This is a genomic window from Sphingobium terrigena, from assembly GCF_003591655.1.
Taxonomy (GTDB): Bacteria; Pseudomonadota; Alphaproteobacteria; order Sphingomonadales; family Sphingomonadaceae; genus Sphingobium; species Sphingobium terrigena.
This window is the reverse complement of sequence record NZ_QVRA01000006.1, coordinates 1-222,404: the sequence shown is the minus strand read 5'-3', so window position 1 is coordinate 222,404 and position 222,404 is coordinate 1. Positions and strand designations below refer to the sequence as shown.

Sequence of the window (222,404 nt, the reverse complement as noted above, 5' to 3'; positions counted from 1 at the left end):
GCACAAGTGATGCAAAAAATGGATGGATCAGGGACCAGTCCGTCCCTGCTCCTTAATGATTGTCGCGTGGCAGACCCATGGTCTGGGCAATACGCTGATATTTCTCCGCCCCTTCCAGGATCGCGCCCGTGTCCATCTGACCCACGACCGAGCGCTGGATTTCCTGCCAGGGGGTTTGCGAGGCGGGATATTGATACCCGCCAGCTGCCACCAGCGCGGCACGCCGTGCTTCCAGTTCCTCCTCGGAAATCAGCACGTTCACGGTGCCGGTATTGAGGTCCATCCGCACCCGGTCCCCGGTTTCCAGCAGCGCGAGGCCACCCATAGCCGCCGCTTCGGGCGAGGCGTTCAGGATCGAGGGGCTGCCCGATGTGCCGGACTGGCGCCCATCGCCGATGCAGGGCAGGGCGGACACGCCCTCGGTAATCAGATAAGCGGGCGGGCGCATGTTGACGACTTCGGCGGCACCGGGATAGCCGATCGGCCCCGCGCCGCGCATGAACAGAAGGGTCTGGTCGGTGATGCCGACCGACGGATCGTCGATGCGGTGGTGATAATCTTCCGGCCCGTCGAACACGACCGCCGGGCCTTCAAAGGCGTTGGGATCGTCGGGGTTGGACAGATAACGGTCGCGAAATTCGGCGCTGATGACGCTGGTTTTCATGACCGCCGCGTTGAACAGATTGCCCGACAGCACCAGGAAGCCCGCATCCTCGACCAGCGGCTGGTCAAACGGACGGATGACCTTCTCATCCTCAATTTCCACGCCCCGGCAATTGTCGCCCATGGTCCTGCCATTGACGGTCATCGCGCCTTCGTGGATCAGCCCCTGCGCGATCAGCTGCGCCACCACGGCGGGGACGCCACCGGCGCGATAATAATCCTCGCCCAGATATTCGCCCGCAGGCTGAAGGTTGACGAGCAGCGGGATCTTGTGACCCACCGTCTCCCAATCCTTGAGCGGCAGATCGACGCCGATATGGCGGGCGATCGCGGCCAGATGGATGGGCGCATTGGTCGATCCGCCAATCGCCGAATTGACCATGATCGCATTGTGGAAAGCGTCCTTGGTCAGAATGTCGGAGGGTTTCAAATCCTCATGCACCATCTCGACGATGCGCTTGCCGGTCAGATAGGCGACCTCCTGCCGATCGCGATAGGGGGCGGGGATCGCTGCCGATCCGGGCAGCATCATGCCCAGCGCTTCGGCCAGGCTGTTCATGGTCGATGCCGTACCCATCGTGTTGCAATAACCGGTGGAGGGAGCCGACGACGCCACCAGCTTGATGAAGCCTTCATCGTCAATCTTGCCCGCGGCCAGCAACTGGCGCGCCTTCCACACGATGGTGCCGGACCCGGTCCGCTCGCCCTTGTGCCAGCCATTGAGCATCGGGCCGACCGACAAAGCGATGGCCGGGATGTTGACGGTCGCCGCCGCCATCAGCAGCGCAGGCGTGGTCTTGTCGCAACCGGTGGTTAGGATCACGCCGTCAAGCGGATAGCCATAGATCGCCTCCACCAGCCCCAGATAGGCCAGGTTGCGGTCAAGCCCGGCAGTCGGGCGCTTGCCGGTTTCCTGAATCGGGTGGACCGGAAATTCCAGCGCGATGCCGCCCATTTCGCGGATGCCATCACGCATCCGCTCCGCCAGCACCATATGATGGCGGTTGCAGGGCGAAAGGTCGCTGCCGGTTTGGGCGATGCCGATGATCGGCTTGCCGCTGCGCAGTTCGTCCAGGCTGAGGCCGAAATTCAGATAGCGTTCCAGATAGAGCGCGGTCATATCGATATTGTCTGGGTTGTCGAACCAGGCGCGACTGCGCAGCTTGGGGGCGGGCTTGGACGAATCGCTCATTGGGGCATCCTGACGCTGGAAAATCTGTGGCACGTTGACGCGCTTGGCCTCCTGATATACTCAGACAAATAGAAATTCAAGAAGCTGTATCGAGGATGTGTGAAGCGTATCGAGATTTTTGTGGAAGCCGATCGGCGATGAGCGGCTACACGGTCATCGGCGACTGGGGGACCAGCAATTTGCGCCTGTTCCGGGTCGAGGAGGGGCGGATCGTCGCACGCCGCGACGGACCGGGCATCGGCGCTGTCGGACGGGCAGCCGAAGCCGCTTTTGCCGATACGGTAGCGCCCTGGCTGGCCGACGGGACACCGCTGTCCATCACCCTGTGCGGCATGGTCGGCGCGCGCGACGGCTGGGTCGAGGCACCCTATGCCGATTGCCCGGCGGACGCAGCAAGCTGGCGCGCAGCCGCCATAGGCTTCGACTGGCGCGGCGCGCCGATCGCGATCATGGCGGGACTGGCCTGCACCGGCGCGGATGGCATCCCAGACGTGATGCGCGGCGAGGAAACGCAGATTTTCGGTGCCTGCGCGCGCGATCCGGCGCTGGCGCAGGGTCGCCGCCTGATCGTCCTGCCCGGCACCCACAGCAAATGGGCGCTGGTTCAGGATGGCCGCGTGCTGGCGTTCCGCACCGTGCCGACCGGCGAGCTGTTTGCCCTGCTGCGGGACCGATCGACGCTGGGGCCAAAGGATGCGGTGGGCGATGCGGCACAGGAAGCGGCTGGCTTTGCCGAAGGGCTGGCGCGGGCGGGCGAGGGCGCTGTGCTGGCACAGTTGTTCGCGGCACGGGCGATGCGGCTGCGCGCCGGGCGATCGGCCGACTGGGCGCTGGGCTATCTGTCCGGGCTGCTGATCGGCAGCGAGATTGCTGAGGCCCGTGCGCTGTTGCAGGCGGACGATGGCGTGACGCTGATCGGCGACGCGCGGCTGGCGGATCGCTATGCCCGCGCACTGGCGGCACAAGGGCTTGAGTCGCAGCGTCTGGAGGGCGACGCCTGCGCGCTGGCAGGGCTGGGCTATGGTGGAGAGATGACACTATGACGATGGACGAATTGCTGGCCGATGGCGCGCCGCCGATCGCCGCCATCCTGCGCGGCATCCGCCCGGACGAGGCGCTGGACGTCGCCGCCGCGCTGGTCGAGGCGGGCATCCGTATCCTCGAAGTCCCGTTCAACTCGCCCGACCCGCTGGCCAGCATCGGCGCGATGCAACAGGCCTTTGGCGACCGCGCGATCATCGGCGGCGGCACGGTGCTGAGCGTCGAGGCAGTCGAGCAACTGCATGGCGCGGGCGGACGGATCATGGTGACGCCCAACACCAACCCCGCCGTCATCGCCCGCGGCGCGGAACTGGGCCTTGATCTGCTGCCCGGCTTTATGACCCCCAGCGAAGCCTTTGCCGCCATCGCCGCCGGCGCACGCCGGATCAAACTCTTCCCTGCCGCCCGGCTTGGCCCGGCCTATGTGAAGGCGGTCAAGGATGTGCTGCCCAGGCATGTCGGCGTCTGGGCCGTGGGCGGCACTGGTGCTGACACGATCGGTGAATGGCTGGCGGGTGGCTGCGAAGGCATTGGCGTGGGCGGCGCGCTCTACCGCCCCGGTGACGACGCGGCGCTGGTCGGCGCGCGGGGGCGCGAACTGGTCGCGGCCTGGAAGGCGACGCTTTAAGGGCTTGGACGATTTGTCCCGATCGTCCTGCTTGAAACGATGCAGGCTTGGGGGCATGGACCGGTCATGGCCAATCCCTTTCCCCGCCCGGTGGCGATCGCCCGCTGGTTGCTGTTTGTCGCCGCTTTGGTGTTCGTCATGGTCGTGGTTGGCGGCATCACCCGCCTGACCGAATCGGGCCTGTCGATCACCCAGTGGAAGCCGATCACCGGCGCCATTCCGCCGCTGACCCACGACCAGTGGATGGAGGCCTTTCGCCTCTATCAGCAAATCCCCGAATATCAGCAGATCAACCGGGGCATGAGCCTTGCCGATTTCCAGTTCATCTTCTTCTGGGAATGGCTGCATCGGCTGCTTGGACGGCTGATCGGCGTCGCCTTCGCCCTGCCGCTGCTGTGGTTTGCATGGAAACGCGCGATCCCGGCAGGCTATGGCCCCCGTCTGGTCGCGCTGCTGGCGCTCGGCGGATTGCAGGGCGCGATCGGCTGGTGGATGGTCAAGTCCGGCCTGTCGCTGCGCACCGATGTCAGCCATTACCGGCTGGCGGTGCATTTGCTGACGGCGCTTTTCATCATCGGCGGGCTGGCCTGGACCGCGCTCGATCTGCTGGCGCTGTCCCGCAACAGTCGCGCGCGCCCCGCACGATTGCGGCCGCTGGCGCTGATCGCATTGGTGGCGCTGTTCGTGCAGTTGATGCTGGGTGCCTTCACCGCCGGGCTGGATGCGGGCTATGTGTCGAACACCTGGCCGCTGATGAACGATCATCTGGTGCCGGAAGGGATTAGCTGGCTGGGTTCGCTCTGGGTCACCGTGTCGAGCGACCCCTATCTCGTCCATTTCCTGCATCGCTGGTGGGCCTGGGGCGCTGCGCTGGCGCTGATCCTGCTGGCGCGACAGGCCAGGCGGGCCGGGCAGCGCGCCCCTTCGATCGCGATCAATGCGACGGTGGGGACGCAGATCGTTCTGGGTATCGCCACCGTCGTCAGCGGCATCGCCCTGCCGCTCGCCGTGCTGCATCAGGCGGTTGGCGCGCTGGTGGTGGCGTCGGCGGCCTGGGGTGCCCATGCCATCGGCGTGCGTCGCTTATGAGGACGATACGCGCGGCGGCGCTCTGCCTGGCGCTGCTGGTGCCGGGGATCGCGCAGGCCGAAACCATCGCCATCCCCTTTGCGCCGCCGGTCGATCAGCGTCTCACCTATCAGATCGAGCAGCACCGCCCCGTCGAAGGCAAGGTCAGCCGGTTCAGCGCAACCCGCGACCTGCGGTTCGAGAAGGCAGGGGAGGGCTATATTCTCCACGCCACACTGCAAGCCATCGACAGCGATGCGCCTGCATCTGGCGCTGAACCCTATGCCGCCGCGCTGACGCCGCTGATCGGGGTGGAGCATCATTTTCATGTCGATGCCGCGGGGCAGATCGTCGCGCTCGACAATATGGATGCGGTCTGGAGCGCGGTGCAGGCTGGCCTCGCCAAGATGCTGGCGGCGTTCGCGCCGGACACGCCGCGCCACCGGGCGCTGCTGTCGGTCCAAGCCTTGCTGTCGGGCCTGTCGCCCGACGGTCGGCTGGCGCTGCTGGCTGGCGAATTGCGGCCGCTCTTTCTGTTCGCAGGCGGCAAGGTGGAGGATGGCGCGGGGCGGGGTGTGCGGACCGTGGCGGGCGCGCCGCTGGGCCGTCCGGTCCCGGTCGAGGGCGTGCTGCGGGTGACGGCGCAGTCGGACAAGGCGCTCGATCTGGACGAGCAACTGGCGGGCAACGGGATCAATGTCGGCATCACCTACCACCTGTCGCGGCGCACCGGCCTGATCGAAAAACAGCAGCGCAATCTCATGCTGGGGACGCGCGCGGTGTCGGAAAAGCGCGAGTTGACCCCGGCCCAATAGTGACGGGTATTATTTTACCCGTCAGCAAAGCCGCCGAATCTCTTGACTTGTGACCTGCCACCGGTCATTAGCGCCCCACTTCCGGGCGTCGGCAACGGCGTCCGGTTTCCTTTTTCATTCTGGAGAATTGGCACCATGAAGGCGCTGATGAAGACCACCAAGTCGGCCTCGCCGGCGACGGTCGAAAAAAAATGGGTCCTGATCGACGCGGAAGGCCTTGTTGTTGGCCGTCTCGCTTCGACCGTGGCGAATATCCTGCGCGGCAAGCACAAGACCAGCTTCACGCCCCATGTCGATTGTGGTGACAATGTCATCATCATCAACGCGGGCAAGGTGAAGTTCACCGGCAAGAAGCTGACCGACAAAGTCTATTACAAGCACACCGGTTATGCCGGCGGCATCAAGGAAACCACCCCTGCCAAGATTTTGGAAGGCCGTTTCCCTGAGCGCGTGCTGGAAAAGGCGATCGAACGCATGATCCCGCGTGGCCCGCTGGGTCGCCAGCAGATGCGCAACCTGCGCGTGTTCGGCGGCGCCGAGCATCCGCATGAAGCCCAGAACCCGCAAGTGCTCGACTTCGCGTCGCGCAACCGCAAGAACAAGGTGGGTGCATAATGTCCGATAACCGCCAGTCCCTGTCCGATCTCGCACAGATCGCTGCCGAAGCCGCTGCGGCTCCGGTTGCCGCGCCTGCCGCTGCGCAAGCGCCTGTTGCTGAAGCCGACATCGTTGCCGATGCGCCGATCGCGCCGCCGGTTTCGACCATGCCGCTGCGCCAGCAGGAGATCGACAATCTTGGCCGCGCTTATGCGACCGGCCGCCGCAAGGATGCCGTTGCCCGCGTCTGGGTGAAGCCCGGCACCGGCAAGATCACGGTCAATGGCCGCGACCAGGAAATCTACTTCGCCCGTCCCACCCTGCGTCTGGTGATCAACCAGCCGTTCGGCGTGACCGATCGCAATGGCCAGTATGACGTGATCTGCACCGTCAAGGGCGGCGGTCTGTCGGGTCAGGCCGGTGCGGTTAAGCATGGCATCGCCCAGGCGCTGACCAAGTATGAACCGGCGCTGCGCAGCGCGGTCAAGGCCGAAGGCTTCCTGACCCGCGACAGCCGCGTTGTCGAACGTAAGAAGTACGGCAAGGCGAAGGCCCGCAAGAGCTTCCAGTTCTCGAAGCGCTAAGCGTTTCAGGCACTGTCAGACTATCGAGAAGGGGCCGGTTTTCCGGCCCCTTTTTCGTTGGGCGCGCTGAGTTTACAACATGATGACTGTGTCCATATCCGTTCGTGCTGAGTAGAGACTGAGCCTGTCGAAGGCTCGTATCGAAGCATCATGCACAGCGTTTGATCCTTCGATACGCCATTTGACCTACGGTCGTCTGCGACTCCGACTTTGCTCAATGGCTACTCAGGACGAACGGGTGTGGTGTACCCTAAAATCTTGCCATCTCCTCTAACCCTCCGCGCGCACCGCGTTGCGGCTGGCCAGGCCCATCATCACGAAGCCGGCAATGGCCGCGACGATATTGGCGCTGGCTGCACCGATCGTGCCGTAGAGCGGCAGCAGCGCGGCCTGCATCCCCAGCAGCAGCGCGGTCGAGATGAAGGTGATGCGCAGTGACAGGCCCGCCCGGTCGGTCGCCATCAGCAGCGGGCGATAGCTGACCCCGATCAGGTCGATGCAGGCGGCAATGCCCAGCAGCAGCAGCAGCGGATAGGCGGGCAGGAAGTCGCGCCCGGCGATCAGCCCCAGCAGCGGATGGCCGATGATCAGGATCAGCGCGATGATGACCGCGCCCGCGACCAGCGCCAGCCGGTTGGTGCGGCGGAACAGCGCGCCCAGCGCTTCGCCGCCCTGACTGCCGCTGCGCGACAGTTCGACGAAGATGCTGCGCGACAATAGCCCCGAAATCTTGGTCAGCGAATTGGCGAGCTGGTTGGCGAGGCGATAGAGGCCCGCGCCGACTGGCCCCACGAACAGGCCCACCACCAGCACCGCGACCTGCTGCCCCATGGACGACAGGCTGGTCTGGAGGTTGGTGGCGGTCAGGAAGCCGATGATGCCGGGATTTTCCGCCCGTGCGTACATCGCCCGGCCCGCGCGCCACTGGCCGATCCGCCCGCGCCCTTCGCGCAGTGCCAGCCACCAATAGGCGATGGCGCAGAGCAGTTCGGCCGCGCCCCAGGCGATCAGGAAGCCGGTGATCGTCGGCATCAGCCATAGCGCCGCGACCGCGCCGATCATCCGGCCCACGGGAATCATGGTTTCGGCGAGCGCGGCGGAATCGAACCGGTCGAACAGGCGCAATATGCCGGTGGGGCTGGACCGGATGGTGATCATCATCACCATGCAGAAGATCCAGGCCTGCCACCCCATGCCCGGCGGCAGTTCGAGCAGCCCGCCAAAGGCCAGGATGATGAAGGCGGCAATCGCCCCGCCCACCACGGCGGAGGCAAGATCAATGAGGATACAGAAGCGCAAAACCCGGTTCAGCGCGTCGGCGTTGCCGGTGGCCAGATGGGTCTGGCCATAACGCACGACGATCTGCCAGCTGTCGAAACTGGTGATGGTCTTGATGACCGTCGCGGCGCTCAGCACCAGCGCGAACCGCCCGAAATCGGCAACGCCCAGCGTCCGGGTAACGATGGCGAGATAGGCAAGGCTCAACACCGCGCCCACGCCCTTGCCCCCCAGCAGCCAGCCGGTATTGGCCAAGATGCGGGAAAAGCCGTCCTGTGCTGCGCCGGGCTTGGGTTTCGCCATCATTCTGCTTTCCAGCCCTCGCCGCATTGTAATTCCCGTTCGTTTCGAGCGAAGTCGAGAAACGTTGCGCGCGGTTTCTCGACTTCGCTCGAAATGAACGGATAAAGTTGAAGTCGATCCGCTCTAGGCGTTGCGAACGTCAGTTTGAAGCCGCCTTTTTTTCGGCCAATTTCCCCTCTAAAGACCCGCGCCATGACCATCACCAAAGCCATCATCCTGTCCGCGGGGCAAGGATCGCGCCTGTTGCCGCTGACCCGCGACGTGCCCAAATGCATGATCGACTTCAACGGCCGCACCCTGATCAGCTGGCAGATCGCCGCGCTGGTCGCCAATGGCGTGACCGATATCGTGGTGGTAACGGGTTTCCGCACCGAACGGGTCGAGGATCATGCGCTGCAATTGTATCGCGAGACCGGCGCGCGCATCCGCTGCGTGTTCAATCCCTTCTTTCAGGTGGCCGATAACCTTGGCACCTGCTGGATCGTGCGGGAGGAGATGGACCGGGACTTCATCATCCTGAACGGCGATACCATCGTGTCGGACGAGATCGTCGCGAAACTCATTGCGGGAGCCAGGGACGCCATCACCGTGACCGTCGATGTGAAGGCGGACGGCGACTATGACGATGATGATATGAAGGTGAACCGCGATGACAGCGGCCGCCTGCACCATATCGGCAAGCGGCTGCTGCCGCCCGACACCAATGCCGAATCGATCGGGATGCTGGCTTTCACCGGCGAAGGCCCGGCGATCTTCCGCAACCAGATCGACCAGATGATGCGCACCCCCGAAGGCGTCGAACGCTGGTATCTGCGCGCCATCGACATCATCGCCAAGGGCAACCGCGTCGGCACCGCCTCCATTGAGGGGCTGGAATGGCAGGAGGTCGATTTCCATCAGGATGTCGAGGCGGCGACGGCGCTGACGGCGAAGTGGGTCGCCGAAGGGCGCTACGGGCAGTAGGCGAAGCGAGGGTTAAACAAACGCGCGGCTATATCATTTCGCTATCGAAACACCCCTTCAGCCACGCTTTCACATTGTCCAGCTCACTGTCCAGCTTGACCGCGGCACCAAGGTCCGGTTGGCCCGGCCAGCCTGAATCCGCCACACTCACACCCGCCGCGCTGCGTGTCCCCTCATAGCGGGGGATGACGTGGAAATGGACATGGGGGTCGACCATCATCAGCATCAGATAGTTGATCTTCGCATAGTCGACTGCCCTGGTCAGCGCGGCTTCGATCGTCGCGGTGACGGTCTTGAGTTCGGCATGGGCTTGCGCGGGCAGATCACCGAACGCCGTCGCGTCGCTTTTCGCCGCCAGGATCAGCGACCCCAGCGTCGGCTGGGCCGGGCGGAGCAGCACGACCCAGTGGGTGAACTCCGCGATCAGCGTGGCGGGCCAGCCGAATTTCTCGATCGTGGGGTTCATGGCCGGGCCTGCTCCATCCAGCTGACGATCGGCTGGCCCGACCGCTTGACGGCATAGGCCTGCGCCAGCCGCACGGCGTGGACGACCAGCGAGATCATCGTCCACCAGGCGAGCGCGATCAGGCCGATGTCGGGGCGGGCGAAGAGCAGCGACACGAACAGGATGACCATATTGGGATTGCGCCGCGCGGTGATCAGGCGGAACTGGCTGTCGAAGCGCTGCCAGACATGGATGTCCATGCCGAAATCCTTTAGGAACATCCCCTCGATCAGTCGTTGCAGCACATAGCCCGCGATCACCGCCGCCATGACCAGCGCGAAGGTCTGGGTCGACAATGCCAGCCCCCAATAGACCAGCCCCGTCCCCCAGAAATACCACCAGAAGGGCGGGTGGACCAGATCGACGCCATGGTCGATCACATTGCCCCATTTGGACGAGGTGATGGTGCAGCGGGCGAGTTTGCCGTCCACCGTATCCAGCACCATGAAGATGAAGCCGGAGAGGAAGCCGGTCCAATACATGCCCTGCGCGAACAGCCAGGTTGCGAGAAGGCAGAGGGTGACACCGATCACCGACACCATGTTCGGGGTCATGCGCAGCTGCGCGGCGATGCGGGTCAGGACCAGCGCCAGTTCGGGCCAGAGATATTTGGTCAGGACATCGGTCACGCCCTTATAGGCGCCGAAATAGCTTTGCCGCTCGATCGCCCGCCGGGTCGTGGGGGTCAATTCGCGCACCATCGGCTGTTCCAGCTTGCGCAGCTGGCGGTTGTAGAGGGTGCGGCCGTCCGACAGGTCGATGATATGGGGTGCGGTCAGCGGATCGCTGCCCAACGGCACCTGGCCCACGATCGGCGTATCGCCCCAGACGAACAGGGTGCCCGGCGTCTCGATCGCGAGGCGCAGCAGCAGCGGATCGAAGGCGTAGGTGAGGTTGAACAGCAGTTCGTGGCCCGCCGCCAGCGTGCTGCCATTCTTCGCGGCACTTTCCGCCATGCGGCGGCTGCGTTCGGCATTGGTCATGCCCCAGATCGGCGTTACATTCTCACCAATCAGGCGGACGGGACCAAGGGTGGTTGTAAGGGTCTGGCTCATATATGCGCCTTCGCGAAGTTCAGGATGAGGTCGGCCTGCCGCTGGGACGCGGGGATGGGGGAAAGGTCGATGGAATCGCGCATGGCCGCTTCCTGAGCAGCAACGAAGCCCGGTTGCAAGTCTGCGGCGCGGGCGAGGGTGGCGGGCAGGGCGTCGGTGCTATCGATCAGCTGGCCGAGTTTCCAGTGGGCGAAGGCTTCGCTGCTGGCATCGCGCCGGTCGAGATTGAGGAAGATGCAGGGGCGCGGCTGGATCAGGAACTCATAGACCTGGCTGGACACGTCGCCGAGATAGACGTCGGCGCTCATCGTATAGCTCATGTCGATCGAGTGGCGGCTGCCCATGTCGACGCGGATATGCGGCGCGGCGCTGACAATGGGAGCGACGGCGCGCGCCAGCTTGGTGTGGGGGGCGATGATGACGTTCCAGCCGGTCAGCGCCTCCAGTGCCGCCATCACCGCCGGGCCATGAGTGACCCATGACGAGAGCTTTGGGTCGAAATGGGGATTATAGAGCAGCACCGGGCGGTCATTATCGAAGAATCGCTGGCGGGGCGCTTTCAGCTCGAATTTGGGATAGCCGCCGACGGCGACTGTATCGGGGGTGCAAAGGCCGCGCTCGATCAGGCGGCGGCGGTCCTTTTCGCCTGCGACAAGCGTCAGGTCGAAATCGGCATGGCGTTTCTTATAGCCGCCTTCGCGGTCGCCCGCGCCATGTTTGATGAGGATGAGGCGGGTTGAAAAACCGGGGACGCGGCGCGCCCAGGCGGTGGAAATCTCGGTCGTCACCAGCACAGGGAAACGGGCGATGGTGGGATAGTTGAGCAGCAGCGTAGCGAGCCGCGAGGGCTGACGGAACAGCGAGTCGGCGCGGCCGGGCGGACGGCGCAAACGCACCGGGATCAGCCGTTTTTCCGGGTCATAGCTGGCGACCAACGCCAATATCTGGTCGGAGGGAGAGAGGATGCTGACCCCCACGCCGGGGCGGCGTGCCAGCTCCAGCGCGGCGGGCAGCCAGTGGTAGAGCTGTTGCGCTTCGGCAATGGCGAGAAAGGCTATATCCATCAGGTCACAAACGCTCCCACAGGACCAGTCGCCTAGCGGCGATGTCGGGGCAGATGCAAGGGCGGTGGCGTCTTTCCCTTTTGTAGGTGCTGGACCTTTGCTTATTTTTTGTTATGCGGGCCGCGACCGAACGACACTCTGAAAGAGGCTCGACGAGCGATGGCCGAATTTGCGTTGCCCAAGAACAGCAAGATCAGCGGTAAGGGGGTAACCCACCCTGCGCCCGCAGGTGCGACGAAAGTGCGCAGCTTCAAGGTCTATCGCTATGATCCCGACTCCGGGCAGAATCCGCGTTACGACACCTATGAGATTGATCTCGACAATTGCGGCCCGATGGTTCTGGACGCGCTGATCAAGATCAAGAATGAATATGATCCGACGCTGACCTTCCGCCGCTCGTGCCGTGAAGGCATTTGCGGTAGCTGTTCGATGAACATGAACGGCAAGAATGGTCTGGCCTGCACCACCGCGATCGAGGAATGTTCGGGCAAGGATGTGCGGATCACCCCGCTGCCGCATATGGACGTGATCAAGGATCTGGTCCCTGACTTCACCCATTTCTACGCGCAGTATAATTCGATCCAGCCCTGGCTTAAGACCGTGTCGCCGCCGCCGTCGGGCAAGGAGCGGCTCCAGTCGCCCGCCGACCGCGAGAAGCTGGACGGCCTCTATGAGTGCATTCTGTGCGCCTGCTGTTCGACCAGCTGCCCGTCCTATTGGTGGAACTCGGACAAGTTCCTTGGCCCGGCGATCCTGTTGCAGGCCTATCGCTGGCTGGCGGACAGCCGAGACGAATATACCGGCGATCGCCTCGACGAGCTGGAAGATCCCTTCCGCCTCTATCGCTGCCACACCATCATGAACTGCGCGAATGTTTGCCCCAAGGGTCTGTCCCCGGCCAAGGCGATTGCCGAAACCAAGAAGATGATGGTCGAGCGGCAGCTCTGATTGCTGTGAGTGGAACAGGGGCGATTGCCTCCGCCGCACTGGCGGAGGACTGGAGCGGCTGGCGGCGTTGGGGCGAGCCTGACGTGGACGATTTCCTGTCCGTCATCGGCAGCGGCTATGCGCGCAGCGATGCGCCGGGCCGGGCGCAGGTCGCGCTGGAGGTGCAGCCGCTGCACATGAACCGCTATGGCAATCTGCACGGTGGCTTTGCGGCAGGCTTTGCCGACCACGCCTATTTCGTCGCGCTGTGGGCAATGGGGCGCAAGGACCAGAGGGAGGCGCTGACGATCGACCTGTCGATGCAATATATGGGTCTGGGCAAGGTTGGCGTGCCGATGATCGCCGATGTCGAACTGCTCAAGGAAACCGGCAAGATGATGTTCCTGCGCATGACTATCGCGCAGGGCGGTGGCCTGATCGCGGCCTCGACAGCGACGCTCCGCAAGGTGCCTGCGCCCAAGTGACAGGGGTGATTGCCCGATATGATGCGCTGATCGCCGCGGGCGAATTGCGCGCCGATCCTGATCAGCGCGCCGCGGCGCTGCGGCTCGATGCCTTGCAGCAGGAGCTGGAAGCGGTACCTGCGCGTGGTTCGACGCTGTGGAAATTGTTGCGCAAGGTACCTGAGCCGCCGCGCGGTCTCTATATGTGGGGCGGGGTCGGGCGCGGCAAGTCGATGCTGATGGACCTGTTCTTCGACACGGTGAAGATCCAGCGCAAGAAGCGCGCGCATTTCCATGAATTTATGCTCGACGTCCATGCCCGGCTCGCCGAAGCGCGCAAGTCGGAGAAGGGCGATCCGATCCCGCCGGTGGTGGATTCGCTGGCCGACGAAGCGCGGCTGCTCTGTTTTGACGAGATGGTCGTCAATAATATGGCGGACGCGGCGATCATGTCGCGGCTGTTCACCGGGCTGCTGGAAAAGCGGGTGACGATCGTCACCACGTCCAACCGCGAACCCGACGAACTCTACAAGAACGGCCTTAATCGCCAGCTTTTCCTGCCTTTCATCGATTTGATCAAGGATCGGCTGGACGTGCTGACCCTGAATGGCCCGACCGATTATCGCCGCGATCGTCTGGGCGACGCGACGCTGTGGCATTGCCCCAATGGCGACGCGGCGACACAAGCGCTCAGCACTGCTTTCTTCCGCCTGACCGATTACCCCCCGTCCGATCGCGCCCATGTGCCGTCGGAGGATATCCCGGTGCAGGGCGGCCGCACGTTGCATGTCCCCAAGAGCCTGAAGGGCGTGGCGGTCTTTTCCTTCAAGCGCCTTTGTGCCGAAGCGCGGGGCGCGCCCGACTATCTGGCGATCGCGCGCAAATATCATACGATCATCATCGTCGGCATCCCGGTGCTGGGACCGGAAAACCGCAACGAGGCGGCGCGCTTCGTGACGCTGATCGACTCGCTCTACGAATATAAGGTCAAATTGCTGGCATCCGCCGATGCTGAACCGGCCCGGCTCTACCCGGAGGGCGATGGTGCGTTCGAATTTGAGCGGACCGTATCGCGGCTGATGGAAATGCAGTCGGACGACTATCTCGCGCTGGGTCACGGTCCTAAATAAGCCGCGCTCCAAGGCCTATCCTACCGTGCGGCGCCGTCATCATGGCGCAATCTTCTTGCTGAAAACCGGGAAAAACAGGCCGGATGCTTTCCATGGGGAAAGCATCCGGCAGGATACCGCTGCAGGGACAGCTCGGCGGCCAGGGTAGGAGCCGGGAGCGACAGGGTGTTGCGGCCGCTTATCGCAATTGCGAATGAATTGCAAAGATAATTTGTTTCTACGGTCTTTGTTAGTTGAAACCCCCGACTTATCGGCTTAAGCGGGCCATCAATTCCAGAATTCACGTCTTGGAGGATGACAGACATATGGCCCGTAACAAGATCGCGCTCATTGGCGCTGGTAATATTGGCGGCACGCTCGCGCATCTCGCGGCTCTGAAGGGTCTGGGCGACATCGTCCTGTTCGACGTCGTGGAAGGTGTGCCCCAGGGCAAGGCGCTGGACCTGTCGCAATGCGCGTCGGTCGAAGGCTTCGACGCCAAGATCACCGGTTCCAATGATTATGCCGATATTGCGGGCGCGGACGTCATCATCGTCACCGCCGGTGTCGCCCGCAAGCCGGGCATGAGCCGCGACGACCTGCTGGGCATCAACCTGAAGGTCATGAAGGCCGTGGGCGAGGGCATTGCCGCCAACGCGCCCGACGCCTTCGTCATCTGCATCACCAACCCGCTCGACGCGATGGTGTGGGCGCTGCGTGAATTTTCGGGCCTGCCCCACAACAAGGTCGTCGGCATGGCCGGTGTGCTGGACAGCTCGCGCTTCAACCATTTTCTGGCCGAAGAATTCAACGTGTCGGCCAAGGATGTCACCAGCTTCGTTCTGGGTGGCCATGGCGACACGATGGTGCCCGTCATCGAATATTCGACCGTCGCGGGCATCCCGGTCCCCGACCTCATCAAGCAGGGTCGTTCGACCCAGGAGCGTATCGACGCCATCGTCGCTCGTACCCGTTCGGGCGGCGGCGAGATCGTTGCGCTGCTCAAGACCGGTTCGGCCTTCTATGCGCCCGCCACCAGCGCGATCGCGATGGCCGAATCCTATCTGGGCGACAAGAAGCGCCTGCTGCCCTGCGCCGCGAACCTGACCGGCCAATATGGCATCGACAATCTCTATGTCGGCGTGCCTGTCATCATCGGCAAGGATGGCGTCGAGCAGGTCATCGAGATCGCGCTGAACGACGAAGCCAAGGCGAACCTCAATGTGTCGGTCGACGCGGTCAAGGAACTGCTGGACGCCTGCAAGGCGATCGATCCTTCGCTCGCCTGAGATTTACGAGCTGCACCGTTTCGTTCCAGGTAAGTGCGCAGCCTGGAACGGGACGCTTTAGACCCCAAGTGCCACTTCCACGGGATATAAAGGGACACATATGTCCATATTGGTGAACAAGAACACCAAGGTCATCACCCAGGGTATGACCGGTGCCACCGGCACGTTCCACACCGAGCAGGCGCTCGCCTATGGCACCCAGATGGTTGCGGGCGTCACGCCGGGCAAGGGCGGTTCGACCCATATCGGCCTGCCCATGTTCGACACGGTTCTGGAAGCCAAGACCAAGACCGGTGCGGATGCGTCGGTCGTCTATGTGCCGCCACCATTTGCCGCCGATTCGATTCTGGAAGCGATCGACGCGGAAATCCCGCTGATCATCTGCATCACCGAAGGCATCCCGGTGCTGGACATGGTCCGCGTCAAGCGCGCGCTGTCGGGCAGCAAGTCGCGCCTGATCGGTCCGAACTGCCCCGGTGTGCTGACCCCCAATGAATGCAAGATCGGCATCATGCCCGGTTCCATCTTCAAGGCGGGCAGCGTCGGCGTCGTTTCGCGTTCGGGCACTTTGACCTATGAAGCGGTGTTCCAGACGTCGAATGCTGGCCTGGGCCAGACCACGGCGGTCGGCATCGGCGGCGATCCGGTCAATGGCACCAACTTCATCGACGTGCTGGAGCTGTTCCTGGCCGACGACGCCACCGAATCGATCATCATGATCGGCGAAATCGGCGGCGACGCGGAAGAGCAGGCGGCACAGTTCCTGATCGACGAGGCCAAGCGCGGCCGCAAGAAGCCGATGGCCGGCTTCATCGCCGGTCGCACGGCGCCTCCGGGCCGTCGCATGGGCCATGCCGGCGCGATCGTGTCGGGTGGCAAGGGTGATGCGGAAAGCAAGATCGCCGCGATGGAAGCTGCGGGCATCAAGGTTGCTGCCAGCCCGTCCGAGCTGGGCACGACCCTGCTGGAAGTGCTGAAGGGCTGAACGAGCCTGGTAAGGCGGCCGGGCTGCACCCCGGCCGTCCTTTGCCCGACCGCGACTGCACGCGGCACGGATGGGATAAGATGATGGGTTACGAAAACCAGGATTTTGAAGTCGAGCAAGGCCCAAGCTGGGCACGCCCGAACTGGCCTTTGTCAGATACCGATGACCTGACCGGGGCGCTGGACCCAACGCAGATGCAGGTCGCCGTGAAGGCCGCCGCCAAGTCGGCAGGTAAGACGGTGTCGGACGCCGATATCGCGCAGGCGGCCGAGGACGCCATCCGCGCGCAGATGCTGATCCGTACCTATCGCGTGCGCGGGCATCTGGCAGCCAATCTCGATCCGCTTGGCCTGACCCAGCGCGATCTGCCGGCCGATCTGACGCCCGAATATCATGGCCTGACCGACCTCAATAAAAAGATCTTCCTGGGCGGGACGCTGGGGCTCCAGTTCGCCAGCGTCAGCGAGATCGTCGCCATCCTGCGCGCCAATTATTGCGGCAATGTTGGCCTGGAATATATGCACATCGCCGATGTGGAGGAGCGCCGCTTTCTGCAGGACCGGCTGGAGGGCAAGGACAAGGAAATCATCTTCACGCCCGAAGGCAAGAAGGCGATCCTGGCCAAGGTCATCCAGGGCGAGCAATATGAGAAATTCCTGGGCCGCAAATATGTCGGCACCAAGCGTTTTGGTCTGGATGGTGGCGAGTCCATGATCCCGGCGCTCGAAGCGGTCATCAAATATGGCGGCCAGTCGGGCATCCGCGAAATCGTCTATGGCATGGCCCATCGTGGCCGCCTGAACGTGCTGGCCAATGTGATGGCCAAGGGCTTCCGCGTCATTTTCCACGAATTTTCTGGTGGCACCGCCAACCCGGAAGATGTCGGCGGGTCCGGCGACGTCAAATATCACCTCGGCACTTCGACCGACCGCGAATTTGACGGGATCAAGGTCCATATGTCGCTGGTCCCCAACCCATCGCACCTTGAAACCGTCGATCCGGTGGTGCTGGGCAAGGTGCGTGCGCAGCAGACGTTCCGCGACGACCTGGCCAAGCATGAGCAGGTTTTGCCGGTGCTCATCCATGGCGACGCGGCCTTTGCGGGCCAGGGTATCGTTTGGGAATGCCTCGGCTTTTCCGGCGTCGCGGGTTACAATACCGGCGGCTGCATCCATTTCATCGTCAACAACCAGGTCGGTTTCACCACCAGCCCGCAATTTTCGCGCGGCTCGCCCTATCCGTCGGACGTGGCGAAGGGCGTGCAGGCGCCGATCCTGCATGTGAATGGCGACGATCCCGAAGCGGTGACCTTCGCCTGCAAGCTGGCGGTGGAATATCGCCAGACCTTCCATCGCGACATCGTGATCGACATGTGGTGCTATCGCCGCTTCGGTCACAATGAGGGGGACGAGCCTTCGTTCACCCAGCCGCTGATGTATGCGAAAATTCGCCAGCATCCCCCGGTCAGCGACGTCTATGCCACGCGCCTGAAGGCGCAGGGCGTGATCGACGACGATTATGTGACCAAGGCGACGGGCGACTTCGTCAACCATCTGGAAGAAGAGTTTGAGGCGTCCAAAAGCTACAAGGCCAACAAGGCCGACTGGTTTGCGGGTCGCTGGTCGGGGCTGCACAAGCCTGCTGACGCCGAAACGACGCGCCAGAGCGTAGAGTCGGCGATTGCGCCCAAGCTGTTCGACAGCCTAGGCAAGACGCTGACCACCGTGCCGAAGGGCCATGTCGTCCACAAGACGCTCCAGCGCGTGCTGGATGCGAAGGCCGAGATGTTCAAGTCTGGCGCTAATTTCGATTGGGCGACCGGCGAGGCGCTGGCCTTCGGTTCGCTCCTGTCGGAAGGCTATGGCGTGCGACTGTCGGGCCAGGATTCGGGGCGCGGCACGTTCAGCCAGCGGCATTCGGTCTGGGTCGACCAGAATACGGAAAAGAAATATGTTCCGCTGTCGACCGTGCCGCATGGCCGGTTCGAGGTGCTGGACAGCCCCTTGTCCGAATATGGCGTGCTCGGCTTTGAATATGGCTATGCGCTGGCCGACCCCAAGAGCCTGGTACTGTGGGAGGCGCAGTTTGGCGATTTCGCCAATGGCGCGCAGATCATCTTCGACCAGTATATCGCGTCGTCGGAAACCAAGTGGCTGCGCTCCAACGGCCTAGTCTGCCTGTTGCCGCATGGCTATGAAGGGCAGGGGCCGGAACATAGCTCGGCGCGTCTGGAACGCTTCCTGCAACTCTGCGCGGAAGGCAATATCCAGATCGCCAACATCACCACGCCGGCCAATTATTTCCACGTCCTGCGCCGCCAGATGCTGCGGCCGTTCCGCAAGCCGTTGATCATCATGACGCCCAAGTCGCTGCTGCGGCACAAGCTGGCGGTGAGCAGTGCCAAGGATTTCCAGGGCGACACGCATTTCATGCGCATCCTGTCGGATAGCAATCCGGCGCCGGACGCGGAAACCAAGCGGCTGGTCCTATGTTCGGGCAAGGTCGCCTATGACCTGATCGAGGCGCGCGATGCAGCGGGGGACAAGAACACCCAGATCGTCCGTATCGAGCAGCTCTATCCCTTCCCGACCGACGCATTGGCCGTCCGTCTGAAGCGGATGACCAACCTGACCGAAGTGATCTGGTGCCAGGAGGAGCCACGCAATAATGGCGCGTGGTTCCATGTCGAACCCTATATCGAGGAAGCGCTGGCGAGTGCCGGCAAGGCGCCGATGCGCGCCCGCTATGCCGGTCGCAAGGCATCGGCGTCGCCCGCTACGGGGCTCGCCAAACGCCATGTCGCCGAACAGGGCGCCCTCGTCGCCGATGCGCTGGGTCACAGCGTTCGTGAAGAAATCCGTCGCCAGAAGAAAGGCTGAACAAGCTCATGGCCACTGAAGTCAAAGTCCCTACCCTGGGCGAATCCGTTACCGAAGCAACTGTGGGCCAGTGGCTCAAAAAGCCCGGTGAAGCTGTCGCGCTCGACGAGCCCATCGTCAGCCTGGAAACCGACAAGGTCGCGGTTGACGTGCCAGCGCCGGTCGCAGGCACGCTGGGCGACATCATCGCCAAGGAAGGCGAGACGGTGAATGTCGGCGCATTGTTGGCGCTGATCAACGAGGGCGCTGCGGCTGCTGCCGCGCCTGCCGCTGCGCCCGCTGCGAAGGCGGAGGCTGCTGCGCCGGCTCCCGCCGCTTCGGCGGCTGCGCCTGTGGCGTCGGACGAAGATGATGGTGGTAACCTGACCCTGTCGCCCGCCGTGCGCCGCCTGGTGCTGGAACATGGGCTGGACCCCAGCAAGATCAAGGGCACCGGCAAGGACGGTCGCCTGACCAAGGATGACGTGACGGCGGCTGTCGCGGCTGGCACGGCCAAGGCTGCGGCTGCAACGGCTGTGGCGGCGGCTCCTGCCGCTGCTGCCCCGGCTTCCGGTCCGAGTCGCGCGCAAGAGCGGGTCAAGATGACCCGCCTGCGCCAGACTGTCGCAAAGCGGCTGAAGGAAGCGCAGAACAACGCCGCGCTGCTGACCACCTTCAACGATGTCGACATGACCGCGGTCATCGAGGCGCGGGCCAAATATAAGGACCTGTTCGAGAAGAAGCATGGCGTCCGTCTGGGCTTCATGGGCTTCTTCACCAAGGCTGTCTGCATGGCGCTGAAGGACATTCCCGGCGTCAACGGCCAGATCGAGGGCGACGAGATCGTCTATAACGACTTTTGCGACATTTCGGTCGCGGTGTCGGCCCCGACCGGTCTGGTCGTCCCGGTCATCCGCAATGCCGAAAGCATGAGCGTTGCGACGATCGAAAAGACGATTGGCGACTTTGGCCGCAAGGCCAAGGAAGGCAAGTTGACGATGGAAGATATGAAGGGCGGCACCTTCACCATCTCCAACGGCGGCGTGTTCGGCAGCCTGATGTCCACCCCGATCATCAACCCGCCCCAGTCGGCGGTGCTGGGCCTCCACCGCATCGAGGACCGTCCGGTCGTGCGTGACGGGCAGGTCGTGGTGCGTCCGATGATGTATCTGGCGCTGTCCTACGACCATCGCCTAATCGATGGTCGTGAGGCGGTGACCTTCCTGGTCGCGGTGAAGAATGCGATCGAGGATCCGACCCGTCTGCTGATCGACCTGTAACAAATAATATTTATCGTCACCCCGGCGAAAGCCGGGGTCTCGCTTGTTCTTGCAACGAAAAAGAGAGATGCCAGCCTTCGCTGGCATGACGGGTGAAGGGAAGTCCCATGTCCGATTTCGATTATGACGTTCTGGTGATCGGCGCTGGCCCCGGCGGCTATGTCGCCGCGATCCGGGCGGCGCAGCTGGGCCTGAAAGTGGCGTGTGCAGAAAGCCGCGAGACGCTGGGCGGCACATGCCTGAACGTCGGTTGCATCCCGTCCAAGGCGCTGCTCCATGCGTCCGAACTGTATGACGAAGCGGCCAATGGCACGCTGGCGAAGCTCGGCGTCAAGATCGACAAGATGAGCCTGGACCTGCCCACCATGCAGGGGCAGCGGGTTGACGCGGTCAAGGGGCTGACCGGCGGCATCGAGTTCCTGTTCAAGAAAAACAAAGTGACCTGGCTCAAGGGCCTGGCCAGCTTCACCGGCGCTAACACGGTCGTGGTTGGTGGCGAGACGGTGACGGCCAAGAATATCGTCATCGCCACCGGATCGTCGGTCATGCCGCTGCCCGGTGTCGAGGTTGATAATGCGGGCGGCCAGATCGTCGATTCGACCGGTGCGCTGGAGCTGGACAAGGTGCCGGGGCATCTGGTGGTCGTCGGCGGCGGCGTCATCGGCCTGGAACTGGGCAGCGTATGGCGTCGGCTGGGGTCCAAGGTGACGGTCGTGGAATATCTCGACCAGATCCTGCCTGGCATGGATGGCGAAATCCGCAAGGAAGCCAACAAGATCTTCAAGAAGCAGGGCTTTGAATATAAGCTCAGCACCAAGGTGACCGGCGCGAAGGCGGGCAAGAAGGGCGTGACCCTGACGGTCGAGCCTGCCGCTGGTGGTGCCCCCGAAACCATCGAGGCGGATGTTGTGCTGGTGTCGATCGGCCGTCGTGCCAATACCGATGGCCTCGGCCTCGACAAGATCGGGCTGGAGCTGAACAAGCGCGGCCAGATCGAAACGGATCATGAGTTCGGCACCAAGGTGCCGGGCGTCTGGGCGATCGGCGATGTGATCCCCGGCCCGATGCTGGCGCACAAGGCCGAGGATGAAGGCATTGCCGTTGCGGAAAATATCGCGGGCCTGACCGGTATCGTGAACCATGACCTGATCCCCGGCGTCGTCTATACCAAGCCCGAAATTGCGGGCGTGGGGCTGACCGAGGAACAGGCCAAGGAGAAGGGGCCGATCAAGGTCGGCAAATTCCCGATGATGGCCAACAGCCGCGCCAAGACCAATCATGAGCCGGACGGCTTTGTGAAAGTCATCGCCGACGCCGAAACCGACAAGGTGCTGGGCGTTTGGATCATCGCGGTCCCGGCAGGCACGATGATCGCGCAGGTGGTGCAGGCCATGGAATTTGGCGCGTCGAGCGAGGACATCGCCTATACCTGCCACGCGCACCCGACGCATAGCGAGGCGATCAAGGAAGCGGCGATGGCGGTGACTGGCAAGCCGATCCATATGTGATTGGGTCAGTCAGCGAGCGACAACAAAAAAAGGCCTTCGCATTGCGGAGGCCTTTTCTTTGGGATTATATGTCTGACAACCAATCCGAAAAAAGCTCGGCTATCTGTGGAACGTGTCTCCCGGAGTTCTCTCCGGGAGACACCGGCCTAACCATTAAGATAGGCTATAGCCTGATCCGGTTACCCGGACTTGTCGACGGTGATGACCTCAAAATCCAACCCCGCGCGCTTCAATGAACTGCCTCGGCCCTACGATATCGCGAACTGGATTTTGTTCTCCCGGACTTCAATCCCAAAAGGGAAAGGCTTGGCTATTAAGCAAAGGGCCAGGCAAGAGGAGATTAAACTTCATCTCAACCACCTCCTTTCTATCAGAGGCAAAGAAAGGGTATCATTGCGGCAGATTGGAGTCCACGTTGATTTAGCTGCTCCGGCTCGGGCTTCCCCTTTGCCACCTTCTTGTGCCTGTCATCTCAACGGGCCTCGTCCTCGTCCCCGCCGTGTTCGCGGGCTGTTTCTTTGAATCTATCGAATTGGGTATTCTCGTCTGTCACAAATTTGTTTGCAAAGTATATAATCGCCTTTTTTGGCGAGCATGACAGGCTTAAAAGTCAGGCCGCCGCTTCGCCTGAAATGCGGCTACGCCCTCGGCAAAATCGGGCAGGGTGAAGGCGTCGCGGAACATGGCGAGAGTCGTGTCGTCATCATCGGCCTGACCGTCCAGTATGCGGCGGATGATCGCTTTGGATGCGCGGACGCTATGCTGCGCGTTGGTGGCGATGGTGTGGGCCAGGGCGGTCGCGGCGACGAGGGGATCGGCGGCGATTTCGTCGATCAGGCCGATGGCGAGGGCATCGTCCGCATTGTGTAACGCGCCGGTGAAGAGGATGCGTTTAGCGCGAGCCGGACCGACCAGATCGACCAGCAATTTGGTGTCGAACAGCGAATAGACGATGCCGAGCTTTGCAGGCGTGATCCCCAGCCGCGCGGTGGGCGACGCAATGCGCAGGTCGCAGGCGATGGCGAGGCCGCAGCCGCCGCCGACGCAATCGCCGTCGATCGCGGCGATGACCGGCTTGGGCGCATGAGCGAGGGAATATTGGCTGGCGCGGATCGCGGCCTGATTGGCTATGCGCCAGCTTTCCTCGCCGCTGTGATCGGCAAATTCGCCGATGTCGGCTCCCGCGCAGAAGAGGCCGGGTGTGGCGGAGGCGAGGATCAGAACGCGGACCTGATCGTCCGCCATTGCCTGGCCCACCAGCAGGGGCAGGCTTTCCCACATCGCCTGCGTCATCGCGTTCCGGCGGGTCGGGCGGTCGATCAGCAGGCGGGCGATTGCGCCGTCCAGCTCCAGCCGCAGTGTCATTGCGGCCAGCTTTCGAGCAAGGGCAGCAGTGCATCGAAATGGTCGATGACGGCATCTGCGGCGAGATTTTCGACCGGGCCGTCGAGAAAGCCGAAGCTGACGGCGATGCTGGGGATGCCGGCATTGCGCGCGCCCGCTATGTCGTTGATGGTATCGCCGATGAAGATCGTCCGGCCACCGCCTGCGCGCGCGATCATGGCGTGGATCGGGGCTGGATCGGGCTTGGCGATGCCGACCGTGTCGCCGCCGACGATGCTGGCGAAACGGGACGTCAGGCCAAGTTGATCCATCAGCGGGAGGGTGAAGCGTTCCGCCTTGTTGGTGCAGATGGCGAGTTTGACACCAGCCGCTGCCAGCGCGTCCATCGCCGCGACCAGGCCGGGATAGGGGACGGAATGGGCGCTGAGGTTGGCCTGATAATAGTCGAGCAGGACTGGGAGCAATTGCGCCAGTGTCGCATCGTCATAGCCACCCGACGCATCGAGCGCGCGTTCGAGCATGACCTTGGCACCCTTGCCGACGAAAGGCCTGATGGCTTCGACCGGAAAGGGCGGACGGTCGATCGTGGCGATGGCGTGATTGACCGCGGCGGCAAGGTCTCCGCTGGTGTCGATCAGTGTGCCGTCGAGGTCGAAGCCAACGATATCGAAAGGAATTTTTGCCATGGCCGCGCCATGCCGCGACCGCGGTGGCAAAGGCAAGCCAAACATGGCAGAGCCATGGGCCATAGACCCATTTATGAGGGACATCCTTATCGTGACCGCCAGCCGTCCTCTTGCCGTCATCATCCTTGCCGCCGGGCAGGGTACGCGCATGAAATCGTCGCTGCACAAGGTGCTGCATCCGGTCGCGGGGCGGCCGATGCTGCTGCACCTGCTGGCAAGCGTTTCCGGGCTGGAGCCGGAGCGGCAGGTGGTCGTGGTCGGCGCGGGCCGGGAACAGGTCGAGGCAGCGGTGGCGGGGACCGGCGCAGTGATTGCGGTGCAGGACAGGCAGCTTGGCACCGGCCATGCGGTTGCGCAGGCGCATGACGCGCTGGCGGGTTTTGCGGGTGATGTGTTGATCCTCTATGGCGACGTGCCGCTGGTGAGCGGGGCGACGATGCGGGCGATGCTCGACCGGCTGAACCGGGGGGATGATCCGCGCGCGGTGGTGCTGGGCTTCCGCCCTGATGACGCCGCCGCCTATGGCCGGATCATCGCTGACGGGCAGGGGATCATCGAGAAGATGGTCGAATATAAGGATGCCAGCGAGGCTGAGCGAGCGGTGACGCTTTGCAATAGCGGGCTGATGGCGGTGCGATCGACCGATCTGTTCGTGCTGCTCGACCAGATTGGCAACGACAATGCCGCTGGCGAATATTATCTGCCCGACATCATCATGCTGCCCGGTGCGCCGAGCGCCGTCATCGAGACCGAAGCCTGGGAAGTGGCGGGAGTCAACAGCCGGGTCGAACTGGCGGGCGTGGAGGCGATGTGGCAGGCCCGCCGCCGGGTAGAGGCGATGCGCGAGGGGGTGACTTTGGTCGCGCCGGAGACGGTGCTCTTTGCGCATGACACGGTGCTGGGTCGCGACGTGGTGGTGGAGCCGAACGTCGTGTTCGGGCCGGGCGTCAGCGTGGCGGACGATGTGATCATTCACGCCTTTTCCCATCTGGAAGGGGCCAGCGTGGAAAGCGGCGCGGCGATCGGTCCCTATGCGCGGCTGCGGCCCGGCGCGCAGATCGGGGTGAAGGCCAAGGTCGGCAATTTCGTCGAGATCAAGAAGGCGGTGCTGGGCGAAGGGGCCAAGGTCAATCACCTGTCCTATATCGGCGACGCCAGTGTGGGGGCGGGGGCCAATATCGGCGCGGGGACGATCACCTGCAATTATGACGGCTTCTTCAAATATAGGACTGACATTGGCGCGGGGGCCTTTGTCGGGTCGAACAGCGCGCTGGTTGCGCCGGTGTCGATCGGCGCGGGCGCGATCGTCGCGGCGGGGAGCGTGGTGACGAAGGCGGTCGAGGCCGATGCGCTGTGCCTGGTGCGGCCTGCGCAAGAGAGCAAGCCGGGCTGGGCGGCGCGGTTTCGGGCGCGGATGATGGCGCGGAAGGCTGCGAAGTGAGAAAAGGCCGCGTGCTCCCGCGCAGGCGGGAGTCTAGGCCGGAGCGTGGGACTGGGCTCCCGCCTGCGCGGGAGCGCGCGGCGGGATGAGGCGCCGCATCGGTCGGGTGGCGCTGGCGCTGATCTTGCTGGTGGCGGGCTTTGCGCTTTGGTTAGTGATGAACGCCAGCGCCATGCCGGTGGTGCGGCGGGCGGAGATTGCGCTGCCTTTCCCGGTGGATGCGCCGCGTGATCCGGTCACCGTTGCGCTACTGACTGATACCCATTTGTCCGGGCCGGATAATAGCCCGGCGCGGATGGCGCGGATCGTGGCGCAGATCAATGCGCTGCGGCCTGACCTGATCCTGCTGGGCGGGGACTATATCGGCGATGCCAAGGGCGGGGCGACCTATGATGCGCGGGCGAGTATTGCGCCGTTTGGCAAGTTGCGCGCGCCGCTGGGCGTGGTGGCGGTGCTGGGCAATCATGACAGCCGGAGCAAGAAGAACCGGGTTGCGCTGAGTGGCCCGGACTGGGCAGCCGCTTTTGCGCGGCTGGGCATCACCCTGTTGCAGGATGGCGTGGTGCGGCGCGGGCCGCTGGCGATTGGCGGGTTGCAGGATATTTATACGCGCAGACCCGACCTGCCCGATACGCTGGCGGCGATGGCGCGGCTGGGCGGCGCGCCGCTGATCCTGTCGCATGGGCCGGATGTGTTTCCGGCTTTGCCCGACGTGCCGTCGCTGACGCTGGTGGGCCACACCCATTGCGGGCAGGTGGCGCTGCCCTTTGCCGGGATCGTCTATGTGCCGTCGAAATATGGCACGCGCTATGCCTGCGGCCTGTATCGCGACGGGGCCAAGGCGATGATCGTGGCGGCCGGGGTCGGCACCAGCGGATTGCCGATCCGGATGCTGGCGCCGCCGGATATCTGGCTGATCACGATAAAGCCGACAGTGAGCCGTACATATGTGAGCGACTCTGCGGCATCTTGACTTGATATCATGATATGATATCAAAATATCATCATGCGCTTTCTGGCTGACATACCCGACGATGACGTCAAATGGCTGGACCAGCTGGCCCGCGAACAGGGCAAGTCGCGGGCGGCTGTGTTGCGGGAGGCTGTGTCGGCCTATCGTCCGCAAACGTCGAAAGATTCACTGGAACAGGGCTTTGGCGCGTGGGCGCGGCATGGCGTGTCGGTCGATCCCCACGAATATGATCGTGCGCGGCGGGCGGAATGGACCCGTCCGTGGGACGATGACTATGACGAAGTCCGCGCCGCATCCCCGGAATATTTCACGGAAGAGGATGACAAGGAGCGGGCGCATTATGTGGCGCTGACGAAAAAGGCAGCCGAGACGCTCCAAAAGAATCGCCCATGAGCGGTTATAGTCTGGACGCCAATATCGTCATCGACGCCCTTTTGAATCATGAACCGGCCCATCGCGAAATTTCCCGCATAGCGGGCAGCGGCGCGCGCATGTGGATCAGCCGCATGGCGTGGATCGAGATATTGTCCAAAGGTAATGAATCGGCCGTGCGCGAGGTGCTGATGTTTCTGGGGCAGTTCGGCCTGGACGAAATCGATGACGAGATATCGCACCGGGCGGCCGCACTTCGCCGTGAACGCGCGCGGCTGAAGTCACCCGACGCGATCATATTGGCCACTGCACAATTGCGCGGCCGCATTCTCGTGACACGCAATACTAAGGATTTTCCGGCAGAGATGCCGGGCATCCGCGTTCCCTATCACATCTGAAAGGCTCCCCCGGCACATGTGCGGCATCATTGGCATCATCAGCAATAGCGACGTGGCGGAGCGGCTGGTCGATGGGCTCAAGCGGCTGGAATATCGCGGCTATGACAGCGCGGGGGTCGCGACCGTCCATGACGGGGCGATCGAGCGGCGGCGGGCGGAGGGGAAACTCGCCAATCTGGTGACCGAATTGCGCGACGAGCCGCTGCCCGGCACCACTGGCATCGCCCATACAAGATGGGCCACCCACGGCGCGCCGACGACAAGCAATGCGCATCCCCATGCGACGCGCGAAGTGGCGCTGGTCCACAATGGCATTATCGAAAATTTCAAGCCGCTGCGCGCCGAACTGATGGCGCGGGGGCGCATCTTCGACAGCCAGACCGATACCGAGGTGGTCGCGCATCTGGTAAGCGAGCTGGTGGAACGGGGGGCGTCGCCCAAGGAGGCGGTGCGCCAGGTGCTGCCGCGCCTGCACGGGGCGTTTGCGCTGGCAATCCTGTTCCGCAGCCATCCCGACATGCTGATCGGCGCGCGGCTGGGGTCGCCGCTGGTGGTGGGCTATGGCGATGGCGAGACCTATTTGGGGTCGGATGCTTTGGCGCTGGCACCGCTGACGCAGAAGATCGCCTATCTGGAAGAGGGCGACTGGGTGGTCATCACCAAGGATGGTGCCGAGATTTTTGACAAGGATAACGCGCCGGTCGAGCGGCCGGTGACCCTGTCCGGCGTGTCGGGGGCGATGATCGACAAGGGCAATCATCGCCACTTCATGCAGAAGGAAATTTACGAGCAGCCGGTCGTCGTCGCCCAGACGCTGCGCGCCTATCTGCGCCGGATGGAGAATGAGGTCGCCATGCCGGACATGGATTTCGATCTGGGGGCGGTGAGGCGCATCACGATCGTCGCCTGCGGCACCAGCTTCTATGCCGGGATGGTCGCCAAATATTGGTTCGAGAAATTCGCGCGCGTGCCGGTCGACATCGATGTTGCGAGCGAGTTCCGTTATCGCGACCCGGTGCTGGAAAAGGGCGGGCTGGCGCTCTTCATCAGCCAGTCGGGCGAGACGGCGGATACGCTGGCGGCGCTGCGCCATGCCAGGGCGGCGGACCAGATCATCGCGGTGGTGGTCAATGTGCCGACCAGCTCGATGGCACGGGAGGCCGACCTGTTGCTGCCGACCCATGCCGGGCCGGAAATCGGCGTTGCATCGACTAAGGCCTTTACCTGCCAACTCGCCGTGCTGGCCGCGCTGGCCGCCAATCTGGCGCGGGCCAAGGGGTTGCTCACCCCGGCGGAAGAGGCCGAGATCGTCTGGCACCTGTCCGAAGCCCCTGCCGCGATGAACGAGGCGCTGGGCCATGACGGTGAGATCGAGGCGATGGCGCATCTGATCGCGCCGGCGCGCGACGTGCTGTATCTGGGGCGCGGGCCGGATTATCCGATGGCGCTGGAAGGGGCGCTGAAACTGAAGGAAATCAGCTATATCCATGCCGAGGGCTATGCCGCGGGCGAGATGAAGCACGGGCCGATCGCGCTGATCGACGAGGCGGTGCCGGTGATCGTGATCGCGCCGTCAGGTCCGCTGTTCGAGAAAACCGTAAGCAACATGCAGGAAGTGCAGGCGCGTGGCGGCAAGGTGGTGCTGATTTCCGACGCGGAAGGCATCGCGCTGGCGGGCGAGGGCTGCATGGCGACGATCGAGATGCCCAAGGTGCATCCGCTGATCGCGCCGCTTGTCTATGCGGTGCCGGTGCAGTTGCTGGCCTATCATGTCGCGGTGGCCAAGGGGACCGATGTGGACCAGCCGAGGAATCTGGCGAAGAGTGTTACGGTGGAGTGATCGCAGAATAGTTGTTATTTGACACCATATACGGTATCATGCCGTCATGACCAAGGCGGACAAGCTGCTGGACCGGATGCTGCGCAATCCCGCCGGGGATTGGACGATATCGGATATCCAGACGCTGTGCGCGCAACTGGGTTGGGCTTGCCTGCCGCCGACAGGGGGCGGGTCGCACTGGAAAGTGGCGGTGCCGGGCAGTGATACGATCCTGACCATTCCGGCCAAGCGCCCGATCAAGCCGGTCTATGTGCGTAAGCTGATGGCATTTGTGAAGGACAGCAAGCATGGCTAAAACAAAGGCGCGGCAGGCCGATTATGCGATCATGGTCGAGCCGTTGTCGGACGCGGACGGCGGCGGCTGGCTGGCGACTGTTCCTGCGCTGCCCGGTTGCATGGGTGATGGTGATACGCCGGAGGCGGCGCTGGCTGACGCGGCGGCGGCTATTGCCGAATGGCACGATGCAGCCAAGGCATTGGGGCGTGATGTTCCCGGTCCCGGCGCGCTGGGCCAATGGCGGCAGCGCGTGCCACGGTCCCTGCATGAAAAGCTGAAATTCGTGGCTGCGCGGGAGGGCGTGTCGCTGAACGCCTATGTGGCGAATGTGCTGGCGGAGAGTGTCGGTAAAGCCGGTTAACATCAAATTACGATGATGGCTCACAACGACCAGACGGGAGCAATATTGCTATCCTTCGTCAGGGATGACCGCATCTTTGGCTTTGGTGTGGCGAAGCAATAGCTGGCGTTCCTCTTTTCCGTCGCCCTGTCTTTTCCAAATCCAGCGCCAGCCTGGTTTTACTTCGATCCACGAATCCTGATGCAGGACATAACCAGTCATCGTCTGCTTTGTGCCGATCCAGATGTAGATCAAAATGGCCATCAGTAGGCAAAAGAACCCCTCTGGTGACGCCTGAACAATCCAGTCGGGGATGTGGCCAGCGATAAACGGTGCGGTCATAGCCGCGATCCAGCCTCCAGTGACAAGGCCCATGAAGCGTTGGTTAAGGCGACTGACGGAGTGGTTCACCTTTCCATCGTTCCAAATTGTCTGGGTCAGTTTTCCCTCAACATCGCCTTCCAGTGCATCAACATGAGATTCCCAGTTTTCCTGCCAATATTTGGAGCCCTTTGCTGAGAGCCAGCCAACAAAGCCGGAAATTGCGCCTATCGCCGCAGGGAGTTGAATGGCCATTAACGATGGAGCGCCGTTTTCGCCGCCGAACATGAAGCCTAGCAGGGCGAAAGCTATTGCCTGGAACGACCAGAAGTAGGTTGCGCGTTTCCAGTAATTTTCAATCTCGAATTTTCGCATTTCGTGCGCCCGGTCGAGCGCTGCCATTTTGGCGGTGACATAAGCGTCTGTTGCGACCGCGGATTTTGGTAGGTCTAGTGCCTTATAGTAGGCGGCTGTCATGTCCTTACGATTGGCCACGATCGTCATTCCCCCTTAGTGGCCCAGTCCCTGCCCACTGCAATAGCGGAAAAACTGTCCGCGCAGCAATCACCCACCCCCCGGCGAATTATGGCCGCCTGCCGGGACCGGGCCGCCGCTTTGAGCGTGAGCGTGGTCGGGGTTGTTGTCCCATTCGATATGATAGAGATCGAAGCGGCGGTCGCGCAGGTTGCGGACGGTGCCTTCGGCGCGTGCCCAGCTGAGGTCGGCGAGGTTGACGTCGGCCATGGTCAGGGTTTCGACATTTTCGGTCGATTCCGCCGCGATGCCGTCGCGGGCGAAGGGGAGGTCGCAGGGGGTTAGGATGGCGCTCTGGGCATATTGGATGTCCATATTGTCGACATTGGGCAGATTGCCGACATTGCCTGACATGACGACATAGCATTGATTTTCGATCGCGCGGGCCTGTGCGCAGTAGCGCACGCGCATATAGCCGGAGCGGGAGTCGGTGCAGAAGGGGACGAAGATGATGCGCGCGCCCTGATCGACCAGGCGGCGGGCGAGTTCGGGAAATTCGCTGTCGTAGCAGATCAATACGCCGATCGGCCCGCAGTCGGTCTGGATCACGTCGAGCGCGTCGCCGCCCTTGATATTCCACCAAAAGGCTTCGTTGGGGGTCGGGTGGATTTTTTCCTGGGTGTGGAGCGATCCGTCGCGCAGCGCCACATAGGCGATATTCTGGATGTCGCCATCGTCAGCGCGGGTCGGGTGGGAGCCGCCGATGATGTTGATATTATATTCCAGCGCCATCCTCCCCAGTTCCTTGGTCAGGCGCGGTGTGTAGTTGGTGAGCTTGTCGATCGCCTCCATCGGCGTCAGCTTCTTGGCCTCGAACGATAGCAGGGGGAGGGTGAAAAGTTCGGGAAAGACGATGAAGTCGGAGCGGTAATCGGCGGCGACATCGACGAAATATTCGATGTTGCGGATGAATTCGTCGAAATCCTGCACCGCGCGCGCCTGGAGCTGGCAGGTGGCGAGGCGGACGCTTTCGACGCCGCGCGGCACCCGCATTTCGGGCGCTTCGTCGGGGTCGACATAGGGGTTGCGCCAGACCAGATGGGCGGCGTGGCCGTCCGACTGCTTGTCCTCCGGCAGGTAATTTTCCAGGACGCCGAGCGGCTCGAAGCCGTTTTTGAGCTGGAAGCTGACGACCTGATCGCGGATTTTGCCGGTGACGACCTTGTCCAGATAATCCTTTGGCCCTTCGACCTTGCGTTTGGTGCGCAGATAGCCCGGCATCCGTCCGGCGATGACGATGCCGTGCAGGTCCAGTTCCTCGACCAGTTCCTTGCGCGCGTCATAGATGCGCTGGCCGATGCGCAGTCCGCGCAGCTTGGGATCGACCGCCATTTCATAGCCGTAGAGCCATTCGCCGGCCGCGCTGTGGCGGGTGCCAAAGCCGTTGGCGGTGATTTCGTCCCAGTCATGGGGCGAGAAGGCCATCGACTTGCTGACACGCATGGTGGCGCAATAACCCACCACCTTGTTGTCGTAGAGCGCGACGAAACAGCCATCGGGGAAATTGTTGATCTGGCCCCGGACGGTGGCGGGGGAGTAATTGGGCAGGCCCGGATAGACGCGGGCTATCAGCCGCAGGATGGCGCGCACGTCGGACGGGACGGCGGTGCGAACTTCCAGGCGTTTGCGGGCTGTCGTTGTCATCTGCGCGTCTCCTGTGAGGGCCGTCCCGAATGGATCATAACCTCCGTTCGTTTCGAGCGAAGTCGAGAAACGCTGCGCATGAGGTTTCTCGACTTCGCTCGAAACGAACGGAGAGAGGCGTTCTTCCGGTTGGTTGGCCAGTCATGAAAAAGGCGGCCCCGTCATACGGCGCCGCCTCGTTCCGTTTGCGTATTGAAAGCCTCAGGCGGCTATCAGTTCCATTTCGCCATTTCGGCTTCCAGATTGACGCGGATCGTTTCGAAAAACTGTTCCGTGGTCATCCAGGCCTGTTCCGGGCCGATCAGCAGCGCCAGATCCTTCGTCATGGCGCCATCCTCGACGGTCTTGATGCAGACGCGCTCCAGCGTTTCGGCGAATTTGGTGACGTCGGGGGTGCCGTCGAACTTGCCGCGGAAGGCCAACCCTTGCGTCCAGGCGAAGATCGACGCGATCGGGTTGGTCGAGGTTGCCTTGCCCTGCTGATGCTGGCGATAGTGGCGGGTGACGGTGCCGTGGGCGGCTTCGGCCTCGACCGTCTTGCCATCGGGCGAGAGGAGCACGGAGGTCATGAGGCCGAGCGAACCGAAGCCCTGCGCGACCGTGTCGGACTGGACGTCGCCGTCATAATTTTTGCAGGCCCAGACGAACTTGCCGCTCCACTTGAGCGCGGAGGCGACCATGTCGTCGATCAGGCGATGTTCGTAGACGATGCCTGCCGCCTTGAACTTGTCGGCAAATTCTTCGTCGAACACCTGCTGGAACAGATCCTTGAAGCGGCCGTCATAAGCCTTGAGGATGGTGTTCTTGGTCGAGAGGTATAGCGGCCATTTGCGGTCGAGCGCATAGTTCATGCTCGCCCTGGCAAAGTCGATGATCGACTGGTCAAGGTTATACATGCCCATGGCGACGCCGGCGGCCGGGAAGTTGAACACTTCCTTTTCGATCTTTTCGCCATTGTCGCCGTCCCACACCATGGTCAGCTTGCCAGCGCTGGGGACCAGAAAGTCGGTCGCCTTATACTGGTCGCCAAAGGCGTGACGGCCGATGACGATCGGGTCGGTCCAGCCGGGGACGAGACGGGGGACATTCTTGATGACGATGGGTTCGCGGAACACGACGCCGCCCAGGATGTTGCGGATGGTGCCGTTGGGCGACTTCCACATCTGCTTGAGGTTGAATTCCTCGACCCGCTGTTCGTCGGGGGTGATGGTGGCGCATTTCACGCCGACGCCATATTGCTTGATCGCGTTGGCGGAATCGATGGTGATCTGGTCGTTGGTCTCGTCGCGCTTTTCGACGCTGAGGTCATAATATTTGAGGTCAATGTCGAGATAGGGGAGGATCAGGCGTTCACGAATCCACTGCCAGATGATCCGGGTCATTTCGTCGCCGTCAATCTCCACGACGGGGTTTTTCACCTTGATCTTCGCCATGCGCCTGTTCGCCTTCTTCATTTTGGGTGGATTTGCGAAACGCCCTAGGCAAAGCGCGGCCAATGTTCAACCGTGCAGGCGGGATTTTGGCGATGCGAGCGGGGCGAGGGACACATGGGCGGCATCGGTCGTTGTCAGGGCGAGGGTCTCTCCCTAAAGACGGTGACTATGGAACATGACGACATCACGATCGCCACTGGCGGTAATATCAAATGGCGCTTTCCCCCGGTTCACCCGGAAGGGGTGAAATTCGGCCTGATTGCAGCGGCCATTACCGGGATATTTTTCCTGCTGGGCTGGGACGTGATCGGCTGGCTGATGCTGATCGTGACGATGTGGGTGCTGGCCTTCTTCCGCGATCCGGTGCGCGCCGTGCCGCAGGATGAAGGCGCGATTATCGCGCCCGCCGACGGGCTGGTGACGTTGATCCAGAAGGTGCCGCCGCCGCGCGAAATGGCGGGTGCCGCGGGGCTGGGCGATCAGCCGCTGATCCGTGTGTCGATCTTCATGAGTGTGTTCGACGTCCATATCAATCGCACCCCGATCGGCGGGACGATCAAGTCGGTCGTCTATATTTCGGGCAAATTCCTGAACGCGGACCTCGATAAGGCGAGCGAGGATAATGAGCGCCAGCATATATTGGTCGAGCGGCATGATGGCCTGCGGGTTGGCTTCACCCAGATTGCGGGTCTGGTTGCGCGGCGGATCGTGCCGTTCGTCAAGCCCGGCGATATGGTCGCGGCGGGGCAGCGCATAGGCCTTATCCGCTTTGGCAGCCGGGTGGACGTCTATCTGCCCGCCGGGACTGCGCCGCGCGTGATATTGGGCCAGCGGACGGTGGCGGGTGAAACGATCCTGGGCCAGATTGGCGATCGTCGCGTGATCGCGGGTATCCAGCAGTGAGGCAGCGCCGCGCCGTGCCACGGGGTTTGCGCCGGGGGATCACCCTGCGGATGGTTGCGCCCAATGCGGTGACGGCGATGGCGCTGTGCTTTGGCCTGACCGGCGTGCGTTATGGCATATCGGGCGAATGGGAGCGGGCGGTGCTGTCCATCCTGTTTGCCGGTGTGCTGGATGGCCTGGACGGGCGAATCGCCCGGCTGCTGCGCGGCGAGAGTCGGTTTGGCGCGGAACTGGATTCGCTGTCCGATTCGATTGCGTTCGGGGTCGCCCCGGCGCTGATCCTGTATCTCTGGTCGCTTCATGCGATGCCCAAATTCGGCTGGATCTTCGCTCTGGCCCATGCCCTGTCCTGCGCGCTGCGACTGGCGCGGTTCAACGCCAATATCGATGTCGATGTGCAGCCGCACAAGTCGGCGGGCTTCCTGACCGGCGTGCCTGCGCCCGCTGGTGCGGGCCTCGCCTTCGTGCCGCTCTATCTGTGGCTGGTGACGGGGGAGGAGATTTTCCGCGCCTGGTATGTCGTGGCACCCTGGGCTGCGTTTGTCGCCTTCCTGATGATCTCCAACATCGCGACCTATACCTGGTCGGCGCTGCGGCTGCGCAAGCGGATCAGGCTGGAGGCGATTGCTCTGGCCGGGTTGCTGGCGGCGTTGCTGGTAACCGATCCCTGGCTGACGCTGCTGCTGATCTGCGGCATCTATGTGGCGCTGATCCCGTTCGGCATCCTGTCCTACGCCAAGGTGCTGCGTCAGCGCGAGACTGTGCCTGATCCGGCACCCTGATCCTGTCAGGCGGCCAGAGCCGACATGGATACAGGGCGTGAAACCGGCGCGACGCGCGGGCGACGGATGCGGACATGGTAGACCGGCGCGTCCTGCGGGATTGGCTGGAACAGCAAAGCGGCGACCATCTTGTCATGATAGTGGAGAAACATCCACGCGATCGTGCCGATAGCCATCATGAAGGCCAGAGAAAACAGGGTCACTGCAACGAATGTGAACATGGAGATCACTTTCTATCTTGCCATTTGCACGGCTAGTCCCACTATGATGGTGTAAACAGCGGTTAACCGTGTTTGTTCCGTCTGTTCACTATATGTTCCTATCTTTAGCGCGAGTCAACCCCTTGCGCAATGTTTCGCGGGTCGTTAAAGGCGCGCCCTATTCCACATGGGAATCGACATATCCGGTGCCGGCGGGGTCTTTCAGGCTTCTTCCCGGTTCCTGATTCCCAGAGGCACAACCGGAAGGAGATTATCTTATGGCGGCACCTGTCGTCACCATGCACCAATTGATCGACGCTGGCGCGCATTTTGGCCACCAGACGCATCGCTGGAATCCGCGCATGAAGCCGTATATTTTCGGCGAGCGCAACGGCATCCACATCCTTGACCTGTCGCAGACCGTGCCGCTGTTTGGCCGCGCGCTCGACTTCGTGTCGTCGACCGTTGCCGCTGGCGGCAAGGTGCTGTTCGTTGGCACCAAGCGCCAGGCGCAGGACCCGATCGCCGACGCGGCGCGCAAGTCCGGCCAGCATTTCGTCAACCATCGCTGGCTGGGCGGGATGCTCACCAACTGGAAAACGATTTCGGGTTCGATCAAGCGTCTCAAGACCCTTGAGGAAAAGCTGTCGGGTGACACCCATGGCTTTACCAAGAAGGAAGTCCTCCAGATGACTCGCGAACGCGAGAAGCTGGAAATGTCGCTGGGCGGCATTCGCGACATGAACGGCATCCCCGATGTCATGTTCGTGATCGACGCCAACAAGGAAGAGCTGGCGATCAAGGAAGCCAACACGCTCGGCATCCCGGTCGTTGCGATCCTCGATTCCAACGTCTCGCCCGACGGCATCGCCTTCCCGGTTCCCGCGAACGATGACGCCAGCCGCGCCATCCGCCTCTATTGCGACGCCATTGCGGCCGCCGCCACCAAGGGCAACCGTGGTGCGCAGCAGGCTTCGGGCGTCGACCTGGGCGCGATGGACGAGCCGCTGGCTGAAGAGGTTGTCGCCGAAGCCTAAAAGGCGTCGCACAACTGCAAGAATGACAGGCTAGGGCGCGCTCTTTGGAGACGCGCCCTAGTGCTTGTTCAAGACCCGCTTATTTGAACCACAGATATATTAGGAGCCGAAACATGGCCGATATTACTGCCGCCACCGTCAAGGAACTGCGCGACCGTTCGGGCGCCGGCATGATGGATTGCAAGAAGGCGCTGACCGAAACCAACGGCGACATCGAAGCGGCAACCGACTGGCTGCGCGCCAAGGGTCTGGCCGCTGCGCAGAAGAAGTCGAGCCGCACCGCGGCCGAGGGTCTGGTCGGCGTGGCCGTTTCGGGCACCAAGGGCGTTGCCGTCGAAGTGAACAGCGAAACCGACTTCGTCGCCAAGAACGACCAGTTCCAGGATTTCGTCCGCACCGTGTCCACCATCGCGCTGGACAGCGGCGTGGCGGACGCTGAAGCGCTGCTGGCGTCGGCCTATCCGTCGGGCGGCACCGTGTCCGAAAAGCTGGTCGCCAACATCGCGACCATCGGCGAAAACCAGAATGTCCGCCGCGTGGGCCATGTGTCGGTGAACCAGGGCATCGTCGTCCCCTACGTCCACAACGCTGCCGCACCGGGCCTGGGCAAGATCGGCGTGCTGGTCGCGCTGGAAGGCGATGCGCCTGCCGACGTTCTGGAACCGCTGGGCAAGCAGATTGCGATGCATATCGCTGCGGCCTTCCCGCTGGCGCTGTCGGCTGCCGACATTGATCCGGTCCAGCTGGAGCGTGAGCGCGCGATCGCGACCGAAAAGGCCGCCGAATCGGGCAAGCCCGCTGAAATCATCGCCAAGATGGTCGATGGCGCAGTGGCCAAGTACGCCAAGGAAAATGCGCTTCTGTCGCAGCTGTTCGTGATGGACAACAAGACCCCGATCGCCGACGTGGTGGCCAAGGCCGCCAAGGAAGCCGGCGCGTCGATCACCCTGACCAGCTATGTCCGCTTCCAGTTGGGCGAAGGCATCGAGAAGGAAGTCAGCGACTTTGCCGCCGAAGTCGCGGCGGCTGCTGGCATCTGATCATTTTTCTCCCCTTGCCGGGGAGGAAAAGCTGCTTCACAGAATGGCGCGCACTGCTAAGGTGCGCGCCATTTCCTTGCCCAGAACGCATGGGCCTAGACCAGATGGAATTTTGCCCCGCATGACCCGGCCTTCGTTCAAGCGTATCCTGCTGAAATTGTCGGGCGAGGTGCTGATGGGTTCCGGCCAGTTCGGCATCGACCCGGAAACCGTCGATCGCGTCGCGGGCGAGATTGCGGCGGCCAAGGATGCCGGGTTCGAGCTGTGCGTCGTGGTTGGCGGCGGCAATATCTTCCGTGGTCTTGCCGGGGCGGCGCAGGGCTTTGACCGCACCAGCGCTGACTATATGGGGATGCTGGCGACGGTCATGAACGCGCTGGCGGTGCAGAATGCGCTGGAGAAAATGGGCTGCGACACGCGCGTCCAGTCGGCGATCCCGATGGCGTCGGTGTGCGAACCCTATATAAGGCGCAAGGCGGTGCGGCATATGGAGAAGGGCCGGATCGTCATATTCGCGGCGGGCACCGGCAATCCCTTCTTCACGACCGATACGACCGCTGCGCTGCGCGCGGCCGAGATGAATTGCGACGCGATCTTCAAGGGCACCAGCGTGGACGGCGTCTATGATGCCGATCCCAAGAAGGTGGCCAGTGCGACCCGTTATGACGAGATTAGCTTCGACCGGGTGCTGACAGATAACCTAAAGGTCATGGACGCCAGCGCGATTGCGCTGTGCCGTGACAATCATATTCCCATCGTCGTGTTCAACATCCGCGAAACCGGTAATCTGGCGACTGTGCTGGCCGGGCAGGGCGTGGCGACGATCGTCCAAAATCAGGAGAGCTGACACATGGCCCAATATGACAAATCGGACCTGGAACGCCGCATGGCGGGCGCGGTCGAATCGCTCAAGGGCGACCTTTCGGGTCTGCGCACCGGGCGCGCCAATGTGATGCTGCTCGATCCGGTGACGGTGACCGTCTATGGCGCGTCGATGCCGCTCAATCAGGTGGCGACCGTCTCCGCTCCTGAGCCGCGCATGTTGTCGGTGCAGGTGTGGGACAAGACCAATGTGGGTCCGGTGGACAAGGCGATCCGGTCGGCGGGTCTGGGCCTGAACCCCATCGTCGACGGGCAGACGCTGCGCCTGCCGATCCCCGACCTGACCGAGGACCGTCGCAAGGAACTGGCCAAGCTCGCCAGCAAATATGCCGAAGCCGCGCGCATTGCCGTGCGCAACGTGCGGCGCGATGGCATGGACAGCCTGAAGGCCGACGAGAAGAAGGGCGAAATCAGCGAGGATGAGCGCAAGCGCAAGGAAACCGAGGTCCAGAAGCTGACCGATGGCGTCATTGCGGAGCTGGATGCGACCTTTGCGGCCAAGGAAAAGGAAATTCTCGGCCAGTAAGCCGGGACTGTTCCGCCCATGATCCGCGCGACACCCAAATCCTGATGGCCACGCAAGCCCTGCCTCAGCCTGCGCCCGCCCATGGTGCGCGCCACGTTGCCATCATCATGGACGGCAATGGCCGCTGGGCGAAGAAGCGCTTGCTGCCGCGGATCGCCGGGCATCGTGCCGGGGTGGAGGCGGTGCGCCGCGTGGCGCGCGCGGCGCGGGAGATGGGGCTGGAGTGCTTGACGCTTTACGCTTTCTCGTCCGAGAACTGGAAACGCCCGGCGAGCGAAGTTGCGGACCTGATGGGGTTGCTGCGCCACTTCATCCAGGCGGATCTGGACGAATTCCATGCCAATGGCGTGCGGTTGCGGATCATCGGCAATTACAAGGCGCTGGAGCCTTCGCTGGTCGCGTTGATCGAGGATGCGGTGGCTCGGACGGCGGGCAATAGCGGGCCGATCATCGCGATCGCGCTCAACTACGGCGCGCAGGATGAGATGGTCCGTGCGGCGCAGGCGCTGGCGCAGCGGGTCGTGGCGGGCGAGATGACCGCTGACGCGATTGGCGTGGGGGATATTGATGCAGCGCTCGACACCGCTGACCTGCCGCCGCTCGACCTGTTGATCCGCACGTCGGGTGAGCAGCGCTTGAGCAATTTCATGCTGTGGCAGGCGGCCTATGCCGAACTCTATTTCACCGACATGTTGTGGCCTGATTTCGACGCCCATGCGCTGGGCCAGGCGTTGGATGCTTTCCGTTTGAGGGACCGCCGTTTCGGCGGGCTGTGAGCGGCATGGCAGGTGAATTGCGCACCCGCGCTATTGTGGGCGTCGTGCTGATTGCGGTGGCGCTGGGCGCACTGCTGTCGGGCGGGCTGCTCTTCTGGGTGCTGCTGTCGGTGGCAGGCGTGCTGATGCAGGCCGAATGGGCTGATTTGAGCGGCGTATCGGCGGATCACAAGAAATTGTCGATGTATGCAGTGTCGGTGCCGCTGGCGATATTATGCCCGCTGGCGGCGGGCCTGTCCTGGTTTGCGATCGGGCTGCTGGTTGCGGCAATCCTGTTCGTGATTGTGGCAACGCGATCGGTCCGGCTGGCGCTGGGCGTCCTCTATGTCTGCCTGCCGGTGATGGCGCTGCTGTTCCTGCGCGGGCAGGCGCCGAATATCTTTGGGCTGACGCTGGCGCTGTGGGCGCTGGCTTTGGTGTGGGCGACCGACATCGGCGCCTATTTTGCGGGCCGCTCGATCGGCGGGCCGAAGCTGGCACCACGGATCAGCCCGTCCAAGACCTGGTCGGGGCTGGGCGGGGGCGTGCTGGCGGCGTTGCTGGTCGGCTTTGCGCTGCACCGTTTTGCCGGGCTGCCGATCGAGCTGGCGGCGGCCAGTGGCCTGCTGGCGGTGGCGGCGCAGGGGGGCGACTTGCTGGAAAGTGCGATGAAGCGGCGGGCGGGCGTCAAGGATAGCGGATCGCTGCTGCCCGGCCATGGCGGGGTGATGGACCGGCTGGACGGGGTGGCGACCGCCGCGCCGTTGGCGGCCCTGCTCTATCTGATGCTGGTGCTGCGATGACGCGGAAGGTTTCCATCTTTGGCGCGACCGGGTCGGTCGGGCAGTCGACGCTGGACCTGATCCGGCGGGATCGTGACGCCTATGACGTGGTGGCGCTGACGGCGAACAGTGAGCTGGACAGTCTGGCGGCACTGGCGCGGGAGACCGGGGCCAAGGTGGCGGTGATCGGTCAGGAACGGCTCTATGGCGCGCTGAAGGAGGCGCTGGCTGGAACGGGGATCGAGGCGGCGGCGGGCGAGCAGGCGTTGGTCGATGTCGCGGGGGCTGGCGCGGACTGGACCATGGCGGCGATTGTCGGCTGTGCCGGTCTGCGGCCGACGATGGCGGCGCTGAAGGCTGGTGGCACCGTGGCGCTGGCCAACAAGGAGTCGCTGGTGTCGGCTGGCGGGCTGATGATGGCGGCGGCGGGGGTTGCCGGCACGACATTATTGCCGGTGGACAGCGAGCATAATGCCATTTTCCAATGCCTTGCTGGCAGTCGTTTGGAAGATGTCGCAAGAATTACCCTGACCGCCAGCGGCGGGCCGTTTCGCACGCGCAGCCGCGCGGAGATGGCCAACATCACGCCCGCGCAGGCGGTGGCGCATCCCAACTGGTCGATGGGGGCCAAGATCAGCGTCGATAGCGCGACGATGATGAACAAGGGGCTGGAACTGATCGAGGCGGCGCATCTGTTCCCGGTCGGCCTCGACCGGATCGAGATACTCGTTCACCCGCAATCGGTGATCCATTCGATGGTCGAATATCGCGACCGGTCGACGCTGGCACAGTTGGGGTCGCCCGACATGCGCATCCCGATCGCCCATGCGCTGGCCTGGCCGCAGCGGATCGCCACGCCCTGCCTGCCGCTCGATCTGGCGCGGATTGGCCGACTGGATTTCGAGGCACCCGATGAGGATCGCTTCCCCGCTTTGCGCCTGACGCGCGAGGCGGCGGCGGCGGGCGGGGCGGTGCCGGCGATCCTGAATGCGGCCAATGAAGTGGCGGTCGCGGCGTTTCTGAGCGGGGCGATCGGCTTCCTTGATATCGCCATGATTGTGGAGGAAGTGTTGACCCGCTATAGCGCGCCAATGCCCTCCACGATTGACGATGTGCTGGCGGCCGACGCCGGGGCGCGTGCCATGGCGGGCGATGTGATGGAAAGATTGACGGTTTGATCCACAATCCCGGTTTTCTGCTGACTGTTCTGGCATTTGTGGCGGTCATCGGGCCGCTCGTTTTCGTGCATGAGCTGGGCCATTATCTGGTCGGCCGCTGGTGCGGGGTGAAGGCGGAGGCGTTTTCGATCGGCTTTGGCCCGGAATTGTTCGCCTGGGTGGACAAGCGCGGCACACGCTGGCGCGTCGCGACGCTCCCCTTGGGCGGCTATGTCCGCTTCAAAGGTGACATGAATGCAGCGAGCATGACCGATCCGGCCTGGCTGGAACTGCCCGCCGCCGAACGGGCGCAGAGCTTTCCGTCCAAGCCGCTATGGCAGCGCGCGGCAATCGTCGCGGCGGGACCGGCGATCAATTTTCTGTTCGCGATTCTGATATTGGCGGGTTTTGCGATTGCATATGGCGAGAGCCGTACGCCGCCGGTGGCCGGTAAGGTCGAGGCGGGTAGCGCGGCTGCTGCTGCGGGTATCCTGCCCAAGGATCGGATCATTTCCCTTGATGGGCGCGAGATCGCGACGTTTGACCAGATCAAGGATTTTACCAGCATCCGGCCTAACCGTCAGATTAGCGCTGTTATAGAACGCAACGGCGCACGGTTTGAGCGCCAGATCACGCTTGGTGTCATGCCTCTGAAAGATCGGTTCGGTAACACCCATCATCTTGGTGTGCTGGGGTTATATAATGCCAATCCGATCGTGGTTTCAGTCGATTTTTGGAGAGCGCCTGCCGTTGCCGTAAGGCAGATTGGCAGAATTATCCGGGACATGGTCGAGACGCTCAAGCAGATCGTCTTGGGAATGCGCTCGGTCAAAGAATTGGGTGGACCGCTCAAGATTGCGCAGATCTCCGGCCAGATGGCGTCTCTGGGGATTGAAGGCTTCATCTTCTTTGCCGCGCTTATCTCGATTAACTTGGGGTTCATCAACTTGTTGCCAATCCCGATGCTGGATGGCGGGCATCTGCTCTTTTACGGGATAGAGGCGGTTCAGCGTAAGCCGGTCAGCGAACGGGTGCAGGAATGGGCCTATAAATCGGGCCTGGCGGTGCTGCTGACCATGATGGTGCTGGTGACTTTCAACGATTTGTCGTCTTTCGGACTGTGGAAAAGCCTGTCCGGCTTGATCGGCTGACGCGCATGGGGCAGGGAGACGCGGTTTGGCGTCGTCTGTGTCGGCGGAAACAATTTTATACTGTTTGAGGTGATGCGGGTGACAGCGATGATGAGCAGCAAGAGGCAGCGCCCGGTCGTCACGGCCCTGTTGGCGACGACGATGATCGCCGGGCTGTCGACGGCTCCGGCAATGGCGCAGCAGGCGGCAACGCCAGCCCGTGCGCCCGCGCCGACGCTGGCCCCGCCCGTCGCGCCCGCGCCGGTCGGCACGATCAGCGCGATCACGGTGACCGGCACCCAGCGGCTGGAGCCGGACACGATCCTGTCCTACACCAAGCTGCGCGTTGGCCAGCCCTTCACCCAGGAAACGCTCGATCAGGGTTTGCGCGACCTGTATGAGACCGAGCTGTTCGCCGACGTCCAGATCCGCAACGACAATGGCGCGCTGACGGTCGAGGTGAAGGAAAATCCGGTCATCAACCGCATCGTGCTGGAAGGCAATAAGCGGCTGAAAGAGGACAAGATCCGGCCGGAAATCAAGCTGGCCCCGCGCCAGATCTACACCCGGTCGAAGGTCCGTGCCGACGTGGCGCGGATCATCGAACTGTATCGCCGTCAGGGCCGTTTCGCCGCCAGCGTCGAGCCGAAGATGGTGCAGCTCGACCAGAATCGCGTCGATATCGTGTTCGAAATTACCGAAGGGCCAAAGTCCAAGGTCCGCCAGATCAACATCATCGGCAACGAGAAGTTCAAGGACGGCGCGCTGCGCAGCCAGATGGTGACCAAGCAGTCGCGCTGGTTCCGCCTGTTTTCGTCCGGCACCAGTTACGATCCCGATCGTCTGGCCTATGATCAGCAGAAGCTGCGCCAATATTATCTGACCGAAGGCTATGCCGATTTCCGCGTGATTTCCGCCGTGGCGGAACTGACGCCTGACAAGCAGGACTTCATCATCACCTATGTGGTGGAAGAAGGCGACCGCTATAAATTTGGCGATGTGAAGGTCGAATCGGACATTCGCGACCTGTCAGGCGATGGCCTGACCAAGCGTCTGCCGATGAAGAAGGGCGACTGGTATAACGCCAAGCAGGTCGAGGATACGGTCGACACGCTGAGCGAGACGGCGGGCCTTTTCGGTTACGCCTTTGCCGATGTGTCGCCCGATTTCCAGCGCGACAAGGATACGCTGACGATGGGGATCAATTTCCGCATCGCCAATGCGCCGCGCGTCTATGTCGAGCGGGTCGATATCAACGGCAATACGCTGACGCAGGACAAGGTGGTGCGCCGGGAGTTCCGTCTGGCCGAAGGGGATGCGTTCAACAGCTTCCTGGTCAAGCGGTCGAAGGACCGGATCAATTCGCTCGGCTTTTTCCAGGAAAAGCTGGACGTGGAGCAGAAGCCGGGTTCTGCGCCTGATCGTATCATCCTGGAAACCAATGTGCAGGAAAAATCGACCGGCGAATTGTCGCTGTCGGCCGGTTTCTCGTCACTGGAACGCTTCATCGTGTCGGCGTCGATCACCCAGCGCAACTTCCGCGGCAAGGGCCAGGAACTGCGCACCTCGGTCAATTATTCGGCCTATAGCAAGTCGGTGGAAGTCGGGTTCACCGAACCCTATTTCATGGACAAGAATATCGCGCTGGGCGGCGACATTTATCGCCGCGACATGAACAGCTTCCGGTTTCTAGGTAACGGGACCAACAGTCGCGATACGACCTACGAACAGACGACCACGGGCTTCCAGATTCGCGCCGGTGTTCCGATCACCGAGTTCATGTCGCTGGCGCTGCGTTACAGCCTCAATTTCGACGATGTGACGCTCGATCGGGCGACCTATTATTCCGATCCCGATGGCGCAGGCCCGCTGGCGGAGCGCTGCGATCCGTTGCTCGCCGGGCGCTATCTGTGCGACGCGATCGGCAAGCGTACGACCTCGTCCTTGGGCTACTCGCTTATTTATGACACGCGTGACAACCGCATCCGTCCGACGCGGGGCCATAATGCGGTGCTCAGCCAGGATTTCGCGGGTCTGGGCGGCAGCGTCAAATATGTCCGCACGCGTCTCAATGCCGCCAAATTCTGGCCGTTGGGCGCGGGCTTCATCTTCTCTCTGTCAGGTGAAGGCGGCTACATACATTCGCTGGAAAGCGAACGGCTCGACCCTGACGGCAACCCGACTGAGCGTGTCCGGCTGGTTGATCGATTCTTCCTTGGCGAACCACAGTTTCGGGGCTTCAACATCCGCGGTGTCGGTCCACGGGTGAAGCGCTACTTCCTCCAGGCGACGACTGATGCGAACAACAACATCACCGGTTATGACCGGGCTGCAGGTCGCAACAACATCACCGACGACGCGCTGGGCGGCCGCATCTATTATCAAGCGCGGGCCGAAGTGGAGATACCGCTGGGATCGGGTGCGCGTGAAATGGGGCTGCGGCCGTCGATCTTTGTCGATGCAGGCGCGGTCGCTGGAATCAAGGATCCGGTGCTGATCAATGGCAATGGCAGCTTCGCTGGCTATTGTGACCCGACTCCCGATCCTGTCAGCGGCGCAGTGCCGCCCGGCGCGACCCGCCAGCGCGCCACCGGCACGGCGCGGGCACCGGTATGCGGAAGCGGTTACAACTTTGCGGGCAGCAATTTCGAGGAAGAATATCTCGGCGATACGCTGAAGCCCCGCCTGTCGGTTGGCTTCGGCGTCAACTGGAACTCGCCCTTCGGCCCGTTCCGCATCGACATCGCCAAGGCGCTGCTGAAAGAACCAGGGGACGACACCAAGCTCATCACCTTCAACGTAGGGACTCAATTCTGATGAAGACCATTTTCAAGGCTGCGGCGCTCGTTCTCGCGCCGATGACTGCCATTGCATTGACCGCCGTTCCCGCCGCTGCCCAGTCGAAGGCGGGCATCGCCGTCGCCGACCTGCAACGCGCGGTCGGCACGAGTGCGGCCTATACCGTCGCCCGCACCCAGATGCAGACGACCTACAAGCCGCAGATCGATGCGTTCAACGCGCGCAAGACGGCGATCGACGCCGACCTCAAGACCAAGGGCGATGCGATCCAGAAGGCGCTGACCGCCGCTGGCAACAAGCCCACCCCGGCGATCGAAACCCAGTATCAGGCGTTCCAGCAGTCGCAGCAGAGCGCGCAGGCCGAACTCCAGCGCATGGGCCAGCCGATCGCGCTCGCCAACGCCTATGTCGAGGAGCAGATCACCGCCAAGCTGTCGGACGCGCTGAAGGCGGCGATGGCCAAGGCCAAGGTTGACCTGGTGCTGGCCCCCGACGCGACCGTGTCCTACCAGCCGACCGTGGACATTACGGCTGCCGTCGTGACCGAAATTAACGCGCTCGTCCCCAGCGTTTCGATCACGCCGCCCGCCGGCTGGCAGCCGGGCCGTCAGGGTCAGGCCGCAGGCCAGCCCGCACCGGCGAACCCGGCGCAGGCGCCCAAGTCGCGCTGATCCAGCATGACGGGGGCAGTCGAAAATGAAGGCGCGCGTGGCCCGATGGATATCCGTCGGGTCATGGCCGCGCTGCCGCATCGTTACCCGATGCTGCTGATCGACCGTGTGGTGTCGCTGGTGCCGAACCAGTCGATCCACGCGATCAAGGCGGTGTCGGTGAACGAACCTTTTTTCCAGGGGCATTTCCCGACCCGGCCGATCATGCCGGGCGTGCTGATCGTCGAAGCGATGGCGCAGGCGGCGGGCGTGCTGGCGGTGGAATCGATGAATTTGGCCGATTCGGGCAAGCTCGTCTATTTTATGAGCATCGACGGCGCGAAGTTCCGATCGCCGGTGGAGCCGGGCTGCCTGCTCGACCTGCATGTCGAAGTGACCCAGAATCGCGGCGCGATCTGCAAATTTGCGGGCAAGGCGATGCTGGGCGACAAGCTGGCGGCCGAGGCGCAGTTCGTCGCGATGATCAGCGATCCGCCCAAGGATTGAACTATTCCCGTCACCCCCGCGAAAGCTGGGGTCTCGCTTCCTCTGTCGCATCCGAAGAAAAGGGAGATCCCGGCTTTCGCCGGGATGACGGACTATTGCCATGGCGCGTCAAACCCGCTAACGGCGCGCCTTCGCACTTTTCCCGCATCCACAGCCGGTCGGAACCGGCGCACTACGGAGCATGACGCCATGAAGGCCGAGATTCACCCCGACTACCACATGATCACCGTCCAGATGACGGATGGCACGACGTTCCAGACCCGTTCGACCTGGGGCAAGGAAGGCGACAAGATGGCGCTCGACATCGACCCCAAGTCGCATCCCGCATGGATCGGTGGCCAGCGTCAGCTGGATCAGGGCGGCCAGGTTGCGCGCTTCAACAAGCGCTTTGGCGGCCTGACGCTGAAGAAGTAATCGGCCTTAAAGGTTTGAAGAAAAGGGCGCCCGATGTGGCGCCCTTTTTGTTTGTTGTCGGGACTGTTGCGGTCACCCACTTCCGTCATCCCAGCGAACGCTGGGATCTCACTTTTTGTGGCGAAGGCGTTGAAAGAAAAGAGAGATGCCAGCCTACGCTGGCATGACGGTGTAAGAAATGCGTAGTTCCGGACATTATCCCTTCATACCGCCGAGCGATGCAGGCGATTCAGGCCGCCCGATCCGCGTCCAGAAACGCAGCCACATCGTCCAGCACGACGTCTTTCGACAGGAAAGTCTGGCCGATGCCGCGCGCCAGCAGGAAGGGGAGGGTGCCGGCCGCCATCTTCTTGTCGTGGAGCATATGGCCGACCAGCGCTGCGCCATCGGCGGTGACATGGGCGGTGGCGAGGTTGTGGGGCAGGCCGACGGCTTTGAGGTGCGCGGTGACGCGGTCTGCATCCGATTGCGGGCAAAGGCCGAGGCGCGCGGAGTAGCGGAAGGCGAGGGCCATGCCTGCCGCGACGCCTTCGCCATGGAGCAGCGTGTCGCAAAAGCCTGTGTCGGCCTCCAGCGCATGGCCGAATGTGTGGCCAAGGTTGAGCAGGGCGCGGCGGCCCGATGTTTCGCGCTCGTCATCGGCGACGATGGCGGCCTTCGCACGGACGCTGCGTTCGATGGCGATGGTGCGGGCGTCGGGGTCGCCCGCCAGCAGCGCCTGCGCATTGGCTTCGCACCAGTCGAAGAAATCGGGATCGTCGATCAGGCCATATTTGACGACTTCGGCATAGCCGGCGCGGGTTTCGCGCGCGGGCAGGCTGTCGAGGGTCGATGGGTCGATAAGGACGAGGGCGGGCTGGTAGAAGCTGCCGATGAGATTCTTGCCCGCCGCGGTGTTGATCGCGGTCTTGCCGCCGACCGACGAATCGACCTGGGCCAGCAGGGTGGTCGGCACCTGAATGAAGTGGCAGCCGCGCTTGAGGATGGAGGCGGCAAAGCCAACGAGATCGCCGATCACGCCGCCGCCAAGGGCCACGACATGGTCGCCGCGCTCAATCTCCAGCACCAGCAGCGCGTCGAGCAGCTGTTCCAGATGCCGCCAGCTTTTGGTCTGTTCGCCCGGCGGCAGGATGATCGGTTCGAGCGTCACATTGGCGGCGCGCAGGCTGGCGTCGAGGCGGGGAAGCTGGGCTGCGGCGACATGGGCGTCGGTGACGACGACCAGCCGTCCCTTGCGCGCATAGGGGGCCAGGATGTCGCCAGCGCGGTCGAGCGCGCCCTGCTCAACGATGATATCATAGCTGCGCGCGCCGAGCGCGACCGGGACTATTGCCATGCCGTCAGATGCTCCATGATGCGGTCGACCGTGATGTCATGCGGGGCCGCGATGCTCTTCACATGAATGGGGGCGAGCGCGTAAACCGGATTGCGGATCGCGGCCAGTTCGGTCAGCACCGTGCGGGGATCGCGATCCTTGAGCAGAGGGCGGCCTTCGCGGCGGGAGACGCGATCGACCAGCACGTCAATGTCCGCGTCCAGCCAGATGGCGGTCGCCTGATCCAGGATCAGCGCGCGGGTATCATCCTGCATGAAGGCACCGCCGCCGGTTGCGATCACCTTGGGCGCGCCGTCCATCAGCCGGGCGATGACGCGGCGTTCGCCGTCGCGGAAATGGGGTTCGCCATAGCGGGCGAAAATTTCGGTGATGGAAAGCCCGGCGGCTTTCTCGATTTCCTCATCGGCATCGACGAAAGTCACGCCCAGCCGCGCGGCGAGCCGCCGTCCGACGGTGGATTTGCCCACGCCCATCATGCCCACCAGGACGATGGGACCGCGCTTGGCGTTGGTTGCCGGGAATTTGCTGTTTCGCTGCATGGCGACCGGGGCTATACAGCGACCCGTCACAGAGGCAAATCGCATCTTTCCCTGTCGTTTCGCGCGATGGCGGGACCAGCCGTAGCAAGGACTCATGAAGAACAACCGCAATTTCAGCAGTTTTGAGGGCGCTGGCCGCCGTCGTAGCACGCGCCTGCCGATCCTGCCCATCGTCCTGGTGGTTCTGGTCGTCGCGCTGCTGGCCTTCCTGTGGTCGCGCGGCGGCGAGCAGCCGCAGCAGCGTGTCGAGAAAGCCATCCCCGCCGAGAAGCTGGGCCAGTAAAGCCCATGCGCAGGTCCGGGGGTAAGGCGAAATGGGCGCTGGGCAGCTTTGCGCTGGCACTGGCGCTGCCGGTCGTGGCGCAACAGGCGCCCGAATCGCTGTTGCCGCCCGGTTTTGGCGATGCGCCAGAAGCGCCTGCGCCAACGCCCGCGCGCCCCGCGCCGGGATCGACGCCGGGTGTCGTGCCTGCCCCGTCGCTCAATCCGGCGACCCCGCCCGATCTGTCGCTGTTGCCACCGACGGCGGCCAATGCGGCCGAAGACGAATTGACGCCCGAAGAGCTGGCGGCGCAGAAGGCGAAATATGATCTGCCCGAAACGGCGCGCCGGTCGCTGGATCGCATCGGGCCGCTGACGCCCGCGACACGCGGGATGGAGCCGAACGCTTTTGGCGGGCAGTCGGGCAAGTTTCTGGCCACGCTGATGCAGCAGACCCATGCGCCGATCATGTCGCGCTGGGCCGCGATCCTGTTGCGGCGGACGTTGCTGTCGGCGGTGGATACGCCGCGCGACATTGACGGAGCGGACTGGGCGGCCGAGCGCGCATGGTTGTTGCTGCGCATGGGTGAGGCGGATAGCGCGCGGATGATGGTGCAGAGCGTCGATCCCGACCGCTATTCCCCGCGCCTCTATGCCATTGCGATGCAGACCTATCTGGCGAGCGCCGACCCCGCCGGGCTGTGTCCGCTGTCGGCGGGTGCGCTGCGTTTCAGCAAGGAACCGGGCTGGGACATGACGCGGGCGATCTGTCCGGCACTGTCGGGCGATCAGGGGTCAGCCAGCGGCGCGCTCAACCAGGCGCAGCGGCGCGGTGTGGTGCGCGGCATCGATTATCGGCTGGCGGAAAAGGTGGTCGGCACCGGGTTCAATGCGCGCCGGTCGGTGAAGATTGAGTGGGACGGAGTGGACCGGCTGACCGCCTGGCGCTTTGGTCTGGCAACGGCGCTGAATGTCGAAATTCCCGATACGCTCTATGGCACGGTCGGGTCGCATGTGCGGGCGTGGGAAGCGCGCGCGCCCGCGCTGGCAGCGGTGCGGCGGCGGCCTGCGGTGGAGATTGCGGCGCGGCTGGGGGTGTTTTCCAACGCGGCGCTGGTCGGTTTCTACAGCCAGCTGGCGGCCGATGGCGATGCCCCGGTGGAGGTCGCCGACCGGATCGACGCGCTGCGCACCGCTTATGCCGGGGCGACCGTGGGTGAGCGGATCGGCGCGATGCAGACATGGTGGCAGGATGGCGCGCGGCCCGACTATGTCGGGCTGATCGCGACGGCGCGGGCGGCGGCGGCCCTGCCCGTGGCGCAGGCCGATGCGCGCGATGCGGCCAATCTGGTCGCGGCGATGATGACCGCTGGTTATGATCGCAACGCGGCGCGCTGGGCGCGGGCGCTGGGGCAGCTGAACGGCGATGGCGCGGCGCAATTTTGGGGCCTGCTGGCGGTCGGCGCGCCAAGCCGCGTGGTGGACATCAACGAAGGCCGGGTATCGACCTATGTCGGCGAGGCCGGGCCGGAGAAGGGCCGGATGCTGATCGCGGCGCTGGCCGGTCTGGCGCGGCTGTCGGCTGATGATGCGGCCAGCCTGGCGCAGGATAATGGGGTGAACCTTGCCGCCAACAGCCGTTGGGCGCGCGCGATCGGCGCGGCGGCGCAGCGGGGCGAAAAGGGTACGGTCGCCCTGCTGGCGGCGGTGGGGATGCAGGGGGGCGACTGGAACCGCCTGCCGCCGGGGCATCTCTATCATGTCGTCGCCGCGCTGCATCGTGTCGGGCTGGACCCCGAAGCGCGGATGATCGCGGCGGAGGCGATCACGCGGCTCTGATGGGTGATGATGATGCCCTGATCGACCGCTTTCTGGAAATGATGGCGGCGGAGCGGGGCGCGTCGCGCAATACGTTGCTGGCCTATCGCGCCGACCTGAACGGTGCCGCCACGCTGATCGGCGGGCTGGCCGGGGCTAGCAAGGAGGCGCTGGGCAGGCTAGCGGGCGAATGGGCGGCACTGGCGGCATCGTCCGTGGCGCGCAAGGCGTCGGCGCTCCGGGCCTTTTATGGCTTTCTGGAGGAAGAAGGGCTGCGGGCGGACAATCCCGCCAGTGCGCTGCCGCGCCCGGTGATGCGGCGGCCACTGCCCAAGATATTGTCGGGTGCCGAGGTGGATATGCTGTTCGCGCTGATCGCCGAGCGGCTGGCGGTGGCGCATCCCGCGCCCGGCGACCTGCGGCTCTCGGCACTGATCGAGTTGTTGTACGGCTCCGGGCTGCGCGCGACCGAGCTGGTGTCGCTGCCGCGCCGGGCATTGGCGGCGGACCGGCCCTTCCTGATCCTGAAGGGCAAGGGCGGGCGCGAGCGGCTGGTGCCGATTTCCGACCGGGCGCGCGCTGCGGTCGCCACCTGGCTGGCGCATGTGCCGTCGGATAGCGCTTGGCTGTTTCCGTCGGGGAAAAGTTACCTCAGCCGCATTCGGCTTTACCAGATCGTCAAGGCGCTGGCAGGGGCGGCTGGCATCGCGCCCGAAAGGGTTAGCCCGCATGTGCTGCGCCACGCTTTCGCTACCCATTTGCTGGAGGGCGGCGCGGATCTGCGCGCGCTCCAGTCGATGCTGGGCCATGCGGACATTGGCACGACGCAAATCTATACCCATGTCGATAGTCGGCGATTGGTCGAACTGGTCAATAGCCGCCATCCATTGGGGCAGATGGTGCCGAAAATGCCGCAGCCGCGCGTTGACGACGACGCGTCATCGCCCTAACGCCATGCGCCATGGTCAGCTTTCTGGAATTTGAAAAGCCCGTTGCCGAACTGGAAGCGCGCATTGTCGAACTGCGCGCCACTGCCAGCGTTGGTGACATCAATATTGACGGCGAGATTGCGACGCTGGAAGCGCGCGCGGCGAAAATGCTGGGTGACACTTACGCCAAGCTGACGCCCTGGCAAAAGACGCAGGTGGCGCGCCACCCCGAACGTCCGCACTTCAAGGATTATGTCGCGGGCATGTTCGATAACTTCCTGCCGCTGGCGGGCGACCGTGCCTTCGCCGACGATCAGGCGATATTGGGCGGCTTTGCGACGCTGGGCGAGCGGCGGGTGATGGTGATTGGCCATGAAAAGGGCGACGACACCGCCAGCCGGGTGCGGCATAATTTCGGCATGGCCAAGCCCGAAGGCTATCGCAAGGCGATCCGCCTGATGGAATTGGCCGACCGGTTCGGCCTGCCGGTGGTGACGCTGGTGGATACGTCGGGCGCTTTTCCGGGCGTGCAGGCCGAGGAACGGGGCCAGGCCGAAGCGATTGCGCGGTCGACCGAGGCGTGCCTGAAGCTGGGCGTGCCGATGGTCGCGGCGGTGGTTGGCGAAGGCGGGTCGGGCGGCGCGATCGCGCTGGCGGCAGCGAACCGCGTGCTGATGTTCGAACATGCAGTCTATTCGGTGATTTCGCCCGAAGGCTGTGCGTCGATCCTGTGGCGCACCGCCGACAAGGCCAGCGACGCGGCGACGGCGATGCAGGTGACGGCCCAGCATCTGAAGAATCTGGGCGTGATCGACACGATCGTGCCGGAGCCGGTGGGCGGGGCGCACCGCGATCCCGTCGAGGCGATTGCCAGCCTGGGCGCGGCGATCGAGGCGGAACTGGCGGCGATGGACGGCATGGATGCGCAGGCGCTGCGCACCGACCGGGCGGACAAATTTCTCGCCATCGGTGCCTGAGAGGCGCTTGACGGGGAACGCTTCGGCCCCTCTTCTCGTTACGATGGGGTAACAGAGGTGGAGATTAGGGGATGAACTGGAAATTGTCGCTGGCGTGCGCCGGTGTGGGTATGGCGGCGCTGGTGGCTGCGCCTGCCGTCATCGGCCAGCAGCGTGCGATACGGACCGTGTCGTCGATCAGCCAGCAGGACAAGGCGAGCGGGGCCAAGCAGCATCCTGAACTGCTCAAGGAATTTGGCGGTCCCTATGCCGGGCCGCAAGCGCGCTATGTCGAGAGTGTCGGACGTCGCATCGCGGTGCAGTCCGGCCTGTCCAACGCGCAGAGCGATTTTACCGTCAGCCTGCTCAATTCGCCGGTCAACAACGCTTTCGCGATTCCGGGCGGCTATATCTATGTCACACGCCAGTTGATGGCGCTGATGAATGATGAGGCGGAACTGGCCGGGGTGCTGGGGCATGAAGTGGGGCATGTCGCGGCGCGCCATGGCCAGCGGCGGCAACAGGCGGCGCAGCGCAATGCGATTGGCGGCGCGCTGCTGGGCGTGTTGACGGGCGCATTGCTGGGCGATTCGGGCTTTGCCGGGCTGATCCAGAAAGGGATTGGCACGGGCAGCCAGTTGCTGACGCTGCGATTTTCCCGCACGCAGGAATATGAGGCGGACGATCTGGGCATCCGTTATCTGGCATCGGGCGGTTATGATCCGCGTGCGTTGTCGGGGATGCTGGCGTCGCTGGCGGCGCAGAGCAATCTCGATGCGCGAGTCGCGGGCAGCGCGCGGACGATGCCCGAATGGGCCAGCACCCATCCTGACCCCGCGTCCCGGGTCGCGCGCGCCGCCAAGGGCGCAGCGGGCAGCGGATCGAAGAGCGTGGTGCGCAACCGCGACGCCTTCCTCAATGCGCTCGACGGGCTGCTCTATGGCGATGATCCCCGGCAGGGCGTGATCGAGGGTAATCGCTTTCGTCATCCCGACCTGCGCCTCACCTTCACCGCGCCGACCGGCTTTGGCATGGAAAATGGCGCGGACGCGGTGTCGGTGACTGGATCGGGCGGGCAGGCGCAATTTGGCGCAGCCCCCTATTCCGGCAATCTGCCGGCCTATATCGACAGCGTCTTTGCCAAGCTGGGCGGGGCGAATGGTGGCGTGCCGGAGGGCGAGGTGCGGCGGACGACCATCAACGGGCTGCCTGCTGCGTGGCGCACGGTGCGCGCGAACAGCCAGTCGGGCGCGGTGGATGCGACTGTGTTTGCTTATGATTTTGGTGGCGGCAAAGCCTTTCATTTCCTGCTGTTGACCGCGGCGGGCCAGGGCATCGGCCCGTTCAATGCGATGGTGCAGTCGGTCCAGCGCCTCTCGCCCCAGGAAGCCGCCGCGATCAAGCCGCGCCGGGTGGATGTGGTGACGGTGAAGGCGGGGGATACGGTCCAGTCGCTCAGCCGCCGCATGGCCTATAGCGACTATCAGCTGGAGCGCTTCCTGACGATCAACGCGCTGGCCGCCAATGCCTCTCTGCGGCCGGGGCAGCGGGTGAAGATCGTGACCTGGTAACGCCAAACGAAAAGGGGCGGCGAAGTTGCCTTCGCCGCCCCCTGGTTCGACAGTGTGTCGGGCTTACTTGAGGTTGCCCGAAACATTGTTGAAGGTGCTGCCGAGCTTCGTGCCCAGGCTGGTCATCGCGCCGATGGCGGCGACAGCGATCAGAGCCGCGATCAGGCCATATTCAATGGCGGTCGCGCCCTTGTCGTTCTTCAGCATCTTACGAATGAACTGCATGTGATGTCTCCTTGTCTTGAAACTGCGTTTAACTACCCGGCCGCCCCGCTTGGATAAATGTGGTCAGCAAGGATTGGATTAGAGGAGGTCGGTTGAAAAACGGTTAATGTGGATCAGGTCGCTGTCAGATATTGATGGTTAACGCGACGTTACTTCATTGGACACGTTGTTCCACATGCCCGTGGTCTTGTCGGCCACGCTGGTGAGCGCCGTGATCATGGCCAGAACGACCATCGCGATAATGAGACCATATTCGACAGCCGTTGCGCCGCGTTCGCATCGCGTAAGGCCCAGGCGGGCGATGATTTCGATGATCCCGCGCATACGGTCCCCAGTTCACTACAGACAGTCCCGGATAGACCTGTAAAAGACGCACGGTTAACAAAGCCCTTTCATCGGACCTTTATGGACAGTTTTTCGCCTTTGCTGGTGGTGGCCGCCGCCCTGATCGACGCGGATGGCCGCGTTCTGGTGCAGCAACGGCCGCCGGGCGGATCGATGGCGGGATTGTGGGAGTTTCCCGGCGGCAAGCTGGAGCCGGGCGAGACGCCCGAAGCGGCGCTGATCCGCGAGTTGGAAGAGGAACTGGGCATTCGCACCCATGCGAGTTGCCTGGCCCCTGCAACCTTTGCCAGCGAACCGCTGGGCGACAAGCATCTGCTGCTGCTGCTCTATGTCTGCCGGAAATGGGAAGGGGTGGCGCAGGCGCGCCATGCCACGGCGCTGCAATGGGTGCGCCCGGCGCAGATGTATGCGCTGGACATGCCGCCCGCCGACCTGCCGCTGATCGGGATATTGGAAGCTTTGCTGTAGGCGGCGCATGCTGTGATTATGCCGCGTCGGCAACTGCATACGACATTTCATCATCCGCCACCGTCATGCTGAATTTATTTCAGCATCCATTTCCCGTCGCAAACAACTGCTTGATCTGGCGAAATGGACCCTGAAACAAGTTCAGGGTGACGATGAAGGAAGGGATGGTTTTTATATACGATAGCCCCGCCCATAAAGCGGAGGAGTCGCAATAATTTCGTGTCAGCCCTCGGCCGGCTTGCTCTGGAGCTGGATATAATTCTGGATGCCCATGCGCTCGATCATCTCGAACTGGGTTTCCAGCGTGTCGATATGCTCTTCCTCGCTTTCGAGGATGTACTGGAACAGGTCGCGGGTCACATAGTCGCGAATCGATTCGCAATAGGCGATGCCGTCCTTGAGCGGGGGCAGGGCTTCATATTCGAGCGCGAGGTCGGCTTTCAGGATTTCCTCGACCGTCTCGCCGATCTTGAGGCGACCCAGCAGTTGGAAATTGGGCAGGCCGTCGAGGAAGAGGATGCGCTCCGCCAGCTTGTCGGCGTGCTTCATCTCGTCGATCGATTCCTCATATTCGAACTTGGCCAGCTTTTCGACGCCCCAGTGATTGAGGATGCGATAGTGGAGGAAATATTGGTTGATCGCGGTCAGCTCATTTTTGAGCACCTCGTTCAGATAGTCGATGACCTTCGGGTCGCCTTTCATGGCGGATACTCCGGCTGGGGGAAAATACCGCCGGACTATAGGCTTTTGGGTCGCTGCTGTTAAGCTGAAAAGCCTTGATATTCCGCCATTTTATCGCACGCTATTGCGTCGGCTTCGCGAGTCTTTCATGCGGATGATTTGCAATCGTGTCAGGCAGAGGCGCGCTCTGCGGCGATGATCGTGCGGGCGAAGGGGACGCACTGGCCGCATTTGGGGCGACGGCCAAAGCGCGCATAGGCGCTGCACGGCGTATCCGCGCCGTCGCGCACGGCTTCCTTCAAGTCCTTCTCACGAATGGCATTGCAGATACAGACGACCATCGAGACACTCTCCTGTTGGGAGAGAGATAGCGCAGATGATAATAGGTCGCAATAGTAATCAGCTGCTCTTGCGAATCTTTTGCGGTTGGCCGCGGATCAGACTGCGCCAGAGCCATTCCGCCGGGCCAAGCGCGAATCGCGACAGCCACAGCGGCGACCAGAGCAGCATCAACCCCCACGCCCCCAGGACGAAGGGTAGCAACAGGGCGGGGCGGACATGGCCGAACAGGCCCAGCCCCCAGCCGTAGAAGAGCGCGGTCATCAACAGGCTGGACCCCAGATAATTGCTGAGCGCCATCCGTCCGGTGGCGGACAGGCGCGCGACCAGCGCATGATCGCGATGGCGCGCAAGCAGCCACAGGATGAGCGCCGCCCAGCCCACGGAAAGCGGGATGCGGAAGGGGAAGGACCAGAGCAGGACGGTGCCGAAAGCGGGCAGCGGGGCAAAGCCGCTGGCGATGATCCAGATGGCCAGGCCGATCATCGGCGGCAGGCCGATGAGGAAGCAATGGCGCGCGGTGCGCCAATATTGATCGGCGGGCCAGCGCCCGGTGAGGAAGCCGCCCTTGAGCATCGCCATACCGAGCAGCATGAAGCCCAGCACGTCGAGGCCGGTGAATAGGAAGCCCCACAGCCATTCGCCGGGGAAGGCAGCGAGCTTGTGCGCCAGGATTGCGCCATAGCCGCTACGATAGGTGGCGAGATCCGCCTGGACGCCGGGGCTGGCGGGGTCGGCCATCGTCGCCATGAAGGTCGCAAAGCCATCGCGCGTGGCGGCACTGGCGTCGGGGAGCGCGGCGGCATGGCCCCAGGCGTAGAGGGTGGCGATGAAGGCGGCGCAGAGCAGGAAGTGGAGAAGGAAGATCAGAAAGGCGCTCTTGACCAGCGCCATCGGCTCCTGTCGCACGAAGCGGAGCGCGACGAGGCTGACCAGCGCATAGATCGCCAATATGTCGCCCCACCAGAGCAGCAGATAATGGGCCATGCCGATGACGAATAGCCAGCCCGCGCGGATCATCTGGCTGCGGCGACCGTCGCGCCCGGCCATTTCTTCCCGGTCGATCAGCAGCAGCATCGACGCGCCGAACAGCATGGCGAACAGGCCGCGCATCTTGCCGTCGAACAGGATCAGGCTGCTGAGCCAGAAGGCGATATCCCCGGTGCCGAGCGATCCCGATGCGGCCGGGTTGAAATAGGCCGATTGCGGCAGGGCGAAGGCGGTGATGTTCATCCACAGGATGCCCATCACCGCGCAGCCGCGCAGCACGTCCATGGCGGGAATGCGGGGGGAGGCGATCATGGACTTACCCATGAAGGGGACTGGTCAGCGGCGCAAGCCTCTGCCAAGGCGCGTAGCCATGACGGATGGCTCCAGGCAAGGGCGCAAGCAGCGGATCAGCGACGCCTTCGGCGCGGCGGCGGCGCATTATGATGACTTTGCCGGGCCACAGCGGCAGGCGGCGGCGCTGGTGGCGGAGCTGGCGCAGCGGCAGAAGCCCGACGGGGTCGAGCGCATATTGGAGATTGGCTGCGGCACCGGATTCCTGACGCGCGACGTGCAGGGGCGCTGGCCGGGTGCGGAGATGGTGGTGACCGACCTGTCGCCGGGGATGCTGGAACAGGCGGCATCGCACGGCCATGTCGCGGGCCGATTTCTGACGATGGACGGGGAAGCGCCGATCTTTGACGGGCCATGGTTCGATCTGATCGTGTCCAGCCTGGCGTTTCAATGGTTCGATGATCTGGGCAGCGGGATATCGCGGCTGGCGGGGCTGTTGCGACCGGGCGGGAGCCTGATCTTCTCAACCATGGGGCAGGGGAGTTTTGCGCGCTGGCGCACAGCGCACGCGCGATGCGGGCTGGTGGCGGGGGTGCCGGACTATCCGACGCTGGACGAGTTGCGCGCGATGCTGGCGGGGTTTGACGACGCCTTCGCCTTTGACGAGGATTATGCGCTGGAGTGCGGCGGGGCGCGCGGGCTGATCGCGCATTTGCGGGGGATTGGCGCGGTCGTGCCGGGCGCAGGGCGCGCACCGCTGTCGCCGGGCGATTTGCGGCGGGTGATGGCGGCGTTTGAGGCCGAGGGCGGCGGGGACGGCTATCAGATACTGTTTGGGCGGGTGACGCGGTCAGCGGGCTGATTTGCGGATCATGAGTTTGAGGCCGGACCAGATGGCGTCAATGGCGCAGACCTTGACGTCGACCAGATCGGTCGCTGTCAGGATGACGGCGCGGATCACGTCCTCGGTGATGTCGGTCGGAACTTTGGACGCCTTTTTGGGCCAGCTGATCCACAGGAAGCCGGAGGGCGCGAGCAGTGGACGGAGCGCGGCGATTTTCGCAGTCATGTCAGCGCGATCGGTGACGAAGATATGGGCGGCGTCGATCGGCGCTTGCGGACCGGGCAGGCTGATGACGCCGGAGTCGGCGAGTTCGGCCTCAACGGATGCGGGCATGGCGTCCCACCAGGCGCGCTGGCCGGGTTTGAGGCTGAGTTTCTTGGGCAGAGGGGTGGTGGAGTAGCCGGTGGTCATGAGGCTTGGTCCCTTTAGGGATTTGTCTCCGCCTGTATAACCAGCTTCGTCATTCCCGCGAAGGCGGGAATCCAGCTTTCGTTGCGCGACTGGATTGGCGCTTGGTGCGACCAAGCCGCGCCAACGATACCAATGTGCGGGCCGATAGTTGGGTCCCCGCGTCCGCGGGGATGACGGGGACAGGTTTAATCAGGCAGGCGCTCGAACCCTAGACCGATCGCCAGGTCGTCCCAGTGGGGTTGAGGTCCTGGATCAGCGCAATTTTCCAGGAGCGGTTCCATTTCTTCAGGCGCTTCTCGCGCAGGATGGCTTCATCCATCGTGCCATGTTGCTCGAACCACATGAGGCGGTTGACGTTGTAATCGTGGGTGAAGCCGGGGACGGCACCGGTGCGATGCTGATGGAGGCGGGTGATGAGGTCTGATGTGACGCCGATATAGAGAGTGCCGTTGCGCTGGCTCGCCAGGATATAGACGCAAGGCTGGAGGGGGCGGGGCATATGCTTGGTTTAACCCATGTCCAATTGGTGTAACACCCCTCGTCATCCCCGCGGAGGCGGGGACCTATGGTGGGCCATGCGCCTTTGGTTTTGGTGACCGGATATTCTCCCGAAGCGCGGCGCTTGGGGGCCCATGAAGCAGCGCCTGCATCAACGAACACTGCGATCGCATAGAAGGCGCTTGGGGAAAGTTGGGTCCCCGCATCCGCGGGGATGACGGGGATTGTGGGCTTGGGGTTAGAGTTCGCTGTCCATCAGCTTGGGGAAGAAGCCTTCATGCGCGGCGCGCAGGTCGGTGAGGGGGATGAAATCACCTCCAGCCTCATTCCAGATGCCTTCGCAATTTTCTACGGATGATAGGAAGCCGGTAGATCCGATAATCGTTGCTTTAGTTCCCGCTTCGCCCGCCATCTCGCGCAGGTTAATTGGCCGAGATGTCGTCACGACATACAAGCCTTGGTCTTCGCCGAAGAGCTGGGCAGCAAGAGAGAAATTGCTTGGGTCCGCATCATCAGGGGACAATTCAACACCGATTCCGCTGGCCAACGCCATCTCGGCAAGAGCGACGAGCAAGCCGCCATCTGAGACGTCATGGACGGCATTCACGATGCCTTGCTTCACTAAGGAACGAATAAAATCGGCCGTCTTTCGCTCCGCCGTAAGATCAACGGGTGGCGGAGGGCCATCTTCGCGACCATGAATTTCGCGCAACCACAGTGATTGCCCAAGGTGCGAACCGAGCGTGGTGCTCCCCACCAGCCAGATCGTATGCCCTTTGCCCTTGAACGCGACCGTCGCCATCACATCGACATCCGCCAGCAAGCCAATCCCGCCGATCGCGGGGGTCGGCAGGATCGCACTGCCGCCGCCGGTGGCCTTGCTCTCATTGTAAAGCGAGACGTTGCCGCTCACGATCGGGAAGTCCAACGCGCGGCAGGCGTCGCCCATGCCGTCGAGGCAGCCGGTCAGCTGGGCCATGATTTCGGGGCGCTGGGGGTTGGCGAAGTTGAGGCAGTTGGTGACGGCCAGCGGGGTTGCGCCGACGGCGGACAGGTTGCGATAGCATTCGGCGATCGCCTGCTTGCCGCCTTCATAGGGGTCTGCATAGCAATAGCGCGGGGTGCAATCGGTGCTGATCGCGATGCCCTTGTTACTGCCGTGGACACGGACCACCGCGGCGTCGCCGCCGGGGCGCTGGACGGTGTCGGCACCGACCATATGATCATATTGTTCCCAGATCCAGCGGCGGCTGGCGATGTCGGGGCTGCCCATCAGCTTGAGCAGGTCCGCGCCGATGTCGGTGGATTCGGGGATGTCGCCGAGCGGCTGGACGCCCGACCAGACTTTATAGTCGTCCACCGGCATGGAGGGGCGATCATAGAGCGGGGCGTCGTCGGCCAGCGGGGCGAGCGGAATGTCGCAGACGGTTTCGCCATGGTGGATCAGGACCATGCGGCCCGTGTCGGTGACTTCCCCGATCACTGCGAAATCCAGTTCCCATTTGTGGAAAATGGCTTCGGCAAAGGCTTCGCGGCCGGGTTTCAGGACCATCAACATGCGCTCCTGCGATTCGGAGAGCATCATTTCATAGGCGGTCATGCCGGTTTCGCGCTGCGGCACGGCGTCCATGTTGAGGAGCAGACCGACGCCGCCCTTGGACGCCATTTCGACGCTGGAGGAGGTGAGGCCCGCCGCGCCCATATCCTGAATCGCGACGATCGCATCGGAGGCCATGAGTTCCAGGCACGCCTCGATCAGCAGCTTTTCGGTGAAGGGGTCGCCGACCTGCACGGTGGGGCGCTTGGCATCGGCGTCGTCGCCGAAATCGGCGCTGGCCATGGTCGCGCCATGGATGCCGTCGCGGCCGGTCTTGGAGCCGACATAGACGATGGAGTTGCCAACGCCCGATGCTGCCGAATAGAAAATCTTGTCGGTGTCGGCGATGCCCACGGTCATCGCGTTGACCAGAATATTGCCGTCATAGGCGGGGTGGAAGTTGACTTCGCCGCCCACGGTGGGGACGCCGACGCAATTGCCGTAACCACCGATGCCGCGCACCACGCCGCTGATCAGGTGGCGCATCTTGGGGTGGTCGGGTCGCCCGAAGCGCAGCGCGTTCATATTGGCGATGGGACGCGCGCCCATGGTGAACACGTCGCGCAGGATGCCGCCAACGCCCGTTGCCGCGCCCTGATAGGGTTCGATATAGCTGGGGTGGTTGTGGCTCTCCATCTTGAAGATCGCCGCCTGACCATCGCCAATGTCGACCACGCCGGCATTTTCGCCGGGGCCGCAAATCACCTGCGGGCCGGTGGTCGGCAGCTTCATCAGGTGGATTTTGGAGGATTTATAGGAGCAATGCTCCGACCACATGACCGAGAATATGCCCAGTTCGGTGAGGTTCGGCTCGCGGCCGATGGCCTTCAGGACGCGGTCATATTCTTCCGGGCTGAGGCCATGTTCGGCGACGATTTCCGGGGTGATGTGGGGAGCGGTGCTGGACATGTGCGCGCCTTTAGCGGGGCCAAGCGGGATTCACAATGGTGGGTGTGGGGGGTGCGCGCAGCACCCGCGTCGAACCCCCTCTTCCAAGTGCGCCTAACCTCACTGCGTTCGGCAAGGCTTACTATCCTTCTCCCCAGCGGGGAGAAGGTGAGTGGGACAAGAAAAAGGCCGGACCTTTGAGAAGGTCCGGCCTGGGAAGAGGATGAGGCCGCGCGCGTCTTAGACGTGGCAGGCCTGGGCGCCCTTGCCGGGCACGGTGATGGTGACGTCGTCGCCTGCGCCGCTGACTTCAAAGCCTTCGGCGGTGAAGGGCTTGCCGACTTCGGCGGCCTTCAGCGTCGTGGCGGTGCCGCCCTTTTCGGTGCGCAGCTGGGCCGTCTTGTCGTCGCTCATATAATCGACGAAGATCAGGCTGTTATCCTTGCAGCGGAACTGCTTGTTGGCCTTGACCGACGGCGGCAGCTCGACCGGCGCGGCGTTGGCCAGTTCGGCAGCCATCGGATCGGCAGGGCCGCCCACGACTTCGGGTTCGTCACTCTTGTTGCAGGCGCTCAGCAGGCTGAGCGAGGCAACGGCGATAAGGGGGAGATGAAATTTCATAGCGGTCCTTCTATGTGCACCTGCAACATGCTGCGTCAACGCAAAACTGCCCATAATCCACCATCGCTATCATATGACGTCATGACGGCACGATGACAGTCATGAAAGCCGGCACGAAAGCCGGTGTGATGGCTTGACCGGGGCGGCGGTGGCGGTCAATGCAGGGACATGGCAGACGATAGCAGCATAGCGCCCCCCGATCCAGCAACCCTCTCTTTCGAGGATGCGCTGCGCGCGCTCGAAACGATCGTGCGGCGGCTGGAAAGCGGGGACGTGCCGCTCGACGAGTCGATCTCGCTCTATGCGCAGGGCGAAGAATTGCGCAAGCGCTGCACCGAGCGGCTGGCGGCGGCGGAAGCGCGGATCGCCAAGCTGACGATCGACGCCAATGGCGCTGTGACCGGCGCGCAGCCGTTCGGCGCGGAGTGAGCGGCATGGTCGGGGGAGAGGCGGCCTCCGCAGGGGCGTTGGTAAAGGCACGCGCGGCGGACGTCGCGGCGGCGATCGACAGCGCCTTCGACCATCTGCTGAGCGTGCCGGACGATCCACGGGCGCGGCTTTATGAGGCGATGCGCCATGCCGCGATCGGCGGAGGCAAAAGGTTGCGGCCATTGCTGGTGCAGGCGACCAGCGACCTGTTCCATCTGTCGCGCGAATCGGCGTTGCGGGTCGGCCTGGCGATCGAGTGCATCCATGTCTATTCGCTGGTGCATGACGATCTGCCCGCGATGGACGATGATGACATGCGCCGGGGCAAGCCGACCGTCCACAAGGCGTTTGACGAGGCGACGGCGATACTGGCGGGCGATTGCCTGCACGATCTGGCGTTCCAGATATTGTCCGACGAGGACACCCATCCCGACCCGTTCGTGCGGATTGAACTGGTGCGCGCGCTGGCGCTGGCGAGCGGCCCGGCTGGCATGGCGGGCGGGCAGATGATGGACCTGGAAGCGGAACATGCCCGCTTTGACCTGGCCACCGTCACCCGACTGCAAAATCTCAAGACCGGGGCGCTGATCGCCTTTTGCGTTGACGCTGCCGCGATCATGGCGCGGATTCCTGAGGACGCACGCAAGGGGCTGCACGGCTATGCGCGCGACATCGGCCTGGCGTTCCAGATTGCCGACGATCTGCTGGACGTAGAGGGCGACGCGGCGCTGGCGGGCAAGGCGCTGGGCAAGGATGCGGCGGCGGGCAAGGAGACGTTCGTGTCGCTGCTGGGCGTTGATCGGGCGCGGGCGCAGGCGCATATGCTGGTCGATCAGGCCAAGGCGCATCTGCATGGTTATGGCGTCGAGGCGGACCTGCTGCGCGCCATTGCCGACTATATCGTGGAGAGGGATCGCTAAAGACCATGAGCAAGCAGCGCATCGGTGTCTATCCCGGCACATTCGATCCCATAACATTGGGGCATATGGACATCATCCGGCGCGGCGCGAAACTGGTCGACCGGCTGGTCATCGGGGTGACGACCAATATCAGCAAATCGCCCATGTTCAGCGATGAAGAGCGGCTGGAAATGGTGCGGCGCGAATGTGCCGGGATCGACGCGGACATCGTGGTCGTCGGTTTCAATTCGCTGCTGATGGATTTTGCCGAATCGCAGGGGGCCAGCGTCATCATTCGCGGGCTGCGCGCGGTCGCCGACTTTGAATATGAATATCAGATGGCGGGCATGAACCAGCAGATTAATGCCCGCGTCGAAACCGTGTTCCTGATGGCGGACGTGTGCCTGCAACCGATCGCTTCCCGGCTGGTCAAGGAAATCGCGCTTTATGGCGGGCCGATCCATAAGTTCGTCGGGCCGGTGGTGCGCGACGAAGTGGTGGCGCGGGTTGAAAAACTGGGGCGCAAAGGCAGCGTTTAATACCGCTCAGCCTGCGTTCAGTTGCCAATCGCGATCAGCGCGCTATCAGGACGGCCAAGATATTGAGGAAAGTAAGTCCCATGCGTTTCACCTGCGCGCTCAAGACCGTGGCGATCGGTATCGCCCTTACCGCGTCCGGCCTGGCCTATGCCCAGGGCGGCGGCAGCAAGGGCGATGATATGAAGAAAGCGGAGGCCGCGGCGCGGGCGGCGGAAAATGCCAAGTCGTTGGGCGGCGACCTGACCCCCAAGCTGCCGCCAGCGGTGGTGCCGGCCGATCCGCAGAATATCTGGGACCTGGACCTGTCGAGCGGCGGGCGGGTGCGCATCCAGCTGCGCCCCGACATCGCGCCCGGCCATGTCGAGCGGATCAAGGAGCTGACGCGGCAGGGCTTTTACAATGGCCTTAAATTCCATCGCGTCATCCCCGGTTTCATGGCGCAGGGCGGCGATCCCAAGGGCGACGGCACCGGCGGTTCGACCCAGCCGGACCTGAAGGCCGAGTTCAACCCGATGCCCCATTTGCGCGGCACCGTGTCGATGGCGCGTGCGCAGGGCGAGGATAGCGCGAACAGCCAGTTCTTCATCGTGCTGCTGCCGCGGATGCAGCTGGACAAGAAATATACGGTGTTCGGCCGGGTGATCGAAGGCATGAATTATGTCGACGCGATCGCGCAGGGCGAGCCGCCCGCCAACCCGACCGTGATTTTGCAGGCGTCGATCGAGAGCGACGGCAAGCCGCCGGTGACCGCGCCGGTTGCGCCAGTCGCGCCGTCGATCATTGCCGCGCCGACGCAGTAAGTGAGAAAAGGGGCTGGTTCGTCCGGCCTCCATCTGTTCGCTCTATCATGATTAAAGCACCGGGTGTTCCCGCGAAGGCGGGAATCCAGTCCAGAGGGCGGGACTGGATTCCCGCCTTCGCGGGAACACCGATTAAGGCTGAACAGGGTAGCTTTAGACCATGCGCGTAGACCTTTTCGATTTTGACCTGCCGCCGGAGAATATCGCGCTGCGGCCCGCGTCTCCGCGGGATAGCGCGCGCTTGTTGCTGGTGCCGGGGGAGGGTGATTTTGCTGACCTGAGCGTGCGTGATCTGCCCTCGCTGATGCGGGCGGGCGATGTGCTGGTGTTCAACGACACGCGCGTCATTCCCGCGCAGCTGGAGGGGATGCGCGGCAATGCACGGATCGGGGCGACGCTGCACAAGCGATTGGGGCTGCGCCAGTGGCAGGCTTTTTTGCGCAATGCCAAGCGGGTGCGTGACGGCGAGCGGATCGATTTTGGCGCGGGCGTCACGGCGATTGCCGGGCCGCGCGACGATGATGGCGGGGTAACGCTGAGCTTTGAGGGTGAGGAGCCGGTGGAGGTTCTGCTGGAGCGGGCGGGACGGATGCCGCTGCCGCCCTATATCGCCAGCAAGCGCCCGACCGACGAACGCGACCGGGCCGATTATCAGACCATGTTCGCGCGGGAAGATGGCGCGGTGGCAGCGCCCACGGCTGCGCTGCATTTTACCCCGGAATTGATGGCGGCGCTGGCGGAGCGCGGAATCGCGACCGAGACGCTGACGCTGCATGTCGGCGCGGGGACATTCCTGCCGGTCAAGGCGGACGATACCGACGATCACCGGATGCACGCCGAATGGGGGCGGATCGAGGCGGCGACGGCGGATCGGCTGAATGCCGCGCGGGCGGCTGGCGGGCGGCTGATTGCGGTCGGCACGACCAGCCTGCGCCTGCTGGAAAGCGCGGTGGGAGAGGACGGGATTCTCCGCGCCTTTGCCGATGAAACCCGTATTTTCATCACACCGGGCTATCAGTTCCGGGCGATTGACGGCCTGATGACCAATTTCCATTTGCCCAAATCCACGCTGTTCATGCTGGTGTCGGCGCTGATGGGGACGGAGCGGATGCGGGCGGCCTATGATCATGCGATCGGGTCGGGCTATCGTTTTTACAGCTATGGCGACAGTTCGCTGCTGTTGCCCGGATGATCCGGCGCGCATTTCTGTGCTAGGCCAAGGCGCATGAGCAAGCAGGCGGGAAGCGAAGACGGGGTGCGATCGCGGCGCGACGAGATACTCGCGGTCGCGGCGCAGCTGTTCGCGCGCAAGGGCTATCGCGGCACGTCGATGCGCGACATTGGCGAGGCGTCGGGGGTGCTGGGCGGGTCGCTCTACCACCATATCAAGTCCAAGGACGCGCTGTTCGTCGAATTGCATAATGGCGCGCTGGACGCGGCGGAAGCGCGGATCGCGGCGGCGGTGGCGGCTGCGGCCGGTCCCTGGGACAGGCTGGAGGCGGGTTGCGTGGCGCTGCTGGAGGTGCAGTTGGCGCCCGATTCGCTGACGATGCCGATGATGAATGATTTTCGCGAAGTGCCCGATGAGGTGCGCGCGCAACTGGTGGCGCGGCGCGACCGGTTCGAGCAGTTGTTCCGGGCGATCGTGGATGACCTGCCTTTGCCCGCGGCGATCGACCGGTCGATCTATCGCAACCTCCTCCTGTCGCAGCTTAATGCGGCGGCGGACTGGTTCCGGCCCGGTCGCCTGACCCCGCGCGAGATTGCCGAGCAAGTCGCGCGGCTGTTCCGGCACGAGGGTTAGTCCCGCCGCGCCAACGCCACGGGCAATTCGCTGCGCAACAGGTCGAGCAGGCCGGTAATCTTGGGCAGCAAGTGGCGGCGCTGGGGATAGACGGCCCAGATGGGTTCGTCCTCCATCGCGAAATCGGTGAGCAAAGGCACCAGCGCGCCGGACGCGATATGGGGCAGGACGTAAAATTCCGGCAGCTGGCATATGCCCATGCCCGCGACGGCGGCTTGCGCCACCGCCTCTCCGCTGTTGCAGCGCCAGCGGCCGCGCGGGCGGATGGTTTCGATCCGGCCCCAGGAGCGGAACTGCCAGCTGGTCGCGGTGCCGATCAGGCAGTCATGGTTTCCCAGATCGGCGATGGCGTTGGGCGTGCCGTGCGCGGCGAGATAGGCAGGGGCTGCGCAGGTATAGAGGGTACGCGACGCGATGCGGGTGCCGATCAGGCGGCTGTCGGCCAGCGTGCCGGTGCGGATCGCCATGTCATAGCCCTCGCCGATCAGGTCCACGAGCCGGTTGGTCAGATCGATCGTGACAGTGAGCTTGACATAGCGCGTGGCAAATTGCCGGACGATGGGGGCGATGAAGCGTTCGCCCATCGCGGTCGAGCAGGTGATGCGCAGGTCGCCCTGCGGCTCTGCGCCTTCGCTGATGAGGGCAATGGCTTCGTCCCGTTCGGTGACGATGCGGCTGCAATGATCGTAGAAGAGGCGGCCAGTGTCGGTCAGCCGGACGGTGCGGGTGGTGCGGTGGAACAGCGGGCGCTGCACCCGGTTTTCCAGCGCGGCGATGGCGCGGCTCATATGGGTGGTGGACAGGCCGAGCGCGTCGGCCCCGCCCTTGAAGCTGCCGGTGGTCGCCACGGCGACAAATTCGTCGATCCCATCCCAGCCGCGCATAATTATCCCTCATATGAAATAATGAATTGCAAAAATCCTTCCTTATCGCGCGGGTGGGATATTGCTAGGGCGGGGCAGCATCATATCAGGAGCTTTTCCCATGAAATCCCGCGCCGCCGTCGCCTTTGAAGCCAAGAAGCCGCTGGAGATTGTCGAAGTCGATCTGGAAGGGCCGAAAGCGGGCGAAGTGCTGGTCGAGATCATGGCGACCGGTATCTGCCATACCGACGCCTATACGCTCGACGGGTTCGACAGCGAAGGTATCTTTCCGTCGATCCTGGGGCATGAAGGCGCGGGGATCGTGCGGGAAGTCGGGCCGGGCGTCACCAGCGTGAAGCCCGGTGATCATGTCATCCCGCTCTACACCCCCGAATGTCGCCAGTGCAAAAGCTGCCTGAGCGGCAAGACGAACCTGTGCACCGCGATCCGCGCGACGCAGGGCAAGGGGCTGATGCCCGACGGCACGACCCGCTTTTCCTACAAGGGCCAGCCGATCTTTCACTATATGGGCTGTTCGACCTTCTCCAACTTCACGGTTTTGCCCGAAATCGCGGTCGCAAAGATCCGCGAGGACGCGCCGTTCGACAAGAGCTGTTATATCGGCTGCGGCGTGACCACGGGCGTCGGCGCGGTGGTGAACAGCGCCAAGGTGACGCCGGGGTCCAACGTCATCATCTTTGGCCTTGGCGGCATTGGCCTGAACGTCATTCAGGGCGCGAAGCTGGTCGGCGCGGACATGATCATCGGCGTCGACATCAATGACAGCAAGGAAGAATGGGGCCGCCGGTTCGGCATGACCCACTTCGTCAATCCCAACAAGGTGGAGGGCGACATCGTCCAGCATCTGGTCGCGCTGACCGATGGCGGGGCGGACTATACGTTCGATTGCACCGGCAATACCGGGGTGATGCGCACCGCGCTGGAGGCGTGCCATCGCGGCTGGGGGGAGAGCATCATCATCGGCGTCGCTGAAGCGGGCAAGGAAATCAGCACCCGTCCGTTCCAGCTGGTCACCGGCCGGGTGTGGAAGGGCAGCGCTTTTGGCGGGGCCAAGGGCCGGACCGACGTGCCCAAGATCGTCGACTGGTATATGAACGGCAAGATCGAGATCGACCCGATGATCACCCATGTGCTGAGCCTGGAGGAGATCAACAAGGGGTTCGACCTGATGCACGCGGGTGAGAGCATCCGTTCGGTCGTGGTGTTTTAATGGAGACGGTTTCGGAAAATCGCGCCTTTGGCGGGGTGCAGGGCGTGTATCGCCATGCGTCCGCCAGCACGGGGACGGACATGGTTTTTTCCGTGTTCGTGCCGCCGCATGAGGCGGGGGCGAAGCTGCCCGTGGTCTGGTATCTGTCCGGGCTGACCTGCACCCATGCCAATGTGACCGAGAAGGGCGAGTTTCGGGCGCTCTGCGCCGAACTGGGGCTGATCTTCGTTGCGCCCGATACGTCGCCGCGCGGTGAGGGTGTGGCGGATGATGTGGACGGGGCTTATGATTTCGGACTGGGCGCTGGTTTTTACGTCGATGCGACGGAAGCGCCCTTCGCGGATCATTACAAGATGTGGTCCTATGTGACCGAGGAACTGCCTGCGCTGATCGCGGCGGCATTTCCGGCGGATATGGGGCGGCAGTCGATCATGGGCCATTCGATGGGCGGGCATGGGGCGCTGACCATCGGGCTGACTTATCCTGAGCGTTTCAGTGCGGTGTCGGCCTTCGCGCCGATCGTTGCGCCAAGCCAGGTACCGTGGGGGCGCAAGGCGCTGGGCGGCTATCTGGGCGCGGACAAGGCGGCGTGGCGCAAGCATGATGCGGTCGCGCTGATCGAGGATGGTGCGCGGGTTGAAGCGCTGCTGGTCGATCAGGGCGGGGCGGATGCGTTTCTGGAGAAGGAATTGCAGCCGGACCTATTGCGCGCGGCGTGTGAGGCAGCGGGGATCGACCTGACGCTGAATATGCGCGCGGGCTATGACCATAGCTATTATTTCATCTCCACCTTCATGGCGGATCATCTGCGCTGGCACGCCGACAGGTTGGGGTAACGGGCATGAGCGAGGCGTTGTTGCGGGACTATTATGCGGCGTTCAATCGGGGAGAGAGTGCGGCGATGCTGGCGCTGCTGACCGACGATGTGGTGCATGAGCCGAGCCAGGGCGCGGTGCGCGAGGGGAAGGCGGCGTTCGCAGACTTTCTGGACCATATGAACCGCTGCTACAAGGAGGCGGTCATCGGGCCGGTGTTCCTGACGTCGGCTGATGGCGCGCGGGCGGCGGCGGAGTTCATGCTGGAGGGCGAATATCTGGTGACCGATGGTGATCTGCCCGCGGCATCAGGGCAGCGTTACCGGCTGCGGGTGGGCGCGTTTTTCGAACTGCGCGAGGGGAAGATCGCGCGGGTGAGCAATCATTATAATCTGGCGGACTGGCTGGCGCAGGTGGGTGGTTGACGTTGTGCCTGTGGCACGCCCCCACCCCAACCCCTCCCCTAAAGGGGAGGGGCTTTGATTGATCATTTCTCGATCTGGCTGACGTCGCGCACAGCGCCCTTGGCGGCGTTGGTTGTCATCGCGGCGTAGGCGCGGAGCGCGGGGGAGACTTCGCGTTTGCGGCCAAAGGGCTTCCACGCCTTGACGCCCATTTTCTCCATTTCCGCGCGGCGTTCGGCCAGCACGGCGTCATCAATGTCCAGCTTGATGACACGGTTGGGGATGTCGATGACGATCGGGTCGCCGGTCTGGACGAGGGCGATGAGGCCGCCTTCGGCCGCTTCGGGCGAGACATGGCCGATCGACAGGCCCGACGTGCCACCGGAAAAGCGCCCGTCGGTGATCAGCGCGCATTCCTTGCCCAGCCCCTTGGATTTCAGATAGCTGGTCGGGTAGAGCATTTCCTGCATACCCGGCCCGCCCTTTGGCCCTTCATAGCGGATGACGACGACGTCGCCGGCCTTGACCTCATTGCCCAAAATGCCCGCGACCGAGGCGTCCTGGCTTTCATAGACGCGCGCGGTGCCGTGGAAGGTCAGGATCGAATCATCGACGCCCGCCGTCTTGACGATGCAGCCTTCGGGGGCGAGGTTGCCGTAGAGGACGGCGAGGCCGCCATCCTTGGAGAAGGGGTGTTCGGCCGAGCGGATCACGCCCTTTTCGCGGTCGATGTCCAGCTCCTCCCAGCGGGCGGACTGGCTGAACGCGGTCTGGGTCGGGACACCGCCGGGGGCGGCGCGGAAGAAGTTGCGGACTTCATCGCTGTTGGTGCGGCCAATGTCCCAACGGGCCAGCGCAGCGGCCATGGTGGGGGCGTGGACGGTGGGGAGCGAGGTATCGACGAGGCCTGCGCGCTCCAGTTCGCCCAATATCGCCATGATGCCACCGGCGCGGTGGACATCCTCCATATGCACGTCCTGCTTGGCGGGTGCGACCTTGCACAGGCAGGGGACGCGGCGCGACAGGCGGTCGATATCGGCCATGGTGAAATCGACCCCGCCTTCATACGCGGCGGCGAGCAGATGGAGGACGGTGTTGGTGGAGCCGCCCATGGCGATGTCCAGGCTCATGGCGTTTTCGAACGCGGAGAAGCTGGCGATGGTGCGCGGCAGGGCGGTGGCGTCATCCTGTTCATACCAGCGCTTGGCGAGATCGACGATGACATGGCCGGCTTCGCGGAACAGGCGCTCGCGGTCCGAATGGGTGGCCAGCGTCGATCCGTTGCCGGGCAGCGAGAGGCCCAATGCTTCGGTCAGGCAGTTCATCGAATTGGCGGTGAACATGCCGGAGCAACTGCCACAGGTCGGGCAGGCGGAGCGTTCGATGGTTTTGACTTCTTCGTCGGTATAGCTTTCGTCGGCGGCGACGACCATGGCATCGACCAGATCGAGCGCCACTTCCTTGCCGCGCATCACGACCTTGCCCGCCTCCATCGGCCCGCCGGACACGAACACGGCGGGGATGTTGAGGCGCATCGCGGCCATCAACATGCCCGGCGTGATCTTGTCGCAGTTGGAGATGCAGACCATCGCGTCGGCGCAATGGGCGTTGACCATATATTCGACGCTGTCGGCGATCAGATCCCGGCTTGGCAAGGAATAGAGCATCCCGCCATGGCCCATGGCGATGCCGTCATCGACCGCGATGGTGTTGAATTCCTTGGCGACGCCGCCTGCCGCCTCGATCTCGCGCGCGACGAGCTGGCCCAGGTCTTTCAGGTGAACATGGCCCGGCACGAACTGGGTGAAGCTGTTGACGACGGCGATGATCGGCTTGCCGAAATCTTCATCCTTCATGCCCGTCGCGCGCCACAGGCCGCGCGCCCCCGCCATGTTGCGGCCGTGGGTGGTGGTTCTGGAGCGATAGGCCGGCATGGTCAGTGTCCCTGAAAAGATAATCCTCTTGGGTCCGCTCTATACCCGTTGGGATTGGGTGTGAAATATATTATTGATGGCCTATTAGGTCGCAGGACATATGAAAGATGGATATTCGCCAGTTGCGGCATTTTGTCACGGTCGCCGACACGCTGCATTTCGGGCAGGCGGCGGAACGGCTGCACATGACCCAGCCGCCGCTGAGCCAGTCGATCCTGATGCTGGAGCGCGAACTGGGCGCGGCGCTGTTTGCGCGGACCAAGCGACGGGTGGCGCTGACGCCGTTCGGGGCGCAATGGCTGGAGCAGGTGCGGCCTGCTATCGCGGCGATCGACGCGCTGCCCGAAGCCGCGCGGCAGTTGCGGGAAGGGCGGGCCGGGCATCTGGCCTTGTCCTTCGTCAGCACCGCCGATTATAGCGTCCTGCCCGCGCTGGTGCGGCGCTATGCGGCGCTGTTCCCGCAGGTCGAAATCCGCCTGACCGAAGCGACCAGCGATGTGCAGATACCCGCCTTGCTGGCGGGGCAGGCCCATGCGGGCATATTGATCCCGCCTGCCGACACACCCCTGCCGCCGGAGCTTTGTTACCGCCGGTTGATCCGCGAACCGCTGGTTGCGGCGCTGCCGGAGCAATGGGTGGAGGCGGGAACGATCGACGCGGAGGCCATCGTGTCGCTGCCGCTGATCCTGTTCCCGCGCGCGGTGGCACCTGCCTTCCACGATCTGGTCACTGGCTATTATGCGGCGCGGGGCGGGCAGGCCAATATCGTGCAGCAGGCGATCCAGATGCAGACGATCATCAGCCTGGTGTCGGCGGGGCTGGGGATTGCGCTGGTCCCGGCGTCGCTGCGCAATCTGGCGCGGGCGGGGGTGGTTTATGCCGATCTGGGCGACGCGCCCATGCTGGAAACCGGGCTGGCGTGGCGGCGGGACGATGAGACGCCGACATTGCGCCAGTTTCTGGAACTGGCGCAGGCGGGGTGATGGGATCGCTGCGGCGGGCTTTACCGGTGGGCGCAGCTGCGCCTAGAGCAAGGACATGACGATAGAGGATGATGCAGGTCGCCCCGCCGCGACGGTGGTGATCGTGCGGGACCGACCCGATGGGCCGCCCGACATTTTGATGATGGAGCGGGCGTCGACCATGGCCTTTGCTGCGGGCGCGCTGGTGTTTCCCGGCGGGGGCGTGGATGCGCATGACCGGCAGCTTGCGGCGCGGATCGACCATGGTCTGGAGATTGACGAGGCGGCGGCGCGGATCGCGGCGATTCGCGAGACGATCGAGGAAAGCGGGCTGGGGGTGGGCCTGAATGGGGGACATGCGGGCGCGGTCGATGGCGCGGTGGTGGTCTCGATCCGGCAGGGCTTGCTGGATGGGACGATGCTGGGGGATCTGCTTGAGGCGCATGGGCTGGGGCTGGCGCTTGACGCATTGACGCCCTTTGCCCGCTGGCACCCCGCGCCGTTCGAGAAGGCGATCCGGGTCTATGATACGCGCTTCTACCTCGCCCGCGCGCCTGACGGGCAGGAGGCGATCGCCGACGCGACCGAGAATGTGCATCTGTTCTGGAGCAGTGCGGCAGCGACGCTGGCGCGGTGCGATGCGGGGGAGGGGCATGTCATCTTCCCCACCCGGCGTAATCTGGAGCGGCTGGCGCTGGCGGGAAGTCATGCCGATCTGGTCGCCCATGCCGCCGCCCATCCGGTGGAGAAGGTGCGGCCATGGCTGGAGGATCGCGATGGGGAGCGGCATTTGTGCATCCCCGATCATCTGGGTTATCCCGTTACGTCGGAACCTTTACGGCAGGCCCGGCGTGGTTAGGGGATGCGACGCCTTCACCTGATATTGCGCCGCTGCCTGTTATGGGGCGGCCTGTTGTGTCTGACTCTTCTGGGCTATGCCGTGATGCGGCAAAGGCCGCAGGATTTGCCCTGGACCGATATCGACCTGGATCAGCCGATCGGGCTGTTCACCGGGCGCAAGCTGGCGGCGCTAACGGGGGAGCGGGCGCAATGCCTGGCGCTGCTGGAGCGGGCGGGGGTGGCCTATAGTGCGATGCAGCCGGGCGGGACGGGACAGTGCGTTTATGACGATGCGGTGCGGCTGAAGGCGGAGCGCGGGGCGGTGGCCCTGTCCCCGGCGGCGGTGGCGCCTTCCTGCCCGGTGGTCGCGGCGCTCAAGCTGTGGGAGTGGCAGGTGGTGCAGCCTGCCGCGCAGCGCATCTATGGCCAGCCGGTTGCGTCACTGCGGCACTTTGCAGCTATAGCTGTCGGCGCATGTACGGGCGCAGCGCTGGCGACTTCAGCGAACATGCGACTGCGGATGCGATCGACATTTCCGCCTTCATATTGGCGGACGGGCGGCAGGTGAGCGTGCTGAACGACTGGGATGGCAAGGCAAGCGATGCCGAATTTCTGCGCGCGGTGCGGGATGGGGCGTGCGACCTGTTTTCGACCGCGCTGTCGCCCGATTATAACAAGGCGCACCGCGATCATTTCCATCTGGATCAGGCGGCACGCGGTGCGACCGGGTGGCGGGCGTGTCGGTAGAGTGATCCTCCCTGTCGCGTAGCGATGGGGAGGTGGATGGCCGAAGGCCAGACGGAGGGGCAGTGGCGCGACGTTGCGCCATTGCCCCTCCGTCAGCGCTGCGCGCTGCCACCTCCCCAAGACGAGCTTGGGGAGGAATTTACTGGCCGAAGCCGCTTTCGCGCGCCAGCGCTACGGCTTCGCGTGCGGCTGCCAGTAGCGCGCCGCTTTTGGCTTCGCATTCGCGCTGTTCATATTCGGGGGTGGAATCGGCGACGATGCCTGCGCCTGCCTGTACGTGCATGACGCCGTCTTTCAGGACGGCGGTGCGGAGCACAATGCAACTGTCCATATTGCCGTCCGGGCCGAAATAGCCGACCCCGCCCGCATAGGCGCCGCGGGTTTCGGGTTCCAGTTCGGCGATGATCTCGCACGCGCGGACCTTGGGTGCGCCTGATACCGTCCCCGCTGGGAAGCCTGCGAACAGCGCGTCGATCGCGTCCTTGTCCGGCGATAGCTGGCCGACGACGTTGGAGACGATGTGCATGACATGGCTGTAAAATTCGACGCTGTAGCTGTCGGTCACGGTCACGCTGCCAGCGGTCGCAACGCGGCCGACATCGTTGCGGCCAAGGTCCAGCAGCATCAGATGTTCGGCGCGTTCCTTGGGGTCGGACAGCAGGCTTACGCGGTTGGCGGCGTCCTCCACCGCATTACGCCCACGTGGGCGGGTGCCAGCGATCGGGCGGATCGTGACTTCGCCGTCGCGGGCGCGGACCAATATCTCAGGCGACGAGCCGATCAGCGCGAAGCCGGGCAGGTCGAGATAATAGAGGAAGGGCGAGGGATTGATCCGCCGCAGCGCGCGATAAAGCGCAATGGGTGGCAATGTGAAGGGGCTGGTGAAACGCTGCGCCAGCACGACCTGAAAAATGTCGCCCGCGACGATATAATCCTTGGCCTTGGTCACCATGGCGGCATAGCGGCCCGGCTCCAGCACCGGGGTGACCGCGATGTCGGCCATGTCCGCCGGTGGGGGCGTGGCGGGCAGCGGGGCGGCGAGGCGCGCGGCGGTGGCGTCGATGCGTTCGAGCGCTTCGTCGATTGCCTTTTCGGGGTCGGCAAAGCTGCCCTTCCACACCGGCGCGACCAGATAGAGGGCATCGGCCAGCCGGTCGAACACCAGGATCACGGTCGGGCGAACGAACAGCATGTCGGGCAGGGCGATGGGATTGGGGGCAGGACGGGGCAGTTTTTCGACCAACCCGACCGTCTCATAGCCGAAATAGCCGACCAGGCAGGCGAGCGCTGCGGGCAGAGCGGGATCGAGTTCTGCGCGACATTCGGCCACCAGCGACCGCAGCGCGGTCAGCGCGTCGGCTTCCAGCGGCTCGAACGCATTGCGGTCGGTTGCCCATTGGCGGTTGATCTGGGCCATGTTGCCATCGGCGCGGAACAGGAGGTCGGGGGCCAGGCCGATCAGGCTGTGGCGGCCACGCACCGCGCCGCCCTCCACCGATTCCAGCAGGAAGTCGCCGCGATCTGGCTCGAACAATTTGAGCGCGGCGGATATCGGCGTGTCGGTGTCGGCAATCTGCCGCCGCCATACCAATGCCGATTCGCCCCGCGCCAGCGCCGCGCGCGCCGAAGCGATGCCGTCCCCGCCCGTCGCGCCCATATTACTGCCCGCCGCTGTTGGTGGCGGTCAGCGCCGAGCGGGCGTCTGCCACGGCCTTGGCATTGCGGGTCACGCCCAGTTCCTTTTCGACCGCGCGCTCAAATTGCTGGCCATATTCCTGGCCGACAACCTCGCCGAGCTGGTCGCGCACCTGCTTCAACAGTTCGGGCTGACCCTTGGCATCGCCGCGTTGGATGGCGTTCAATTGCACCACGAAGGTGCCGCGATCCTGCCCTATGGGGAGCGTCTTGACCGTGTTCGCCGCCATCGAAAAGAGGATGGCGACTTCGGCGGGGGGACGCTGCTCGCCACGCATGATGTCGGCGCGGCGGCCGCCCAGCACCTGCGGCGCGGGCAGCTTGACGCCGACAGCCGCGACGGCATCGGCCAGCTTCATGCCCTTGGCGACCTTGGCCCGGATATCCTCCGCGACCTTCTTGGCTTTTTCATTACCCTGATTGAGCTTGTACTGCGCCTGAACCAGCGGCTTGACCTTGGCCAGCGGCGGCGGGGCGGCGGCGACGATGTCAGTGGGGGCGATCAGCGCATAGCGCTTGTCCGGGGTGATCGGCACCAGCTGCGCATCATCGTCCGCGTTCATCGCGAAGGCGGGGGCGACCAGGGGTTGCAGGTCAGCGGAGGGGACATAGGCCGAATCCTCGACCTGCTTGCCGGTGGCGAGCAGCAGCGGGCTGGTTTCGAGTTTCAGGCCATTATCTTTGACCACTTCCTCGAACGTGCCGCCATCGGCAATCTGGTCTTCCAGCTTGCCGGTCAATTCGGTCAGCAGCGTCTTTTCCTTTTGCGCGCGCAGCGTCTCGACCAGTTCGCCACGCACAGAGGCGAGCGGGCGGGCGGGCGTTTCGGTGATCGCGGTGACGCGCAGCACGACCCAGCCCAGCGATCCGCGCACGGGACCGACCAGATCGCCCTGCCTGGCGGCAAAGGCGGCGTCGGCAATCGCCTTGCCCGCCGATGCGGTGAGGGCGGCCTGGCTCTGGTCGGCCAGCGCCAGTGCTTCAAGGCCAGCGCCCTTTGCCGCGGCGGACAGCGATGTGCCGCCCTTGACCTGATCGGCAATTGCCTTGGCCGCTGCCTGCGTCGGCAACACCAGTTGCTCGACGCTGCGGCTTTGTCTGGCGGCATAGGCGGCCTTGTTCTGATTATAGGCGGCAGCGATTTCCGCGTCGCTCGGCTGTGAGGCCTGCGCGAAACGCTGCGCGTCGATCACGGCATAGCGGATGCGGCGCTGTTCGGGGATGGTGAAGCGGTCGGCGTTGCGCTTGTAATAATCGGCCAGTTGCGCGTCTGTCGGTGCCTTGTCGTCAAGGAAGGCGACCGCCGGAATCGCGGCGATCGTACCCTGACGCGCTTCGAGCAGCAGCGAGGCATAGGGCAGCACCAGAGAGTCGGAGAGCTTGACACCCAGACCCACCGGACCCAGCAATTGGCGCTGGAGGATTTCGCGGCTGATATCGTCGCGCAGCGCCTGTTCGGTGATGCGTTCGCGGATCAGCAGCGACCGGAAATTATCCTGGCTGAAATTGCCCGCAGCGTCCTGAAAAGCGGGGATCTGCGCGATCTGTGCATCGACCAGCCGCTTGGAGATATGCACGTCCTGATCGTCGGCAAAGGCGCGCAGGGTGAGGGATGCGACCAGCTGGTCGAACACCTGTGTCGCGCCGCCCTGCGCGAAGAAATCGCTGATCAGCAGGCCGGGATTGGATTTGCGGGCATTTTCATAGACGCGCTGGATACGGTCCTGCACTTCATTCTGCGACAGCTTGTGGCTGCCCGCCTTGGCCGCCGTGCCGCCACCGCCGGTCAGGCTGCTGCCGAACTGGCCGCTGGACAGATCGCCCAGAACGAAGGCACCGGCGATGACCGCCAGGAAGAGGATCGCAAAGACAGCGCCGAACCTGGAGCGAATGAAGCGGCGAAAGACAGCAAGCATGAAAATGTCCGAACTGCGGGCGTGATGGCGGTCGCTTTAAGGCGGTATAGGCGCGGCGGCAAGCGCCCACGGTCATGCAAGGTCTGGCGTAGCCGGTCTGGACAAATGCACCCGCCCCGTTCATCGCCACTGGGCGTGCAGCAAAAACAAATATGGGGAAATATAATCCATGAACAGGCGTAAACTCGTCGTGGGCAACTGGAAGATGAATGGCCTGAAGGCCCATCTGGGCGAAGTCGAAGCGATAGGCGGCATCGCGGCCGATCATCCGGGGGTGGATGTAGGACTATGCGTACCCGCGACATTGATCGCGGCGGCGGCGCAGGTTCGGGGCGGCGCCTTTATCGGGGCGCAGGATTGCCACATGAACGCCAGTGGCGCGCATACCGGTTGCCTGTCGGGCGCGATGCTGGCCGAAGCGGGGGCCAGCTGGACGATCGTTGGCCATAGCGAACGGCGGCAGGACCAGCGCGAGAGCGATGGCGACGTTGCGGCCAAGGCGCTGGCGGCGAAGGCTGCAGGCCTGAACGTCATCTTGTGCGTGGGCGAAAGCCTGGACGTGCGCGACGCGGGTGATGCCGAAGCGGTGGTGTCCGCGCAGTTGCTGGCGTCCTTGCCGGAGGGCGCGGCGGCGGATTGGCTGGCGATTGCGTATGAACCCATTTGGGCGATCGGCACCGGGCGGATTCCGACGATGGAGGCGGTCGACGCGATGCACCGGGCGCTGCGCGATGCGCTGGCCAGCCGGATCGGCGGGCAAGCCCACGGGATGCGTATTCTTTATGGCGGGTCGATGAATGGCGACAATGCGGCGGAATTGATGGCGATTGCTGATGTTGATGGCGGGCTGGTCGGCGGCGCAAGCCTGACGGCGGGCAAGTTCGCGCCGATTATCGCGGCGGCTGGCTAGATCATTCCATTACGGTAATAGTTCCGATTGCCCTGCATCGGCAAGCGCGTAGGATCGGTGCAAAGGGGAATAGCCATGCAGCCGGACGATATGCGCGATCAACTGGCCTGGCGTCATGCACGGGTCAAGATGCAGGGCGGACAATTGGGCGGCGGCGAAGGCTCCAAGAGCATCGCCGCCCCACCGGCGGTTCCGCCTGCATTGTCGACTGTGGACGATCTGTTTGAGAGCATTTCGTCCAGCTATTTCATGTTGCGCCGGGGATTGGCGGTGGTCGCATTCCTGCTGCCGATTGCATTGTGGATAGTGGCAGGGCCGGAATATCTGCAGACCTCGATCAGCGCCTATTATCATTTTTCCCATGTTGCAGATGGCATGTCGGCTTATGGCGCGGGCGCGGCGCGCAACATATTCGTCGGCGTACTCTGGATGGTGGGTGCGTTCCTATATTTTTACAAAGGCTATTCATGGCAGGAGGATGTTGCCCTCAACATTGCGGGAATCGCCGCAATTGGCATCGCACTCTTCCCGATGGACTGGCCTGAGCACGCCGCCACCACGACGGCCAAGATTCACTACAGCAGCGCAGTCATCTTCTTTGTCGCGATCGCCTATGTCTGCGTGTTCCGGTCCGGCGATACGCTGTCGATCATGGAGGATGGCGACGTCCGGCGTCGCTTCAAGCGGATATACTCCGTGCTGGGCATTTTGATGATTGCCTGTCCGGTGGCCGTATTGTTGATCCATTTTCTGTCCGGCAGCCCGGAGAAAAATTATGTGGTGCTGCTGGTCGAACTGGCAGGTGTGTGGGTGTTTTCCACATTCTGGATCACCAAAAGCCGGGAAATCGCGCTGATTGAACGATAAGAGCGCGCATCTGCTGCGATAGGCAGGCTGCCCGGTTGCCCCCGCGTCGCTTCATCGCTATGTGCGCGGCAACGCACCCCATTTCCGGACAGAACCCGTCGCATGTTCACTTTCCTTCTCGTCGTGCAGGCGATCATCGCCGCCCTGCTGGTTACCGTCATCCTGATGCAGAAGTCGGAAGGCGGCGGGCTGGGCGTGGGCGGCAGCCCGGCGGGCTTCATGTCGGCGCGCGGCGCGGCGGATTTCCTGACGCGGTCGACCACGGTGCTGGCGACGATCTTCGTCACTCTGTCCATCGTCATGGCGGTGATCGCGTCGGTGCGTCATGCGCCCAGCGACATCGACACGTCGCTGGTCAAGCAGGCACCGGTGACGCAGAACGCGCCGGCGACCAGCGCTGATCCGCTGGCGGGTGCGGCGAATGCGGCCAGCAACGGCGCGGTCCCGCTCGCCAACTAAACCGTTCATCGACATTTCGAATATTTTTTAAGCGTGCGTGGATTCGCGCGCTTGCTCTTTGTTGTTCTGAAAGGCTAGGCCTCTTCTCCCATGACGCGGTATATTTTCATCACCGGCGGCGTGGTCTCCTCGCTTGGTAAAGGCCTGATGGCCGCATCCCTGGCAGCGCTGTTGCAGGCGCGGGGCTATCGCGTGCGAATCCGCAAATTCGATCCCTATCTGAACGTCGATCCCGGCACGATGTCGCCCTATCAGCATGGCGAAGTCTATGTGACCGACGACGGGGCGGAGACCGATCTGGACCTGGGCCATTATGAGCGCTTTACCGGCGTTTCCGCGCGCCAGAGCGACAATGTGACCCAAGGCCGCGTCTATCAGACGATCATCACCAAGGAACGGCGCGGCGACTATCTGGGCGCGACGGTGCAGGTCATCCCGCACGTCACCGACGAGATCAAGGCGTTCGCGCTGGCCGACACCGACGATATTGATTTCGTGCTGTGCGAGATTGGCGGCACCGTGGGCGACATCGAATCGCTGCCTTTCATGGAGGCGATTCGCCAACTGCATAATGATCTGGATCGCGGCCAGTCGATCTTCGTCCATGTGACTTTGGTGCCCTATATTGCTGCGGCGGGGGAGCTTAAGACCAAGCCGACCCAGCATAGCGTGCGCGAACTGACGTCGCTGGGTATCCAGCCCGACATATTGCTGTGCCGCTGCGAACATCCGCTGCCGGAAAGCGAACGGCGCAAGATTGCGCTCTTCTGCAATGTGCGGCCCGAAGCGGTCATTCCTGCGCTGGACGCCAGCAGCATCTATGGCGTTCCCGCCCAATATCATGCCGAAGGTCTGGACGCCGAAGTGCTGCGCGCCTTTGGTATCGAGGGCGCGCCCGTGCCGTCGCTGGAGCGGTGGGACGACATTATGGACCGGCAGCAGAACCCGGAAGGCGAAGTCACGATCGGCGTGGTCGGCAAATATGTAGGCCTGCCCGACGCCTATAAATCGCTGCACGAGGCGCTGACCCATGGCGGTTTTGCCAATCGGGTGAAGGTGAAGATCAAGTGGATCGATGCCGAACTGTTCGAGAAGGGCGACGATGTCGCCGCTTTCCTGGAGCCGATGCACGGCATATTGGTCCCCGGCGGCTTTGGCGTGCGCGGGTCGGAAGGCAAGATCGCCAGCGTCAAATTTGCACGTGAACGCAATGTGCCATTCTTCGGCATTTGCCTGGGGATGCAGATGGCCTGCATTGAGGGCGCACGGAATACGGCGGGTATCGCGGCTGCCTCCACCACCGAATTTGGCGAGACGTCCGAGCCGGTCGTGGGCCTGATCACCGAATGGATGAGCGCGGAAGGCCTGCAGAAGCGCACCGCCGAGACCGATCTGGGCGGCACGATGCGGCTGGGGGCTTATCCGGCGAAACTGACCGGCAACAGCGTGGTCGCGGGCATTTACGGCACCGACGAGATAAGCGAACGGCATCGCCATCGCTATGAAGTCAATGCGGGCTATCGCGAGCCACTGGAAAAAGGCGGCCTGATCTTTTCCGGCATGTCGCCCGACGGCACCTTGCCAGAAATCGTCGAGCGGCCCGACCATCCCTGGTTTGTCGGCGTACAGTTCCACCCGGAGCTGAAATCCAAGCCGTTCGATCCGCATCCGCTGTTCGCCAGCTTCATCGAAGCGGCGGTCAAGCAGAGCCGGTTGGTGTAATTATACGTCGTCATGCCGGGCCTGACCCGGCATCCAGGGCGGGTTTGTGCCGCCCTGGATGCTGACTTTCGTCAGCATGACGAACTTGTGTTACATTACCCCGCAGGCGTCAGCTTCAGCAGCCGTCCCTGCGATCCGTCGTCGCCATCTTCCAGCACCCAGAGCGCGCCGTCCGGGCCTTGTTCGACCTCGCGGATGCGGGCGCCCATGTCCCATTGGTCGGCCTTGCTGGCCTTGTCGCCATCCAGTTTGACCCGGACCAGCGCCTTACTGGACAGGCCGCCGATGAAGAGTGAACCTTTCCACGCCGGGAAGAGATTGCCGGAGTAATAGAGGAGGCCGCCGGGCGAGATGACCGGGTTCCAGCTGACCTTGGGGGCTTCAAAGCCGTCGCCGGGGGCGTGATCGGGAATGTCGCGGCCGTCATAATGGCTGCCGTTGGACACTTTGGGATAGCCATAGTTGAGACCGGGCTTGATGAGGTTCACCTCGTCCCCGCCCTTTGGTCCCATTTCCTGTTCCCACAGGCGACCGTCCGCGTCGAAGGCGATGCCGAGCAGGTTGCGGTGGCCATAGGACCAGACCGCCGGGTGGAAGCCCTGCGCCGCGAGCGGATTGCCCGCTGCGGGTGTGCCATCCAGATTGAGGCGCAGCACCTTGCCTAACGTCGCCTTGGGGTCTTGGGCGGGATCGAACTTCTGCCGTTCGCCATTGGTGAAGAAGAGATATTTGCCATCGGGTGAGAAGGCGATGCGGCCCGAATAATGGCCGTCACCCTCGACATAGGGGCTGGCGCGGAAGATGATCTGGAAATTTTTCAATATGGGTTGTTTTGGACAGGGCTGACCTGTGCATACCGAAGGAGCCTCGGAAAATTCGCCCTTCCCAAGTGCAACGCCCTTGCCTCCTGGACCTTGTTCGGACCAACTGAGGTAGACAATCCTATTTTGTGTAAATTGCGGGTGTAAAACTACATCCATGAGAGCGCCCTGACCCTCACTATCCACTTTCGGCCGTCCTTGGATCTGCACCCTGATCTTGCCGCCCCAAGACTGATCCACGTTTTTCGGATCGAACAGGATCATCTCGCCGGCTTTCTCCGTCACCAGCGCGCGCCCGTCCGGCAGGAAGGTCATGGCCCAGGGCGAATCGAAATCGGCGATGGTCGCAGTCTTGAACGGCTTGGCCGGGGCGTCGGCGGCGTTCTGGCCGGTGGCATTGTCGGCCGAACAGGCGATGAGGATGAGGGGCAGGGCAGCGATAAAGGTTCGGGTCACGATTTTCTCCGTTCGCCCCCCGATCAAGCCGAGGGCAGGCTCTGAGCGAAGTCGAAGGGCTATGCTGAGCATGGCGAAGCACCTCTCTTCGTTCGGTGGAGGGCTTCGACTTCGCTCAGCCCGAACGGTTAGAATACAGCAGAACGAATAATGTTGCAGATTAACTGCGTCCTGCCTATATCGCCCTTGCTTCCTTACATCGTCAAACATGTCAGGGTCGCAGGCACACCGCCTGCGGCGGCGGCAAACTTATATTGTTCTGGAGATTGCATGGCGGACATCGCCGCACTGACTGCGCTGATCGAACCGGAGGTGAAGGCTTTGGGCTTTGACCTTGTGCGGGTGAAGCTGTTTGGGTCGGGCGATGAGCGCACGCTTCAGATCATGGCCGAGCGTCGGGAAACGCGGCAGTTGGTGATCGAGGATTGCATGACGATCTCGCGCCGCCTGTCGGACCTGCTCGACGAGACCGACCCGATCGAGGAAGCCTATCGGCTGGAGGTCAGCTCTCCGGGGATCGACCGTCCGCTCACCCGCCTGCACGACTTTGTCGAATGGGGCGGGTTCGAGGCGCGGATCACGGTGACCGAGCCGATCGACAACCGCAAGACGTTCAAGGGCGTGCTGGGCACGGTCGAAGGCGAGGATATCGCCTTCAAGGATACCAAGGTCGGGAATGTCGTCATTCCCTTTGCCCTGATCGACACCGCCAAGCTGGTGCTGACGGACGCGTTGATTAATGCTACCATGCCGCTCTCTGCCGAGGGTGCGGACGATATCGAAACCGAAGGATAAGGGTTCTTTCCATGGCCAACGCCATTTCCGCCAACCGGGCCGAACTGATCGCCATCGCCAATTCGGTGGCCAGCGAAAAGATGATCGACAAGGCGATCGTCATCGAGGCGATGGAGGACGCGATCCAGCGCGCCGCACGCGCACGCTATGGCGCAGAGAATGACATTCGCGCCAAGCTGGACCCCGACAGCGGCGACCTGCGCCTGTGGCGCGTCGTCGAAGTGGTCGATGTGGTCGAGGATTATTTCAAGCAGGTCGACATCAAGGCGGCGCAAAAGCTCCAGAAGGGCGCCGTCGTCGGCGACTTCATCGTCGATCCGCTGCCCCCCATCGACCTGGGCCGCATCGACGCCCAGTCGGCCAAGCAGGTGATTTTCCAGAAGGTCCGCGACGCCGAGCGCGAGCGCCAGCATGAGGAATTCAAGGACCGCGTGGGCGAGATCATCACCGGCGTCGTCAAGTCGGTTGAGTTCGGCCATGTCGTCGTGAACCTTGGCCGGGCCGAGGGCGTCATCCGCCGCGACCAGCAGATCCCGCGCGAAGTCGTCCGCGTCGGCGACCGCATCCGTTCGGTCGTGCTGAACGTGCGCCGTGAAAATCGCGGGCCGCAGATTTTCCTGAGCCGCGCGCATCCTGAATTCATGAAAAAGCTGTTCGCGCAGGAAGTCCCCGAAATCTATGACGGCGTCATCACCATTATGGCCGCCGCCCGCGATCCGGGCAGCCGCGCCAAGATCGGCGTGATCAGCCGCGATTCGAGCATCGATCCGGTCGGCGCCTGCGTCGGCATGAAGGGCAGCCGCGTGCAGGCCGTCGTGCAGGAAATGCAGGGCGAAAAGATCGACATCATCCCCTGGTCGGAAGATACCGCGACCTTCGTGGTCAACGCGCTTCAGCCCGCCCAGGTTAGCCGCGTGCTGATCGACGAGGAAGAAGAGCGGATCGAAGTCGTCGTCCCCGACGATCAGCTGAGCCTTGCCATTGGTCGTCGCGGCCAGAATGTCCGTCTCGCCAGCCAGCTGACCGGCAAGGCGATCGACATCATGACCGAAGCTGATGCCAGCGAGAAGCGCCAGAAGGAATTTGTGACCCGGTCCGAACTGTTCCAGAACGAACTGGACGTGGACGAGACGCTGTCGCAGCTGCTGGTGGCCGAGGGCTTTGGCGAGCTGGAAGAGGTCGCCTATGTCAGCATCGACGAGCTGGCCTCGATCGAAGGCTTTGACGATGATCTGGCGGGCGAGTTGCAGAACCGCGCGCTTGAAGCGCTGGAGCGTCGCGAGGCGGCTTCGCGGGAAGAACGGCAGGCGCTGGGCGTCGAGGATGCCCTGGCGGACATGCCGCATCTGACCGAAGCGATGCTGGTGACGCTGGGCAAGGCGGGCATCAAGACGCTCGACGATCTGGCGGACCTGGCCACCGACGAGCTGGTGCAAAAGAAGCGCATCGACCAGCGCCGCCGCAAGACCGAAACCACCGAGGACAAGGGCGGCATTTTGGCGGCCTATGGCCTGTCGGACGAGCAGGGCAATGAGATCATCATGGCCGCGCGCGCCCACTGGTTTGAAGACGAGGAAGCCTGATCCGCCATGCCGTTCGTTGATATCCGTCTGGCCGGAGCCGTAACGCGCGAGCAGAAAGCCGCGCTGGTTGCCGACATCACCCAGTCGCTCGTGGAGCGGCTGGGAAAGCCGGCGGCTGCCGTCCAGATCAATATCACCGAACTGAGCCTGGAAAATTATGCGGCGGGCGGGCAGCTTTTGGCCGACCGCGCACCTGCGCCCTCTGTTAGGCCCAACTCTTCTCATAGGGAGGACGCCATTGCTGCGGACACTCCCCGATGAGCGTTTAGGCCTATCCGATAGCGTTGGGGTTGCCAGTCCATCCGTTTTGGCGGAGGGGCACGCATGACCGAACGCAAATGCATATTGACCGGCGACCGCGCCGACCCTGAAACGCTGATCCGCCTGGCGATCGGGCCGGAGGGGCAGGTGCTGCCCGACGTCCGCGCCAAGGCGCCGGGGCGGGGTGCCTGGATCGGCGTCAGCCGCGCCGAGCTGGAAACGGCGCTGGCCAAGGGCAAGCTCAAGGGGGCGATCGCGCGCTCTTTCAAGGATGGCGCGCTCCAGATCGAGGCGGACCTGCCCGAACGGATCGAGACGGCGCTGCGTCAGGATCTGCTCAGCCGTCTGGGGCTGGAGGCGCGCGCGTCCATGCTGCTCACCGGCTCGGAAAAAATCGATACTGCCTGCCGCAAGGGGCTGGTCAAATTGCTGCTCCACGCCAGCGATGCGGCGGCCGATGGCAACCGCAAACTGGACCAGGCGCTGCGCGTCGGACAGGAAGCGGAAGGCAGCGATCTTGCAGGCACCGTCTTGCCTGTGGACCGCGAGGCCCTATCTATGGCAATGGGGCGCGATAATGTCGTCCATGTTGCGGTGACCGACTCGCGCGCGGCGCTACGCCTGCGTGCGGCCCTGGGCCGCTTGGAAAGCTATCTGGGTTGCGTTATCGAGGCGCCCGCGCAGGAGGAGGAGCAATCCTCCGCTGCGCAGGGTGCCGAGATTGCATGGAATGATGCGTCGGTGCCTGCACCGGCCGGTGATGAAGTGAAGGGTTAAGTTCAGTCGTATGAGTGACAGCAAGGAAGACAAGCCGGTTCTGGGCCGCAAGCCGCTGGGCATCAAGCGGACCGTGGAATCCGGTCAGGTGCAGCAGCAGTTCAGCCATGGCCGCAAGAATACGGTCGTGGTTGAGGTGAAGCGGCGCCGCGTCCTGGGCAAGCCGGGCGAAGCTTCCCCGGCTGCTGCTGCGCCGCAGGCTGATCCGGTGCCAGTGGCGACCACAGCAGCACCCGCAGCGCCCCGCCCCGCTGCCCCGCCGCCGCCTCAGCAGCGTGCGCCGCAGCCTGCCCCCGCGCGCCAGTCGCCGCCGCAAAGCCTGATGTCGCGTCAGGAATTGCAGGCCAAGCTGCTGCGCGAGGCCGAGGAAGCGCGCATGAACGCGCTGGAGGATGCGCGCCGTCGCGAGGCGGCCGAGCGTATCGCTGCGGCCGAGAATGAAAAGCGCCGGGCCGAGGAAAGTCGCCAGGCTGCCGAAACCGCGGCATCCGCGCCCGCTGTCGAGGAAGCCAAGGCACCCGAAGCCGCGCCGGTCGCCGACGCGCCTGCCGTTGCGCCGCAGGAATCTGTAGCTGCGCCTGACGCGGCGGCACCCGCTGCGACGGACGAGCAGCCCGCAGCGACCACTGCCGCGCCGCCACCGCCGCGCCGCTTTACCCCGGTCACACCGGTCAAGCGTCCCGAACCGACCAAGCCCGAACGGGCGAAGAAGGGCGAGGATCATCGTCGCCAGGCTGGCAAGCTGACCGTCACCAAGGCGCTGGCCGATGATGACAGCGCCCGTGCGCGCAGCCTTGCTGCATTGAAGCGCGCCCGTGAAAAGGAACGCCGCGCCCATTATGCCGGCGGCTCCAAGACGCGCGAAAAACAGTCGCGCGACGTGGTCGTGCCAGAAGTCATCACCGTGCAGGAACTGGCCAACCGTATGGCCGAAAAGGGCGCGGATCTGGTCAAGTCGCTGTTCAAGATGGGGCAGGCGGTCACGCTCAACCAGTCGATCGATCAGGACACCGCCGAACTGCTGGTCGAAGAATTTGGCCACCGCATCCAGCGCGTGTCCGAAGCCGACGTCGAAATCGGCATCGAGGGGGATCTCGATCCGGTCGAATCGCTCAAGGTGCGTGCGCCTGTCGTCACGATCATGGGCCATGTCGATCATGGCAAGACCAGCCTGCTCGACGCGCTGCGCGGGACCGATGTGGTCGCGGGCGAAAGCGGTGGCATCACCCAGCATATCGGCGCCTATCAGGTGACGACCAAGGGTGGCGACATCATCACTTTCCTGGACACGCCGGGCCATGAGGCTTTTTCGGAAATGCGCGCACGCGGTGCGAACGTGACCGACATCGTCATTCTGGTGGTGGCCGCCGATGACGGGCTGATGCCGCAGACGATTGAGGCGATCAACCATACCAAGGCCGCTGGCGTGCCGATGATCGTGGCGATCAACAAGTGCGACAAGCCGGAAGCCAACCCGCAAAAGGTCCGTGAACGCCTGCTCGAACATGAAATCGTGGTCGAGGATATGGGCGGCGACGTGCAGGATGTGCAGGTGTCCGCGCTCAAGAAAACCGGTCTGGACGAGCTGATCGAAAAGATACTGCTCCAGGCCGAAGTCATGGAACTGACCGCCAACCCCGATCGCGCCGCCGAAGGCAATGTGATCGAGGCGCAGCTGGACAAGGGCCGTGGCGCGGTCGCCACCGTGCTGGTGCGCAAGGGTACGCTCAAGGTTGGCGACACCTTCGTCATCGGCGCGGAAAGCGGCAAGGTGCGCGCGCTCGTCAATGACAAGGGGCAGCAGGTCAAGTCTGCCGGTCCTTCGGTCCCGGTCGAAGTGCTGGGCCTGTCGGGCGTGCCGATGGCCGGTGACCAGATGACGGTCGTGGAGAATGAGGCGCGCGCCCGTGAGGTCGCCGCCTATCGCCAGGAACAGATCACCCGCAAGCGGACGGCGTCAGTGCCGACCAATTTCGAGAATATGTTCTCGGCATTGAGCACCAAGGTCATCGAATATCCGGTGGTCATCCGTGGCGACGTGCAGGGTTCGGTCGAAGCGATCGTCAGTGCGCTGAACCGCATTTCGACAGACGAGATCAAGGTGCGTATCTTGAGCTCCGGCGTCGGCGCGATCACCGAGAGCGACGTTACGCTGGCTTCGGCCAGCCGCGCGCCGCTGATCGGCTTCAACGTCCGTCCCAATGCCAAGGCACGTCCGCTGGCGATCCGCGAGAAAATCTCGCTGCGCTATTATGACGTGATCTACGACCTGCTCGAAGAAGTGCGCAACGAAATGGCGGGCCAGCTGGCCCCCGAACGGATCGAAACGATCGTCGGTCGCGCCGAAGTGCTTCAGGTCTTCCCTGCGGGCAAGAAGGACAAGGCCGCCGGGCTTCTGGTCAAGGAAGGCGTCATTCGCAAGGGGCTCAACGCGCGCCTCACCCGCGACGATGTCATCGTGTCCAAGACGGTCATCCACTCGCTGCGTCGCTTCAAGGACGATGTGTCCGAAGTGCGCGCCGGCATGGAATGTGGCGCTGTGCTGCAGGACACCAACGACATCAAGGCAGGCGATACGCTCGAACTGTTCGAGGTCGAGGAACGCATCCGCACGCTGTGATAGGAAAGACGTGGCTCCGGCTTCGGCCGGGGCCATGAGGTTTATATATGTCCAGTCAAACTCAAGGCCCGTCCGTCCGTGCGCTCCGCGTGGGGGAACAGGTGCGTCATATCCTGTCCGGCATTCTCCAGCGCGGCGACGTGCATGATGATGTGCTGGCCAAGCATGTCGTGAGCGTGACCGAAGTGCGCATGTCGTCCGACCTGCGCCACGCCACCGCCTTCATCAAGCCGCTGCTGGGGCAGGATGAGGAAGCGGTGCTGAAGGCGCTGCGGACCAACACGGCCTATTTCCAGCGCGAGGTCGCATCGCGCACGCGGTTGAAATATGCGGCCAAGATCAAGTTCCTGGCCGACGACAGTTTCGACGAGGGCAGCCATATCGACAAGCTGCTGCGCGATCCCAAGGTGGCGCAGGATCTGGTCAAGGATGACGACGGCGAGGATTGAACCAAACTCCGCGCTTCGGTGGCACGGCGACGGATCGTCGGTAGCGTCTCATTTGCGGTTAAACGGGGGCAGGCGATGAATCGGATCGGACGCGGAATTGGGATAGTCGGGCTGGCCTTGTTGCTCGCCGGACCTTTGAACGCCAAAGACCCCGCGATCCACCCCGCCGTCATCAGCGATCCCGCCCCGGACGCAGCCTATCCCGCAGGCATCCGCGCCTTTGTCTTGCCGTCGGGCGATGGGGCGATGAATGCCGTCATGTACACGGCCGCCGGAGCCGGGCTGCATCCCACGTTGCTGTTGCTCCACGGCTTTCCGGGGAATGAGCAGAATCTGGACCTGGCCCAGGCCGTCCGCCGGGCGGGATGGAATGTGCTGACGCTCCATTATCGCGGTTCGTGGGGCAGTCCGGGGAATTTCTCCTTCGGCAATGCGTCCGACGATGCTTTTGCGGCGCTGCAATTTCTCCAGCAGGCATCGACGGTTGCCAAATATCACATCGACACCAGCGCCATCGTGGTCGCGGGGCATAGCATGGGCGGCTTCATGGCGGCCGATATCGCCGCCGCCGAACCGCGCGTTGCCGGGCTGTTCCTGATCGACCCGTGGGATCCGGCCCAGACCGTCGCGGCGCTGGCCACGGCGCAGGGCGAGGCGGCGTGGAAGGCAGAGGTGGAGAGCGACCTGCCGCCGCTGCACGGCGCGACCTATGACAGCCTGACCGCCGAGATAAAGGGCAATGGCGACAAGTTCGACCTTGGCCGACGGCTGGCGGGCTATGGCCGTCGCCCGCTCACGATTCTTGGCGCGGAAAAGGGACTGGGGGCAGAGGCGCGCAAGGTCGCTGCCGACGCGCAAGGGGCCAATCCCAATTCGCGGTTGATGGTCTGGCCGACCGATCATAGTTTTTCGGACAAAAGGATCGCGCTCGCCGATGCGTTGGTGCGTTTCCTGTCTGGCGTCGCGCCCATGGTTCGATAGGTTTGGGCCGCTGACCTATGGCAAAACTCTATTTCTATTATAGCTCGATGAATGCGGGGAAATCGACCACCCTGCTGCAATCGGACTTCAACTATCGCGAGCGCGGCATGGACACGATGCTGTGGACTGCCGCCGTGGACGATCGTTATGGCCGCGGGCGGATCGTGTCGCGGATCGGGCTGGAGGCGCAGGCCCATCTGTTCGAGGCTGATACCGATATATTCACCGCCATCGCCGCCTGCCATCACGGCACGCGCCTGTCCTGCGTGCTGGTGGACGAGGCGCAATTTCTGACGCGAGCGCAGGTATGGGCGCTGGGCCGCGTGTGTGATGAACTGGGCGTGCCCGTGTTATGTTATGGCTTGCGCACCGATTTCCAGGGCGAATTATTTGAAGGCAGCGCCCACCTGCTGGGGCTGGCGGACAGTCTGAGCGAGATCAAGACGGTATGCGATTGCGGGCGCAAGGCGACGATGAATCTGCGTGTCGATGAAGAAGGGCGGGCGATCCGGCTGGGCGAGCAAACGGAGATTGGTGGCAATGATCGCTATGTTGCCCTGTGCCGCCGCCATTTCGTGGCGCAGATGGGCGGCTGACAAGACCCCTGCTGCGGTGTAGGCGCGCGTCTATGCACGGTTGGATCATCCTCGACAAACCCCATGGCCTTGGCTCGACCCAGGCGGTCAGCGCGGTCAAGCGCGCGCTGCGCGACAGCGGGGCGGGCAAGTGCAAGGTTGGCCATGGCGGCACGCTCGATCCGCTGGCGACAGGGGTGCTGCCGATCGCGGTGGGGGAGGCGACGAAGCTCGCCGGGCGGATGCTCGACAGCGACAAGATTTATGATTTTACGATCGCGTTCGGGGCGCAGACCGACACGCTCGACCTGGAAGGCGCAGTGATCGCGACCAGCGATGTGCGGCCGACATGGGCGGAGGCGGAGGCGGTGCTGCCGCGCTTTACCGGCCCGATCGAGCAGGTGCCGCCCGCCTATAGCGCCATCCTGATCGACGGCCAGCGTGCTTATGATCTGGCGCGGTCGGGGGCGGATGTGGAGATGAAGACGCGCGCGGTGACGGTGCATGGCCTGCAAATCTCCTCGCCCCAGGGGGAGAGGATTGAGGCCATCACCCTCACCGCCCATGTCTCCAAGGGCACCTATATCCGCTCGCTTGCCCGCGACATTGCGCTGGCGCTCGGCACGGTCGGTCATGTCACCATGCTTCGCCGTATCAAGGCCGGGCCGTTCACGCTGGATTCCGCGATTTCGCTGGACAAATTGCGCCATGCTGCTAACGAGCGCGCCATCGGTAGCCTTATGCTGCCGCTGACGGCGGGGCTGGACGACATCCCGGCTCTCCCCGTCTCTCCCGATCAGGCCCTGATGCTCCGACAGGGGAAGGTTCTGACCGGGATCACTGCCACCACCGGCCTGTATCTGGCGATGGACAGGGATATCCCTGTCGCGCTGGTCCGGTCGGATGATCGCGAGATCATCGTGGTGCGCGGTTTCAACCTGATGTCGAAGGATGACGACTAAATGACGATTACTGCCGAGCGCAAGGAAGCGCTGATCAAGGAATATGCCCGCGCTGAGGGTGACACGGGTTCGCCAGAGGTTCAGGTTTCGATCCTGACCGAGCGGATCACCAACCTGACCGAGCATTTCAAGGGTCACCACAAGGATAATCATAGCCGTCGTGGTCTGCTGATGATGGTCAACAAGCGTCGTTCGCTGCTGGACTATCTCAAGAAGAAGGATCAGGCGCGCTACACCGACCTGATCGCCAAGCTGGGCCTGCGCAAGTAACGCAGACCTTCAACGGGACGGCCCCCATGCGGGGCCGTTTCTGATTCCGGGCTAATTGAATGGCCCGTCATCCCGGATCAGGTCCGGAATGACGATGTGAAAGATGACATGACGCCGGGCAATCCGGCACGGCGGCATGATAAAGGGGACACTTTCCCGCACCGTCGCACCCGCGACGGAGGAGAGCGTGAAGCTCTCCAATCATGGAGCCTAACAGGCTCCGCCAAAGGCCCCGCCCGGCAATAGGGCCGACGCGGGCGAAGGAAAAAACTATGTTTGATGTCAAGAAAGTATCGATCGAGCTGGCCGGCAAGACGCTGACCCTCGAAACCGGCCGTATCGCACGCCAGGCCGACGCCGCCGTGCTGGCCACCTATGGCGAAACCGTGGTGCTGTGCGCCGTGACCGCCGCCAAGAGCGTGAAGGAAGGCCAGGATTTCTTCCCGCTGACCGTTCACTATCAGGAAAAATATTCCGCCGCCGGCCGCATCCCCGGCGGCTTTTTCAAGCGTGAGCGCGGCGCGACCGAAAAGGAAACGCTGGTTTCCCGCCTGATCGACCGTCCGATCCGCCCGCTGTTCCCCGAAGGCTTCTACAACGAAATCAACGTCATCGCCCAGGTGCTGTCGTTCGATGGCGAAAGCGAGCCGGACATGGTGGCGATGATCGCGGCGTCGGCTGCGCTGACCCTGTCGGGCGTCCCCTTCATGGGTCCGATCGGCGCGGCGCGCGTCGGCTACAAGGATGGCGAATATCAGCTCAACCCGTCGCTGGACGAGGTAAAGACCGGCGAACTCGATCTGGTCGTTGCCGCGACCTACGACGCGGTCATGATGGTTGAATCCGAAGCGAAAGAGCTGTCGGAAGAAATCATGCTGGGTGCCGTTCTGTTTGCGCATGAAGCGAGCAAGAAGATTGTCGACGCCATCATCAGCCTGGCTGAAAAGGCGGCCAAGGATCCCTGGGACATGGCCAAGAGCGATGACCTGGTCGACCTGAAGGCGAAGCTCAAGAAGCTGATCGGCAAGGACATTGCCGCCGCCTACAAGCTGACCGACAAGTCGGCCCGTTCCAACGCGCTGAACGAAGCCCGTGCCAAGGCGAAGGCGAAGTTCACCGCCGACGGCCTGGACGCCCAGACCGTGATGGCCGGCATCAAGCTGACCAAGAAGCTGGAAGCGGAAATCGTGCGCGGCGCCATCCTGAAGGACGGCAAGCGTATCGACGGCCGCACCACCACGCAGATCCGCCCGATCGAAGCGATGGTCGGCTTCCTGCCCCGCACCCATGGTTCGGCCCTGTTCACGCGCGGTGAAACGCAGTCCATCTGCACCACCACGCTGGGCACCAAGGACGCCGAGCAGATGATCGACGGCCTGACCGGCCTACATTATGAAAACTTCATGCTGCACTATAACTTCCCGCCCTATTCGGTCGGTGAAGTCGGCCGCTTCGGTGCGCCGGGTCGTCGTGAAGTGGGTCATGGCAAGCTGGCCTGGCGTGCGCTGCACCCCGTGCTGCCGAGCAAGGATGAGTTCCCCTATACGATCCGCGTTCTCTCCGACATTACCGAGTCGAACGGCTCGTCCTCGATGGCGACCGTCTGCGGCGGTTCGCTTTCGATGATGGACGCCGGTGTGCCATTGAAGCGCCCCGTGTCCGGCATCGCCATGGGCCTGATCCTGGAAGGCAAGGACTTTGCCGTCCTGTCCGACATCCTGGGTGATGAGGATCATCTGGGCGACATGGACTTCAAGGTTGCGGGAACGTCCGAAGGCATCACCACGATGCAGATGGACATCAAGATTGCGGGCATCACGCGCGAAATCTTTGAAGCCGCACTGACCCAGGCGAAGGAAGGCCGCGCGCACATCCTTGGCGAGATGGCCAAGTCGCTGTCCTCGACCCGCACCGAACTGTCGGCTCATGCCCCGCGCATCGAGACGTTGCAGATCGACAAGTCGAAGATCCGTGAAGTCATCGGCACCGGCGGCAAGGTCATCCGCGAAATCGTCGCTGAAACCGGCGCGAAGGTCGACATTGACGATGAAGGCCTGATCAAGATCAGCTCGTCCGACCCGGCGCAGATCGAAGCGGCCCGCAAGTGGATCCTGGGCATCACGCAGGAAGCGGAAGTTGGCAAAATCTATGACGGCAAGGTCGTCAACATTGTCGACTTCGGGGCTTTCGTGAATTTCATGGGTGGCAAGGACGGCCTCGTCCACGTTTCCGAAATGAAGAATGAGCGCGTGGAAAAGCCGACCGACGTCGTGTCGGAAGGCCAGGAAGTGAAGGTCAAGGTTCTCGAAATCGATCCGCGCGGCAAGGTTCGCCTGTCGATGCGCGTCGTCGATCAGGAAACCGGCGCAGAGCTGGAGGACACCCGTCCTGCCCGCGAAGCGCGCGAACCCCGTGGCGATCGTGGCCCACGCCGTGACGGTGGCGGCGGCGAAGGCCGTGGCCCGCGTCGCGAAGGCGGTGATCGGGGTCGTGGCCCGCGCCGTGACGGCGGTGATCGTGGTCCGCGTCGCGAACGCAGCGAAGGCGGCAACGACGACGGCCCGGCACCGGGCGGTTTGCCCGACTTCCTGACCCAGGATTGATCGTCGATCCGACGAACTGAATAAAAAATGGGGCGTCCGGTTCAACCGGGCGCCCTTTTTTATGCCGGGTGCGCAATGGACTGATTTCGATCAATGCATCCCACTAAGGTTCTGCTACTGTAACGATGGACCATTTGGGGAACATCATGCAGCGGAGCAACGCGCGCTTTGTCGAACGCCTGCCGCTCGTCCTTGATCGGCCAGCTTATGCCTACATTCTGTCGCTGCTCTTTTGCGGCGGGGCTTTCATGCTGCGCATCGCGGCTGAACCCCTGCTGCCCAACGGCTATCCCTTCGTCACTTTCTTTCCGGCGGTCATCCTCTCCTCCTTCCTGTTCGGGGTCAGGCCGGGGATTTTCACCGCGCTTTTCTGCGGCCTGCTGTCCTGGTATGTTTTCATCCCGCCCTTCCACACGTTGGTGATGAACCCGGCGGTGGCGGTGGCGATGCTCTTCTACACCGGCGTGGTGGTGGTCGATATCTTGCTGATCCACTTCATGCAGCGCGCCAATTTCCATCTGGCGGTGGAGCGCGAACGCAGCCGGGCGCTGGCGGAAAATCGCGAGCTTCTGTTCCACGAACTCCAGCATCGCGTATCCAACAATCTGCAGGTCGTGGCCGCCATGCTGGCGCTTCAGCGTCGCCATGTGGATCATGATGTGGCGCGCAAGGCGCTGGACGATGCCTCGGCCCGGCTGGGGCTGGTCGGCCGGATCAGCCGCGCGCTCTATGATCCGTCGGGGCAGGGGCAGGATATCCGCGCCTTCCTGACCACGCTATCGGCCGATGTGCTGGAGGCCAGTGGCCGCACGGACATAGATGTCGCGGTGACCGCGCCCGACGGGCTGACGATCGAGCCTGCCATCACGGTGCCGCTGGCGCTGATCGTGGCGGAATCGGTCAGCAACGCGATCGAACATGGCTTGCCAGACCGGCCCGGCAAGGTGGTCGTGACGCTGGAGGAGGCGCAGGGCGCGCTGGCGCTGCGCATCGTCGATGACGGCCATGGCGTCGCCCCGGACTTTGAACATGGCACCAGCGAATCGCTGGGTCTGCGCATCGCCAATGCGCTGGCGGTGCAGTTGGGCGGGCGCTTTTCGCTGACGCCGGGGAGCAATGGCGGCGCGGTCGCGCGGCTCGATCTGCCGGCGCGAACGGCCTGTTGAGCGTGACTCCATTCTGCCGCTTGGCGGCGGCGTGTCCCTCGGCTATGACCCGCCCCATGCTGATGAAAACTGTAACGCGCATCGGCGCGGCCACCGCCCCGCTTCTGCTTGCCGCCCTGCTTGCAGGCTGCGCGACGTCCAAGAACAAGGCCGACACCCAATATGTCGCCCGCGACGTGTCGACCCTCTATAATAGCGGCAAGGAGCGGCTCAATCGCGGCCAATACAAGCTCGCCGCCGCTTTGTTTGACGAGGTGGAGCGCCAGCATCCCTATTCACCCTGGGCGCGCCGGGCGCAGCTGATGTCGGCGTTCAGCTACTATATGAACAGCGACTATGCCGAATCCATCTCGGCCTCGCAGCGTTTCCTGTCGATCCACACCGGCAACAAGGATGCGCCCTACGCCTATTATCTGATCGCGCTCTGCTATTATGAGCAGATTGCCGATGTCAGCCGCGACCAGAAGATTACGCAGCAGGCGCTGGATTCGCTGGGCGAACTGATCCGCCGCTATCCCGGCACCCGCTATGCCGCCGATGCGCGGTTGAAGGTCGATCTGGTCAACGACCATCTGGCCGGCAAGGAAATGGAAGTTGGCCGCTTCTACCAGCGGCGCGGCCAGTGGCTGGCTGCCACGCTGCGTTTCCGTGTCGTGATCGACAAATATCAGACCACCACGCATACGCCCGAAGCACTGGAGCGGCTGGTCGAATCCTATCTCTCGCTCGGCATCCCCGACGAAGCGCGCAAGGCCGCCGCCGTGCTGGGCGCCAACTATCCCGGCACCAAATGGTATGAGCGCAGCTACAAGCTGATGCAGGAACATGGCAGCAAGGCGTAATCGCCTTTCTTGCCTGTTCCCCTTTTGTGCATTGACGGGTAGAAGCGCGTCATGCTGAGCGCTTTGTCCATCCGCAATGTCGTGTTGATCGAGGCGCTGGACCTGGATTTCGGGGCGGGCCTGTCCGTGCTGACCGGGGAGACGGGCGCGGGCAAATCGATCCTGCTCGATTCGCTGGGGCTGGCGCTGGGCGCCCGCGCCGATAGTGGCCTCGTCCGCAATGGCGAGGCGCAGGCCAGCGTCACCGCGACCTTCGACCCGCCGCCCGCCGACCATCGCGCCGCGATGCTGCTGGCGGACAATGGCATCGACATGGAGCCGGGCGAACCGCTGCTCATTCGCCGCACGGTCAAGGCCGATGGCGGCAGCCGCGCCTTCGTCAATGATTCGGCCTGTTCGGCGGCGTTGTTGCGCGAACTGGGCGGGTGTCTCGTTGAAATTCACGGCCAGCATGATGATCGCGGGCTGCTCAATGCGCGGGGGCATCGCGCGTTGCTCGACGCCTATGGCCGCTGCGATGCGGGCGCGGTCGGCGCGGCATATGGTGCTTGGCGCAAGGCGGCGAGTGCATTGGCCGAAGCGCGGGAGACCGTGGATATGGCGGCGCGCGACCGCGATTATCTGGCCCATGCCGTCGATGAACTCACCCGCTTCGGGGCGCAGCCGGGCGAGGAGGCGACGCTGGCGGAAGAACGGGCGTCGATGCAGAAGGGCGCGCGCCTGACCGACGATCTGTCGGCGATTGCCGATTGCCTGACGGGGTCCGACGGTGGCCTTGCCCAATTGCGGCAGGCGGCACGGCGACTGGACCGGATCGCGGCGGAGGATGAGCGTTTGGCCGCCGTGCTGGAGGCGCTGGACCGTGCGGTGGTGGAGGCGGGCGAGGCGGAGGACCGGCTGGCCGAGGTGGCCGAGGCCTTGAGCTTCGATCCCGCCCGGCTGGACGATATCGAAACCCGGCTGTTCGACCTGCGCGGGTTGGCGCGCAAGCATCAGGTGCAGCCCGATGATCTGGCGGACCTGTGCGCCGACATGGCCGCCCGCCTGACCGCGATCGAGGGCGGGGAGGAGCATATCGCTGCGCTGGAGGCCGATGTCGCGCAGAAGGCGGCGGCCTATCGCGCCGCGGCGCAGGCGCTGTCGAGCGAGCGACAATTGGCGGCGGGCAAGCTGGACGCGGCGGTCGCGGCGGAACTGGCACCGCTTAAACTCGACGCCGCGCGCTTCCGCACCGTTGTTGCCCCGCTCGATGAAGGGCAATGGACCGGGCAGGGGATGGACCGGGTGGAGTTTGAGATTTCGACCAACCCCGGCGCGCCCTTCGCCCCGCTGACCAAGATCGCTAGCGGGGGCGAATTGTCGCGCTTCATCCTGGCGCTGAAGGTCGCGCTGGCGGAGCAGGGCGGGGCGGATACGCTGATCTTCGACGAAATCGACCGGGGCGTGGGCGGCGCGGTGGCGTCTGCGATCGGCGAAAGGCTGTCGCGCCTCGCCCGCAGCAACCAGATTTTGGTCGTCACCCACAGCCCGCAGGTGGCCGCGCGCGGGGCGGGGCATCTGCTGATCGCCAAGTCGAGCGATGGCACGGTCACGCGAACGGGCGTTCATGCGCTGGATGAGGGCGAACGCCGCGAGGAAATCGCGCGGATGCTGTCGGGCGCGGAGATTACCGCAGAGGCGCGCGCACAGGCGGAACGGTTGCTGGAGCGAGTTTAGCCACCAACACCCGTTCGTTTCGAGCGTAGTCGAGAAACGGCGAGAACCGCGCTATCGTTTCTCGACTACGCTCGAAACGAACGGAGGGAGTGAAGTGACGCGATGACCCATAACCGCAGAGACATGATCGGCCTGACCGCCGCTGCGATGGCCGCCAGCGCCATCCCCGCCACCGCGCAATCGACCCAGCCACGCTACGGGTTGATCGGCCAGATGATCGCGAAACCCGGCAAGCGCGACGAACTGCTCACCTATCTGCGCGAAGGCACGACCGGGATGCCCGGCTGCCTGTCCTATGTCATCGCGCTCGACACCGCCAACCCCGACGCGCTGTGGATCACCGAAGTGTGGGACAGTCGCGACAACCACATGGCCTCGCTCAAACTGCCCGCCGTGCAGGCCGCCATCGCCAAGGCCCGCCCGATCATCGCCGGTTTCGGGCAACGGTTCGAGACGGTGCCGGTGGCGGGGGTATAAAGCAACGTGCTCCCGCGCAGGCGGGAGCCTAGGGCGGCGCTCGCTCCATCTGACCCTAGGCTCCGGCTTTCGCCGGAGCATAACAGCGGTTATGGCATCCCCATGACCGACCCCGCCTCCCTCTCCGAAGCCGAAGCCGCCAACCGTCTGATGCGTTTGGCGCGCGAAGTGGCCAAGCATAACCGGCTCTATCATGATCAGGACCAGCCTGAGATTACGGACGCAGCCTATGATGCGCTGATCCGTGAGAACAACGCACTCGAAGCGCAATTCCCGCACTTGGTCCGCGCCGATTCGCCCAATGCCCAGGTCGGGGCCGCGCCGACATCAGCGCTCAAGAAAATCGCTCACGCACAGCGCATGATGAGCCTCGATAATGGCTTCAAAGACGAAGATATTTCCGACTTTGTGGCGCGAGTGCGGAAGTTTTTGAATTTGGCAAAGGATGCTCCAGTAGCGTTAACTGCGGAGCCAAAAATTGATGGACTTTCATGTTCTTTGAGATTTGAAAAAGGTCTTTTAATTCGTGCATTGACGAGAGGTGACGGTACTGTTGGTGAAGATGTAACTGAAAACGTTCGTACTATAGACGACATTGTTCCGACTCTCCGAACTGGAGGAAACTTGTTTCCGACCCCTCCCGATGTGTTTGAGGTTCGCGGCGAAGTTTACATGTCCAAGTCGGCATTTGCTGATCTGAATGTTCGGCAAAGCGAGGCTGGTGGAAAAATTTTCGCGAATCCGCGTAACGCTGCCGCCGGATCTTTACGCCAGTTAAATGCTGAGATTACCAAGGAACGTCCCCTCGGCTTTTTTGCGCATGGCTGGGGCGAAATATCTACGATGCCAGCCGATACTCAATACGAAGCGATGACCGCGATTGCCGCGATGGGACTGAAAGTTTCGAGCTTGCTGGCAAGGGTAGAAAATCTGGAGCAGGCGTTAGACCATTATCGCAGCATCGAAAGCGCGCGTGCCGACCTGCCCTTCGACATTGACGGGGTGGTGTATAAGGTCGACCGGCTCGACTGGCAGCAGCGGCTGGGCTTTGTCGCCAAAGCGCCGCGCTGGGCGATCGCGCATAAATTCCCCGCCGAACGGGCGCAGACGACGCTGGAGGCGATCGACATTCAGGTCGGCCGCACCGGCAAGCTGACCCCGGTGGGTCGCCTGACCCCGGTGACGGTGGGCGGCGTGGTCGTCTCCAACGTGACACTCCACAATGCCGACGAGATTGCGCGGCTGGGCGTGCGCCCCGGCGACCGCGTCATCGTCCAGCGCGCGGGCGACGTCATCCCGCAGGTGGTGGATAATCTCGACCGCGACCATCCCGGTGCGCCCTATATCTTCAAGCCCGAATGCCCGATCTGCCAGAGCGAGGCGGTGCGTGAGGAAGGGGAGGTCGATTATCGCTGCACCGGTGGCCTGATCTGCCCCGCGCAACGCTTCGAGCGGCTGCGCCATTTCGTCAGCCGGGTTGCGCTGGATATCGAAGGGCTGGGGGAAAAGTCGATTCAGGAGTTTCTGGATCTGGGCTGGATCACCGAACCGGCCGATATTTTCCGCCTGAAACGCCACCGCCCCGACCTGATCGGCCGGGAAGGGTGGAAGGAAAAGTCGGTCGATAATCTGCTCGCCGCGATTGAGGCGAAGCGGTCGCCGGACGCGGCGCGGCTGCTGTTTGGGCTGGGCATCCGCCATGTGGGTGCGGTGACGGCGCGTGATCTGCTCAAACGCTACACCACGCTGCCGGGCGTGCGCGCGCTGGCGGAAGAGATCATAGCCCTGCGCGCCGCCGCCCCGGAAGGCGAAACGCAGGCCAAGCGCGACAAGGCGATTGCCGACCATATCGGGGTGGAGAATGTCGGCGCAGCGGTGGGCCATGCGCTCGCCGATTTCTTCCACGAACCCCATAATGTGACGGCATGGGACGACCTACTGTCCGAAGTATCGCCGCCCGATTATGTCGTGGAAACCACCGCCAGCGTCGTCACCGGCAAGACCGTCGTGTTCACCGGCAAGCTGGAAACGATGAGCCGCGACGAGGCTAAGGCACAGGCCGAACGGCTGGGAGCCAAAGCGGCAGGATCGGTCAGTGCCAAGACGGATCTGGTGGTCGCCGGGCCGGGGGCTGGGAGCAAGCTCAAACAGGCTGCCGCGCTGGGGATCAAGGTGATCAGCGAAGAGGAATGGGCGGAGATTGTGAAGGCGGCGGGATAATATTGGGGCTTAAGGATTGTGTGTTCGTCTCCCCTCCCCGACGGGGAGGGTTGATTGGAGTCACGTGCCTCCAATCAAGGGGAGGGGGAGTGAGGCGAAGCCGAGCGTCCACATTGGCGGCAGCACACCCCCTCCCAACCTCCCCCTCAAGGGGGAGGGGTCTTAAGGGTCAAGAGATTTTCAGCTTGGTACTCGACACGCCAATCCTAAGCTGCCATCGCCTCCACCCCCGCATCATGCGCGCGCCGGGCGGCCATGATGTCGCCGACATGGGTTTCGGCCCAGTTGGTGATCTGGTCCAATATGCCGATCAGCCCGCCTGCCAGCGGGGTCAGGCGATATTCCACTGTCACCGGCACCGTGGCAAAGGCGGCGCGGCTGACCAGGCCGTCGCGTTCCAGACTTTTCAACGTCTGCGACAGCATCTTTTGCGAAATCGCGCCGATCCGGCGGCGCAGCAGGTTGAAGCGCACTGGCCCGTCCTTCAGGCTCAGCAGCACCAGCACCGCCCATTTGTCGCCGATCCGGTCGAGAATATGCCGGGTCGGGCAATCGGGATTATAGGCGTCGCCGACGCGGGGCGGCGGAGTGGAACTCATAGGCAGTATCCTCGGCGTAACCAGGTGAAGGCAAAGTGCCTTCTTGTACCCCTGATAGCCGAATCTCTATCTGGTTTCCATTGGTAACCACGTATGGAGATGAACATGAAAGTAGCGATCATCGGCGGCACGGGTCGTGCGGGGCAGGAAATCAGCGCGGAACTGGCACGGCGTGGGCATCAGGTGACAGCCATTGCCCGTCATCCCGAAAATGCGGTGCAGGATGCCGCGATCACTGCGGTTGCGGGCGACGTCAACCATCCCGAAGCGCTGGCGCAGGCGACTGTGGGCCATGATGTCGTCGTCAGTGCGGTGATGTTTTCCGATACCGACCCGGCGTCGCTGGTCGATGTCGTGCGCCAGTCGGGCGTACCGCGCTATCTGGTCGTGGGCGGGGCGGCGAGTCTGGAGGTGGCACCGGGCGTGCCACTGATCAGCACGCCAGATTTCCCGAAGGAATATCTGCCCGAAGCCAGCCGGGGCAAGGCGTTTCTGGACTATCTGCGCGGCGTCGATGACATCGACTGGACCTATGTGTCGCCCTCGCTCTTCTTCTTCGTCGGCCCGCGCACCGGCAGTTTCCGGCTCGGCACCGACCAGTTGCTGGTCGATGCCGATGGCAAGAGCAGCATATCCTATGCCGACTATGCCATCGCGCTGGTCGATGAAATCGAAACGCCGTGCCACAGCCGCCAGCGCTTCACCGTCGGCTACTGATGCGGGGAGGGGGCGTCAAACCGCCCCCTCGACCTTGTCCTGCGTCTTTGCGGCAAAGTCGCCGGCATCGTGGCGCTCATGCAATTGGCCGTCGAGCGGGCCGTTGACCTTGTTGACCTTGCGCCCGCGCGTCACCGCCGGGCGGGCGTCGATCTGCCGCGCCCAACGCAACAGGTTGGTGTAGCTGCCCGCGTTCAGAAATTCCGCCGCGTCATAGGCGCGGCCCAGCACGACGCCGCCATACCAGGGCCAGATGGCGATGTCGGCGATGCTATATTCGTCGCCCGCGACATAGTCATTGTCCGCCAGATGCCGGTCCAGCACGTCGAGCTGGCGCTTCACTTCCATCGTGTAGCGGTTGATCGGATATTCATATTTTTCCGGGGCATAAGCGTAGAAATGGCCAAAGCCGCCGCCCAGCAAAGGGGCGCTGCCCATCTGCCAGAACAGCCAGCTGAGCGCGGCTGTCAGCTTGGCGGGATCGGTCGGCAGGAAGGCGCCGAACTTTTCGGCCAGATACAGCAGGATCGCGCCGGATTCGAACACGCGCTGCGGCGGGGACACGCTATGGTCCATCAATGCGGGGATCTTGCTGTTGGGATTGACCGCCACGAAGCCGCTGGAAAACTGGTCGCCATCGCCGATCCTGATCAGCCAGGCGTCATATTCGGCCGCGCTGAACCCCGCCTCCAGCAATTCCTCCAGCAGGATCGTGACCTTCTGCCCATTGGGCGTGGCCAGCGAGTAGAGCTGGAGCGGATGCTGCCCCACCGGCAGATCCTTTTCATGGGTGGCACCCGCGATCGGCCGATTGATATTGGCGAACTGGCCGCCATTGGCCTTGTCCCATGTCCAGACGGCAGGCGGGGTATAGGTTGGATCGCTCATTGGGGGAGAGGCCTCTCGTGGATGCTGATCCGCGTCAGGTAGGAAGCGCCCCGCCGCACCGCAACGGCGCTGAGGGATGTCGCACGGAAAATCATCGGTCGCGAAAAAATGCGCATGGAAGGTCTTGACCGATCTTTCGGTTGCGCCATATCAAGCCGCGCTAGCACTCTCCTTCAATGAGTGCTAACAGCGACGCAGTTTATCGGGAGAAGGATAAGGCGAGGGCGGTTTTCGGGGGATTCATCCCCGGATCGCGCGCCGGACCCATCCCAAACAGAAGGGAAAGGCAATCAACATGGCATTTCGTCCATTGCACGACCGTGTTCTCGTCCGCCGCATCGAAGCGGAAGCAAAGACCGCCGGTGGCATCATCATCCCCGACACCGCCAAGGAAAAGCCGCAGGAAGGCGAAATCGTCTCCGTCGGCACCGGCTCGAAGGCCGAAGATGGCAAGGTGACCCCGCTCGACGTCAAGGCTGGCGACCGCATCCTGTTCGGCAAATGGTCCGGCACCGAAGTCAAGGTCGACGGTGAAGACCTGCTGATCATGAAGGAATCGGACATTCTGGGCGTCGTCGCCTAAGTCGTTCGTTTTCCTGACTATTCCCATTTGCAAGAAAGAGGGTTTTTCCCATGGCTGCAAAAGACGTAAAATTTTCCCGCGACGCTCGTGAGCGCATTCTGCGCGGTGTTGATATCCTGGCCGACGCGGTCAAGGTGACTCTGGGGCCAAAGGGCCGCAACGTCGTCATCGACAAGAGCTTCGGCGCCCCCCGTATCACCAAGGACGGCGTCAGCGTCGCCAAGGAAATCGAACTCAAGGACAAGTTCGAGAATATGGGCGCCCAGATGGTGCGCGAAGTCGCTTCCAAGACCAACGACATTGCTGGCGACGGCACGACCACTGCGACCGTATTGGCGCAGGCGATCGTTCGTGAAGGCATGAAGTCGGTTGCCGCCGGCATGAACCCGATGGATCTGAAGCGCGGCATCGATCTGGCCGTTATCAAGGTTGTCGAGGATCTCAAGGCCCGTTCCAAGCCCGTCGCTGGGACCAAGGAAATCGCCCAGGTCGGCATCATCTCGGCCAATGGCGACACCGTGGTTGGCGAAAAGATCGCCGAAGCCATGGAGCGCGTGGGCAAGGAAGGCGTGATCACGGTTGAAGAAGCCAAGGGTCTCGAATTCGAGCTGGACGTCGTCGAAGGTATGCAGTTCGACCGCGGCTATCTGTCGCCCTATTTCGTGACGAACCCGGAAAAGATGGCTGTAGAGCTGGCTGATCCGTACATTCTGATCCACGAAAAGAAGCTCAGCAACCTCCAGTCGATCCTGCCGATCCTCGAAGCAGTCGTTCAGTCGGGTCGTCCCCTGCTGATCATCGCTGAAGATATCGAAGGCGAAGCGCTGGCGACCCTGGTCGTCAACAAGCTGCGCGGTGGCCTGAAGGTCGCAGCGGTCAAGGCGCCCGGCTTTGGCGATCGTCGCAAGGCGATGCTGGAAGATATCGCTGTCCTGACCAAGGGCGAAGTGATTTCCGAAGATCTGGGCATCAAGCTGGAGAACGTCACGCTGGCGATGCTCGGCACCGCCAAGCGCGTCACCATCGACAAGGACAACACCGTCATCGTCGATGGCGCTGGCGACCATGACTCGATCAAGGGCCGTACCGAGCAGATCCGTCAGCAGATCGAGAACACCACCTCGGACTATGATAAGGAAAAGCTGCAGGAACGTCTGGCCAAGCTCGCTGGCGGCGTGGCCGTCATCAAGGTTGGCGGCGCTTCGGAAGTCGAAGTCAAGGAACGCAAGGACCGCGTCGACGACGCGCTGCACGCCACCCGTGCGGCCGTTGAAGAAGGCATCGTCCCTGGCGGCGGCACCGCTCTCCTCTATGCCACCAAGGCTTTGGCCGGCATGAAGGGCGCGAATGACGACCAGACCCGTGGTATCGACATCATCCGCAAGGCGATCGAAGCGCCGCTGCGCCAGATCGCCCAGAATGCGGGCGTTGACGGTGCCGTGGTTGCCGGCAACCTGCTGCGCGAAAATGACGAGACCCGTGGCTTCAACGCCGCGACCGACGTCTATGAAAACCTGGTGGAAGCCGGCGTGATCGACCCGACCAAGGTCGTTCGTGCGGCTCTGCAGGACGCGGCCTCGGTCGCCGGCCTGCTGATCACCACCGAAGCTGCCATTTCGGAAATGCCCGCCGACGACAAGTCGCCAATGGGTATGCCCGGCGGCGGCATGGGCGGCATGGGCGGCATGGACTTCTAAGTCCAACGCTCTTGTTACGAAAAGAAGAGGCCGGTGGAGCGATCCACCGGCCTTTTTCTTATGAGCAACGCGAAGCAACCGGCTGTTTACCGATTGCCGCTAACCAATGGTCATGAGTTTCAAAAAGCCTTTCCGTGCCGTCCCGGTGCAGCTCAGCCCCGCCTACCGCGCCCAGCAGCAGCGTGAGTCTCGTAAGGCATCGGCGCTGCTTCTGCTCGCTGTTTTCGCGGTCGGGCTGGTAGCCGCGCTATCGCTCCATTGGTTGCGTAGCGAACCTGCCGCCCCGCTGCCGCCAGAGCCAGCCATGATTGAGGCACCGATCGGGATGCCGGAACCGGTCGTGCGCGAACGGCCGATGAGTGCCGCGGAACTGGACGCGCAACAGCCCTCGGCTGGGGGCGGTCATGCTATCGCGCGGGTCGAACGTGGGATCGTCCGTAGTCAGGCGACGGCCACCGTCTTTCGGGATTGCCGCGCGGCATGGGCGGCTGGCGCTGCGCCGATCTATCGCGGGCAGCCCGGCTATGATGTCAGCATGGATGGCGATCTGGACGGCATAGCCTGCGAGCCGGTCAGGCGTTAGCCGGATCGCCGCACCAGCACGGCCATCGGCAACTCTGCCCGCACCGCAAAGCCCAGCGTCTCGTAGAGCGCGATCGTCCGGTCATGGGCGGCATAGGCGTGCAGGAAAGGCGTCTCGCCCCGCTCCAGCATCGCCTGCATGACGATCCGCATCAGAGCGGCCGCGAGGCCTCGCCCGCGAAAATCGGGATGGGTGCAGACGCCGCTGACCTCGGTAAAGCCGGGCAGGCACATCCGTTCGCCGGCCATCGCGACCAGTTGCCCATGGTCGCGCACGCCGATGAAGCGGCCGAGCCGATGGGTGAGGGGATGGAACGGGCCGGGCCGGGTCAATAGCGCCAGCGCGCGCATTTCTTCCGCGTCCGCTTCGCCCAGGACGATCCACTCATATGGCGGTGCCGGGGCATGGCTGACCGTTGTTGCGACCATCTGCGCCAACGTCGCGGCGCGCGCGATCGTCATGCCCGGCGGGGCGACCGCCACATCCTGCCCGACCAGCCACATTTCGCTATCGTCGGTTGCCAGCGATGCCAGCGCGATCAGGCTGTCCGGGCCGTCATCTCTGGTCGCTGCAAAAGGACCATAGGCGGGATCGAGCCGCATCGCCTGGCTATCCCCCTGCGCCAACGCCGCCCAGCCGCTGCGCAGCGTATGCCAGACGGGACGATCAAGCGGGTGCATCGGGCAAACTCCAGGCTATGGGGCAGGATGGGGCTGCCATATCAGCCCGACCGGTCGGTTCAAGCCGGGCAGCCCTTCGGCTTGCGCTGTTGTAAAATTAACCAAAAAATAAAGGGAAAATGCGACACCGGGTCTGGGAACCGGAGACCCGCCAATTTGCGCGCTTTGAGGACATTGTTGGAAAAGCGCAGGGCGCAGCAAACGGGGCAGGACGCCGACGTGCGGCGCAGCCTTGTCGAATCCCTTTATGCGTCTCCTGCATCTCTGACCATTGGCGCTGCCACCGGCACTGCCGTGGGCATCGTCATCAGCAGCATGAGCGACTTTCCGGCGATCCACGCGGTCGTGATCGCAATCTGCGTGGTTGCCACTCTCCGTGTTATTTCCGCTATTTTCTTCCATCGCCAGCTTGTACGCGGCACTGCTGTTGCCTCGCGCAACTGGGAACTGGCCTATGAACTGGGCGCCTGGGCCTATGCCGGGCTGCTGGGTTTGATGGGTTTCGTGACCCTGATCGGATCGGCCAATCCGGTCATCCACATGCTCAGCGTGTCGATGGCGACGGGCTATGCAGGCGGCATCTCCGGCCGCAATGCAGGGCGCGTCCAGATCGCCATCGGGCAGGTGTGCCTGGCCCTGCTGCCAACCGCGACCGGGCTATGGATGGAAGGATCGACCGGCTATCGTGTCCTGTCGGTCGCTATGGTCGCCATGGTGCTGGGTCTGGCGGAAATCAGCTCGACCACCCATCGCATCGTCGTCCAGGCGTTGATCGGCAAGCGTGACAAGTCGCTGCTCGCGGAAAAATTCGAGCGACTCGCCCGCTTCGACAGTCTGACAGGCCTTGAAAACCGCATGGCGATGCAGATGCGGCTGCGCGAGATTTTTGAAAATAGTCAGAAGCGCAACGATGCCGTCGCCATCCTGTGGATGGACATTGACCGGTTCAAGGAAATCAATGATTCGCTGGGCCATATGGTCGGTGACCAGTTGCTGCGCGCGGTGGCGGAGCGGCTGGACGAGGTCGTGCAGGGGCGCGGCCGGATCGCGCGCTTTGGCGGCGATGAATTTGTCATCATCTGCGCCGATACGGACCGGGTGACGGCGGCGGCGATCGCGCAGGAAATCATCAGCTATTTTGCCCATGGCTTCGACCTGTCGGACAATCATCTCCAGGTGACCGCGTCCATCGGCTTTGCCGTTGCGCCGCAGGACGGGCGCGACATGGACGAGCTGATGCAACATGCCGATCTGGCGCTCTACGAAGCCAAGCGGGAAGGGCGTAACCGCGCGTCCAGCTTCAACTGGTCGCTCAAGGAACGCTTCAATCGCGTCCATGAGATCGAAACCGGGCTGCGCCGGGCGCTGGAGACGAATGAACTCAAATTGCTGTTCCAGCCGATCGTCGATCTGGAAAGCGGCCATATCGACGCGTGCGAGGCGCTGCTGCGCTGGGATCATCCGGTGCTGGGACCGATTTCGCCCGGCGAATTTATCCCGATCGCCGAAGGCATGGGCATGATCGAGGCGATGACCGGCTGGGTGCTGCGCGAAGCCTGCATCGCCGCGGCCTCCTGGCCTGGCGAAGTCCGCATCGCCATCAACGTGTCACCTGCCTCATTGAAGTCGCACGACCTGCCCGGCAACGTCATCGCCGCGCTGCTCGAAACGGGCCTGCCCGCGCGGCGGCTGGAGCTGGAAGTCACCGAATCCATTTTCCTGGACGATAGCGGCCAGACCAATGCGATCCTGCGTGAATTGCAGCGGATCGGGTTGCGGCTGGCGCTCGATGATTTCGGCACCGGCTACAGCTCGCTATCCTATCTGCGCTCCTACCGGTTCGACACGCTCAAGGTGGACCAGAGCTTCATGGCCGGGGTCAGCTCCAATGCGGAGGATCGCGCGATCGTGCGCGCCATCGGCAACCTTGCCCGTGATCTGGCGATGGACACGGTGGCGGAGGGGATCGAGACGACGGACCAGCTACGCCACGCCCGCGACGCCGGCTTTACCAATGTGCAGGGCTATTTGTTCAGCCGTCCGGTGACGAGCGAGCGGATCGCCGAAATGATCGCCGACGGCCCATTGGAAGGGGGCGAACGCCCCGATCCCGTCATCCACAAACGGCGTCGGCGGCAGGCCTGACCTGCCCACCCTCGCTGCGTTTCAGCGCAAGCGGGTTTGCGCCGCCGCCAGCCGCCGCATCATCCGGAGGTCGCGGTCGGAAAGGGACAGGGCTGTATCGGTCCATGTCTCGACAATGTCGGTCAGTTCGGCCAGCGTCAGCGGATTGACCCGCCGCCCGGCCCGGTTGATGCCGACATAACCGGCATGATGGGCGCTATGGTCGGCAATCCATCTGGCGGTCGCGGCTTCACCCTCGCCCGGATCGACGACCTGCGCGACAATGCCCATTTCGCACATTTCGTCCGCGCTGTAGATTCGCCCCTCGGTAATCATCTCGCGCGCCAGCACGGGGCCGACCCGCCGTGACAGCACCGAATAGGCGCCCATGCCGGGGAAGAGGCCGAACAGGACTTCGGGCAGGCCGAACTTGGCCTGCCGCTCGGCGATGATGACGTCGAAGCACATTAGCGCCTCCAGCCCGCCGCCCAGCGCGTCGCCCTGTGCCAGTCCGATATTGATGATGTTCATGTCGTTGCAGTGCCAGATGCGGTCGACAATCTCGCAGCAGGCGACGCCATAGCTGAGCAGGGTAGCGCGGTCGCGGCGCTGGATGCACTCGGCGAACATTTCCAGATCGCCGCCCAGATTGAATACGCCGGGGAAGCGCGACCCCAGCACCATGAATTTGAGCGCGCCATCGCGACCGCTGCCGTCGGCGCCGCCATAGACGCGCTTGCTCTCCCTCTGCCATGCCATCGTATCGCGAATCAGGCCCAGATTGGAATTGGGCCGGTCATGCGGGGTCATGAAGGCCCACAGGGTTGCCAGTTCCTCGTCCCAGCGCACATCGATCTGGCCCAGGTCGAAAAGGGTGGAGCGGTCCGTCGGAACCGCGATTTCCGCTACGGAAAAGGCTGGTTGATCGGTGTCAGGCGCAAAATGCTCCTCACCAGCCGTCTCGACCACGTCTCTTGTCGGATTAAACCGTCCTGAATCAATCATCTGCGTCCCCGTTTTTCTATTCCGACTGAACAGAACAGGCTCGCATGGAGGATGCAATCAACCCCCCGCCGGTGAACAGCCCGTTAACTATTTTTGTAGGGAACTGTTGCAAACGCGTCGTCACAAATTGGCCCAAATGAGACTCCTTGTTGCGGATATGCAACAAAACGCCCGTCCTTGGCTATTCTCGATCGTCGCTCAGGGCTTTGTTAACCTTTATTAATTAGCCATAGGCAGATGAACGACCGCGATCAGGACTCCAAATTTGTCACGCTGGCCCTCCATGATTCAGCGGGCACGGCATGGCCATTGCGCCTGTCGGCGGACTGCCTGCGCTTCATCGGTCCCTATCGCCGCGTCGAAGGCTTCAACATCGACGCGCTGATGCTGTTTGAAGGCGTGCGCAAGGCGGGGTGAACCCTTGTGCCTGCGCCCGTTCGATCATAAACGGCGCGCGTGACCCAGACCCGTTTTTCCTTCTCGATCGCCGCGACTGACGGCAAGGCGCGCACCGGCGCGATCCAGATGCAGCGCGGCGAGATCCGCACGCCCGCCTTCATGCCGGTCGGCACCGCCGCCACGGTCAAGGCGATGCGCCCGGCCGAAGTGCGCGCGACCGGGGCCGACATCATATTGGGCAATACCTATCATCTGATGCTGCGTCCCGGCGCGGAGCGCATGGCGCGGCTGGGCGGCCTGCATGGTTTCATGGGCTGGGACCGGCCGATCCTGACCGACAGTGGCGGCTATCAGGTGATGAGCCTGTCGGAACTGACCAAGATGAGCGAACAGGGCGTCGCTTTTTCCAGTCATATCGACGGGTCCAAGCATATGCTGACCCCCGAACGGTCGATGGAAATCCAGCGGCTGCTGGACAGCGACATTGTGATGGCGTTCGACGAATGCACCAAAAATGGCTGCACCCATGATGAGGCGGCGCGGTCGATGGAGCGATCGATGCGCTGGGCCAGGCGCTCGCGCGACGGTTTTGATGCAGGCGGCGACCATGCGGAACGCGCGGCCTTGTTCGGCATCCAGCAGGGATCGCTGGACAAAGGTTTAAGGCAGCAATCCGCGCAGCAACTGATCGACATCGGCTTTGATGGCTATGCCGTCGGCGGTCTGGCCGTGGGGGAGGGGCAGGAGGCGATGTTCGCTACCCTCGATTTCGCGCCGGACATGCTGCCGCAGGACAAGCCGCGCTACCTGATGGGCGTGGGCAAGCCCGACGATATTGTCGGCGCGGTCGAACGCGGCATCGACATGTTCGATTGCGTGCTGCCCACCCGGTCGGGGCGCAACGGGCAGGCCTTCACCTGGGCCGGACCGCTCAACATCCGCAATGCGCGCTTTGCCGAAGATACCGGCCCGCTCGATCCGCGCTGCACCTGCCCGGTCTGCGCGACCTGGGGGCGGGCCTATCTGCATCATCTGGTGAAAGCCGGAGAGATGCTGGGCGCGATGCTGATGACCCAGCATAATATCCATTTCTACCAATCGCTGATGCAGGCGATCCGCGACAGCATCGCTGCCGGGCAATTCGCTACATTCGCCTCCGATTTCCGCCGGGATTATCAGCGCGCTTGAGCCTGATGATTTTGGCGTGAAAGCCCCAACCTCCGTTCGTTTCGAGCGAAGTCGAGAAACTGCGCGCTACCGTTTCTCGACTTCGCTCGAAACGAACGGGGGGAAGTGAGGGTCGTGCCTCAGGGAATGACGCTGATCTCGATGGTGTAGCCGCCCGCTTCCGCATCATGGTCCAGCGGCGCGCGTAGCTGGCGCGACAGGCCGGTCAATACCCGGCCATAGCGTTCGGCCAGATGGATGGTCATCGCCTCCGACGCGCGCAGGCCGCTCGACCGCACGCTCAGCAGCGCGCGATTGTCGCGATCCGCCACGCCCCGCACCGCAATCCGCATCGCGCCATGAGGGTCGAGCATCATCGCCAGTTCTACCAGTTCAGTCAGCAGAAAGGCGATCGGCACGGCGACATCCTGACTGATGTGCAGGTCGTCCGCGTCGATCTGAATGCCAAAGCGCCGGGCCTGTGTCGGGGCCGTAGCGCGCAGGCTGGCGGACAATTCGCTGATCAGCGGACGCACGCCGACGCCGCGATTATCCTCCAGCTCGGCGAAATGATTGCGATGGACGACGGATAGCGCATCGACCCGCCGCTGGATCGAGGCATAGGCCTCCACCGCTTCGGGATCATGCGCGGACCGGGCGTGCAGGTTGATGAGGCTGGCGATAATCTGGAGGTTATTCTTGACCCGGTGATGCACTTCACGGGTCAGTTTGCGCTGGGTTTCCAGCCCCTGTGCCATTTCCGCTTCATGGGTGGCGACATCTTCGCTGATCTCGCGGAAGGTTTCGCCCAGCGCGACGATCTCCTGCGCTGGCGTCCGGACTTTTTGCAGCGGCTCCAGCACTTCGCCCGGATGATAGGCCGCAACCGACCGGCGCAGTAGCACCAGCGGGCGGATCAACAGGCGATTGACGACAAACCAGCCGACCGCCGCCGCCGCAAACCACATGACCAGCGGCAGGAAGAGCGAGAGCATACGGGCGATGGTCGCTGGCGGATCACGCACGCTCATGGTCAGCACGATGTCAGGCGGGTCGAGGCGGGCCGACAGGCTGCTGCTATGGCCGCTGATCGGCGGGCCGCCGGGACGGCTGATCACCATCCGCGCGTCACCCTGCCGCAGGGTCAGTTGCCGGTTTTGCAGCGCGGTGGCGGGATCGGCGACGCTTTCGAGATGGGCGCGCGAATAATAGGCAAAGCCTACCAGCGCGCCGTTACGGCTGCGCACCCGGCTCACCAGAAATTGCGACGCAGGCAGCAGCTGCGCGTCCTTGCCTTCGAAACGCTCGGCGATGGCGATGCCCGCGGGTTCCGGGACCGGCGATCCGCACAGGCGCTCGCCGCGCCGGTCGTAAATGTAAAAATGCCCGCCATCGCGGTCATGCGAGGTCAGGAAAAGCTCCAGCCGCTGGCAGATGCCCGTCTCGCCGCCGGGGCTGGCAAGGGCGTTGACGGTCAGTTCCAACGCCGTCCGGTCCGATTGCAGATCGGCGGTCAGCTTGCGCGCGCTCTGCGTCACCGCAACGCGCAGCAGGGCTTCCTTTTCAAGGTCGGCGGTGCGGATGGCCTGGAGCGAGGCGACGAGCGCGATCAGCCCCAACGGCAGGAGTGCCAGCGTCAGGATGAGGAACATCTTGACACCGGTTGACCGGAAAAATCCAGCAAGCGGCACGCCCGGCGATCGGGCGGTCCCGGTGCGGGCGGCCGGAGGAAGGCTGCCCCCGTTCATGACTGTATCAGTCCAGCTTGCTCAGCAGATCGAGCATTTCGGAGGGGATATCTTCATCCACAGCGCGTTGGTAGACGGTGCGCAGCGCCTGGGACACATGGCCATCTTCTTTGGGGGCGGCACGGCGCTTGCGGGGTGACGAAGCGGCATGAGGGCCGCTGTCCGGGCTGGCAACGCCATCCGGCTTACCCCCTCCCGCCGCATTACGTTCCGTCGATGAAGAAACCAAAATCAGCCCCTCTGAAGCAATATCTGACACGCCAGCCTGCCCGTATTTGCGGGATTCTTGCAGGACGTCAATTCGTCGTCCCGCGCGATTGATACAAAATTCACGATAAAATCGAAAAATCCATATGGCTGCGAAACAAATCTCGTCATTGATGGTTCCGGCGAATGAAGCATTTTTTATGCAGCCGCGCTTTTGGCGATGTTTGGGGGACAGGGGTTGCCATGACGGCAGGGACATTCCATCCTTTCACATGCCACACCTCTATGCCGGCACCGATGCTTCGGAACATTACGCCCCTTATGGGCAGGGAGAAGATTTGACGATGTCGCTTGGACAGCAATTGCACCCCCATCTTCCGTTCCTGCGGCGCTATGCCCGCGCGTTGACCGGCAGCCAGGCGCATGGCGACGCCTATGTCCGCGCCGCGCTGGAGGCGATCGTCGCCGCGCCGGAGGAGTTTCCATCCGACGTCGATCCTCGTCTGGGCCTCTATCGCACCTTCCATGCCATCTGGTCCTCCTCCCATCTGGAGGATATTCCGGTGACGTCGGGCGGCAGCCGCGAAGCGATCGCGCAGGCGCGGCTTGCGCGCCTGACCCCGCTGCCGCGTCAGGCTCTGCTCCTGACCGCGCTGGAAGGCTTCACGGTTGATGATGTCGCCTATCTGATCGACATGGACAGCGCCGATGTTGAAGCGCTGGTCGAGGAAGCGCTGGGCGAAATTGAGGCGCAGACCCGCGCCAAGGTGCTGATTATCGAGGATGAGCCGATCATCGCGATGGACATTGAAACCATCGTCCGTGATCTGGGCCATGATGTGACCGCCATCGCCGTGACGGCGGAGGATGCGGTGCGTGAAGCGCTCGCCGACCGTCCGGGGCTGGTACTGGCCGACATTCAGCTGGCCGACGACAGCAGCGGCATCGACGCGGTGAAAGATATCCTGGCTGAATTTTCGGTGCCGGTGATCTTCATCACCGCCTTCCCCGAACGCCTGCTGACCGGCGAACGGCCAGAGCCGACCTTCCTGATCACCAAGCCGTTCCAGCGGTCGACCGTCAAGGCGGCGATTTCGCAGGCGCTGTTCTTTGACGAGGCAACTGCGCCTGCCTGACCGGCAGGGCGTTAATAACCAACTGGTGGAACTCCCGATCGTCGCTGGCGTTAATGATGCGTAACGATCGGGAGATGGGCCATGGTTGATCCTGAACAGCATATCACGACCGATGACGCGCGTGGCGGATCGACGGAGCATGTCGTGCGCTATGTGCTGGGCATTTCGCTCACGCTGGCCGTGATCGCGATGCTCTTCGTTCTCTGGCGCTGACGGCACGGATTGCGGGAACTGGTTTTTGACGGCACATGATTTAGGATGCGGGCGCATTTATGGCTTTGACGATGTCGGTTCATGGGATGAGGACGGCAACCACCAAGGGGGACCTGCCCATGTCTGATGACGTTGGCGACAGCGATGACCTGACCGAGATTGTGCCGGCGGAAGAGCGTGCGCCGCTTTCGGATACGGATTTCAAGCGCGAACTGGCAGCGGTGATCCCGCACCTTCGCGCCTTTGGCCGTTCGCTGTCGGGCAACCGCGATACCGCGGACGATCTGGTGCAGGAAACCCTGCTCAAGGCCTGGGCCGCGCGGCAGCGCTTTCAGGCCGGCACTAACATGCGTGCCTGGACCTTCATCATCCTGCGCAATCATTATCTCTCGCAAATGCGCCGTTCGCGCTTTCGCGGCGATTGGGACGACCTGACCGCAGATCGCATCCTCGCGGCACCTGCATCGCAGGACAAGCATGTCGAACTCAGCGACATGCAACGCGCCCTGCTGCAACTGCCCCAGCCCCAGCGCGAGGCGCTGATCCTGGTCGGCGCGGGGGGCTTTGCCTATGAGGAAGCTGCCGAGATTTGCGGCGTGGCCGTCGGCACGATCAAGAGCCGGGTGGCCCGCGGTCGCGCGGCGCTCGAACAAATACTCGAAAGCGGCGACCTGCCGTCGCGCCGCAGCCAGGTGACGACCGAAACAGCCGTGCTGGACGAGATTATGGACGATGTCGACCGGCTCAGCCGTGGCCGTGATCATGGCCCGCTGGAGGATTAAGAGTTTGTTTTCGAAATGCGCGAAAGAGCGCATTTCGGTTACCGCACCGGCCCACACCCCACCCCACCGCCCATTCAGGATACACTCTGTGGGCGGTCGGATCGCGGTGTGGGCCGGTGCGGATGTACCTAAGGCGCATTTTCAAACAGACTCTAACCGGAACGATTGGCCCGCTTTGCCCGTTATTGCTCCATCAAGGAGACGCAATATGGGCAATGACCCCACAGGGCGGGACGATCCGCCGGTTCATGTCACCATCGTCGAGCGATCGCGTGGCAGCGGCGTGGTGTTTGCGCTGGTTGCGCTGGCACTGATCCTGGCCATCGGCTTTTTCTACCTGACCAACGATCGCCGCGACGACCGTCAGGCGGAAGCCATCACCGGGGCTGCGCAGTCGGTCGACGATGCGGCCAAAATGGTTGGCGACGCGGCCAAGGACGCCGCCGACAAGCTGCGCGACACAAAATGATCAATAGCGGCGCGATACGCTGACGCCATAGAGCGGCTGGAGCGCGCAATCGTCGGGCGCGCGACCATAGGCGGCCTTGTCCATGCAGGCCGCCGCCGACGCGAAATTTGCCGCGATTGCGGCCCGCGCCATGCCCATACCGCCATCCAGCGCCGATCCTTCGCCTTTCACCGTCGTCGCGATCGTCCGGTCCAACAAGATTTGCTGATTGTCGATGCGGATCAATTGATAACGCAGCGTCGCGGTTGTTTCCTTGCTCGCGACCAGAAAGCTTGCGGGCGAATCAAGCCCTTGCCATGTCGCCACCAGCCGCACCCGCGCCTCTCCGTCGCTGGGTGCCAGCAGGTTCATCTGCTCCAGCGTTTCGCGCAGCCCCTTGTGCAGGCGGCCGGGTGGCGCGGCCTTGAACCGGACGATCGCCGTGATCCCTTCGACATCCGCCATCGCCACGCGATGATAGAGCGGATGGTCGCGCGCCACCGGGATGGGCTTTTCCGGCGCGAAGGGCAGGCCGATCGCTACCAGCGGGACATCGGGGGAGGGGGCCGCGCCGATCAGGGCAAAGGCGGCGATGGAAAGCAGAAGCGGGCGCATGACCGCCAGTCTGGCGCAGGACGCTTTAAGAGCCGATAATTGCCATGGCTAATCACCCGTTGACGTCGATTGGCGCGCAGATTCAGGATTTCTTTGCCATTTTCGGGCAGGGTATAGCCCTGTCGGATTTTCTTACAGCCATTGTAAGGGCGGGTCCGACACCACCAGGACCGATAGTGCGACCATGATCAGGCTGTTCAAACATTATGTGCCGCACGCCGTGCTGCTGCTGGGGCTGCTCGATTTCGTGCTACTGCTTTGCGCGGCGGAAGGGGGCTGGATCTTGCGCGCGCGCCAGATCGGCATGGATATCGAACATGTCATGACCCGCATGGGGCCACTGCTCAGCTTCGCTTTCGCGATCCAGACCGGCATGATCGCGGTCGGCGTCTATGGCACTGAAGCGCTGCAATCGATCCGATTCGCCTTTGCCCGGCTGCTGGTCGCCGTGTCGCTCGGCGTCATCTTTCTCTCCGTCCTCTATTTCCTGTTGCCCGGCATGACATTGTGGCGTTCCAATTCGCTCTACGCGATGGGGCTGGCCATGGCCTTACTGCTGGCGGTCCGTCTGCTGCTCGGTTCGATGCTGGGTGGCGAAGCGTTCAAGCGGCGGCTGGTCGTGCTGGGCGCGGGCAATCGCGCCGACCGTATACGCGAACTGGAAAAGAAGAAGGGCGCTGGCTATCTGGTCGTCGGCTATATCGCCATGAATGACGGGCCGCAGGTGGTGCAGGAAGCGATCAACCGCAGCGCCATTTATAATCTGTCCGATTTCGTTGTCCGCCTGAATGCCAGCGAAGTGGTGCTGGCGCTGGAGGAGCGGCGCAACGCTGTCCCCATGTCCGATCTGCTGCGGATCAAGACCACCGGCGTCCATGTCAACGACCTGTCGACCTTTCTGGAGCGGGAGACGGGCCGTGTCGACCTGGCCAGCGTCAATCCCAGCTGGCTGATCTTTTCCGACGGCTTTTCCGCAGGTCGCCGCATATCGAGTTTTGCCAAGCGGCTGTTCGACATCGTCGCCAGCGCCCTGCTGCTGGCGCTGACCGGCCCCGTCATCCTGATCGCGGCGATATTGGTGAAGCTCGACAGCAAGGGACCGGCTTTCTACCGGCAGCAGCGTGTCGGCCTGTTCGGCCAGGAATTCTGGATCGTGAAGCTGCGTACCATGCGGACCGACGCGGAAGTCGATGGTCAGGCGGTCTGGGCTGAAAAGGATGATCCGCGCATCACCCGCCTTGGCTATTGGCTGCGCAAGTTGCGGATCGATGAATTGCCGCAGACCTGGACCGTGCTGAAAGGTGAAATGAGCTTTGTCGGCCCGCGCCCCGAACGCCGCCAGTTCGTCGAGGATCTGGAACAGCATCTGCGCTATTATGCCGAACGTCATATGGTGAAGCCCGGCATCACCGGCTGGGCGCAGATCAACTACCCCTATGGCGCGTCGATCGAGGATGCCCGGCACAAGCTGGAATATGATCTGTATTACGCAAAAAATTACACGCCTTTCCTGGACCTGCTGATCCTGATCCAGACGGTGCGGGTCGTCCTCTGGCCCGACGGCGCGCGCTGAGGCGCACTCTATGGGCACGCTGCTTCAATTTGTCGGCGACTGGGGCCATGCGCTGGCCGCCGTGCTGTTCGCGGCGCTGGGCATCTTCATCCTGCGGCGGCGGGACGAGGCGGCCGAACCCCGGATGCTGGCGGTCGCGCTGCTGCTCACCAGCTGTTGGGCGCTTTACGTGTCCTTTGGCGGCGTTTCCAAACCGCTGACCGGTATCGGCGAAAGTATCCGCAATGCCGCCTGGCTGCTGACCATGTTCGTCATGCTGCGGCGCGGGCCGGTGGGCCGGGCCGGGCCGATCCTGGCGATCAGCGCGCTTTATGCCGCGGTTGCCGGGCTGATCCTGCTGCAGACATCGACCGACCTGGTCTGGCGGCAATTGTCGCCCGACAGTGACCTGCATCGCGCGCTGGTCAATGTGTCGCTGGTGCTGCGGATGATGACCGCGATCGGCAGCCTGCTGCTGGTCCATCATCTCTACACCGCCTGGCCCTCGCGTGAGCGGGGCGGGGTGGCGCTGCTGCTCGGCGCGCTGGCGGCGATGTGGACCTATGACCTTAATCTCTACTTGCTCTGCTATTTCGCGCCGACCCGCGTGAGCGAACTCTACGCCCTGCGCGGCCTGCTGATGGCGCTGCTCGCCCCGGTCATCGCGGTGGGTATGCGCAAGGATATGGCCGGGCGGCTGCAACTCTCGCGCACCCTGACCTTTCAGTCGCTCTCGCTCTTTGCCGTTGCGCTCTACGTCATCGTCCTGACTGCGGCCGCCATATTGGTCGAACTCATCGCAGGCCCCTACGCCCGCGTGGTGGAGATTGGCGCGGTGTTCTTCACCGCGGTCACCGCGCTGGTGCTGCTGCCATCGCCGCAGATGCGCGCGCTGTGGAAGGTGCAGGTCGCCAAGCATTTCTTCCAGCACCGCTATGATTATCGCACCGAATGGATGCGCTTTGGCGATACGATCGGTCGCCCCGGCGAGGATGCCGCGCCCTTGGGCGAGCGGGTGGCCAAGGCCGTGGCCGACATCACCGATTCCCCCGCCGCCATGCTGTTGCTGCGCGACGAACAGGGTGGGCTGACGTTCGAGACCCACTGGAACTGGGACGGAGACCTGCCTGATAGTGCTGCGCTGGCCTCCGAAACGGCGGCCGCATGGGAACAGAGCGGCTGGATCATCGACCTTGGCAAGCCCAGGACCGGGGAGACGGCGCTGCATCTGCCTGACTGGATGGTGCAGGACAGGCGCGGTTGGGCGCTGGTGCCGCTCGTTCATTATGGCCGCCTGATCGCCGCGATCCTGCTTGCCCGCCCGCCGATCGACCGGCGGCTCGACTGGGAGGATTTCGACATGCTGCGCGCCGCCGGACGGCAGGCGGCGACCTATATCAGCGAGGCGCAGGGTCAGCAGGCGCTGGACGATGCGCAGCGGTTCGAGGAATTCAACCGCCGCTTCGCATTCATCATCCATGACGTCAAAAATCTGGTGAGCCAGCTCTCGCTGCTCGCCCGCAATGCGCAGCGCCATGCCGACAACCCGGATTTTCGTGCCGACATGATCCTGACGCTCCAGGAATCGGTCGGCAAGATGAACGATATGCTCGCTCGCCTGTCGCAGCATAATAAGGGGCGGGCGGAGGAGCCGCGCCCGCTGTCGTTGCGCGACATGGCCGATCAGGTCGCCCGTACCCGCGCCCGTCAGCATCCCGTCGAGGTGCGCGGCACCGCCCCGCTGGCGCTGGCCGATCCGGCGCGGGTCGAACAAATCCTCACTCACCTGCTCCAGAACGCCATCGACGCCAGCGCGCCAGACAGCCCGGTCGAACTGCGCCTGTCCGCCGATGCCAGCGACGTGCTGGTGGAGATTATCGATCATGGCCGGGGCATGAGCGCGGAATATATCCGCCGCGACCTGTTCAAGCCCTTTTCCTCCAGCAAGGCGGGCGGCTTTGGCATTGGCGCGTTCGAGGCGCGCGCGCTGGCCCAGGCCATGGGCGGGCGGATCGACGTTGAAAGCAAGATCGGCGTCGGCAGCCGCTTCACCCTGCGCCTGCCGCTGGCCCCCCGGATCGACCAAAAAGAGAAAGCCGCCTGATGAGCGACACGCGCCCCAAATTGCTGATCGTCGAGGATGATCCGGGTCTCCAGCGCCAGTTGCGCTGGGCCTATGAGGATTATCAGCTGTTCATCGCGGGCGACCGGGACGAGGCGATCGAGATGCTGCGCGCGGAAACGCCCGATGTCGTAACGCTGGACCTTGGCCTGCCGCCAGACCCGGACGGCACCAGCGAGGGCTTTGCCACGCTGGCCGAGATATTGCGGATCAAGCCCGATACCAAAGTCATCGTCGCGTCGGGCCATGGCGCGCGTGAAAGTGCGCTCGATGCGATCGCTGGCGGGGCCTATGATTTTTACCAGAAGCCGGTCGACATCGACGAACTGGGCATGATCGTCCGCCGCGCTTTCCATGTTCATGCGCTGGAGCAGGAAAATGCGCGGCTTGCCGACACCGCGCCGGAAGATGGCCGGGTGCTGGGCCGCCTGATCAGCGCCGCGCCGGAAATGATGAAGGTCGCCCGCACCATCGAACGGGTCGCCAGTGCGCAGGTCTCGGTCCTGCTGCTGGGCGCCAGCGGCACCGGCAAGGAGTTGCTGGCGCAGGGGCTGCACGATGCCAGCCCGCGCCGGAACGGGGCCTTCGTCGCGATCAATTGCGCGGCGATCCCTGAGACGCTGCTGGAATCCGAACTGTTCGGCCATGAAAAGGGCGCGTTCACCGGCGCGATCAAGATGACGCCGGGCAAGATCGAACAGGCGCAGGGCGGCACCCTGTTCCTCGATGAAGTGGGCGACATTCCGCTGGCGCTTCAGGTCAAATTGCTGCGCTTTTTGCAGGAGCGCTCGATCGAGCGGGTCGGCGGTCGCGCCTCGATTGCCGTCGATACCCGCATCGTCTGCGCCACCCACCAGAATCTGGAGGAGATGATCGCAGCCGGCAGCTTCCGCGAGGATCTTTACTATCGCCTGGCCGAAATCGTCATCCGCATCCCTACGCTGAAGGATAGGCCTGGCGACCCGGCGCTGCTGGCGCGCCATTTCCTGACCCGTTTCGCGCGGGATATGAACCCTGGGGTCAAGGGGCTGGCCCCCGATGCACTCGCGGCGCTCGACGCCTGGACCTGGCCGGGCAATGTGCGCGAACTGGAAAATCGCATGAAGCGCGCAGTCATCATGGCCGATGGCAAGCTGGTGACCGCCGCCGATCTTGATCTGGACGAGGAGCGAGCGGCGGGCGGCGAAGTCGTGAACCTGAAGGCTGCGCGTGAAATGGCCGACCGTCGCGCCATCCGCCGCGCCATCGCCCGCACCGACGGCAATATATCGGGCGCGGCCAAGATATTGGGGATCAGCCGCCCGACCCTCTACGACTTGCTCAAACAATATCAGATGCAGGCATGAGCCGGACCCGCATCCTTCTGATCGCTGGAATCGTCGTCCTGCTGCTGGGCGTGGCGGGCCTGTGGCAATGGCGCGCGCATGAGCGCGATGGCAGCGCTGCGCTGGCACGCGGGTTGGCAGCGCTCGATAAGGGGGACGCCCGCACGGCGCGGATCGAGCTGATGAACGCGATCAAGGGCGCGCCGCGATCCGTGGTGGCGCGGGAGGCGCAGGCGCGGGCGCTGGTGGAACTGGGCGATGGCGCGGGGGCGCAGGCAGAAGCGGAGCGCGCGCGGGCTTTGGGCGCGCCGCCGTCGCAGACCCGCGCGGTCATGGCGCAGGCGCTGTTGTTGCAGGGGGATGCCGTTGCTGCGCTCAGGGAAGCGCGCGCGTCTGATGTTCCCGACACTGACATGGACATAGTTGCGCGGGTTGCAGCGCGGGCTGCCATGGCGCAGGGGGATATGCGCGCGGCGCAAAATGCGCTGGCCAGCGCTCTGTCGATCGCGCCGAATGATGCGGAAAATTGGGTTGAGCTTGGCCGCTTCCGGCTGACGACCGGTGATCAGGCGGGGGCGATTGCTGCGGCTGACCGGGCCGTTGCTTTGAACCCTGCCGATGCCAAGGCGCTGACGCTGCGCGGTGAACTGACCCGCGCCCAATATGGCCTGACCGCATCGCTGCCCTGGTTCGACCGTGCGCTGGCGGTTCGCCCCGATTCGATCCCGACGATGGAGCAATATGCCGCGACGCTGGCCGATGCCGGATCGGCGGGCGCGATGCTGAGCCTCACTCGCCGCATATTGGCGCTAGAACCCGCCAATGCGCGGGCGTGGATGATGCAGGCAGTGATGGCGGCCCGCGCGGGCAAGGCTGATCTGGCCCGCACGTTGCTCGATCGCACGCAGGGGCGGCTGGACGATGAACCGGCGACTCGGCTGCTGCGCGGCGTGCTGAATTTGCAGGAGGGCAATGCCGTTTTGGCCGCGCAAGCGCTGGCCCCGCTGGTCGCGGCCCAGCCCGACAATCGCACCGCCCGCACCCTGCTGGCGCGGGCGCAATATCTGACCGGCGATTATGCCGGTGCGGCGACGCTGCTGGCCCCGGTCGTCGCCCAGCGCGACGCCGATCCCTATGTGCTGACGCTGGCCGCCCGCGCGCAGGAGGGGTTGGGCAATCGGGCGATGGCCGCCGACATGCTCGCCCGTGCCGCCTGGCCGGTGCGTGCCGCTGCCGATCCCTTCGCCAGTCCGCGCGATGCGATGCTGGCCGATGGGCCGCCGCCCGCCAATGCCGCGACCGCGCGCGACAATATTCCCTATATCCGCGCCCTGCTCAGCAGTGGCCGTACCGGTGACGCCCTCACCCGCGCTGAGGCGCTCCGCCGCGCCAATCCGGGTGCGCCCGATGCCTGGCTGATTGCGGGCGATGCGCTTGGCGCTGCGGGTCGCCCCGCCGACGCCGCGCGCGCTTATGAGGCCGCCGCCAATATCCGTTTCGATCGCGCCGCTGCCATGCGCCTTGCGGCCGCCTGGGGGCAGGCAGGCAATGCCGTGCGGGCGGCACAGGTCGTGCAATTGTTCCTGACCCAGCACCCCAATGACGCCGAAGCCCAGCGCCTGGCCGCCGCGATCGCGATGCAGCGGCAGGACTGGCGCGCCGCGCTGCGCCTGTTGCAGGCGGTGCGGGCGCAGACCGGGGATGGCGACGCGGTGCTGATGGCCGACCTCGCCCGTGCCGCGCTGGAAACCGGCGATCCCGCTGCCGCGCGCGCCTATGCCGCCCACGCCTATCGCCTGATGCCCGCCAACCCGATGACAGCCGACATCTATGGCTGGACGCTATTGCGGACCGGAGAGAAGGGACCGGCAGCGGTCAATCTGCTGGAAAAGGCGGTGGCGCTTGCACCGGGGCATCCCGTGCTGCAACTCCATCTGGGGCAGGCCTATGCCGCCGCCGGGCGCAAGGGCGAGGCGAAGCTGGCGCTGGGTCGGGCCGCGGCGATGAATTTTACCGGACGGCAGGAAGCGGTGGACGCGCTGGCGGCGCTATAGGCCCGTGGACAGCAGGAACCAGCCTGCCACGCCGACCAATCCCACAGCCATAATCCTGCGGACCAGCCGGGTCCGCGCAGGATCGCCCAGCCAGCGATGCGCGCCCGCGCCCAGCAGGATGATGACGATGTGGATAGCCGTGGCAATGCTGACACTGATCATGGTCAACATCATGGCGATCGGGAAAGTCAGCTTGCCATCGGGCAGGAAGGGCGGGGCGATCAGTACATAAAAGAGAAATGCCTTTGGATTCAAAAGGTTGATCATTGCGCCGGTTGCGAACTGACGAGCGAGACCGGCCTGTTGCCGCGCGGTCGGGCTGGAGGGCGCAGCGTCTCGCCACGCATCGGCCGCCAGCCAGAGCATCAATGCTGCCCCGGCCCAGCGCAGCATCGTCCATAACCAGGGTGTCGTGGACAGGATGACGGCCAGCCCCGCTGCCGCCAGCAGCCCGTTGATCGCCAGACCCAGCGTCGTGCCCAGCGCAGCCGCCAGCCCCATTCGCCGTCCCCGCGTCGCGGCCAGCATGGCGAGCCACGCCATGTTCGGTCCCGGCGTCAGTTCGATGACCAGCACGGTCAGGGCAAAGCCCATCCAGTCCATCAGCGGGCTTTGGTCATGAAGGCCATGCCGGGTGCGTCACTCAGGCCTTCTGCGCGTCCAGTTCCTCGACCCGCAGGCCCAGCCGCCGGATCTGCGCCGCGACCGGGGGCCAGACGGTTTCCAGAAAATGCTCCCGTTCCGCCACACGCAGGCGGCGGGTTGCGCCATCGGCGACGAACATGCCGACGCCGCGTTTCACCACGACCAGCCCGTCATCCTGAAAGCTTTGATAGGCCTTGGCCACCGTCAGCGGGTTGGCGCCCTGTTGCGCGGCAAAGGCGCGCACCGATGGCAGCATGTCGCCATCGCTAAACGCACCGTCCAAAATGGACGCAGCAATAATCTCTCGCAGGCGGAGATAGACGGGTTTGGAATCGTCGGCCATGACTGCATCAGTGCCATAACACAGCGATGCGCGCAAGGCAGTTGCTTGCGCTGGATCGGGTCGATTGCGTAACTATCTGTCCCAAACGGATATGACGGCGTCATAATCTGGCCGGGGGCGCTCCTCCTGCGGCTTGCCCGGCGTGCCGATAAAGACGAAGCCGGCGATGCTTTCGCCTTCCGCGCCAAAGGCCGCGCGCACATCCTGGTTATAGGTCGGCCACCCGGTCAGCCAGCCCCCGGCAAAGCCCAGCGCATGGGTCGCGTTGAGCAAATTCATGATCGCCGCGCCAACCGATAATATCTGTTCCCAGACCGGTATCTTGCTGCCCGTGACCGGCGCGGACAGGGCCACCACCAATGTCGGTGCCTGATGCGCAAACTGGTGCATCGCCTCAATCTCCAACCGTCCTGCATCGGGCTTTTCGGCGCGATAGGCGGTTTCGAGGAGATCGGCGAAGGCTGCGCGCTTCTCCAGCGGCACGACCACGAAGCGCCACGGGGCCAGCTTGCCATGGTCGGGCGTGCGGATCGCTACCTCCAATATCTGGCGCAATTGCGCGTCATCCGGGCCGGGCGCGATCAGGTCGCGCGGTTTGCCCGAACGGCGGGTCTGGAGCAGGGCGAGCGGGGAAGAGCGATCATTGAACATCGCGTCCAGATGGCGCGGCACCCGCTTTGACGCAAGGGCTGCCTGCGCTTTTGACAGATGCGATTTTGCCTCTAGTCTCGCGCTATCCTCTGGTCCCCGTTCGGCGGACCGGCACACATAAAAGACAAGGGTAGCTGATGGCGACCTCAATTTCTGGCGCGGCGGCAGCGGGCAAGACCTGGCTTGGCCATCCGCGCGGGCTGTTCCTGCTGTTTTTCGCAGAGATGTGGGAGCGTTTTTCCTATTATGGGATGCGCGCGATCCTGATCTTCTACCTCACCAAACATTTCCTGTTTGGCGAGGACAAGGCCTATCTGCTCTACGGAGCCTATACCTCGCTGGTCTATATCACCCCGGTCATCGGCGGCTATCTGGCCGACCGGTTCCTGGGTCCGCGCAAGGCGGTGCTGGCGGGCGGGCTGTTCATTGCGTTCGGCCATTTCCTGATCGCGGTGACGGAGGGGCCGGGGGGGCAGGACCCCGTCTATCTCAACGGTTTCTATCTGGCGCTGGCCAGCATTATCGTTGGCACGGGGTTCCTGAAAGCCAATATCTCGGTGCTGGTGGGCGAGCTGTATCCGCGTGATGATGCGCGGCGCGATCCGGCCTTCTCCATCTTCTACATGGGGATCAATGCGGGCGGGGCGATCGGTCCGCTGGTCTGCGGCCTGCTGGGCGAGACGATGGGCTGGGGCTGGGGCTTTGGCGCGGCGGGGGTCGGCATGTTGCTGGGCCTTGTGATGTTCGTCTGGCTGACCCCCTGGCTGCTGGGGAAGGGCGAGCCGCCCGCGCCGCAACAGCTGCGCGCGCCAGCCGTGGCGGGCGTCAGTCAGGAATGGACCATCTATCTGGGCGCGATTTTGGGCGTCGTCGCGATCTGGTTCGTCATTCGCTATGCCGAATTGCTGGGCTATGCCTTGCTGGCCTTCGCGGCGCTGACGGTGATTTACATCGTATGGCGCACGCTCGGCACGCTGGCCAAGGTTGACCGCGACCGTATGTTCGCCGCCCTTTTCCTGATCGCGCTCAACCCACTGTTCTGGGGCCTGTTTGAACAGACCGGATCGTCGCTCAACATCTTCACCGACCGCAATGTCGACCGCACCGTGCTGGGCTGGGATGTTCCCGCTTCCATGTTCCAGTCGGTCAATTCCATCTTCATCATCCTGCTGGCGCCGATGTTCGCTATCCTTTGGACCTTCCTTGACAAGCGCCGCCTGGAGCCGTCCTCGCCTGCCAAATTCGGCATCGGTCTGATCCTGTGCGGGGCTGGCTTTCTGGTGCTGGTCGCGGGCGCGGCGATGGCGGGGGAGGATTTGACGCCGTTGCTGTTCGTCATCCTCATCTACCTGTTCCACACCATGGCGGAGCTGTGCTTCTCCCCGGTTGGCCTGTCGGCGATGACGCGGCTGTCGGTGCCTAACATGGTCGGGCTGGTGATGGGGACATGGTTCCTGGCGATGGCAGCGGGCAATTTCATCGCTGGCCTGATCGCCCGCGCGACCGGTAGCGGGGACGCGGACGGTGTGGCCCAGGTGCTGGGCGTCTATACCCGCATCGGCTGGTTTTCGATGGGTGTGGGCGTGCTGGTGCTGCTGGTGTCGCCCATGATCAAGCGGCTGATGCATCTCGACACGATCGGCGCGGAGGACAAGGGGTAAGGCGCAGCCGCCGCCCCGTAACCGGGATGGTCAGTTCATCGACAGGATCATGTTCCGCACCTGCGGATAGACCTGCTTTTCCCATTTGCTACCCGAAAATACACCATAATGGCCCACGCCCGGCTGCAAATGGTGGCGTTTGAGATGCGGGCGAAGGCCGGTGCAGAGCGTATGCGCCGCCGCCGTCTGGCCCACGGCGCAGACATCGTCCTTTTCGCCCTCGACCGTTAGCAGCGCAGTCTTGCGGATCGCGCCCGGATTGACCGGGCGGCCGCGGTGCATCAGTTCGCCCTTGGCCAGCAGGGTCCGCTGGAACACCAGGTCGACGGTTTCGAGGTAAAATTCCTTGGTCATGTCCAGGACCGCGAAATATTCCTCGTAGAAGGTCTTGATCTTGTCCGCCTCGACCGTCTTGCCGTCGGCGAGCAACTGGTAAAGTTCGCGATGCTGCGACCCGTGCCGTTCCATGTTCATCGCCATGAAGGCGGAGAGTTGCAGGAAGCCCGGATAGACTTCGCGCCCGCGCCCGGCATAGCGGAATGGTACGGTGGAGATCAGATTCTTCTCGAACCAGTCGATCGGCTTGTCATTGGCCAGGTCGTTCACAACGGTCGGCGCGACCCGCGTGTCGATCGGCCCGCCCATCAGCGTCATCGACTTGGGCGTTGCCGGGTCTTTATCCTCGGCCATGACCGCCACGGCTGCGAGCGCAGGGACGCAGGGCTGGCACACGGACAGCAGATGCGCGCCCGGCCCCATCGTCTGGAAAAACTGGATGATATAATCGACATAATCTTCGAACCCGAAGCGCCCGGCCTCCAGCGGCACGTCGCGGGCATTTTTCCAGTCGGTAATATAGACGTCATGGTCCTGGAGCAGGGTCATCACCGTGCTGCGCAGCAAGGTGGAGAAATGACCCGACATCGGCGCCACCACCAGCACGCGCGGCTGGGCGGTCTCTACCTCATCCTTCACGAAATGCAGCAGGTCGCCAAAGGGCAGGTCGGCGACAATCTCCTCGCGCACCGTGACATCGGCATTGCCGCTGCGCACAGTGTCGATCGCATAGGCCGGGCGCTTGTGCGTGACACGCGCGCCCTGGAACACATCCATCAGCGCGAACATGCGCCGCGGCATGGCCCAGTCGGCCATCGGCCCCATCTTGTCGCGCATTCCGAGCGCAATCTGCGCCCCGAAGCGTGCCGGCGCCAGCATATCGTTCCACGCCTGATAACCACTGTACAGCATTCGCATGATTATAAGCGCGCCTTGTTCAATCCGTCCATCCGAATCGGTTTACCTATGCAACGCTATACACGGATTATATGTTGCACCGCATCATCATAAATGTAGGTTAAGGCTGACCGGAGGGAATGTCATGGCTGTCGCACAACTCACTCTATCCAGTAAAAATTATTCGTCCTGGTCGCTGCGTGGTTGGTTGCTGTGTCGCATCGCGGGGCTGAAGGTCGAAGAAAAGCTGATCGCGCTGGACGACGCGGAAAATCGCGCTGAGCTGTTGCTGCTCTCGCCCTCCGTGCTGGTGCCGCGCCTGACGCATGAAGGGGCAAGCGTCTGGGACACGCTGGCGATTGCCGAATATCTGCATGAGCTGTATCCCGACGCGGGCATGTATCCCGCTGACCGCATCGCCCGCGCGCATTGCCGCTCGGTGTCGGGGGAAATTCATTCAGGCTTTGCCAATCTCCGCTCCGCCTTGCCGATGAACCTGAAGGTCCGGCACGCCAAATTTCCGATCTTTTCCGGGGCCAAGCCCGACATCGAACGGATCGAAACGATCTGGGCCGAATGTCTGGACAGCTATGGCGGGCCATGGCTGTTTGGTGAAAAGCCGACCGTCGCCGACGCCATGTTCGCGCCGGTGGCCGAACGCTTCCTGACCTATGCCGTGCCGGTGTCGGCGATGGCGGCGGCCTATTGCCGGACGATCAACAGCTGGGACATCATGCGCGAATGGATTGACGAGGCGCGGGTCGAGCCGGACGAGGTGGAAGAACTCGACATCGAATTCTGACTACGCTTTCCCTGATGCCGGGCAGGGGCTAAGCCCCTGTCATGACCCGTGCTTTCCTGGCCCTGAGCCTCCTCGCCCTTCCTGCTCACGCCCAGACGGTCGCGCCGCAGCAGCTCGAACAATCAGTCCGGGTTCTGGCGTCCGACCTGTTCGAAGGCCGCGCCCCCGGCACGGTCGGGGAGGAGCGGACGATCGGCTATCTGGTCGGCCGGTTTCAGGCGCTGGGACTGGAGCCGGGCGGGCCGGATGGGCAGTGGGTGCAGAGCGTGCCGCTGCTCCACACCAGGCTGGGCAAGGCCGAGACGCTGGGCGTGACACAGGGCGATGCCGCGACGCCGTGGAACGCGGGGAAGGACGTCTATCTCTCCACCCTCCAGCCCAAGGACAAGGTCGCAATCAGCGCCGCGCCACTGGTGTTCGTCGGCTATGGCGTCTCCGCCCCCGAACGCGGCTGGGATGATTTCAAGGGCGTGGACCTCAAGGGCAAGATCGCGGTCTTTCTGATCAACGACCCGGATTTCGAGGCGGTGAAGGGCGACGATGCAGTTGGCAAATTCGGCGGTCGGACGATGACCTATTATGGCCGCTGGACCTACAAGTTCGAGGAAGCGGCGCGACGCGGGGCGATCGGGGCGCTGATCGTCCATGATACGGCTGGCGCTGGCTATGGCTGGAATGTGGTGATCAGTCCGGGCGGCGAGAATTATGATCTGGTCCGCGCGCCCGACAAGGTGACCAGCCTTCAATTGCAGGGCTGGATCGAAGGCAGCGCGGCGGCAAAGCTGTTTTCGGGCGCAGGTCTGGATTTGGCGGTGCTACTCAAACAGGCGCGGTCGAAGCGCTTTCGTGCCGTTGAGTTGAAGGGGGCCAGCTTCTCGGCCACTTTCCCCGTGACGCAGGACATCGTCAAAAGCGCCAACGTCCTCGCCCGCATCCCCGGCACCAAGCGGCCTGACGAAACGGTGATGTTTGGCGCGCATTGGGACGCCTATGGCAAGGGCGCGCCCGATGCGCAGGGGCGTGTCTATCGCGCCGGGGCGAATGACGACGCGCTGGGGATTGCTGGCCTGTTCGAGATTGCCCGCGCCTTCAAGGCTGGTCCGGCACCCGACCGGTCCGTGCTTTTCGCCGCATGGACCGCCGAGGAGCGGGGATTGCTGGGGTCCGAACATTATGCGCAGAACCCGGTCTGGCCGCTCGACCAGACCGTCGCCAACCTGACCCTCGACATTCTCCAGACCGCTGGCAAGGCGAAGGATGTCATCCTGGTCGGCAAATGGCAGGGGACGCTAGAGGATGATCTGGCAAAAGCCGCCGCTGCGCAGGGCCGCGTCGTGACGCCCGAAAGCCTGCCTGAGCGCGGGCTGTTCTACCGCGCTGATCATTTTTCCATGGCCAAGCGGGGTGTGCCGGTGCTGCTGCTGATGGGGATTGCGGGCGCGTCCGATCTGGTCGAGGGCGGGCGCGTCGCCGGACAGGCCTGGGTCGATGCCTATACCGGCCAATGTTATCATCAGGCCTGCGACGCGATCGACGCGACATGGAAGCTCGATGGGGCAGCGCAGGACGTGGAGCTGATGCTCGACATCGGCCGCGACCTTGCGACGTCGACCCGCTGGCCGCAATGGAAGCCGGGGTCGGAGTTCAAGGCGGTGCGGGACGCAAGCGCGGCGGCGCGACCCTAAAGCGGAATGCCTTTACCTTGATCCGTTCGTTTCGAGCGAAGTCGAGAAACAGTAGCGCGCAGGTTTCTCGACTTCGCTCGAAACGAACGGAGGTGGTGGGTCAACCTAAAGGCATCGCAATCTAAGCCTCCACACCTGCCAGCCATTCGCCGATCATCGCCCGGCCCGCCGCCACAGCGCCGGGGCCGTGATCGTCATGGTCCTGCCGCAGGGCGATGCCGCACTGGCCCGCCACGTCCAGATCGGCCCAGAAATGGGTCAGCCATTCGTCGAAGCGCGCATCCTCACCCATTTCGGCGTGGAATTGCAGCGCCAGCAGATTGGGGCCGCGGCAGAAGGCCTGATGGGCGTAGAGATCGGTGGAGGCGAGCAGATCGACGCCATCGGGCAGGTCGAACGTGTCGCTGTGCCAGTGCAGCACCGGGACGCCATCGACATGGCGGAGCGGGGACTGCGCGCCGGTGGGATTGACCGAGACTGGCGCAAAGCCCAGTTCCATCCGCCCGCCCGGATAGACCGGTGCGCCGAGCGCCGCGGCAATCATCTGGCTGCCCAGGCACACGCCCAGCGTCGGCCGGTCGCGGTCCAGCCGCGCTGCGAGCTTGTCGATCTGCAACGGAATCCAGGGGTGGATGTCGGCCTCATAGACGCCCATCGGCCCGCCCATCATGATCAGCAGGTCCGGTTCGCATAGGTCGACGCCGGCAAAATCCGGGCTGGCCACATCGACCCGGTCGATATGATAGCCCGCCGCTTCGATCGGCTGGAGATATCCCGCGGCCCCTTCGCGGGGAACATGGCGGACGATGAGCGCTCTTTTCATTGTGCGGGGATGCTAGCCAAGGTGAAGAACGCCCGCCAGCCCAGCCTTTCTTGGGGGCGGGAAAACGGACCTATTCGCGTACGCCCCGATCCCGCCGGGCGATCCGCCACAGCGCGACGAAGCCGATTCCGCTCCAGATGATGTTGAGGACCATGGACGGAATCGCGCCGTGCCACCATGTGTTGAGGACGAAGAAGGCCGCGCCCAGTGCGTTGAGCCATTGGAACGCCGCCGACTCTCCAGTCAGACGCCCGCTCGATACGCCCAGATACGCGCCGAGAACGAGCAGCGCGCCGGTCCAGCCGACGATTTCAACCAAGATGTTCATCGCTGCCCCTGACAGGAAAAAGGGCGCCGCCCAGTGGGAAGCGCCCTTCTGCCTTAGCCTAGCCTATGGCGCGATCAAGCGGCCAGCTTGCGCAGCACATATTGGAGGATGCCGCCGTTCAGAAAATATTCCAGCTCGTTGATCGTATCGATCCGGCAGAGCGCGGTGAAGGTGAAGGTCGATCCGTCGGCGCGGGTCACGGCGACCTCGACATCCTGACGCGGCTTCAGGTCCGCGACACCGGTGATGGTGAAGCTTTCATCGCCGGTCAGGCCCAGCGTATCGCGCGTGTCGCCATTTTTGAACTGGAGCGGCAGCACGCCCATGCCGACAAGGTTGGAGCGGTGGATACGCTCGAAACTTTCGACGATGACCGAACGGACGCCGAGCAGGTTGGTGCCCTTGGCCGCCCAGTCGCGTGAGGAGCCGGTGCCATATTCCTTGCCCCCGATCACGACCAGCGGGGTGCCGTCGGCCTTATGCTTCATCGCCGCGTCATAGATGGGCAGGGTTTCGCCCTTGTAGCGGGTCATGCCGCCTTCGACGCCGTCCAGCATGAGATTTTTGATGCGGATATTGGCGAAGGTGCCGCGCATCATGACTTCATGATGGCCGCGCCGCGCGCCATAGCTGTTATAATCGGCCTGCGCGACCTGATGCTCGGACAGCCACTTGCCTGCGGGGCTGGACGCCTTGATCGAGCCTGCGGGCGAGATGTGGTCGGTGGTGATCGAGTCGCCGAAGATGGCCAGGGGTTTGGCCTCGATGATGTCGGTGACCGGTGCCGGAGTCATGCTCAGCCCTTCGAAATAGGGCGGGTTGGCGACATAGGTGGAGCCTGCGCGCCAGCTATAGGTGTCGCTGCCGGTGACGTCGATCGCCTGCCAGTGGGCGTCGCCCTTATAGACATTGGCGTAGCGCGCCTGGAACATGGCGCGGTCCATGCAGCCCGCCATGGTCGATGCGACCTCGTCATTGGTGGGCCAGATGTCTTTGAGATAGACGTCGTTGCCTGCGTTGCTGACGCCGATGGGCGTGGTGATGAAATCCTCGATCACCGTGCCTTTGAGCGCATAGGCGACGACCAGCGGCGGGCTGGCGAGGAAATTGGCGCGCACGTCGGGCGAGACGCGGCCTTCGAAGTTGCGGTTACCGGAGATGACGGCGGCAGCGACCAGGCCGTTGTCGTTGATCGCCGCGCTGATCGGCGGGGCCAGCGGGCCGCTATTGCCGATGCAGGTGGTGCAGCCATAGCCGACCAGGTTGAAGCCGATGGCGTCGAGATGCGATTGCAGACCCGCGCGCTCCAGATAGTCGGTGACGACCTGACTGCCGGGGGCGAGCGATGTCTTGACCCAGGGCTTGGGCTTGAGGCCGAGTTCGTTGGCTTTCTTGGCGACGAGGCCCGCGGCGACCATGACGCCGGGGTTGGACGTGTTGGTGCAACTGGTGATCGCGGCGATGGTGACGTCGCCATCGCCAATGTCGAAATCCTTGCCCTCTACCGGCACGCGCTGCTGCGCCTTCTTGTAGGTGTTGATGAGGTCGGCGTTGAATACGTCATCGACCTGCGGCAGCGAGACGCGGTCTTGCGGGCGCTTGGGACCGGCCAGGCTGGGGACGACGGTGGCAAGGTCCAGTTCCAGCGTGTCCGTGAATACCAGGTCGGCCAACGGGTCGATCCAGAAGCCCTGTTCCTTCGCATAGGCTTCGACCAGCGCGATGTTATCGTCGCTGCGGCCGGTCAGGCGCATATAGTCGAGCGTCTTGTCGTCAATGCCGAAGAAGCCGCAGGTCGCGCCATATTCAGGGGCCATATTGGCGAGCGTCGCGCGGTCTGCGAGCGACAGGCTGGCGAGGCCGGGGCCGAAATATTCGACGAAGCGACCGACTACGCCGCGCGCGCGCAGCATCTGGGTCGCGGTGAGGACGAGGTCGGTGGCGGTCACGCCTTCCTGCAACTCGCCAGTGAATTTGAAGCCCACGACTTCGGGGATGAGCATGGAAACGGGCTGGCCGAGCATCGCGGCTTCCGCCTCAATGCCGCCCACGCCCCAGCCAAGGACGCCGAGGCCATTGATCATGGTGGTGTGGCTGTCGGTGCCGACGCAGGTGTCGGGATAGGCAACCAGCTTGCCGTCGGCATCGACCGACGACCAGACGGCCTGCGCGATATTTTCCAGATTGACCTGATGGCAGATGCCGGTGCCGGGCGGGACGGCGTAGAAATTGGCGAGGGACTTGCTGCCCCATTTCAGAAAGTCGTAGCGCTCCATATTGCGCTGATATTCGATTTCCACATTCTGCTCGAACGCCTTGGGCGTGCCGAATTCATCGACCATGACGCTATGGTCGATGACGAGGTGGACGGGGACTTGCGGGTTGATCTTGCTGGCGTCGGCACCCAGCGCGTTCATCGCGTCGCGCATCGCGGCGAGATCGACGACGCAGGGGACGCCGGTGAAGTCCTGCAACAGCACGCGGGCGGGGCGATATTGGATTTCGCGCTCTGCTTTGCCCCTGTCCTTCTGCCAATCGATGATCGCCTTTATGTCCTCGACCGTGACGGTGACGCCATCTTCAAAGCGGAGCAGGTTTTCGAGCAGCACCTTCATCGAGAAGGGCAGGCGCGACACATCGCCCAGCTTCGCCGCGGCTTTTTTGAGCGAGTAAAAGGCGATGTCCTTGCCGTCGACTTGCAATATGTCGCGCGTGCCGAGTGTGTCCTGTCCGATGGCGGTCATGAAAGTGCGTCTCCTCGCGGTAGCTTCCCCCGGTCGAGCGGGTAACGCATGGACCATGGGTCGAAGCAGCTATGTCCCGATGTAGCAGGGAGATAGGCATTGCGGGCGGCAAATCAATTGGTCGGTCGGCCAAGGGGCATGTTTGCGCGGCAGGTGAGATCGGGCGTCGCCCGTCGCCAGAGGATTGCCGAGTGCCGCATCATTGGCGTGCTCAACAAAGCCGATCCTCCCCCTTGTGGGTAGGGCTATCGCATATGAGCCGGACATCATTTTACTTCGTCATGCTGAATTTATTTCAGCATCCATTTCTCGTCACGAACAGCCGCTTGAGCTGGAGAAATGGACCCTGAAACAAGTTCAGGGTGACGATGAAGGAGGGGGCGGTTCCCCTGTCTTTAAGGGGAGGTGTCAGCACTTCGTGCCGACACCTCCCCCTGCAGGGGAGGATTGTCTGTCAGCCCCCGGATCAGTGCGCCACGGGCGGCGCGAACTTGGTCAGGTCGATGCCGACGACGGCGCTCTTATATTCATCCATGCTGGGCGTGCGGCCAAGGATGGTCGACAGAACGACGACCGGGGTCGAGGCGAGCAGCGATTCACCCTTTTTCTCGTCCGTATCTTCCACCACGCGGCCCTGGAACAGGCGGGTCGAGGTGGCCATGACCGTGTCGCCCTTGGCGGCCTTTTCCTGATTGCCCATGCACAGGTTGCAGCCGGGACGTTCGAGATACAGCATATTCTCATAGCTGGTGCGGGCCGCGCTCTTGGGGGCGACATCGTCAAATTCGAAGCCGGCATATTTTTTCAGCACGTCCCAGTCGCCTTCGGCCTTCAGCTCATCGACGATGTTGTAGGTGGGCGGGGCGACGACCAGCGGTGCCTTGAACTCGACCTTGCCTTCGCTGGCTTCGATATTTTTGAGCATCTGGGCCAGGATTTTCATGTCGCCCTTATGCACCATGCACGAACCGATGAAGCCCAGATCGACCTTCTTGGTGCCGCCATAATAGGAAACGGGGCGGATGGTGTCGTGGGTGTAGCGCTTGGAGACGTCGGCATTGTTGACGTCCGGGTCGGCGATCATCGGTTCGTTGATCAGGTCGAGATCGACCACGACCTCGGCAAAATATTTGGCGTTGGGGTCGGGCGCCAGCGCGGGCTTCACGCCCGAACGGATTTCCGCGATCCGCGCGTCGGCCTTGTTGATCAGGCCTTGCAGCGTGCCGGCGGCATTTTCCATGCCCTTGTCGATCATGATCTGGATGCGCGACTTGGCGATTTCCAGCGATTCGATCAGCGTTTCGTCCTGTGAGATGCAGATCGACGCCTTGGCCTTCATTTCGGCCGTCCAGTCGGTGAAGGTGAAGGCCTGATCGGCGAGCAGCGTGCCGATATGGACTTCGATGATGCGGCCCTGGAACACATTTTCGCCGAACTGGGCGAGCATCTGCGCCTGGGTTGCGTGGACGACGTCGCGGAAGTCCATATAGGGCAGCATCTGGCCCTTGAAGCTGACCTTGACCGACTGCGGGATGGGCATGGTCGCTTCGCCCGTCGCCAGCGCCAGTGCAACCGTGCCGGAGTCCGCGCCGAAGGCAACGCCCTTTGACATGCGGGTGTGGCTGTCGCCGCCGATGATGATCGCCCAGTCGTCCACGGTGATGTCGTTCAGCACCTTGTGAATGACGTCGGTCATCGCATGATAGCGGCCCTTGGGGTCGCGCGCGGTGATGAGGCCAAAATTGTTCATGAAGGACATGAGCTTGGGGATATTGGCCTGCGCCTTCTTGTCCCAGACCGATGCGGTGTGACAGCCCGACTGATAGGCACCGTCGACCAGCGGCGAGATGACGGTGGCCGCCATCGCTTCGAGTTCCTGCGCGGTCATCAGGCCGGTCGTGTCCTGCGAACCCACGATGTTCACGGTGACGCGGACATCTGACCCTGCGTGCAGCACCTTGCCCGGCGTGACGCCAACGGCGTTGCGGTTGAAGATTTTTTCGACCGCGGTGAGACCCTGACCCTCGACCGAAATTTCCTTGTTCGGCGCGAACACCAAGGGCGCTTCGACGCCCAGCGTTTCGGCGGCGAAGGTCTGGAGCTTCTTGCCGAACACGATGGCGTAGCTGCTGCCCGCCTTCATGAATTCCATCTTTTGCGGGGTGAAGGCAGAGGCGACATCGACCAGTTCATTGCCCGCTTCGTCGGTCAGCTTCTTGTTCTTGACGTCGATCTTGAGGACCGTGCCGGTCGCGACGGAGAATGTTTCCTCCAGCACCGGATTGCCATCATTGTTGAGGATGGCCTTGCCATCCGGGCCGGTCATCTTGACCCAGTTTTTGAGGTTGATGCCGATGCCGCCGGTCACGTCCACGGTGGTCGCGAAGATGGGCGAGATGCCGTTGGTGCCGCCGACGACGGGGGCATAGTTGACGAAGGGCACATAGGGGCTGGACTGCTTGCCGGTCCACAGCGCCACATTGTTGACGCCGGACATGCGCGAGCTGCCCACGCCCATCGTGCCCTTTTCAGCGATCAGCATGACGCGCTTGTCGGGATGCTGGGCCTTCAATGCCACAATCTCCTGCTGCGCCTGCGGCGTCATCATGCACAGGCCGTGCAGTTCACGGTCGGAGCGCGAGTGCGCCTGATTGCCCGGCGAGAGCAGGTCGGTCGAGATATCGCCTTCGCCAGCGATGTAGGTGACGACCTTGATCTCATCCTCGACATCGGGGAGCTTGGTGAAAAATTCGGCCTGGGCGTAGCTTTCCAGCACGTCCTTCGCGACCGGATTGCCCGCCAGATAGGCGTCGCGCAGGCGGAACATGTCGGCGTCATAGAGGAAGAACTGGGTCTTGAGGACGTCGCCCGCCTGAACCGCGATCGCGGCGTCATCGCCCAGCGCGATGTCGAGCAGCACGCCGATCGAGGGGCCGCCCTTCATATGGCTGAGCAGTTCGAGCGCGAAGGCCGGGCTGATTTCCGGGACGGTCACGTCGCCCAGGATGATCTGCTTGAGGAACGCGGCCTTGGCAGCGGCTGCGCTCGTCGTGCCGGGCAGCGTGTTGTAGATGAAGAATTTGAGCGCGTCGGCGCGATGCTCGCTGGCCGCATCCTGGATGAGGGTGATGATTTCGCTGAGCAGGACACCGTCGTCGATCGGCTTGGGCGCAAGTCCCTGAGTCTTTCGGCTGTCGATTTCGGCCAGATAATCCAGGTAAATGCTCATCTTTTCCCCAACGTCATAAAGTGCACGGATTCGACGCGCAGCGCCACTTGCCGATCTTTATGCCCGGTCTGGGGAGCTGTCGGCCCCCGGTAGTTGAACCGACACCAATTGGCAAGCCGCCGCAGCGCAGCAAAATAGGCTTGAGGCAGATGACTTTTCGTTATCCCTAAAACGTCATCCTGAATTTATTTCAGGATCCATCGTGCCCCAGAAGCCGCGGCTGGAGACGAGAAATGGATGCTGAAACAAGTTCAGCATGACGATGAAGGAGGGGGCAGCGCATATGCGATAGCCCTGCCTGCAAGGCGGTGGCTGACCGTAGGTCAGACGGAGGGGTGTTCTGCTATCGATAGGGCGACACCCCTCCACCACCTTCGGCGGTCCCCCTCCCCTTGCAGGGGAGGATTATTGCAGCACCGGGTTTTTGGCCGGTCAGCGCGCCTTCTGCGTCGCGATCCAGGCGTCGATCTGGCTGTCCAGCACCGTCAGCGGCACCGCGCCCTGCGCCAGCACCGCGTCGTGGAAGGCGCGCAGGTCGAATTTCGGGCCGAGCGTGCCTTCCGCCTTGGCCCGCAATTCGCGGATTTTGATCTCGCCCAGCTTGTAGCCCAGCGCCTGACCCGGCCAGCTGATATAGCGGTTGACCTCCGCATCGATATTGGCGTCGGACAGCGCGCTGTTCTCCTTCATGAAGGCGACGGCGCGCGCCTTGTCCCAGCCCTTGGCATGGATGCCGGTGTCGACCACCAGACGGCAGGCGCGCCACATTTCGTAGGACAGGCGGCCCATCATCTTTTCGGGCGTGTCGTAAAGGCCCATCTCCTCGCCCAGATATTCGGTGTAGAGCGCCCAGCCTTCGACATAGGCGGTGAAGCCCGCGAGATATTTGCGGAACGGGGGCAGCGGCAATTCCTGTTGCAGCGCGATCTGGTTGTGATGGCCCGGCACCGCTTCATGGGCGGTCAGCGCGGGCAGTTCCCAAAAGGGGCGCTGGTCGAGTTTCGAGGTGTTGACGTAGTACGTGCCCGCAATGCCGCTTTCGGGGGAGCCGGGCATATAATAGGCCGTCGTCGTCCCTTCGGCTTCGGCGGCGGGGATGGGTTTGAGACCATAGGGCAGGCGGGGCAGGGTGCCGAAATAGCGGGGCAGCAGGCCGTCAATCGCCTTGGCCTGACGCGCGGCGACTTGCAGCAATTCTTCCGGCGTTTTGGCGTAATAGCGCGGATCAGTGCGCAGATGGGCGATGAAGGCGGCGCGGCTGGGATAGCCTGCCTTGGCCGCGACCTCATCCATGCGGGCGCGGATGCGGGCGACTTCGGACAGGCCGATGGCGTGGATCTGGTCGGGCGTCAGGTCGGTGGTGGTGTGGGCGCGGACCCGGCTGGCATACCAGCCTGCGCCGCCCGGCAGGGTGGAGGCGCTGTCGCTCTTGCGGCAGGCGGGCAGATAGTCCTTCACGAACAGGTCGTGCCATTTGCCATATTCGGGCGCGATCACATCGCGGATCAACGTGGTGGCGCGGGCCTGCATCGCGGCCCAGTCCGCTTCGCTGATGTCGCGGGGTTTGGCGCGGGTGAAGGGTTCGTAGAAGCGGGTGTCCTGCGGCTTGCCCGCGACGATGCCGCTGATCGTGGCGGCATATTTGCCCAGCACCGAGCAGGGCTGAACATAGCCGCCCTTGATCGCCTGCCGCGTGATGGCCAGCGCATCGCCATTTTGCCGGGGGTAGAGCGAGAGGCGCTTCAGATAGCTGTCATAGTCGGCGCGATTGTAGAAGGGCAGGCCGTCGCCCATGCTGGCAAAGCCCTGATGCCAGCCATAATAGGTTGTGAACAGCATCAGCCGTTCGGCGGGATGCGCTTCGCCGGCAATGTCGTCGCGCAGCATCCAGAGCAGGACGGCGCGGTTGACGCGGTCGGTGGCATTGAGGTCGGTGTCGGCGATTGCGTCCAGCCGTGCGACAAAGGCTTGTTCGGCTTTGATCTGCTGGGCGCGGCCAGCCAGCGAAATATCATAGATGCGGTCGTCATAGCTGCGGACGCCGCGCGCGGTGGCATCGACGGGGTGGACCGAAAGCCACCAGGCCCAATGATAGTCCAGGACTTTGGCCAGCATGTCATGGGGCGTTTGCGCCTGCGCCAGGGCGGGGGTGGCGGTGGCGATGAGGGGGGCGAGGAGGAGGGCGATGATTGTGCGCATGGGCCAAGGGATCGCCCGTCCCGGCGCGTTTGGCAAGGGGATCGGGGGAGGGGATCAGGCCGGTGCGACGCCGTCCGCTTCGACGATACCGTCGCCAGCGTGAAAACCGCGGACCCGGACCCGCTTTTCGACCAGATCGACAGGGACGCGCAGCAGCACCAGCCGGTAGGTGCCGCCCAAATCGCGCCGGAGCAGGAAACCGGCGGCGTCGCGGACCAGTCGCCCGGTTTCGTCCACCGCTGCACCAACCTCTGTCACGCGGTCAGACCCAGCCTTCCAGCACCTGATTGGGCGGGCGGTGGCCATCGACCCAGCTGCGGATATTGGCGATGACGCGCGCGCCGGTGGCGTCGCGGCCTTCGAAGGTGGCGGACCCCATGTGCGGGAGCAGCACGACGTTGGCGAGGGCGAAGAGGCGGGGATCGACGGCTGGCTCGTGGGTGTAAACGTCGAGGCCTGCGCCCGCGATCCGGCCTTCGTCCAGCGCGGCGATCAGCGCGGCTTCGTCGGTGATTTCCGCGCGGGAGGTGTTGATGAGATAGGCGTCGGGGCGCATCAGCGCGATCCGCCGGGCGTCGATCAGGCCGCGCGTGTCGGCATTGAGCGGGCAGTGGATCGACACGATGTCGCAGGCGGCGAGCAGGCCGTCCACGTCGCCGATCCATTCGGCCTCCAGTTCCTGCTCCACCTCGAACGGCAGGCGGTGGCGGTTGTGATAGGCGATGGTGAGGCCAAAGGCGCGGGCGCGGCGGGCGACGGCCCGGCCAATACGCCCCATGCCGATGATGCCCAGCTTCTTGCCGCCGATGCGGTGGCCGAGCATCCCCGACGGGCTCCAGCCGCGCCACTGCCCGCTGCGCACCAGCTTCTCCCCCTCGGCCAGGCGGCGGGGGACCGACAGGATCAGCGCCATCGTCATGTCGGCGGTATCTTCGGTCAGGACGCCCGGCGTGTTGGTGACGATGATGCCCTTGGCGCGGGCGGCGGTCAGGTCGATATGATCGACGCCGCTGCCGAAGCTGGCGAGGAGTTGCAGCCGGTCGGGTGCGGCGGCGATCAGCGTGGCGTCGATCTGGTCGCTGATGCAGGGGACCAGCACGTCGCACTGGGCCATGGCGCGGGCGAGTTCGGTGCGGCTCATCGGCTGATCACCGACATTGAAGCTGGCGTCGAACAGTTCGGCCATGCGCGCCTCCACATTGGGGGGCAGGCGTCGCGTGACGATGACGCGCGGCTTGGCGGGGCGCGGTTTTTTGGCCATGTCCCGCCGCTATGCCCGCCCGCGCCATCGGTCAAGCGCTTATGGCGGATCGGGCAAGTCAGCAGTTGTCGCGGGGGCGGCGCAGCGGCTATGGGAAGGCCATGGGTGACAGGAAAAACAGGTCTGGCATGAAGCGCATCTGGCTGGGCGCGGGCGTCGTCATGGCGCTGGGCGCAGCGGGTGGCGCGGCGATCGCGGCGGGCAAGCCCGTGCCTTACTGGGCGTCGATCGCGCAGAATGAGGCGCGGATGCGGGTCGGGCCAAGCCTGGATTACCCGTCCAACTGGATCTATCGCCGCCGCGACCTGCCGGTGAAGGTGGTGCAGGTGCTGGGCCTGTGGCGCAAGGTCGAGGACCCGGACGGCGCGCAGGGGTGGATGCATGTCCGGTTGCTCAGCGATACCCCGACTGGCGTGGTGCGGGCGGCGGAGGCGCCGTTGCGCGAATCGGCCAGCGATGGTGCGCGGACGCTGTTTCGTGCGCAAAAAGGGGTGGTGGGGCGCCTGTCCGACTGTTCGGGTGGCTGGTGCAGCTTCGACGTGAAGGGCCAGCGCGGTTATGTGAAGGCGCAGGACGTGTGGGGCGCGACCGATAAATAGGATTTGCGGGGCTTAACTTCGCATATTTCCCGGTGATTGTGATATTTTCGTGCGTGGTGCGGACAGGATGTTACGCGGACCGGTGGTTGTGGGTGGCGCGGAAGTTCGCAAACTTCGCCCATGTTGCGCGTGGGGGATTTGCGCGGTTGTGCTGGGGTGGACGATGGGAAAGAGCCGGGCGCGAGTGTAGCAGGTGGGGCGGGTGTAGGACAGGTGTGGGTCTGGCTGGGGTGGTTAGCGGACGGGCTGATATTGGATCAGCATCACTCAAGTCAGACGTTGCAGAGAGGGGTCGATCTGGCCATCATCGCAACATGCAATGCCGTTTTATGAACCTCGCTCCTTTTATACTGTTGGTGACGCAAGGGTGTGAACAGCAACCACAGCGGTTCTCGGATAACGATATTCAAGAGTTTCGAGAAGGATTGCCGGGCATCACCGAGGGATGCCTTAACAAGATTAAATATGGTGGTATCGAAGCGATGCCGTCGAGCACAGATGAGTGCTTCGAAATGACACCAGCCCGTCAGTGGAAAGGCCTATGGAGAAGAGAATTCGAGAATTCCCGCTTTTGTCCATCGCCCGCTGGTTCCTGCTCCTATCAAACTGCTGGCGACCGCGTCTGGTTGTCGGGGAAGGCTCTGACCTCTTCGGCTAGCGACGAAGGCCTCTACGAAGTTGAGTTTGTGGGACGGCAGACGGCTCGCAAGGGAAGCTACGGGCACTTGAGCGCCTTCGACTATGAGATAATCGTCGATAAGGTAATCAACTTAAGTCCGGTTTCAGATGACGCGACTTTAACCGAGTAAAACTGCGAATGGTCGTTTGCGGCTAGGCAGCTTCCACGGAATCAATCATCGCCACCGTGCAGTTCTAACCCGCCGAGATGCTCTATGCCTTTTTTGCGATTGCGGCTGTCGAACATAATATGGAGGAGAACGACTAGCCCGAAAGCGCCGACCGCCCAGAGCGACAACGCACCCTTCGCTGTGCCTGATACTATGCAATACACGATCAAGGCCCAAGCGGGATAAGCGATCAAAACCGTGGCAAGTTTTAACCACAGGGGGAGCGGCTTCCACCAGATCGCAAATGAGCCTTTCACATTCATTCGTATGATTTAGCCGCATGATCGTTATGTCCGCAATGGAGCAACCCAATCGCTATCGCCAACGGTAAAAAGTGGTCGCTTCATTGCCACGGTGACGAAGGTGGGTGTGGCGGCCTCTCGGTAGTGCGCGCCGCCAGCGTTGATCCCCCTCATCCAACTTCGCCTAACCTTATAGCGTTCGGTAAGGCTGCGTATCCTTCTCCCCCGTGGGGAGAAGGCAGGGGGGCTTATGATTAAATAGCGTCGTCATCCTGACGGAAGTCAGGATCCATTGGCTCTACGTTTGCGCTCAATCGCTAGCCTTGCGGGAATGGATCCCGGATCAAGTCCGGGATGACGGGGGGAGGGGTGTCCTGCCTTCTTTTGCCAATCGCCCTCACGCCTCTGGACGGGTCCAGATCCAGGTGCCGCCGATCAGGGCGGCGGTGAGGGGGAGGAGATACCAGGGCCAGGGGGAGAGGAAGAGGGCGAGGGTGGCGCTGAAGGCGAAGGCGGCCAGCGCCGCTTTCTTGCCGCGGCGGCTGATCGCGCCGCGTTCCCGCCAGCGGCGGATGTGGGGGCCGAAATGTCTGTGGTCGAGCAGCTTTGCCTCCAGCGCGGGGCTGGAGCGGGCGAAGCAGAAGGCGGCGAGGATCATGAAGGGGACGGTGGGCAGCAGCGGCAGGAACGCGCCGATGGCACCGAGGCCGAGCGAGGCGAAACCGGCGATGAGGTAGAGGTGCCGCCGCATGGGGTTCCTGTTCTGGCCGGGGTGGGGTGGTACGCGGGGTGCGATGCTATTGCTTCGCAGGTGCGGGGGTGGATGGCAAGGGTGGAGGGTGACGTTGGCGTTGGTCCCCCTCATCCAACTTCGCCTAAGCCGCTTCGCGGCAAAGGCTTCGTATCCTTCTCCCCCGTGGGGAGAAGGTAGGTCAGGCGGCGGGGAGTTTTAGGCGGACTAGGAGGCCGCCCAAATCCTCGCTTTCTTCCAGGGTGACGGTGCCGCCGTAGATTTCGGCGACGTCGCGGACGATGGCCAGGCCAAGGCCGGTGCCGGGTTTGCCGGAATCGAGGCGGACGCCGCGGTCGAAGATGCGGGTGCGGTCGGCGGGCGGGATGCCGGTGCCGTCATCCTCGACCAATATCTCGATCATGTCGCCTGCGCGCTGGACCGTGGCGAATACGCTGCCGCCGCCATATTTCGCGGCGTTTTCGACGAGGTTGCCGAGCATTTCGTCAAGATCCTGCCGCTCGACGCGGACGGCGGCGTCCTTGTCGCCATCCATGTCGACGCGGGCGTGGGCGTAGAGGCGGGCGACGGCGCGCTCGACGGCGGTCAGGCTGGCCCAGACGTCGGCGCGGCTTTGCGCAGCGCCGCGCCTGCCGACGGCGCGGGCGCGGGCGAGGTGATGATCGACCTGCCGCCGCATCGTGGTGGCTTCGCGGATCACGGTTTCGCCAAGGTCGGGTGCCTTCGCGGTGGCGGCGTTCATGATGACGGTCAGCGGGGTCTTGAGCGCATGGGCGAGATTGCCCGCATGGGTGCGTGCTTCCTCCGCCTGGCGTTCGTTGTGGGCGAGCAGCGCGTTCAACTCCTCGACCATGGGCAGCACTTCGGCGGGCATGGGTTCGGTGACGCGGCTTTTGAGGCCGTCGCGCATACGGATGATTTCCAGCCGCACCTTGCGCAGGGGACGCAGGCCATAGAGGGTCTGGAGCGTGGCCAGCACGAACAGGCCGAGCGCGAGCAGGGCGAAGCTCTGGAACAGGGTGGTGCGCAGGGTCCGGATCTGGGCGTTCAGTCCCTCGCGCGCCTGGCCAACGATGAACATCCAGCGGGTGTTCGATCCGGGCAGGACGACGGTGCGCTCCATGATGCGCAGATCTTCGCCGGGAAATTGCTTGCTGTCATAGACATGGAGGTGGCGGTCATGATGGTCAGCGGGCACCTTGATCGCGCGGTCCCAAAGCGAGCGGGAGCGCCAGTCCTCATGCCCTTTTGCGCTGACCTGATAATAGAGGCCGCTATTGGGTTCGAGGAAGCGCTGGTCGGCGAGTTCGCGGTTGAACAGGACTTCGCCGTCGGGGCCGATTTCCGACGCGGCGATCATCGCGGTCAGCACATAATTCATGCCGTCGTCGAAATTGCGGGTGATGGCGTCGGCCAGCACCCGGTCCAGCGCCACGCCGCCGCCGACCAGCAGCACGCTGATCCACAGCGCAGCGATGCCGATCATCCGGCGGCTGATGGAGCCGGTGGAGCGGACGGGGGGAGGGGCGGTGGTGTCAGTCATTCGCATCCCCCTTTACCGTTCGCCCTGAGCGAAGTCGAAGGGGTCCACTGAGCGGAGCGAAGTGCCTTCACAGCGTTCAGGTGAAGGCTTCGACTTCGCTCAGCCCGAACGGATGCTGGGTTTGGTGTCAGCGCCCCGGCTCGTCCAGGCTGTAGCCCAGGCCGCGGATGGTGGTGATGACGTCGGCGCCCAGTTTCTTGCGGATGCGGGTGACGAACACTTCGATGGTGTTGGAATCGCGGTCGAAATCCTGGTCGTAGATGTGCTCGATCAATTCGGTGCGGCTGACCACCTTGCCCTTGTGGTGGAGCAGGTAGGACAGGAGTTTATATTCCTGCGCGGTGAGTTTCACCGGATCGCCGCTGAGCGTCACCTTGCCGGATCGCGTGTCGAGGCGGACGTCGCCGGCCGTCAGTTCGCTCGACGCATTGCCCGACGCACGGCGGATAAGGGCGCGCAGGCGGGCGATGAGTTCTTCGGACTGGAAGGGCTTGGCGAGATAGTCGTCAGCGCCGGCGTCCAGCCCCGCCACCTTGTCCGACCAGCTGTCACGCGCGGTCAGCACCAGCACCGGGAAGGCGCGGCCTTCCTTGCGCCAGCGGTCCAGAACGGTCAGGCCGTCGATGGTGGGGAGGCCAAGGTCCAGCACGACCGCGTCGTAATTTTCGGTCGAGCCAAGAAAATGCCCATCCTCGCCATCGGTGGCGAGGTCGACGGCATAGCCTGCGCCCTCCAGCGTGTTCCTGAGCTGCTGGCCCAGACTTGGTTCATCCTCGACGATCAGCAGACGCATGGGCTGTTCCGTTTCTAATTCTGTGTCAGGCGCGGTCAGCGCGCCCAGCCGATGATATCGCCTGTCCGGCCGTCTGCATCAACCCACATCACCTTGCCGTCCTTCACATATTTCAGGCGGTAACGGTTGGAGGAGGGGTTGAATTCGCTGCCGACATAGCTGGCCCCGTTCATCTGCGAATCGACGCGGCGCTTGATCATGGCGAAGGGCATGACCTGTCCGTCGAGCATGGCGCGACGGGCGGCGTCCTGTTCATCGCGTCGTCCGCCAGCGTCGGCAACGGGGACCAGCGCGAGTGCGGCCCCCATGGCGATGATTCCGGCGATCAGGCTTTTGCGCATCATTGTCATGGGCATGGCATAGGCGGAAGGCATTGAACAGGTGGTGAATGGGGGAGGGGGAATGGATTGTCCCTCTCCGTCATGCCAGCGCACGCTGGCATCCCGCTTTCTTGCGCCTGGTTGGAAGAAGGAAGCGGGATCCCGGCGTTCGCCGGGATGACGGGGTGTGGGGCCTTACTTCTCCAGTGCGTATTGCACCGTAAGCGTGACCGATGCGCTGACCTGGCCGGGTTCTACCGGGGTGGTGGGGGCGGCGTCGGCCTTGAAGCGGGCGCTTTGCAGCATCGCCATGGGGGGCTGGCCGCCGCTATTGCTTTCGGCGATGGAGAGGAGGCGGGCGGAGCGGTAGCCTGCGGCCTGGGCGTAGAAATCGGCCTGGGCCTTGGCGCTCTTGAGCGCGGCGCCGCGCGCCTGCACCAGCATCGGCGCGGGATTGTCGATCGCGAAGGTCGGGCCATTGATGTTTGTCGCGCCTGCCGCCACCATGGCGTCAAGCAGGGGGCCGACCTTCTTGATGTCGCGCAGTTTGACGGTCAGCTGGTTTGACGCCTCATAGCCGATGAAGCGCGGGCCGGCGGGTTCGCCCTCACGCTGGTTATAGTCATATTGGGCCGACAGGTTGATGCCGCTGGTCTGGATGTCTTTTTTCGCGATCCCGGCCTTGGCGAGGGCGGCAATCAGTTTTTCGGTCTTGGCCGCATTGTCCTGCATCGCGGCCTGCGCGGTGGGCGCGCGGGTCTGGACGCCGGTGCCGACGGTGGCGATGTCGGGCGAACCCTCGACGCTTTCGGTGACGTTGAGCGTCACGACCGGCGCGGTTTCGGCGATGGTCACATTGGTCTGGGCGATGGCGGCCACCGGCAGCGACGAAGCGGCAAGCGCCATGATGGCGAGGGCGGATTTCATGGGGGGAATTCTCCTGTTGGGATGCCGCCTGTTTGTGACGGCTGCGATGAATGGACGCTGACATGCGTTGAAAGCCGTCAGACAGGTTGCGGTTCCATTCCTCCCCGTGTCGGGGAGGATATGCTTGCCCCGTTGCGATCTTGCGACTAGCTGCACGCGCATGGCAGCACCTCTTCTTTCGTTTGAAAATCTCGGCCTCTCGCAGGGCAGTCACTGGCTGTTTCGCGGGATGGACATTCATGTCGGCGCGCGCGACCGGCTGGCGCTGATCGGGCGCAACGGCGTGGGCAAGACGACCTTGCTCAAGCTGCTGGGCGGTAGACTTGAGGCGGATGAGGGCGTGCGGTCGGTGCAGCCGGGCGCGCGGATCATCACGCTGGAGCAGGACCCGGACGTCAGTGCGTTCGCGACGCTGCATGATTTCGCGCTGGCGGGCGAATTTGCGCCACCCGCGCATGAGGTGGAGGCGATTGCCGACCAGCTGGGCATCGACCTGAGCCGTGAGGCCAAGACGGCGAGTGGCGGCGAGCGGCGGCGGGCGGCGATCGCGCGGGCATTGGCGAGCGAGCCGGACCTGCTGTTGCTGGACGAGCCGACCAACCATCTGGATATTGCCGCGATCGACTGGCTGGAAAACTGGCTGGCGCGCTATAATGGCGGTTTCATCGTCATCAGCCATGACCGCGCCTTCCTGACCCGGCTGACGCGGCAGACGCTGTGGCTGGACCGGGGACAGATGCGGCGCAACGAGATCGGCTTTGGCGGGTTCGAGCAGTGGATGGAAGCGGTCTATGCCGAAGAGGCGCGGGCGGCGGAGAAGCTGGACGCGAAGCTGAAGATCGAGGCGCACTGGCTGGAGCGGGGCGTCACCGCGCGGCGCAAGCGCAACCAGGGGCGGCTGGCCAAGCTGTGGGAAATGCGCGAGACTCGCGCGGCGATGAGCGGGCCGCAGGGCGTGGCCAAGATCGCCGTGGCCAGCGACGACAGCAAGACCAAGAGCGTGATCAAGGTCGAACATGCCACCAAGATGTTCGGAGACCGCACGATCATCGACAATCTGTCGCTGCGGGTCCAGCGAGGCGACCGGATCGGCATCGTCGGGGGCAATGGCGCGGGCAAGACGACGTTGCTGAAGCTGCTGACCGGCGAATTGCAGCCCGATAGCGGGACGGTGAGCCAGGCCAAGACGCTGGACATGATCTTCATCGACCAGCAGCGCAGCCTGATGCAGGGTGACAAGACGGTGCGCGAAGTGCTGGCCGAGGGGGGCGACTGGATCGACGTGCGCGGGGTGCGCAAGCATGTCCATGGTTACCTCAAGGATTTTCTGTTCGACCCGTCGCTGGCGGAGGCGAAGGTGGCGACGCTATCGGGTGGGGAGCGCTCGCGCTTGCTGTTCGCGCGGGAATTTGCGCGTGAATCCAATCTGCTGGTGCTGGACGAGCCGACCAACGATCTGGACCTCGAAACGCTGGACCTGTTGCAGGAAGTGATTGCCGATTATGACGGCACGGTGCTGATCGTCAGCCATGACCGCGACTTTCTGGACCGGACGGTGACTGTCACGCTGGGGCTGGACGGCACCGGCGTGGTCGATGTGATCGTGGGCGGCTATGCCGACTGGATTGCCAAGCGCGATCCGCGCAAGGCGGTGAAAGCCGAGAAGAAGGCGGTTGCCGCACCCGCGCCGCCAAAGCCTGTGTCGGCGAAACTGACCTATAAGGATCAGCGCGACCTGGAACTGCTGCCCAAGCGGGTCGAGGAACTGGAAGCAGCGATTGCGCGCGACGAGGATGTGCTGGCGGACCCGGCGCTCTATACGCGCGATCGCAAGCGGTTCGATGCGCTGACCGGCGCGATCGAGAAGGCGCGGGCGGAGAAAGAGGCAGCGGAAATGCGCTGGCTGGAACTGGCGGAGAAGGCGGAAGGGTTGGCGGGGTAAGCTGTTGTGCTCCCGCGTAGGCGGGAGCCTAGTCCCACGCTATCAACTGGGCTCCCGCCTGCGCGGGAGCACGTATCATGGGACACTCGACTTCGCGCCAAACCGACGGCAGGGTGGGGCAGGATCGTAACAGGGGCTGACTGATGGACACCGTAACCGACCAGCCGCACCATGCCGTTCATTATGTGAACCGCGTTGGCTGGCTACGCGCGACGGTGCTGGGGGCCAATGACGGGATTGTGTCGACCGCCAGTCTGATGACCGGCATCGCCGCGTCCGGGGCGGATGGACAGACGATATTGCTGACCGGGATTGCGGCGCTGGTGGCGGGCGCGATGTCGATGGCGGCGGGGGAATATGTGTCCGTCAGTGCGCAGTCGGATACGGAGCGCGCAGACCTGGCCAAGGAGCGTCATGCGCTGGCTGCGCAGCCCGATGAGGAATGGGCGGAGTTGCGCGACATCTATGTCGAGCGCGGCCTGACGCCCGATCTGGCGGGGCAGGTGGCGCAGCAGTTGATGGCCGCCGATGCGCTGGGCGCGCATGCCCGCGACGAACTGGGGATTTCGGATATTGCCACGGCCCGGCCGGTGCAGGCGGCGATGGCGTCGGCGGCGAGCTTTGCCGTGGGGGCCGCGCCGCCGGTGCTTGTCGCGGCGATCGTGCCGGCGGGCAGCGCGATTATCGCGATCGTTGGCCTGTGCCTGCTATGCCTGGTGCTGTTGGGCTATGTCGGCGCGCGGCTGGGCGGGGCGCGGGTGGTGCGATCGATCAGCCGGACCCTGTTCTGGGGCGCTTTGGCGATGGCGGTGACGGCGGGTGCGGGGCATCTGTTCGGCGCGGCGATATAGTGGCAGGCTACACGCACATTTTCACAGGAGACGACAAGATGACCGATATTCAAGCGATCCCGCTCAAGACGATCAAGGGCGCGGACACGTCCCTCGCCGATTATGCGGGCAAGGTGGTGCTGGCGGTCAATGTCGCGTCCAAATGTGGCCTGACCCCGCAATATGAAGGGCTGGAAAAGCTCTACGCCGATTATAAGGACAAGGGGCTGGTGGTCGCGGGCTTCCCGGCCAATGATTTCGGCGCGCAGGAACCGGGGACGAACGACGAGATCGCGACTTTCTGCACCACCAATTTCGGCGTCGATTTCCCGATGTTCGAGAAAATCGTGGTGACCGGGCCGGACAAGCATCCGCTCTATGCCGCGCTGACCAGCGCCGTGCCGGAAGCGCAGGGTGAGGGTGACGTGTTTCGCGAGAAGCTGAAAGGCTATGGCATGACCCCCAATCCGGTGCCCGAAGTGTTGTGGAATTTCGAGAAGTTCCTGATCGCCAAGGATGGCAGCGTGGCGGCGCGCTTTGCGCCGACGACCGCGCCTGACGACGCGGCACTGGTCGCGGCGATCGAGGCGGAACTGGCCAAGTGAGGATGCGGGCAGGCTTGATCGCGGGCGTGATGCTGATGGCGGGGACGCCCGCCGGGGCGGCGCTGTCGCCCGCCGAACGCACGATCACCACCAGCGTCGAGGCGGGCTATGAACCCGCGATCGGCCTGCTCGAAAGGCTGGTGAACCAGAATAGCGGATCGATGAATCTGGCGGGGGTGAAGGCGGTGGCCGACATGCTGCGGCCTGAATTTGAGAGGTTGGGCTTTGTCGTGACATGGCAGCCGATGGATGCGGCCAAGCGCGCCGGGCATCTGATCGCGGTGCATAAGGGGAAGGCCGGGACCACCAAGATGCTGCTGATCGGACATCTGGATACGGTGTTCGAGCCGGATTCGCCGTTTCAAAAGTTCGAGCGCAAGGGCGGCGCTTCCGGTGGAGATTGGGCGCGCGGGCCGGGCGTGGCGGACGACAAGGGCGGGGTCGTCACGATGCTGCTGGCATTGAAGGCGATGCAGGCGGCAGGCACGCTGAAAGCTGCGAATATCGAGGTGGTGCTGACCGGGGACGAGGAGGATTCGGGCGATCCGATCAGCATAGCGCGGGCCGACCTGATTGCGGCAGGCAAACGCGCCGATGTGGCGCTGGATTTTGAAGGGCTGAGCCAGGAAAATGGCAAGGATATGGGGTCGATCGCGCGGCGATCCTCCAATAGCTGGACGCTGACCGCGACGGGCAAGTCGGGGCATAGTTCGGGGATTTTTTCCGCCAATGCGGGCGACGGCGCGGTCTATGAGCTGGCGCGGATCATCGTGGCGTTTCGCAAGGAGCTGCCCGAACCCAATCTGACCTTCAATGTCGGGCTGATCGGTGGCGGGCAGAGCGCGGACGTGGACAAGGACGGCGTGCGCATTGCGGTGACGGGCAAGACCAATATCATCCCGCCGATCGCCGTGGCCAAGGGTGATTTTCGCACGCTGAGCGAGGAGCAGACGGCGCGGGTGCGGGCGAAGATGCAGGCGATCGTTGGCGCAGGGCATCTGCCCGGCACGTCGGCGACGATCGCGTTCGATATGGGCTATCCGTCGATGGCGCCGACGGCGGGCAATCGCGCGCTGCTCGTGAAGCTGAACGGGGTCAATGCCGATCTGGGGCTGGCGGTGATGCCGGAGCTGGACCCGCTGAAGCGCGGGGCGGGCGATATCAGCTTCGTGGCGCAGGATACGGACGGGCTGGTCGGGCTGGGCGTGACGTCGAGTGGCGACCATAGCCCGGCGGAACAGGCCGACCTGTCGAGCATGAAGCGCCAGGCCAAGCGCGCGGCGATATTGATGAGCCGGCTGGCGGGGGAGAAGGGGCGGAAATAGGGGTACTCTACCGCCGTTCGCCCTGAGCGAAGTCGAAGGGTTCTACCGAGCGAAGCGAGGTGCCTTCGCCTCCGCTCAGGTTGAAACGAGGCACGTGACTCGTTTCAAGGCTTCGACTTCGCTCAGCCCGAACGGGTTTGGGGTGCGCAACGTTTCTCGACTTCGCTCGAAACGAACGTAAGTGTATAGTCATGCTCCCTCCCGCGCCCCTTCTTGCCACCTCCATCGGCCCGGTGCTGGAGACGCTTAGCATCGTCGGCACGTTCGTGTTTGCCGCGTCTGGGGCGCTGGCGGCGGCGCGGCTCAGGCAGACGTTGGTGACCTTTGCCTTTTTCGCGCTGGTGACGGGGGTGGGCGGCGGCACGTTGCGGGATTTGCTGATCGGTGCGCCGGTTTTCTGGGTGGTGGATGCCGCGCCTGCCATCACCTGCATGTGCGCGGCGGTGATCGTCTGGTGTACGCCGCGCCGCTTCTGGAGCGAGCGGGCGCTCGACTGGCTGGATGCGATCGGGCTGGCGGCGTTTGCGGTGTTCGGCGCGGCCAAGGCGATGAGTTTCGGCGTGCCGCCCTTTGTCGCCGGGATGATGGGCGTGGTGACCGGCTGCGTCGGCGGCATCATGCGCGATCTGCTGGCGGGTGAGCCGTCGATCCTGTTGCGGCCCGAACTTTATGTGACGGCGGCGGCGGTGGCAGCGGGGCTGTTCGTGGGGTTGCGGCTGGCCGGGCTGGACGTGCCGGTGGCTGGCGTCATTGCGGCGCTGGTGGGGTTCGTGCTGCGCGCGGTGGCGATTTGGCGCGGGCTGGGGTTGCCGGTGTATCGGGATGAGGGAGGATAGTGTCTCTTTATCCCTCTCCCTCAAGGGAGAGGGTTGCGCAGACTTGGCAGCTTGCTGCCTAGTCGTAGCTGGGAGAGGGTGTGCTGACCTGACGGCTGCGCACGGTATTAGCGTCGAACCCCCTCTTCCAACTTCGCCTAACCCGCTGCGCGGGTAAGGCTTCGTATCCTTCTCCCCGCCGGGGAGAAGGGGGTTAGCGCCATAGGCTTGTGATTAGCGCCATCACGCCGCGTTCTTCCGCTGCGCTTTGCATCTTCGGCGCGCCGTAGCTGCGGCATTCCAGGCAGTCGGCGCGGATGCCTGCGCCGGTGACGAGCGCCTTGACGTCGGCGACCGCCTGCATCGCCCAGCCGCGCTGGACCATCGCCTGGCGCGCCAGCATGTCGCGGGGCGCGCCTGCGTCGTCCGTGTCGCGCTCGGCCATCGCCTCGATCCAGGCGGCCCATTTGTCGGGCGTCTTTTCGATATTGTAGGCGCGGGCGGTTTTGGGGTCGATTTTCGCGCGGCGGGCGGCTTCGGCGATGGCGTCCTCCAGCCCGCCGAAGCGGTCGACCAGCCCGATTTGCCGCGCGGTGCCGCCGTCCCAGACGCGGCCCTGCGCGATGGCGTCGATCTGCGCCGGGGTCTTGCGGCGCGCTTCTGCGACCAGGCCGACGAAACGGCGGTATATGTCCTCCACCCCCATCTGCATGATCGCGTCGAATTGCGGGGAGGTGCCACCGGCAAGGTCCGGCTGGCCCGACAGGGGCGTGGTGGCGACGCCGTCGGTGGTGACGCCCATCTTGGCCAGCGTGCCTTCAAAGCTGGGGAGGATGCCGAACACGCCGATCGAGCCAGTGATGGTGTCCGGCTGCGCAAAGATCATGTCGGCGGGGGTGGAAACCCAATAGCCGCCACTAGCCGCGACATTGCCCATGGAGACGACCACGGGCAGGCCGTCTGCCTTCGCCTTGAGGATCGCGGACCGGATTTTTTCCGAGGCCATGACCGAACCGCCCGGCGAATCGACGCGGACGACCAGGGCTTTCAAATCCTTTTCGTTGAGCGCGGTCAGCAGCAGGTCCGAAATCGTGTCGCCTGCCGCCGTGCCGGGACCGGCTTCGCCATCGACGATATTGCCCGCGATCGTCAGCACGCCGATCTGGCCGTCATTGGCGGGCTTGCGCGCCTTGACATAGGCGGCGAGGTCGATTTTCGCGAAGCCGCCAGCCTTGGCATCGGATGCTTCGCCCGCAATCTCTGCGACCCGTGCGCCGAACGCGGTGGCGTCGCCAAGCTTGTCGATCAGGCCTGCGGACAAGGCGGCCTGCGCCATATTGCCGTTGGCGGCGGTGGCGGCGGCGACCGGGTCGGCGGCATAGGCGGCGATCTTCGCCCTGGGCCGGGCCTTGGCGACATCATCCTGCCAGTTCTGCCACAACACGTCCGCCAAAGCCTGATTGGCCTGCTTGGCTTCGGGTGACTGGTCGGCGCGGATATAGGGTTCGACGAAGCTCTTGTATGTGCCGACGCGATAGACATGGGTGTTGACGCCGAGTTTATCGATCAGCCCTTTGTAATAGAGGCCCGACCCGCCCCGGCCCATGATCGCGACGCCGCCCAGCGGATCGCTCCACGCTTCGCTGGCATGGGCGGCAAGCTGATAGCTATCGTCGGTGTAGAGGGTGGCGTAGGCCAGCACTGGTTTCTTCGCGGCGCGCAAGGCGTCGAGCGCCTGACCGACGCGGGCGATGGCGACCTGACCGCCGCCCATGAAGCCATCCAGGTTCAGCACGACCGCCTTGACCTTCGTATCCGTCTTTGCCGCCTCCAGCGCGGTGACGATGTCGGACAGGCGATATTCCTTCATGTCCGGGCCGGAGCCGGACAGCAATGCGAAGGGATCAGCCTCGGCCGGTTGTTCGACGATCGTGCCGTCCAGGTCGAGCAGCAGCGCACCCGCGCTGATGCTGGCGGCGGGCTTGGGTGAGAAGGAGAGGGCGGCGTAGAGCGCGCCGAAGAAGAGTAGCAGGAACAGCAGGACCAGCCCGTCCTTGATCGCGACCAATATGCGCCACGCGCCCTTCACAAATGCCAAGTGGGTGTTCCTTCTGCCCGGTCCGCCATGGCTAGCCCATCGCCCTATCGACTGCAATGTGGGGGCGGCGCGCGCCGCTGCAACCTTGCGCGCCGCGTTTCGCGCGTTATGGGAGGCGGCAGACTTTTCCCAGACGTGCAGGAGACATGCCCGATGCCCACCCTCGTCCTAATCCGCCATGGCCAGTCGTCATGGAATCTGGAAAACCGCTTCACCGGCTGGTGGGATGTGGACGTGACCGAGAAGGGTGCGGGCGAAGCGCGGGCGGCGGGGCAGTTGATGAAGGCCAAGGGGCTGGATTTCGACCAATGCTATACCTCGCTCCAGACCCGCGCGATCAAGACGCTCAATCTGGCGCTGGAGGAAATGGGGCGGCTGTGGCTGCCGGTGGAGAAGGACTGGCGCTTGAATGAGCGCCATTATGGCGGGCTGACGGGCCTGGACAAGGCGGAGACGGCGGCCAAGCATGGCGACGCGCAGGTCAAGATCTGGCGCCGCAGCTTCGACATTCCGCCGCCGGTGCTGGAGGCAGGGAGCGAGTTCGACCTGAGCAAGGACCGCCGCTATGCGGGGATCGCTATCCCCTCGACCGAGAGCCTGAAGGACACGATCGCGCGCGTGCTGCCCTATTGGGAGGCGACGATTGCGCCGGACCTGAAGGCGGGCAAGCGGGTGTTGATCTCCGCCCATGGCAATTCGCTGCGCGCGCTGGTCAAGCATCTGTCGAACATTCCCGACGATGAAATTACCGAACTGGAAATCCCGACCGGCCAGCCGATCGTCTATGAACTGGCCGACGATCTGAGCGCGATCGAGCGCTATTATCTGTCGGAGCGGTAAAGGCTGCGTGCTCCCGCGCAGGCGGGAGTCCAGTTGAGACGGCGTGACTGGGCTCCCGCCTGCGCGGGAGCACGGTGGTTTCGGGGCGGAATAGCATTGCCCCCCGACGGGCTGGCCGCTAAGGGGCTTTGCTTTCCGGGCGGCACCGTAGCGGCCGCGCCATGAGGGGAAGCAGGGGCATGAGCGGGGCAATCGAGGTCGGCATCATCATGGGGTCGCGGTCCGACTGGGACACGATGCGCCATGCCGCCGAAACGCTGGACGCGCTGGGCGTGGCCCATGAATGCAAGGTGGTGTCGGCGCACCGCACCCCGCAGCGGCTGTATGATTATGCCTCCAGCGCGGTCGGTCGTGGCCTCAAAGTCGTCATCGCGGGCGCGGGCGGCGCGGCGCATCTGCCGGGCATGTGCGCGTCGATGACGCGGCTGCCGGTGCTGGGCGTGCCGGTCGAATCGAAGGCGCTGAAGGGCATGGATTCGCTGCTGTCGATCGTCCAGATGCCGGGCGGCATTCCCGTAGCGACGCTGGCGATTGGCAAGCCCGGCGCGATCAATGCCGGGCTGCTGGCTGCGGCGATCCTGGCGACCAACGATCCCGCGCTCGCCGAGCGGCTGGACGCCTGGCGCGCGAAGCAGACCGATGCGGTCGCCGAAACGGTCGAGGACTGAGCGGCCCCATGACGACCATTGCGCCCGGTTCGACCATCGGCATCCTTGGCGGCGGACAGCTGGGCCGGATGATCGCCATTGCCGCCGCGCAGCTGGGCTATCGCACCGCCATCTATGCGCCGGAGGAGAGCGGCCCCGCAGCCGATGTGTCACCGCGCTGGACGCGGGGCAGCTATGACGACGCGGTGGCGCTGGCGGCCTTTGCCGATGGCGTCGATGTCGTCACCTATGAATTTGAGAATATCGACCCGGCGGCGGTCGAGGTGTTGGCGACCCACGGTCTGGTCCGCCCCGGTGCGCAGGCGTTGCGGGTGGCGCAGGACCGGCTGGCGGAAAAGCGCTTCGTCTGCGATCTGGGCGGGCTGACCGCGCCGTTCGCGCCGGTCGAGAATCTGGACGATCTGGAGGCTGCCATTGCCCAGGTCGGCAGCCGGGCGATCCTGAAAACCAACCGCATGGGCTATGACGGCAAGGGGCAGGCGCGGCTCAATGAGCCGGGCGACGCGGTCGGCGCATGGAATGCGATCGGGCGGCAGAGCGCGATCCTGGAAGGCTTTGTGACCTTTGCCGAGGAATTTTCGGTCATTTTGGTGCGCGGCGCGGACGGCGAGGTGCGCTTCTGGGACAGTTCTGCCAATGTCCATGTCGACGGTATCCTCGACACGTCGATCGCGCCCGCCGGGCCGCTGATCGAGGGGCAGGTGCCAGCCGCGCGCGCATTGGCGCGCAAGATTGCCGATGCGCTGGACTATGTCGGCGTGCTGACCTGCGAATTTTTCGCCAGCGCCGACGGACCGGTGTTCAACGAAATGGCGCCGCGCGTCCATAATAGCGGTCACGGCACGATCGAGGGCGCGCTGACGAGCCAGTTTGAAAATCATGTCCGCGCGATTTGCGGCCTGCCGCTGGGCGACACTGCGCTGGCGGCGCGGCGGGTGGAGATGCGCAACCTGATCGGCGATGCCGCGCATGACTGGCTGGCGATCCTGTCCGACCCGGCCAACCATCTGCACCTCTATGGCAAGCATGAAGCGCGGCCGGGGCGCAAGATGGGGCATGTGACGCGGCTGGTGCTGTGAGTTTTCAGGCAAGGTTGCCTTTCACATCTTCGTCATCCCCGCGCAGGCGGGGATCCATCTCCTGCCATTGCGCCGGTGGTTGGGTTGGGAGATGGGTTCCCGCCTACGCGGGAATGACGATTGGGTGATGGAGCGATGTTGTGAGTAGCCAAGCGGAAATCGTCTTGATCCTGGCCCGCGCCGATAATGGCGTGATCGGGCGGGATGGCGATCTGCCCTGGCGGCTGCCGGCGGACCTCAAGCGGTTCAAGGCGCTGACGCTGGGGCATCCGATGATCATGGGGCGCAAGACGTTCGACAGCCTGCCGGGCTTGCTGCCGGGGCGTCGCCATATCGTGCTGACCCGTGACGGCAAGTGGAGCGGGGCAGGGGCGGAGGTGGCGCATGATGTCGCGGGCGCGCTGGCGCTGGCCGATGCGCCGACCGTGATGGTGATTGGCGGGGCGGAAATCTATCGGCTGTTCCTGGGCCAGGCGCACCGGATCGAGCTGACCGAAGTGCATCTGGACGCGGTGGGGGATGCCAGCATTGCCTATCCTGATCCGGCAGACTGGGTGGAAGTGGCGCGGGAGGACCATGGCGCGCTGGACGGACGACCCGCCTATAGTTTTGTGACGCTCAAGCGTGAATAATTATCCGTTCGGGCTGAGCGAAGTCGAAGCCCTCCACTGAGCGAAGCCGAAGTGCCTCGCCTCCGCTCGGCATGGCCCTTCGACTTCGCTCAGGGCGAACGGAGGAGTAGTCATGCCGCATTGCCACGCCGTCGCCACCCCCCTATAGGCCGCGCCATGGAGCGGCTGACAAGCGGCGCCCCGGTCCCGGCGCATTTGCGCGGGGCCATCATGGCGCTGGGCAATTTTGACGGGTTTCACGCCGGGCATCAGGCCGTGGTCGGCCATGCGATAGACCGCGCCAGTGCGGAGGGGCGTCCCGTCATCGTCGCGACATTCGATCCCCATCCGATGCGGCTGTTCCGGCCCGATACGCCGCATTTTCGCCTCACCACGCTCGACCAGCGGCAGGCTTTGTTCGCCGCCGCCGGGGCGGACGCGATGATGGTGTTTGCCTTTACCCCGGAACTGGCCGCGCTCGATCCGGCGGCGTTCGTGCGCCTGCTGGCCGTCGATATGGCCGTGGCCGGGGTGGTGACGGGGCAGGACTTCACCTTTGGCAAGGGGCGGGCCGGATCGGTGGCGCTTTTGTCCGAACTGGGCGCGCCATGGGGCATGTGGGCGCAGGCGGTGGCGCCCGTGACCGATGCCGACGGGGCAGTGATTTCATCCAGCCGCATTCGCGCGGCGTTGCAGGCGGGCGATTGCGCGACCGCGACCCGGCTGCTGACCCGGCCCTTCACGATCGAAGGCGCAGTGCAGCATGGCGACAAATTGGGTCGGACGATCGGTTTCCCCACCGCTAATGTCGATATGGGCAGCTATTTGCGCCCGGCCTATGGCATTTATGCGGTGCGCGGGATTTTGCCCGACGGGCGGGTGCTTGACGGCGCGGCGAATCTGGGTATCCGCCCGACCTTCGACCCGCCCAAGGAATTGCTGGAGCCGCATTTCTTCGACTTTGCCGAGAGCCTGTATGACCAGTGCATTGCCGTGCAGCTGATCGCGTTTCTGCATGGCGAGCTGAAATATGATGGGCTGGATGCGTTGATGGCGGGGATCGCGCGAGACTGTGACGATGCGCGGCAAATCCTTGCGGGAACGCCTTACGTCGCCTAATGGCGGCTTGTTTTCTCACCCGTTCGGGCTGAGCGAAGTCGAAGCCTTCCACTGAGCGGAGCGAAGTGACCTCCCTATCGGTCGGTCGAGCCCTTCGACTTCGCTCAGGGCGAACGGTCATTAGCAGATACCGGACCCAATATGACCGACGCACCTGACTATAAGTCCACCGTTTTCCTGCCCGTCACCGACTTTCCGATGAAGGCCGGCCTGTCGAGCAAGGAACCCGCGATCGCGGCGAAGTGGGAGGCGATGGGTCTGTATGACCGGCTGCGCGAGCGGCGCAAGGGGCGCGAGCGCTTCATCCTGCATGACGGCCCGCCCTACGCCAATGGCGACATCCATATGGGCCATGCGATGAACAAGGTGCTCAAGGACATCATCGTCCGGTCGCAATCCCTGCTGGGCAAGGATGCGCCCTATGTGCCGGGCTGGGATTGCCACGGCCTGCCGATCGAATGGAAGATCGAGGAGGAATATCGCAAGAAGAAGCTGAACAAGGACGAGGTGCCCGCCGCCGAATTCCGCGCCCAGTGCCGCGCCTATGCCGACAAATGGGTGGGCGTGCAGAAGGAGCAGTTCAAGCGTCTGGGCGTGATGGGCGACTGGGCCGATCCGTACCTCACGATGAAGTTCGATGCCGAGGCGACGATCGTCGGCGAATTGCTCAAATTCGCGGAGAGCGGCCAGCTGTATCGCGGGGCCAAGCCGGTGATGTGGTCCCCGGTCGAAAAAACCGCGCTGGCCGAGGCTGAGGTGGAATATGAGGATGTGACGTCGACGCAGATCGACGTGGCGTTTGAGATTGTGGACGCGCCGAACGCGCCGGAGCTGGTTGGCGCTTATGCGGTGATCTGGACGACGACGCCCTGGACGATCCCGGTGAACCAGGCGATCGCGTTTGGGGAGGGGATTGAGTATGTCGCTCATCGAGTTCAGCAGTTTGAACTGATAGACAAGACGCTGCCATCTACGACTGAGAACCTCCGTCGCGTTTGGGATGGCGTCATTTTGGTTGCGGCTAAGCTCTTTGACGATGTTCGCGCGCGCGCCGCTTTTGTACCGGACGATTTGTTTAAGCCGCTTTGGCGTGGCACTGGAAAAGACCTTGCTGGAGCCATCGCGCGTCATCCTATGGCCAAATCCCTCCGTCATCCCGGCGAAAGCCGGGATCCCGCTTCTTCTTCCGAACGCGGCGAAGGCAGCGGGACCCCGGATCAAGTCCGGGGTGACGAAGTTCTGGGCTTCTTCGATCGTCCCCGTCCTTTCCTTCCCGCCGACCATGTCACGACCGACGCGGGCACCGGTCTCGTCCATATGGCGCCCGACCATGGCGAGGAGGATTTCATTGCGTGCAAGGCGCTGGGGATCGATCCGGTGTTTGCGGTCAATGATGCGGGTTTCTATCGCGATGATTGGGAATGGCTGCCGGGGCAGGGCAGCGTCATCAACACCAAGTTCAACGGCGCGGACGGCCCGATCTGTAGCGACCTGCGCGCGGCTGGCGCGCTGCTGTCGGCCAGCGAGTTCAAGCATAGCTATCCCCATAGCTGGCGGTCCAAGGCGCGGATCATCTATCGCTGCACCCCGCAATGGTTCATCCCCATGGACAAGCCCACTGCTCCCTCTCCCCGGCGGGGAGAGGGTTGGGGAGAGAGGGAGCGAGGCGGAGCCGAGCGTCCCGCTATCGACGTGGCACACCCTCACCCAACCCTCCCCCTGGAGGGGGAGGGCATTAAGGGCAACGGCCCGACGCTGCGCGGCGTGGCGCTCGATGCTATCGCCAACACCCGCTGGGTGCCGGAGCGGTCGCGGAACCGGATCAATGCGATGGTTAGCGATCGCCCTGACTGGGTGATCAGCCGCCAGCGGGCCTGGGGCGTGCCGATCGCGCTCTATGTCCATCGCAAGAGTGGGCAATATCTGGTTGATCCGGCAGTCAATGCCCGGATCATCGACGCGTTCAAGGGCGCGGGGGCGGATGCCTGGTTCGCGGCGGATCATCAGGCGTTGCTGGGGCCGGATTACGACCTCAACGACTATGAGGTCGTGACCGACATTCTCGACGTGTGGTTCGATTCAGGGTCGACCCACAGTTTCGTGGTGGAGGCCCGCTATGGCGAGGGCGTGCGCGCGGACCTCTATCTGGAAGGGTCGGACCAGCATCGCGGCTGGTTCCAGTCATCTTTGCTCGAATCCAGCGGCACGCGCGGGCGTGCGCCCTATGACGCGGTGCTGACCCATGGCTTCGCGCTCGACGGGACGGGCCGGAAAATGTCCAAGTCGCTGGGCAATGTGGTCGATCCGCTCAAGATCATGGGCGAAAGCGGCGCGGACATATTGCGCGTCTGGGTCGCCAGCACCGACTATTTCGATGACGTGCGCATCGGCAAGGAAGTGCTGGCCGGATCGTCCGATGCCTATCGCAAATTGCGCAATACATTCCGTTACATGCTGGGCGCTCTTGCCGATTATGATGAAGAGGCAGAAGCGGTGTCTTACGCCGAAATGCCGGAGCTGGAGCGCTATATGCTCCACCGGCTGGCGGTGCTGGATGCGGAGTTGCGGTCGGTCGTGGACAAGGCGGCGGGCAGCGACAATTGGCTGGAATTCAGCCGCTACACTCGCGCGCTGTTCGATTTCGCCAATAGCGACCTGTCGGCCTTCTTCTTCGACATCCGCAAGGACTGCCTCTATTGCGACGCGCCGTCGGACCCCAAGCGCCGCGCCTATCGCACTTTGCTCGATACGCTGTTCCACGCGCTGGTCCGCTATGCCGCGCCGATCATCCCCTTCACCGCCGAGGAAGTATGGCAAAGCCGATTCCCAAGTGACGAGGAAAGCGTGCATTTTCTGGAATGGCCGGAGATCGACCGTCACTGGATCAACGCGCATCTGGACGAAAAATGGACCGAGCTGCGCAGCCAGCGCGAACAGGTGAACGAGGCGATCGAGCCGTTGCGGCGCGAGAAGATCGTTCGCTCCAGCCTGGAGGCCGACGTCACCATGGGGCAGGTGCTGGCCGTGGGCGACGTGGATTTCGCCGAAGTCGCAATCGTCGCGCGGGTGACCATGGGCGAGGGCGACGGCATCAGCGTCCGCCCGAGCGAGTGGCATAAATGCGGGCGCTGCTGGCGGTTGCTGCCCGAAGTTGCCGAGGATGGCGCATTGTGCGACCGGTGCGATGACGTGGTGAAGGTATAAGGGCTGTCGCAAAATCTCGTCATCCCGGACTTGATCCGGGATCCATTGGCGCAACCGTTGCGATGACGTTCGGAGCGTTGGGCGAATGGATCCTGAAACAAGTTCAGGATGACGTCATCTTATAAGGCTGAGATAACAGAACCATGCCCACCCCTATCAACCACCGCCCGCTGGGGCTGACCGTCGCGATCGTGACGTTGGCGCTCGACCAGCTGATCAAATATGCCGTTACCTATCCGCTGGCGCTGAAAAGCCGGGCGGAGACGGGTATCGAGATTTTGCCGATCTTTCGCCTGCGCTGGCTGGAAAATCGAGGGGTGTCGATGGGCTTTTTTCATGCCGATACCGACCTGATGCGCTGGGCGCTGGTGGGGATGACCATCTTGATCGCTGGCTTTGTCGGTGTGTGGATGTGGCGCGAAAAGGCACGGCAGGATGTCGCGGCGCTGGGGCTGGTGCTGGGCGGGGCGATCGGCAATATCGTCGACCGGATCAGGCTGGGCTATGTCGTTGATTATGCGGATCTGCATTTTGGCGAATGGCGGCCCTTCCTGATTTTCAACCTGGCTGACGCAGCCATCACCATCGGCGTGCTGATCCTGCTTGCGCGCGCGTTGCTGCTGCGCGACAAGGGCGCAAATACGGAGACTTTGAAGTGAAGCTTAAACTGATCCTTGCCGCCGGTCTGCTCTCCACCCTGTCGGCCTGTGGCGGCGGCGGTGGCCTGTTCAACCGTGAACGCCCCGATGAATTCGCGGTGTCGCGGCAGGCGCCCTTGGTGATCCCGCCCGATTTCGCGCTGGTCCCGCCCGCGCCCGGCACGCCTTCTTCCAATGCGGTCGATTCGAGCAAGGCGGCGATGGAAGCGATGTTCGGCGGCCCGGCCCAGCGCAGCGCGACCGAAACATCAACGCTGAACGCCGCCGGTCGCGCCAATGCAGCGGCGGGCATCCGCTCGACCGCGGGTGATCCCGGCACCGAAGTGGTCGACAAGGGTGCGACGACACGCGACATCATCGCAGCGCCCGAAGGCGACGGGCAGGACGCGAGGGCGGCGACGCCGCAGCAGTAAGGAATGGAAAAGGGGCCGATTGGCCCCTTTTTCTTGCGTGGTGGATACCGGGACATCCTTCGCATCCAACGTCATGCTGAACTTGTTTCAGCATCCATCGTGCCCCAAAAGCGGCTGTTCGCGACGATAAATGGATCCTGAAACAAGTTCAGGATGACGATGAAGGATGACATTGTTCTATAAGCGATAGCCCTCCCCCCCAACTGGGAGGATTTTACGCCCGCGCTTCCGTCCCGACGCTATTATGCCGCAATGCCGTCAGCACAGTGTCGATGATGGCATCCGCGTCCAGACGGGCGTCGGCATATTGTTTTTCGGGCTTGTCCTGATCCTGAAACACGTCCGGCAGGCGCAGGGTGCGTAGTTTCAGGCCGTTGTCGATAAGGCCCAGGTCGCTGGCCAGCGTCAGCACATGGGCGCCGAGGCCGCCGATCGCGCCTTCCTCTATCGTCACGGCGACTTCGTGGGTGGTGAGCAGGCGGCGGATCATGGCTTCGTCGAGCGGCTTGGCGAAGCGCAGGTCGGCGACGGTGGTGGACAGGCCACGGGCTTCCAGCGCTTCGGCGGCTTTCAGCGCTTCCTCCAGCCGGGTGCCGAGCGAGAGGATGGCGACCTGCCGCCCGTCGCGCACGATGCGGCCCTTGCCGATTTCAAGGCGCTCAGGGACGACAGGCATATCGACGCCGGTGCCGTTGCCGCGCGGGTAGCGTAACGCGATCGGACCGCTGTCGTGGCAGGCGGCGGTATGGGTCATGTGGACCAGTTCCGCCTCGTCCGCTGCCGCCATCACCACCATATTGGGCAGGGTGGCGAGATAGGTGACGTCGAAACTGCCCGCATGGGTCGATCCGTCCGCGCCGACGAGACCCGCCCGGTCGATCGCGAATCGCACCGGCAGGTTCTGGATCGCGACGTCATGGACAACCTGATCATAGGCGCGTTGCAGGAAGGTCGAATAGATCGCGCAGAAGGGCCGCATTCCTTGCGCGGCGAGGCCGGCGGCGAAGGTGACGGCATGTTGTTCGGCGATGCCGACGTCAAAGCAGCGGTCGGGGAAGGCGGTCGCGAATTTGTCGAGACCGGTGCCGGACGGCATGGCGGCGGTGATGGCGCAGACGGTCGGATCGCGCTGTGCCTCGGCGATCAGCGCCTGGGCAAAGACATTGGTGTAGCTGGGCGGGCCGGGGGGAGCCTTGGCCTGGGTGCCGGTGATGACGTCGAATTTCTGGACGCCATGATATTTGTCGTCGGCCGCTTCGGCGGGACCATAGCCCTTGCCCTTTTGCGTGACGACATGGATCAGGCACGGCCCTTCGGCAGCGTCGCGGACATTTTCCAGCACCGGGATCAGCTGGTCGAGATTATGACCATCGACCGGGCCGACATAATAGAAGCCCAATTCCTCGAACAAGGTGCCGCCCATCGCCATACCGCGGGCAAATTCGTCGGTCTTGCGCGCGGCATTGTGGAGCGGGCGGGGCAGCTTGCGCGCCAGTCGCTTGGCAAGATCGCGCAGGCCCAGAAATTCGCGGCTGGACACGAGCCGCGCGAGATAGCCCGACAGGCCACCGACGGGCGGGGCGATCGACATGTCATTGTCGTTCAGAATGACGATCAGGCGATTGCCCGCCGCCTGTGCATTGTTCATCGCCTCATAGGCCATGCCCGCCGACATGGCGCCATCGCCGATGACGGCGATGCCCTTGCCTGGCTGATCCTGCATCTTGTTGGCGATGGCAAAGCCCAGAGCCGCGCTGATCGATGTGGAGCTGTGCGCCGCGCCGAACGGGTCATAATCGGATTCGGACCGCTTGGTGAAGCCCGACAGGCCGCCACCCTGACGCAGGGTGCGGATGCGGTCGCGCCGCCCGGTCAGGATTTTGTGCGGGTAGCATTGATGCCCCACGTCCCAGATCAGCTTGTCGCGGGGCGTGTCGAACACATAATGGATGGCGGTGGTGAGTTCCACGACGCCCAGCCCGGACCCCAGATGGCCACCAGTGACGCCGACGGCGGCGATCACCTCCTGACGCAGTTCGTCGGCGAGCTGCCGCAGCTGCTCCGGCTTGAGGGCGCGCAGGTCGGACGGCCAGATCACCTGGTCGAGCAACGGGGTTTCGGGGCGATCGTTCATGAAAGACATAGACTCGTCAGGGCGCTAGGCCGTTCCGTCACGAAGCGCAACGATCCACTTATGCGGCGCATTTGGCGCATATCCCCAAAATCTCTATCACCGGGCGTTCGGGCCTGAACCCTTCCTGCTCGGCGACGGCGCGGACCTGGTTGGTGACCTTGTCATCATCAAGGTGCGTGGCCTGCTTGCAGGTGCGGCATACCAGGAAGATGCAGTCATGGTGGCAGCCGGGATGGGCATTGGCGATATAGGCGTTGGCGCTTTCGACCCGCATCGCGATATTGTTGGTCACGAACAGGTCAAGGATGCGATAGACGCTGTTGGGCGCGACCCGCTTGCCGCGCGCCTTGGACACGGTATCGGCGATGTCATAGGCCGAAGCGGGCTTTTCCTCCGCCGCCAGCGCATCGAAAATGGCCGCGCGCATCGGCGTCCATTGCTCGCTCTGCGCTTCCAGCGTGACGCGCGCGGCGTCGGCCAGCCGGGTGCCGGTGGGTTCGTGATGATGATGGTGATGGTCGGCCATGACGTCAATCTAGGCCGGGTCAGTGGCGGGGGCAAGGGCGCGCGTCAGCGTTGCCCGAAGGTCCATGCCGCCCACAGCCATCCGGCGATCATCAGCAGCCCGCCGATCGGGGTAATCGCGCCCAGCCATTTGGGAGCGCCCAGCGCCATCGCGTAGAGGGTGAAGGCAAAGATCGCCGCGCCGACCAGCAGGAGCGCCGCCGCGCCGCGCGCCACGCCCATGATCGCCAGCGCGGCGACGGCGTGGATCAGTTGATAGAGGCCGCCGGTGCGCAGCCACTCCATCGCCTTGGGATCGGTAACGCCATGCGCGCCGAACGCGCCCGCGCCGATGGCGAGGGCGGCGGAGAGGGCGGCAAGAATTGCGATCATGGCTTGTCTCCATCGCCACGGGTGAGCAGCCGCATCCCCCGACCAGGGCGATACACCAGATCCTTGGCTGCCAGCAGCGTGCCATGTTCTATCTGGAGCGCGAGGCGCTGCTGATCATTGGCGCGATATTGGCGTTCGACTTCCTCGACCTCTTCCGGCGGGACACCCAGCGCTTCCATTGCCTGCACACCCATGCAGATGGCCGATTCATAGACTTCGCGCACGACCCCGGCCAGATCCATGTCCTGCAAGGCCAGCAACTGCTTGCGGTCGAAGGCGCGGACCATGAGGGCCGCCTGCGGGAAGGCTTCGGCGATCGGCTGGAGCGTGCGGCTGTCGAGCGAGGGATCGTCGATGCAGAAGGCGATCAGCCGGGCTTCGTCGGCACCTGCGCGGTGGAGCAGGTCGATGCGGGTGCCGTCGCCATAATAAACCTTCGTGTCGAACCGCTGCGACACTTCGATCTGGGCGGGCTTCTTGTCGATCGACACGACGGCAAAGCCATGGCCGATCAGCATTTGCGCGACGGTCTGGCCGAAACGGCCATAGCCAACGATAATGGCGGTGCCGCGTGGTGCCTGGTCCGGGCCGGGCAGGTCCGCGCCATCCTTTGGCGCGGCGAATTCGAAACGGCGGGCGAACAGCATCAGGAAGGGCGTCGTCGCCATGGAGAAGGTGACGATGGCGCTGAACAGGCTGGCGGCTTCGGGTGCGATCAGCAGCGCGCCCTGCGCCTGGGCGAACAGGACGAAGCCGAATTCGCCGCCCTGGCTCAGCAACAGGCCAGCACCCAGTGCGGGTCGCCAGTCCATGCCGAACAGGCGCGCGAGGCCCGCGATGATCGCCGCCTTGGTCGCGACCAGGATCAGCGCCATGCCGATGACGAATATTGGATTGGCCGCGACGGTGGCGAGGTCCAGCACCATGCCGACGGCGAGGAAGAAGAGGCCGAGCAGGATCGAGCGGAAGGGCTCGACGTCGGCCTCAATTTCATGCCGATAGGGCGAATCGGCGAGCATGACGCCCGCGACGAAGGCACCCAGAGCGGTCGACAAGTGCAGGCTGTGCATCAGCGCGGCGGCGGCCAGCACGGTGAACAGGCCGACGGTGACGAACAGTTCGCGCTCACCGAAGCGTCCGACGAGGGAGAGGAGCGGGCGCAGGATGAAGCGGCCTGCAAGGACGAGGCCTGCAATCGCGGCGACGGTGTAGGCCGCCGTCATCCATCCCGGTGGTCCGCCCGCGTCAGCCGGATTGCGGGAAAGCGCCGCGACGATGGTGATCAGTGGGACGATCGAAAGATCCTGAAACAGCAGGATCGAGAATATTTTTTCACCAAAGGGCGAATTGATGCGGCCGCTGGATTTGAGGCCCGGCAACACCTGCGCGGTGGAGGAGAGGGCGAGCGGCAGGCCGAGCGCAATCGCCGCGCCCCAGGTGAAGCCGGTGAAATAGAAGATGATCGCGGTGAGGGCGCAGCCGCACAGCACGACTTGCGCCATGCCGAGCGCGAAGATGTCCTTCTTCAGCCGCCAGAGACGGGCGGGATGCAGTTCAAGCCCGACGAGGAAGAGCAGCAGGACGATGCCGATTTCGGCAATGGCGAGCTTCGATTCGCCCCCGCCAACCAGCCCCAGCCCCTGCGGCCCGACCAGCGCCCCCGCGACGAGATAGCCCAGCACCGCGCCAAGCCCGAAGCGGCGGAACAGGATGACGAACAGCAGCGCGGCACCCAGCAGGATGACGCCTTCGGACAGCAATATTTCGGTTGCGCTGATGGTTGGGCCGCTGGCGGGAGCGGTTGGCGTGGCCATCAGGCGTCAGCCATCCGGGCGGCTTCGGCAATGGCTTCAAAGCCCAGGCGGATCGAGGCATGGCGGGCGGGGTAGCCGCGCGCGGGGGCCAGCACGGCAAGGCCGGGCCAGAAATCGAGATCGTCGCTGGCACCGGAAAGATAGGCGGTGAGCCGGTCGCGGGCGTCGGCCAGTTCATCAGCGCTCATGCCGATCGCCTGCGCCGCCATCAAGGACGCGGACGCCTGCCCCAGCGCGCACGCCTTTACGTCCAACCCGATGTCGGCGAGGCGACCGTCGGCCATCGCCACGTCCACCGTCACCCGCGATCCGCAGGTTGGCGACCGCCGCTCGACGCTCGCCTGCGGGGCGGGCAGGCGGTGGTGATGCGGGATGCTGGCGGCGAGCCGCAAAATATCTTTGTTGTACAGGGGGGCGCTCATTGCGTCCCATGTAGGGCAGGATCGCCCTGGGGTGAAGGCGGCGAATGGTCATAGGGGGAAATAATGGGGCGGTGTGTTCCCGCGCAGGCGGGAACCCAGTCCCGCCGTTTGAACCGGGTTCCCGCCTGCGCGGGAACACGCCGCGTACATACTCGCCATTGTGAAGTGCCGCCCCCGCGCTTATCGCGCCATCCATGAAGATTCTGGTCGATGCCGATGCCTGTCCTGTGAAGGACGAGATTTACAAGGTCGCCTTTCGCCATGGCGTGCCGGTGACGATCGTCAGCAACAGCCCGATCCGAATCCCGGCGCATGAATTGCTCGACCGGGTGGTGGTGAGCGATGGGTTCGATGCGGCGGACGACTGGATCGCCGAGCGGGCGGATGCGGGTTCGGTGTGCATCACCGCCGACATATTGCTGGCCGACCGGTGCCTGAAAGCCGGTGCGGTCGTGATTGCGCCCAATGGCAAGCCTTTTACATTGAGTTCCATTGGCGCGGCGATTGCCACGCGGGCGATCATGGCGGATTTGCGGGCCGGGGGTGAGCAGATTGGCGGGCCGCCGCCGTTCGGCAAGAATGACCGGTCGCGATTTCTGTCGGCGCTGGACGAGGCGCTGGTGCGTCTGAAGCGGGGCCGCTGATGGCCGATTGGGACGCGATCGTCCTGGGCGCAGGCGCGGCGGGGATGATGTGCGCGGCGATAGCGGGGCAACGGGGCAAGCGGGTGCTGCTGGTCGATCATGCCGACCAAGTGGGCAAGAAGATCCTGATTTCGGGCGGCGGGCGGTGCAATTTCACCAATGTCGATACGGCGGCGGATCGCTATCTGTCGGCCAATCCGCATTTCGCCAAATCGGCGCTGGGGCGCTATAGCGCGCAGGATTTCATCGCGTTGGTCGATCACTATGGCATCGCCTGGCATGAAAAGACGCTGGGGCAGCTGTTTTGCGACGGGTCCGCGAAACAGATCGTCGCGATGCTGGAGGAGGAATGTGCCAAGGGCGGCGTGACGCTGGCGCTGGGGCAGCCGGTGGCGGATGTGGCACATGGTGATGGGCTGTATCGGGTGACGACGGGCGGGGTGGAGCATCGCGCGCCCGCGCTGGTGCTGGCGACCGGCGGGCCGTCCATCCCGAAGATGGGCGCGACCGGCTTTGCCTATGAGGTCGCGCGGCAATTTGGGCTGTCGATTGTCCAGCCCCGGCCTGCGCTGGTGCCGTTCACGCTGGGGACGGAGGAGGCGCTGTTTCAGGCGCTGTCGGGCGTGTCGGCCGATGTCTCGGTGCGCTGGAACAAGGTGCGTTTTCGCGAGGCGGCTTTGTTTACGCATCGCGGGTTGTCGGGGCCGGCAATGTTGCAGATTTCCTCCTACTGGCAGCATCGCACCCCGATCCATGTCGATTTCCTGCCCGATCATGGGGCGGACTGGCTGATCGAGGCGAAGCGGGAGCGGCCGCGGGCCAGTTTGCGCAAGGTGGTGGCGCAGGCGTTGACCGAGCGGCTGGCCGATGCGCTGCTGGAGCGGGCCGGGGTGCAGGGCGAGATGGGCAGTCTGTCCGACAAGGCGCTGCGGCAGTTGGGCGCGCGGCTGCATGACTGGCCGTTCGAGCCGACAGGGACTGAAGGTTACGCCAAGGCGGAGGTGACGGTCGGCGGGATCGCGACGGCGGGCCTGTCATCGCGGACGATGGAGGCGGCCAAGGTGCCGGGGCTGTACGCGATTGGTGAGGCGGTGGACGTGACCGGGTGGCTGGGCGGCTATAATTTTCAATGGGCGTGGGCCAGTGGCTGGGCGGCTGGGCAGGCGGTTTAGCACATATACTCGTCATTCCCGCGCAGGCGGGAACCCATGTTTCGTCACACGACTAGATCGCCGGTGGCAAGGTGGGTCTCCGCCTGCGCGGAGATGACGGGTGTTGGGTTAAGGCCCACCATCCTCACCCTCTGGCGGTTGCGTGGGCGCGATGCGGGGTGGGGCTGTGTCGGCCGGCGGGGCGGGCTGATCGGTGGGCAGGCGGATTTGGGCCGGGCCGATATTTACCGTCATGCCGCCTTCGTCGACACCGAACTGGACATTGCCGATGCCGGTTTCGACGCTGATATTGGCGATGGCGTTGACGAGGTCGGCGTCCTGGGTTTCGACGGGGGCGTCCTCGACCGTTTCGTTGATCGCGCCGCTCATGAAATTGCGCCAGATGCGCGCGGGGATGCCGCCGCCCGCCGCGCCGCCGGGGAGCGGGCTATTGTCGTCATTGCCGATCCAGACGGCGGTGACGAGGCCGCCGGCATAGCCCACGAAGATGGCGTCGCGGCTGTCCTGGGTCGTGCCGGTCTTGCCAAAGGTGCTGGTGCGCAGCGCCGCCGCGCTGCCGGTGCCGCGATTGGCGGCGGAGGAAAGCAGGTCGCGGATCATCGCCAGTTCATCGTCGCCAAAGGAGCGCTGGCGCGCCATCAACTTCTCGAACCAGCCTTGCTCTTCGGGGGGCAGGCCATGGGCGAGGACGGGATAGGCACCTGCCGCGACAGCTGCATAGGCTTCGGCCAGTTCAATCAGCGGAATTTCCGATGTGCCGAGCGCGAGGCTGAGATCTTCGGTCAGGGGCGCGGTGACGCCCAGATCGCGGGCGACCTTGATGACATTGTCGACGCCGACCTTTTGCGTCAGGCGAACCGCGGCGACATTGCTGGAGGCGGCGAAGGCCTGACGCAGGCTGATGCGGCCGCGATATTTGCCGCCATGATTGGCCGGGCGATAGCTGCCGGTGGTGATCGGCGTGTCGTCGATCATATCCTCCGGCGTCATGCCCGCGCGGAAGGCGGCGAGATAGACGAACAGCTTGAAGGTCGATCCGGGCTGGCGCTTGGCCTGCACCGCGCGGTTGAAGCTGCTCTTGGTATAATTTTTCCCGCCGACCATGGCGACGACGCTGCCGTCGGGCTTCATCGCCACAAGCGCCGCCTGCGCCCCGCCCAGCGGCGCACGGCGGATCGCGGCTTCGGCGAGGCGCTGGATGCGCCAGTCGAGCGTGGTGTCGATCTTCTGCTCGCCATAGACAGCGCCTGCCCGGTCGCGCGCCTGGGGCAAGACCCAGTCGGCGAAATAGGTCCCGGTGGTGGCATCGGGGGTTTCGCGGACATTGAGGCGGGCAGGCGAGAGGGCGTTGCGTTCGGCCTGGCTGATATAGCCAGCGTCGACCATCGCCTGCGTCACCAGCGCGGCGCGGGCGCGCGCGCCCTTCAGGTTGCTGGTGGGGGCGAGGCGCGAGGGTGCCTTGAGCAAACCGGCCAGCATCGCGGCCTGCGGGATGGTCAGCCGTTCGGGCGCGCGGTTGAAATAATGGAGCGAGGCGGCGCGCAACCCGTACACATTGTCGCCGAAATAGACGTTGGAGAGATAGCGTTCGAGGATCTGGTCCTTGGTCAGCCAGGCTTCGAGCCAGAAGGCGATCATCGCCTCGCGCGCCTTGCGCCCCATGGTGCGGTCGCTGGAGAGGAACACGCCCTTGGCCAGTTGCTGGGTGATGGTGCTGCCGCCCTGCGACGATCCGTCCGACCAGAGATTGTGCCAGGCGGCGCGGGCGACGCCGCGCGGATCGACGCCCCAATGGCTGTAGAAGCGGCGATCCTCGATCGCCATGAAGGCTTGGGGCACATGGGCGGGCAGCTGGGCGATGGTGACAGGCGTGTCGATCACCGCGCCGCGCCGGGCGATGAGGTGACTGTCCGCCGACATCAGGCTGATGCTGGGCGGCGCGATCGGCCGCAGCGAGCGGGAGAGCGGGGCGGTGACGGCGAGCCAGCCGATCATCAGCATCAGCAGCGCCAGACCCGCCGCGATGATCCAGCCCGCTATCTGCAACCGGCGTCGCCAAGGCGTGGGCGGGGCGAAGGCGCTGGGCGGCCCGGCACCAAATTCGCGCGGGGACAGCGAGGCAGGATCGACGGTGCTGGACGGATCGGTCATCGGTTCAGCCATGCTGTATTATTCGCCTGATACAGTCAAGTCTGTCCCGCACCGGGACAGGCCAATGTTAACCATCTTTCGCGATGGCCCAAATGGTAAATAATGCGTTAACCAGTGGCTATGCGAACACGCCCCCTTGTCCTGACGACCGAATCCGCCCGCCACCCCTTTCGCCAGCGCTTGCCCCAGCATGTGTTGCGCGTCGTAGAGCAGGTGCCTGCGCGCAAGCGAAAGATGGTCGATGACGATAGCGACTGGAAGCTGTTTGGATTGAGCTTCTGCGCCTTCTTCACGGCGTTCTACAGCTTCATTTCCTGAGCGCATCAGGCGCAGACAGGGCCGTCGCACGCTTTGTGCAGTTTCCACGCCAGCCAGGCGCAGGGCAGGCAGAGCAGGGCGACCAGCAATAGCTGCGTTACGACGGACAGCCCAGCGACCGTCAGGCCGATTGCGATGACCGAGCCGACGACCATCATGCCGCTATTGACGATATTATTGGCAGCGACGGTGCGGGCTGCTTCGCATTTTTCGACCGTGGTGGTCAGGAAAGCGTAGAGCGGCACCACGAACATGCCGCCAAAGGTCGCGACGCCCAGCAGGCAGGCGGACAGTGCGATCGCCATGGGATGGGCGAGGAAGTCGGTCAGCGAGAACATCTGCCCGGCGGGCGCGGGTGTCCATAATGCGCACACGACATGGAAGGCGACGATGCACGCGCCCATGCCGATGACCGATGCCGGGGCATATTTGGCCGACACATGGCCGCAGAGCAGCCGGTTGATCGCGACCGATCCGATGGCGATGCCGATCGAGAAAATGCCAAGGAACAGGCTGGCGACCGATTTGTCGGCGGTCAGCACATTTTTGACCAGCGGCGGAAACTGGATGAACAGGATGGAGCCGACCGCCCAGAACAGGCTGATCGACATGATGGCCAGAAAGAGTCGGCGAATGTGCATGGTGCCGCGCACCAGCGTGACGGACGATCGGATGATGTGGAAATCGATCGGCGTGCGTTCCAGCAGCGACGGGGCGGGCGGCACTTCACGGCCCGCGACATAGCCGATCAAGGCGGTGATGACGATGCCGATGGCGGCGATCTCCACCGGGATCAGGCCTGCCAGGATCGTGCCGGCGAGGATCGCGATGTAGGTGCCGGCCTCTACCAGGCCGGTGCCGCCCAGCACTTCTTCATCGTGAAGATGCTGGGGCAGGATGGCATATTTGATCGGGCCGAAGAAGGTGGAGTGGACCCCCATGGCGAACAAAGCGAGCAGCAGCAGCGGGATGGCCAGCGTGTGGATGGCGATGCCACCCCAGATGAGGCCAAGGCCGGTCGCGCCGACCAGCATGATCGCGATTTCCGCGCCCTTGACCCAGCGGATGATGACCGCCTTGTCGCGCTGGTCGGCCAGTTGCCCCGACAGGGCCGACAGCAGGAAGAAGGGCAGGATGAAGATGCCGGTCGCCAGCGCGCTGAACCAGGTTTCGGACCGTTCGTCATTATAGACCTGATAGACGACGAACAGCACCATCGCGTTCTTGAACAGATTGTCGTTGAACGCGCCCAGCAACTGGGTGATGAAAAGCGGCAGAAAACGACGCTTGTTCAGGAGCCTGAGAGAGGCTTGCATGGATGAATCTGGCTTCTTTTCCGTTAGCGACCGGCGCGGGGTCTAGCCGCTGCCGGTGCCGCTGTCCAATCGCGTCACCGCAAACATTCGCCGCGCCTTGTGCGTCGGGCCGGACTGTGGCAGTCGGCGGCGATGCTGACGCTGCCCAATCTGCTCACGCTTTCGCGCATCGTCACGGTGCCGTTGCTGGTTGCCCTGCTGTGGCCTGCGGAAATGGGCGCGCGCTGGATCACCGGCTATGCGCTGGCCTTTGCGCTCTATTGCCTGATGGGCATCACCGATTATTTCGACGGTTATCTGGCCCGTGCGCAGGGCGCGGTGTCGCGGCTGGGCATTTTCCTGGACCCCATCGCCGACAAGATCATGGTGGCCGCCGTCATCCTGATGCTGACCGCAACGCGCGACATTGCGGGCATCCACATCGTTGCCGCGATGATCATCCTGCTGCGCGAGATTGCGGTGTCGGGCCTGCGCGAATTTCTGGCGGGGATTCAGGTGTCGGTGCCGGTGTCGCGACTGGCCAAGTGGAAAACCACCTTCCAGATCATTGCGCTGGGCGCGCTGATCCTGGCGGGGGCGGTGCCGCAATTCCCCTTCGTCCAGGCGGTCGGCATCGTGACGCTGTGGGCTGCTGCGCTGCTGACGCTGATAACCGGCTGGGATTATCTGCGCGTCGGCATAAAGCATATGGATTGAGCGATGGCGGCTCTGACGATCGTCTATTTCGCCTGGGTGCGTGAGCGGATCGGGCTGGATGAGGAGCAGGTGGCGCGGCCTGAGCCGGGCGCGACCGTTGCCGATCTGGTGGCTGAGTTGGCGGCGCGGGGCGGCGGTCATGCCGAGGCGCTGGGGGATACGGCGCGGCTGCGGGCGGCGCTCGACCAACGGTTCGTGCCGCTCGATACGCTGATTGGCGATGCGCGCGAGCTGGCGCTGTTTCCGCCGGTGACCGGGGGATGAAGCGGGTTGCGGTGCAGGCTGGCGACTTCGACGTCGCGGCGGAACTGGCCGCGCTCGAAGCGCTGGGCGGCGGCGGGGTGGCGAGCTTTACCGGCGTGGTGCGCGGTGGCGGCGGGCTGATCGCGCTGGAACTGGAACATTATCCGGCGATGACGCAGGCGCAGGTCGATCGCATCTGTGACGAGGCGATGGCGCGCTGGCCGCTGCTGGGATTGAGCGTCATTCACCGCTTCGGGCGGCTGGAGCCGGGGGCGCGGATCGTGTTCGTGGGCACCGCATCGCGCCATCGCACCGCGGCGCTGGAAAGCTGCGCCTTCCTGATCGACTGGCTGAAATCGGAGGCACCCTTCTGGAAGAAGGAGCATTTTGCGGACGGCGCGACCGGGTGGGTCGAGGCGCTGGCGGAGGATGAAGTGAAGGCGAAGGGATGGAATAGCGACGACTGAACACTGCTGAAAATCGTCCCTTTGCAAAGACGGCTACAGTGCATGACGTTCCGTTATCCCTCCAACGTCATGCTGAACTCGTTTCAGCATCCATCATGCCCCAAAAGCCGCAGTTCGAGACGAGAAATGGATCCTGAAATAAATTCAGGATGACGATGAAGGACGGGGCAGTTTCATATGCGTTAACCCTGCCCTGTGGGGGAGGGTTTTATGCTACGCCGCCTCCACCATCACCGCCGGTGGGTCGGACGCCTCGCGCAATATCCCGGCGAGCAAGTGAAATTCCTTTTCGCGGGGGCTGTTCTTGCGCCAGACCAGGGCGATGTCGCGCCAGGCGCGGTCGGAGCGGAGCGGGCGGGCGACGATCTGGGTATGTTCCAGAATGCCGCTGGTGATCGCCATTTCGGGCAGCATGGTGACGCCCAGGCCATTGTCGACCATCTGGATCAGCGTGTGAAGCGACGTCCCCATCATGATCGCGCTGGCGCGCAATTCGGGGCGGTTGCAGGCGGCCAGCGCATGGTCCTTGAGGCAATGACCATCCTCCAGCAGCAATAATTTGCTCTCGTCGATCATCTCCGGTCCGATCCAGTCGGGCGGGTCGCGCGGATCGTCGCGCGGGAAGGCGACATAGAGGCGGTCCTGAAACAGGATCTCGCTTTCCAGTTCGCCTGTGGGGAAGGGGAGCGCGAGCAGGACGCAATCGACATTGCCGTGGCGCAGCGATTCAAGTCCCGCCGTTGTGGTTTCCTCACGCAGATAGAGTTTGAGTTCGGGGCGGTCGGCGCGCAGTCGGGGGAGGAGGCGCGGCAGCAGGAAGGGGGCGATGGTCGGGATCACGCTCATGCGCAATTCGCCCGACAGCGGCTTGCCCGATGCTTCGGCGATGGCGGAAAGCTCCTCCGCCTCGCGCAGAACCCGGTGCGCCTTTTCCACGATGCGGTCGCCCAGCGCGGTGAAGCGGACGACGCGGCGGGTGCGCTCGACCAGGGTGACGCCCAGCAGCGATTCCAGCTCGCGGATGCCCGCTGACAGGGTGGACTGGGTGACGTAGCAGCTGTCGGCGGCCTTGCCGAAATGACCCTGTTCCTTCAGCGCAACCAGATATTGCAGCTGTTTGAGGGTCGGCATGTAGTTGGACATCTATCGGCTTCCTCGATCAGAAAGCCGAGTATAAGTGCCTTAGCCGATATATCCAAGATATTTGGCAAGGCCGATCATCGAGGTCAGCGTCAGGATGATGCCGACCGCGGTAAACAGCAGGCGGGGCGCGACATGGCGGGCGAGCATCGCGCCGATCGGGGCGGCCAATACGCCGCCGATCAACAGGCCGAGCGTGTAGGTGGTGAAGGCTTCCCAGCCCAGATGAAGGAGGAAGGTGATGCTGATCGAGAGGGTCAGGAAAAATTCGACCGTATTGACCGTGCCGATGGTGTGGCGCGGGCTGGACCCCTGAAGCAGCAGGTTGGACGTCACGATCGGACCCCAGCCGCCGCCACCGGTCGCATCCATGAAGCCACCGGCCAGGCCGAGCGGGGCGACCCATTTGGGGTTCTTCTGCTTTGGCGGCAGGTGAAAGCCGCGCCAGATGAGATAGACGCCGATCGCGGCGAGATAGGCCTGGATATAGGGTTTGACGACCGCGCCATCGATGTTGGACAGGACATAGGCACCGGTCACGCCACCGATGACACCGGGAATGATGAGTTTGGAAAACAGCTTCCAGTCGACATTCTTGTGCAGGATATGGCTGATTGCGGAGACGGCGGTGGTAAAGGTTTCAGCGACATGGACGCTGGCCGAGGCACGGCTGGGCGGCACGCCGAGCGTGAGCAGCAGCGTGCTGGAGATGACGCCATAGGCCATGCCGAGCGCGCCATCGACGATCTGGGCACCAAATCCGACGAGGATGAAGGGCAGGATTTCGCCGAAATGGGCGATGAAAGCGTCGATCATCCGTTGGCCTCTGGTCTGATTGTCTACCGCAATGATTGGTTTATCCGGGGCCGCCAAGCAAGTTTCTGTTTGAGGGCGCGAAGGCGAATTAGCGCTGTCTCTGGAAAAATCGGACCTGTGTTGCTATGTTGGCGCTCAATAGTGTGACAGCGGCGCGAAACCATGCGCGCCCGTTCAGGGACATGTGGATGGTACGCAACCTCATTGCCTATCTTGATTCGGTCAAGTCGCGTGACCCCGCGCCGCGATCACGGGCCGAAATCCTGCTCTATCCGGGCGTCTGGTCGCTGGCCTTTCACCGGGTCGCGCATCGGCTCTACCGGGCGAGGCTCTATTTTCTGGCGCGGGCGGTCAATCATTTCTCGCGCTTCCTGACCGGGAACGATATTCATCCGGGTGCGAAGATCGGCAAGCGTTTCTTCATCGACCATGGTTTTACCGTGGTTGGCGAGACGGCGGAGATTGGCGATGACGTGACGCTCTACCAGAATGTGACGCTGGGCGGGACGGACCCGGCCAATGGCATTGCAGGCAAGCGGCACCCGACACTGCGGGATGGCGTGATCGTCGGATCGGGCGCGCAGGTGCTGGGACCGGTGACGGTCGGCGCGCGGGCGCGGGTCGGGGCCAATGCGGTGGTGACCAAGGATGTGGCCGAGGGCGCGACGATGGTGGGCATCCCCGCGCGCGCGATGCTGGTCGATGTGACCGCCTATCAGCGCGACTTCATGCCCTATGGCACGCCCTGCACCGATTGTTTCGACCCGGAAAAGCAGAAGCTGGAACTGCTCCAGTGCGAGGTCGAGCAGTTGCAGAAGCGGCTGGCTGAACTGATCGCTGAGCAGCAGCGGCCAAAGCTGACCGATGAGGACGCTTCGTTGTTCAAGGCGCGTGACCGGGCCTGATGTCCAATGTGACGCCGTTTCCCAAGGGTGACGCGGGGCAGGTCGGGTTCGACCGGCTGGAATTGCAACGGATCATGGACCTGTATGGCCGGATGGTGTCGGCCGGGCACTGGCGCGACTATGCGATGGATATGGGGCGGGAGGCCGCGATTTTCAGCGCCTTCCGCCGCGCCGCCGAACGCCCCGAATATCGCATCGAAAAGCGTCCGGCGCTGCGCAACCGGCAGGGCATGTGGGCGCTGGTGGGCGAGGGCGGCCATATATTGAAGCGGGGCCAGGAGTTGCAGAACATCCTGGCCCCGGTCGAGCGTAAGTTGTTGCGGATCGTGGAGGGGTAGTAACAGAGGCGCGATGATTGCGCCTTTATCTCCCCTCCCCGGCGGGGAGGGGTAGGGGAGGGGGAGCGAGGCGAAGCCGAGCGTCCACGCTGGCGGCAGTACACCCCCACCCGGCCTCCCCCTCAAGGGCAGGCTATTGCATATGGAACTGCCCCTTCCTTCATCGTCATGCTGAATTCATTTCAGCATCCATTTCTCGTCTCCAGCGGCGGCTTTTGGGGCACGATGGATCCTGAAATAAATTCAGGATGACGTTGCAGGGATAACGAAAAGTCATATGCAATTCCCGTCCCCTCAAGGGGGAGGGGCCTTACAGGTTGCGATCATTGAAGCTTCGCATACATCTTCATTGTTCCTCCCCAGCAAGCTTGGGGAGGATTTTTTACGCCGGGGCGCGGTCCAGATAGGGCAGCTTGTCGGTCAGGACCGGGGGCAGGCCGCTGACCACCAGCGTGCGGGCGTGGTGCCACAGCGCGGAGAGCAGCAGAAGCGAGGAGCCGATCACCAGCGCGGTGAAGGCGGCGGAGAGTTCTACTGCACCCGCCTGCTTGAACAGGGCATAGAGGGCGAAGAGGACATAGGCGAGGCTGGACACCAGCAGCGCGCGCCGGTCGATCGCCAGGGCGACAAGGCCAAAGGCAACATAGAGGGCGATCACCATCACAGCCTTGGCAACGCTGATGTCGTCGCCGTCGAACACGCCCAGCAGATGGAACAGCGAATGGGCGATCATCGGCGCGGCGGTCAGGTGCAGCCAGAAGGCGACGTCCGACCGGCGGGTGATGCGGCTGCGGTCGGACATGTCCCACCACATGGCGAAGGCGAAGATGGCGAGGCCTCCGGCGAGCAGCAGCAGGAAGGGCACGGTATCATTGTCGGGCACCGCTGCGATAACGAGGCCTGCGACGACGCCAGCCGCCGCAGCAGCGCCCGCCGCGACGGTGATCGGCACCATGAAACGCCGCCAGTGCGCGAAGGCCGCCAGCGCGCTGAACGCGGCTACGCCAGACAGGATCAGCGCGCCTACCCGGTCGCCGACATCGGGGAAGAGTTGGGCTGCAAGTGCGCCCAGCGCAAAGGCGACACCGCCGACAAAGCCGGCCAGCAGCAGGATGGAGGGTAGCGCCATGCGCCGCTGACGGGTGAAATATTCGGCCAGCCCCCAGCTGGTCGCGGCGACCAGCAGGCCCGACATCAGCGAGGGATGATGTTCCGCCGCGCCCAGCCGCACGCTGTTGCCCAGCCAGCCGACCGCGACCAGCAGGATGACGCCGGCGATCGACACGAAAATATCATTGAAGCCGGTCAGCAGACGGAAGGATTCTTCATCCACCACCGGGCTGGACCGCAGCCGGGCGACATGATCGCGCAGCGCCTGCGCACTTTGCGCCGGGATGACCCCGGCCGCTACGGCATCCTGTAGATCGCTCTCGCTATACATCGTCCAGCTCCAAAGGACTGTTGATTATGTCCCTTCATAGCATAACTGTGTTATATCATCAATACAGTAGATTTGGCCTTTTTCTGCGGGCCTGCCAGTGATAGCGCGCTTTGAGAGCATCAATGGAGAGCCGCGATCATGACCCTGCCGACATCGCTTCAAGGCCGTTTGTCGTTGCCGCTGATCGGATCGCCCATGTTCATCATATCGCAGCCCGAACTGGTCATCGCCCAGTGCCGCGCGGGCATCGTCGGCGCTTTCCCCTCGCTCAATGCCCGGCCTTCGGGGGTGTTCGAAAGCTGGCTGCAACATTTGCAGGCGGAACTAACCGACAAGGATGCGCCCTTTGCCGTCAACCTGATCGTCCACAAAACCAATCCCCGGCTGGAGGAGGATCTGGCGCTGTGCATCAAATATCGCGTGCCGATCATCATCACGTCGCTGGGCGCGCAGGAAAAGGTGAATGAGGCGATCCACAGCTATGGCGGGATCGTGCTGCACGATATCATCAACGACCGTTTCGCGCGCAAGGCGATAGAGAAGGGCGCTGACGGGCTGATCGCCGTCGCTGCGGGAGCGGGCGGTCATGCGGGGACGCTTTCCCCCTTCGCTTTGGTGCAGGAAATCCGCCAATGGTTCGACGGGCCGCTGGCCCTGTCCGGCTCGATCGCGACGGGCCGTTCGATCGCGGCGGCGCGGATGATGGGGGCGGACCTGGCCTATATGGGGTCACCCTTCATCGCCACGAGCGAGGCCAATGCCGACGCCGCCTACAAGCAGATGATCGTCGACAGCCACGCCGACGACATCGTCTATTCCGACGTGTTCACCGGCGTCCACGGCAATTATCTGCGCCCCAGCATCGTCGCGGCAGGCATGGACCCGGACGCGCTGCCACAAGCGGCGGACATGGATTTCGCCGGTGCGATGTCCGACAAGAAAGCGTGGCGCGACGTGTGGGGATGCGGGCAGGGGATTGGGGCGGTTACGAAGGTGCAGCCTGCTGGCGCGTTTATCGCCGGGCTGAAGGCGGAATATGACGCGGCGGTGTCGGGGTTTGTGGCGTAATCGCATCCTGTCCTGTGAGCCAGAGCTATCGCACATGGAACCGCGCCCATCTTAGCTCGTCACCCTGAACTTGCTTCAGGGTCCATTTCTCGTCACGAGCGGCGGCTTTTGGCGCACGATGGATCCTGAAACAAGTTCAGGATGACGTTGAGAGATTACGAAAAACCATATCCTATTTCCCTGACCACTGGGGAAAGGATACATTCACAAAAACGCGCGCAATTCCGCAATGAAACACGCAAACTGGTCGTGGTGCAGCCAGTGGCCCGCATCGGCAAATTCGACCAGCCGGGCGTTGGTGAAATGGGCGGCGCGCCCGTCCTTGACCGGGTTGGATGCCCAGCTGTCGAGGCCCAGACACAGGAGAGTCGGCGCGGTGATCTGCGCCCAGAAGGCGGGCAGGCCCTCGTCCGACCCGGCCTGGGGCGCCATGCCGTTGAGATAGGGGTCAAATTTCCAGCTATAGCTGCCATCCTCATTGCGATTGACGCCATGGATGGTCAGGTGCAGCGCCTGTTCGAGCGATAGCTGTTCATTGCGTTCGCGCATCCGGCCGACTGCCGCCTCGATCGTGGGATAGCGTTTGGGGGTGCGGCGGGCGCTGGCGCGGCGGGTTTCGATCCAGGCGCGCCAAGCGTCCGGGGCGGTCTCCTCCGCCTTTTCCCTGATCCGGTCGGGGGACAGGCCCAGCCCTTCGATCGCGACGATCTTGTGCACCTTGTCCGGGAACAGCCCGGCATAGCGCAGCGCAATCGACCCGCCGAGAGAATGGGCAACGATCGTCACCGGCGATCGGTCCAGCAAATCGACCAGCTGCGCCAGATCATAGACATAGTTGGTCATCATATAGGCGCCGTCGGCCGACCAGCCGCTGTCGCCATGGCCGCGCAGGTCGGGGGCGACGACATGATAATCCTTCGCCAGCGCCCGCGCCGTCCAGTCCCAGCTACGTGCATGGTCGAAGCCGCCATGGATCAGGATCAGCGTGGGTGCCGACGGATTGCCCCAGTCGAGATAGTGCAGGCGGGTGCGCAGCGACGTGAAGAAATGCGATGTCGGGGTGGGCGCTATCGGCGTGTCCATGCAATCCTACGATTTTGTGGGAATATTTTTCCATTGGCGATGTGCAGGCTGCTGGCAAGCCCCTATCCGCCAAAAGCCTCAATCGCTGCCCGGCGCGACCGTGGCATGGATAACCCTATCGGCGGCGCGCGACACCCGGCTGGCCTGGACGATGCGGGCCAGTTCGGCCTGCTTGAAGGGCTTGTCGAGGCGCGGGCGGGCGCTGGCGTGGGGGGGCAGCTCGGCAAAGCCGGTGATGATGATGACGGGCAGGCCAGGAAAACAGGCCTCTATCGCGTCGGCCAGTTGCGCGCCGGTCATGCCGGGCATCGCATGATCCGTCACCACCAGATCGACCGCGCCCTGTTCCAGCAGGCGCAGCGCGTCGACGGCATTGCTGGCCTGAAACACGGTATGGCCCAGATCCTCCAGCATCCCCGCCGTGTTCATCAACACCAGATCATCATCATCGACCGCCAATATGACCATCGGCGTGTCGAGGCCGTCCACCGCCTCGCTGCGCGCCGGGGCGGCCTCGACCGCATCGGCGCTGGCGACGGGCAGCCACAGGGCGACGCTGGTGCCTACCCCGACCTCGCTCGACAGGGTCAGCGATCCGCCGCATTGCTGGGCAAAGCCATGGACCATCGACAGGCCAAGCCCGGTGCCCTTGCCCACGCCCTTGGTCGTGAAAAAGGGTTCGCGCGCGCGTTGCAGCGTCGCTTCGTCCATCCCTTCGCCAGCATCGGTGACGGCCAGGCGGATATAGGCGCCCGGTGCCAGATCGGGCCGCTCGCCTGAATCGACCGTGATTTCTGCTGCCTCGACAATGATCAGCCCGCCGCCCGGCATCGCGTCGCGGGCGTTGACCGCCAGGTTCAGCAGCGCCAGTTCCAGCTGCGCCGGATCGGCATGGGCGGCGGCCAGGGCGATCGGGAAGCGGGTTTCGATGGCTATGCCCGACCCCAAAGTCGTCTGGAGCAGATCGGCCATGTCGCGCACCAGCCCGATGCAATCGACGCTTTGCAGTTTTAGTTCCTGTTTGCGGGCAAAGGCCAGCATCCGCTGCGTCAGCGTCGCGCCGCGTTCCGCCGCCGCCATCGCATTGTCGAGATAGCGGCTGATGTCCGCGCCGCTGCCCATGCGTTGCCGCGCCAGATCGAGACTGCCGACGATCACCGCCAGCAGATTGTTGAAATCATGCGCGACCCCGCCGGTCAGCTTGCCGATCGCGTCCATCTTCTGCGTCTGGACGATGGCGTCACGCGCCTCGTCCAGCGCACGTTGCGATTCGCGTCGTTCGGTCAGGTCGCGGGTGATCTTGGCAAAGCCCAGCAACTGCCCGTCGGAATCGCGGATCGGGTCGATCACGACATTGGCCCAGAAACGGGTGCCGTCCTTGCGGATGCGCCAGCCTTCGGCCTCGAACCGGCCCTCGGTTTCGGCGGTGTGGAGCGCGCGGGAGGGGAGGCCCGCGATGCGGTCCTCCTCGCTGTAGAAGCGGGCGAAATTCTGCCCGACAATCTCGTCCGCGCGATAGCCCTTGAAGCGTTCGGCCCCCCGGTTCCAGCTCGTCACCGTGCCGATGGGGTCCAGTATATAGATGGCATAGTCGGTGACGCTTTCCACCAGCAGACGGAAGCGTTCCTCGCTGTGGCGCAGCGCTTCGCGCGCGGCACGCTGTTCGGACATGTCGCGGGTGATCTTGGCGAAACCCAGCAATTGCCCCTGCGGATCACGGATCGGGTCGATGACGACGCTGGCCCAGAAATGCGTATCATCCTTGCGCACGCGCCAGCCCTCCGCCTCGAACCGGCCATCATGGTCGGCGGTGTAGAGGGCCAGCGCAGGCACGCCGCTCGCCTGATCCTCCGCCGTATAGAAACGGGAAAAATGCTGGCCGATAATCTCGTCCGCTTCATAGCCCTTGAACCGGCGCGCGCCCGCGTTCCAGCTGACGACGATGCCGGTGGGATCGAGCATGTAGACGGCATAATCGGTAATGCTCTGGACCAGCAGTTCAAAGCGGTTGTCGGGACGTCCAGGCGCAGCGCTAATCATCAATTCCCCGAAGGCGGACGTCGGATGGAGTATAGGTGTCCTTGCCAACAGGCAAAACGTTGTTGTCGCACAAACGTTCCCGAATTGATGCAAAACGGGACTTTGTCCGGCCGATGGCTTGACTTGCGCGCGGTCACTCCGCACGAAACCGGTGTCATAAGGAGCGGGATGCAGCATGAACAGCGTAGCAAAGGCTAATGTCACGGTCATCGGCGAAGCGATGCTGGAACTGAGCCGGGGGAGCGGCGACAGCTGGAACCTGCGCTATGGCGGCGATGTCATCAACACCGCGATCCACCTGGCGCGGTCGGGCGACACGGTGCGGCTGGCCAGCGCTCTGGGCGCGGACCCGATGAGCGCGGATCTGTGCGCGGCGTGGGAGGCGGAAGGGGTCGACACCAGCCTGGTGCTGCGCGCGGCGGACCGGCTGCCGGGGCTTTACGCGATCGAGACCGACGCGACCGGCGAGCGCAGCTTCCATTATTGGCGGGGCGAGGCAGCGGCGCGGCGGATGTTCGACCTGCCCGGCAGCGCGGAGATGGTGGCGCAGGCGGCGCAATCCGACCTGCTCTATTTCTCGCTGATCACGCTCGCCATCCTGCCGGACGCGGGGCGGGAGGCATTGCTGGACCTGTGCGCAAGCGTGCGGGCCAAGGGTGGCAAGGTCGCCTTCGACGGCAATTATCGCGCCCGGCTGTGGCGCGACGCGGCGACCGCCTGCCACTGGCGCGACCGGGCGATCGCCGTGAGCGACATGGGCCTGCCGACGCTGGCGGACGAGGTGGAGATGGGCGCAGCCGACGACGCGCAGGACGCCGCCGCCCGCTGGGGCGCGGGTGAGGGGCGCGAGGTGGTGGTGAAGCTGGGCGGCGATGGCGCTCTGGTCGATGGCACTATCGTGCCGATCCCGCAGCGGGTGCCGGTAATCGATTCCAGCGGGGCTGGCGATGCCTTCAACGGTGGCTATCTCCATGCGCGGCTGGCAGGCGCGACGCCGGTGGACGCGGCGCTGGCGGGGCATCGGCTGGCGGGATGGAATATCGGCCAGCGGGGCGCGATTCCCGCGCGGGACGGGGATGCGCCTTATTGAATGGGGCGATGCAGGTTCAGCCTGCTCACCATCCAGCCAGTCCTCACGGATTCACGCAGCCAATCAGTCCGTGCAGACTTGTTGATGCGGGTGCGGTTTGCTGAGGGCGTTTCTGGCCGAAATCCACGGGATTGGACGATCATATCGGCCGAAATTCGCGAGTTTCGGTCTCCGCAAAGCCAATAGCGGGAAAGGTTGCTTTCTACCAAATCACTGATTTATTTGTGTATTTTGGTGCACCCAAGTGGATTCGAACCACTGGCCTTTGCCTTCGGAGGGCAACGCTCTATCCAGCTGAGCTATGGGTGCATGACGCTGGCTGGTAAGCCGTGTCAGACAGGCCGCTTAGCAAAGGCCGTTCGTCCGCGCCAGCGGCAAAATCGCTACCGGGCCATCTTATTTCGGCGCTTTCTGCATCGGCTGGAATTTGCCCAAGCCGCAGCTGGCACCCGGTTGCAGGCCGGGACCATTGTTCCACAGCACGGTGATGATATCGACCGAACAAAGCTGCGACAGGCTGGTGCGGTAGGAAAAGCGCTTCTCAAATCCCAGGCTGGGACAGCTGTTGGGCAGGGTGTTGCGGTAGATTTTGTTGCCGTTCATGATGAAGTCGATGGTGCGGTCATTACGCACATTGGTCGAGCGGATCGACGTCAGCGGGACGCAATCGAGCGCCTTGGCACCGGTCGGGACATAGGGGTCGGGCGTGGTCTTGGCGATGGCGGGGGTGACGGCGCAGGCCAGCGCGAGACCCAAAGCGAGACGGACGGACATGGTTTCTCTCCTTCGATTGCGTTTGAACGAATCGACGTCGCAGGACGGTGAAACCCGTCTTTAGCGCGCCCGGTCTGAACCCAGGAAGAACGGTGTGGCGTCAGGCGGGCGGCGGGGTTTTGGGCTTGAAGCGGCACAGGTCGGCGACCGGGCAGCGCCAGCATTCGGGTTTGCGCGCCTTGCAGATATAGCGGCCGTGCAGGATCAGCCAGTGATGGGCGTCGCGGCGGAAGGGCTGCGGGACGCGCTTGTCGAGTTTTGTTTCCACAGCCAGTACGGTCTTGCCGGGGGCCAGCCCGGTGCGGTTGCCGACGCGGAAGATGTGGGTGTCGACCGCGAACGTCTCCTGCCCGAAGGCGGTGTTGACGACGACATTGGCGGTCTTGCGCCCGACGCCGGGCAGGGTGGTCAGCGTGTCGCGATCCTGCGGCACTTCCCCGCCAAAGTCGCGCACCAATATGTCCGACAGGGCGATGACATTCTTCGCCTTGGTATTGAACAGGCCGATGGTGCGGATATGGGTTTTGAGGCCTTCCTCGCCAAGGTCCACCATCTGTTGCGGGGTGGTGACGTCCATGAACAGGGCGCGGGTCGCCTTGTTGACGCCGACGTCGGTGGCTTGGGCCGAGAGCGTGACCGCGACCAGCAGCTGATAGGGATTGCCATAGGCCAGCTCCGTCACCGGCGCGGGATTGGCTTCGGCCAGGCGGCTGAAAAAGTCGAAGATCTGCGCCTTGTTCATCGGCGTCAGAGACCCAGCACGCCCTTCATGTCGTAACGGCCGACGCTCTGGCCGATCAGCCATTGCGCGCCCTTGACCGCGCCGCGGGCGAAAATATTGCGGTTTTCGGCGCGGTGGCCAATTTCTATGCGTTCGCCTTCGGCCGCGAAGATGACTTGGTGGTCGCCCGCGACCGATCCGCCGCGAAGCGCCGCAAAGCCGATCGCGCCCTGTGCCCGCGCGCCGGTAATGCCGTCGCGGCCGCGTTCGCTATGGTCGGCCAGCGTGATGCCGCGTCCGCGCGCGGCGGCTTCGCCCAGCAGCAGGGCGGTGCCGGAGGGGGCATCGACCTTGTGCCGGTGGTGCATCTCGACAATCTCGATATCCCAGTCGTCGCCCAGCCCCGCTGCGGCCTGTTCCACCAGCGCGGCGAGCAGGTTGACGCCGAGCGAGGTGTTGCCGGTCTGGAGGATGGGGATCATCGCCGAGGCTTCGTCGATCAGGGCGTGATGGACGGCTTCCAGGCCAGTGGTGCCGATCAGGATCGGCTTGTTGGCGGCAATGCAGGCATCGAGATGGACAGAGAGGGCGCCGGGTACGGAGAAGTCGATCAGCACGTCGCTGCGCTGTGCCAGTTCCAGCGGATCGGTGGTGATGGCGATGCCCGGTGCGATCTCGCCGCTGCCGTCGCGGTCGGTGCCGCCCGCTATGCCAAGGCCTGCGTCAGCGGCGACCTGCGCGATGGCGCGGCCCATGCGGCCAGCGGCCCCGAAAATCCCGATAGTCGTCATGATCGCCCCGTTCACACTTAATTGCTGTGGCCGATGCCAGAGCAGCGGCGCTTTGTCATTATCGTTCAATAGCGCTCGCCACCGCAGGCGATGCGCCCGGTGCCGCGATTGTCGACCGAGCAGGCGGCCTTGCCATTGACGGTGACGTCGCCGGAGCCAGTCGCGGTGACCTTGGCCGTGACCTCGGCAGTCAGGGCGATGCTGCCCGGCCCGTCATTGGCAAGGGTCGCCTGGCGCGCGCGCAGGGCTTCGCCCGCGACCGCACCCGGCCCGGAGACGCGGATATTGGCGACGCCTGTTCTTCCGCTGAGCGTCGCGCGGCCACCGCCCGCCAGCGACAGATCGAGCTGGTCGAGGTCGATCGCCGCCACGGTCACGTCGCCATTGCCGCCCAGCACGATGTCGCCGCGCAGCCCCTTCATCCGGCTGACCGTTACCGATCCGCCCCCGGTCAGGACGATGCGGGAAAGGTCGCCGGTGGAGAGGCGCAGGGTCGCTGCGCCGCCGCCTTTTTCGCCGGGCCGCGGGCGGATCATGGTGATGGTGAGCAGGCGGCCGGAGACATTGACGTTCAGCCCGTCGAGCAGCGCCTGATCCCCCTCCGCGCGGGCCGATGCGCCAGCACCAGTGGTGATGACGACGCTGACCGGCGCATCGAGCCGGATCGCGTCGAAGCTGGTGATGGTATAGCCGCGCGTCGCCGCCGCTGCGGGCGTCGCGATCAGGATCGTCGCGCCGATCAGGGCGCGCAGCGCGCCTCGCCCGGTCCTGTGCCACTTGTCGTACATTGCGCCTTGCCCTTTACCGTCACGTCGCCCGGCCCCATGATGCTGATAGCGACCGCGCCGTCCGACGCAAAGGCGATGTTGCCTGCACCCAGGATCGACACGTCCGCCTTGCCCAGTTTGAGGCCGTCGGCTTCGATATCGCCCGCGCCGGTGATGGCGAGTTTGCCTTCATCAGCGGTGCCGGAAATCTTGATCGATCCGGCGCCGGTAATGTCGGTTTTCAGGCTGCGCAATTTGACCGCGCCGATGTCGAAATCGCCCGCGCCGGTGAGCGACAGGTCGAGCGCGTCGCCCTCCGCCCGGTCGAGGGTGAAATCGCCTGCGCCGGTCAAAGCAGCGGCGCGGATGGTGGGCATGGTGACGCGGATGGTCGCACCTTCATTATCGTCCTTGCGGCCCCAGCTCCAGTTGCCGTTCGACTTGCGGCCGATGACCAGCCGGTCGCCCTTGACCATGATGTCGAGCTGTTCGATCGCCTTGGGATCACCCTCTGCCTTGACGGAATAGCTGTCGCCGATCATCACGGCGACATCGTCCGGGCCGGTGGCGTCGATCGCGGTGAAATTTTTGAGCGTCGACCAGTCCTGCGTCGCGCTGGTATTGGATGCAGGGGCGGCGTCATTGGCATCGCGCGAGCAGGCGGCGGTCGAGAGAGCGAGTCCGGCGACGAGCAGGGCGGACAAAGTCGGGGAATGGGGCATCATCATCTCCATACTGTATTGCCACGTTAATACACGTTCGCGGTGGTGGTTCCAAGCCCCCTTGTTCGTCGGACAGGATCGGGCAAGATAGCAACCAGATTTGAGTGGAGTAGCATGAGTATGCGCGGCCTTTCCTTCGGCATATCCCTGATCGCGTTGATGGTTGGCAGCACCGCGCTGGCAGAGGCGGAAGGGGAGGCTGAGGGGGACAGGGGCGCGCGCTGGTGGGCGCATGTCGAGATGCTGGCGAGCGACGCGATGCAGGGGCGCGGCACGGGGACGCCCGGCTATGACAAGGCGGCGGCCTATGTGATCGGCCAGTTTCAGGCGATGGGCCTGAAACCCGCTGGCACGCAGGGCTTTCGCCAGCTGGTTGCCTTTGTCGAGCAGCGGATCGTGTCGGACAAGTCCAGCGCGGCGCTGGTGGGACCGCAGGGGGTGGTGCCGCTTGCGGTGCCGGGCGACCTGATCTTTGGCGGCGGGGGCGGGCCGGTGCCCGAAAGCATCGACGCGCCCCTGGTGTTTGCGGGCTATGGCCTGCATCTGCCCGAAGCGGGGCATGATGATTTTGCCGGGCTGGATTTGAAGGGCAAGATCGTCGTCGTGCTGTCGGGTGGTCCGGCGACCCTGTCGGGCGCGCTCAAATCCCATGCGCGGTCGGAACGGTCGCACTGGCTGGCGGAGCAGGGCGCGCTGGGGCTGATCACGCTGGTGACGCCCAAGCAAGTGGAGATTCCCTGGGACCGGCGGATCGCTCTGTCCGGCGCGCCCGCGCTTTATTATAGCGATGTCAGTTTGCGGGATACGCAGACGCCGTTCCTGGGCGCGCAGCTTGACCCGGCCAAGTCGGATCTGCTGTTTACCGGGTCGGGACAGGATTTTGCCGCGATCGCGGCGGCGGCGGATGCGTCTGCGCCGGTCGCCTCCTTTCCACTGGCGGTGCGGCTGAAGGCGCAGGTGAGCGCGACGCGGGCTGAATTGTCCTCCCCCAATCTGATCGCTATGCTGCCGGGCAGCGATCCCAAGTTGCGGCATGACTATGTCGTGCTGTCGGCGCATCTGGACGGCTATGGCGTCGGCACGCCGATCAAGGGGGATGCGATCTATAATGGCGCGTTCGACAATGCGTCGGGGGTGGCCAGCCTGCTGGAGATTGGCCGTGCCTTGAAAGCCAGCAAGGTGAAGCCGAAACGGTCGATCCTGTTCGCCATCGTCACTGCGGAGGAGAAGGGGTTGTTGGGCGCCCGCTATTTCGCGCGTCGCCCGACCGTGCCGCAGAAGAGCATCGTCGCGGACCTGAATTTCGACATGGCGCTGCCGATCTTCCCGCTGACCAGCGTGACGCCGATCGGCTATGACCAAAGCTCGCTGGGCAAGGATGCGGAAGTCGTGAGCGCGGCGATGAACCTGCCCATCACCCCCGATCCCTTCCCCGACCGCAACGTGTTCATCCGGTCGGACCAATATGCCTTCATCCGCGAGGGCATACCGGCGCTGTTCTTCAAATATGGCTTCAAGGCCGGGACGCCTGAAGCCGCCACCGAAAAGGCGTGGCGGGCGAATATCTATCACTCGCCCTTCGACGATCTGAACCAGCCGGTGATGCCCGCCGAGAGCGCGAAGCTGAACGACTATGTGACGGCGGTGACGCTGAGGGTGGCCAATGGCGCGGCGCGGCCGACCTGGAATGGGGACAGTTTCTTTCGGCGGTTTGCGAAGTAGGGCGATTTGAGGGAAAGGCGGGGATTGGGTGGATAAGCAAAATTCACCCTGTGATTCGCTTGACATTTGGACGGGCGCAAAGGAAGATCTTGTTATGTTCTCATCCGGCCTCTCCGCTCATGATGATCTGCTGGCTTTGGCTAAGGATCAACGTTTCGGCACAATTCTGGCTGATCCGCCATGGCAGTTCCAAAACAGGACTGGTAAAGTCGCCCCAGAGCATAAGCGACTTAATCGCTATGGTACGATGACATTAGATGAAATTTGCGATCTGCCGGTTGCAAATATTGCTGCAGATCCGTCGCACCTTTATTTGTGGGTTCCGAATGCGCTTTTGCCTGAAGGAATACAGGTAATGAATGCATGGGGATTTCGATATATCTCCAATATTGTTTGGCATAAAATCCGTAAGGATGGCGGTTCTGATGGTCGCGGGGTAGGGTTTTATTTTCGTAACGTGACAGAATTGCTGTTGTTTGGAGTGCGTGGAAAGAACGCACGCACGCTTTCGCCAGGACGCAGTCAGGTCAATATGATTCAGACTCGCAAGCGTGAGCATAGCCGTAAGCCCGATGAGCAATATGATGTCATTGAGGCATGTTCTTGGGGTCCCCGCCTGGAAATGTTTAGTCGGGGCGCGCGGGAGAATTGGACGGTATGGGGTAATCAGGCCGACGAAAATTACCGTCCGACATGGGATACTTACAGTTATAATAGTGCAATTGCTGCCGAATGATGCTCGATCGTTTGCGCGATAGCGGCTTTGAGGTTGAGTTCACCAACCATGCACAAGCGATTATGTTGCATGACTTTCCAGATTTGATCGACGAACTGGAAGGGGCGTTGCTGAATATTTCTTTGCCGATGACAGAGATAATCGGCGGTGGTGGCGGTGAAGCAAAAATGACCCAACGGTTGCGGCGTGGATTGGCGGCACTCCAATGGTCGAAGCATAATTTCGAAATGAAAAAGATAGTCGATGGTGTTCCCAAAGAATCCGTGAGCCATGAAATTGATCATGTTCGGCGCGCGGATAGCGGGACTGTGGCGCTTGAGATCGAATGGAATAACAAGGATCCATTTTTTGATCGAGATTTGGAGAATTTCAAGCGACTTCATGCTGAGGGGGCAATCAGCATCGGCGGTATCATTACGAGAGGTTCCGAGATGCAGGCCACGATGCGGTCGAGGGTCGAAAAATTCGCGACCGATCGCGGGATCGACAGCTTTGACGGACTTGAAGAATTTGGTGCAGGCTCCCCTACAGGGCCGCAACGTCGCCAAATTGAGGCTGATATTGCGAGAGGTGCAGACTTTGCAACGGCATGGTCGCGAAAATTTGTCGCCGATAAATTCGGGCAAGCAACAACGCACTGGGCAAAGCTGCAGGACCGGGTTGCGAGGGGTGTAGGAAATCCATGTCCCCTTATTCTGATTGGCTTATCGCCGTCGATTATAGACATGAGTGCCTAAAGGATTTGATTTGACCGCTGCTGCTTGATCCCCCGCTCTCCCGCGCCTAGACCCGCGCCATGAGCCAATCTTCCTATCCGGCGCTGCGGATGCGGCGCGTGCGGGCTTCGGCGTGGAGCCGGGCGATGTTTGCGGAAAATCGTCTGTCGCCCAGCGATTTCATCTGGCCCTTGTTCGTGACCGAGGGGGATCATGTCGAGGAGCCGATTGCGGCGCTGCCCGGCGTGTCGCGCTGGTCGGTGGATGGCATCGTCGCGCGGGCGCGGGAGGCGCAGGATGCCGGGATTCCCTGCCTGGCGCTGTTCCCTAACACGCAGGCCGACCGGCGCAGCGATGATGGGGCGGAGGCGCTTAATCCCGATAATCTGATGTGCCGGGCGATCCGGGCGATCAAGGATGCGGTGCCGGACATTGGCGTGCTGACCGACGTGGCGCTGGACCCCTATACCGCGCATGGGCAGGACGGGTTGCTGGACGACACGGGCTATGTTCTTAACGATGCGACCGTCGATGTGCTGATCGGCCAGTCGCTCAATCAGGCGGCGGCGGGGGCGGATATTATTGCGCCCAGCGACATGATGGACGGTCGGGTCGGCGCGATCCGCGCGGCGCTGGAGGCCGATGGCCATGTGAATGTCCAGATCATGTCCTATGCCGCCAAATATGCGAGCGCTTTTTATGGTCCGTTCCGCGACGCGGTGGGATCGCGCGGGCTGCTGAAGGGCGACAAGAAAAATTATCAGATGGACCCGGCCAATGCGGAAGAAGCATTGCGCGAGGTGGCGCTGGATCTGGCCGAGGGGGCGGACAGCGTGATGGTGAAGCCGGGGCTGCCCTATCTCGACATCATCCGCCGGGTTAAGGAGCAGTTTGCCGTGCCGGTGTTCGCCTATCAGGTGTCGGGCGAATATGCGATGATCGAACATGCGGCGGCGGCTGGCGCGGGGGACCGCGACGCGCTGGTGCTGGAGACGCTGATGGCGTTCAAGCGGGCGGGGTGTTCGGGCGTGCTGACCTATCATGCGTTGCACGCGGCGCGGCTGCTGGGGGCGTGAGATGAGCGATTATCCGGGCGTCACCATCATCCCCTTCAAGGGCAAGGTGCCGGTCATCCACCCCAGCGCCTTCATTGCGCCCGGATGCCGGATCATCGGCGATGTCGAGATCGGTGAGGACGCCAGCATCTGGTATAATTGCGTCATTCGTGCGGACGTGAACCGGGTGCGGATCGGCGCGCGCAGCAATGTGCAGGACGGCACGGTGATCCATTGCGACAGCCCCGGCGACGGCATCGACCGACCGGTCGAGGGCTGGCCGACGATCATCGGGGATGATGTGCTGATCGGCCATATGGCGATGGTGCATGGCTGCACGCTGGAGGACCGGGCTTTTGTGGGGCTGGGCGCGATCGTCATGGATGGCTGCGTGGTCGAGAGTGACGGGATGCTGGCGGCGGGGGCTTTGCTGTCGCCGGGCAAGCGGCTGCCGGCGCGGCAACTTTGGGCGGGGCGACCGGCCAAATATATGCGTGACCTGTCGGACGAGATGGTGGCGAAGCTGGGCGGTGGCGCGGCGCGCTATGTCGATTATGCGCAGGCGCATAAGGCGGCGGTGGACGCGGTTTAGGGCTTATATTCAATCAGTTTTGCACGGCTCCTGCTCCTCCCCTTGCAGGGGAGGTGTCGGGCCGAAGGCCAGACGGAGGGGTGTCCCGCTATCGATAGGGTGACACCCCTCCGTCAACGCTTCGCGTTGCCACCTCCCCTTAAAGGGGAGGATGAATATTAAGGCTGGGCCAACTGCCCCTTGAGCGCGTCGATGCGGTCATTCTGGCTGTCGACGATGGCTAGGGCGGCGGTGCGGGCGGTGTCGAGGGCTTCGAGGCCGCCATTTTCCTTGCCATCGGCGATGGCGCTGGTGCGATCGACATAGAGGGTGTCGAGGCTGGCGAGGGCGGAGACGCTGTCGTTGCGCGCGGTTTCCAGCGCGCTGATGGCGACCTGCGCGGCGACCCAGGCGTCGCTGGATACCGATGATCCTGACGCAGCGCGGGCGGCTTTTTCCGCCGTGGCGTAGGCAGCGTCGAAGCCGGTGCGGCCGGTTTCCGACTGGGCGGTGAAGCGGCTGATCTGTGCCGCTAGTTTGGCGTCGGCGGCGATCGGGGCCGGGGGCGGGGTGGCTTCGGCGACCGGGGCGCTCTCGATCGGGCGCTTGGCGAGCGAGGGATAGCTCAGCTGCGCGCCGGTGCAGCCGGACAGGAGCAGGGCGAGATAGGGGAGCAGCCGACGGGTCATCATGGCGTTCCATCTAGGGCGCGATGTGGCGGGGCGCAATGGCCCCGCCCTACGTCATCCGCCCACTTTTATCCGCGCGGCAGGGCGGCGGCGGCGCGGGCGAGTTCCTCGATCTTTGCGCCATCGACCGGACCCTTGGGCACGACCCAGCTGCCGCCGACGCATTTGATGAAGGGCTGGGCCAGCCACTCCGGGGCGCTTTTGAGCGTGATGCCGCCGGTGGGGCAGAAGCGGGCGGTGTGGAGCGGCGCGGCGAGGGCTTTCAGTGCTGGCAAGCCGCCCGATGTTTCGGCGGGGAAGAATTTGAAATGGGTGAGGCCCATATCCATGCCGCGCATGATGTCGCCCGCCGTGGCGGTGCCGGGCAGGAAGGGGATTTTGGCGGCAATCGCGGCCTTGCCCAATGGCTTGGTGAGGCCGGGGCTGACGATGAAGCGGGCGCCTGCCTCCATCGCGGCGTCGAGCTGTTCGGGGTTGAGGACGGTGCCTGCGCCGACCACGGCCCCTTCGACCTGGCTCATTTCGCGGATCACGTCGAGCGCGGCGGGGGTGCGCAGCGTGACTTCGAGCGCGGGCAGGCCACCGGCGACGAGGGCGCGGGCGATGGTGAGGGCGTCCTCGACCCGGTCGACCACCAGCACCGGGATCACCGGGGCGAGGCCCATCACTTTTTCGACGGTCAATTTGCTCATGCTTATTGCTCCCTAAAGGCGGCGGCGGCCCCGAACAGGCCGATTTCGTCGTGGATGGCCATACGGATCGGGACCGAGGCCATCAGGCTTTCGAACCGGCCCTTGGCCTTGAAACGGGTGTGGAAGCCGCTGTGCGGCAGAAAGTCGCGCATCCGCTGGGTCAGACCACCGGCCAGCACCACGGCATGGGGACCATGGGCGAGCGCGAGATCGCCCGCGACCGATCCGTAGCAGAGGCAGAAGCGTTCGAGCGCGGCGCGGGCGAAAGGATCGCTATCCTCCAGCGCCGCCTGCCACAATTCGGGGTCCTCCATCAGCATGACCCGGTCATGACCGATGGTCGCCATCGCCTTGTAGATATAGTTGAGGCCCGGCCCGGACACGATCCGCTCGGTCGAGACGCGGAGGAATTTGTCGCGCAGATAGGCGAGGATTTTTTCTTCCAACTGGTCGAGCGGGGCGAAGTCGAGATGGCCGCCTTCGGTTGCGATGACATGGGGATGGCCATTGTCATAGGCGATCATCGCGACGCCAAGCCCGGTGCCGGGGCCAAGGATGGTGACGCCGCCGTCGCGGGGGAAGGGGCGGTCCTCGCCGAACAGCAAAGGGAGATTTTCGTCCGGCAGGCGGGAGACGGCGTGGGCGACCGCCTCGAAATCATTGACCAGCTTGACGGTGCGGACGCCCAGATCGTCGGCCAGCGTATCGGCACGGACGACCCAGCTGGAGTTGGTGAGCTTGATGACCTCGCGGCCGATGGCGGTGGCAAAGGCTATCGAGACGGCGTCGGGCAGGTCGCCTTCGCCGCTGTCGGCTTCATCCTGCGTGAAGGCGGCCCAGCAGGCTTGCAGGCTGGGATAGTCGGCGACCTTATATTTGCGCACGGTGCCGAGCGTCGGCACACCGCGATCGTCGAGCGAGGCGCGCGCGAAGCGGGCATTGGTGCCGCCAATGTCGGCGGCGATGATGTTGGTCATGGTCAGGCGCCTCAAAACATATTCTTATTGTCGTCTCCGCCAACGGCTGAAACCGCAAGCTCGGGAGATGGGTCCCCGCTTTCGCGGGGATGATAGAGGTTAGGGTTAAAGCTCGGCTTCCATGGCGGCGAGGATGGGGGAGGCACCCTGTTCGGCCAGGTCGCTATGATGGCGGAACAGGGCAAACAATTCGCGGCCGGTATCATAGGGCGGGGGCGGGGCGGCGGGGATGTCGCGGGCGTCCCAGATTGCGGCATCGACCAGCGCGTCGATGGTGCCGCTCCGGGCGCAGACGCGGACGAGATCGCCGTCGCGCAGCTTGCCGATGGGGCCGCCGCCCAGTGCTTCGGGCGAAAGGTGGATGGCGGCGGGGACTTTGCCGGATGCGCCGGACATGCGGCCATCGGTCACCAAAGCGACCTTGAACCCGCGATCCTGGAGGACGCCGAGTGCGGGGGTCAGCTTGTGCAGTTCGGGCATCCCGTTGGCCTTTGGTCCCTGGAAGCGGACGACGACGACGACGTCGCGTTCCAGTTCGCCCGCCTTGAAGGCGCGCAGGACGTCGTCCTGATCGTGGAACACGGCAGCCGGTGCCTCGATCGTCCAGAGGGCGGGATCGACGGCGCTGACCTTCATGACGCAACGGCCGAGATTGCCCGCGAGCAGCTTCATGCCGCCATCGGCGCTGAACGGGTTGGCGACGGGGCGAAGCATATTGTCGTCGCGTGAGGCGGGGACGTCGCGCCATTGCAGCGCGTCATTTTCCAGCACCGGTTCCTTGCCATAATCGGTGAGGTCGCCGCGCGCGACGGTCATGATGTCGCGGTGGAGCAGGCCGCTGTCGAGCAGTTCGCGGATGATATAGCTCATGCCGCCAGCCGCGTGAAAATGGTTCACGTCGCCGGAGCCATTGGGATAGACGCGGGCGAGCAGCGGCACGGCATCGGAGATTTCGGCGAAATCGGTCCAGTCGATATGGATGCCCGCCGCCCGCGCGATGGCGGGCAGATGGATGGCGTGATTGGTGGAGCCGCCGGTTGCCATGAGGCCGATGATGGCGTTGACGATCGCCTTTTCATCGACGCAGTGGCCGAGTGGACGGTAATCGTCGCCATCCCATCCTATCGACGCCAGCCGGTGGGTGGCGGCGCGGGTCAGTTCCTGGCGCAGCTTCGTGCCGGGGTTGACGAAGGCGGCGGCGGGCATGTGGAGGCCCATCACTTCCATCATCATCTGGTTGGAGTTGGCGGTGCCGTAGAAGGTGCAGGTGCCAGCGCCATGATAGCTGGCGCTTTCGGATTCGAGCAGCTCGTCCTTGCCCACTTTCCCCTCGGCATAAAGCTGGCGGATGCGGACCTTTTCCTTGTTGGCAAGGCCCGATGGCATCGGCCCGGCGGGGATCAGGATGGTGGGCAGATGGCCAAAGCGCAGCGCGCCCATCAGCAGGCCGGGCACGATCTTGTCGCAGATGCCGAGCAGGGCGACGCCTTCAAACATGGCGTGGGACAGGGAGATGGCGGTGGAGAGCGCGATCGTGTCGCGGCTGAAGAGCGAGAGATCCATGCCCGCCTGCCCCTGGGTCACGCCGTCGCACATGGCGGGGACGCCGCCGGCTACCTGGGCGGTGGCACCTACTTCGCGGGCGGCCAGCTTGATCGCTTCTGGGTAGCGGCCATAGGGCTGATGCGCGGACAGCATGTCGTTATAGGCAGTGACGATGCCGATATTCATGGCCGCGCCGGTGCGGATGACCGGCTTATCCTCGCCACTGGCGGCAAAGGCATGGGCGAGGTTGCCGCAGCTCAGCTGATCACGGTTGGTGCCTGCGTCCCGGCCCCGTTCGATAAGGTCGAGATAGTGGCGGCGGCTCTTGGCGCTGCGCGCGACGATGCGCTCCGTCACCTTGGCGATGGTGGGATGCAGGTCAGTCATGCCAGCTGGCTCCGTCACGTTCGATAAGGGCAATGGCCGAGGATGGACCCCAGTTGCCGGAGGAATAGGGGGCGGGCTTCATGTTCGCCTCTTTCCACCCGTCGATGATCGAGTCGATAAACGCCCATTGCGCCTCCACCTCGTCCCGGCGGACGAACAGGGTGGCGTCGCCTGCCAGCAGGTCGAGGATCAGCCGTTCATAGGCGATGCGGCGGCGCTGCCCGGCAAAGGCAGCGGTGAGCGAGACGTCGAGCGCGACCTCCTCCAGATGCACCTGCCGTTCCAGGCCCGGCCGCTTCGACATGATGGTCAGGCGGATATATTCTTCGGGCTGGAGGCGGATGACGAGCGTGTTGGATTCAAGGCCCGATCCATGGCCGTCGCGGCCGAAGATGGAGTGGCGGACCGGCTTGAACTGGATCATGATTTCGGACTGGCGGGCGGGCATCCGCTTGCCGGTGCGCAGGTAGAACGGAACGCCCTGCCAGCGCCAATTGTCGATATGCGCCTTGATCGCGACAAAGGTTTCTGTGGTCGATGGCTGGCCCAGTTCATCGGCATAGCCGGTGACGATCTGCCCGCCGACTGCACCCGGCGTATATTGGCCGCGGACGCTATGCGTCTTGACCGTTTCGGCGGTCATCGGGCGGAGCGAGCGCAGCGCCTTCACCTTCTCATCGCGCACCGATGTCGGGTCCATGCGGGCGGGGGGTTCCATGGCGATGATCGAGAGGATCTGGAGCATATGGTTCTGCACCATGTCGCGCAGCGCGCCGACGCCGTCATAATAAGAGACGCGGCCTTCGAGGCCCACGGTTTCGCCCACCGTGATCTGGACATGGTCGATTCCGGTGGCGTTCCACAACGGCTCGAACATCAGATTGCCAAAGCGCAGCGCCAGCAGGTTCTGGACGGTTTCCTTGCCCAGATAATGGTCGACGCGGAAAATCTGATCCTCGGCGAACAGCGCACCGATGCCGTCATTGACCTGTTTGGAGGAAGCGAGATCCTTGCCGATCGGCTTTTCCATGGCGATCCGGGTTTTGGGCGTGATGAGGCCAGCATCCGCCAGACCTTGCGCGGTCGGTGCAAACAGGGACGGGGGGGTGGAGAGATAGACGGACAGGCCGCGTTCCAGCCGCCCGTCGATCCGGTCTGCGAGCGCCGCGAACTGGGCGGCGTTGCCCGCCTCGACAGGCTGATAACAGATGATCGTGCGGAAGGTGGCGGCAACTTGCGGGTCGTAGCGGTCGGGGCTGAGAAATTGATGCAACGCCGCGTCGACATCATCGCGGAAGGCATCATCGTCCATCTCCGACCGGCCGGAGGCGACAATCAGAAAGTCGTCGGGCAGCAGCCCGTCGGACAGGAGATTGTAGAGCGATGGGAAGATCATGCGCCGCGCAAGATCACCGGTGGCGCCGAATAACAGGAACGTAGCAGACGATTCGGTCAAAGGATGGTCCTTTTCCGTTGAACATATCTATATCTGCACGATGACGCCCTTATAGCGCACGCGGATGATAGCGCAAGGAGGCTATCGTTCCGGCAGCGATGCTGCAACGGCTCTGCTGTGGTGCAGCGAAAATCGGGCGGGCGGGGTTGGATGGCCGCTGATTATCGCCCGGACTGATTTTCGGCTGGACGGGGGGCAAGGATTTTGTCATTTGGCGGCACCCAGGCCGTGCGGGCGTGGTGAAACTGGTAGACGCGCCGGACTCAAAATCGGGTTAGTGCTGAAAAACAAAGCAAAAATAGCAATTAATTCAATGACTTTGACAAAGTTAGCCGCGCCAGTTATCCTTACACATGTCTTACACACTTTGGAGGTGGGACATGCCCGTGGAAACGCACAGTTTAATGGATGGAAAGCTTCATGTTTATCGACGTGAAGGCAGCCGCTTTTGGCAATGCTCCACCTACATGGGCAGCCGCAATCATCGGCAAACGACCAAGGAAGAAAGCTTGGTACTGGCCAAGCAGTTTGCCCATGACTGGTATCTGGAACGCTATGTCGAAGAACGACGCCGCAGGCGCGGCGGAGAATCCCTATTGCTGGACAGGCCTGTCCAGCAACCTGTCGTCGGCACCGACGCGCCGCCTGTAAGGCGGCGAACGCGAACGCCATCTACGCCGACATTCCGTCAGGCGACCGAGGCGTTCCTTGCTGAATATGAAATCATCACGCAGGGCGAACGCAACGTCGATTACGTCGCGCAGAAGTCGGATCATATCCGGGTACATCTTCTGCCATTCTTTGCCGACCGTCCGGTATCCGAAATCACGGCGGGGCTGGTGCAAGAATACCGGGTCCATCGGCAGACCTCTCGCCTTGATCCAAAAACAGGGAAGCCCAAGCGGCCCGCGCGCGCCACGCTTCATGGCGAGATCGTCACGCTGCGGCAGGTGCTAAAGACGGCGAATCGCAAGGGATGGATCACCGCGTTGCCGGATATGTCTGCCCCCTATAAAAGTTCGGGCAAGGTCGAGCATCGCGCGTGGTTTTCGCCGGACGAGTATAAGATGCTCTATGAGGCAACGCGGGAGCGGGCGAAGAATCCGCCCAAGGAGCGTTGGCGCGAAGTCTGCGAGACATTCCACGACTACGTGCTGTTCATGGGCAATACCGGCCTCCGTCCCGATGAGTCTGCCCGGCTGGAACTGCGGGACGTGACCGTCGTGAAAGACGAAGCCACCGGTGAGCGCATTCTTGAGATAGAGGTGCGCGGCAAGCGCGGGGTGGGCTATTGCAAATCCATGCCCGGTGCCGTGTTACCGTTCGAGCGGGTGCGAAAGCGCAAGCAGTTGAAGCCGACCGAACGGATTTTCGGGAAGACTCCCCGCGAATTGATGAATACGGTGCTGGACGAGTTGAACCTCAAGTTCGACCGGGATGGCCATATCCGCACCTGCTACAGCCTGCGCCACACCTATATCTGCCTTCGCCTCTTGGAAAACGCCGACATTTATCAGGTCGCAAAAAATTGCCGGACCAGTGTGGAGATGATCGAAAAGTTCTACGGACGGCACCTGAAAAACAACATCGACGCCGCAGCCATCAACGTCCGGCGAGCAAAGCCTAAGCAAACTGGGCGTCGTAAAGCGAAGTGATTGCTCCCCATTTTCACGGATTTCCGGCGTCATTCTTGTTGCACCTTGCGAAGCAACCGCTATAGGCTTCTCCCGTCGCGGGCGTGGTGAAACTGGTAGACGCGCTGGATTCAAAATCCAGTTCCGCAAGGAGTGTCGGTTCGATTCCGACCGCCCGCACCATCCAATTCTTGCATGATCCTCATAGCCCCCTGCACAGGGGCGAGGTCATGCATCCAGCGGAAAATCGGCAACCACACGGCTTGCTTTTCCGCTGCACGAAATGCCGAAGATACCGCAGGCATGGTGGCCATAAGCGACCCGGACGGGACGCAGCCATCGCCAGATAACATTCACTCACTTGCCGATAGATTCAGATCATGGCATATGCGTCGAAGGCCAAAGACGGTGGCCTTCCGCCTGCTGTAGCAAAGTCGTAACCGACACCGTTATGTTGATCGACCATCCCGTACTTTGACGGCATGGGCCAACGGTAGCAGGCGACGTTATCCCGATGCCGTAGGAGCACGGACATGGCATCGCAGAATCTTTCATTCGACAATATGAAGCGGCGAGCCAAGCAGCTCGCCCGTGAGCAAGGGTGCAAGTTGCACATCGCTCTTGACCTGGTCGCCGCCAAAAGAGGCTTCGCCAACTTCAAGGACGCAGTCCACAAGGCTGCAAATCAGTCCGACCCTATCGTCCCTTCATTTTCCGTTTTGTTGCGGCAATGGTGGCGGAACTCTAAAACAGGCGAAAGCGGTACAGAAGTGCTGACCGTTTCACTTGCTCAGCCAGCAACGCAGTTGCTCAAGCCGCATTACCTGCGTGGCTATTTCGGCGGCTGCGATGTGGCTGACGAAGGAACGATCAATCTTCACATTGGCAGCTATCTGGAAGATAATCCGGAATATGCCCAGCGCCGCCTCCGTAGAGCGGCGCGCGCCCTGCAATTTATGGAAATCACCGGACTACGCCCGTCACGCTCGAATCGTTGCTATCCGCGAAGCGATTATGACAACCGGCCACCCATCGCCGATCACGATCAGCGCTGGTATCATCCTGCCAACAAGAAATTTGTGCTTTCCACGGAGCCATATCCGGGGCGTGCAGATCGCCGAAAAAGCGAGATGGCGGAATGGTGCGCCAAGCATGAGTTTGAATATGCGCAGATCGACAGTCCCAGCATCTATGGCCACGGGACGGAACTCTATCTGGCCTGCAAAGCCGGATCGTCAATCAACTTGCTTCACATGGCGGCAGAACTAGCCGCATCTCCACTTGCCTACGCGGATTCCTAACGAAGCAATCCTGCTATAGCTACGCCGGGGCTTCATCGCCTCCGGTCCAGCGCCGTCACCAACTGCGCCACTGCCGCCATCAGTTGGGCGATGCTGTTGATGGTAAGCAGGATGATGGTGGTCGTCATGGGTTCCTCCCCGGTTGCGCCCCGCGCGGGATTGCGCGTGGACGAGGGCAGAACCGCCGACCGGACCAGCGCCACGGACACAGGCCGCCAGCCGCGCCAGCGGGCCGCTGCTGCACGCAGGAAGCGAGGAGCCTTTTCCGGGGTGCGCGGTCGGCGATACCGCCCGCATCCCACGCCTTTCACGAAGGGGCATGGCCGGAGGCAACCATGACGATCCTGCCCAGCCTTAATGACGCAGTACGCCATGCGGATTGGCGGAGGCGGCAGCAGGCCACGCGCCCCATGGCCGTACCACCAACCTATCGGAGGGCTTCTTGTGGAGGAGCGATGCGGCAGTCCCGCCGCCGGTCAAGGCGCTCCCTTCCGCCCCCGGATCAAGCCCGGGGTTGTGCAGGTTCGCCCCTGTCGGGCGCTGGCGCGACCTTGACCGGACGGCTCGATGGCCTGCCGCGAACGGCTCCCACGAAGCCACCGGGTAGGCCGGGGGCACAACCAAGGAGCCAACCATGACCAACCAATCCACCACCCCCGCCAAACCGACCCATCGTCTTTTCCTCGTCACCGGCAAAGGCAAGAGTGCCAACTGGACGTCCATCGGGGCCGCGTGGCCCAACCGCGACGGCGAGGGCTTTTCGCTCCAGTACGACGCCCTGCCACTCACCGGCCGGATTGTCATGCGCGCGATCACAGAGCGCATCGAGGGAGGCCAGCAATGAGCCAGCATCCCCAACGTACCGATGGCGGGGAGATTCCCCGCCATCGCATCATCACCGGCGATTGCGTCGCAGTCATGCGGGCGATGCCCGATGCGTCGGTGGATTTCATCCTCACCGATCCGCCCTATCTGTGCCGCTACCGCGACCGAACCGGGCGCACGATCGCCAACGACAACAATGCCGATTGGCTGGTCCCAGCCTTCGCGCAGATGTATCGGTTGCTCACACCGAACAGCTACTGCGTGAGCTTCTATGGCTGGGCGAATGCCGACCTGTTCCTCGCTGCGTGGCGCGCGGCAGGTTTCCGGCCCGTGGGCCATATCGTTTTCACCAAACGCTATGCGTCGCATGTCGGGCATCTGCGCGCCCAGCACGAATGCGCCTACCTGCTGACCAAGGGCCGTCCGGTCCATCCCAGCCAGCCGGTGCCGGATGTCATTCCGTTCCCCTATACCGGCAACGTGCTGCACCCCACCCAGAAACCGGTCGAAGCCATGCTGCCGCTGATCGGCAGTCTATGTCCGATGGGTGGCACCGTCCTCGATCCGTTTTGCGGGTCCGGCACAACACTGGAGGCCGCGCGCAGCCTTGGCCGCCATGGCATTGGTATCGAACTGGACACCGCCCATGCCAACACCGCCCGCCGCCGCTTGGCGGGCAATCCCGAATAGCGGCGATAACGGCCCAGGGCATGCGCCTTGGGCCGTTAGGGATATATTAACCAATTTTTAGCGGTTTCGCGTGTATCCTGTGGGCAGGTTCACGCACACGCGAAGCACTATACAGGTAAACTATAGACGCCCAGATCACAGTTTCAGGGCCGGGTCATCCGCCTTCGGATGACCCGCTCGCTAGCGAGCGCCTTGCCATGGTCGGGCAATTGGTGGTCGCGCAATTCGATCTGGAAACGGCCATTGCCGCGTTGATGCGCAGCGGCGGCGACGCCGTCACCGCGCAAACCCAACTCCACAACATCACGCAGTTGCGCCAACAGATCGGCACGGCCAGCCCGACCGCGCTTGCCGCCCTGCGCAACGAGATTGTCGCCGCCGTTGCGCAAAGCCAGAGCGCCGTGCAGGAAGCCCGCACCGCCGCCCACGGCGCGGACGGCGAAGGCGCGGCACTGGCCAGCCGGGCGCAATCGCAGGCAACCGCCTTCATGCGCGACCTGCGCCAGTATGACGGCCTGCTGCAATTCGAGAGCGACGCCGATCGCGATGGCTACCGCCAGCGCGAGGAAGATCGCCGCAAACAGCATGATGCCGGGATCGCCGAGGGCGGGCCGGAAGGCGCGCTCAAAGCCAGCGGCGCGGCCTATGGGCAGGCCGTGGACCTGGCCGTGCATGGCGGCAGCGCCGATCCCGCGCTAATGCGTCGCGTGGACGAACTCGCCGCCAGCACCGCCGCTCTGCGCGCCGGGATGATTCGCGACGGCAAGGACGTATCGAAATTCGATGAGAACATGCGCGACGATCTGCGCGCTATCATGCGCTCCAAGGGCAAATCAGACGCCGAAATCGACGTCCTGCTGGCCGCGCATCCCGATAATCCGATGGATGCCGTGAAAGCCTTTGTACAGCAGGATCGTGCGTCCTTCACTGACAGGGAATTGGATTCCATAAAAGCGAAGGTGGAACGAGGCATTGATAATGCAGCAGCATCCACGGAGCATGTTGTCGAGAGCCGGTTAGCATCGCCTACAAACTCGACTGCAATGGCCGATGTCGTCGCGAAACTTCGCGCTTCTGGCGTCACCGATGCGGGTAAGGTAGCCGACGCCGCTCCCGCCCATGGGGTGACATTGCAAAACGCATCCGCCCCTGCCCCTGGAGTAGCGCACCCCTAACCTATAGGGATCAGTTCTCCGCTAGCCGCACGGGCACCTAACATATGCCCAACCGCCCCGCATAAATCCTTGTCGGCTTCTTTTTGATCCAGGCACCGGTCGGCGATCGGCAGCAATGTGATCATGGCAGGCGCATCGGCTGGCAACGCCTCGCGCTTTATGTAGCCGGTGACAAATCCGGCATCGAACGCGATGGCAGGCGTTGCCTTCCCATCCCGCAAGGCCACATAGCGCAGCGTGCCATCGCGTCCAGCGCGCGTCAGTACCGTCACACACCATTGACCTGCGGAAAGCGTGTCCCACCCCACCGATTTGATCCTCGCACGCATAGCGGGCGCTTGGCCGGCGGCACAGGCCATTCGCCGCTCGGTGACTTCACCACGCGAAAGATCACGAAGCAAAATATCCCTGTCGATTTCCAGCTTGCCAGGGTTTGCGGGAGCGGCCCCACCTAAGCCCAGAAAAGCGATGCCAACGACCCCGACCCAAACGCGCATGATCCGACCCTCCAGAGACTCGGATTTTGCCCGTTTGCAACATTATGGGCAATTTTGTTGCGCCCTGATTCCTTTATAATCAGCTACTTACCTTTAAATCTCCGATCTTCTTGGTTGTGAACACATAAACAAACCCCTTGCAACCATTCTTAGAGGCTCACAAAGTTCGCCATGGTCGAAAGGCGAATGTCAAATGCCATACGAAACAGATGAAAAGCTCAAAGGCTTTCTCGACGCGAATCAACTTCACCGTGAACAATTGTGTGCAGCGATTCTTTCGATAGATGGGCGGTTTCGTAGTGTTACGCCTCAGCATCCGCGTGGCGGTCCAGATGGAGGTACCGACATTGTTGCGACGTTCGAAGGGAGTCAATCTGCTATAGGTGCAGTTGGTTTTCTCAACCAGGCAACTGACAACGCGCAGGACAAGAGAAAAATCAAAAAAAAGCTACTTGATGATATACAACGCGCCGCGTCTCTCAAGAGTGCGAGTGTATTTGTTTTTTTTACGAACGTGAACTTGACGCGAATGGAGCGGGAGCGGTCAATCTCAGCGGCGCATGCCAGCGGCTTTCACGTATGTGAGATATTCGACCGTGAGAGATTGCGACTGGCACTGGATAGCCCGGATGGCCTCGCCATACGATTTCAATATCTTGGAATCGCGCTTTCCGATGCCGAACAAGCAGCCTTTTTTTCTAAGTGGGGTGAAAGAATCAACGACGTCATCGCTGACGGCTTTGGCGAGACCCACCGACTCCTGAAGAGAATTCAATTCCTTCATGAATACAGCCTTCCCATTAAATCGCTTAAAATATCAATAAAGATAAAAGAAGATTGCTCACTTTCAAGTGTTAGACCTATCAGACTATACGCTCGATTATTGTATGAAACCCCCAAAGGTAATTTGGTGGGCCATCAGTTTTCAATGATCGAAGAAACTCCACCCTCAGATTTATCTCAAGGTGGCTCTTTCTGGCTAAGAACTGCAGAATTGTACATGACGCCCGATAATCCATACTACTTAGATCCGGAATGTTATAACAAATATGAATATCACGTAATAAAGCGCGATTCTGGATTCATATTGCATTCAAGATATGCAAAAGATATTAATTTCCACATGCAAATTAGTACTACATCAAAAGGTAATCGTATTTCTTTGAGTGATATTGATCAGTCATTATTATATATATATGCTAACAAATCATTAGCTTTGAATATCTGTAATATCGATTTTTATTCGGATTTATATAAATTTGATGGATTTTCTTCTGATGATTTTAGAAAGATCAATGTTGAAGAGTTTTCCAGTGGTCTCTCCACTTATGAAGACCGCGAAAATAGCGAACGGGGGGCATTGTTGAGAATTGGCCAATGCTTCGCGCCATTCCACTTCGACTTTTCGCGTACTACCCCCATTCGCCTAGGAACTCCCTACTCGACCAAAGAGTAATAATTTTTCAGAGCGCGTCACGCGGGCTTCGCAGCCCCCTCGTGTGTCCCACATGCTAATCATAGCGCGTACTGGAGCACGATCGAAAATTTATTCGCGCAACCCTATTGCCCATAATGTTGCGGGAGTGGGCAGTGCAGGAGAGAAGGCAGACTACGTATAACGAAGGGTCGCTGTTCGACGGCCACGGACAGCGGAAATATTTGACGCAAAGCGAGTCCCGATGCTTACTCGCCTTATCAACCAAGGATGGTCGGCAAACGCGGATGTTTTGCCACCTGCTTTATTATACCGGCTGCCGGTGCAGCGAGGGATTGCAGATCACGCTCCGGCGGCTCGATCCTGAAACCGGCCGCATCATCTTCCGTACCCTGAAACGCCGACACACGGTTTTTCGTGCCGTCCGCGTGCCACGCCCGTTCCTACGCGAGTTGACGGCCTTCGCCGCCTCGCTGGGTTTGGGGCCGGATGACCCGTTATTCCCCTGGTGCAGGCAAACCGCTTGGCGGCGCATCCGCAAACTGATGGATCGCGCCGGGATCGAAGGCCCCCAAGCCACGCCCAAGGGATTTCGGCATGGGTTCGGTTGCCACGGCATCGGTTCTGGTCTGCCGGAATCGTTGGTGGGGCGACTGCTGGGCCACGCCAACCCCAATTCCACCCGCGTCTATACTTTGGTCAGGGACGACGAGGAACGAGCGCTGGCTAGGCGGATGTGGTGAGTCTGCAGAGTTAGGCGTGAAAGCCGATGTGTCTATTAAGGTAAAGATCGCGCTCTATTTGAACGCATTGTCCAGGATTAAATTGATCAGAACGCCTTAGTATAATAGAAGGCGCAGTCTCTGGCAGAATTGTCTAATTTGTAAGATGAGTTCGCGTCTCCCGGAGGTGAAATGCCAGCAGAAGTAGTACAAAACGTATTTGTTCCATTACCTTTTATCGCAATAATCCTGCCATATGCCGGATTCCCATCATCCATTTTGGTGTCAACATTCCATAGTTCTTCCGGTTTTAATGCAAAACTACCCGACGCCGTCCATGATGCTGAGAGCGTATTGAACCAAAACTCACCTCTACCGTAGTCGCCAGCATATCGTGTCGTGCTGCCCGCACTGTAGGTACTGCTTGCATCACAGCAGACTGCGCCAAATCCGATTTCGGCATAAAAGTAGGTGCTGGGTATTTTTCCTGCAGGAACATTAACTCCCGGCAACCTATCGGTATTTGCAGTGCCTGCGATGTAGCCCGTATATTGTCCCTCGATCAGTCCTGCATTGGCGAGATGCTGCCAGAACCTTACCATCTCTGCATGGCTGGATGTTGTTAAAGGACCGACATTGGAGGCGGGGAAAAGACTACCGTTACCATTGCCGTTGCATGTCGCCGTACCAGCGGTTGCTGCTAAAAGCTGGCAACCCGAATCGGCACCGTTGCTGCCAAGGCTTCCCCAGAAGGAAGTCGCGTTTGCCATGTCGCCCGGAATCGCAAAATATTTATCTCTGAAGACTAATGTCGCTGCTAAGTATTTGTTTAAATCAGTATTCAAGCTCCTCAGTTCACTTGCACGAATAAGGCTCTGTCCCGCCAGAATGCCACCTGTCAGTAGACCAAGGATGACCAGAACAATCGAGAGTTCAATGAGGGAAAAGGCACACTGCGATGTTTTTTGCTGCACTGCGAATAATATTACAAATTCATTTCTTCATTTGCAACTAAATAATCAGCCGGGGATATCCCGTGAGTTCATCCGCCGTATGGCCGTGACTATCGGCCTCTCCGGGCGCTGCGGCCACACTGCTGGCGCATATTCCACCACGGCCAGCGCGCTGCCTTCCTTGATCCGCCGCGCCAGCACGTCGAGACCGCACCCTTCGATCACAAATTGCCGCGTTCCGAAATCAAGGCTGACCATCCGGTCGCCAGTATATTCCACCGCTTGCAACATGAAATAGGGCATCCCGCAGCCAGACCAGAAACCGGCCTTGGCTTCGTACCAGCGCAAACCGAGCATTGTGGATGGCCGAGAGCGGCCCCGCTGCAATATCCACGGGTGATATAGTTTGGGATCGATCTGGGCCTCGTCGCCCGTCGGCCCGTCATCCAACATCTGCGGCATCGACGCTGGCTCACCGGGCGGTGTTGGTCCGTTGCTACGCGGCTGGTCGAATAGTGACCGCCAGTTGCCGCCCAACCGGCGGTCTGGCTCCCAAGGGGTGTTCTCGGTCATAGTCAGCGCTCCATGTCGAAGGTGGTGTTTCGCGGCGGCTCGCGCTCCGGCCCGTTGCGGGTCGGGGCAAGGCGATCCAGTTGCCGGTCGAACCAGTCATAGAAGCGCTGGAAGTTGCGGGCGGCGTCACCCGCCCGCGTCGGCGCTTCCTCCAGCCGCGAGAATGCGGCTTTCGCGCGTCTCTCTACCGCTTGATAATGTTTGGCCATCTGGAACTGGCCGAACCGCTCTTTCAGCGACCCACGCAAATCCTTAAGGTAATAGGCCAGCCGTAGAGCTGGCTCCGGCATCCGGGCCAGCCCGCGCTCCAACAGACTGCGCCGGTCGATACGCTGATCCGACCCGACCCGCGCCAGCGCGACGTTGGCCGTGTTCTCCCAGTCCTCCCGGCAGCGCTCGTAATATTCCGCCGAGTTCCAGCTTTGGGCATTGCTCTCGACCATGACCGGCCTGCCGTCGTCATGGGTGCGCCCCTGCGGACATGGCACCCAATCGTGGCGCACCTTCTGGCCCCAGCCGCCCGGCTCGACTGCCGGTCGCATAGTGAGCATCACATGGGCATGGGGTTGTTCCAGCCCGTCGCTGGCGACCTTGTTGTGCCAGGCGACATCGGCAATCATGCCCTTGGACACGAAGTTGCGTAGGACGTAATCCCGCACCAACGTGACGCGCTGGTCGGCCGGAATTTCCCTTGGCAGGGTTAGGCGCAGTTCGCGGGCAGTTTGGCTGTCCTTGCGTTTTTCCCCGAATTCGACCGCGTTCCATAAGGTCTGCCGGTCGATGCCCTGTACCCATGCCGGGGCATCCTTAGGCAGGAGGATTTCGCTATGCTCGACCCCGCCACGGTTGCGGTAGTCGTGGATCAGGTCCTGCCGTTCATCGTGCAGCTTCTCGCCCGCCCGGTAGGCGGCGGCGGCGACCGAACTGCGCCCGGCGCTGCGCTTGATGACCTGCATCCGCATGGAGAAGATCGCCATCTACCTGTCCCCCGTCGTCATCTCTCCCCGTTCCCCGAAGTCAGTAAAAAGGCCTAAGTGTGCACAGATACGTTGCCCGCTAAAGTTGCGAACAACGTGCACCCCTGCGGGAGGCCTTTTGCAGGATATTATGGGGGAAAAGGTGGTTAACGATTTCCTAAAATGCCGTGGAAACTGACTGTTTCCAGCGCGCATGGGGGCGGTGGCGACGGTCGCCTTGCGGGTGGCTGGACAGCGACCAAACCACCCGCAAAGGGCAATCGACGGTTGCATGGCGGCGACGCCACCATGGTTCCTGCGGAAGCCGATTGCCCCATGGGCGACCATGATGCGGGCGGCCATATCAGCGTCCGCCCAGCACGACCCAGCAATGGGCTGGGAGGGCGGCGTAAGCCTGTTGCAGGGTTGGCACCGGCAACAGCGGGCTGCGTATGCAGACCGTCACGAACGCTGCCTTGGCGGCGCGACGTCTCCGCAGCCGTCGCCACAGGCTGCGACCGGCGAAGATGGCGCAAGCGCCGATTATGCCCACGACTGACAGGCCAAGGGCTGTCTGCGTGTCCGTCCGGTCGAGGGTGGCAACAAGGTAAAGCGACACCATGATGATGCCGACAATGCCAGTGATCGGCTTCGCGATCTTGCGCTGTTGTGGCGTTTGCCCCGCCATGGCATTCCATGCGCGCTTCCATGTCAGGTAGGCGTCGCGCTGTTCATGAGCGCGCATGACCCATGTGACGAGCAGCGTTGCCGTGATCGCCATGGGCCACATCTCATCGCCCTGCGTCAGGAGCATGTAGCCCGACCACAGGAAGAACCCGACCGTGGGCAGCACGACTGGCGGCGAGCCGATGATGCGGGTTTTGAGGGATGGCTGTTTCATTGACGGAATTCCAACAGAAGGGCGTTGCCGCCACTGGCCGGAAAGATGCGCCCGGCCTGATACCAGACGGCGGAGACGATATTGCCATTGGGCGGGCCACCGGTTTTGAGCATCCGGCTGAACTGGCCTGGTTCGATAAGCCAGTCGCTGACTTCGCTGCCGCCCCAGCTCTGGCCACGGTTGCTGCCGTTGCTGCGGTTGCGCCCCCATTGGTCGCCACCACCGCGCGACGACCCGCTGCTCCAGTTACTGCCACCGCCATGGCTGCTGCCGCCTGCGCCGCTATTATGGCTGCTGCTGCCACCGCTGCTGCTGTTTGTGCCCCAGCTGCTATTTTCACCCATGTTGAACCCGAACTGGCTACTGGTGCCTTGCGAGCGACTTTCATTGCGTCGCCATTGGATACCCTTGCCGATGATCCGAGCTGCCCAATCCGCCGTCTCGCTGCATCCACCAGGATTGTGGAATACCTTGGTGCCGAAATTACCCAGCAAATGATGGGTGCGGTCATGGGCATTCTCGCCGCCGATTTTCGCATAGAAGGTCGGCAAGCTCTGCGACAAAAATACGGTGCAGATGCGCGATCCCCGGCAGGTTGAGAGGAACTCCGCATCATAGCTGTTGACGAAATACTGCGCCTCATCCGCCCACAGGAAGGTAGGGCGTTGCCGGTGCGGCGGCTCCAGCGCATTGCGCGCCAGCATCGCCCGCTGCCACAGATATTTGACAATCTGCTGAGCAATGATGCCGTCCTCATTCTTCGTGAGGGCGGGCATATTGAGCAACAGGATGACGCCGTGCGCGCAGAGTTCCGGCACGATATCCGTAGTCGTGCAGAACATCTGTTCCAGCCAACCGTGATTGAACCGGTCAAGCGCTGTCGTCAGTGAAAGCTGCACGGAGGCGCGGGTCTTGGGGTCCAGCTTCGCATAGTCATTTTGCCAATAGCTGGTGGCGCGCTCTCCGGCCTGATCGTCAAATCCAACGATCGGCCCGGTGCGCAGCCGTTCTGCTGCCAACAGGAACACATGGAAGAAATAGCTCTGCTTTTGCCATTCAGGATCGGCCATCTCGCTGGGGCTAGAGGGCGCACTACGCACGAAACGCAGCAGGTCAGAGATTCTGACCGTGCCGGTTGCCGCGAACAGGATAGGAATAGAGTTGCGCAATATCTGGCGGAGCGTGTCGTCCCAGAAGTGTTCGCCCGCCCGGCCCGGCGACGGGCTAGCGTTGCGCGCGATTTCCAGCACGCGCATTAGCAGTTCCACCACCGAGTTCAGGCCATCGCCGCCCTGTCGGGCCAGCTCATAGGCCATCATGTTGAGATGGATATTGGTGCCGTCGCATTCGATGAGCGAGCCGCTACGGTCAAACTTGGCACAATAGCCGCGCCAAAGCTCGGCTTCTTCGGGCTTGGCGCACAGCACCAGCCCGCCCATGCCCGCCTTGAGGAAAGCGGCGGCCATGGTCGCACCGCTGCCCGAAGTCTTGCCGCTGCCGACGCCGCCGAGGATCAACGTGCCTTGGCAGGCGTCGCGGACAGTGTAGGCGCTATCGCTATCGAGATTGAACAAAGGGGTATCGAGGTCACCGGCGCGCATGGCCATGACTGCCTCCTTCTAGCGGTCGATGCCGCGTTCCATGGTGGGATCATCAGGTGTGGAGGATCTGGGCTGGTCGTCGCGCGACCAACCCAGATCGCCCCGGCTCCACGGTTCGGGCGACCGACGTGAGAACCAGCCTTCATCAATGAGCTTGGCTCTCACATCATCGACAGTCGCACCGAAGGCTTCCGCAAACCAATCGCGGCTCATCCGTAGGTGAAGCCGCAATGATTGCATTTGCAGGGTGGGCGCAGCCAATTGGCTGCGCTTATTCCAGCCCATAACGTCAGTCGGCTTAGCAGGTCTTTCAGCCAGTTGGGCTGGCGTTCAGCAATGACGCCGTTGGCAATTGTGGCGATGGGCATGTTCGGAAAGGCGTTGGACGCGCAGTCCGTGCTGCCGCAACGAGGACATCCTACAGTCATGGGTTTTCTCCTGATAGGTGGGGTCAGCGGAATTCGTGGCCGCATTTGGTGCATTGCTTGAGGCCGCCGCCCGGTATGCGCTTGTAGATTTCGCGGCCCAGCTTGATGCTCAGATGGGCAAGCTGCATGTGCGGATGCGCGTGGTGGCGCATATTCTCGAACCGTAGCGCGCCGCCGACGCCATTATTGAGCGCGTCGATGCCATCGGGTTCGATGGACTTGGCGGCACCGCCGCATTCGGGGCATTTGGGCATGAACATGATGTATTCTCCTGATCGCAGGACGCAGTTGCCCGCTCGGCAAATTGCGCCGGTGAAAATGATGCTCGAATGATAGGATTGGGCGGCGTTGCCGCTGGTGAGGCATCGCCTCGATCGTCAGATGCTTGTTGCTTATCTGGGGGCCGTTCTCCTTGCCGTTGACCTGTTGCCCATAAACAGGAACGGCATGGAACAGCCTAGACCACCGATGGAACAGCTACCGTAGGCGTGGGCGCGGCGCGGTGCTGAGCGCCGTGTCCAGCGCCTCCAGCAGAGCTGCGTCACTGTCGAGTTGCAGCTTGCCGCCCTCGCCACAGCCCAAGGCGTCTTTCATCTTGCGAAACCGCTCATAGCGATCAGCGCCGCCGGGCGTGGACGGGAAGGACAGCTCGCCGGTTTCGGTGTCGTACTCGGCATCAAACTCCCAGAGCTCGAGACCGTGGCGCTGGGCCAGTTCGTTGACCTTCATCAACACGGCTATTTCAAAATGTCCGATTTTGCTCATTGCTATACCTAAAGGTCACGCGCCATGCGCCCGCGCAATCAGGGGACAAACATGGCGGCGTTGGAGGGACTATAATTTCGTGAGATGTGGCGGCACTGCTGCAATCAGGTTGGCTTGCCTTGCACCGCCGTTCATCCGATGCTGCGGCGGAACGGGGGAACCATGGCAAAGCAACCCAAACCAACACCGGGCCTGGAATTAGGTGTACTGCTCCAGCGCCATTTCGATCATCCGCCTGTGCCGCCGCCCGGCGACAAACGCACCCGTCCGCAATGGACGCCAGAGACATTTGGCCGTGCCTGCGGCCTGACCGCGCGCATTGTACGCATGTGGTTGAAGGGTGAGCGGATACCGAGCGACATCGCCACCATCGAGCGGCTGCTATTTGGGAACGACCCGGAGCAGTTCAAGGCTGAGATTGCCGAACTGCGCGATGTGGTAACGCGCTGCCGCTATCGGCGCGACGAGAAAACACCCCTGCCGGAGAGCCGTTCCGCGCTGGTCGCGCCCGTGATCTACAGCGATCCCACCGCCGACTTCGCCGTGCTGACCTACCGCGATATCGACGCCCTGCCGGTCGATCCCGACTGGCGGTTTGACGAAGTGCATTATGGCGAAGGCGTGCAGAAAATTGCCGCACCGGGCAAGAGCCTGTTCTGGCTGCCTTCCGCCGAATTGATGACCGATGCCCATGGTGAGCGGCGGTCGTTGACGGACTTCTTTCCTGCCAACCAGGATGGCTTGGAAGCGTTGGCATCAGAGCACCAAATCTACTTTCCCCGCCGCATCGTCGTGCATGGCGTCAAGCGCCGCGATGCCGTGGTCCGTCTTTATGCCTGCACCGACCAGCCCTACCACAATGATGATTGTGGCGATGAACCTGAGCAATTCGAGTGCGAGGCGCTGCTGGGTGTTGGCGGCATTGCCGCATTCGTCAACCGCGACGGATCATTGCGCGCGCGCTCCGCTGGCGAGATGGGCAATGGCCTTGGCTGCGTCGTCGCCATGGTCGCTGTTGCCTATGTCCACCGTCGACCGCGCTACCGCACGCCTTATTGCCTGATGATCCGCAAGGGCATACGCTATCCCGACGACGTATGGCTCAATCCCGCCACTGCGAAGCCGGTATGGTCTGGCCCTGATCCACTCACGTCGCGATTCCTGTTCCAATCACGCGAAGCCAAAGGCGGCAGCACCGATATGTTCGCTGCCAATTTCAACGGCTCCCGCCTATTCAACCTCAATGAAGGCGACGATACCGCTTGGGACGGATTTACCGATGAGAACGGGCGCGATCTTGTGACATGGGTAGGCAATCGTATCACCATGGCGTCGCTTGTGGACGGAAATGGATTTTCCAGTCACATTACAAGAGAAGACAAAACCCCATAATTCGAGACTGCATCTCGAATTATGGGGTTTACATTACTATTGGAGTCGCAGGGATCGTCATTCGCACCAGATGACTTGGCCCCGCCGGAACCAAAAATGGGAACCGCAATCCTTTTTTCGCCATACTGAGGGATGGAGTGTTGCCGTTCCATCTGGATGTTGCGTGAGTTGCCAGCACGGCCGATCATCCGGCAGAAGATTCATATGCAATATACGCTTGCACCCGCACGGACAGAGCATCGCCGCCTGTTCTAGAAAGCCATCGTCTTCGACGACGTAAAGTGTGTTGGCAACGAGTTGTGCCGGAAGCGCCTCATTGACGATGACTGTTCGATATGGCTTTGCTTTCCGTCCGACAAAAAGTCGGAGGAGCCAGTGCCAGGCTGTCTGAAACCACTTCATGGTTTTTGCTTCTCAGAGAGTTCGATGAGCCGCAGCAAGGGACGCATATCGCCCTTGCCGACGTGCGGTCCAAGCATTTCACACGGTTCGTTATGGCGCTCGTACATCAGTTCCATGCTCGCCAAGCTAAACGTGACCGCTCCATATTCACCATTCGATTCCTCTCTGAAAGGATGGAGCCTGGCAAGTAATTCGTTCACTGCAAGCGATGCCGCATACATGTTCACGCTGATGACGGCAGGGCGGTGGCCTTGGACCCCTGCAATGTAGCCGTCCTTCGTTTGCTGCGCATGGGCAGCCGGATCGGTGCGACGTAATCCAGCATCCGCGACCTGCTTCATCGTGAAAAGGCCACGCATCATAAGGCTCGACTTTCCGGGCAGCAAATAGTGAATCGTGCCGCACACTTCCCGTATCTTGCCCTTGTTCGCCCCTTCGCGTACCGCATCAAGACGCACGCCAATGTCAAAATAGGGTTGAAGGTAGAAAGTCGCGAGCGTGTTCAACAGGTAACGCCCGTCGATGGTATCCATGCATCCGAACACGACATCGCATTGCGCAACCTCGCGGACGACGTGAGGCGACCAGAGATTGCCGGTAACGCGGATAACCCGCGTGCCAAGTCCAGCGCGATCGATAGCATCGCCAATCACATCAGGTTTTGGGCGTTTCTTCGCTGCATCATCCATTGTTGAATTGAGAATGCGGTTAACGTTACGATCTTCGATATGGTCGTCATCAACCAACACAATTTCGCCTACACCCAAACGGAAAAGTTGCTCGATGACAGGGCTACCGGTTCCCGAACAGCCGACCACGGCAACCGACAAGCGGCGCAGCCGTTCAATAGTGCCGTCGTCAAAAATCTGCGCGTGCGACGCGGCGAAGCTCGGAACGGATTTATCGCCGCCTGCCGGATACCAAAAACGCAAATCATCGCCGACGACATTGATGCATTCAATGGGTATCAACCCATCTGGGGTCAGGACACGCCCGAATACCTCACCAGAGGGCAGCATGACAGCACTCCCGTGAGGGGCACCAATTTCGGTTGAGTCGCGAACCATAGGTAACAGCAAGCCGTCGCTCTGGTCGTCTATTGCGGAAAATGCCGGATAGCCGTTGGGATGGCTATGGATCTTGATGAAGCTCAGCCCTTCAGCCTCCGCACGGGCGAGACTATCTTCGATGACATCCGTTTGCCACGTCACGCTCACCGCTGTTCGCTCACATTGCGCGTGCGGAATTTCGTTGATGTATCGCACCAACAGGCGATGCCGCCGATTACCGCGCCGATGAGCGCAAAGAAGGACAGCAACCGCTTCTTTTCCGTCGCCGGGAAACAGATGAGTGTTCAGGCGGCGATGCTGATCGTCTGTCATGCTCAATGTGATCGACGGCTTCATTTCTCAAACTCCCGCTGCAACCAGTCCTCGATCAGCACGATGTGTGTTCCAAGGCTGTCAATAGTGGGCCTCCAGGGATTCTGCGCCGTGCGGTGGCGCGACCACCGCTGGTAAGAAATGCCCGCGACTTGCTGCACGACTTGTGTTGCCCCAATACGGCGGCCGTCAGTGCGGGCTAACGCCGGATGAAAATAGACCATATCTAACGGCGTGTTGGGATAGCCCGTTTCCAATCGGATGGCCGCGATGACGGTCTTGTGATTATAGCCTTCATGCGTGGGGAAGTCGTGGATGAGAACCCATTGGGATCCATCCACGACTGTTTCCCAAGGCAGGCCGTAATCGTTGAGGAGTTGCTCATCTTCGGGCAACAAATCGAACTGCCGACGCATAGCCCTTAGCCCTCGGTCTGATCGCGCGGCAGCGCCTTGAATTTCTCGATACCAGCTTGGCGTAGATCGACCTTCTCGTCGAGATCGACTTTTCGTGGACGCTGCCCAGCAACCTTCACGCGCAGCGTGTAGTCTTTCGGCGGCGTCAAACCGGCAAGTTCGAGAACCTCGCGCCCGGTGATGTCGCGATCATGGACGACGAACGGGTCGCCATTCACCTTGATCTTGTATCCCCTGCAATGGGGCGGCGCTTCGCCACGACGGGCGTAATCCTCTAAGTCCGCAATTTCGTCCAAGATTTCTTCGCGGATCGCCTCGGTCACCTCATCAGTCGAGGTATCCACCACTTCTTCTTTATCCATCATGATCTCCATACGCTGGTGAGTTATTGCAGGTGCTACTGCCTACTCGCTTAGAATACGCAGCGTGCTAAGTTCGTCAAGCGTAATTTAGCGCGCTTGACGTTTTTAGCAAAAAGTCTATGATTTTCTGCGGCGAATACCGCCTTCAACCCATAGCTAGGAGGACCGATGAGCGATGAAATTGATGTGGGGCGAAAAGGCGAGGCGTTGGGAATTTATCTCAAGAGCCTCAGATCAGGGACAGGCTTAACCCTTCGAGAAGTCGAGGATGCCACAGGAAAGGACGTGTCTAATGCTTACTTAAGTCAGTTAGAAAACGGACATATAGCTAAGCCATCTCCTAACGTTCTGCATTCATTAGCCAGCGTTTATAAAGTGCCTTATGCGAAGTTGATGGAACGGGCTGGTTATATTTCTCCGAATGCCAGAAGCTCCAATGCAGCAAAACATGGGCGGGCGGCAACTTTCTCTATTGAAAATCTTACTCTGGATGAAGAAAAAGAGTTACTTCAATATCTTTCATTCGTCCGACAGAAAGCAAAATCTTGATCAAGCCAGATGATAGCCGCCTGACACCGGCTCAGTATGCAAAGGTAAGATCCGAAGCCGAGCGCGCGCTGTCATTGGCAGGCGCGCTTGGTCGTTTTCCGACACCGATTGATGACATCATGGCCGCTGCGAATGTCCGGGAAGTGAAGGAGGATGTTCTCAACGAAAGCTTTATTCTCAAACTTCGTAGGCAGGCCAGCGGCGCGCTAAAATCGGCGCTCAGCAAGGTGATAGGCCTGTTCGATGCGAAGGCGAGGCTAGTTTTCATCGATCGCACGCTGCATATCGTAAAGCAGACATTTGTGAGGCTGCACGAAACAGGTCACGCTTTCATGGCGTGGCAGCGCGATCTCTATGCGGTGGTTGAAGATTGTGACCAAACCATCGAACCGGCAACAGCCGATCTTTTTGATCGCGAAGCAAACGTCTTTGCGTCAGAAGTGGTTTTCCAACTCGATGGATTCACGAACGAGGCGGAGGAAAAAGACTTTAGCATTTTGGTGCCGGTCAAACTCAGCGGCAAATATGGTGCATCCATTTATTCGTCGGTGCGCCGGTACGTTTCGCATAACTGGCGGGCCTGCACCGTTGTCGTACTTAATCCCCCCAAGCTCATCCCCGGTGACGGATTCCAAGCGTCCCTTCGGCGGCATTGCTCATCGCCACGTTTTATCGAGATATTCGGCGAAATCAATTGGCCGCTGGTTTTTACGCCTGATCATCCCATCGGTGCGATGGTGCCAGTTAATAGGCGAAAGATGTCTGGCAAGCGGACAATCTCACTGAAAGATCGAAACGGTGACACCCACGAATGCGTCGCTGAGGCATTCACGCAAACCTATCAGGTTTTTGTTCTTATTCATGCAGTTAGTACCTTGACCAGCACCTCCATCATTATGCCGGGTGTTAGCAAGACGTAACGTTGCCTTCGGCCCGCGCTCTACTCGCTGACGCTCCCGGAACCGCTATGCGTTTCCGCCTTCGGTTGCGATCACTAACGCGGCTTAGGGCCAGCCCTCGGCGCACTTCGGATCGGTTTTCGCCCAGCTTCCTCCACTATGTTTCGTGCAGCCGGTTCCCCGCAAAACCGCCCCTCCGTTTGCACACCCGTCCTCGCCGGAAGGCAGGGTTTCAGATCGGACCTGAAACCCAAGCCAAACGGAGGAAAACATGGGAGCAACCATCACCGCCAGCCAGACCGAACAACCTCGTATCTATGTCGCCTGCCTTGCTGCGTATAACAATGGCATCTTGCATGGGGCGTGGATCGACGCCGCGCAGGAGGCATGGGCGCTATGGGATGAGGTGGCAACGATCCTAGCCGCATCGCCCATCGCCGGGGCCGAGGAATGGGCCATCCATGACTATGAAGGGTTCGGCGGGGTTCGTGTCGCCGAATATGCTGGCCTAGATAGGGTTGCCGCATTGGCCAGTTTCATCGCCGAGCATGGTGTGCTGGGCGCAGCGCTGCTCGACCATTGCGACGGCGACCTTGAGGAAGCCCGCCAGGCGTTGAAGGACCGCCACATTGGCACCTACGCCAGCCTTGCCGATTATGTGCAGGAGTTGACGGAGGAAACCACCGCCATCCCGCAATCGCTGCGCTACTACATCGACTATCAGGCCATGGCCCGCGACGCCGAGATCAGCGGCGATCTTTTCACCGTGCAGACCGCATGGGATGCTGTGCATGTGTTCGCGGGGTGCTGACATGGAACCGCAAACCTACCGTTTCGCGTGGCAGGGCATCGGGATCGAGGCGACCTATACACCGTTGCGCTGGGGCGTGATCGATCATCTGGAAATCCGCAGCGTGGAACCGCGAGGCGCGCCGCTGTCGATCAGCAGCACCGGCTACCGTTCGCATTTTCATCAGCCCGGCACCATCGAAGCCCACGGCGGCGACGTGGTAGCGCAAATCGTTTCATGGTTGGATGACGAGGCGGGCAAGCCGGATTGGCTGGAGTGATCTGCCCCCCGCTGAGTGGCCCAGAGACTGTGATAGTCTGGACCACGAAAGGGATGACGAATGCCGAGCAAGAAACACAAGCCGGAAGAGATTATCGGCAAGCTGCGTGAAGTTGAGATC

General features: G+C 63.2%; 223 protein-coding genes, 2 tRNA genes and 2 pseudogenes. 136 read left to right on the top strand and 91 right to left on the bottom strand.

Going from position 1 to position 222,404, the window contains the following annotated elements; genetic code table 11:
• Positions 1-52 precede the first annotated feature (52 nt).
• Positions 53-1,855, bottom strand: coding sequence for an IlvD/Edd family dehydratase (locus D0Z70_RS09310; protein WP_119745621.1), 1,803 nt, complete (start codon positions 1,853-1,855; stop codon positions 53-55).
• Between the two features lie 137 nt (positions 1,856-1,992).
• On the opposite strand from D0Z70_RS09310, the gene D0Z70_RS09305 reads away from it, so the two are divergent.
• The 6 genes from D0Z70_RS09305 (at position 1,993) to rpsI (ending at position 6,588) form a co-directional block, all read left to right on the top strand.
• On the top strand, positions 1,993-2,898 hold the full coding sequence (locus D0Z70_RS09305) for a 2-dehydro-3-deoxygalactonokinase (RefSeq protein ID WP_119745619.1): 906 nt from the start codon (positions 1,993-1,995) through the stop codon (positions 2,896-2,898).
• Positions 2,895-3,524, top strand: coding sequence for a 2-dehydro-3-deoxy-6-phosphogalactonate aldolase (locus D0Z70_RS09300; protein ID WP_119745617.1), 630 nt, complete (start codon positions 2,895-2,897; stop codon positions 3,522-3,524). Before D0Z70_RS09305 ends, D0Z70_RS09300 begins: the two co-directional genes overlap by 4 nt.
• 66 nt (positions 3,525-3,590) lie before the next feature.
• Positions 3,591-4,613: a COX15/CtaA family protein gene (locus D0Z70_RS09295; protein ID WP_119745729.1), complete on the top strand. Its 1,023-nt coding sequence runs from the start codon at positions 3,591-3,593 to the stop codon at positions 4,611-4,613.
• Positions 4,610-5,407, top strand: a complete 798-nt coding sequence (locus D0Z70_RS09290) for a hypothetical protein (protein WP_182913907.1) — start codon at positions 4,610-4,612, stop codon at positions 5,405-5,407. Before D0Z70_RS09295 ends, D0Z70_RS09290 begins: the two co-directional genes overlap by 4 nt.
• Before the next feature lie 135 nt (positions 5,408-5,542).
• Entirely contained in the window at positions 5,543-6,022 is a 480-nt protein-coding gene (rplM, locus tag D0Z70_RS09285) for a 50S ribosomal protein L13 (protein WP_119745615.1), read from the top strand.
• The gene (gene rpsI, locus D0Z70_RS09280) at positions 6,022-6,588 is read left to right on the top strand and encodes a 30S ribosomal protein S9 (protein ID WP_119745613.1); all 567 of its coding nucleotides are present in this window, start codon (positions 6,022-6,024) and stop codon (positions 6,586-6,588) included. Before rplM ends, rpsI begins: the two co-directional genes overlap by 1 nt.
• Positions 6,589-6,858: 270 nt before the next feature.
• On the opposite strand, the gene D0Z70_RS09275 is transcribed toward rpsI, so the two are convergent.
• Both D0Z70_RS09275 and D0Z70_RS24610 read right to left on the bottom strand, forming a co-directional pair.
• Positions 6,859-8,172 carry a lipopolysaccharide biosynthesis protein gene (locus tag D0Z70_RS09275; RefSeq protein WP_119745610.1) on the bottom strand — a complete coding sequence of 438 codons (1,314 nt, stop codon included), beginning with the start codon at positions 8,170-8,172 and terminating at the stop codon, positions 6,859-6,861.
• Entirely contained in the window at positions 8,169-8,384 is a 216-nt protein-coding gene (locus tag D0Z70_RS24610; RefSeq protein ID WP_182913906.1) for a hypothetical protein, read from the bottom strand. Before D0Z70_RS24610 ends, D0Z70_RS09275 begins: the two co-directional genes overlap by 4 nt.
• On the opposite strand from D0Z70_RS24610, the gene D0Z70_RS09270 reads away from it, so the two are divergent.
• A complete protein-coding gene (locus D0Z70_RS09270) occupies positions 8,362-9,132 on the top strand; it encodes a phosphocholine cytidylyltransferase family protein (protein ID WP_119745608.1) in 771 nt (256 codons plus the stop codon). The two genes, D0Z70_RS24610 and D0Z70_RS09270, sit on opposite strands and share 23 nt — an antisense overlap.
• 28 nt (positions 9,133-9,160) lie before the next feature.
• On the opposite strand, the gene D0Z70_RS09265 is transcribed toward D0Z70_RS09270, so the two are convergent.
• The 3 genes from D0Z70_RS09265 to D0Z70_RS09255 are packed head-to-tail and all read right to left on the bottom strand — an operon-like array spanning position 9,161 to position 11,756.
• The gene (locus D0Z70_RS09265; protein WP_119745606.1) at positions 9,161-9,598 is read right to left on the bottom strand and encodes an HIT family protein; all 438 of its coding nucleotides are present in this window, start codon (positions 9,596-9,598) and stop codon (positions 9,161-9,163) included.
• The gene (locus D0Z70_RS09260) at positions 9,595-10,692 is read right to left on the bottom strand and encodes a CDP-alcohol phosphatidyltransferase family protein (protein ID WP_119745604.1); all 1,098 of its coding nucleotides are present in this window, start codon (positions 10,690-10,692) and stop codon (positions 9,595-9,597) included. The genes D0Z70_RS09265 and D0Z70_RS09260 overlap by 4 nt, the downstream gene beginning before the upstream one ends.
• On the bottom strand, positions 10,689-11,756 hold the full coding sequence (locus tag D0Z70_RS09255) for a glycosyl transferase (RefSeq protein ID WP_119745602.1): 1,068 nt from the start codon (positions 11,754-11,756) through the stop codon (positions 10,689-10,691). Before D0Z70_RS09255 ends, D0Z70_RS09260 begins: the two co-directional genes overlap by 4 nt.
• Before the next feature lie 159 nt (positions 11,757-11,915).
• On the opposite strand from D0Z70_RS09255, the gene D0Z70_RS09250 reads away from it, so the two are divergent.
• From D0Z70_RS09250 to lpdA, 8 genes are all read left to right on the top strand, one after another.
• Positions 11,916-12,704 carry a succinate dehydrogenase iron-sulfur subunit gene (locus D0Z70_RS09250; protein ID WP_017182650.1) on the top strand — a complete coding sequence of 263 codons (789 nt, stop codon included), beginning with the start codon at positions 11,916-11,918 and terminating at the stop codon, positions 12,702-12,704.
• Positions 12,705-12,709: 5 nt separating this feature from the next.
• Complete coding sequence (locus tag D0Z70_RS09245) at positions 12,710-13,168, top strand: PaaI family thioesterase (protein ID WP_239018866.1); 459 nt, start codon at positions 12,710-12,712, stop codon at positions 13,166-13,168.
• Entirely contained in the window at positions 13,165-14,277 is a 1,113-nt protein-coding gene (zapE, locus tag D0Z70_RS09240; RefSeq protein ID WP_119745600.1) for a cell division protein ZapE, read from the top strand. Before D0Z70_RS09245 ends, zapE begins: the two co-directional genes overlap by 4 nt.
• A 305-nt stretch (positions 14,278-14,582) precedes the next feature.
• On the top strand, positions 14,583-15,545 hold the full coding sequence (gene mdh, locus D0Z70_RS09235; protein WP_119745598.1) for a malate dehydrogenase: 963 nt from the start codon (positions 14,583-14,585) through the stop codon (positions 15,543-15,545).
• Positions 15,546-15,645: 100 nt separating this feature from the next.
• Entirely contained in the window at positions 15,646-16,530 is an 885-nt protein-coding gene (gene sucD / locus D0Z70_RS09230) for a succinate--CoA ligase subunit alpha (RefSeq protein WP_119745596.1), read from the top strand.
• Between the two features lie 83 nt (positions 16,531-16,613).
• Positions 16,614-19,409 carry a 2-oxoglutarate dehydrogenase E1 component gene (locus tag D0Z70_RS09225; protein WP_119745723.1) on the top strand — a complete coding sequence of 932 codons (2,796 nt, stop codon included), beginning with the start codon at positions 16,614-16,616 and terminating at the stop codon, positions 19,407-19,409.
• A gap of 8 nt (positions 19,410-19,417) precedes the next feature.
• On the top strand, positions 19,418-20,668 hold the full coding sequence (odhB, locus tag D0Z70_RS09220) for a 2-oxoglutarate dehydrogenase complex dihydrolipoyllysine-residue succinyltransferase (RefSeq protein WP_119745594.1): 1,251 nt from the start codon (positions 19,418-19,420) through the stop codon (positions 20,666-20,668).
• 107 nt (positions 20,669-20,775) lie between these two features.
• The gene (lpdA, locus tag D0Z70_RS09215; protein WP_119745592.1) at positions 20,776-22,176 is read left to right on the top strand and encodes a dihydrolipoyl dehydrogenase; all 1,401 of its coding nucleotides are present in this window, start codon (positions 20,776-20,778) and stop codon (positions 22,174-22,176) included.
• A 603-nt stretch (positions 22,177-22,779) separates the two neighbouring features.
• On the opposite strand, the gene D0Z70_RS09210 is transcribed toward lpdA, so the two are convergent.
• The gene (locus D0Z70_RS09210) at positions 22,780-23,541 is read right to left on the bottom strand and encodes an enoyl-CoA hydratase/isomerase family protein (protein WP_119745590.1); all 762 of its coding nucleotides are present in this window, start codon (positions 23,539-23,541) and stop codon (positions 22,780-22,782) included.
• A complete protein-coding gene (gene gph, locus D0Z70_RS09205) occupies positions 23,538-24,206 on the bottom strand; it encodes a phosphoglycolate phosphatase (protein WP_182913905.1) in 669 nt (222 codons plus the stop codon). Before gph ends, D0Z70_RS09210 begins: the two co-directional genes overlap by 4 nt.
• 148 nt (positions 24,207-24,354) lie before the next feature.
• On the opposite strand from gph, the gene glmU reads away from it, so the two are divergent.
• The 7 genes from glmU to D0Z70_RS09170 all read left to right on the top strand — a co-directional run bounded on the left by glmU (position 24,355) and on the right by D0Z70_RS09170 (position 29,868).
• Positions 24,355-25,647, top strand: a complete 1,293-nt coding sequence (gene glmU, locus D0Z70_RS09200; RefSeq protein WP_239018868.1) for a bifunctional UDP-N-acetylglucosamine diphosphorylase/glucosamine-1-phosphate N-acetyltransferase GlmU — start codon at positions 24,355-24,357, stop codon at positions 25,645-25,647.
• Between the two features lie 85 nt (positions 25,648-25,732).
• Entirely contained in the window at positions 25,733-26,620 is an 888-nt protein-coding gene (locus D0Z70_RS09195) for a metallophosphoesterase (RefSeq protein ID WP_119745586.1), read from the top strand.
• A gap of 33 nt (positions 26,621-26,653) precedes the next feature.
• Positions 26,654-27,013 (top strand): ribbon-helix-helix domain-containing protein, encoded by a 360-nt coding sequence (locus D0Z70_RS09190; protein ID WP_182913903.1) that lies wholly within the window; start codon positions 26,654-26,656, stop codon positions 27,011-27,013.
• Positions 27,010-27,390 (top strand): PIN domain-containing protein, encoded by a 381-nt coding sequence (locus D0Z70_RS09185; RefSeq protein ID WP_119745582.1) that lies wholly within the window; start codon positions 27,010-27,012, stop codon positions 27,388-27,390. The genes D0Z70_RS09190 and D0Z70_RS09185 overlap by 4 nt, the downstream gene beginning before the upstream one ends.
• Positions 27,391-27,406: 16 nt before the next feature.
• Positions 27,407-29,230 carry a glutamine--fructose-6-phosphate transaminase (isomerizing) gene (gene glmS / locus D0Z70_RS09180; RefSeq protein WP_119745580.1) on the top strand — a complete coding sequence of 608 codons (1,824 nt, stop codon included), beginning with the start codon at positions 27,407-27,409 and terminating at the stop codon, positions 29,228-29,230.
• Positions 29,231-29,276: 46 nt separating this feature from the next.
• A complete protein-coding gene (locus D0Z70_RS09175) occupies positions 29,277-29,525 on the top strand; it encodes a type II toxin-antitoxin system HicA family toxin (RefSeq protein WP_119745578.1) in 249 nt (82 codons plus the stop codon).
• The gene (locus D0Z70_RS09170; RefSeq protein WP_119745575.1) at positions 29,518-29,868 is read left to right on the top strand and encodes a type II toxin-antitoxin system HicB family antitoxin; all 351 of its coding nucleotides are present in this window, start codon (positions 29,518-29,520) and stop codon (positions 29,866-29,868) included. Before D0Z70_RS09175 ends, D0Z70_RS09170 begins: the two co-directional genes overlap by 8 nt.
• Positions 29,869-29,916: 48 nt before the next feature.
• On the opposite strand, the gene D0Z70_RS09165 is transcribed toward D0Z70_RS09170, so the two are convergent.
• From D0Z70_RS09165 to D0Z70_RS09155, 3 genes are all read right to left on the bottom strand, one after another.
• On the bottom strand, positions 29,917-30,672 hold the full coding sequence (locus D0Z70_RS09165) for a RipA family octameric membrane protein (protein WP_119745573.1): 756 nt from the start codon (positions 30,670-30,672) through the stop codon (positions 29,917-29,919).
• 60 nt (positions 30,673-30,732) lie between these two features.
• Positions 30,733-32,346, bottom strand: a complete 1,614-nt coding sequence (locus D0Z70_RS09160; protein ID WP_119745571.1) for a carbon-nitrogen hydrolase family protein — start codon at positions 32,344-32,346, stop codon at positions 30,733-30,735.
• Positions 32,347-32,558: 212 nt separating this feature from the next.
• A complete protein-coding gene (locus D0Z70_RS09155; protein ID WP_119745719.1) occupies positions 32,559-33,779 on the bottom strand; it encodes an NADP-dependent isocitrate dehydrogenase in 1,221 nt (406 codons plus the stop codon).
• Positions 33,780-33,947: 168 nt separating this feature from the next.
• On the opposite strand from D0Z70_RS09155, the gene D0Z70_RS09150 reads away from it, so the two are divergent.
• On the top strand, positions 33,948-34,682 hold the full coding sequence (locus tag D0Z70_RS09150; RefSeq protein WP_119745569.1) for a phosphatidylserine decarboxylase: 735 nt from the start codon (positions 33,948-33,950) through the stop codon (positions 34,680-34,682).
• 50 nt (positions 34,683-34,732) lie between these two features.
• Entirely contained in the window at positions 34,733-35,464 is a 732-nt protein-coding gene (locus D0Z70_RS09145; RefSeq protein ID WP_119745567.1) for a CDP-alcohol phosphatidyltransferase family protein, read from the top strand.
• 5 nt (positions 35,465-35,469) lie between these two features.
• On the opposite strand, the gene D0Z70_RS09140 is transcribed toward D0Z70_RS09145, so the two are convergent.
• Complete coding sequence (locus D0Z70_RS09140; protein ID WP_119745565.1) at positions 35,470-35,685, bottom strand: hypothetical protein; 216 nt, start codon at positions 35,683-35,685, stop codon at positions 35,470-35,472.
• A 257-nt stretch (positions 35,686-35,942) separates the two neighbouring features.
• On the opposite strand from D0Z70_RS09140, the gene rpsB reads away from it, so the two are divergent.
• The 12 genes from rpsB to rpmE all read left to right on the top strand — a co-directional run bounded on the left by rpsB (position 35,943) and on the right by rpmE (position 47,343).
• Positions 35,943-36,701 (top strand): 30S ribosomal protein S2, encoded by a 759-nt coding sequence (gene rpsB, locus D0Z70_RS09135; RefSeq protein ID WP_006954689.1) that lies wholly within the window; start codon positions 35,943-35,945, stop codon positions 36,699-36,701.
• 113 nt (positions 36,702-36,814) lie between these two features.
• On the top strand, positions 36,815-37,741 hold the full coding sequence (tsf, locus tag D0Z70_RS09130; protein ID WP_119745563.1) for a translation elongation factor Ts: 927 nt from the start codon (positions 36,815-36,817) through the stop codon (positions 37,739-37,741).
• Positions 37,742-37,862: 121 nt separating this feature from the next.
• Entirely contained in the window at positions 37,863-38,588 is a 726-nt protein-coding gene (gene pyrH / locus D0Z70_RS09125) for a UMP kinase (RefSeq protein ID WP_119745561.1), read from the top strand.
• Between the two features lie 3 nt (positions 38,589-38,591).
• Positions 38,592-39,149, top strand: a complete 558-nt coding sequence (gene frr / locus D0Z70_RS09120) for a ribosome recycling factor (RefSeq protein ID WP_119745559.1) — start codon at positions 38,592-38,594, stop codon at positions 39,147-39,149.
• A 44-nt stretch (positions 39,150-39,193) separates the two neighbouring features.
• Complete coding sequence (locus D0Z70_RS09115; RefSeq protein WP_119745557.1) at positions 39,194-39,925, top strand: isoprenyl transferase; 732 nt, start codon at positions 39,194-39,196, stop codon at positions 39,923-39,925.
• A gap of 5 nt (positions 39,926-39,930) precedes the next feature.
• The gene (locus D0Z70_RS09110) at positions 39,931-40,707 is read left to right on the top strand and encodes a phosphatidate cytidylyltransferase (protein ID WP_119745555.1); all 777 of its coding nucleotides are present in this window, start codon (positions 39,931-39,933) and stop codon (positions 40,705-40,707) included.
• Positions 40,704-41,864: a 1-deoxy-D-xylulose-5-phosphate reductoisomerase gene (locus tag D0Z70_RS09105; RefSeq protein WP_119745553.1), complete on the top strand. Its 1,161-nt coding sequence runs from the start codon at positions 40,704-40,706 to the stop codon at positions 41,862-41,864. Before D0Z70_RS09110 ends, D0Z70_RS09105 begins: the two co-directional genes overlap by 4 nt.
• Positions 41,861-42,994: an RIP metalloprotease RseP gene (rseP, locus tag D0Z70_RS09100; RefSeq protein ID WP_119745551.1), complete on the top strand. Its 1,134-nt coding sequence runs from the start codon at positions 41,861-41,863 to the stop codon at positions 42,992-42,994. The genes D0Z70_RS09105 and rseP overlap by 4 nt, the downstream gene beginning before the upstream one ends.
• Positions 42,995-43,081: 87 nt before the next feature.
• Positions 43,082-45,790: an outer membrane protein assembly factor BamA gene (gene bamA / locus D0Z70_RS09095; RefSeq protein WP_182913902.1), complete on the top strand. Its 2,709-nt coding sequence runs from the start codon at positions 43,082-43,084 to the stop codon at positions 45,788-45,790.
• The gene (locus tag D0Z70_RS09090) at positions 45,790-46,443 is read left to right on the top strand and encodes an OmpH family outer membrane protein (RefSeq protein ID WP_119745547.1); all 654 of its coding nucleotides are present in this window, start codon (positions 45,790-45,792) and stop codon (positions 46,441-46,443) included. Before bamA ends, D0Z70_RS09090 begins: the two co-directional genes overlap by 1 nt.
• Before the next feature lie 6 nt (positions 46,444-46,449).
• A complete protein-coding gene (gene fabZ, locus D0Z70_RS09085; RefSeq protein ID WP_119745545.1) occupies positions 46,450-46,929 on the top strand; it encodes a 3-hydroxyacyl-ACP dehydratase FabZ in 480 nt (159 codons plus the stop codon).
• Positions 46,930-47,118: 189 nt separating this feature from the next.
• Positions 47,119-47,343, top strand: coding sequence for a 50S ribosomal protein L31 (rpmE, locus tag D0Z70_RS09080; RefSeq protein WP_119745543.1), 225 nt, complete (start codon positions 47,119-47,121; stop codon positions 47,341-47,343).
• A 229-nt stretch (positions 47,344-47,572) separates the two neighbouring features.
• On the opposite strand, the gene aroB is transcribed toward rpmE, so the two are convergent.
• Positions 47,573-48,679, bottom strand: coding sequence for a 3-dehydroquinate synthase (gene aroB, locus D0Z70_RS09075; RefSeq protein WP_119745541.1), 1,107 nt, complete (start codon positions 48,677-48,679; stop codon positions 47,573-47,575).
• Positions 48,670-49,218, bottom strand: a complete 549-nt coding sequence (locus D0Z70_RS09070) for a shikimate kinase (RefSeq protein WP_119745539.1) — start codon at positions 49,216-49,218, stop codon at positions 48,670-48,672. Before D0Z70_RS09070 ends, aroB begins: the two co-directional genes overlap by 10 nt.
• A 94-nt stretch (positions 49,219-49,312) precedes the next feature.
• On the opposite strand from D0Z70_RS09070, the gene D0Z70_RS09065 reads away from it, so the two are divergent.
• The 5 genes from D0Z70_RS09065 to D0Z70_RS09045 all read left to right on the top strand — a co-directional run bounded on the left by D0Z70_RS09065 (position 49,313) and on the right by D0Z70_RS09045 (position 54,753).
• Positions 49,313-49,501 carry a hypothetical protein gene (locus tag D0Z70_RS09065; protein ID WP_119745537.1) on the top strand — a complete coding sequence of 63 codons (189 nt, stop codon included), beginning with the start codon at positions 49,313-49,315 and terminating at the stop codon, positions 49,499-49,501.
• Between the two features lie 5 nt (positions 49,502-49,506).
• Positions 49,507-51,318: a hypothetical protein gene (locus tag D0Z70_RS09060; RefSeq protein WP_119745534.1), complete on the top strand. Its 1,812-nt coding sequence runs from the start codon at positions 49,507-49,509 to the stop codon at positions 51,316-51,318.
• Complete coding sequence (locus tag D0Z70_RS09055; protein WP_119745532.1) at positions 51,318-52,247, top strand: tyrosine recombinase; 930 nt, start codon at positions 51,318-51,320, stop codon at positions 52,245-52,247. Before D0Z70_RS09060 ends, D0Z70_RS09055 begins: the two co-directional genes overlap by 1 nt.
• Positions 52,248-52,258: 11 nt before the next feature.
• Positions 52,259-53,203 carry an acetyl-CoA carboxylase carboxyltransferase subunit alpha gene (locus D0Z70_RS09050; RefSeq protein ID WP_119745530.1) on the top strand — a complete coding sequence of 315 codons (945 nt, stop codon included), beginning with the start codon at positions 52,259-52,261 and terminating at the stop codon, positions 53,201-53,203.
• Between the two features lie 71 nt (positions 53,204-53,274).
• Entirely contained in the window at positions 53,275-54,753 is a 1,479-nt protein-coding gene (locus tag D0Z70_RS09045) for a M48 family metalloprotease (protein WP_420820374.1), read from the top strand.
• A gap of 63 nt (positions 54,754-54,816) precedes the next feature.
• On the opposite strand, the gene D0Z70_RS09040 is transcribed toward D0Z70_RS09045, so the two are convergent.
• Together D0Z70_RS09040 and D0Z70_RS09035 are read right to left on the bottom strand one after the other, a co-directional pair.
• Positions 54,817-54,978 carry a Flp family type IVb pilin gene (locus tag D0Z70_RS09040; protein ID WP_006954731.1) on the bottom strand — a complete coding sequence of 54 codons (162 nt, stop codon included), beginning with the start codon at positions 54,976-54,978 and terminating at the stop codon, positions 54,817-54,819.
• Positions 54,979-55,116: 138 nt separating this feature from the next.
• Positions 55,117-55,302 carry a Flp family type IVb pilin gene (locus tag D0Z70_RS09035; RefSeq protein WP_119745526.1) on the bottom strand — a complete coding sequence of 62 codons (186 nt, stop codon included), beginning with the start codon at positions 55,300-55,302 and terminating at the stop codon, positions 55,117-55,119.
• 81 nt (positions 55,303-55,383) lie between these two features.
• On the opposite strand from D0Z70_RS09035, the gene D0Z70_RS09030 reads away from it, so the two are divergent.
• Entirely contained in the window at positions 55,384-55,791 is a 408-nt protein-coding gene (locus D0Z70_RS09030; RefSeq protein WP_119745524.1) for a (deoxy)nucleoside triphosphate pyrophosphohydrolase, read from the top strand.
• A gap of 222 nt (positions 55,792-56,013) precedes the next feature.
• Here the strand turns inward: D0Z70_RS09030 and bfr are convergent, their stop codons facing one another.
• The 3 genes from bfr to D0Z70_RS09015 all read right to left on the bottom strand — a co-directional run bounded on the left by bfr (position 56,014) and on the right by D0Z70_RS09015 (position 58,113).
• Positions 56,014-56,493: a bacterioferritin gene (gene bfr, locus D0Z70_RS09025; protein WP_119745522.1), complete on the bottom strand. Its 480-nt coding sequence runs from the start codon at positions 56,491-56,493 to the stop codon at positions 56,014-56,016.
• 149 nt (positions 56,494-56,642) lie between these two features.
• On the bottom strand, positions 56,643-56,813 hold the full coding sequence (locus D0Z70_RS09020) for a (2Fe-2S)-binding protein (protein ID WP_037476694.1): 171 nt from the start codon (positions 56,811-56,813) through the stop codon (positions 56,643-56,645).
• Between the two features lie 58 nt (positions 56,814-56,871).
• Positions 56,872-58,113 carry a DUF418 domain-containing protein gene (locus tag D0Z70_RS09015; protein WP_182913901.1) on the bottom strand — a complete coding sequence of 414 codons (1,242 nt, stop codon included), beginning with the start codon at positions 58,111-58,113 and terminating at the stop codon, positions 56,872-56,874.
• A 58-nt stretch (positions 58,114-58,171) separates the two neighbouring features.
• Between D0Z70_RS09015 and D0Z70_RS09010 the strand changes: the two genes are divergently transcribed.
• Positions 58,172-58,954, top strand: a complete 783-nt coding sequence (locus D0Z70_RS09010) for a methyltransferase domain-containing protein (RefSeq protein WP_119745717.1) — start codon at positions 58,172-58,174, stop codon at positions 58,952-58,954.
• Here the strand turns inward: D0Z70_RS09010 and D0Z70_RS09005 are convergent.
• The 4 genes and pseudogenes from D0Z70_RS09005 to D0Z70_RS08990 all read right to left on the bottom strand — a co-directional run bounded on the left by D0Z70_RS09005 (position 58,943) and on the right by D0Z70_RS08990 (position 62,951).
• Positions 58,943-59,347 carry a hypothetical protein gene (locus tag D0Z70_RS09005; protein WP_119745518.1) on the bottom strand — a complete coding sequence of 135 codons (405 nt, stop codon included), beginning with the start codon at positions 59,345-59,347 and terminating at the stop codon, positions 58,943-58,945. The genes D0Z70_RS09010 and D0Z70_RS09005 overlap by 12 nt on opposite strands.
• 185 nt (positions 59,348-59,532) lie before the next feature.
• Positions 59,533-59,846, bottom strand: a pseudogene (locus D0Z70_RS09000) (GIY-YIG nuclease family protein).
• A 237-nt stretch (positions 59,847-60,083) separates the two neighbouring features.
• The gene (gene purL / locus D0Z70_RS08995) at positions 60,084-62,351 is read right to left on the bottom strand and encodes a phosphoribosylformylglycinamidine synthase subunit PurL (protein ID WP_119745516.1); all 2,268 of its coding nucleotides are present in this window, start codon (positions 62,349-62,351) and stop codon (positions 60,084-60,086) included.
• A 219-nt stretch (positions 62,352-62,570) separates the two neighbouring features.
• On the bottom strand, positions 62,571-62,951 hold the full coding sequence (locus D0Z70_RS08990; protein ID WP_119745514.1) for a hypothetical protein: 381 nt from the start codon (positions 62,949-62,951) through the stop codon (positions 62,571-62,573).
• A gap of 168 nt (positions 62,952-63,119) precedes the next feature.
• Here D0Z70_RS08990 and D0Z70_RS08985 point away from each other — a divergent pair, with 168 nt between their 5' ends.
• From D0Z70_RS08985 to D0Z70_RS08960, 6 genes are all read left to right on the top strand, one after another.
• Positions 63,120-63,380 (top strand): exodeoxyribonuclease VII small subunit, encoded by a 261-nt coding sequence (locus D0Z70_RS08985; RefSeq protein ID WP_119745512.1) that lies wholly within the window; start codon positions 63,120-63,122, stop codon positions 63,378-63,380.
• 5 nt (positions 63,381-63,385) lie between these two features.
• A complete protein-coding gene (locus D0Z70_RS08980) occupies positions 63,386-64,300 on the top strand; it encodes a polyprenyl synthetase family protein (RefSeq protein WP_119745715.1) in 915 nt (304 codons plus the stop codon).
• Between the two features lie 5 nt (positions 64,301-64,305).
• Positions 64,306-64,818: a pantetheine-phosphate adenylyltransferase gene (coaD, locus tag D0Z70_RS08975; protein ID WP_119745510.1), complete on the top strand. Its 513-nt coding sequence runs from the start codon at positions 64,306-64,308 to the stop codon at positions 64,816-64,818.
• A gap of 80 nt (positions 64,819-64,898) precedes the next feature.
• Positions 64,899-65,618: a peptidylprolyl isomerase gene (locus tag D0Z70_RS08970; RefSeq protein ID WP_119745508.1), complete on the top strand. Its 720-nt coding sequence runs from the start codon at positions 64,899-64,901 to the stop codon at positions 65,616-65,618.
• A 160-nt stretch (positions 65,619-65,778) separates the two neighbouring features.
• Complete coding sequence (gene queA / locus D0Z70_RS08965; protein WP_119745506.1) at positions 65,779-66,810, top strand: tRNA preQ1(34) S-adenosylmethionine ribosyltransferase-isomerase QueA; 1,032 nt, start codon at positions 65,779-65,781, stop codon at positions 66,808-66,810.
• 33 nt (positions 66,811-66,843) lie between these two features.
• Complete coding sequence (locus tag D0Z70_RS08960; protein ID WP_119745504.1) at positions 66,844-67,422, top strand: TetR/AcrR family transcriptional regulator; 579 nt, start codon at positions 66,844-66,846, stop codon at positions 67,420-67,422.
• Here the strand turns inward: D0Z70_RS08960 and D0Z70_RS08955 are convergent.
• Complete coding sequence (locus D0Z70_RS08955) at positions 67,419-68,306, bottom strand: LysR family transcriptional regulator (protein ID WP_119745502.1); 888 nt, start codon at positions 68,304-68,306, stop codon at positions 67,419-67,421. The genes D0Z70_RS08960 and D0Z70_RS08955 overlap by 4 nt on opposite strands.
• 100 nt (positions 68,307-68,406) lie before the next feature.
• Between D0Z70_RS08955 and D0Z70_RS08950 the strand changes: the two genes are divergently transcribed.
• The 3 genes from D0Z70_RS08950 to D0Z70_RS08940 are packed head-to-tail and all read left to right on the top strand — an operon-like array spanning position 68,407 to position 70,756.
• On the top strand, positions 68,407-69,516 hold the full coding sequence (locus tag D0Z70_RS08950) for an S-(hydroxymethyl)glutathione dehydrogenase/class III alcohol dehydrogenase (protein WP_119745500.1): 1,110 nt from the start codon (positions 68,407-68,409) through the stop codon (positions 69,514-69,516).
• Positions 69,516-70,352, top strand: a complete 837-nt coding sequence (gene fghA, locus D0Z70_RS08945; protein WP_119745497.1) for an S-formylglutathione hydrolase — start codon at positions 69,516-69,518, stop codon at positions 70,350-70,352. The genes D0Z70_RS08950 and fghA overlap by 1 nt, the downstream gene beginning before the upstream one ends.
• 5 nt (positions 70,353-70,357) lie before the next feature.
• A complete protein-coding gene (locus D0Z70_RS08940; RefSeq protein WP_119745495.1) occupies positions 70,358-70,756 on the top strand; it encodes a ketosteroid isomerase-related protein in 399 nt (132 codons plus the stop codon).
• Between the two features lie 62 nt (positions 70,757-70,818).
• Here D0Z70_RS08940 and ilvD read toward each other — a convergent pair whose 3' ends face one another.
• Entirely contained in the window at positions 70,819-72,669 is a 1,851-nt protein-coding gene (ilvD, locus tag D0Z70_RS08935) for a dihydroxy-acid dehydratase (RefSeq protein WP_119745493.1), read from the bottom strand.
• Between the two features lie 107 nt (positions 72,670-72,776).
• Here ilvD and D0Z70_RS08930 point away from each other — a divergent pair, with 107 nt between their 5' ends.
• From D0Z70_RS08930 to D0Z70_RS08920, 3 genes and pseudogenes are all read left to right on the top strand, one after another.
• A complete protein-coding gene (locus tag D0Z70_RS08930) occupies positions 72,777-73,652 on the top strand; it encodes a LysR family transcriptional regulator (protein ID WP_119745491.1) in 876 nt (291 codons plus the stop codon).
• A 55-nt stretch (positions 73,653-73,707) separates the two neighbouring features.
• Positions 73,708-74,490 (top strand): NUDIX hydrolase, encoded by a 783-nt coding sequence (locus tag D0Z70_RS08925; RefSeq protein ID WP_119745489.1) that lies wholly within the window; start codon positions 73,708-73,710, stop codon positions 74,488-74,490.
• Positions 74,491-74,493: 3 nt separating this feature from the next.
• Positions 74,494-75,218 (top strand): annotated as a pseudogene (locus tag D0Z70_RS08920) (extensin-like domain-containing protein).
• 139 nt (positions 75,219-75,357) lie between these two features.
• On the opposite strand, the gene trpE reads toward D0Z70_RS08920, so the two are convergent.
• Together trpE and D0Z70_RS08910 are read right to left on the bottom strand one after the other, a co-directional pair.
• Positions 75,358-76,875: an anthranilate synthase component I gene (trpE, locus tag D0Z70_RS08915; protein WP_119745486.1), complete on the bottom strand. Its 1,518-nt coding sequence runs from the start codon at positions 76,873-76,875 to the stop codon at positions 75,358-75,360.
• A gap of 1 nt (position 76,876) precedes the next feature.
• The gene (locus D0Z70_RS08910; protein ID WP_119745484.1) at positions 76,877-78,829 is read right to left on the bottom strand and encodes a peptidylprolyl isomerase; all 1,953 of its coding nucleotides are present in this window, start codon (positions 78,827-78,829) and stop codon (positions 76,877-76,879) included.
• Positions 78,830-78,998: 169 nt separating this feature from the next.
• Here D0Z70_RS08910 and tpiA point away from each other — a divergent pair, with 169 nt between their 5' ends.
• From tpiA to D0Z70_RS08890, 4 genes are all read left to right on the top strand, one after another.
• On the top strand, positions 78,999-79,739 hold the full coding sequence (tpiA, locus tag D0Z70_RS08905; RefSeq protein ID WP_119745482.1) for a triose-phosphate isomerase: 741 nt from the start codon (positions 78,999-79,001) through the stop codon (positions 79,737-79,739).
• Between the two features lie 75 nt (positions 79,740-79,814).
• Positions 79,815-80,606: a DUF998 domain-containing protein gene (locus D0Z70_RS08900; RefSeq protein ID WP_119745480.1), complete on the top strand. Its 792-nt coding sequence runs from the start codon at positions 79,815-79,817 to the stop codon at positions 80,604-80,606.
• 102 nt (positions 80,607-80,708) lie between these two features.
• Positions 80,709-81,065, top strand: coding sequence for a preprotein translocase subunit SecG (gene secG, locus D0Z70_RS08895; protein ID WP_006951806.1), 357 nt, complete (start codon positions 80,709-80,711; stop codon positions 81,063-81,065).
• A gap of 90 nt (positions 81,066-81,155) precedes the next feature.
• The gene (locus D0Z70_RS08890) at positions 81,156-82,787 is read left to right on the top strand and encodes a CTP synthase (RefSeq protein WP_119745478.1); all 1,632 of its coding nucleotides are present in this window, start codon (positions 81,156-81,158) and stop codon (positions 82,785-82,787) included.
• A 95-nt stretch (positions 82,788-82,882) separates the two neighbouring features.
• Here the strand turns inward: D0Z70_RS08890 and D0Z70_RS08885 are convergent, their stop codons facing one another.
• A complete protein-coding gene (locus D0Z70_RS08885) occupies positions 82,883-84,064 on the bottom strand; it encodes a PQQ-dependent sugar dehydrogenase (RefSeq protein WP_239018865.1) in 1,182 nt (393 codons plus the stop codon).
• A 270-nt stretch (positions 84,065-84,334) separates the two neighbouring features.
• Here D0Z70_RS08885 and rimP point away from each other — a divergent pair, with 270 nt between their 5' ends.
• The 16 genes from rimP (at position 84,335) to ligA (ending at position 102,361) form a co-directional block, all read left to right on the top strand.
• Positions 84,335-84,859 carry a ribosome maturation protein RimP gene (gene rimP, locus D0Z70_RS08880; protein WP_119745474.1) on the top strand — a complete coding sequence of 175 codons (525 nt, stop codon included), beginning with the start codon at positions 84,335-84,337 and terminating at the stop codon, positions 84,857-84,859.
• 11 nt (positions 84,860-84,870) lie between these two features.
• Positions 84,871-86,442 (top strand): transcription termination factor NusA, encoded by a 1,572-nt coding sequence (nusA, locus tag D0Z70_RS08875; protein ID WP_119745472.1) that lies wholly within the window; start codon positions 84,871-84,873, stop codon positions 86,440-86,442.
• A gap of 6 nt (positions 86,443-86,448) precedes the next feature.
• Positions 86,449-86,703, top strand: a complete 255-nt coding sequence (locus tag D0Z70_RS08870) for a tautomerase family protein (RefSeq protein ID WP_119745470.1) — start codon at positions 86,449-86,451, stop codon at positions 86,701-86,703.
• 63 nt (positions 86,704-86,766) lie between these two features.
• Entirely contained in the window at positions 86,767-87,480 is a 714-nt protein-coding gene (locus D0Z70_RS08865) for a DUF448 domain-containing protein (protein ID WP_119745468.1), read from the top strand.
• A gap of 10 nt (positions 87,481-87,490) precedes the next feature.
• Complete coding sequence (infB, locus tag D0Z70_RS08860; RefSeq protein ID WP_119745466.1) at positions 87,491-90,100, top strand: translation initiation factor IF-2; 2,610 nt, start codon at positions 87,491-87,493, stop codon at positions 90,098-90,100.
• 47 nt (positions 90,101-90,147) lie between these two features.
• On the top strand, positions 90,148-90,549 hold the full coding sequence (gene rbfA, locus D0Z70_RS08855; RefSeq protein WP_119745464.1) for a 30S ribosome-binding factor RbfA: 402 nt from the start codon (positions 90,148-90,150) through the stop codon (positions 90,547-90,549).
• A 75-nt stretch (positions 90,550-90,624) separates the two neighbouring features.
• Positions 90,625-91,530 carry an alpha/beta hydrolase family protein gene (locus D0Z70_RS08850; RefSeq protein WP_119745461.1) on the top strand — a complete coding sequence of 302 codons (906 nt, stop codon included), beginning with the start codon at positions 90,625-90,627 and terminating at the stop codon, positions 91,528-91,530.
• Positions 91,531-91,547: 17 nt separating this feature from the next.
• Complete coding sequence (locus D0Z70_RS08845) at positions 91,548-92,126, top strand: thymidine kinase (protein WP_119745459.1); 579 nt, start codon at positions 91,548-91,550, stop codon at positions 92,124-92,126.
• 32 nt (positions 92,127-92,158) lie between these two features.
• Positions 92,159-93,067 (top strand): tRNA pseudouridine(55) synthase TruB, encoded by a 909-nt coding sequence (truB, locus tag D0Z70_RS08840; protein WP_119745457.1) that lies wholly within the window; start codon positions 92,159-92,161, stop codon positions 93,065-93,067.
• Positions 93,068-93,337: a 30S ribosomal protein S15 gene (gene rpsO, locus D0Z70_RS08835; RefSeq protein ID WP_119745455.1), complete on the top strand. Its 270-nt coding sequence runs from the start codon at positions 93,068-93,070 to the stop codon at positions 93,335-93,337.
• Positions 93,338-93,609: 272 nt separating this feature from the next.
• Positions 93,610-95,940: a polyribonucleotide nucleotidyltransferase gene (gene pnp, locus D0Z70_RS08830; RefSeq protein ID WP_119745453.1), complete on the top strand. Its 2,331-nt coding sequence runs from the start codon at positions 93,610-93,612 to the stop codon at positions 95,938-95,940.
• A 146-nt stretch (positions 95,941-96,086) separates the two neighbouring features.
• Positions 96,087-97,106, top strand: a complete 1,020-nt coding sequence (locus D0Z70_RS08825; RefSeq protein ID WP_119745713.1) for a sensor histidine kinase — start codon at positions 96,087-96,089, stop codon at positions 97,104-97,106.
• 56 nt (positions 97,107-97,162) lie between these two features.
• Complete coding sequence (locus D0Z70_RS08820) at positions 97,163-97,948, top strand: outer membrane protein assembly factor BamD (protein WP_119745711.1); 786 nt, start codon at positions 97,163-97,165, stop codon at positions 97,946-97,948.
• 51 nt (positions 97,949-97,999) lie between these two features.
• On the top strand, positions 98,000-99,664 hold the full coding sequence (gene recN, locus D0Z70_RS08815) for a DNA repair protein RecN (protein ID WP_119745451.1): 1,665 nt from the start codon (positions 98,000-98,002) through the stop codon (positions 99,662-99,664).
• Positions 99,665-99,766: 102 nt separating this feature from the next.
• Positions 99,767-100,141, top strand: a complete 375-nt coding sequence (locus D0Z70_RS08805; RefSeq protein ID WP_119745447.1) for a putative quinol monooxygenase — start codon at positions 99,767-99,769, stop codon at positions 100,139-100,141.
• A 102-nt stretch (positions 100,142-100,243) separates the two neighbouring features.
• Positions 100,244-102,361, top strand: a complete 2,118-nt coding sequence (ligA, locus tag D0Z70_RS08800; protein WP_119745445.1) for an NAD-dependent DNA ligase LigA — start codon at positions 100,244-100,246, stop codon at positions 102,359-102,361.
• A gap of 206 nt (positions 102,362-102,567) precedes the next feature.
• On the opposite strand, the gene D0Z70_RS08795 is transcribed toward ligA, so the two are convergent.
• A complete protein-coding gene (locus D0Z70_RS08795; protein ID WP_119745443.1) occupies positions 102,568-102,960 on the bottom strand; it encodes a winged helix-turn-helix transcriptional regulator in 393 nt (130 codons plus the stop codon).
• 105 nt (positions 102,961-103,065) lie between these two features.
• Here D0Z70_RS08795 and D0Z70_RS08790 point away from each other — a divergent pair, with 105 nt between their 5' ends.
• Entirely contained in the window at positions 103,066-103,677 is a 612-nt protein-coding gene (locus tag D0Z70_RS08790; protein ID WP_119745709.1) for an NAD(P)-dependent oxidoreductase, read from the top strand.
• 15 nt (positions 103,678-103,692) lie between these two features.
• On the opposite strand, the gene yghU is transcribed toward D0Z70_RS08790, so the two are convergent.
• Positions 103,693-104,565 (bottom strand): glutathione-dependent disulfide-bond oxidoreductase, encoded by an 873-nt coding sequence (gene yghU / locus D0Z70_RS08785; protein ID WP_119745441.1) that lies wholly within the window; start codon positions 104,563-104,565, stop codon positions 103,693-103,695.
• A 295-nt stretch (positions 104,566-104,860) separates the two neighbouring features.
• Between yghU and groES the strand changes: the two genes are divergently transcribed.
• From groES to D0Z70_RS25330, 3 genes are all read left to right on the top strand, one after another.
• The gene (gene groES, locus D0Z70_RS08780) at positions 104,861-105,148 is read left to right on the top strand and encodes a co-chaperone GroES (RefSeq protein ID WP_119745439.1); all 288 of its coding nucleotides are present in this window, start codon (positions 104,861-104,863) and stop codon (positions 105,146-105,148) included.
• A 50-nt stretch (positions 105,149-105,198) separates the two neighbouring features.
• The gene (groL, locus tag D0Z70_RS08775) at positions 105,199-106,845 is read left to right on the top strand and encodes a chaperonin GroEL (protein WP_119745437.1); all 1,647 of its coding nucleotides are present in this window, start codon (positions 105,199-105,201) and stop codon (positions 106,843-106,845) included.
• Between the two features lie 112 nt (positions 106,846-106,957).
• Positions 106,958-107,428, top strand: a complete 471-nt coding sequence (locus D0Z70_RS25330) for an excalibur calcium-binding domain-containing protein (protein WP_239018864.1) — start codon at positions 106,958-106,960, stop codon at positions 107,426-107,428.
• Here the strand turns inward: D0Z70_RS25330 and D0Z70_RS08765 are convergent.
• Positions 107,425-108,108 (bottom strand): GNAT family N-acetyltransferase, encoded by a 684-nt coding sequence (locus D0Z70_RS08765; protein ID WP_119745433.1) that lies wholly within the window; start codon positions 108,106-108,108, stop codon positions 107,425-107,427. The genes D0Z70_RS25330 and D0Z70_RS08765 overlap by 4 nt on opposite strands.
• A gap of 174 nt (positions 108,109-108,282) precedes the next feature.
• On the opposite strand from D0Z70_RS08765, the gene D0Z70_RS08760 reads away from it, so the two are divergent.
• Positions 108,283-110,253, top strand: a complete 1,971-nt coding sequence (locus D0Z70_RS08760) for a putative bifunctional diguanylate cyclase/phosphodiesterase (protein WP_119745431.1) — start codon at positions 108,283-108,285, stop codon at positions 110,251-110,253.
• Positions 110,254-110,274: 21 nt separating this feature from the next.
• On the opposite strand, the gene D0Z70_RS08755 is transcribed toward D0Z70_RS08760, so the two are convergent.
• Entirely contained in the window at positions 110,275-111,237 is a 963-nt protein-coding gene (locus D0Z70_RS08755; protein ID WP_239018863.1) for a crotonase/enoyl-CoA hydratase family protein, read from the bottom strand.
• A 237-nt stretch (positions 111,238-111,474) separates the two neighbouring features.
• Between D0Z70_RS08755 and D0Z70_RS08750 the strand changes: the two genes are divergently transcribed.
• Positions 111,475-111,654 carry a hypothetical protein gene (locus D0Z70_RS08750; protein ID WP_119745427.1) on the top strand — a complete coding sequence of 60 codons (180 nt, stop codon included), beginning with the start codon at positions 111,475-111,477 and terminating at the stop codon, positions 111,652-111,654.
• A gap of 39 nt (positions 111,655-111,693) precedes the next feature.
• Positions 111,694-112,824, top strand: a complete 1,131-nt coding sequence (gene tgt / locus D0Z70_RS08745) for a tRNA guanosine(34) transglycosylase Tgt (protein WP_119745424.1) — start codon at positions 111,694-111,696, stop codon at positions 112,822-112,824.
• Positions 112,825-112,943: 119 nt separating this feature from the next.
• Here the strand turns inward: tgt and D0Z70_RS08740 are convergent, their stop codons facing one another.
• Together D0Z70_RS08740 and D0Z70_RS25325 are read right to left on the bottom strand one after the other, a co-directional pair.
• The gene (locus tag D0Z70_RS08740; RefSeq protein WP_119745707.1) at positions 112,944-114,455 is read right to left on the bottom strand and encodes a sensor histidine kinase; all 1,512 of its coding nucleotides are present in this window, start codon (positions 114,453-114,455) and stop codon (positions 112,944-112,946) included.
• A 103-nt stretch (positions 114,456-114,558) separates the two neighbouring features.
• Positions 114,559-115,017: a NepR family anti-sigma factor gene (locus D0Z70_RS25325; protein WP_239018862.1), complete on the bottom strand. Its 459-nt coding sequence runs from the start codon at positions 115,015-115,017 to the stop codon at positions 114,559-114,561.
• Positions 115,018-115,102: 85 nt separating this feature from the next.
• Here D0Z70_RS25325 and D0Z70_RS08730 point away from each other — a divergent pair, with 85 nt between their 5' ends.
• From D0Z70_RS08730 to D0Z70_RS08720, 4 genes are all read left to right on the top strand, one after another.
• Entirely contained in the window at positions 115,103-115,894 is a 792-nt protein-coding gene (locus D0Z70_RS08730) for a response regulator (protein WP_119745703.1), read from the top strand.
• A gap of 81 nt (positions 115,895-115,975) precedes the next feature.
• Positions 115,976-116,107 (top strand): hypothetical protein, encoded by a 132-nt coding sequence (locus D0Z70_RS25650; protein WP_275402210.1) that lies wholly within the window; start codon positions 115,976-115,978, stop codon positions 116,105-116,107.
• A gap of 119 nt (positions 116,108-116,226) precedes the next feature.
• The gene (locus D0Z70_RS08725; protein WP_119745701.1) at positions 116,227-116,889 is read left to right on the top strand and encodes a sigma-70 family RNA polymerase sigma factor; all 663 of its coding nucleotides are present in this window, start codon (positions 116,227-116,229) and stop codon (positions 116,887-116,889) included.
• Between the two features lie 208 nt (positions 116,890-117,097).
• The gene (locus tag D0Z70_RS08720; protein WP_119745422.1) at positions 117,098-117,358 is read left to right on the top strand and encodes a hypothetical protein; all 261 of its coding nucleotides are present in this window, start codon (positions 117,098-117,100) and stop codon (positions 117,356-117,358) included.
• On the opposite strand, the gene D0Z70_RS08715 is transcribed toward D0Z70_RS08720, so the two are convergent.
• On the bottom strand, positions 117,359-117,952 hold the full coding sequence (locus D0Z70_RS08715; RefSeq protein WP_119745420.1) for a hypothetical protein: 594 nt from the start codon (positions 117,950-117,952) through the stop codon (positions 117,359-117,361).
• A gap of 184 nt (positions 117,953-118,136) precedes the next feature.
• On the opposite strand from D0Z70_RS08715, the gene D0Z70_RS08710 reads away from it, so the two are divergent.
• From D0Z70_RS08710 to D0Z70_RS08695, 4 genes are read left to right on the top strand one after another with little or no spacing between them, the layout of a single operon-like run.
• A complete protein-coding gene (locus D0Z70_RS08710) occupies positions 118,137-119,525 on the top strand; it encodes a TIGR03013 family XrtA/PEP-CTERM system glycosyltransferase (RefSeq protein ID WP_119745418.1) in 1,389 nt (462 codons plus the stop codon).
• 10 nt (positions 119,526-119,535) lie between these two features.
• Positions 119,536-121,608: an XrtA/PEP-CTERM system histidine kinase PrsK gene (prsK, locus tag D0Z70_RS08705; RefSeq protein ID WP_119745416.1), complete on the top strand. Its 2,073-nt coding sequence runs from the start codon at positions 119,536-119,538 to the stop codon at positions 121,606-121,608.
• A complete protein-coding gene (gene prsR / locus D0Z70_RS08700; protein WP_119745414.1) occupies positions 121,608-122,972 on the top strand; it encodes a PEP-CTERM-box response regulator transcription factor in 1,365 nt (454 codons plus the stop codon). Before prsK ends, prsR begins: the two co-directional genes overlap by 1 nt.
• Positions 122,969-125,005, top strand: a complete 2,037-nt coding sequence (locus tag D0Z70_RS08695; protein WP_119745412.1) for a tetratricopeptide repeat protein — start codon at positions 122,969-122,971, stop codon at positions 125,003-125,005. Before prsR ends, D0Z70_RS08695 begins: the two co-directional genes overlap by 4 nt.
• On the opposite strand, the gene D0Z70_RS08690 is transcribed toward D0Z70_RS08695, so the two are convergent.
• The 3 genes from D0Z70_RS08690 to D0Z70_RS08680 form a co-directional block, all read right to left on the bottom strand.
• Complete coding sequence (locus D0Z70_RS08690; protein ID WP_119745410.1) at positions 125,000-125,608, bottom strand: LysE family translocator; 609 nt, start codon at positions 125,606-125,608, stop codon at positions 125,000-125,002. The two genes, D0Z70_RS08695 and D0Z70_RS08690, sit on opposite strands and share 6 nt — an antisense overlap.
• A gap of 40 nt (positions 125,609-125,648) precedes the next feature.
• Positions 125,649-125,993, bottom strand: a complete 345-nt coding sequence (locus tag D0Z70_RS08685; protein WP_119745408.1) for a GntR family transcriptional regulator — start codon at positions 125,991-125,993, stop codon at positions 125,649-125,651.
• A 72-nt stretch (positions 125,994-126,065) separates the two neighbouring features.
• Positions 126,066-126,644: a nitroreductase family protein gene (locus D0Z70_RS08680; protein WP_119745699.1), complete on the bottom strand. Its 579-nt coding sequence runs from the start codon at positions 126,642-126,644 to the stop codon at positions 126,066-126,068.
• A 137-nt stretch (positions 126,645-126,781) separates the two neighbouring features.
• Between D0Z70_RS08680 and D0Z70_RS08675 the strand changes: the two genes are divergently transcribed.
• Positions 126,782-128,305: a peptide MFS transporter gene (locus tag D0Z70_RS08675; protein WP_119745406.1), complete on the top strand. Its 1,524-nt coding sequence runs from the start codon at positions 126,782-126,784 to the stop codon at positions 128,303-128,305.
• Positions 128,306-128,335: 30 nt separating this feature from the next.
• Here D0Z70_RS08675 and D0Z70_RS08670 read toward each other — a convergent pair whose 3' ends face one another.
• A complete protein-coding gene (locus tag D0Z70_RS08670) occupies positions 128,336-129,559 on the bottom strand; it encodes a polyhydroxyalkanoate depolymerase (protein WP_119745404.1) in 1,224 nt (407 codons plus the stop codon).
• A 124-nt stretch (positions 129,560-129,683) separates the two neighbouring features.
• Here D0Z70_RS08670 and D0Z70_RS08665 point away from each other — a divergent pair, with 124 nt between their 5' ends.
• Complete coding sequence (locus D0Z70_RS08665; protein ID WP_119745402.1) at positions 129,684-130,340, top strand: glutathione S-transferase; 657 nt, start codon at positions 129,684-129,686, stop codon at positions 130,338-130,340.
• Between the two features lie 41 nt (positions 130,341-130,381).
• Complete coding sequence (locus D0Z70_RS08660) at positions 130,382-132,025, top strand: M28 family metallopeptidase (protein ID WP_119745400.1); 1,644 nt, start codon at positions 130,382-130,384, stop codon at positions 132,023-132,025.
• Between the two features lie 121 nt (positions 132,026-132,146).
• Here the strand turns inward: D0Z70_RS08660 and D0Z70_RS08655 are convergent, their stop codons facing one another.
• The 7 genes from D0Z70_RS08655 to D0Z70_RS08625 all read right to left on the bottom strand — a co-directional run bounded on the left by D0Z70_RS08655 (position 132,147) and on the right by D0Z70_RS08625 (position 142,609).
• Positions 132,147-132,848, bottom strand: coding sequence for a glutamine amidotransferase (locus tag D0Z70_RS08655; RefSeq protein WP_119745398.1), 702 nt, complete (start codon positions 132,846-132,848; stop codon positions 132,147-132,149).
• 70 nt (positions 132,849-132,918) lie between these two features.
• Positions 132,919-133,176 (bottom strand): CBU_0592 family membrane protein, encoded by a 258-nt coding sequence (locus D0Z70_RS08650; protein ID WP_119745396.1) that lies wholly within the window; start codon positions 133,174-133,176, stop codon positions 132,919-132,921.
• A 74-nt stretch (positions 133,177-133,250) separates the two neighbouring features.
• A complete protein-coding gene (gene acnA, locus D0Z70_RS08645) occupies positions 133,251-135,920 on the bottom strand; it encodes an aconitate hydratase AcnA (RefSeq protein WP_119745394.1) in 2,670 nt (889 codons plus the stop codon).
• Positions 135,921-136,386: 466 nt separating this feature from the next.
• Positions 136,387-139,149, bottom strand: coding sequence for a bifunctional aconitate hydratase 2/2-methylisocitrate dehydratase (locus D0Z70_RS08640; protein ID WP_119745392.1), 2,763 nt, complete (start codon positions 139,147-139,149; stop codon positions 136,387-136,389).
• Positions 139,150-139,581: 432 nt separating this feature from the next.
• Positions 139,582-141,348: a DUF885 domain-containing protein gene (locus tag D0Z70_RS08635; protein WP_119745390.1), complete on the bottom strand. Its 1,767-nt coding sequence runs from the start codon at positions 141,346-141,348 to the stop codon at positions 139,582-139,584.
• A 54-nt stretch (positions 141,349-141,402) separates the two neighbouring features.
• Positions 141,403-141,606, bottom strand: coding sequence for a DUF5818 domain-containing protein (locus D0Z70_RS08630; protein WP_119745388.1), 204 nt, complete (start codon positions 141,604-141,606; stop codon positions 141,403-141,405).
• A gap of 4 nt (positions 141,607-141,610) precedes the next feature.
• Positions 141,611-142,609, bottom strand: coding sequence for a 2-hydroxyacid dehydrogenase (locus tag D0Z70_RS08625; protein WP_119745386.1), 999 nt, complete (start codon positions 142,607-142,609; stop codon positions 141,611-141,613).
• Between the two features lie 128 nt (positions 142,610-142,737).
• Here D0Z70_RS08625 and D0Z70_RS08620 point away from each other — a divergent pair, with 128 nt between their 5' ends.
• Both D0Z70_RS08620 and D0Z70_RS08615 read left to right on the top strand, forming a co-directional pair.
• Positions 142,738-143,208, top strand: a complete 471-nt coding sequence (locus tag D0Z70_RS08620) for an SH3 domain-containing protein (RefSeq protein ID WP_239018861.1) — start codon at positions 142,738-142,740, stop codon at positions 143,206-143,208.
• Positions 143,209-143,522: 314 nt separating this feature from the next.
• Positions 143,523-144,017, top strand: coding sequence for a hypothetical protein (locus tag D0Z70_RS08615; protein WP_182913899.1), 495 nt, complete (start codon positions 143,523-143,525; stop codon positions 144,015-144,017).
• 41 nt (positions 144,018-144,058) lie between these two features.
• Here D0Z70_RS08615 and D0Z70_RS08610 read toward each other — a convergent pair whose 3' ends face one another.
• The 6 genes from D0Z70_RS08610 to D0Z70_RS08585 form a co-directional block, all read right to left on the bottom strand.
• Positions 144,059-144,319 carry a hypothetical protein gene (locus D0Z70_RS08610; RefSeq protein WP_119745382.1) on the bottom strand — a complete coding sequence of 87 codons (261 nt, stop codon included), beginning with the start codon at positions 144,317-144,319 and terminating at the stop codon, positions 144,059-144,061.
• Positions 144,320-144,695: 376 nt separating this feature from the next.
• Positions 144,696-145,049, bottom strand: a complete 354-nt coding sequence (locus D0Z70_RS08605; protein WP_119745380.1) for a YbaN family protein — start codon at positions 145,047-145,049, stop codon at positions 144,696-144,698.
• A gap of 181 nt (positions 145,050-145,230) precedes the next feature.
• Entirely contained in the window at positions 145,231-146,535 is a 1,305-nt protein-coding gene (locus D0Z70_RS08600) for a sensor histidine kinase (RefSeq protein ID WP_119745377.1), read from the bottom strand.
• 184 nt (positions 146,536-146,719) lie between these two features.
• Positions 146,720-147,385 carry a response regulator transcription factor gene (locus tag D0Z70_RS08595; RefSeq protein WP_006953141.1) on the bottom strand — a complete coding sequence of 222 codons (666 nt, stop codon included), beginning with the start codon at positions 147,383-147,385 and terminating at the stop codon, positions 146,720-146,722.
• Between the two features lie 35 nt (positions 147,386-147,420).
• Positions 147,421-147,759 (bottom strand): hypothetical protein, encoded by a 339-nt coding sequence (locus D0Z70_RS08590; protein WP_119745375.1) that lies wholly within the window; start codon positions 147,757-147,759, stop codon positions 147,421-147,423.
• Positions 147,760-147,900: 141 nt separating this feature from the next.
• Positions 147,901-148,632 carry an SIMPL domain-containing protein gene (locus tag D0Z70_RS08585; protein WP_119745373.1) on the bottom strand — a complete coding sequence of 244 codons (732 nt, stop codon included), beginning with the start codon at positions 148,630-148,632 and terminating at the stop codon, positions 147,901-147,903.
• A 160-nt stretch (positions 148,633-148,792) separates the two neighbouring features.
• Here D0Z70_RS08585 and D0Z70_RS08580 point away from each other — a divergent pair, with 160 nt between their 5' ends.
• From D0Z70_RS08580 to D0Z70_RS08560, 5 genes are all read left to right on the top strand, one after another.
• Complete coding sequence (locus D0Z70_RS08580; RefSeq protein WP_119745371.1) at positions 148,793-150,574, top strand: ABC-F family ATP-binding cassette domain-containing protein; 1,782 nt, start codon at positions 148,793-148,795, stop codon at positions 150,572-150,574.
• Between the two features lie 143 nt (positions 150,575-150,717).
• Positions 150,718-151,425, top strand: a complete 708-nt coding sequence (locus D0Z70_RS08575; protein WP_119745369.1) for a VIT1/CCC1 transporter family protein — start codon at positions 150,718-150,720, stop codon at positions 151,423-151,425.
• Positions 151,426-151,463: 38 nt separating this feature from the next.
• A complete protein-coding gene (locus D0Z70_RS08570) occupies positions 151,464-152,009 on the top strand; it encodes a glutathione peroxidase (protein ID WP_119745367.1) in 546 nt (181 codons plus the stop codon).
• Between the two features lie 2 nt (positions 152,010-152,011).
• Positions 152,012-153,334, top strand: a complete 1,323-nt coding sequence (locus tag D0Z70_RS08565) for a M20/M25/M40 family metallo-hydrolase (protein WP_119745365.1) — start codon at positions 152,012-152,014, stop codon at positions 153,332-153,334.
• Between the two features lie 191 nt (positions 153,335-153,525).
• Positions 153,526-154,170, top strand: a complete 645-nt coding sequence (locus tag D0Z70_RS08560) for a trimeric intracellular cation channel family protein (protein WP_119745363.1) — start codon at positions 153,526-153,528, stop codon at positions 154,168-154,170.
• 193 nt (positions 154,171-154,363) lie between these two features.
• On the opposite strand, the gene sppA is transcribed toward D0Z70_RS08560, so the two are convergent.
• A complete protein-coding gene (sppA, locus tag D0Z70_RS08555; RefSeq protein ID WP_119745361.1) occupies positions 154,364-156,247 on the bottom strand; it encodes a signal peptide peptidase SppA in 1,884 nt (627 codons plus the stop codon).
• A gap of 153 nt (positions 156,248-156,400) precedes the next feature.
• Between sppA and gpmA the strand changes: the two genes are divergently transcribed.
• From gpmA to D0Z70_RS08515, 8 genes are all read left to right on the top strand, one after another.
• The gene (gpmA, locus tag D0Z70_RS08550; RefSeq protein ID WP_006949882.1) at positions 156,401-157,087 is read left to right on the top strand and encodes a 2,3-diphosphoglycerate-dependent phosphoglycerate mutase; all 687 of its coding nucleotides are present in this window, start codon (positions 156,401-156,403) and stop codon (positions 157,085-157,087) included.
• A gap of 179 nt (positions 157,088-157,266) precedes the next feature.
• A complete protein-coding gene (purE, locus tag D0Z70_RS08545; protein ID WP_119745359.1) occupies positions 157,267-157,755 on the top strand; it encodes a 5-(carboxyamino)imidazole ribonucleotide mutase in 489 nt (162 codons plus the stop codon).
• 8 nt (positions 157,756-157,763) lie between these two features.
• Positions 157,764-158,834 (top strand): 5-(carboxyamino)imidazole ribonucleotide synthase, encoded by a 1,071-nt coding sequence (locus D0Z70_RS08540; protein WP_119745357.1) that lies wholly within the window; start codon positions 157,764-157,766, stop codon positions 158,832-158,834.
• A 140-nt stretch (positions 158,835-158,974) separates the two neighbouring features.
• A complete protein-coding gene (locus D0Z70_RS08535; RefSeq protein WP_119745355.1) occupies positions 158,975-159,466 on the top strand; it encodes a dihydrofolate reductase in 492 nt (163 codons plus the stop codon).
• A gap of 156 nt (positions 159,467-159,622) precedes the next feature.
• A complete protein-coding gene (locus D0Z70_RS08530; RefSeq protein ID WP_119745353.1) occupies positions 159,623-160,564 on the top strand; it encodes a bifunctional riboflavin kinase/FAD synthetase in 942 nt (313 codons plus the stop codon).
• Positions 160,565-160,705: 141 nt separating this feature from the next.
• Positions 160,706-163,768 (top strand): isoleucine--tRNA ligase, encoded by a 3,063-nt coding sequence (gene ileS, locus D0Z70_RS08525; RefSeq protein WP_119745351.1) that lies wholly within the window; start codon positions 160,706-160,708, stop codon positions 163,766-163,768.
• A 143-nt stretch (positions 163,769-163,911) separates the two neighbouring features.
• Entirely contained in the window at positions 163,912-164,427 is a 516-nt protein-coding gene (lspA, locus tag D0Z70_RS08520; protein WP_119745349.1) for a signal peptidase II, read from the top strand.
• Positions 164,424-164,840: a DUF3035 domain-containing protein gene (locus D0Z70_RS08515; protein ID WP_119745347.1), complete on the top strand. Its 417-nt coding sequence runs from the start codon at positions 164,424-164,426 to the stop codon at positions 164,838-164,840. The genes lspA and D0Z70_RS08515 overlap by 4 nt, the downstream gene beginning before the upstream one ends.
• Before the next feature lie 214 nt (positions 164,841-165,054).
• Here the strand turns inward: D0Z70_RS08515 and dxs are convergent, their stop codons facing one another.
• The 5 genes from dxs to D0Z70_RS08490 are packed head-to-tail and all read right to left on the bottom strand — an operon-like array spanning position 165,055 to position 170,107.
• Positions 165,055-166,983 (bottom strand): 1-deoxy-D-xylulose-5-phosphate synthase, encoded by a 1,929-nt coding sequence (dxs, locus tag D0Z70_RS08510; RefSeq protein WP_220475636.1) that lies wholly within the window; start codon positions 166,981-166,983, stop codon positions 165,055-165,057.
• A 49-nt stretch (positions 166,984-167,032) separates the two neighbouring features.
• Positions 167,033-167,500, bottom strand: coding sequence for a Fur family transcriptional regulator (locus tag D0Z70_RS08505; RefSeq protein ID WP_119745345.1), 468 nt, complete (start codon positions 167,498-167,500; stop codon positions 167,033-167,035).
• Positions 167,501-167,544: 44 nt separating this feature from the next.
• Positions 167,545-167,871: a DUF423 domain-containing protein gene (locus D0Z70_RS08500; protein ID WP_119745343.1), complete on the bottom strand. Its 327-nt coding sequence runs from the start codon at positions 167,869-167,871 to the stop codon at positions 167,545-167,547.
• Entirely contained in the window at positions 167,868-169,685 is a 1,818-nt protein-coding gene (locus D0Z70_RS08495) for a cation:proton antiporter domain-containing protein (RefSeq protein ID WP_119745341.1), read from the bottom strand. Before D0Z70_RS08495 ends, D0Z70_RS08500 begins: the two co-directional genes overlap by 4 nt.
• Positions 169,685-170,107, bottom strand: a complete 423-nt coding sequence (locus tag D0Z70_RS08490; RefSeq protein ID WP_119745339.1) for an iron-sulfur cluster assembly scaffold protein — start codon at positions 170,105-170,107, stop codon at positions 169,685-169,687. Before D0Z70_RS08490 ends, D0Z70_RS08495 begins: the two co-directional genes overlap by 1 nt.
• 194 nt (positions 170,108-170,301) lie before the next feature.
• Between D0Z70_RS08490 and D0Z70_RS08485 the strand changes: the two genes are divergently transcribed.
• Together D0Z70_RS08485 and D0Z70_RS08480 are read left to right on the top strand one after the other, a co-directional pair.
• A complete protein-coding gene (locus tag D0Z70_RS08485) occupies positions 170,302-170,751 on the top strand; it encodes a YaiI/YqxD family protein (RefSeq protein WP_119745337.1) in 450 nt (149 codons plus the stop codon).
• Positions 170,751-171,923 carry a BaiN/RdsA family NAD(P)/FAD-dependent oxidoreductase gene (locus D0Z70_RS08480; RefSeq protein WP_119745335.1) on the top strand — a complete coding sequence of 391 codons (1,173 nt, stop codon included), beginning with the start codon at positions 170,751-170,753 and terminating at the stop codon, positions 171,921-171,923. The genes D0Z70_RS08485 and D0Z70_RS08480 overlap by 1 nt, the downstream gene beginning before the upstream one ends.
• Positions 171,924-172,031: 108 nt before the next feature.
• On the opposite strand, the gene D0Z70_RS08475 is transcribed toward D0Z70_RS08480, so the two are convergent.
• Positions 172,032-174,086, bottom strand: a complete 2,055-nt coding sequence (locus D0Z70_RS08475) for a transglycosylase domain-containing protein (RefSeq protein ID WP_119745333.1) — start codon at positions 174,084-174,086, stop codon at positions 172,032-172,034.
• 108 nt (positions 174,087-174,194) lie between these two features.
• Here D0Z70_RS08475 and D0Z70_RS08470 point away from each other — a divergent pair, with 108 nt between their 5' ends.
• Positions 174,195-174,392, top strand: a complete 198-nt coding sequence (locus D0Z70_RS08470; protein WP_119745331.1) for a hypothetical protein — start codon at positions 174,195-174,197, stop codon at positions 174,390-174,392.
• 5 nt (positions 174,393-174,397) lie between these two features.
• Here D0Z70_RS08470 and D0Z70_RS08465 read toward each other — a convergent pair whose 3' ends face one another.
• Positions 174,398-175,708 carry an MFS transporter gene (locus D0Z70_RS08465; RefSeq protein ID WP_119745329.1) on the bottom strand — a complete coding sequence of 437 codons (1,311 nt, stop codon included), beginning with the start codon at positions 175,706-175,708 and terminating at the stop codon, positions 174,398-174,400.
• Positions 175,709-175,840: 132 nt separating this feature from the next.
• Between D0Z70_RS08465 and pgsA the strand changes: the two genes are divergently transcribed.
• From pgsA to D0Z70_RS08450, 3 genes are read left to right on the top strand one after another with little or no spacing between them, the layout of a single operon-like run.
• On the top strand, positions 175,841-176,404 hold the full coding sequence (pgsA, locus tag D0Z70_RS08460) for a CDP-diacylglycerol--glycerol-3-phosphate 3-phosphatidyltransferase (RefSeq protein ID WP_119745326.1): 564 nt from the start codon (positions 175,841-175,843) through the stop codon (positions 176,402-176,404).
• A 3-nt stretch (positions 176,405-176,407) separates the two neighbouring features.
• A complete protein-coding gene (gene moaD, locus D0Z70_RS08455) occupies positions 176,408-176,668 on the top strand; it encodes a molybdopterin converting factor subunit 1 (RefSeq protein WP_119745324.1) in 261 nt (86 codons plus the stop codon).
• Positions 176,665-177,114, top strand: coding sequence for a molybdenum cofactor biosynthesis protein MoaE (locus tag D0Z70_RS08450; protein ID WP_119745322.1), 450 nt, complete (start codon positions 176,665-176,667; stop codon positions 177,112-177,114). Before moaD ends, D0Z70_RS08450 begins: the two co-directional genes overlap by 4 nt.
• Positions 177,115-177,327: 213 nt before the next feature.
• Here the strand turns inward: D0Z70_RS08450 and D0Z70_RS08445 are convergent, their stop codons facing one another.
• Together D0Z70_RS08445 and D0Z70_RS08440 are read right to left on the bottom strand one after the other, a co-directional pair.
• Entirely contained in the window at positions 177,328-178,257 is a 930-nt protein-coding gene (locus D0Z70_RS08445) for a hydrogen peroxide-inducible genes activator (RefSeq protein WP_119745320.1), read from the bottom strand.
• A 39-nt stretch (positions 178,258-178,296) separates the two neighbouring features.
• Complete coding sequence (locus tag D0Z70_RS08440) at positions 178,297-179,070, bottom strand: sulfite exporter TauE/SafE family protein (RefSeq protein ID WP_119745318.1); 774 nt, start codon at positions 179,068-179,070, stop codon at positions 178,297-178,299.
• A 188-nt stretch (positions 179,071-179,258) separates the two neighbouring features.
• Here D0Z70_RS08440 and epsC point away from each other — a divergent pair, with 188 nt between their 5' ends.
• Positions 179,259-179,975 (top strand): serine O-acetyltransferase EpsC, encoded by a 717-nt coding sequence (gene epsC / locus D0Z70_RS08435; RefSeq protein ID WP_119745693.1) that lies wholly within the window; start codon positions 179,259-179,261, stop codon positions 179,973-179,975.
• Positions 179,975-180,313, top strand: coding sequence for a DUF2794 domain-containing protein (locus D0Z70_RS08430; protein ID WP_119745316.1), 339 nt, complete (start codon positions 179,975-179,977; stop codon positions 180,311-180,313). The genes epsC and D0Z70_RS08430 overlap by 1 nt, the downstream gene beginning before the upstream one ends.
• A 382-nt stretch (positions 180,314-180,695) precedes the next feature.
• Here the strand turns inward: D0Z70_RS08430 and D0Z70_RS08425 are convergent, their stop codons facing one another.
• A complete protein-coding gene (locus tag D0Z70_RS08425) occupies positions 180,696-181,754 on the bottom strand; it encodes a hypothetical protein (RefSeq protein ID WP_119745314.1) in 1,059 nt (352 codons plus the stop codon).
• 138 nt (positions 181,755-181,892) lie between these two features.
• On the opposite strand from D0Z70_RS08425, the gene D0Z70_RS08420 reads away from it, so the two are divergent.
• On the top strand, positions 181,893-182,822 hold the full coding sequence (locus D0Z70_RS08420) for an NAD(P)H-dependent flavin oxidoreductase (RefSeq protein ID WP_119745312.1): 930 nt from the start codon (positions 181,893-181,895) through the stop codon (positions 182,820-182,822).
• Between the two features lie 204 nt (positions 182,823-183,026).
• On the opposite strand, the gene D0Z70_RS08415 is transcribed toward D0Z70_RS08420, so the two are convergent.
• Complete coding sequence (locus D0Z70_RS08415) at positions 183,027-183,905, bottom strand: alpha/beta fold hydrolase (protein WP_119745310.1); 879 nt, start codon at positions 183,903-183,905, stop codon at positions 183,027-183,029.
• 78 nt (positions 183,906-183,983) lie between these two features.
• Positions 183,984-185,945, bottom strand: coding sequence for a hybrid sensor histidine kinase/response regulator (locus D0Z70_RS08410; protein ID WP_119745308.1), 1,962 nt, complete (start codon positions 185,943-185,945; stop codon positions 183,984-183,986).
• A gap of 175 nt (positions 185,946-186,120) precedes the next feature.
• Between D0Z70_RS08410 and D0Z70_RS08405 the strand changes: the two genes are divergently transcribed.
• Positions 186,121-187,035, top strand: a complete 915-nt coding sequence (locus D0Z70_RS08405) for a sugar kinase (RefSeq protein ID WP_119745306.1) — start codon at positions 186,121-186,123, stop codon at positions 187,033-187,035.
• A gap of 232 nt (positions 187,036-187,267) precedes the next feature.
• Here the strand turns inward: D0Z70_RS08405 and D0Z70_RS08400 are convergent.
• From D0Z70_RS08400 to D0Z70_RS08375, 6 genes are all read right to left on the bottom strand, one after another.
• Positions 187,268-187,344, bottom strand: a tRNA-Arg gene (locus D0Z70_RS08400).
• Between the two features lie 87 nt (positions 187,345-187,431).
• Positions 187,432-187,809, bottom strand: coding sequence for a hypothetical protein (locus D0Z70_RS08395; RefSeq protein WP_119745304.1), 378 nt, complete (start codon positions 187,807-187,809; stop codon positions 187,432-187,434).
• A 100-nt stretch (positions 187,810-187,909) separates the two neighbouring features.
• A complete protein-coding gene (nth, locus tag D0Z70_RS08390; protein WP_119745302.1) occupies positions 187,910-188,551 on the bottom strand; it encodes an endonuclease III in 642 nt (213 codons plus the stop codon).
• Positions 188,552-188,556: 5 nt separating this feature from the next.
• Complete coding sequence (gene dapB / locus D0Z70_RS08385) at positions 188,557-189,321, bottom strand: 4-hydroxy-tetrahydrodipicolinate reductase (protein WP_119745691.1); 765 nt, start codon at positions 189,319-189,321, stop codon at positions 188,557-188,559.
• Positions 189,322-189,386: 65 nt separating this feature from the next.
• Positions 189,387-190,109: a head GIN domain-containing protein gene (locus D0Z70_RS08380; protein ID WP_119745300.1), complete on the bottom strand. Its 723-nt coding sequence runs from the start codon at positions 190,107-190,109 to the stop codon at positions 189,387-189,389.
• Positions 190,061-190,822 (bottom strand): head GIN domain-containing protein, encoded by a 762-nt coding sequence (locus D0Z70_RS08375; RefSeq protein ID WP_119745298.1) that lies wholly within the window; start codon positions 190,820-190,822, stop codon positions 190,061-190,063. The genes D0Z70_RS08380 and D0Z70_RS08375 overlap by 49 nt, the downstream gene beginning before the upstream one ends.
• A 108-nt stretch (positions 190,823-190,930) precedes the next feature.
• On the opposite strand from D0Z70_RS08375, the gene D0Z70_RS08370 reads away from it, so the two are divergent.
• The 5 genes from D0Z70_RS08370 to D0Z70_RS08350 are packed head-to-tail and all read left to right on the top strand — an operon-like array spanning position 190,931 to position 195,631.
• Complete coding sequence (locus tag D0Z70_RS08370) at positions 190,931-192,532, top strand: M28 family metallopeptidase (RefSeq protein ID WP_119745296.1); 1,602 nt, start codon at positions 190,931-190,933, stop codon at positions 192,530-192,532.
• 28 nt (positions 192,533-192,560) lie between these two features.
• Positions 192,561-193,268: an MT-A70 family methyltransferase gene (locus tag D0Z70_RS08365; protein ID WP_239018859.1), complete on the top strand. Its 708-nt coding sequence runs from the start codon at positions 192,561-192,563 to the stop codon at positions 193,266-193,268.
• A complete protein-coding gene (locus D0Z70_RS08360) occupies positions 193,265-194,005 on the top strand; it encodes a BglII/BstYI family type II restriction endonuclease (RefSeq protein ID WP_239018858.1) in 741 nt (246 codons plus the stop codon). Before D0Z70_RS08365 ends, D0Z70_RS08360 begins: the two co-directional genes overlap by 4 nt.
• Before the next feature lie 59 nt (positions 194,006-194,064).
• A complete protein-coding gene (gene hemB / locus D0Z70_RS08355) occupies positions 194,065-195,060 on the top strand; it encodes a porphobilinogen synthase (protein WP_119745292.1) in 996 nt (331 codons plus the stop codon).
• A 1-nt stretch (position 195,061) separates the two neighbouring features.
• Positions 195,062-195,631, top strand: a complete 570-nt coding sequence (locus tag D0Z70_RS08350; RefSeq protein WP_119745290.1) for a gamma carbonic anhydrase family protein — start codon at positions 195,062-195,064, stop codon at positions 195,629-195,631.
• Between the two features lie 158 nt (positions 195,632-195,789).
• Here D0Z70_RS08350 and D0Z70_RS08345 read toward each other — a convergent pair whose 3' ends face one another.
• The 5 genes from D0Z70_RS08345 to zwf form a co-directional block, all read right to left on the bottom strand.
• Entirely contained in the window at positions 195,790-196,302 is a 513-nt protein-coding gene (locus tag D0Z70_RS08345; protein WP_119745288.1) for a hypothetical protein, read from the bottom strand.
• Positions 196,303-196,367: 65 nt separating this feature from the next.
• Positions 196,368-196,991: a bifunctional 4-hydroxy-2-oxoglutarate aldolase/2-dehydro-3-deoxy-phosphogluconate aldolase gene (gene eda, locus D0Z70_RS08340; RefSeq protein WP_119745286.1), complete on the bottom strand. Its 624-nt coding sequence runs from the start codon at positions 196,989-196,991 to the stop codon at positions 196,368-196,370.
• Between the two features lie 2 nt (positions 196,992-196,993).
• Positions 196,994-197,968, bottom strand: a complete 975-nt coding sequence (glk, locus tag D0Z70_RS08335) for a glucokinase (protein ID WP_119745284.1) — start codon at positions 197,966-197,968, stop codon at positions 196,994-196,996.
• Positions 197,969-198,073: 105 nt separating this feature from the next.
• Complete coding sequence (gene edd / locus D0Z70_RS08330) at positions 198,074-199,900, bottom strand: phosphogluconate dehydratase (protein ID WP_119745282.1); 1,827 nt, start codon at positions 199,898-199,900, stop codon at positions 198,074-198,076.
• Positions 199,893-201,356 carry a glucose-6-phosphate dehydrogenase gene (gene zwf / locus D0Z70_RS08325; protein ID WP_119745280.1) on the bottom strand — a complete coding sequence of 488 codons (1,464 nt, stop codon included), beginning with the start codon at positions 201,354-201,356 and terminating at the stop codon, positions 199,893-199,895. Before zwf ends, edd begins: the two co-directional genes overlap by 8 nt.
• A gap of 380 nt (positions 201,357-201,736) precedes the next feature.
• On the opposite strand from zwf, the gene D0Z70_RS08320 reads away from it, so the two are divergent.
• The 3 genes from D0Z70_RS08320 to D0Z70_RS24605 all read left to right on the top strand — a co-directional run bounded on the left by D0Z70_RS08320 (position 201,737) and on the right by D0Z70_RS24605 (position 204,291).
• Positions 201,737-203,011 (top strand): site-specific integrase, encoded by a 1,275-nt coding sequence (locus D0Z70_RS08320; RefSeq protein ID WP_119745278.1) that lies wholly within the window; start codon positions 201,737-201,739, stop codon positions 203,009-203,011.
• Positions 203,012-203,088: 77 nt separating this feature from the next.
• A tRNA-Leu gene (locus tag D0Z70_RS08315) sits at positions 203,089-203,173 on the top strand.
• A 350-nt stretch (positions 203,174-203,523) separates the two neighbouring features.
• Positions 203,524-204,291 carry a hypothetical protein gene (locus tag D0Z70_RS24605; RefSeq protein WP_147418755.1) on the top strand — a complete coding sequence of 256 codons (768 nt, stop codon included), beginning with the start codon at positions 203,524-203,526 and terminating at the stop codon, positions 204,289-204,291.
• Positions 204,292-204,323: 32 nt separating this feature from the next.
• On the opposite strand, the gene D0Z70_RS08305 is transcribed toward D0Z70_RS24605, so the two are convergent.
• Entirely contained in the window at positions 204,324-204,602 is a 279-nt protein-coding gene (locus D0Z70_RS08305) for a hypothetical protein (protein WP_119745273.1), read from the bottom strand.
• Positions 204,603-204,925: 323 nt separating this feature from the next.
• On the opposite strand from D0Z70_RS08305, the gene D0Z70_RS08300 reads away from it, so the two are divergent.
• Positions 204,926-205,135, top strand: coding sequence for a hypothetical protein (locus tag D0Z70_RS08300; RefSeq protein WP_119745271.1), 210 nt, complete (start codon positions 204,926-204,928; stop codon positions 205,133-205,135).
• Positions 205,132-205,806, top strand: coding sequence for a DNA methyltransferase (locus tag D0Z70_RS08295; protein ID WP_119745268.1), 675 nt, complete (start codon positions 205,132-205,134; stop codon positions 205,804-205,806). Before D0Z70_RS08300 ends, D0Z70_RS08295 begins: the two co-directional genes overlap by 4 nt.
• 143 nt (positions 205,807-205,949) lie before the next feature.
• On the opposite strand, the gene D0Z70_RS24885 is transcribed toward D0Z70_RS08295, so the two are convergent.
• The gene (locus D0Z70_RS24885; RefSeq protein ID WP_182913898.1) at positions 205,950-206,330 is read right to left on the bottom strand and encodes a hypothetical protein; all 381 of its coding nucleotides are present in this window, start codon (positions 206,328-206,330) and stop codon (positions 205,950-205,952) included.
• Between D0Z70_RS24885 and D0Z70_RS08290 the strand changes: the two genes are divergently transcribed.
• Positions 206,295-206,981, top strand: a complete 687-nt coding sequence (locus D0Z70_RS08290; protein WP_182913897.1) for a hypothetical protein — start codon at positions 206,295-206,297, stop codon at positions 206,979-206,981. The genes D0Z70_RS24885 and D0Z70_RS08290 overlap by 36 nt on opposite strands.
• On the opposite strand, the gene D0Z70_RS24600 is transcribed toward D0Z70_RS08290, so the two are convergent.
• Positions 206,978-207,478: a hypothetical protein gene (locus D0Z70_RS24600; RefSeq protein WP_147418754.1), complete on the bottom strand. Its 501-nt coding sequence runs from the start codon at positions 207,476-207,478 to the stop codon at positions 206,978-206,980. The genes D0Z70_RS08290 and D0Z70_RS24600 overlap by 4 nt on opposite strands.
• A 193-nt stretch (positions 207,479-207,671) precedes the next feature.
• Here D0Z70_RS24600 and D0Z70_RS24595 point away from each other — a divergent pair, with 193 nt between their 5' ends.
• Complete coding sequence (locus D0Z70_RS24595; protein ID WP_147418753.1) at positions 207,672-208,934, top strand: hypothetical protein; 1,263 nt, start codon at positions 207,672-207,674, stop codon at positions 208,932-208,934.
• Positions 208,935-209,050: 116 nt separating this feature from the next.
• Positions 209,051-209,656: a tyrosine-type recombinase/integrase gene (locus tag D0Z70_RS08275; protein WP_119745260.1), complete on the top strand. Its 606-nt coding sequence runs from the start codon at positions 209,051-209,053 to the stop codon at positions 209,654-209,656.
• A gap of 86 nt (positions 209,657-209,742) precedes the next feature.
• Here the strand turns inward: D0Z70_RS08275 and D0Z70_RS08270 are convergent, their stop codons facing one another.
• From D0Z70_RS08270 to D0Z70_RS08235, 8 genes are all read right to left on the bottom strand, one after another.
• Positions 209,743-210,609 carry a type II secretion system protein gene (locus D0Z70_RS08270; RefSeq protein ID WP_182913896.1) on the bottom strand — a complete coding sequence of 289 codons (867 nt, stop codon included), beginning with the start codon at positions 210,607-210,609 and terminating at the stop codon, positions 209,743-209,745.
• A gap of 45 nt (positions 210,610-210,654) precedes the next feature.
• The gene (locus tag D0Z70_RS24590) at positions 210,655-211,161 is read right to left on the bottom strand and encodes a hypothetical protein (RefSeq protein WP_147418752.1); all 507 of its coding nucleotides are present in this window, start codon (positions 211,159-211,161) and stop codon (positions 210,655-210,657) included.
• A gap of 2 nt (positions 211,162-211,163) precedes the next feature.
• Entirely contained in the window at positions 211,164-212,138 is a 975-nt protein-coding gene (mobQ, locus tag D0Z70_RS08260) for a MobQ family relaxase (RefSeq protein WP_119745254.1), read from the bottom strand.
• A gap of 343 nt (positions 212,139-212,481) precedes the next feature.
• A complete protein-coding gene (locus D0Z70_RS08255; protein WP_119745252.1) occupies positions 212,482-213,018 on the bottom strand; it encodes a hypothetical protein in 537 nt (178 codons plus the stop codon).
• Positions 213,015-214,625 carry a type IV secretory system conjugative DNA transfer family protein gene (locus tag D0Z70_RS08250; RefSeq protein WP_119745250.1) on the bottom strand — a complete coding sequence of 537 codons (1,611 nt, stop codon included), beginning with the start codon at positions 214,623-214,625 and terminating at the stop codon, positions 213,015-213,017. Before D0Z70_RS08250 ends, D0Z70_RS08255 begins: the two co-directional genes overlap by 4 nt.
• A 12-nt stretch (positions 214,626-214,637) precedes the next feature.
• Entirely contained in the window at positions 214,638-214,832 is a 195-nt protein-coding gene (locus D0Z70_RS08245) for a hypothetical protein (protein WP_119745248.1), read from the bottom strand.
• 238 nt (positions 214,833-215,070) lie between these two features.
• Positions 215,071-215,307 carry a hypothetical protein gene (locus D0Z70_RS08240; protein WP_119745246.1) on the bottom strand — a complete coding sequence of 79 codons (237 nt, stop codon included), beginning with the start codon at positions 215,305-215,307 and terminating at the stop codon, positions 215,071-215,073.
• A gap of 217 nt (positions 215,308-215,524) precedes the next feature.
• Entirely contained in the window at positions 215,525-215,812 is a 288-nt protein-coding gene (locus tag D0Z70_RS08235) for a hypothetical protein (protein WP_119745244.1), read from the bottom strand.
• 162 nt (positions 215,813-215,974) lie between these two features.
• Here D0Z70_RS08235 and D0Z70_RS08230 point away from each other — a divergent pair, with 162 nt between their 5' ends.
• Positions 215,975-217,204 (top strand): hypothetical protein, encoded by a 1,230-nt coding sequence (locus D0Z70_RS08230; RefSeq protein ID WP_119745242.1) that lies wholly within the window; start codon positions 215,975-215,977, stop codon positions 217,202-217,204.
• 57 nt (positions 217,205-217,261) lie between these two features.
• Here D0Z70_RS08230 and D0Z70_RS25930 read toward each other — a convergent pair whose 3' ends face one another.
• The 4 genes from D0Z70_RS25930 to D0Z70_RS08210 are packed head-to-tail and all read right to left on the bottom strand — an operon-like array spanning position 217,262 to position 219,778.
• Complete coding sequence (locus tag D0Z70_RS25930; protein WP_119745240.1) at positions 217,262-217,606, bottom strand: ubiquitination-like system serine protease family protein; 345 nt, start codon at positions 217,604-217,606, stop codon at positions 217,262-217,264.
• Complete coding sequence (locus D0Z70_RS08220) at positions 217,603-219,012, bottom strand: ThiF family adenylyltransferase (protein WP_220475635.1); 1,410 nt, start codon at positions 219,010-219,012, stop codon at positions 217,603-217,605. The genes D0Z70_RS25930 and D0Z70_RS08220 overlap by 4 nt, the downstream gene beginning before the upstream one ends.
• Positions 219,009-219,404: an E2/UBC family protein gene (locus tag D0Z70_RS08215; RefSeq protein ID WP_119745238.1), complete on the bottom strand. Its 396-nt coding sequence runs from the start codon at positions 219,402-219,404 to the stop codon at positions 219,009-219,011. Before D0Z70_RS08215 ends, D0Z70_RS08220 begins: the two co-directional genes overlap by 4 nt.
• 5 nt (positions 219,405-219,409) lie before the next feature.
• Positions 219,410-219,778 carry a multiubiquitin domain-containing protein gene (locus tag D0Z70_RS08210; protein ID WP_119745236.1) on the bottom strand — a complete coding sequence of 123 codons (369 nt, stop codon included), beginning with the start codon at positions 219,776-219,778 and terminating at the stop codon, positions 219,410-219,412.
• 156 nt (positions 219,779-219,934) lie between these two features.
• Here D0Z70_RS08210 and D0Z70_RS08205 point away from each other — a divergent pair, with 156 nt between their 5' ends.
• The 4 genes from D0Z70_RS08205 (at position 219,935) to D0Z70_RS08190 (ending at position 222,284) form a co-directional block, all read left to right on the top strand.
• Positions 219,935-220,315, top strand: coding sequence for a helix-turn-helix domain-containing protein (locus tag D0Z70_RS08205; protein WP_119745234.1), 381 nt, complete (start codon positions 219,935-219,937; stop codon positions 220,313-220,315).
• On the top strand, positions 220,312-221,235 hold the full coding sequence (locus D0Z70_RS08200) for an ImmA/IrrE family metallo-endopeptidase (RefSeq protein ID WP_119745231.1): 924 nt from the start codon (positions 220,312-220,314) through the stop codon (positions 221,233-221,235). The genes D0Z70_RS08205 and D0Z70_RS08200 overlap by 4 nt, the downstream gene beginning before the upstream one ends.
• A 250-nt stretch (positions 221,236-221,485) precedes the next feature.
• Positions 221,486-222,025, top strand: coding sequence for an antirestriction protein ArdA (locus D0Z70_RS08195; protein WP_119745229.1), 540 nt, complete (start codon positions 221,486-221,488; stop codon positions 222,023-222,025).
• 1 nt (position 222,026) lies between these two features.
• Positions 222,027-222,284 (top strand): hypothetical protein, encoded by a 258-nt coding sequence (locus D0Z70_RS08190; RefSeq protein ID WP_182913895.1) that lies wholly within the window; start codon positions 222,027-222,029, stop codon positions 222,282-222,284.
• The last annotated feature ends 120 nt before the right edge of the window (positions 222,285-222,404 follow it).

Excerpts from the sequence above, each read along its gene's own strand:
- D0Z70_RS08665 (WP_119745402.1), top strand. The coding sequence starts at position 129,684 with ATGGCTGTCGCACAACTCACTCTATCCAGTAAAAATTATTCGTCCTGG.
- odhB (WP_119745594.1), top strand. The coding sequence starts at position 19,418 with ATGGCCACTGAAGTCAAAGTCCCTACCCTGGGCGAATCCGTTACCGAA.
- D0Z70_RS08560 (WP_119745363.1), top strand. The coding sequence starts at position 153,526 with ATGCTCCCTCCCGCGCCCCTTCTTGCCACCTCCATCGGCCCGGTGCTG.
- D0Z70_RS08380 (WP_119745300.1), bottom strand. The coding sequence starts at position 190,109 with ATGTACGACAAGTGGCACAGGACCGGGCGAGGCGCGCTGCGCGCCCTG.
- D0Z70_RS08190 (WP_182913895.1), top strand. The coding sequence starts at position 222,027 with ATGGAACCGCAAACCTACCGTTTCGCGTGGCAGGGCATCGGGATCGAG.
- D0Z70_RS08485 (WP_119745337.1), top strand. The coding sequence starts at position 170,302 with ATGAAGATTCTGGTCGATGCCGATGCCTGTCCTGTGAAGGACGAGATT.
- D0Z70_RS08650 (WP_119745396.1), bottom strand. The coding sequence starts at position 133,176 with ATGAACATCTTGGTTGAAATCGTCGGCTGGACCGGCGCGCTGCTCGTT.
- D0Z70_RS08430 (WP_119745316.1), top strand. The coding sequence starts at position 179,975 with ATGTCCAATGTGACGCCGTTTCCCAAGGGTGACGCGGGGCAGGTCGGG.
- infB (WP_119745466.1), top strand. The coding sequence starts at position 87,491 with ATGAGTGACAGCAAGGAAGACAAGCCGGTTCTGGGCCGCAAGCCGCTG.
- D0Z70_RS08540 (WP_119745357.1), top strand. The coding sequence starts at position 157,764 with ATGACGACCATTGCGCCCGGTTCGACCATCGGCATCCTTGGCGGCGGA.
- glmS (WP_119745580.1), top strand. The coding sequence starts at position 27,407 with ATGTGCGGCATCATTGGCATCATCAGCAATAGCGACGTGGCGGAGCGG.
- D0Z70_RS08980 (WP_119745715.1), top strand. The coding sequence starts at position 63,386 with ATGGTCGGGGGAGAGGCGGCCTCCGCAGGGGCGTTGGTAAAGGCACGC.
- D0Z70_RS09305 (WP_119745619.1), top strand. The coding sequence starts at position 1,993 with ATGAGCGGCTACACGGTCATCGGCGACTGGGGGACCAGCAATTTGCGC.
- rbfA (WP_119745464.1), top strand. The coding sequence starts at position 90,148 with ATGTCCAGTCAAACTCAAGGCCCGTCCGTCCGTGCGCTCCGCGTGGGG.
- D0Z70_RS09275 (WP_119745610.1), bottom strand. The coding sequence starts at position 8,172 with ATGATGGCGAAACCCAAGCCCGGCGCAGCACAGGACGGCTTTTCCCGC.
- D0Z70_RS24600 (WP_147418754.1), bottom strand. The coding sequence starts at position 207,478 with ATGCGCGTTTGGGTCGGGGTCGTTGGCATCGCTTTTCTGGGCTTAGGT.
- D0Z70_RS08480 (WP_119745335.1), top strand. The coding sequence starts at position 170,751 with ATGGCCGATTGGGACGCGATCGTCCTGGGCGCAGGCGCGGCGGGGATG.
- D0Z70_RS25650 (WP_275402210.1), top strand. The coding sequence starts at position 115,976 with ATGGTTGATCCTGAACAGCATATCACGACCGATGACGCGCGTGGCGGA.
- D0Z70_RS08295 (WP_119745268.1), top strand. The coding sequence starts at position 205,132 with ATGAGCCAGCATCCCCAACGTACCGATGGCGGGGAGATTCCCCGCCAT.
- gpmA (WP_006949882.1), top strand. The coding sequence starts at position 156,401 with ATGCCCACCCTCGTCCTAATCCGCCATGGCCAGTCGTCATGGAATCTG.
- D0Z70_RS09175 (WP_119745578.1), top strand. The coding sequence starts at position 29,277 with ATGACCAAGGCGGACAAGCTGCTGGACCGGATGCTGCGCAATCCCGCC.
- D0Z70_RS09260 (WP_119745604.1), bottom strand. The coding sequence starts at position 10,692 with ATGAGCCAGACCCTTACAACCACCCTTGGTCCCGTCCGCCTGATTGGT.
- D0Z70_RS08345 (WP_119745288.1), bottom strand. The coding sequence starts at position 196,302 with ATGATGACCCGTCGGCTGCTCCCCTATCTCGCCCTGCTCCTGTCCGGC.
- D0Z70_RS08655 (WP_119745398.1), bottom strand. The coding sequence starts at position 132,848 with ATGAAAAGAGCGCTCATCGTCCGCCATGTTCCCCGCGAAGGGGCCGCG.
- D0Z70_RS08490 (WP_119745339.1), bottom strand. The coding sequence starts at position 170,107 with ATGAGCGCCCCCCTGTACAACAAAGATATTTTGCGGCTCGCCGCCAGC.
- D0Z70_RS09210 (WP_119745590.1), bottom strand. The coding sequence starts at position 23,541 with ATGACACTGCGGCTGGAGCTGGACGGCGCAATCGCCCGCCTGCTGATC.
- D0Z70_RS09050 (WP_119745530.1), top strand. The coding sequence starts at position 52,259 with ATGGTCAGCTTTCTGGAATTTGAAAAGCCCGTTGCCGAACTGGAAGCG.
- D0Z70_RS09110 (WP_119745555.1), top strand. The coding sequence starts at position 39,931 with ATGGCAGGTGAATTGCGCACCCGCGCTATTGTGGGCGTCGTGCTGATT.
- D0Z70_RS08250 (WP_119745250.1), bottom strand. The coding sequence starts at position 214,625 with ATGGCCATGCGCGCCGGTGACCTCGATACCCCTTTGTTCAATCTCGAT.
- dxs (WP_220475636.1), bottom strand. The coding sequence starts at position 166,983 with ATGTCTTTCATGAACGATCGCCCCGAAACCCCGTTGCTCGACCAGGTG.
- D0Z70_RS08715 (WP_119745420.1), bottom strand. The coding sequence starts at position 117,952 with ATGCGCCCGCTTCTGCTTTCCATCGCCGCCTTTGCCCTGATCGGCGCG.
- D0Z70_RS08740 (WP_119745707.1), bottom strand. The coding sequence starts at position 114,455 with ATGTTCCTCATCCTGACGCTGGCACTCCTGCCGTTGGGGCTGATCGCG.
- D0Z70_RS09065 (WP_119745537.1), top strand. The coding sequence starts at position 49,313 with ATGAAGAACAACCGCAATTTCAGCAGTTTTGAGGGCGCTGGCCGCCGT.
- acnA (WP_119745394.1), bottom strand. The coding sequence starts at position 135,920 with ATGACCGCCATCGGACAGGACACACTCGGCACGCGCGACATATTGCAA.
- D0Z70_RS09105 (WP_119745553.1), top strand. The coding sequence starts at position 40,704 with ATGACGCGGAAGGTTTCCATCTTTGGCGCGACCGGGTCGGTCGGGCAG.
- pgsA (WP_119745326.1), top strand. The coding sequence starts at position 175,841 with ATGCTGACGCTGCCCAATCTGCTCACGCTTTCGCGCATCGTCACGGTG.
- D0Z70_RS08320 (WP_119745278.1), top strand. The coding sequence starts at position 201,737 with ATGCCCGTGGAAACGCACAGTTTAATGGATGGAAAGCTTCATGTTTAT.
- D0Z70_RS08410 (WP_119745308.1), bottom strand. The coding sequence starts at position 185,945 with ATGATTAGCGCTGCGCCTGGACGTCCCGACAACCGCTTTGAACTGCTG.
- nusA (WP_119745472.1), top strand. The coding sequence starts at position 84,871 with ATGGCCAACGCCATTTCCGCCAACCGGGCCGAACTGATCGCCATCGCC.
- D0Z70_RS08580 (WP_119745371.1), top strand. The coding sequence starts at position 148,793 with ATGGCAGCACCTCTTCTTTCGTTTGAAAATCTCGGCCTCTCGCAGGGC.
- rpsI (WP_119745613.1), top strand. The coding sequence starts at position 6,022 with ATGTCCGATAACCGCCAGTCCCTGTCCGATCTCGCACAGATCGCTGCC.
- D0Z70_RS08600 (WP_119745377.1), bottom strand. The coding sequence starts at position 146,535 with ATGATCGGCATCGCTGCGCTGTGGATCAGCGTGCTGCTGGTCGGCGGC.
- D0Z70_RS08530 (WP_119745353.1), top strand. The coding sequence starts at position 159,623 with ATGGAGCGGCTGACAAGCGGCGCCCCGGTCCCGGCGCATTTGCGCGGG.
- glmU (WP_239018868.1), top strand. The coding sequence starts at position 24,355 with ATGAAATCGTCGCTGCACAAGGTGCTGCATCCGGTCGCGGGGCGGCCG.
- D0Z70_RS08465 (WP_119745329.1), bottom strand. The coding sequence starts at position 175,708 with ATGCAAGCCTCTCTCAGGCTCCTGAACAAGCGTCGTTTTCTGCCGCTT.
- D0Z70_RS08405 (WP_119745306.1), top strand. The coding sequence starts at position 186,121 with ATGAACAGCGTAGCAAAGGCTAATGTCACGGTCATCGGCGAAGCGATG.
- D0Z70_RS08660 (WP_119745400.1), top strand. The coding sequence starts at position 130,382 with ATGACCCGTGCTTTCCTGGCCCTGAGCCTCCTCGCCCTTCCTGCTCAC.
- D0Z70_RS08805 (WP_119745447.1), top strand. The coding sequence starts at position 99,767 with ATGACCCATAACCGCAGAGACATGATCGGCCTGACCGCCGCTGCGATG.
- D0Z70_RS08910 (WP_119745484.1), bottom strand. The coding sequence starts at position 78,829 with ATGCTTGCTGTCTTTCGCCGCTTCATTCGCTCCAGGTTCGGCGCTGTC.
- aroB (WP_119745541.1), bottom strand. The coding sequence starts at position 48,679 with ATGGCAATAGTCCCGGTCGCGCTCGGCGCGCGCAGCTATGATATCATC.
- D0Z70_RS25325 (WP_239018862.1), bottom strand. The coding sequence starts at position 115,017 with ATGTCCCTGCCGTCATGGCAACCCCTGTCCCCCAAACATCGCCAAAAG.
- purL (WP_119745516.1), bottom strand. The coding sequence starts at position 62,351 with ATGTCCAGCACCGCTCCCCACATCACCCCGGAAATCGTCGCCGAACAT.
- lspA (WP_119745349.1), top strand. The coding sequence starts at position 163,912 with ATGCCCACCCCTATCAACCACCGCCCGCTGGGGCTGACCGTCGCGATC.
- coaD (WP_119745510.1), top strand. The coding sequence starts at position 64,306 with ATGAGCAAGCAGCGCATCGGTGTCTATCCCGGCACATTCGATCCCATA.
- D0Z70_RS08590 (WP_119745375.1), bottom strand. The coding sequence starts at position 147,759 with ATGCCTTCCGCCTATGCCATGCCCATGACAATGATGCGCAAAAGCCTG.
- D0Z70_RS08450 (WP_119745322.1), top strand. The coding sequence starts at position 176,665 with ATGAAGCGGGTTGCGGTGCAGGCTGGCGACTTCGACGTCGCGGCGGAA.
- D0Z70_RS24595 (WP_147418753.1), top strand. The coding sequence starts at position 207,672 with ATGCCATACGAAACAGATGAAAAGCTCAAAGGCTTTCTCGACGCGAAT.
- D0Z70_RS09070 (WP_119745539.1), bottom strand. The coding sequence starts at position 49,218 with ATGCAGCGAAACAGCAAATTCCCGGCAACCAACGCCAAGCGCGGTCCC.
- purE (WP_119745359.1), top strand. The coding sequence starts at position 157,267 with ATGAGCGGGGCAATCGAGGTCGGCATCATCATGGGGTCGCGGTCCGAC.
- D0Z70_RS08790 (WP_119745709.1), top strand. The coding sequence starts at position 103,066 with ATGAAAGTAGCGATCATCGGCGGCACGGGTCGTGCGGGGCAGGAAATC.
- D0Z70_RS08710 (WP_119745418.1), top strand. The coding sequence starts at position 118,137 with ATGATCAGGCTGTTCAAACATTATGTGCCGCACGCCGTGCTGCTGCTG.
- D0Z70_RS08845 (WP_119745459.1), top strand. The coding sequence starts at position 91,548 with ATGGCAAAACTCTATTTCTATTATAGCTCGATGAATGCGGGGAAATCG.
- D0Z70_RS08230 (WP_119745242.1), top strand. The coding sequence starts at position 215,975 with ATGGCAAAGCAACCCAAACCAACACCGGGCCTGGAATTAGGTGTACTG.
- D0Z70_RS09140 (WP_119745565.1), bottom strand. The coding sequence starts at position 35,685 with ATGTTCACATTCGTTGCAGTGACCCTGTTTTCTCTGGCCTTCATGATG.
- D0Z70_RS08605 (WP_119745380.1), bottom strand. The coding sequence starts at position 145,049 with ATGCGGCGGCACCTCTACCTCATCGCCGGTTTCGCCTCGCTCGGCCTC.
- D0Z70_RS08725 (WP_119745701.1), top strand. The coding sequence starts at position 116,227 with ATGTCTGATGACGTTGGCGACAGCGATGACCTGACCGAGATTGTGCCG.
- D0Z70_RS24605 (WP_147418755.1), top strand. The coding sequence starts at position 203,524 with ATGGCATCGCAGAATCTTTCATTCGACAATATGAAGCGGCGAGCCAAG.
- D0Z70_RS08765 (WP_119745433.1), bottom strand. The coding sequence starts at position 108,108 with ATGCACCCGCTTGATCGTCCCGTCTGGCATACGCTGCGCAGCGGCTGG.
- D0Z70_RS08300 (WP_119745271.1), top strand. The coding sequence starts at position 204,926 with ATGACCAACCAATCCACCACCCCCGCCAAACCGACCCATCGTCTTTTC.
- D0Z70_RS09225 (WP_119745723.1), top strand. The coding sequence starts at position 16,614 with ATGGGTTACGAAAACCAGGATTTTGAAGTCGAGCAAGGCCCAAGCTGG.
- moaD (WP_119745324.1), top strand. The coding sequence starts at position 176,408 with ATGGCGGCTCTGACGATCGTCTATTTCGCCTGGGTGCGTGAGCGGATC.
- edd (WP_119745282.1), bottom strand. The coding sequence starts at position 199,900 with ATGACTGACCTGCATCCCACCATCGCCAAGGTGACGGAGCGCATCGTC.
- D0Z70_RS09045 (WP_420820374.1), top strand. The coding sequence starts at position 53,275 with ATGAACTGGAAATTGTCGCTGGCGTGCGCCGGTGTGGGTATGGCGGCG.
- D0Z70_RS09295 (WP_119745729.1), top strand. The coding sequence starts at position 3,591 with ATGGCCAATCCCTTTCCCCGCCCGGTGGCGATCGCCCGCTGGTTGCTG.
- D0Z70_RS08635 (WP_119745390.1), bottom strand. The coding sequence starts at position 141,348 with ATGCGCACAATCATCGCCCTCCTCCTCGCCCCCCTCATCGCCACCGCC.
- D0Z70_RS08620 (WP_239018861.1), top strand. The coding sequence starts at position 142,738 with ATGAAGCGCATCTGGCTGGGCGCGGGCGTCGTCATGGCGCTGGGCGCA.
- D0Z70_RS08575 (WP_119745369.1), top strand. The coding sequence starts at position 150,718 with ATGGACACCGTAACCGACCAGCCGCACCATGCCGTTCATTATGTGAAC.
- D0Z70_RS09195 (WP_119745586.1), top strand. The coding sequence starts at position 25,733 with ATGAGGCGCCGCATCGGTCGGGTGGCGCTGGCGCTGATCTTGCTGGTG.
- pyrH (WP_119745561.1), top strand. The coding sequence starts at position 37,863 with ATGACCCGGCCTTCGTTCAAGCGTATCCTGCTGAAATTGTCGGGCGAG.
- dapB (WP_119745691.1), bottom strand. The coding sequence starts at position 189,321 with ATGACGACTATCGGGATTTTCGGGGCCGCTGGCCGCATGGGCCGCGCC.
- D0Z70_RS08215 (WP_119745238.1), bottom strand. The coding sequence starts at position 219,404 with ATGCGTCGGCAGTTCGATTTGTTGCCCGAAGATGAGCAACTCCTCAAC.
- D0Z70_RS08870 (WP_119745470.1), top strand. The coding sequence starts at position 86,449 with ATGCCGTTCGTTGATATCCGTCTGGCCGGAGCCGTAACGCGCGAGCAG.
- D0Z70_RS09185 (WP_119745582.1), top strand. The coding sequence starts at position 27,010 with ATGAGCGGTTATAGTCTGGACGCCAATATCGTCATCGACGCCCTTTTG.
- D0Z70_RS09055 (WP_119745532.1), top strand. The coding sequence starts at position 51,318 with ATGGGTGATGATGATGCCCTGATCGACCGCTTTCTGGAAATGATGGCG.
- gph (WP_182913905.1), bottom strand. The coding sequence starts at position 24,206 with ATGGCAAAAATTCCTTTCGATATCGTTGGCTTCGACCTCGACGGCACA.
- mdh (WP_119745598.1), top strand. The coding sequence starts at position 14,583 with ATGGCCCGTAACAAGATCGCGCTCATTGGCGCTGGTAATATTGGCGGC.
- tsf (WP_119745563.1), top strand. The coding sequence starts at position 36,815 with ATGGCCGATATTACTGCCGCCACCGTCAAGGAACTGCGCGACCGTTCG.
- D0Z70_RS08440 (WP_119745318.1), bottom strand. The coding sequence starts at position 179,070 with ATGATCGACGCTTTCATCGCCCATTTCGGCGAAATCCTGCCCTTCATC.
- ligA (WP_119745445.1), top strand. The coding sequence starts at position 100,244 with ATGACCGACCCCGCCTCCCTCTCCGAAGCCGAAGCCGCCAACCGTCTG.
- D0Z70_RS08750 (WP_119745427.1), top strand. The coding sequence starts at position 111,475 with ATGAACGACCGCGATCAGGACTCCAAATTTGTCACGCTGGCCCTCCAT.
- D0Z70_RS09270 (WP_119745608.1), top strand. The coding sequence starts at position 8,362 with ATGACCATCACCAAAGCCATCATCCTGTCCGCGGGGCAAGGATCGCGC.
- secG (WP_006951806.1), top strand. The coding sequence starts at position 80,709 with ATGTTCACTTTCCTTCTCGTCGTGCAGGCGATCATCGCCGCCCTGCTG.
- yghU (WP_119745441.1), bottom strand. The coding sequence starts at position 104,565 with ATGAGCGATCCAACCTATACCCCGCCTGCCGTCTGGACATGGGACAAG.
- D0Z70_RS08210 (WP_119745236.1), bottom strand. The coding sequence starts at position 219,778 with ATGGAGATCATGATGGATAAAGAAGAAGTGGTGGATACCTCGACTGAT.
- D0Z70_RS08970 (WP_119745508.1), top strand. The coding sequence starts at position 64,899 with ATGCGTTTCACCTGCGCGCTCAAGACCGTGGCGATCGGTATCGCCCTT.
- D0Z70_RS08640 (WP_119745392.1), bottom strand. The coding sequence starts at position 139,149 with ATGAGCATTTACCTGGATTATCTGGCCGAAATCGACAGCCGAAAGACT.
- D0Z70_RS09150 (WP_119745569.1), top strand. The coding sequence starts at position 33,948 with ATGGAACATGACGACATCACGATCGCCACTGGCGGTAATATCAAATGG.
- D0Z70_RS24590 (WP_147418752.1), bottom strand. The coding sequence starts at position 211,161 with ATGACCGAGAACACCCCTTGGGAGCCAGACCGCCGGTTGGGCGGCAAC.
- D0Z70_RS09145 (WP_119745567.1), top strand. The coding sequence starts at position 34,733 with ATGGTTGCGCCCAATGCGGTGACGGCGATGGCGCTGTGCTTTGGCCTG.
- D0Z70_RS09005 (WP_119745518.1), bottom strand. The coding sequence starts at position 59,347 with ATGACCACCGGCTACTCCACCACCCCTCTGCCCAAGAAACTCAGCCTC.
- hemB (WP_119745292.1), top strand. The coding sequence starts at position 194,065 with ATGAGCCAATCTTCCTATCCGGCGCTGCGGATGCGGCGCGTGCGGGCT.
- D0Z70_RS09060 (WP_119745534.1), top strand. The coding sequence starts at position 49,507 with ATGCGCAGGTCCGGGGGTAAGGCGAAATGGGCGCTGGGCAGCTTTGCG.
- rimP (WP_119745474.1), top strand. The coding sequence starts at position 84,335 with ATGGCGGACATCGCCGCACTGACTGCGCTGATCGAACCGGAGGTGAAG.
- ileS (WP_119745351.1), top strand. The coding sequence starts at position 160,706 with ATGACCGACGCACCTGACTATAAGTCCACCGTTTTCCTGCCCGTCACC.
- D0Z70_RS08495 (WP_119745341.1), bottom strand. The coding sequence starts at position 169,685 with ATGGCCACGCCAACCGCTCCCGCCAGCGGCCCAACCATCAGCGCAACC.
- D0Z70_RS25330 (WP_239018864.1), top strand. The coding sequence starts at position 106,958 with ATGAGTTTCAAAAAGCCTTTCCGTGCCGTCCCGGTGCAGCTCAGCCCC.
- D0Z70_RS08415 (WP_119745310.1), bottom strand. The coding sequence starts at position 183,905 with ATGGACACGCCGATAGCGCCCACCCCGACATCGCATTTCTTCACGTCG.
- D0Z70_RS08255 (WP_119745252.1), bottom strand. The coding sequence starts at position 213,018 with ATGAAACAGCCATCCCTCAAAACCCGCATCATCGGCTCGCCGCCAGTC.
- D0Z70_RS08290 (WP_182913897.1), top strand. The coding sequence starts at position 206,295 with ATGCGCGACCTGCGCCAGTATGACGGCCTGCTGCAATTCGAGAGCGAC.
- D0Z70_RS08245 (WP_119745248.1), bottom strand. The coding sequence starts at position 214,832 with ATGAGCCGCGATTGGTTTGCGGAAGCCTTCGGTGCGACTGTCGATGAT.
- trpE (WP_119745486.1), bottom strand. The coding sequence starts at position 76,875 with ATGGGCGCGACGGGCGGGGACGGCATCGCTTCGGCGCGCGCGGCGCTG.
- D0Z70_RS08615 (WP_182913899.1), top strand. The coding sequence starts at position 143,523 with ATGCAATGCCGTTTTATGAACCTCGCTCCTTTTATACTGTTGGTGACG.
- D0Z70_RS08695 (WP_119745412.1), top strand. The coding sequence starts at position 122,969 with ATGAGCCGGACCCGCATCCTTCTGATCGCTGGAATCGTCGTCCTGCTG.
- D0Z70_RS08610 (WP_119745382.1), bottom strand. The coding sequence starts at position 144,319 with ATGAATGTGAAAGGCTCATTTGCGATCTGGTGGAAGCCGCTCCCCCTG.
- queA (WP_119745506.1), top strand. The coding sequence starts at position 65,779 with ATGCGCGTAGACCTTTTCGATTTTGACCTGCCGCCGGAGAATATCGCG.
- rpsO (WP_119745455.1), top strand. The coding sequence starts at position 93,068 with ATGACGATTACTGCCGAGCGCAAGGAAGCGCTGATCAAGGAATATGCC.
- glk (WP_119745284.1), bottom strand. The coding sequence starts at position 197,968 with ATGACCAACATCATCGCCGCCGACATTGGCGGCACCAATGCCCGCTTC.
- D0Z70_RS08720 (WP_119745422.1), top strand. The coding sequence starts at position 117,098 with ATGGGCAATGACCCCACAGGGCGGGACGATCCGCCGGTTCATGTCACC.
- D0Z70_RS08730 (WP_119745703.1), top strand. The coding sequence starts at position 115,103 with ATGTCGCTTGGACAGCAATTGCACCCCCATCTTCCGTTCCTGCGGCGC.
- D0Z70_RS08675 (WP_119745406.1), top strand. The coding sequence starts at position 126,782 with ATGGCGACCTCAATTTCTGGCGCGGCGGCAGCGGGCAAGACCTGGCTT.
- D0Z70_RS09155 (WP_119745719.1), bottom strand. The coding sequence starts at position 33,779 with ATGGCGAAGATCAAGGTGAAAAACCCCGTCGTGGAGATTGACGGCGAC.
- mobQ (WP_119745254.1), bottom strand. The coding sequence starts at position 212,138 with ATGGCGATCTTCTCCATGCGGATGCAGGTCATCAAGCGCAGCGCCGGG.
- D0Z70_RS08570 (WP_119745367.1), top strand. The coding sequence starts at position 151,464 with ATGACCGATATTCAAGCGATCCCGCTCAAGACGATCAAGGGCGCGGAC.
- D0Z70_RS08900 (WP_119745480.1), top strand. The coding sequence starts at position 79,815 with ATGCAGCCGGACGATATGCGCGATCAACTGGCCTGGCGTCATGCACGG.
- D0Z70_RS08685 (WP_119745408.1), bottom strand. The coding sequence starts at position 125,993 with ATGGCCGACGATTCCAAACCCGTCTATCTCCGCCTGCGAGAGATTATT.
- D0Z70_RS08755 (WP_239018863.1), bottom strand. The coding sequence starts at position 111,237 with ATGATTGATTCAGGACGGTTTAATCCGACAAGAGACGTGGTCGAGACG.
- D0Z70_RS09290 (WP_182913907.1), top strand. The coding sequence starts at position 4,610 with ATGAGGACGATACGCGCGGCGGCGCTCTGCCTGGCGCTGCTGGTGCCG.
- D0Z70_RS09265 (WP_119745606.1), bottom strand. The coding sequence starts at position 9,598 with ATGAACCCCACGATCGAGAAATTCGGCTGGCCCGCCACGCTGATCGCG.
- D0Z70_RS08370 (WP_119745296.1), top strand. The coding sequence starts at position 190,931 with ATGCGCGGCCTTTCCTTCGGCATATCCCTGATCGCGTTGATGGTTGGC.
- D0Z70_RS08240 (WP_119745246.1), bottom strand. The coding sequence starts at position 215,307 with ATGTTCATGCCCAAATGCCCCGAATGCGGCGGTGCCGCCAAGTCCATC.
- D0Z70_RS08670 (WP_119745404.1), bottom strand. The coding sequence starts at position 129,559 with ATGCGAATGCTGTACAGTGGTTATCAGGCGTGGAACGATATGCTGGCG.
- D0Z70_RS09165 (WP_119745573.1), bottom strand. The coding sequence starts at position 30,672 with ATGACGATCGTGGCCAATCGTAAGGACATGACAGCCGCCTACTATAAG.
- truB (WP_119745457.1), top strand. The coding sequence starts at position 92,159 with ATGCACGGTTGGATCATCCTCGACAAACCCCATGGCCTTGGCTCGACC.
- D0Z70_RS08950 (WP_119745500.1), top strand. The coding sequence starts at position 68,407 with ATGAAATCCCGCGCCGCCGTCGCCTTTGAAGCCAAGAAGCCGCTGGAG.
- D0Z70_RS08990 (WP_119745514.1), bottom strand. The coding sequence starts at position 62,951 with ATGAAATTTCATCTCCCCCTTATCGCCGTTGCCTCGCTCAGCCTGCTG.
- D0Z70_RS09190 (WP_182913903.1), top strand. The coding sequence starts at position 26,654 with ATGCGCTTTCTGGCTGACATACCCGACGATGACGTCAAATGGCTGGAC.
- eda (WP_119745286.1), bottom strand. The coding sequence starts at position 196,991 with ATGAGCAAATTGACCGTCGAAAAAGTGATGGGCCTCGCCCCGGTGATC.
- D0Z70_RS08235 (WP_119745244.1), bottom strand. The coding sequence starts at position 215,812 with ATGAGCAAAATCGGACATTTTGAAATAGCCGTGTTGATGAAGGTCAAC.
- prsK (WP_119745416.1), top strand. The coding sequence starts at position 119,536 with ATGGGCACGCTGCTTCAATTTGTCGGCGACTGGGGCCATGCGCTGGCC.
- D0Z70_RS08795 (WP_119745443.1), bottom strand. The coding sequence starts at position 102,960 with ATGAGTTCCACTCCGCCGCCCCGCGTCGGCGACGCCTATAATCCCGAT.
- D0Z70_RS25930 (WP_119745240.1), bottom strand. The coding sequence starts at position 217,606 with ATGAAGTGGTTTCAGACAGCCTGGCACTGGCTCCTCCGACTTTTTGTC.
- D0Z70_RS08275 (WP_119745260.1), top strand. The coding sequence starts at position 209,051 with ATGTTGCGGGAGTGGGCAGTGCAGGAGAGAAGGCAGACTACGTATAAC.
- nth (WP_119745302.1), bottom strand. The coding sequence starts at position 188,551 with ATGAACAAGGCGCAGATCTTCGACTTTTTCAGCCGCCTGGCCGAAGCC.
- D0Z70_RS08505 (WP_119745345.1), bottom strand. The coding sequence starts at position 167,500 with ATGGCCGACCATCACCATCATCATCACGAACCCACCGGCACCCGGCTG.
- D0Z70_RS08565 (WP_119745365.1), top strand. The coding sequence starts at position 152,012 with ATGCGGGCAGGCTTGATCGCGGGCGTGATGCTGATGGCGGGGACGCCC.
- D0Z70_RS09020 (WP_037476694.1), bottom strand. The coding sequence starts at position 56,813 with ATGGTCGTCTGTATCTGCAATGCCATTCGTGAGAAGGACTTGAAGGAA.
- D0Z70_RS08850 (WP_119745461.1), top strand. The coding sequence starts at position 90,625 with ATGAATCGGATCGGACGCGGAATTGGGATAGTCGGGCTGGCCTTGTTG.
- D0Z70_RS08360 (WP_239018858.1), top strand. The coding sequence starts at position 193,265 with ATGATGCTCGATCGTTTGCGCGATAGCGGCTTTGAGGTTGAGTTCACC.
- epsC (WP_119745693.1), top strand. The coding sequence starts at position 179,259 with ATGGTACGCAACCTCATTGCCTATCTTGATTCGGTCAAGTCGCGTGAC.
- D0Z70_RS08985 (WP_119745512.1), top strand. The coding sequence starts at position 63,120 with ATGGCAGACGATAGCAGCATAGCGCCCCCCGATCCAGCAACCCTCTCT.
- fabZ (WP_119745545.1), top strand. The coding sequence starts at position 46,450 with ATGACGGGGGCAGTCGAAAATGAAGGCGCGCGTGGCCCGATGGATATC.
- D0Z70_RS08690 (WP_119745410.1), bottom strand. The coding sequence starts at position 125,608 with ATGGACTGGATGGGCTTTGCCCTGACCGTGCTGGTCATCGAACTGACG.
- D0Z70_RS08680 (WP_119745699.1), bottom strand. The coding sequence starts at position 126,644 with ATGTTCAATGATCGCTCTTCCCCGCTCGCCCTGCTCCAGACCCGCCGT.
- D0Z70_RS08890 (WP_119745478.1), top strand. The coding sequence starts at position 81,156 with ATGACGCGGTATATTTTCATCACCGGCGGCGTGGTCTCCTCGCTTGGT.
- D0Z70_RS08445 (WP_119745320.1), bottom strand. The coding sequence starts at position 178,257 with ATGTCCAACTACATGCCGACCCTCAAACAGCTGCAATATCTGGTTGCG.
- pnp (WP_119745453.1), top strand. The coding sequence starts at position 93,610 with ATGTTTGATGTCAAGAAAGTATCGATCGAGCTGGCCGGCAAGACGCTG.
- bfr (WP_119745522.1), bottom strand. The coding sequence starts at position 56,493 with ATGAAAGGCGACCCGAAGGTCATCGACTATCTGAACGAGGTGCTCAAA.
- D0Z70_RS09090 (WP_119745547.1), top strand. The coding sequence starts at position 45,790 with ATGAAGACCATTTTCAAGGCTGCGGCGCTCGTTCTCGCGCCGATGACT.
- D0Z70_RS09160 (WP_119745571.1), bottom strand. The coding sequence starts at position 32,346 with ATGACAACGACAGCCCGCAAACGCCTGGAAGTTCGCACCGCCGTCCCG.
- D0Z70_RS09035 (WP_119745526.1), bottom strand. The coding sequence starts at position 55,302 with ATGCGCGGGATCATCGAAATCATCGCCCGCCTGGGCCTTACGCGATGC.
- D0Z70_RS08375 (WP_119745298.1), bottom strand. The coding sequence starts at position 190,822 with ATGGAGATGATGATGCCCCATTCCCCGACTTTGTCCGCCCTGCTCGTC.
- fghA (WP_119745497.1), top strand. The coding sequence starts at position 69,516 with ATGGAGACGGTTTCGGAAAATCGCGCCTTTGGCGGGGTGCAGGGCGTG.
- groES (WP_119745439.1), top strand. The coding sequence starts at position 104,861 with ATGGCATTTCGTCCATTGCACGACCGTGTTCTCGTCCGCCGCATCGAA.
- D0Z70_RS09115 (WP_119745557.1), top strand. The coding sequence starts at position 39,194 with ATGGCCACGCAAGCCCTGCCTCAGCCTGCGCCCGCCCATGGTGCGCGC.
- prsR (WP_119745414.1), top strand. The coding sequence starts at position 121,608 with ATGAGCGACACGCGCCCCAAATTGCTGATCGTCGAGGATGATCCGGGT.
- D0Z70_RS09250 (WP_017182650.1), top strand. The coding sequence starts at position 11,916 with ATGGCCGAATTTGCGTTGCCCAAGAACAGCAAGATCAGCGGTAAGGGG.
- D0Z70_RS09310 (WP_119745621.1), bottom strand. The coding sequence starts at position 1,855 with ATGAGCGATTCGTCCAAGCCCGCCCCCAAGCTGCGCAGTCGCGCCTGG.
- lpdA (WP_119745592.1), top strand. The coding sequence starts at position 20,776 with ATGTCCGATTTCGATTATGACGTTCTGGTGATCGGCGCTGGCCCCGGC.
- D0Z70_RS09170 (WP_119745575.1), top strand. The coding sequence starts at position 29,518 with ATGGCTAAAACAAAGGCGCGGCAGGCCGATTATGCGATCATGGTCGAG.
- D0Z70_RS08865 (WP_119745468.1), top strand. The coding sequence starts at position 86,767 with ATGACCGAACGCAAATGCATATTGACCGGCGACCGCGCCGACCCTGAA.
- D0Z70_RS09015 (WP_182913901.1), bottom strand. The coding sequence starts at position 58,113 with ATGATCGCCTCCCCCCGCATTCCCGCCATGGACGTGCTGCGCGGCTGC.
- D0Z70_RS08195 (WP_119745229.1), top strand. The coding sequence starts at position 221,486 with ATGGGAGCAACCATCACCGCCAGCCAGACCGAACAACCTCGTATCTAT.
- D0Z70_RS09030 (WP_119745524.1), top strand. The coding sequence starts at position 55,384 with ATGGACAGTTTTTCGCCTTTGCTGGTGGTGGCCGCCGCCCTGATCGAC.
- D0Z70_RS08940 (WP_119745495.1), top strand. The coding sequence starts at position 70,358 with ATGAGCGAGGCGTTGTTGCGGGACTATTATGCGGCGTTCAATCGGGGA.
- D0Z70_RS08425 (WP_119745314.1), bottom strand. The coding sequence starts at position 181,754 with ATGTATAGCGAGAGCGATCTACAGGATGCCGTAGCGGCCGGGGTCATC.
- D0Z70_RS24610 (WP_182913906.1), bottom strand. The coding sequence starts at position 8,384 with ATGATGGCTTTGGTGATGGTCATGGCGCGGGTCTTTAGAGGGGAAATT.
- D0Z70_RS08930 (WP_119745491.1), top strand. The coding sequence starts at position 72,777 with ATGGATATTCGCCAGTTGCGGCATTTTGTCACGGTCGCCGACACGCTG.
- ilvD (WP_119745493.1), bottom strand. The coding sequence starts at position 72,669 with ATGCCGGCCTATCGCTCCAGAACCACCACCCACGGCCGCAACATGGCG.
- D0Z70_RS08420 (WP_119745312.1), top strand. The coding sequence starts at position 181,893 with ATGACCCTGCCGACATCGCTTCAAGGCCGTTTGTCGTTGCCGCTGATC.
- D0Z70_RS08220 (WP_220475635.1), bottom strand. The coding sequence starts at position 219,012 with ATGAAGCCGTCGATCACATTGAGCATGACAGACGATCAGCATCGCCGC.
- tpiA (WP_119745482.1), top strand. The coding sequence starts at position 78,999 with ATGAACAGGCGTAAACTCGTCGTGGGCAACTGGAAGATGAATGGCCTG.
- D0Z70_RS08470 (WP_119745331.1), top strand. The coding sequence starts at position 174,195 with ATGCGAACACGCCCCCTTGTCCTGACGACCGAATCCGCCCGCCACCCC.
- bamA (WP_182913902.1), top strand. The coding sequence starts at position 43,082 with ATGATGAGCAGCAAGAGGCAGCGCCCGGTCGTCACGGCCCTGTTGGCG.
- D0Z70_RS09040 (WP_006954731.1), bottom strand. The coding sequence starts at position 54,978 with ATGCAGTTCATTCGTAAGATGCTGAAGAACGACAAGGGCGCGACCGCC.
- D0Z70_RS09255 (WP_119745602.1), bottom strand. The coding sequence starts at position 11,756 with ATGGATATAGCCTTTCTCGCCATTGCCGAAGCGCAACAGCTCTACCAC.
- rpmE (WP_119745543.1), top strand. The coding sequence starts at position 47,119 with ATGAAGGCCGAGATTCACCCCGACTACCACATGATCACCGTCCAGATG.
- recN (WP_119745451.1), top strand. The coding sequence starts at position 98,000 with ATGCTGAGCGCTTTGTCCATCCGCAATGTCGTGTTGATCGAGGCGCTG.
- D0Z70_RS08585 (WP_119745373.1), bottom strand. The coding sequence starts at position 148,632 with ATGAAATCCGCCCTCGCCATCATGGCGCTTGCCGCTTCGTCGCTGCCG.
- D0Z70_RS09300 (WP_119745617.1), top strand. The coding sequence starts at position 2,895 with ATGACGATGGACGAATTGCTGGCCGATGGCGCGCCGCCGATCGCCGCC.
- D0Z70_RS08625 (WP_119745386.1), bottom strand. The coding sequence starts at position 142,609 with ATGGCCAAAAAACCGCGCCCCGCCAAGCCGCGCGTCATCGTCACGCGA.
- D0Z70_RS08395 (WP_119745304.1), bottom strand. The coding sequence starts at position 187,809 with ATGTCCGTCCGTCTCGCTTTGGGTCTCGCGCTGGCCTGCGCCGTCACC.
- D0Z70_RS08955 (WP_119745502.1), bottom strand. The coding sequence starts at position 68,306 with ATGCGCGGCTGGGATGGGATCGACGAATTTGTCGCCGTGGCGACCACC.
- sucD (WP_119745596.1), top strand. The coding sequence starts at position 15,646 with ATGTCCATATTGGTGAACAAGAACACCAAGGTCATCACCCAGGGTATG.
- D0Z70_RS08595 (WP_006953141.1), bottom strand. The coding sequence starts at position 147,385 with ATGCGTCTGCTGATCGTCGAGGATGAACCAAGTCTGGGCCAGCAGCTC.
- D0Z70_RS08500 (WP_119745343.1), bottom strand. The coding sequence starts at position 167,871 with ATGATCGCAATTCTTGCCGCCCTCTCCGCCGCCCTCGCCATCGGCGCG.
- groL (WP_119745437.1), top strand. The coding sequence starts at position 105,199 with ATGGCTGCAAAAGACGTAAAATTTTCCCGCGACGCTCGTGAGCGCATT.
- frr (WP_119745559.1), top strand. The coding sequence starts at position 38,592 with ATGGCCCAATATGACAAATCGGACCTGGAACGCCGCATGGCGGGCGCG.
- D0Z70_RS08350 (WP_119745290.1), top strand. The coding sequence starts at position 195,062 with ATGAGCGATTATCCGGGCGTCACCATCATCCCCTTCAAGGGCAAGGTG.
- D0Z70_RS08205 (WP_119745234.1), top strand. The coding sequence starts at position 219,935 with ATGAGCGATGAAATTGATGTGGGGCGAAAAGGCGAGGCGTTGGGAATT.
- D0Z70_RS08475 (WP_119745333.1), bottom strand. The coding sequence starts at position 174,086 with ATGGCTGAACCGATGACCGATCCGTCCAGCACCGTCGATCCTGCCTCG.
- rplM (WP_119745615.1), top strand. The coding sequence starts at position 5,543 with ATGAAGGCGCTGATGAAGACCACCAAGTCGGCCTCGCCGGCGACGGTC.
- rpsB (WP_006954689.1), top strand. The coding sequence starts at position 35,943 with ATGGCGGCACCTGTCGTCACCATGCACCAATTGATCGACGCTGGCGCG.
- D0Z70_RS08925 (WP_119745489.1), top strand. The coding sequence starts at position 73,708 with ATGACGATAGAGGATGATGCAGGTCGCCCCGCCGCGACGGTGGTGATC.
- D0Z70_RS08960 (WP_119745504.1), top strand. The coding sequence starts at position 66,844 with ATGAGCAAGCAGGCGGGAAGCGAAGACGGGGTGCGATCGCGGCGCGAC.
- D0Z70_RS08820 (WP_119745711.1), top strand. The coding sequence starts at position 97,163 with ATGCTGATGAAAACTGTAACGCGCATCGGCGCGGCCACCGCCCCGCTT.
- D0Z70_RS08825 (WP_119745713.1), top strand. The coding sequence starts at position 96,087 with ATGCAGCGGAGCAACGCGCGCTTTGTCGAACGCCTGCCGCTCGTCCTT.
- D0Z70_RS09010 (WP_119745717.1), top strand. The coding sequence starts at position 58,172 with ATGACGGATGGCTCCAGGCAAGGGCGCAAGCAGCGGATCAGCGACGCC.